Genomic DNA, 230,686 nt, shown 5'->3' with positions numbered 1-230,686 from the left:
CGCGCACGCCGCCAAGCATGACAACAAGCCGCCATTCCGGCTGGCGGAGAGCTGGATGAAGGCGAAATCCAAGCTCAACCTCTCGACGCCACTGAACGCCGTGGAGACGGCGGACATCATCGGCGGCAATTCGGGCAGCCCGGTGTTCAACAAGAACGCCGAAGTCGTCGGGATCATCTTCGACGGCAATATCCAGTCGCTGCCGTGGAATGCGCTGTACGACGACAAGGTGGGCCGCGCGGTGCATGTGGATTCGCGGGGCATCATCGAGGCGCTGCGCACCATCTACCACGCCGACGCGCTGGCCAATGAGCTGACCGGTGCACCGGCCGCGGCAACAAAGCCGGCGGCTCCGGCGAAGAAGAAAGGCAAGTCGGCCAAGGTGAGCCAGGAGGACAACACCCACCCGGTTCCGAAGCAGTAAGAGTGGTTTGTTCTTGCAGGGCGGGCTCGGGCCCGCCCTTTTTCTTTGTTGGTTCACCCGCCTCGGTCAGCGGAGAAGAAGTCAGGCAGGCCAAATGGCCAGCGCGGTGCCCGTCAGGATCTGCTGTTTTGCCGCGTCCGCGAGAGGGAGGGCACGGAAGTCGTCGAGGTTCTGCTTGATGTCGGGCACGCCCGGACCAGGCCAGTCGGTGCCGAACAGAGTCTTGCTCGCGATCTCGTGCAGCCGCGGAAAATACTTGAGCAGCGTCTTGGGCGGAATGCCGCTGATGTCGAGGAAGACGTTGGCGTGCCGCCGCACCAGGAAGAACGCGGTGTGCATCCATAGCGGGCGGCCGCCGTGCGCCAGCAGGATCTTGAGCCTGGGGAAGTCCACGGCGACGTCGTCCACGTACATGGGGTCGCCATACTTGTTGCGGGCGCCGGGGAAGATCGACGTCCCGGTGTGGAACATGACCGGGATGCCATTGGCCTCGGCAGCGCGGTAGATGATCTCCAGCTCTTTCACGCCGATAAGGTAGTCGTTGGGAAAGAGCAACTGGTGCGGCGGATGGATCTTGATCATGCGGATGCCGAGCTTCAGCAGTTGCTCGACGTCGGCCATGATGTTCTGCGTGTGCCTTGGGTGCAGCGAACCGCAGGGGATCAGCCGCTTGGGGTCCTCCTTCACGTAGTCAGCGACGAACTGGTTCACGCCGCTGGTGAAGCCGATCACCTCCGGCGCGACATAGTTGATGAGCACGGCGCGGTCGAGGCCACAGGCGTCCATGTGTTTCAGGAATGACTTGGGCGAGCGGCAGAATTCCTCGATCTGGGCGAAGTTCTCCCGCTTCTTCTTCATCGCCTCCAGCGCGGCGGGCTTGAACATCTCCACCGGCTGGATGTGGATGTGGCAGTCGGTGATCATGCCTGTGGCCAAATCTTCAGCGCCGTGCCGCCGAGGATCTGCTCCCTGGCGGAGCTGGAGATTGGGAGAGCCTGGACCGCATCCAGGTTCTCACGGATGTCCTGCACGCCAGGGCCCGGCCAGTCGCTGCCGAACAAGGTCTTACCGGCGATCTCCTCCAGGCGCGGGAAATATTTCAAGAGCTGTGATGGCGGGATGCTGCTGATGTCGAGATAAACATTGGGATGGCGGCGCACCAGGAAAAATGCCGTATCCATCCACAGCGGCCGGCCGCCGTGCGCCATGATGATCTTCAGCTTGGGAAAGTCCACAGCCACGTCGTCGATGGCCATGGGGTCGCCGTACTTATTGCGCGCGCCGGGGAAGATCGAGGTCCCGGTGTGGAACATGACAGGAATGCCGTTGGCCTCGGCCGCGCGGTAAAGGATCTCGAGTTCCTTCACGCCGCGCAGGTAGTCGTTGGGAAACAGGAGCTGGTGCGGCGGGTGGATCTTGATCAGCCGCAGGCCGAGACGGACGATCTCCTCCACGTCCGCCATCACGTTTTTGGTGTGCTTGGGATGAAGGCTGCCGCAGGAGATCAGGCGCTTGGGGTCCGCGCTGGCGTACTTGGCTGCCACCGCATTCAGCCCCGCCGGGTAGCCGGTGACCTCGGGCGAGGCGGAATTGATGAGCACCGCGCGGTCGATCCCCTGCTGGTCCATGTATTCCAGAAACGCCTTGGGCGAGCGCGTGAATTCCATGACTCGATCGAAATCGAGCTGCTGGCGCTTCATCAGCTCCATGGCCGGCGGGCTCAGCAGCAACTCGAACGGCTGGATATGGACGTGGCAGTCGGTGATCATTCCGGATCGCACCCGCAAGCAGTACGTGGTTCTCTGGCAGAGACACTATAAACGAGGAAGCAGAGCGGGAACCCGCCGTCTGTATTCCTCGAACTCCTCTCCGAACTGTGCGCGGAGAAGCTTCTCTTCGGTGCGGACGCGGATGGTGAAACCGATCAGATAAATGACGATGGCACCCAGCAGCATCGGCCAGGTGGCGAACGCGAGGCCGGTGGCGATCAGCATGCCGAACATCCCGGTGTAGATGGGGTTACGCATCCAGCGGTACGGGCCTTCGACGATGAGCCGATGTCCTTCGATGAGGCGAGCCTGGACCGCCCACTGCCGACCGAGGGTGTGCACACTGATGAGGACCAGCCAGACAGATGCCGCGGCGATCGCCGCCGTCAGCAGCGCGACGGCGATCTGCCCTGCCAGCGGCATGTCGAAGATGGGCCGGGACCCACCGCGCCGTGAGCCAGCGTACCAGACCATGGCATACGCAATCCCCTTAAGGAAGATGCCCCAGCGCGCGGCCGGGTCGCGCTTGGCGGGAGGAGCACTTTCCGCCGGTTTCTTGCGCAGCAGGAAGATGAGCGCGAAGACACACCAGGACGCGATCACGAACACAACCGGCGCCATCGTCCAGAATCGCATTGAGTTCACGAGCGGGCGGCTTTCAGCACGGCGCGCTTGGCGAAGACTCGGACCATTTCACGACGGTATTCCGGGGTGAGCGCGGAAGTAGTCAGAGGCTTGGCGGTCTTGGCGGCCAGCTCGCCGACGACGCCGGCGGCGTACTCGTCCACCTGCTTCCCGATGAGCGCATGCTCGGCGTTGGGCACAAGCAGCGGCGCGGGGTTCACGGCGGTGATGGCGACGCGCGCGTCTTCCACCTTGCCATTCATCTTCAACGCCACGGCGACACCGGCGAGAGGGTAGTCAATAGAGCCGCGGATGCGCAGCTTCGTGTAGGCGCCGCGCCAGCCCGCGGTCGCTACCGGCAGGGAGATACGCGCCAGCAACTCGTTCTTCTCTAGCTTCATGCGGGCGTCGCCCACGTTGGTGTAAAAGTCGCGGAGCGCAACGCGGCGGGCACCCTTCGGTCCGGCAATCTCCAGTTCCGCGCCCAGGCAGAGCAGCGCGGGCGGCGTGTCTCCGGAGAAGGCGGCCCAGCACTTCGTGCCGCCGGGCGCAACGTGGCAGAGGTTGCCGTCTTTCTTGATGCAGAAGCCGCAAGACTTGCGCCAGGTGAGCGACTGGTTGTACCAGAGGCAGCGCGTGTCCAGGCAGATGTTGCCGCCGATGGTCGCCATGTTGCGGATGACCGGCGAGGCGACGGTCATGGCGGCCTCACGCAGCACGGGATAGTTGCGGCGGATGAACTCGGAGTCCTCGATGGCGGAGAGCGTAGTGAGCGCGCCGATCTCGACGCCTCCGCCTTGCAGCACGCGGACGCCGTGCAGCTCGTCGATGCCGCGGATATCCATCGCGTACGCTGGTGTGAACAGACGCTGCTTCAGGGACGGGATGATGTCTGTGCCGCCGGCGATGATCTGCAAGTCTCCGGCGTGCCGGGAAAGCATCTCGACAGCTTCGCCAAGCGAACGCGGACGCAGCAGCTTGAAATCCGGAAGACTCAATCGTCACCTCCGGATTGTGGCGCTACCGGTTGATTGCTCGCGACCGCTGAATCAAGCTTGTGCCGCGCCGGACCTTTGCCCTTGAAACAGAGAGATCCGCCGTGTTCGCGGAAGGTCGTGGGGGCTGTCGGGTCCACTCCATCGGTCAGGTTGAGTTTCTTGAGCCCCTTCTGGCCGCGCAGCGCGGCGAGGATGCGCTCGGGCGTGAATGGGCACTCGCGCAGGCGAATGCCGACCGCGTCGCAAATGGCATTGGCGATGGCGGGAATGGCCGCTGCCAGAGAGCCTTCGCTGGCTTCCTTGGCCCCGAAGGGACCCTCGGGATCCAGCGACTCCACGATGATGCACTCCACATCTGGCGATTCGACCGACGACGGCGAGCGGTACTCGAGCAGGCCGGGATTCATCAGCAGGCCGTCTTTCCAAACCATCTCTTCTTGTAGCGCCTGGCCCAGGCCCATCCAGACGGAGCCGATCACCTGGCCCTCGACCGAAACCGGGTTCAGTGCGCGGCCGCAATCGTGCGCCGCCCAGATCTTGTGGACGGTGACTTCGCCGGTCTCCTCGTCCACGCTGACGTCCGCTACCTGCGCCGAATAGGAATACGCCGGCGACGGCCCGACGCCCGCGCCTTTATGCTTGCCGCCGCGCGCTTCCGGCGGCGGCGCGTAGGAGCCGGTGCCGGTGAGCGCGCCGTGGAAGTCGATGGCCGCCACCACCGCCTCCTCGAACGACATGTGGTCCTTGGGCCCTTCTTCTTTGCGCTTCTGCTGGAGCGAGCCGCGCAGGATCTGGCCTTCGACGCGGCCGGCGACCTCGGCGGCGCCGGGCGGCGTGCTCTTAATCTGGAAGATTTGTTCGTCCGGGCCTCCGCCCGGTTTCCACACCCGGTCGTCGCGCATCGTCACATCTTCGGACGCGCAGTTCATCTTGCGCGCGGCGGCGGAGACGATCTGCTTCTTCACCTCTTCGGCGGCGCGCATAGTGGCGTTGCCGTTCATGAAGGTCACGCGGCTGGAGTACGAGCCGATGTCGATGGGCGTCAGGTCGGTATCGGCAGCGACCACCTTTACGCGCGACATGCGGCAGCCCAACACCTCAGCGGCGACCTGCGCCACCATGGTGTCGGAGCCCTGTCCGATGTCGGATGCGCCCGTGTAGATCACAACCCCGCCGTCGCGGTCGATCTTGATGTTGACCGTGGAGTGCGGCATGTCGGAGCGGATGATGGAGTTGGCCGCGCCGCTCACGTAATGGCTGCACCCAATCCCCAGACCGCGCCCGCGTCCCAGCTTGCCGCGGCGCTGCGCCCAGCCGGAGCGCTCGACCACTTTCTCCACGCATTCGGGCAGCCCGTAGCTCTGCACCCGAAGTCCGTTCACCGTGATGCACGGCGGCTTGAGGAAATTGCGCGTGCGGATCACCGCGGGATCGATGTTCAGCTTGGCGGCGATCTCGTCGAGCTGCGATTCGAAGGCAAAGCGCACGTTGACGGTTCCGTGGCCGCGCATGGCGCCGCAGGCCGGCTTGTTGGTCAGCACGCGGTATCCGTCGTAGCGGATGTTGGGGATGTCGTACAGTGCACCTAGCAGTGCGCCGGAGTAGAGGATGGTGACCACGCCGTAGGAGCAGTACGCGCCGCCGTCCTGGATGACCTTGGCCGCAACCGACACGATCCGACCGTCATTCTTCACGCCGGTCTTCAAGTCGACGATGGTGCGCGGCCGCCCGCGATGCGCCCAGAACACTTCTTCGCGGGTGTAGGTGATTTTCACCGGCGCTTCGGCCTTGCGCGCCGCCACCGCTGCGATGATCTCCAGCGGAATGACCTCGCTCTTGCCGCCGAAGCCGCCGCCCACCAGCGGCTTGATGACGCGGATCTGCGACATCGGCATGTCCAACACCAGCGACAGCTTGTGCTGCAGGTAGTACGGGACTTGGGTGGACGACCACACGGTCAGGCGGCCGGGCTGTCCGGTGTGAGAGTCGATCTCGAACTGTGCCAGCGTGGAGTGCGGCTCCATGGCCGCGTGCGTGACCTCGTTGGCGATGTAGCGTCCCTGCACGACCATGTCCGATTCCGCAAAGCCCTTGTCGGGGTCGCCGAAGACGTGGTGATAATCCTTCTCGAGATTGTTCGCCTTATGGTCGTGGATGAGGTTGGCGGTCGCTTTCATCGATTCTTCCGGATCGAAGTAGGCGGGTAGCGGCTCGTATTCGACCTCGACCAGCTCCAACGCCTTCTCTGCGATCGATTCGGAGACAGCGACCACACACGCGACGTTGTCGCCGACGTAGCGGACCTTGTCCACGGCGAGCGCGGTCTCGTCGTGGCCGACGGGCAGGATGCCATACTTGTTGGGCGCGTCTGGGCCGGTGACCGCGGTGACCACGCCTTCGAGCGCCAGTGCCTTGGAGGCGTCGATGCGCTTGATTCGCGCGTGCGGCAGCGGCGAGTGCAGGATCTTGCCGATCAGCATGCCCGGGACGCGCAGGTCGTCGGTGTACTTGCCGGAGCCCGTGGTCTTGCCCGCGGAATCGACGAAGGCGATGGGCTTGCCGATGATGGAGAATTTGCTCATGAGTGATCGAGTTCTAAAGTAGTGTCATCCCGAACGGCTTCAGCCGTGAGGGACCTGCTCTTAATCCGCCGCCGCCGCTCTTCCCTTCTGCTCCGCCTCGATCGCCGCCTTGATCGCCTGGTACATCTGGCTGTAGCCGGTGCAGCGGCACAGATTGCTGCTCAGCGCCTGTCGGACCTCCTCTTCGCTGGGCTCGGGATTGTTGTCCATCAGGTGCTTGACCGTGACCATGAACCCGGGCGTGCAGTAGCCGCACTGCGCGCCGCCCCAGTCGCCATAGGCTTTCTGGATCGCGGCCAGAGCGCCGTGCTCGGCGATGCCCTCGACGGTGGTGATCTCGCGCCCTTCGCAGCTCGCCGCCAGCATGGTGCAGGCCAGCATGGGTGCGCCGTCCACCATGACCGTGCAGGCGCCGCAGGAGGAGTCGTCGCAGCCGCGCTTGGAGCCGGTCAGGTCGAGGTCCTCGCGCAGCACGTCGAGCAGGAGCTTGCTGGGCTCGATCGCGACCTCGTGGGTGCGGCCGTTGACGCGAAGCTCGATGAGTTCTTTCTTCATTAAAACCAGCAGTTGGCGATTAGCTATTAGCGTTTAGCCATTCGACATCTGCACTGGCTAAACGCCAATCGATAATAGCTAACCGCTCCTCAGTACACCGGCACTTTCGGATCCACTTCCCGCGACCAGCGATCGATGCCGCCGCGCATGGACTGCGCCTTCTCGAATCCCTGGGCGCGCAGCCAGTTGGTCACGTTGAGCGAGCGCACGCCATGATGACACACCACGACGATGTGGTCATCGGGATCGAGCTCCTGGTGCGCGCGCATGGGCACATCGCCCATGGGGATGTGCTTCGCGCCCTCGATGCTCGCCAGGCGAAACTCCTCGGGCTCGCGAACGTCGACGAGCGTGATCGAGGCGCTCACCAACTTCTCTCTAACTTCCTGAACTGTAATCTCGTAATCCATAACAAAAGTACTCAGTACTCAGTACTCAGTATCCGAAATCTGCAGCTGCGGCGTAGGCGTGCTGTTTGACACCGAGTTCTTGCACGCGGCAGTCGCCGAGTTGCTTCACATAACCTGCGCGGTCCTGGACGCCATTAACCCACCGCGCGGCCCAGTTGTCGAAGTCCGCTTGGGTCTTGGTCTGCTCGTGGTATTGGCGGAAGAAGGCGTCATCTCTCTTGTAATAGCCCTGAACTGGCGACGGATGCGCTCCCATCGGGCACTCGACCACCGCGCTCACCAGGAAACCAGGGATGACGGTGCGATTGGGATCGCTGGCGATGACCTCGGGCGCGACGACTTCCTCCGCCACGACGATCACCTTCTTCGCCGCGCGCACGCCCTCGATCATGACCCCGAAATTTCCCCAGCAGTGCGCGTTGCCCTGCTCGTCGGCACGCTGCACGTGGACGATGGTCACGTCGGGCGCCAGAGCCTTCACCGCGTGCAGTTTGTCCCCGGACTTGAATGGAGATTCGATCGCGGTGAAGAACTCGTTTCCACGGGCCACGTCGGAGCCCAGCGCCGTGCGCGTGGGCAGGAACGGTGCACCCATGGCCGCTGCTTGCAGCGCCAGCGCGACCGCGAAGTTGGTCATGTTCGTGACCTGCACCCGCCCGCTCTCGACCTCGCGCCGGAAGTTGTACGCCGAGCCCATCATCACGTTGCCCACCCAGGCCGCGATCACGCGCTCCGCGCATCCGGCGCCGATCATCTGGTCGAAGAGGATGTCGGAGATCGGCCCGATGAGCGTCAGCCCGCGCTTCTTCTGGCGGATGAGCTCGTGCCCCGCCGCGAACGGGATCATCTGCTCCATCTGGAGCCCCATCGCCACCGAGCAGCCGTCGGGCACCAACTCGGCGATGGCGTCACGCATTGTTTGGTGTTTTGACAAGCCTCACCCGGTTCTTGAACCAAATAGCAATTCCAATGAGTAACGCAACTTCGATAGCGACATTTCCGAAGGCGAGCCCCCGCGCAGCCAAGTGCCACGCTTCGGCAGAAGTATGCGCCAGGTGGAGGACAGCGCGAGTTGCTAAGAGAATGACGATAAGCATGGAAATGATGCGTATGCCCTTGTCAGTCTTGGGATGAACTGTTACGTATGCAGCCAGCGCGAGAACGGGGTAGTTTTCCCAGCCAAACGACGGTGAGACTCTTATTCCTCCTTGCACCCAGTGCGCAATGTGCCATGGTATGACGACCAGAAGGAGAATGAAGAAAAAGCCCATCGCCACCGTGCCGGGTTTGTCGGCATTTACCTCGATGTCAGGAACCGATCTCATTTTCCCTTCCACACCGGCTTGCGTTTCTCCAGGAACGCGTTGATCCCCTCGGCGGCGTCGGCGGTCTTCATCAGCTCGTCGAAGTAGAGGTTTTCGGCGCGTTGCAGGCCCTTGTCGAGGTGGAACGCATCCCAGGCGTAGAACGCTTTCTTGGCGATGGCCAGCGCCGCCGGGCTGAGCTTTGACAGCCGATCAACAGCGTCGTTGACGAGCCCGAGCAGTTCCTCGCCGCGTGCGGCACCGGTGGCCAGGCCGATGGCGAGCGCCTCGTCGCCCGAGATCTGGCGGCCGGTCAGGATGAGGTCGGCGGCCCGCTTCTGCCCGATCAGCGCGGCCAGCGCCGCGCACGCCACCGGCGGATAGCAGGCCAGCTTGATCTCGGGGAATGCCCACGAGGCATCCCGTGCGGTGTAGACCAGGTCGCAGATCAGCGCCACCTCGGCGCCGCCGCCCAGGCACGCGCCCTCGACGGCCGCGATGGTGACCTTTCTGGTCAGCAGCATGGCGCGGATCACCGAGTGGAACTTGCGCAGCATGCCTTCGACTTTGTCGGGCGTGTGTTCCTTGACCTCGACCCCTGCGGAGAAGGCCTTGGGGCTGCCGCTGAAGACGATGACCGGAATGTCGGGGCGCTGCTCGATCTGCTCGATCACCGCCAGCAGCTCGTCCATCATCTCCATATTGATGACGTTCAGCGGCGGCCGCGAGAGGGTAATGCGGGCCACCGGGGGCTCCATCGCAACCGCGATGGTCTTGTATTCGGATTGTGTCTGGCTCTGCATCTAACTGGTCCAGAATCCTTCCTTGTCGTAGTCGCGGATCGCCTTCAGCTCGGCGGGGGTGGGTACCGCAGTCTCGCCCACGCCGGACGGGACGCGCAGCTTCCATCCGGTATTCGCGACCACGTCCTCGATGCTGACGCCCGGGTGCACCGATGCAAGAAACGCCTCGCCGTCTTCACCGAAGCGCAGGACGGCTTTGGTAGTGATCGCCGCTGAGGGCCCGCCACGCGGCAGGCCGACCCGCTCCCGCCATCCTTTGCCATCGCCGTTCCCAGGGCTGGTGATGTAGGAAACGCGCTCCGGGAGGCGGTGCTTGGAATGTTCCAGCAGGACGACGAATCGCTGCGCCAGGGACGCGATGTCGCAGGCTCCTCCTGAGCCCGGCAGACGCACCATTCCCTTAGGCCCGTGCACCTGCGTAGAGTTCAGGTTGCCGAAGCGATCGACCTCCGCCGCGCCCAGGAACCCCAGGTGCACCCGTCCCGACTGCAACATGCTCATCACGCTCAGCATGTCCAGACACTGCGTCGCGCCGAGGATGTTTGGCGGGTCGGCCATGGTGTAGATGAGTTCCTGCGCCGGCGTCGAACGCACCACGCCATTCTCGAAGAGTCCAACCGCATGCGGCGCGTGCGTGCGCTTGGCCACCACGAAGGCGATCAGCGGCAGGCGCATTCCGACGAACACCACCTCGCCGTCTTTGATCTCCCGCGCCGCCGCGGCCACCATCAGTTCCCCCATGGTGTAGGCGGGCTTCACTCGCGGAGCTTCTGTGGCAGGGGACGTCATTGTCGTTGGGCTGACCCTAGCTACTAGCTACCAGCTACTAGCCACTGCTAGATATTGATGGCCGACTTGCGCACCTCGCCGATAGTGGCCAGCGGGTCGCGCGCGCCCTCTTTGGGGGCGAGCCACTTGGGCTCGTTGGCGATGATGTCGAGCAGCAGCTTCTTGTCCTCGGCGGTAGGCATGAATTCCGCCCAGCGCTGTTCGTATTCCTTCTCGCCCATCGCCTCTCCGCTCAGCGGATGGAATTTCTGCCCCTTCCAGCGTCCGATCTCGCGGTTGAATCGGATGTCCGGCGCATAGAGCTTAGGCTCGCCTGGCTTCTGAAGATTGTTCAGGCGCTCGATCAGCCCCGCGACCTCGTCGTGGTACAGGTGCCGGTTGTAATCGTTGACGTCGTCGAGGTCGGGAGCGGCCTGGTTCTTGGGCTCGTCGTAGCGACCCTTCACTCCCCAGACGTACGCCCAATGCGCTGAGGATGAATTGTCGGTGCCGAACAGGTCGTGCGAGGTCGAGATCCACTTGTTCAGATACTTCTGCATGAGCCACGCCGGGATCACGCCAGCCTTCACGATGCGCGCCAGGCCGTCGTTGCCGGTGCCCATGTGGAACGCCTCTTCGCGCAGCATGTACGACATGGACCGCCCCAGCGGCGCGAAGGCCGAGTACTTCAGCATCTGGAGCTGGAACTTGCCGTCGCGGTCGACGAAATCGGTGTAGGTGTAGAAGTCGAGCCAGTTGTCCACGTCCACGTTGAAGGCGCCGAGCAGGCGCTTGTTCTCGAAGGCGCGGCGCTCCAGCATCTTCTGCGCCTCGACCTTGCCCGACGCGCCGAAATACTCTACCAGCAGCGCGCACATCTGCCAGCCGTGGCGCATCTCTTCGATCATGACGCGGGTGAGCGCCTTGCGGTCCCAGTCGCTGGGCGCCATCTGGAACAGGTTCCGCTGTTGCTCCACCGATGCGAACTCGGTGTCGCCCTGATAGACGATCATGTTGAGCAGGGCGTCGCGGATCTGCTGCGTGGGGATCTGGCGCAGGTTCTCCCACTTCTTGCGGCCCTTGAATGAGCCGAACTGGATCTCGTCGGTCTCGATCGCCCCGTAGAGCGTGTCGAACTTGAAATTCTGGATCTCCTCGGTGTTGACGCCGATCTCTCTGCGCCAATCCTCGAAGAGGCCGACCCAGTCGGCGAAGGTCCCAATCTTGAAAACTTTACCCGGCATAAGTCCCCTATAGGTTCAGCCACACGGACTTCACTTCCGTGTAGCCTTCCAGCGCTGCCGCTCCCAGGTCACGCCCGAAGCCGGAGCTCTTATAGCCGCCGAAGGGCAGAGACGCGTCCATCAATCCGTATGTGTTGATCCACACCATGCCCGCGCGCAGGCGGCGCGAGAGCGTGTGGGCCTTCTTGATGTCGTTGGTCCAGATGGCGGCGGCCAGGCCGTATGGAGTCTGGTTGGCCAGCGTGGCGACCTGCTCGATGTCGTCGAAATCGAGCACGCTCAGCACCGGGCCGAAGATCTCTTCCTGCGCGATCTTCATGTCGTTTCTGACGCCGTCGAAGATGGTCGGCTCCAGGAAAAACCCGTTACCGTTGCCGACCGACACGCGCTTGCCACCGGTGATGAGCTGCGCGCCCTCGCTCTTACCCGCCTCGATGTAGCCGAGCACGGTCTTCATCTGCTCCTGGCTGACGATGGCGCCCAGGCGCGTCTTGGGGTCAAGCGGGTCGCCGGGTTGCATCTTCCTGGTGCGCTCGACCAGCTTGTCCACGAAGAAGTCGTGGACCTTGCGCTCGACGAACAAGCGCGAGCCCGCGTTGCAGACTTCGCCCTTGCCGTAGAAAATGCCGTTGATCGCGCCCTTTACCGCCGAATCCATGTCGGAATCGGCGAAGACGATGTTAGGCGACTTGCCGCCCAGCTCCAGCGTGACGCGCTTCAGCGTGTCGGCCGACGAGCGCATGATCTCCTTGCCCACCGCGGTCGAACCGGTGAAGGCGATCTTGTCCACCCCTGCGTGCGCTACCAGCGCCTTGCCTGCCTCCGGCCCGCCGGTCACGATGTTGAGCACGCCCGCGGGCAGGCCGGCCTCCATGGCCAGCTCGCCGAAACGCAGCGCAGAGAGCGGCGTCTGCTCCGCCGGCTTGAGCACGACCGTGTTGCCGCAGGCCAGTGCCGGCCCCAGCTTCCAGGAGGCCAGTAAGAGCGGGAAATTCCACGCCACGATCGCGCCGATGACCCCCACCGGCTCGCGCAGCGTGTAGGTGAAGGCGTTCTCGAAGGTGTTGATGGTCTCGCCGTGGATCTTGGTCGCCCACCCCGCGTAGTAGCGGAAGACGTCCACAATCATCGGCATGTCCACATATCGCGACTCGAAGATGGGCTTGCCGTTATCGAGAGTCTCGAGTTCGGCCATCTCGTCGATGTTTTTTTCAATTAGGTCGGCGATGCGCCACAAGATCTTTCCGCGCTCGCTGGCCGACATCGAGCGCCACGTGCCCTTGCCGGTCTTCTCGAATGCTTCACGCGCCGCCTTCGCTGCGCGATCCACGCCTTCGGCGCCCGCCTCGTTGACCTGCGTCAGCACTTCCCCCGTCGCCGGGTTGATGGTGTCGAAGGTCTTCTGGCCATCACACCACTCGCCGTTGATCAGCAGCTTGCCTGGGCGGATCTGCGTTTTGGTTGCGGTCAGCATACGTTTCGGACCCGTGACTCCCCTTCGATCCTTCGTTTTGGATCGCGGCTATAGAAAAACCGCCAGTAGATGGCGCGGTTGCTGATCAGACGCGCGTCAAATCGTTCCAGCTCGCCGGCGATGTCGCGGTTACGCCATTCGGGCCGCCGCGATCCACCGAGCAGCTCGCCGATCTTGCGACTCATCTTCATGAGATCCTTCGCGAGCTTCGCTCGCTCAGGATGACGGCGGCGGGCTCCCGCTTCGCTGACGCCCGCCGAGCGCCGTCACTTTGCGGTAAACGTCGCGGGCCTCTTCTCCACGTACGCGTTCAGGCCTTCCTTGGCGTCCTGGCTGTTGAAAAGCAGCGCCTGCAACTCGCGCTCGACCGCCAGCGCCGACTCCATCGGGATCTCCCACCCGGTCTGCACCGCGCGCTTGATGTGCCCGACGGCCTTGGCCGCCTTGTTGGGCGGGCAGAACTGGCGCGCGTACTCCATCACGTTTTCCATGAAGCCGTCGCGCTCGAAGATGTCGTTCACCAGCCCGAGTTCCTTCGCCTCTTCGAAGCTGAAGGTGTTGCCCGTCACCATCAGCTCGATGGCCTTTGACTTGCCGACCATGCGCGACAGGCGCTGCGTTCCGCCGGTGCCGGGCAGCACACCCAGGTTGACCTCGGGCAGTCCGATCTTGCCCGCGTCCTTGCGCGCGATGCGGAGGTCGGCCGCCATGGCGATCTCCAGCCCCCCACCGACGGTGTGCCCGTTCAGCGCCGCGATGACGAGTTTCGGCGTGTGCTCCAGTCGCAGCAGCATCTCGTTCGCGTGCAGGCAAAAGTAGTATTTGAAGACCGGGTCCACGCTGGCCAGCATCTTGATGTTGGCGCCGGCGGAGAAGAATTTGTCCCCCGCGCCGGTCAGGACGATCACGTGGACGTCGTTGTCCATGCGCGCCTTGAGGATGGCCTCGTCGAGCTGACGGTTCATCTCGTAGGTGTAGGTGTTGGCCGGCGGGTCGTTCATCTCGATGACGGCTACACCCGCGTCGGTGCGGTAGTTGATGAGCTGCTTGGTCTCGGCTGGGGATTGCGTCGTTGTTGCCATTTCTCAAAACTCCTTCAAAGCTCGTGTGGGACAGCCGCCCTCGGCTGTCATCATCACAAAGATTGCTGTTATGGCTTGCGGCGGGACGCAGGTTTTCTCCGCTTGGTGGCGGAGGCGTGCGCCCCACAGAGCACGCCGTTCAAAAAGATCTTGGACATCTGCCCGGCGAGGACGGTGGCATCGGCGTCCACCCGCGGGTTGTACCAGGTGTAGATCCAGTTCATCATGCCGAACAGGCTCAGCGCCGCGATGCGCAGCTCCTCGCGACGCGACGATTGTACGCCCGCCGCTTTGCCCCTGCGCATCACGCCCGCCACCAGGTCCACGCAGGTGCGGAAGTATTCCCGCTTGATGGCGCGGATCTCCTCGCCGAACTCGCCCTTGAGCGCATCGCTCTCGTGCGAGAGCACCTTCATCGCCTTGCGGTTCGCCAGGAAATATTGCAGGTGGTTCTGGATGAAGACGCGCAGGCGGTCTTCGGGATCACGGACGCCCTCCAGCCGCTCGTGCAGGTGCGCCAGGATGGTGGAGAACGTGTGCTTCTGGATCAGGTAGAGGAGTTTTTCCTTGCTCTCGAAGTAGTAATAAAGGCCCGCCAGCGACATCTTCGTGGCGCGGGAAAGGTCGCGCATACTGGCGCCTTCGTAGCCCTTTTCGCAGAAGACGTCGGCGGCGTGGCGCAGGATCTCGTCCATGCGCTCGCCGAAACGCGGGCGTGCGCCGTTGGCGCGGCGGGCAGCGGCGATTTGAGCGGTGGCGGCAGGCATGCGGTCCGGATGAGCCTCTACCGAACGTTCGTTCAGTATATGGGATGCGTTTTCGCAGGGTCAAGGTTTGCGCGGGAGCATCCCCAGGAAACACCTGTCATCCCGAACGGCCTTGACCGGGAGGGACCCGCTTCTTTTCCATGTGTCATCCCGAACGGCCTCGGCCGTGAGGGACCTGTTTCTTCTTCTTCCCCGCGACTTCGTATGCCTGGGAGAACCAACTCAGCGCCTCGCGCACGTCATCGAGCGAATCCAATTCGAAGGCGATCCAGCCCGCTTTGCCCATCCGAGTCGTCGTGACCTTGGGATGGGTAAGGGCTTTCTTCACCAGAGACTCGGGCGCGCCCTCCAGCTTGAAGATGACCGCGCGGTCGGATCCGAGGCCGCGCGTCCGCGGCACCGCGGCGAAGATCTTCCCCTTCCGGTAGAACGAAAGCATCCCGAACATCGGCTTCGGCTCGACGTCAGGCCAGGTCAGGACCTCCGTCTCCAGCAGAGCGCACCATTGCTGCATCTGCTCGGAGATCCGGATCAGCTTGGGATGTCCACGCGCCATATCGGAAGAGGAGCGGCCCTGAATTCCTCCGGGGCCACTGTTCCTACCAGCTACTAACTACCAGCCACCACCTACTAATTCCTGATATCCGCCATCAGGCGTTCCACGTCGGCCTTCTGCTCCGCGGTGAGTGGCAGGAAAGGTAGGCGCGAGGGCCCGCCGTAGTAGCCATTCAGATCCATCCCATACTTGACGCCCGGCACACCGAGTTTGCCGACGACATCCACGGCCGCCTGCGCGATGCGCTTCTGCTTCTCTTCGGCCAGCGCCATGTCCTCTTCCTTGTAGGCGGCATAGATCTCGTAGCAGGCGGTCGGGGCCGCGTCGGCGAATGCCAGGATCGCGCCCACGGCGCCCACGTCGAGCGATGGCTTCAGCGACTGCGCCGAGCCCACCAGCACCTGGAATCCGACTTCTTTCTTGCGCGTCTTGATTCTTGCCGGGGCCGCGGTGGCGACTCCGCCCAGAGATTCGGCGGCGACCATGTCGGGCCCGGCGGAGCTGGCGCACGCCGTCATCATGCGCGGTGTCACGGCGGCGAAGACCTCGGTGACCGTGGTCTCGAAATGCACGTGCCGCGTGCTGTCCACCATTTTCTTGATCTTTTCGATCACGCCGCACGATTCCTTTATTCCGATCAGGTTCGGGTGCTCTGCCAATTCGGTGACGACCTCCGCCGGAATGTCGTAGCCGGTCGCTTGCGGGAAGTTGTAGATGATGACCGGCAGCGGCGACTGGTCGGCCACGGTGCGGTAGAACGCCAGAAGGTTCTGCGGGTGCATCTGCTTCTTGTAATAGTGCGGCGTGCGCACCATGGCGACGTCGTAGCCCAGCTTGGCGGCCTGCTCGGTCAGGCGCAGGGTCTCGATCGCCGACTCGATGCCCGTTCCCGCGATCAGGACTTTGTCCGGTGCTGCGTTCTCGCGCGCACACTTGAAGACGTCGCGGCGCTCCTCATCGGAGAGCAGTATGGCTTCGCCGGTCGAGCCCAGCACCACGATGCCCGCGATCGGCGTCTTGGAGTAACGGGCCACGTTGTGCTCGAGCTTCTTGAAATAGACTTTGCCGTCGGGATAGAACGGCGTGGCGATGGGCGGGAAGATGCCGTGCAAAAGCATGGAATGCCTCGGGATGCTGAAATTGACTCTTCAGTATAACGCCACGGTGAAATTGACCGTCGACCGTCGACTATCTCGCCGCCGTGATCCTCTGGATCAGCTTGGCATCGTCGGGCAGCAAGCCGGACTTGGGCAGGCGCGGGGTCAGCGTGCGCCAGTTCTCGCCGATCCCGGGCGTGGCGAACACCTTCTGGAAGATGGGCAGCGACTCGTCCACGCGCCCCATGTTGACCAGCGCGACCGCGTGCCAGTAACGCATCTCGGCCAGGCGGCTGGGATCGACGCCCGCGGCGCCTTCGGTCAGCTTTTCTGCGGTCGCATACTCGCGCAGCGCGGCTTCGTTGTCCTTGTGCTCCACCGCGAGGTCGCCGGCGTTCATGTGGTTGTAAGCGCGCTGGAGCACGACCAGCTTGCGAAGTTCCTTCAGCGGCTCGACGGCATCGTCCACGCGCAGATCGAAGATGCGGTCTTCCCATGGCTTACCGCTCGGTTTTGCCTTCACGATCACCAACGCCGCAGACTGGCGTCCGCGGATGTCTCCGCCGACTGCCTGCGCCGCATCCAGCGCCGCCAGCATCCGGTCGGCCAAGTCCCCCTTCGTGGACTCGTAGGCCTTCGCCATCGCCGGCCAGACTTTGTCATTGGACATCAGGTTAGCCTCGGTGGAGTAGCCTGTGCCAAGGTGAACCTGACTTTTGCAACCAGAGTCGCCGAATAGCGCTCCGCCTTCGATCTGGTTTCCGGCATGGTCGCCTGCGGCTTGGATGTCTTTGCATCCGGTCCAAACCGCCACCTTACCTTGAGTGTCGATCATCGCGACTTGCCTGACCTGACGGCCTTCGTCCCCGGCGAGTAGTCCGGTCAGCGCTTCGGGCGCGCTCTTCCCTGCCCGCATGAGATCCAATCCCAACTTGCCGTACGACGGATCGACGAACGACTGCGTGGCCACCGCGCCCACGCCCGCTTCCGCCCACGTCACGATCGAGCCCACGGAAAACCAGTGCGATTGGACGGCGACGCCCATCTCCCCGGTCTCAGTGTCGCGCGCCACGATGGAAAAGGTGTGCACCGGCCGCAGCGGCTTGGGCGTCTCCCGCAGTTCCGCTTGCACGGTCTTCTGGTCGCGGATGCAGAGCACGCCGGGGCCGCACTCCGGGCCCTTGCTTTGTGGCGTGGGCTTGAGCGTCAGCACCAGCACGATCACGGCGGCGTAAGCGATGAGAGCGTATTTCATCGTGCATCGATTGTACGTTCCTACCCAGGAAATCAAAAGCTCAACACAAAGGACACGAAGGTTGGCACGAAGGACGCGAGGAAAATCGGTGTTTATCCGCGTGCATCCGCGCCAATGAATTTCTCTGCGTCCTCTGCGATCTCGGCGGTTAAATGGGTTTCGCTGCGGCGCGCACCAGCTCCCAGCATTGCGCCACGTCGTCCCAGGTGGTGCCGAGGTTGCCGATGGCGATGCGCACAACGATGCGGCCGTTCAGGACCGTCTGCGAAATGTAGGCCTTGCCTGAATCGTTCACCCGCTCGACGATGCGCCGATTGTCGTCATCCGACCCTTTGTAGCGGAAGCAGACCACGGAGAACGGCACGGGCGCGACCCGCTCGAACTGCGGATCAGCGTCCACCATCTCAGACAGCCTCTGCGCCCATTCCATGTGCGCCCGCAGGATGCGCACGATCCCCTCGCGCCCGAAGTAGCGCATGGTCATCCACAGCTTCAGCGCGCGGAAGCGGCGGCCGAGCGGGATGGCGTAGTCCATCAGGTTCACTTCCCTCCCCGCCCCGGTCGTCCGCAGGTATTCCGGCACCAGGGAGAAGGTGCGGCGCAGGATGTCGGGATAGCGGGTGTAGAAGGCGTCCAGGTCCACGGGGATGAACATCCACTTCATCGGGTTGACCAGGAACGAATGCGCCCGCTCGCAGCCCTCCAGTATGTGCTGGTATTCGGGGACGATCGCCGCCGTGCCCGCGTAAGCGGCGTCCACGTGCAGCCAGATTTTGTGCCGCTCGCAGATGTCGGCGATCTGCGGGACAGGATCGACGCTGGTCGAGGAAGTCGTACCCACGGTCGCGATCACGCAGAACGGCTTGCGACCCGCCGCGATGTCCTGCCCGATCGCTGCGGCGAGCGCGTCCGGTCTCATGCGGAATTCCGCATCCGTCGGAATCTTGCGCACGTTGTTTTGCCCGATGCCCAGCGCGATCGCGCCCTTCTCGATCGAAGAATGCGACTGTTCCGAGGTGTAGAGGACCAGGTTGCCCAGGCTGCCGCGCGCATGGGCTTCCGGATCGACGAATTCGCGGGCCGCGGCGATGGCGTGCAGACTGCCGACTGACGCAGTGTCATAGATGATGCCGAAGAATTCGTCGGGCAGGCCCATCCACTGCCGCAGCCAGGCCAATGACACTTGCTCGAGCTCGGCCAGCGCCGGCGAGGTCTTCCAGTGCAGTCCATTGGTGTTCAGCGCGGCGCTGAGCAGCTCGCCGATGATTGCGGGCGCGCAGGAACTGGTGGCAAAGAAGGCGAAAAAGTCGGGATGGTTCCAGTGCGTCACCGCCGGGATGACCAGCTTTTCGAAATCCCGAAGGATCTTCTCGTAATTTTCGCCCTGCTCGGGCGCCGCTGCGGGCAGCGCGTCAATCAGGTCACCCGGCTTAATCTTCGACACAACGGGGTAGCGGCGTGGGTCGCGCAGGTAGTCGGCCACCCAGTCCACCGCCTGATGCGCGGCCCGACGGAAATCTTCGATGTATTCGGGAGTAATGAAAGAGGGAGAGACGGCCGGTCGCCCGGCTTCGGAAGACATGAGCGCAACTCCTTGGAGGAGAGGATTCTAGCGTACGGGCCCTGGCTACAGCCTGATTCCCGGCTTGAAACGGCGCTCCCGAAAGCGAACCACTCCAGATTTCGGTTACGAAAGCTATGCCGCGGGTACCCCAGTTATCTAGCGGATTCTTCACCCGCGCGCATACTAGGCCTAGCGGACCAGGACGTCGGACGGTGGTAGCAGACGTGCTAGATCAGAAGTAGGTCGCACGCCGTCCGGCGATCGAGGTTAGCATGGCACGCCGAGAGCAACGCGAACGGATCGTGCTACCGGTGAAGGTACACGGCAGCAACGCACGGGGCGAGCCGTTCTCGGAGATGGCGTGCGTCACCGATATCAGCCAGAGCGGCGCCCGCCTCGAGGGCATCCAGTGCATCGTCCGCGTCCACGAGATCATCACGCTGGAGCACAACGGACAGAAGGCCCAGTTCCGCGTGGCGTGGGTCGGCGACCGCGGCACGCGCATGGCCGGATGCGCCGGCCTGCAAAGTATCCATCCCATGAAAAACGCCTTCGGGATGGAATTGCCGCCGCCGGGACCGGACACGTTCGATCCCTCCATTCCGTACTTGGCTCCGCCAGGTACCACCGGGGTGATCGACCGGCGTGTGCTGGAGCGGCGCGAGCAGCAGGAACGTCGCCGGCACCCACGGTACAAATGCACGGGCTCTGTGGAGATCCGCATCGCCGGGACACAGTTCACCACCTGGGCCAAGATCTCCGACATCTGCATGGGCGGCTGCTACGTGGAGCTGACATCGCCCTACCCTGTGGACACTGCCCTCGAACTGGTCATCAATGTGGCCGAGGAGCGGGTGCGGACGCGGGCCGGGGTGCGCTCGCATCATCCCGGCTTCGGTATGGGCATCGCGTTCGTGGAGACGGCGCCGGAGCAGATTGCCGTGCTGAAGCGCGTCATCGAAGTGCTTTCGGGAAAGACCCAACCCAAGCCGAAGGTCGTGCCTCTCGCTCCACCCGCCGTACGCACAGCGGGAACCCCAGCCGAGGCTGCACTGGAAGCCATCGTGAAATGGTTTGGCACACGGGACACGCTCACTCGCGCCGACTTCCTGCGGGTGATCGAGCGAGACGTGAAGAAGCCCACCGGATGATTCCGGCGCAAGATACAAGAACTCTTACCCTATCGCGTGGCCGCGCTGCGCTCGGCGTGTAACTGCTGGAGCGCACGGACGGTGATCTCGCCGCGCTGCAGCGCGGCGATGCCGTCGGCGGCGGCGCGCGCCGCGGCCAGCGTGGTGATGGTCGGGATGTGGTGGGTGATGGCGGCGCGGCGGATCGCTTTCTCGTCGAAGTACGGATCGGGCCCGTGCGGCGCGTTGATGACGAACTGGATGCGGTCGCCCTTGATCAGGTCCACCACGTTGGGACGGCCTTCCTTCACCTTGTAGACCCGCTCGCAAACCATCTTCGCGTTCTCCAGGACGGCCGCGGTGCCGTGCGTGGCGACGATCTTGAAGCCGAGGTCGAGGAAGCGCTGCGCGATCTCCGGCGCGTAGGGCTTCTCCTGGTCGTTGACGCTGATGAACACTGTGCCCGCGGTGGGCAACGTCTGTCCGGCGGCGAGTTGCGCCTTGTAGAAAGCCTCGCCGAAGTTGTCGGCCACACCCATCACTTCCCCGGTGGACTTCATCTCCGGGCCGAGCACGGTGTCCACTCCGGGAAACTTCGACCAGGGGAATACCGGCGATTTCACGTAGTAGCAGTTCCCTGTCCCCAGATCCGTTGTGCGCTCGACGTTCTCCGGCAGGAAGTCGCGCAGCTTGCGGCCGGTCATCAGGCGCGAGGCGATCTTGGCCAGCGGCACGCCGGTCGCTTTCGACACGTAGGGCACGGTGCGCGAGGCGCGCGGGTTCACTTCGAGCACGTACACCGTGTCCTTCTGGATGGCGAACTGGATGTTCATCAGGCCGACCACCTGCAGCGCGCGCGCCAGCTTGAAGGTGTATTCGCGCATGGTGGCCATCAGGGGCTCGGGGATGTCCACCGACGGCAGCACGCAAGACGAGTCGCCGGAGTGGATTCCGGCTTCCTCGATGTGCTGCATGATCCCGGCGATGACGCAGTCCTCGCCGTCGGAAAGGCAGTCCACGTCCACTTCGGTCGCGGATTCGAGGAAGTGATCGATCAGCACCGGGCGCTCGTGGGAGTACTCGACAGCCTCCTTCATATAGCGGACGACCGACTCGTCGTCGTACACAATGGCCATGGCGCGTCCGCCGAGCACGTAGCTGGGGCGCAGCAGCACGGGATACCCAACGCTGTTCGCCGCGGCCACCGCTTCTTCGATCGAGGCGGCCGTTCCGCCCGGCGGCTGCGGGATATCGAGCTCTTCAATCAACTTTCCGAAGCGCTTGCGGTCCTCGGCCAGGTCGATGGATTCGGGCGAGGTCCCGATGATGGGCACGCCGGCGGCTTTCAGCGGCAGCGCGAGATTCAGCGGCGTCTGGCCGCCGAACTGAACGATCACGCCGATCGGCGCGCCGGCAGCGGCTTCGTGTTCGTACACGGCGAGCACGTCTTCCAGGGTGAGCGGCTCAAAGTAAAGGCGGTCGCTGGTGTCGTAATCGGTCGAGACCGTCTCCGGGTTGCAGTTGACCATGATGGTCTCGAAGCCGTCCTCGCGCAGCGCGAACGCGGCATGGCAGCAGCAGTAATCGAACTCGATGCCCTGCCCGATACGGTTCGGTCCCGAGCCCAGGATGATGATCTTCTTCTTCGTCGTTGGCGGCGCTTCGGACTCGTCCTCGTAGGTGGAGTAAAGATATGGCGTGTAGCTCTCGAATTCGGCGGCGCAGGTGTCCACCTGCTTGTATACCGGCTTGATGCCGTGCTTGTGGCGCAGGTGGCGGACCTTTTCGGCTGCGCCGTGGCCATTGCGCAGGCGCCACGATTCGGCGAGGCGCTGGTCGGAGACCCCCATGCGCTTGGCGTCGCGCACGACTTCGGCGGGCACCGATTCGATCGGGTGCTTCTCGACCTCCATCAGCATGTCCACGGTTTCTTTGAGCTGATAGAGGAACCAGGGATCGATGGAGGTCATCTTGGCCAGCTCTTTGACCGTGTGGCCCTGGCGCAAGGCGTAGCGCAGGTAGGCCAAACGCTCGGGATGCGGCGTGACCAGGCGCTGCGTCAGGATGCGCGGCTCGATCTTCTCCGACCCCGGTTTCTTCCCTGTTTCCAGCGAGCGCACGCCCTTGAGCAGCGCTTCCTTGAAGGTTCGCCCGATGGCCATGGCCTCCCCGACGGACTTCATCTGCGGCCCGAGGCTCTCGTCGGCGCCGGGGAATTTCTCGAACTGCCACTTGGGGATCTTGACCACCACGTAGTCGAGCGTGGGCTCGAAGCAGGCCGGCGTCTTCTTGGTGATGTCGTTGGGGATCTCGTCGAGCGTGTAGCCCACGGCCAGGCGCGCCGCGATTTTCGCGATGGGGAAGCCCGTAGCCTTCGACGCCAGCGCCGAGCTGCGCGAGACACGCGGGTTCATTTCGATGACCACCATCCGCCCCGTGTGCGGGTGCACGGCGAACTGGATGTTCGACCCGCCGGTCTCGACCCCGATCTCGCGGATGATGGCGATGGCGGCGTCGCGCATCGCCTGGTACTCGCGGTCAGTCAGCGTCTGTGCGGGGGCCACGGTGATCGAGTCGCCGGTGTGCACGCCCATGGGGTCGAAGTTCTCGATCGAGCAGATGATGATGACGTTGTCGGCGAGGTCGCGCATGACCTCCAGCTCGTACTCTTTCCAGCCCAGCACCGATTCCTCGATCAGCACTTCGTGAACGGGGGAGAGGTCGAGGCCGCGCGCCAGGATGTCGAGCAGCTCTTCCCGGTTGAAGGCGATGCCGCCTCCGGTGCCGCCCAGCGTGAACGACGGCCGGATGATCACCGGGAATCCGATCTTGCTGGCGAACTCCAGGCCGTCTTTGAGGTTGTTGACCAGCGCGGATTTCGGCACGTCGAGGCCGATCTTGGCGATGGCGTCCTTGAACAGCAGGCGGTCTTCGGCCTTCTTGATGGCTTCGAGCTTGGCGCCGATCAGCTCGACGTTGTACTTCTCCAGCACGCGTCCGTCGGCGAGTTCGACTGCGAGGTTGAGCGCGGTCTGGCCGCCCACCGTGGGCAGCAGCGCGAAGCCTCGCCCGCCCGACATCTCACTCTCGATGCGGATGATCTCTTCCAGGTACTCGCGGGTCAGCGGCTCGATGTAGGTGCGGTCGGCGAACTCGGGATCAGTCATGATGGTGGCCGGATTCGAGTTCACCAGCACCACCTCATAGCCTTCCGCCTTCAGCGCCTTGCAGGCCTGTGTCCCGGAATAATCGAATTCCGCCGACTGGCCGATCACGATGGGGCCAGAGCCGATGATCAGGACTTTCGAGATGTCAGTGCGCTTGGGCATCTTGCTTCTTCTGTTCCACCGGCGTTGAGATCAGCTTCGCGAACGGCAGTTTGTCCAGCCGTTTGTAGATCCTCGGATCGAGCGCCCACGGGGCGTCATCGGCCTCCGCCGGGCGCGGGATCGTCATGTTCGTGCGCACGCCGAAGAAGCGGGAGGACGCTGGGACCAAGTGGCCGTTCTTGTCCACCGTTCCGGTCGTGGCGAAGCCCCAGCCGTGTGCGGTGCGGGTCTCGTAGGTAAGACTGGACAGCTTGCCCTCCTGGCCGAAGCAGTATTCGTGATAACGCGCGTAGACGCCATCGTGGACGGCCATCTGGACAAGACTGCCGCCATGTTCTCCTCGCCAGTACTGCGCCATCTCGCTGTCGGCATCCTCGGGGACCGCCTTCACGCTGGCGAACTTCTGCCATTGCTTGCCGTGCGCCTTGGCGAAGACTCCGTCAGAGGCTCGATCCGTATCCATTCCGCAGAGCTTGGCCAGATCGGGGATCTTCTTTTCTTTTTTCTCCGCGTCGGCATGGGAGACAAAGGCGGCCACTAGCGCCAAGACCATCGCGGCAGTGGTCGCGGCTCTCACCCCTTGAACTCCTCCATCATCTTCACGAAATCTTTGAACAGGTAGTGCGAATCGTGCGGGCCAGGGCTGGCCTCGGGATGGTACTGCACCGAGAACAGGGGCAAGTTGCGGTGGCGCAGGCCCTCGAGCGTGGAGTCGTTGAGGTCGATGTGCGTCTTGAGGACCTCGCTTTCGGCCAGCGAATCCGGATCCACGGCGAAGTTGTGATTGTGCGCCGTGATCTCGACCTTGCCCGTCTGCAACTGCTTCACCGGGTGGTTGCCCCCGTGGTGTCCGAACTTGAGCTTGTAGGTCTTGCCGCCCAGCGCCAGGCCGATGAGCTGGTGCCCCAGGCAGATGCCGAAGATGGGCTTGCGCCCCATCAGGCGGCGGATGTTCTCCTGCGCGTAGGTGCAGGGCTCGGGGTCACCGGGGCCGTTCGAGAGGAAGACGCCGTCGGGATTGAGCGCCAGCACGTCCTCCGCCGACGTCTCCGCCGGCACAACGGTCACGCGGCACTGCTCCGAAGCCAGCTTGCGCAGGATGTTGTGCTTGATGCCGTAGTCGTAGGCGACCACGTGGAAGCGCGCGGGCTCGTCTTTCACTCCGACCACCTCGGTCGGCTCGTGCGAGCGCTCTCCCAGCTCCCACAGATACCGCTGCTTGGTGGAGACCACTTTGGCCAGGTCGCAACCCGCCATCTCGGGGATGGAGCGCGCCTTGGCGATCAGCTTCTCGGCATCGCTTTCCAGCGAAGAGATGACGCCACGCTTGCACCCGTGGTCGCGCAGATGGCGCACCAGGGCGCGCGTGTCGATGTCGGCGATGACGGGGATCTTGTATTTCTCCAGGTACTCGTCCGCCACTTCCTGCGAGCGCCAGTTGGAGCTGACCCGCGAAAACTCGCGCACCACCAGGCCTTCGATGTACGGGCGCGTGGCCTCGTTGTCGTCGGGGTTGGTGCCGTAATTGCCGATCTCCGGGTTGGTCAGGACGACGATCTGGCCGCAGTAGGAAGGGTCGGTGAAGATTTCCTGGTAGCCGGTGATGGAAGTATTAAAAACGACTTCCCCGTAGCATTCGCCTTTAGCGCCGTAACCTTTGCCGCGGAAGATCTTTCCGTCTTCCAGCGCAAGGATTGCTTGCATTGGGACTCCGGGGAGTGGATTTTTGGGATTTTAGCAGAAGTCGAGCACCGGGTCATTGGGTCATTTGGGTCTGCCTGCGATAGAACAACCAGAAGGTCGCCAGCGCGACCACGGCGCTGATGGCCAGCGCGGCGCGGCGGAAGACCGGCGATTGCGCCGGTTCGGTGTCGGCCTGGCCGCTGGTCGCCAGCAGGAATCCCAGGTAGCAGAACAGCAGGACGTAATAGCTGAATCCCAGCGCGATCACCGCGACCAGCGCCGACGTGACGATTACCTTGGCTCGCGAAAGCTGAGGCACAGAAACAGTCTAGCAGTCCTAACACAGTGTCATCCCGAGCCGACTGGTAGCCTTGGGCTTCAGCCCAAGGTCTCCGGTGAGGGACCTGCTTTTACGTGTACGCAAAAGGCCGCCTACCGGAGCACGCCCAGCTTGTCCACCGGCCAGTAGACGAAGACGGCCTTGCCATAGATGTACTGCTCCTCCACGGGGCCGAATTCACGGCTGTCGTTGGACATGCTGCGATGGTCGCCCAGCACGTAGTAGGTGTGTGGCGGGACGATGACCTCCGGGTACGTGCGGGCGTCGTAGAAATCGCGCGGCACGTAGCGCTCGTCGATGGGGCGCCCGTTGAGGAAGACGCGGCCGGCAACGATCCGGATGTGGTCCCCGGCCAGGCCGATCACGCGCTTGATGTAGCTCTTGGCCGGGTCGCGCGGATAGCGGAACACCACCACGTCGCCGCGTTCGATCGGCTCCAGCCGGTACACGAACTTGTTGATGAAGATCCGCTCCTGGTCTTCCAACCCAGGCAGCATGCTGGTGCCCTCCACCTTCACCGGCTGGTAGAGGAACATGATGATGAAGATGGAGATACCGACCGAGATCACCAGGTCGCGCAGCCAGGTGTGCAGCAGCGACCCGACGCGCGTGCGTTCCGGAGCCTGCGGGAGTTCGTTCACGGGCCTCATTATATCCAGAGACTTAGATGCTTCAGAAACCCCAAGGGTAGCAGGAGCATCTCATCCGAAGCGTTCCGATACAATGAGGAGCATGGATTTGGGAAGGAAGCGCGTTCTGGTCCTGGCTGCAGTCTGCCTGCTGACCATCACCACCTCGGCACAGTTCCTCGACGTGCCCGCGTATCACGACGCTCCGCCGAACAAGGGCGAAAAGCTGCCCCCGATTCTTTCCGGCCGGGCGCTGCAGAAGGTCGGCCTGAAGTATGCGTTCCAGGCGCATGCCTACAAGCTGGCGGCCCGCATCCCCAACTTGATCTACCAGCAGCCCTGCTACTGCCACTGCGACCGCAGCGTCGGACACACCAGCCTGCACAGCTGCTTCGCCGGCGACCACGGCGCCCACTGCGGCACCTGCCTGCAGGAACTTTTCTACGCCTACAAGATGAACAAGGCGAAGAAGACTCCGGCGCAGATCCGCGAGGGCATCGAGCGCAGCGAGTGGCAGCAGATCGATCTGCAGAAAGCTCTCGACATCAACTAAGAGGCCGGGGCCGGCAGCCAGGAGTCAGTGTGTCGGGAGCCGATTTGCACCAAGAATGGTGCATTCCCAACTTGGGTTGACGGGCGGCAAGAATTGCGCGTATAACTCCAGCGCACATGCATCGAGGCAGCCGCTGTGAGCCCCGAAAAATGAGTTTTCCACAGGGGTCTCACGCTCCCGCTGCGGCCAGCCTGCCAAGGTTACAACCTGATGAAAAAGAAAGCCGCAGCAAAGGTTAAACGTTCCTCCCCTAAGTCTAAGAAACATAAGACTGTTGCGAGGAAATCGAAGCGGGCAGCGGCGCCTCCGCACGAACTCCAGCGCAAGCCCTCGATCATGGAAGATCCCAGGTTTTCCTCAGCTGTGCAAAACTACCAGGCCGGCCTCAAGGCCATGCAGGAGCGAAAATTCGAGCGCGCCAAGACCTTTCTGCAAAAGGTTGTGGAGGGTCCGAGCCGCGAACTCGCAGACCGCGCCGCGATCCATTTCAGCATCTGCAACCAGCAAATGGCGCGCACCAGCACGACTTTCAAAACGTCGGAAGAACATTACGATTACGCCGTTGCCCTCATGAATCAGGGCGATTACGACGAGGCACGGACGCACCTGGAGAAGATCCTGAAGCAGAATGCGAAGGCCGACTACGCCATCTACGGCCTGGCGGTGCTCGACTGTCTGCAAGGCCGGGTGGAAGATTCGCTGCGGCGCCTGGACCAGGCCATCCGGCTGAATCCGGCGCACCGCATCCATGCGCGCAACGACACCGATTTTCAGAACCTGGCAGACGATCCACGATTCACCGAGTTGCTCTATCCGGAGCCGGGACCGGAAACCCCTCCCGCCACGCCTTCCTGGAAGCGGTAGAATCAAGCCATGCCTGTGCCAAAAAGCGGGGAGAACCCGGAGACCGCGCGCGGACTTCGTGTGGTCGCCATCGGCGGCGGCACGGGGCTCTCTACCCTGCTCAAAGGCCTGAAGGAATATGTTCCCGCTCCCGGGGCGATTCCCGGGCAGGGCCCCTACATCGCCGAACTCAGCGCCATTGTGACGGTCACCGACGACGGCGGCTCCAGCGGGCGCCTGCGCAAGGAGTTCAACATCCTGCCGCCGGGAGACATCCGCAACTGCATGGTGGCGGTGGCGGAGGACGAGGCGCTGCTCTCCAAGCTCTTCCAATACCGCTTCCCCGGCGGAAGCGGGACCGGCCTGGAAGGACACAGTTTCGGAAATCTGTTCCTCACCGCGATGGCCGCGGTGACCGGAGATTTCGCCGAAGCGGTCAAGTTGTCGGCCGGCGTTCTCGCCTCGCGCGGGCACATCTACCCGGCGACGACCTCGAATGTGCAACTCGACGCCCTGATGGTGGACGGATCGCGCGTGCAGGGCGAGACCAAGATCACCGCCAGCCGGGGTCGGATCGCCGAATTGCGGATGGTCCCGGCCGACGCGGAGCCGATCCCGGAAGCGATCGCCGCCATCGAGCGGGCGGATCTGATCACCGTCGGGCCGGGGTCGCTGTTCACCAGCCTGGCGACGAACATGCTGGTCCGCGCTATTCCCGAAGCCATCGCCGGTTCGCGGGCGGTAAAGGTTTTCGTCTGCAACCTGATGACGCAGGCCAACGAGAGCTTGGGGCTCACCGCCGCCGAACACATCAAGGCCATCTACAAGCACGCGCGGCAGCAGATCTTCGCCTTCGCCCTGATCAATCGCGCTCCTCTTTCGCCGCACCTCAAGGCCAAGTACGCGCTGGAAGGCGCGTCCCAGACCGTCTGCGACGCGGCCGCCATCGAGGAACTGGGAGTGCGGGTGGTGGCCGGTGACTTCCTCGAGGAAGGGCCCGTGGCGCGCCATGCCACCGGTCGCGTGGCCCAGGCCCTGTTGAACCTCGCCTGCGGCGTCCCCGTCGTCACCGAGCCCAAGTCGCCCGGGCAGGGAGAAACTTCCGGAGCCGTCCGCGACCGCGTTAACATAGGCGGCTAGTCTTCATCATTCTGCTTCCTCCAAGTGCCTCTGTGTACTGGCGGCTTGAGAGCGCCGAGGATCGGAGCGAGGATCTTTGTGGCTAAGACCAAGAGCACTCCTGCCAAGTCCGCCGGCAAGTTCGCCATCGCCATCATGGCCGCCGGCAAGGGCACGCGCCTGAAATCGAAGTACCCCAAGGTGCTGCACGAAGTGGGTGGCAAGCCGATGCTGGCGCACGTGATCGCTGCGGCGAACAAGGTCGTTCCCGCCAGCGACATTTACGTCATCATCGGGCACGAGGCCGACCGGGTGCGGGACAAGGTCGGCGACACCGGGGTGAACTTCATCGTCCAGGAGCCGCAGCGCGGGACCGGGCACGCCATCATGGTGGCCCGCGACGCGCTGTCGAAGTACGACCGGTTCCTGGTGCTGTCCGGCGACGTGCCCCTGATCTGGGCGGGAACCATCGAGCGGCTGCGCGATTTTCATCGCGCACAACGCGCCGCCATGACCATCCTCACCGCCGAGATCGAGAAGCCGCACGGGTATGGCCGGATCATCAGAAAAAATGGAAAAGGCGCCGAGGTGTCGGCCATCGTCGAGGAGAAAAAGCTGACCCCGCCGCAGCGCAAGTTGCGCGAGGTGAATTCCGGCATCTACGCATTCGAAAGCAAGCCTCTGTTCGCCCGCATCGGCAAGCTCAAGACCGATAACGCGCACAAGGAGTACTACCTGACGGACATGGCGGCGCTATTCGTGCGCGCCAAGCTAAAGGTCGTGGCCCTGCCCGCGGAGAACCCCGAAGAAGTTCTGGGCAGCAACACGCGGCTGGAGCTCTCCATGCTCGACCAGCACATGCGCATGGCCAAGTGCTACGAGCTGATGGCCAGCGGCGTCTCCATCTACAAGCCGGAGACGTGCGCCATCGACGCCGACGTGAAGATCGCGCCGGACACGGTGATCGAGCCCTTCGTCCAGATCCTGGGCAAGTCGAAGATCGGATCGGATTGCCGCATCCGCTCCTACACCATCATCGAAAGTTCCGAGATCGGCGATGGCGTCGAAGTTCGCGCCCACTGCATGCTGGAGCAGGCGCGGGTGGAAGCGCGGGCGATCATCGGCCCATTCGCCCGGCTGCGTCCTGGCAGCGAGATCGGCGAAGGCGCGCACATCGGCAACTTCGTGGAAACCAAGAAAGCGCGGGTCGGCAAAGGTTCAAAGGCCAATCACCTTACCTATCTGGGAGACGCGCTCATCGGCGACGGCGTCAACATCGGCGCCGGGACCATCACCTGCAACTTCGACGGCACGGAAAAGCACGCCACCGTGATCGACGACGGGGCCTTCATCGGCAGCGACGCCACTCTGGTCGCCCCGGTGCGCATCGGGCGCGGCGCTTACGTCGGAGCCGGCTCCTGCATCACCGACGATGTCCCCGCGGAATCGCTGGCCATCGGGCGCGGCCGCCAGGTCGTGAAAGAAGGTTGGGTCAGGGAGCGACGGGAAAAAGAGGCTGGGCCCAAGGAGTAGGCGGGGAACCAGGTAAGCGCAGCCTGAGAGCGCACCTGCCTTGGGCGCAGGAGGTCACAGGCTCAAATCCTGTCGCCCCGACCAATTCAACGAAAACAGTCCTATACTGCTCAGTCGAAGGACGGGCCACCCGCCGCCTTTGATTCGCCGCATACGAGCGCCCTCGGAGCCGTCAGCCATCCGCTCACGAATGGCAGCGTATCGAGCGCGTTTCTCGTCTGGCCACAGCTGGTCGGATGTTAGCACCGAAGAGAAAGCCGAGCACGCCCTTCCAGAACCGGAGTGCTCCAGCCTATTTTGGCTCATCTGGGTGTACGAAAGACTCACGTCAGTGTTTATCCGTGACCAGCATCACAGACATCCTCGGTGTCCGCGATAGAATTCGGGCCGCTTCAGTCCAACTACCTCACCTTCGTGAGTTGCGGCTGATCCTCCGCTGCGGCCCCGAAGATTCTCTGTCTAGTAGTATGGTGTCCCCCGGACTAAGCACGGTTGTTCGGGACCGAGATGCTCATCGGAAAGGAGTCGTGTATCACCTATGAAGCGTTTGCTGGTTTGTCTTGTGCTCGTTTCAGGTTGCGCTTTCGCCGTTCTCGCCGTTTGCAGTCGTGTCTTTGCATCTGAACGTCCTTCCGTCGCCTTTGGAAATGACTATGTTCTAAGATGCGCTGAGTTTGTGGATGGCAAGACCACCGGCTCCGGGAGTGACCCTGAGGGCTTTTTTCAGTTTGCGTATTGTGCTGGCTACACCGAAGGTCTAGAACACGCATTGTTGCTGGCCGACGGTAACATCTGCCTACCGAGCGCGGACGTCCAGACAGTTCAAGTGGCGCGAATCATCAGCAAATGGATCAAAGATCACCCGGAGCAAGCCCACAAACTGACCACCATCCTTGCCCAGCAAGCCCTAAGGAAGGCTTTTCCATGCGCGACGAAATGAGCAACAAAAGACAAACGACTTCAACATTGCAGGTGACAATGAATCTCGGGCCGTGTGGAGACATCACAACGGAGGCGCATCGTGAAACGTTTGCTCCTCGCCATGGGCCAGTTCGTGGAACAGGCACAGTGAATCTGATTTTGTGTTTGGTCGTTAGAACTTGAGCCAGGAGTGGCTCCTACTCGCCTATGTCGCTCTATGGATTTGAAGACGCAGCAACCGCCTTTGATCAACGCCACCCACACTGGGCGACGGTCATGTCCCGGCTTGGAGACGCCGTCAACTTAGCGTTTGCTCGAACACAGGTGATGGATACGCCGATAGACAAGTTTGTGTACTTCTACGGCTCACTGGTGGCGGAAGACTTCATGGAAGTCTTCCTGATGGCGGCAAACGGGTATGGCTACGGGGCCATGAAGCTCCTGCGCTCCATGTACGAGCACGCCGTTACCCTCAAGTACCTCCACGACCACCCCGAAGAACTCCAGGCATTCTTTGAGTTCGACCGGGTGCAACAGTACAAGCTGATGAAGCCAATCCTTGACACATTCGGTGAGAGTGCGTTGCCAGCGGAGATGGTGGCGGACATAGAACGAAGGTACGCAGAGGTGAAGAACAGGTTCATGGTGAAATCGTGCAAGTCCACGATCTGCGAGGAAAAGCGAGTAGGGCACACATGGAGCAAGCTGGACTTCGTTTCGATGGCAAAAAAGACGGGGGCTATCGGCTCACTGATTGTTCCGGGCTACTTTTTCCCGCTAAGACATACTCACGGTACGTATCGTGCGATGACCGAACGGCTGGAACTGTCTAACGGACAGATGGGCTTCAAGCGAGAGTCCCAGCCGGATGAAGCTGACCAAGCTCTCATAACAGCGCACAACTGCTTGTTCGTAGCTCTTGAGGTTCAGGAAGAACGGTTCAAGATTGAGGGTCTACGAGATGCCATTCAAAATGCTAAGCGAGATTGGGCATTAGTTTGGTCTCCGGAATCTCTTGCTCGGATGGAAGCGGAATCCGGTGCCATGGGTTCGGTTGACAACCAGTAGGAACCCTGGAGGGCCAAAGCCGCTTTGGACGTTTCCAGGCCCAGGTATGTGAGGTCGGGGCTCCTGCACACATTCACCGTCACCTGGGAAAACGAGGGGGACTCGACTCTCGAAGATGGGGTTCCCCGAAGGGGCCCCCGGCTCAACACTGTGCCCAGTTTTGTGCCCACCACCAAACCTTACCGAGTGCTACCGATGATCACGCCCCCTCGCGCAAGTCCTTGGATTGACGATTCGCCATCATCATTCGTCAACCCCAGTAGCACTCCAGCGTAAGTTGTTGAGTTCTCGTGCGTGCAATCCTTGGGCGCAGGGGGTCACAGGTTCAAATCCTGTCGCCCCGACCATTCTTTAGAAATCGACTGCCAAAGCGCCAAAGCAGAGTCACGCCCACCCAACGAAAACCGCGTTGGGTGGGGCACCCCCATCCGTACAGGGATGTAACATACCCGGCGTTGCCTGGGCCACCCGCCCTGCGAGGCAGCCCGGTTCTATACTCGCCCTGAAAGGTGGGCCACCCGCCGCGGAGGTATTGATATGGCAAAGAGTCAGAATTCATTTGATCGCTGGATTCCAATGTATCGGCTCTGCATTGCAGACCTTCCCAACTATGGCAATGTTCCTGCTGTTTATGCAATCCGGCACTGCACCACAAGAGAGATCTTGAAGTACGGCCACACCCAACACCTGCGACAGCGGATCGTGATGAATTTTCTGTGTGGATGGGGCGGTGCTACAACGCATCGAGTGTTCTTGGAACTCTATGACAATGAAATGGTCGAATGCGTAGAGGTCGCATGGATTCAAGCAAAGAGTAAGGCGGAAGCGCAACGGATGGAAGGCCAATTCCGCAGAGCGTATATGGAAGTCCACGGGGGGCAGCGGCCCCCTTGGGATCGGCAAAATTGACGACCTGTGGGCGACTGGCGCCACTAGCGCTAACCCTTCAAAACCTCCGCCGTGGCTTTTGCAATCAAGTCCAAGATGGCTTCTCTCACGTACTCGGTCGCCTTCTCCAGCCTAATGCCAATCAGCTTCTTCTTAGCCGGGACGAGGTCGGCTCTGGGGTCTGACATGACATATTGCAGGTCACCCCAAAGGTTTTTCCGATCATCGAGCGATAGCTTGTCGTCATGGTCAAGCAATTCACGAGCGGTGTTGAGGCGATCTTCCATCCATGGATATGGACGTCCACAGGCGTGACAAAACTGAGGACGGGAATACATATCTACGGGCTTGTACTTGTCAGCTCCACGAATCGGCTCTTTACAGCGAGGGCACTCGTCAATACAAGGAGCGCCGCACCTCGTGCAGTGGACGTTTGACTCGAATGACGCACCGTCGCAGTGCTGGACATGTCCGTTCAGGCATATCTGGGCGCTGCAATGAACCCCGTCAGGGTGCGCCCCGAGTGCTCTCTTACTAGCTCTCTTCCCTTTTTCGAGTTCTTCTTGAGTGGCTCTTAGGGCGAGAACACCAATGGCATCGTGGATTTCGATCTCTGAGCCGAAGTCCACGAGTTGTCTGACCGTAAAATGTGACACCCAATCTAGGGCGTCGCCCTTGGCTTCTGGCGGAGCCGAAATACGATATTCGCTGCCGTCAAGGTAAACGGTTGCGACTCTCTGCAGAAGGTCTGGTTGAGCCGATCCTTCTAAGACCGTTTGTTTGAGGACGACTTTGATGTCGCTCATTGCGGGGAATCCCCCTTCGAACATTGTAATGGCACGTTTTCGAAAGTTTCCGTGCAGATGCTTGGCTCACGAAGGAACAGCTAAGGTCGGAGATGCCACTGGGTTAATCAGCGAAAAGCAGGTCCCTCAGCGACTGAAGTCGGTTCGGGATGACACTGGGGTGGTGGTGGTGAAAAGCAGGTCCCTCACCTTGGGCTGAAGCCCAAGGCTACCAGCCGTTCGGGATGACACTGGGGAGGAACAGCATGTCCCTCAGCGGCTAAAGCCGCTCACTTTAGGGGTAGCTGTTGGCGCGGCTCGGGCTGAAGCCCGGCCCCCGGCTGAAGCCGAGGGTCTACCGGCCGCGCCCCAACAAACAGCAGGTCCCTCGCGGAGACCTGGGGCTGAAGAGTGTGTGTGTGAGAACTATGTCGCCCCTACGGGGCTCGTCCATTCTTTCCAATTTACCCAGCCCTTCCGGGCTGGGCTAACGTATTCCGCCCGCTCCGCGGGCTGGATCTGCGCGAATTGTTCCACCGTGCTGCTAGAAATCGAGTTCTCACACAGGCTCTGAAGGCCCAGGCTACCAGCCACTCGGATGACACTGGGGAGGAAAAGCAGGTCCCTCGCGGGCTGAAGCCCACTCGGGTTGACACTTGGGAGGGGATGACGGTGGGGAGGGATTACACTGCGGTAGTTGCAATGGCAAAGGAACTTGATATCGAGATGCGGTGGACGCCGGTGCTGGCGGGCGTCGGTGAACCGTACCGATTTCCGCAGAAGACGACAAAGTATCTGAGAGAAAGGTATCAGGGGCCGGCGGTGTATTGCTGGCGCTTGGACAGACCGCGAGTGCCGAGCGTGGTCTACGTCGGCGAGACTGATTGTGTGATACGGCGGCTGCGCGGCGTGTTGTGGGCGGGACGCCGGGGAGAGACCAACCTGCGGCTGAACCGCCTGTTCCAGAGCCTGCTGGCCGAGGGCGCGGACATCACGTTGGAGGTGCTGTCGTTCGAGCCGTTCGCGGTCAACGGGTATGAGGTCAGCATGGAGCGGCTGCGGAACCCGTACCTGCGGAAGCTGGTGGAGAGTATCGCGATCCTTACAGAGGCGCGGATGGGGTCCATGGTGCTGAACTGGGGGCGGGAGCTGGTGATGCGGCAGAGGCTCCGCTTGTTGCCGCAGGTCGAGCGGATGGAACCGGAAGAACGGCGGCGATTCCTGAAGTTCATGGCGGCGGAGTTCAAGAAAGCGGAGTTGTGAAGAGCGCGGAGCTGATGCCGCGCCCTGATACCTTTTGGTTGAAATCCATCCAAACTGAGTCGTGGCGCCAGCAGCTCGGAGGTCCTTCGGGGGCTAAAGCCCCCTCAGGATGACAGAGGGGTAGAGCGGGGATGGCGCGGCTCGGGCTGAAGCCCGGCCCCCGGCTGAAGCCGGGGGTCTACCAGTCGCGCCCTAACAAAGCCAAGCCGCGCCCCGACAGAGCTGACCCCGTTCGGGATGAGAGCAACAGCAGCTCCCTCACGGAGACCTGGGGCTGAAGCCCCAGGCTACCAGCCACTCGGGATGACACTGGTTTCAGGCGACCGGGTGCAGGTGGTTGACGGTCCGGCGCTGCTCGACCTGCTTCTGGGTGAACACCCCGGCGATCGCCGTCCCGCAAGTCGCACACTTCCCAGCTTTGAGCTGATTGGTCAGCACGCTGTGCCAGGAGCGGCGCACGATCACTTTCTTGCAGCCGGGGCAGATGGTGTTTGCTCCGTCGCTGAAGATATTCCCCTCATAGACGTACTTCAGGCCCATTTCCATGGCGATGCGGCGGGCGCGATGCAGCGTCTGGGGCGGCGTGGCTGGCTTGTCCCGGAGCTTGAAATCGGGATGGAAGGCGGTGAAGTGCACCGGGACGTCGTCGCCCACGTTGTTCAGCATCCAGTCGCAGAGCTTCTGGAACTCACTCTCGTCATCGTTGAGCGTGGGGATGATCAGGTTCGTGACCTCGAACCAGACGTTGGTCTCCTGCCGCAGCCACTTGAGCGTCTGCAACACCGGCTCCAGGTGGGTCAGCGTGATCTTGGAGTAAAAGGTTTCGGTGAAGGCCTTCAGATCCACGTTGGCGGCGTCGATATGCTCGTACACATCGAAGAAGGCCTCGCGGGTGATGTAGCCATTGGTGACCATCACCGTGTTGAGCCCATGTTCGTGGGCGACCTTTGCGATGTCGATGACGTACTCGCCCCAGATGGTCGGCTCGTTGTAGGTGAAGGCCAGGTGCGGGCAGTCGTACTGCTCAGCCAGAGCGACGACCGCGTCGGGCGACAGGTCGGCGGCGTTCACCTGGTCGGACTTGGCTTTCGAGATGTCCCAGTTCTGGCAGAAGAAGCAGCCCATGTTGCAGCCAGCCGTGCCCATGGAAAAGATCCTGGTGCCGGGGAAGAAGTGATTCAGCGGCTTCTTTTCCACCGGATCGACCTGGATAGCCGCCGGCCGCCCATAGCCGAGCTGGAGCAGGCGTCCGGCCTCGTTCTTGCGGATGAAGCAGAATCCGGTCTGGCCTTCACCGATGTGGCAGTGGCGGGGGCAAAGGTAGCAGTGGAGACGGCCGTCGGGCATCGTCTCCCACCAGCGCGCTTCGTGCCCCTGCTCGCGGGATGACTTCATAGGTACTGCACCGGGATGAATTTTACTCCCAAACCAGAGCGGCGGGAGGAGGGCATGGGCGCCGAAAGTTCACGGCGCCCACTCGCTTGGGGATGATGGAATCTGTTATTGGCTTGGACGTACCCCGCGAAAAAAGGATCTGTTCCCCCAGCAAAAAAGCCTCGTTGAGATTCGGACAGGGGCTGCCGTGAGTTCACACCGTCGCCTTGGCCCGCGCCTTCTGTAACAGCCTCCGCGTCACCGAGACCAGGTCGGAAACGTCGAATGGTTTGGTCAGGCAGGGGACGCCGGTTTCCTCGATAAATTTACACATCGCGGGATCATTCACGTTGGAGACCGCGAAGATGACGTTCCTCTCCATTCCTGGACGGTTGGAGCGGATCCAGTGATAGATCTCCATTCCACTCCAGGCGCCGGGCATTTTGCCATCCACGATGACGGCGTCGAAATTCTCGTTGCGCAGTCGGCTGATGGCATCCTCTGCGTCGCCGAAGGCGAACACTTCGGCGCCGGCGCTGCGCAGCACTTCGCGCTCGAATTCCAACACCGATTCCTCGTCGTCTACCAGCAGCACGCGCCCGTGCAGCGGGCCATCGTGCCGTACCACCTGCAACGGCGGCTCGTGGGCTGCCGGCATCGGAACGGCGGGCAAGCGCACCTGGAACACCGCGCCGCCGTCCGGGTGATTGAAGGCGCGGATACTCCCACCGTGCTCTTTCAGGATGCCGTAGCAGATGCTCAGGCCCAGTCCGGTTCCCTTGCCCACGCTCTTGGTCGTGTAAAAGGGATCGAAGATGCGCTTCACGTCCTTGATGCCCGGGCCACTGTCGTGGAACTCGGCGCAGACTTCGCCCTCGCCGGCGCAGATGCGCACGCCGAAGGTGCCCCCGCGGGTCGTTTCCAGCATGGCGTCGGCGGCGTTGTTGATGATGTTGAGAAACACCTGCTCCAACTGGTGCTCGTCTCCCAGCACGTCCGGCAGGTTCGGCTGGAAGTCCCGTCCCACGACGATGTTGCTCAGCTTCATGTCGTAATCGCGGAGGGCGAGCGTGTCTTCCAGCACGCGGCGGAGGTCTACCTGCTGCCGTTGCGGTTTGCGCTGACGGGAGAATGAAAGCAGGTTCTGAACGATCTTGTGCGTGCGCTGGGCCTGCTTGTAGAGCTTCTGCACGAAATCCTGGGCGCGCAGCGGGATGTCTTCGTTCTCCAGCAACTGCGCGTAGCCCAGGATGGCGGTCAGCGGGTTGTTCAATTCGTGAGCGACCCCGGAGATGAGCTGGCCGATGGCCGACATCTTCTCGCTCTGGAGGAGCTGTTCCTGCGTGCGCGTCAGCTCCTCGTAGGCGCGGCGGGTCTCTTCGTACAGGTGCACCTTTTGGATGGTGGTGGCAAGCTGGCGGCCGATGGCGACCAGCAGGCTTTCGTCGGCGGGGGTGAATTCGCGGGGCGCCCGGCTGGCGATGCCCAGCAGCCCCACCACCTTGTCTTTCGTCCAGAGAAGCGCCCAGATCCACGATTGCAGGCCCTCGGCGCGCACGTACTCGGCCACCGTGGGCGGCAGGTTCGGCAGATGCTGCTGCGTGATCACCTCCACGCGGGCCTGCCGCACTGCGTTCAAGAACTCCTCGGGGATCTCCACCTCCTTCAGCTCGGCCGCCAGCGCACTGTGCTGCCCGGAGGCGACCCGCCGTCGCAGCGTTCTTCCGTCTTCCTCCGCGAGGTAGATTGCGCCTGTATCCGCCGCAAACAGGTCCACCACCTGCTCGAGCGCCACCCTCAGGATCTCGTCCAGGTCGAACGACTGCGTGGCCGCGACCGCGATGGTGTTCAACGCATACAACTCGCGGTTGCGCCGCCGAATCTCGTCCTCGGCCCGCTTCTTCTCCGTCATGTCGAGCAGGAAGCCCTGGTAGGTCAGCACCGCCCCCGACTCATCGCGGCGGGCGAAGCTGGTCTCCAGCACGGGGACGCTGGTGCCGTCCTTGCGCCGCAGCGTGATCTCAAAGCTGCGCAGGTACCCTTTCTCGTCGATCTCACCCAGCAGCGCCGACCGCACCTTCGGGTCGGCATAAAGCTGGGTGGGGATATCCAGCTTGAGAAGTTCTTCCTTGCTGCCGTAGCCCAGCATACGGACGAAGGCGTCATTACAGTCGAGCAACCGCCCATCTGGCGCCGAGATGAACACACCTTCCTGTACCTGCTCGAAGAGCATGCGGTAGCGTTCGGCGATGGCCCGGTGCTCCGTGACGTCCTTGATGATGTGCACCGTGCCCACGTGGCGCGATTCCTGCTCGTTATAGGAGGAGGTCGAGACTTGAGAAAACCCGCCAAAACACGGGTCCGGACCGGTCTCAAACTCCGACGCGCGCCAGCAATACGGACATCCCTGCCATGCCTGCCAGCTGCGCCCCACCCCGGGCAGCAGTCCGTCACATGTCCCCTGCATGATGGCGCTTTGCCGCAGGTCCAGGCGATCCAGGAGCGCCCGGTTGGCCTTGATGATGCGGAACCTCTCGTCGTGCACCAGCACGGAATCCTGGATGGAATCGAAGGTGCTGACCCATTGCTTCTGCGATTGGAGGATCTGGCTGAACAGCCGGTGGTTCTCGACCGCGATGCCCAGTTGGTTGGCGATGGCAGCGAAAAATTCAAGTTCGTCGGCCCGGTAGGTGCGGTACCACGCGATGCCGAGGTTCAAAATGCCGATCACCGTCTTTTTCCCCTGGACGGGGATCATCAGCAAGTGATTGAAACCTTCAGCCCGCAGCCGCTCGCGCGTTTCGGGATCTACCTCCCCCGTACGCACCATAGCCGGGCTGCCGCTCTGGATGGTCCGCCCGCTGAAGCTCTCCCCCACCGGGATGCTGCGCCGGGTGCAGATGTACTCGTCGCTCAGTCCGAGGGAGTCGACCAACACGAGTTGGTCCGAGTCGAGCATCCGGAACCATGACGCGCGCGCGGTCATCAGGCCTTTCAGCTCCTTCAGTGCCGTGTGCACGATGGGCATGAAATCCTGGGCTTCGGCGATCGCCGTGGTCACCGCGCTCAGCACTCGCAACCGCCGGGCGCGCTCGTGAGAGTCGTCGAGCACCATGACCACCATGCCGATGCCGAGCAAGAGTTCGAGCGCCACGTCGAATCCCGCGACCATGTCGCTGGCGCCCGGCTCGTGCATGTGCAGGAACAGGAGGCTGAACACCAGAAGAAGCGGTCCTACCGCCCGTCGCCCACGGGAGAACAACGCCAATTGGATTGCGCCCGCAGCCCGGATCGCTGCGTACATGAGCACCAGGGCGATACGCAGGTATTCGGATCCCGGGAACCACAACGCCCATACCACCGACGCTCCGAGCGTCAACGTGGAAAACGCGCCCAGTCGGAGCAGGGGCGAACGCCGGTCGGTGTAATAGAAGACGGAAAACGCAAACAGCGTGATCGCCACCACATACATGGCGGCAGAGAGCGCATGGAATCCGGGGTTGCCGACGGCTTCCGCGGCAGCAAACTTGTGCACCAAGTAGGCGAGCCAGCCCAGGATCCAGGTCAGCAGGTAGCGACCGCGGAAGGAACGGTAGATCAGCACCGCGCCGCCCAGCAGTAGCAATACTGCCGACGCCTGGGCAAGAAACTCCTCAGCCTGGAAAGAGGAAGCCAACTGCGGTGCGGTGAAACAGCCCAGGAACATGAGGTCAGCCGATGTATATCACGGAAAGCCCTTATAGTCCTGTTACTTCCGTGTGGGCTCCCGGATGGTGAACCGCGAAATCCGTGTACAATACGCGCCTAGATGAACGGTGACCATATCCTCGTGGTGGATGACGAAGACGCGATCCGGGAGATCGTTTCTTCGATGCTGAACGCCGCCGGGTACCACTGTACGCAGGCGTCATCCGGGATCGAGGCGCTCTCCGTGCTGGAGGCCCAGGGCGAGTTCGAGCTGATGTTGTCCGACCTGATGATGGCGGAACTGGACGGCATCGGACTGCTGGAGCGCTCCAAGGAAAGGTTTCCCGATATGCCGGTGGTGATGGTCACCGCCGTGCACGACATCTCCGTTGCGCTGGCCGCCATCCGAAACGGCGCCTACGATTACCTCCTTAAGCCTTTCGAGCGGGAACAACTGATGGCGACCGTGCGCCGGGCGCTGGAGAACCGCCGCCTGAAGCTGGAGAATCGCGCCTACCAGTCCAACCTGGAATCGCTGGTGACCGCCCGCACCGAGCAGTTGCGCCAGGCCATGGGCGATCTGGAACGCTCCTACGACATCACGTTGGAAGCCCTGGGCGACGCGCTCGACCTGAAGGACGCCGAGACCGAAGGCCACTCCAAACGCGTGACCGCGTTCACCATCGCCATGGCGCGCGCCATGGGCCTCCCCCAGGAGCGCATCAAGGTGATCGCCCGCGGCGCCTTCCTGCACGACATCGGCAAGATGGCCATTCCCGACGCCATCCTGCGCAAGCCAGGCAAGCTCGATGCCGAGGAAGTGCTCATCATGCAGGAGCACGCTCACCGCGGCTACCAGATGCTGAAGAAGATCCCCTTCCTTACCGAGGCCGCGGAGATCGTTTACTCGCACCAGGAGAAGTACGACGGCACCGGCTACCCCCGGCAGTTGAAGGGCAATGAGATACCAATGGGGGCACGCATCTTCTCCATCGCCGATACCCTGGACGCCATCACCTCCGACCGTCCCTACCGCGCCGCACAGCCCTTCACGGCTGCGCGGGAGGAGATCAGGAAGTGGGGGGGACGCCAGTTCGATCCCGAGGTGGTGAAGGTTTTCCTCTCCATGCCGGAGAGCATCTGGGATGACCTCCGCAAGGAGATCAACTCCCAAATCATCCGCTTCGCCTACGCTCAGAAAGCGACCGTCTAGCCCGGGGCCGCTGGCCTGCATTCCCGCGATTTGCTAACGTGTCCCCTTTGGAGGGTGAGATGGGAACCACTCTGTCCGATGCCGAAGTCCGCAACGCCCTGAATTCCCTGCCCGGCTGGAAACAGAACGGCAAGCAGATCGAACGCGTCTTCGAATTCCCGGATTTTGTCGCCGCGATGAAGTTCGTGAACAGGATCGCCGACGCCGCGGAAGCGGCGCAGCATCACCCCGACATCACCATCAATTACAACAAGGTGAAGCTGGCGCTGATCTCACACGATTCCGGCGGGGTCACGCAGCGTGACGTCAAGATGGCGGGCACGATCAACCAGGTCGCCGGCTGAGGCGCCCGGGACCGTGGGACTTACCGTGTTCCTTCGATGCCCTCGATGGAGTCGGCGACCCGGTTCAGCGCTTCCTCGAGGCGATCCAGTTCGCGCTGCGCCGCGTCATTCCACTCCTGGAAGGTTCCGTGGTGGCGCTCAAAGTTCTCCGCCACCCAGCGCAGGGCCTGGCGGCCGCGCTCGCTGATCAGCAACGCGCCCAGGCTGCCGACGCCCAGCAGTGCCAGGGGCATGTACCACTTCTTCATCTGTCCTCCGAGTGGGGGAGGAGCGAACGTCATACTTGTATCTGACGCCGCCTGCACCACCAAGGTTGCAGAGTTTCTTCATTTTTGAAAGTACCTGGGCGTATTCGCAGGGCCATGGACTGCCGTGCCCGGCCATGTCCTTGCATTTCCCTTGCGATGTTTCGATTTCCTATCCTGGCCCATACAGCCCTTCCTCGACTCTGCTCATCCAACTAGCTGATGCATCACAAGAGTGAGGACCCTATGCGGAGACCATCAGGAGTATGGATGGGATTGTGCGCCCTGCTGTTGAGCGGGTTGGCGGCGGCGCAAACCTATCCTTCGAACTATCCCGTCGCCAGCGATAGCGCCATCCCCGAAGGGACGCGTTTCGTGGTCCGCCTGAAGGACAAGCTGGACACCGATAAGATCCAGCCTGGCAAGAAGTTCAAGGCCGAGTTGATGGAGGACCTGGTGGCTCCCGACGGCCAGACCATCCCCCGCGGGAAGACTCTGAAGGGCCATGTCAGCAGCGTGGACCGTGGCCTACGCGCGCAGCTGCTCCTGAGCTTCAACGAGATCGAGACCAATCATGGCTCCATGCCCATCGCGGCCACGGTCACTGGCGTTCCCGGAGAGCACGGGGTGAAGCAGGAGACCGGCCCCGAGGGGGAGATCAACAAGCGCGGTATCGACAAACGGCGCGCCGCCGAGGCTGCTGCCGTCGGTGCCGTAGCGGGTACTGCGGCGGGCGCCGCAGGCGGTGGTGGCAAGGGAGCCGCTATCGGCGCGGCCGCTGGCGCGGGGGCCGGCTTCGGTGCGGCCATTCTCACCGACCGCAATATAACCTTGGAGAAAGGACAGCAGCTCGAGCTCAGGCTCGATCGGCCGCTGACCGTACCGACGCACTGACCCGAGGTTTCCGGCCAACGCCAGGCGCGGATTTTCACGGATTCTCTTTGCGTCCGTGTCGTTCTGTGAGGATCCCTAGGCGGCTGGTTTTACGAAAACAATTTCGCGAGCAGGCTCCTGGCCTTTTTCCCAGGTGCTCCCATGGCTTGCACGACGCGCTCGATCTCGGCTTCAGGCAGTGGCTGCGTGTCCTTGCGGATGCGGATCATCTCGCAGAAGGACGTGTACCGGTCGATGCAGTACAAGCAGCCCTTGATGTGTTCCTCAGCGAGGTCGCGTTCCCGCCAACTGACCTGACCGTTGATGATGTTGTTGAACGTCTTGAGCGAGAGACATTTGTCCGTGCTCTTCTTCTCCGCCGCCTCGATCAGCACGCGCGCCGAAAGAACGAAGGCATCCGGCGTGGATCCCGGGATGACCGCCGCCAGCCGTTCGTCCGCAACCTTCTTGACCGCCGTGGCTGTGCCCTCCAGGTTGCTGACGATGGGCCCTATCTTCTCTGCCTCATAACCCTTGATGAACAGCCAGATCATCTCGCACTCGACCACCGGCAGGTCCTTCATGATCTCCGAGACCTGCTCCAGGGAGATCTGCGGCGCGGGGACGTGCTCCTGCTCCCGCCCGCTGGCGAACACCAGGCTGCGGAACGCCATCAGGAACTCGCGCTCGTTGCTGAAGTGGAAGCTGGAGAACCATGCGGAGCCGTTGGCGCGGGCGCGGCTGAAGACTGCGGGCAGGTGTGCGTCGAGCTCTGGGGCGAGCGTCGGAAAATAGTGCTGGAGCAGGAAGCGGGCGATGGCGGCATAGTCGCGGACGAACTCGTACCAGCCCTGCCGTTCGTCGCGGGCGCAGTCCTCGGCCATCGAGAAGATGGTGCGTACAGCCATGTCTCGATGGTAGCAAAGGATGGAGTTGACACGGGCTCGCCTGCCGCCAAATGGCGCGCTGGAGCAGCGGACGGCAGAATTCGGGCCTTATTTCGTCCTCGGTGGAGTCGTGGGTTTGGGCCGCTCCATAGGCCGGTTCTGCCGCCCAGCCGGGACCAGTGGGTCGGGCAACGCCGCCAGGCGCTCTTCCTCCAGCACCAGCGGCCGTTGCAGGACCATCTCCACGGTCGTACCCGGGTCCAGCCTCACCTCGTTGCCGCGGGTCAGCATGGTGATGGCGAGGCCGGCCAGCCCGCCGGCCGCCGCACCGATTCCCGCTCCCTTGCCACCTGCCGCCACCGAACCGATGACCGCGCCCGTCGCGCCGGTGCCCGCGATCGTGGCCGCGTCCTTGCCCTTGCTGCTATCCGCCTGGATCGTGCCTTCCTTGTCCTTCAGTTGCTGGGTGTCGGCGCCGGGCAGGTTATCCACCGCGCCCGGGATTGCGACCGTGTAGCCGTTGGGGAAGATGAGGGTGTCGAAGTGCATCAGGACCTCGGCCCGGCCCTTCACCCGGCCCGGTCGCTTGATGTTGCTGATGCTCCCCTGCACATAGGTCCCCGCCGGGATCAGGATGCGGTTGTTCGCTACCACGGGGAAGTTGGTCTCGCAGTAGATTGGGTCGCCCGACCGCGCTGTCTTGGTGTTGATCCCGTGCTTGAGCACGACCGGCAGCTTGGTGCCGGCGGGGACAACGACGGTCCCGGGATCGGCGTCGCTCTGCTCGGCGGGAGAGGCCGTTTCCTGGGCGAATACCAGCGCGGCGGAGAACAGCAATAGGGCTGCGAGACGCATAGGGCCTCCTGAAGTCTGTAACGGTATATGAATCCAGTTTCAATGCAAAGGTTGTGTGCACCAAGAACGCCGAAAGCCCGAAGGTGATTGGGTCAAGGATAGAGCAGATACTTCTTTCGGATCGGCTCGAAGCGCTCCAGGTCGTCGCGCCAGTCCTCGGCGATGCGGCGGGGATCGGCGCCGGCCACGATCGCATCGAACACCGTCCGGTTGGCCAGGATGTCGATCATCTTCTCGACCTTGTAATCCTTCAGGTAGAGCTTCAGCAGCGCCGATGCCAGCTCGACGCCCAGTTCGGGTGAGTCCAGCGTGTTGCGCCCGGTGACGATCAGGTTCACGCCCCGGCAGAGCTGCCCGGCGTACTTGCTGTCCTTGGGGGTGAATGCGATCGGGACAAAGCGCACGCCGGAGATCTGGCGCGCGTTCAGAAACTGGGCGAGTTCGCGCCCGTTGATCCAGGGCGCACCCACGACTTCAAAGGGAGTATCGGTTCCCCGTCCGACGGAGACGTTCGTGCCCTCTACCAGCGCCACGCCAGGATACAGAGTGGCCTCGGTCACGCTGCGCAGATTCGGCGATGGGTCGATCCAGACCAGCCCCGTCGAGTCGTACCAGTCACCCCGGAACCATCCCTGCATGGGAACGACGGTGAGCTTCGCCCCGATGTGCCGCTCGGCGTTGAACAGCTTCGCCAGCTCGCCCATGGTCATGCCGTGGCGCACCGGCAGCGGATGATAGGTGACCAGCGACCTCGGACCGCCCACCCACATTGGCCCCTGCACGAACGAGCCGGTCACCGGATTGGGACGATCCAGCACCAGCACCGTCTTGCCCGCCTGCGCCGCTGATTCCAGGATGTATCCCAGCATCACCTCATAGCTGAAGAAACGCACGCCCGCATCCTGCAGGTCGACCACCAGCGTGTCCACCCCATCGAGCAGTTCGACCGGGAGACGTCCCCGCTGGCCGGCGCGATAAAGGCTGTGGACGGCGATCCCGGTCGCTGCATCGACGGTGTCGGGAAGATTTTCTCGATCTTCCGCTCCCACCAGACCGTGCTCGGGACTGAAGATGGCGGCGAGCTTTATCCCGGGGGCATTCGCCAGCACATCGATGGTGCGCCGCCCAGCCGAATCCATGCCTGTCTGGTTGGTCAGCAGCCCGACTCGGGTCGTCGCACGTCCCGCGCGCAGCAAACCAAAATCATTCTCTTCGAGCACGTCGATGCCCGTTCTTACTGTGCCATTCCGCGCCGACAGCCTTCGCCCACCGGCCATCGCCTCGTTGTAGCCGGTGATGTTCGCCATTCTCATCTCGTCTGCCCCAGTGACTTTCAGATCCAGCGCCGCCGCGACCGCGCTCGCGATTCGCGACCGCAGCGAAACGATCTCCCGTGAAGGCATGCCGCTGGGGTGGGTCGCGTTGCTCAGGATCACGATGTAGGTGCGCGTCAGCGGATCGACCCACAGCGACGTTCCCGTCCAACCGGTGTGCCCGAACCCGCCGACGGGCAGCAGCTCGCCCCGATTGCTGGAGTACGGCGAATCGATGTCCCAGCCCAACCCCCTCAGCACAGTCGCGTTGGGCGGTTGCTGGGGCGTGGTCATTTTTTCCATGGTCGCTGGCGCCAGCAGCTTGTTGCGATCAAGCCACCATTGCGCGTATTTCGAGAGGTCGTCGGCGGTGGAATACATTCCCGCGTGGCCGGACACGCCGCCCATCCGCCGCGCCGTCGGGTCGTTCACCGTACCCCTGAGGTGGAGGATCCGCGTGCCTTCTCCCAGCACCCGCTCGGCGTAGTCCGCCGGGGCGATACGCGGCACCCACGTTGCCGGCGGAAGGAAACGCGTGCTCGTCAACCCCAGCGGCTGCGCCACCTGAAGGTCAAAATACTTGTCCAGCGCCATGCCGGAGACCCGCTCCACCAGGGCGCCCAGCACGATGCCGTTGATATCGCTATAGACGAACCGCGCCCCCGGCGGGTGCTCCGGCTGGATGTCGAACGCCCGGCGCAACGCCTCGTTCTTGCCTTGCCACGGTGTCTTCAGATCGAGATCGGGCGGCAGGCCGGAAAAATGCGTCAGTAACTGCCGCACCGTGATGTCCTGTTTTCCGTTGGCGGCGAACTCCGGGATGTACTTCGCGACCGGATCGTTCAGCCGCACTTGCCCCAGCTCCACCATCCGCATCACACACACCGCGGTGAATGTCTTGGTCAATGACGCGATATCGAAGATCGTGTCCAGCGTCATCGGCTCCCGCCGTGGCGTGACCTTGCGATGGCCGAATGCCTTGCGGTAGACGACCTCTCCGCCGTGGCCGATCACCACCACCGCGCCGGGGATCTGCCCCTCCGCGATCGCCTTCTCCACGATGGCGTCGACGGACGCAAACCTCTGCGCGTTCTCGGCGGCAAGCGCGGGCACTGCCGCTGGAATGACGAATGCGGCAAGTAACAGGCAGGCGGCGCGGGCTTGGATTCGCAGATGCACCGTTCTTCCGGGAATTCCCCTGTGTTATAACACGCGACAGAAGCGCCCGAGTGAAGGCTGCATTGACCAGTACGACCGACCGCCGCCCACACCGCCCCGTGCCCGACCACGAGCAGCAGGACGCGCGCTTCGCCCCGGCCTTCGATGTCCTGCGCGAGGGCATCCGCCTGCGCGCTTTTCCCGGCGCCGCTGCCGCGGTCACCTTCCGCGGCCGCCTGGTCGCTCTCAAGGGCATCGGCCGCTTCACTTACGACGAGGACTCGCTGCCTGTCCAGCCCGGCACCATCTACGATCTCGCCTCCGTATCGAAAGTCGTGGCCACCACCACCATGGCCATGATCTTGTACGAGCGCGGCCAGCTCGATCTGGACGCCCCGGTTTCCGCCGTCGTCCCCGAATTCTCCTCCCACGATGCGAGGCGCGCCGAGGTCACCATCCGTATGCTGCTGGCGCACTCCTCCGGCCTGCCCGCCTACGTGAAATTGTTCGCACAGGCGCGGACGCCGGCAGAGCTCTTGCGTGCGGCCGTTACCGCGCCCCTCGAGGCGGAGCCGGGCATGCGCGCCCAGTACAGCGACATTGGTTTCATCGTACTCGGCGCTGCCTTGGAGAGGATCGCCGACGAGCCCCTCGACACCTTCTCCAGCCGGGAGATGTTCGGGCCGCTGGGCATGAGTGTCTCCGGCTTTTGTCTCCCGGGCGCGTTGCGCGGGAGCATTCCGCCCACGGAGAATGACCGTGAGTTTCGCTGCCGGGTCGTTCAGGGTGAGGTCAACGACGAGAACGCCAGCGTGATGGGCGGCGTCGCTGGACACGCCGGCGCCTTTGCGCCTGCCGAAGACGTCGCCCGTTTCGCCGAGTGCATGCTGGCTGGCGGGCGCCCTGTCCTGCGACCGGAAACCGTCGCCCTCTTCACCCGACGCCAGGATTCCCCGCCGGGCTCCGCCCGCGCGCTGGGCTGGGACACCCCGTCGCAACCCTCACAATCGGGCAAGTATTATTCGCCGCGCTCTTTCGGCCACCTCGGCTACACCGGAACCTCGCTCTGGATAGATCCCCAGCGCCGGCTTTCGGTCACCCTCCTGACCAACCGCACCTGGCCCGACCGCAAGTCGCAACTCATCAAAGAGGTCCGCCCGCGCTTTCACGATGCCGTCGTCGAATGTTTGGAGGATCGTCCATGAGCGGCATAACGCGGCTCGACCCCGGGACAAACCAATGACCAGCAGATCGCGCAAGCAAAGCACCGAGCAACCGAACAAGGCTTCCGCCAAGCTCGACACCCTGACCGCACTGCAGATCGCGCGCCTCATCAACGGTGAGGACGCGAAGGTCGCGAAGGCGGTCAAGAAGGCGCTGCCGCAGATCGCCAAGGCCATCGATCTCGCCGCCGATGCGCTGTCGCACGGTGGCCGGCTGATCTACGTCGGCGCCGGCACCAGCGGACGCATCGCCGCCCTCGACGCTTCGGAGTGTCCTCCCACCTTCAACACCGAGTCCTGGCAGGTGCAGTACGTCATCGCCGGCGGCGAGACCGCACTCGGCTCCGCCATCGAAGGCAAAGAAGATTCGCGCGAACTGGGCGAGCAGGACATCGCCGGCCGGAAACCGGGTGCAGGCGATCTCGTGGTCGGCATCGCCGCCAGCGGGCGCACGCCCTATACCGTCGCTGCGGTCGAATACGCCCGCGCCCGCGGTGCCAAGACCGTCGCCCTGGTCTGCAATCCCGGCTCGCCTCTGGCCAAGGCCGCGCAGCTCGCCATCGTGGTCGAGGTCGGCCCCGAAGTGCTTACCGGATCCAGCCGTATGAAGGCCGGCACGGCCCAGAAGATGGTACTGAACATGATCTCCACCGGCGCCATGGCGCGCCTGGGCTACGTCTACGGCAACCTCATGGTCAACGTCCACTTCAACAACCAGAAGTTGGTCGAGCGCGGCTTCCGCATCGTGCAGCAGATCACGGGTCTCAACCAGGCGCGCACCGCGCAGCTCCTGCACGACGCCCGCAATGTCCCAACCGCCCTGGTGATGAATCATGCCCGCGTCAATCGTGACGAAGCCATCCGTCGCCTCAAGCGCGCCCGCGGCAACGTCCGAAAAGCCATCGAGGGGAAGGATTCGCAGTCAAAGAAGAAGACCCGTAAGCGAGGAGGTAGAGCGGGCCTTTAGGCCCGCGTCGGCCGCACCAATATGACCAGGGCTTTAGCCCTGAGGAACCGGCCTTCGAAAATCGCCCGGGCCTTAGCCCTGCTTTGTGCATTCAAAACAATCTAGGGCTTTGGCCCCCGGTGGAAGCGCAGGCCTTTAGGCCTGCGAATAAGGTCCCTATCGGAACTGCGCTTTAGCGCCGGTGAAAGCTTAGGTACATGGCCCCTTGCCACGCCCCAATCCGCACCGATTCTCGCTAAAATGATTGCTGAGGCCCCTTTCCGATGGATAAGTTCGTGATCCGTGGTGGCAACCCGCTGGTGGGCACCGTCCGCGTCAGCGGAGCGAAGAACGCGGCTCTCCCCGCCATGGCCGCCGCCATCCTTACCGAAGAACCCGTCATCCTCGAAAACATCCCCGACGTCCGCGACATCCAGACCACGCGCAAGCTGCTCGAGGCCATGGGAGGAGAGGTCGAGCTGGGCTACGGCCGCGCCCACCATCGCACCACCCTGTGCATGAAGAACCTGGTCTCGCCGGAAGCCTCCTACGACCTGGTCAAGACCATGCGCGCCTCCACCCTGGTGCTCGGTCCGCTGGTGGCGCGCAGCGGGCGCGCTCGCGTTTCGCTTCCTGGCGGCTGCGCCATCGGCGCGCGTCCCATCGATCTTCACATCAAGGGCCTGGAGCAACTGGGCGCGAAGATCACCGTGGAACACGGCTACGTCGAAGCAGCGGCGGATCGGCTGAAAGGCGGCGAGATCGTCTTCGACAGGATCACCGTCACCGGCACCGAGGACCTCATGATGGCCGCCGCACTGGCCGACGGCGACACCCTCATGCAGAACTGCGCCCGTGAGCCCGAGGTCGCCGACCTCGCCGCCCTGCTTAACAAGATGGGCGCGAAGATCGAGGGCGCGGGCACGCCCACCATCCGCATCAAGGGCGTCTCCCGGCTGAAGGGCGCCAAGCACCGCATCATCCCCGACCGCATCGAGGCCGGCACCTTCATCGTCGCCGGCGCGCTCACCGGCGGCGACCTCATCATCGCCGGCTGCGATCCCCGGCACCTCACCTTCATCAATAAGCTGGAAGAGGTCGGTGTAAAGGTGACGCACAATGGAGACTCCGTCCGCGTTCAGGGAGACAATCCTCTCAAGGGCTGCGACATGGTCACCGAGGAGTTCCCCGGCTTTCCCACCGACATGCAGGCTCAGTTCATGGTGCTCGCTACCCAGGCCGAAGGCAGTTCGATCGTCACCGAGAACATCTTCGAGAACCGCTTCATGCACGCCGGGGAGCTGGTGCGCATGGGCGCCAACATCAAGATCGAAGGACGCCGCGCCATCGTTCGCGGCAAAACTCCGCTCTCGGCCGCTGCGGTGCTGGCCTCCGACCTGCGCGCCTCTGCCTCCCTGGTGCTGGCCGGCTTGGTCGCGGACGGCGAGACCATCATTGACCGCGTCTATCACATCGACCGCGGCTACGAACGCATCGAGGAGAAACTCCGCGCCGTCGGTGCTCGCATGAAGCGCATCGGCGAGATGCTGCCTAAGCGCACCGCCCTGGTCGGCAGCTAGCGCATTCCGTTGTCATCCTGAGCGAGCGCTTGTCTGGCAAGCGCGAGTCGAAGAGCCTGCCCTGAGCGGAGCGAATGGGACCCCTACCCCCTCCAGAAGTCTTCATCTGTGTCATCCTGAGCGCCTTCAGCCGTAGGTTCACACAACATTTATATGGACGGCGCGGGTGCCCCACCCTAGCCCGATTTTGGCTAGGGTGGGTGCCGTATCGCGCGTTGACTTGCCCTCCCCCCGCACATACGATTAGCGCACTTCGAGGGCCTCGCCTTTGGTCGGGGATACGATTTCGCACTACAAGGTGCTCGGCAAGCTGGGCCACGGCGGCATGGGCGTGGTCTACCGCGCCAAGGACACGCGTCTGGAGCGCTACGTCGCCCTGAAATTCCTTCCCGACGACGTCGCCCACGATCCCCAGGCGCTGGAACGTTTCCAGCGCGAAGCCAAGTCCGCCTCCGCCCTCAATCACCCCAACATCTGCACCATTTACGACATCGGCGAGAGCGACGGCCGCCAATTCATCGCCATGGAGCTGCTCGAGGGCCAAACCCTCCAGGAACGCATCTCGCATCGCCCCCTCCCGCTCGAAGAGCTGCTCGATCTCGCCACCCAGATCGCCGACGGCCTCGCCGCCGCACATGCCAAAGGCATCATCCACCGCGATATCAAGCCCTCGAACATCTTCGTCACCGAATCCGGCCACGCCAAGATCCTCGATTTCGGCCTGGCCAGCAAGACCAGGTCCCGTTCCAAGGCTGGAGCGGTGTACTCAGCCATGCCCACCGGCAGCCTGAGTGAGGAACACCTCACCAGCCCGGGCAGCGCCGTCGGCACCATCGCCTACATGTCCCCGGAGCAGGCACGCGGCGAGGAGCTCGACCCGCGTACGGACGTCTTCTCCTTCGGCGCCGTGCTTTACGAGATGGCCACCGGCCGCCCGCCCTTCGTCGGCCAGACCTCGGCGGTGATCTTCGACGGCATCCTCCGCCAGGATCCGATCTCTCCCGCGCGCCTCAATCCGGACCTCCCGCCGGAGATCGAGCACATCATCGGCAAGGCCCTGGAAAAAGACCGCGATGTGCGCTACCAGTCGGCCGCCGAGCTCCGCGCCGATCTCAAGCGCGCCAAGCGCGACTCCAGCTCCGGACGCGTCCCGCTGCCGGAGGCTCCCAGGAGATCAAAGTATCGCGGCGCGTGGATCGTCGCCGCCATCATCCTGTTCTCTGCGACAGTCGTTGCGCCGCTCCTGTGGCTGCGCCCGCGCAAACCGGCGGTGGCGCTTTCCTCCGACTGGATTCAGCTCACAGACTTCGCGGATTCCGCGGTTTCTCCCGCACTCTCGCCGGACGGCCGCATGCTGGCCTTCATTCGTGGCCCCAGCACCTTCTACGGCGCCGGTGAGGTTTACGTGAAGCTGCTGCCCAAGGGTGAACCGGTGGCCTTGACCCACGATGGCCAGGTCAAACTCGATGTGCACTTTTCTCCCGACGGCTCGCGCGTCGCCTATGGCGTCATCGGCAACTGGGATACCTGGTCGGTTCCGGTGCTGGGCGGGGAGCCTCGTCTGATGCTGCCCAATGCCACCGGGCTTACCTGGACCGACGATCGCCACGTGCTGTTTTCCGAGATCAAGAGCGGCGTGCACATGGCCGTGGTGACCAGCGATGAAAGCCGGCTTGGCAGCCGCGACGTCTATGTGCCCCCGCGCGAAGCCGGCATGGCGCACCGTTCCAGCCTCTCTCCCGATGGCAAGTGGGTACTCCTGGCGGAGATGGACAATACCTCCTGGCTCCCCTGCCGGCTGGTTCCTTTCGACGGCAGCTCTGCGGGGAATCAGGTGGGGCCGCCGGGGGCGGGGTGCGTCGGTGTCGCCTGGTCGCCGGACGGCAACTGGATGTACATGGTCTCCAGCGCCGGCGGACGTCACCACATCTGGCGGCAGAAATTTCCCGATGGCGCCCCCCAACAGCTCACCTCAGGAGTCAGCGAAGAGGATGGCATCGCCGTGGCCCCCGACGGACAGTCCCTGATCACCTCCGTGGGGTCTGCGGAAAGCACGCTGTGGGTCCACGACGACCGCGGCGAGCGTCAGGTTTCCTCGCAGGGGCTTGCCGCCGCTCCGCAATTCTCTCCCGACGGCAAAGAGATCTACTACGTGGTGAACCAAAGCGTTCCGGGAGTGGATTTTGTGGTCGGTGAGTTGCGGGCCGTCAACCTCGAGACCGGCCAAGTCCGCCGCGTGTTGCCCGATTTCTCCGTCACCGGGTTCAGTGTTTCTCCCGACGGCAAGCGCGTCGCCGTAGCTTCGCCCGACCCGCAGGGCCATTCTCACCTGTGGATCGCCGCACTCGACCTGCGCTCTGCCCCGCGGCAGCTTTTTTCTTCCGCTGACGAGGATCAGCCCGCTTTCGCTTCCGATGGCGAGCTGTTCTTCCGCGCGGCCGAAGGGGGCACGAATTTCGTCTATCGCATGAAAGAGGACGGCAGCGGCCGCACCAAGGTTTCGCCCGGACCCATCTACAGTTTCCACAACATCTCACCCGACAAGAAGTGGATCGTGGTGAGGGCCGCGACCAAGGGAGAGGATGTCCGCTACGTGACCGAAGCTCGTCCTGTGGCCGGCGGCGATTCCGTCCGCCTTTGTGAAGTGAACTGCACTGCAAGGTGGTCGCCCGGAGGAAAAAGCTTCGCCTTCATCATGGCCGGCATGGGCGATACCCAGAGCTTTCTCGTCCCACTTGGTCCCGGCCAGTCCTTGCCGGTGGTGCCCAAAGGCGGCATCAGATCGAAGGCGGACCTGGCCGGCTTGAAGGGAGCGACCATCATACCCGGCAGGATCTTCACCAGCAGCCAGCCCGGCGTCTACGCCTTCCTCCGCGTCACCGTCCACCGCAACCTGTACCGCGTCCCTCTTCCCCAATAACAAAGGCCACGCTTGCGCATGGCCCGAATAGTTAAAGATTTACTTTAGTGCCGAGGTCCGCCTCCGCCGCCCCCCGGACGTCCCCCGCCCGGTCCGCCGCGACGACCCCGTCCTCCGCGTCCGCGCCCGCCGCCGCCTGGACGTCCGCCACCACCTGGACGCCCGCCGCCATCGCGCGGCCCGCGATCGCCGAAGCTGCTTCCCTGGTGCGCTGGGGCGCCTTCGACACGGTTGAAGTTCGGCTCGCCTTGTTCCGCCGGCTCCTCCACGAAGTCGCCGCCGCCTTCGATGGTGACGGTCTGCTCGGCGCCGCCGCCTTCAACCTGCATCTTGGCGCGCTGTTCCTTGAGGATAGCCTTGCGCGACAGCCGGATGCGGTTGCCTTCGACGGCCAGCACCTTCACCAGGATCTGGTCGCCTTCCTTCAGCTCGTCGCGTACGTTGGCGATGCGGTGCTCCGCCACCTCGCTGATGTGCAGCAGCCCGTCGGTGCCGGGGAAGATCTCGACGAACGCCCCGAACTCCGCCAGCCGCACCACCTTGCCCAGGTAGGTCTTGCCCACCTCGGCCGTGGCCGTGATGTCGCCGATCATCTGCAGCGCCTTGGCCGCCGACGCTTCGTCGTTCGACGCCACGTTCACCTTGCCCGAATCCTCGACGTCGATCTTCACCCCGGTCTGCTCGATGATCCCGCGGATCACCTTGCCTCCCGGCCCGATCAGGTCGCGGATCTTGTCCGTCGGGATCTGTAGCGTGTAGATGCGCGGCGCGTACGGCGAGATCTTCTCCCGCGGCCCGGCGATCGCTTCCTGCATCTTGTCCAGGATGTACAGCCGCCCGCGCCGCGCCTGCTCCAGCGCCTCCCGCATGATCTGCGACGAGATGTTCGGCACCTTGATGTCCATCTGCAGCGCCGTAATGCCCTCCCTCGTCCCCGCCACCTTAAAATCCATGTCGCCGTAGTGGTCTTCGGCGCCGGCGATGTCGGTGAGGATGGCGTAAGCGTCGCCTTCTTTCACCAGACCCATGGCGATGCCGGCGACGGGAGATTTCAGGGGAACGCCGGCGTCCATCATGGAAAGCGCCGCGCCGCACACCGTGGCCATCGACGACGAGCCGTTGGACTCCAGGATGTCGGAGACCACGCGCATGGTGTAGGGCCACGTCTCTTCGGGCGGCAGCATGGGAGAGATGGCGCGCTCGGCCAGAGCTCCATGGCCGATCTCGCGGCGGCCCGCGCCGCGCAGGAAGGCCACTTCGCCCACCGAGAAGGGCGGGAAGTTGTAGTGCAGCATGAAGCGCTTTTTGGCCTCGCCCTCGAAGCCCTCCAGCCGCTGCATATCGTCGGAGGTGCCCAGCGTGGTGGTGACCAGCGCCTGAGTCTCGCCGCGGGTGAAGATCGCGGAACCATGGGTACGCGGCAGCGCGCCCACCTCGATGGTGATCTGCCGGATCTCGTCGAACTGCCGATGGTCCGGACGCTGTCTCTGCTTGGTGACCGCCTCGCGGAACATGTTCTCGCGCAGCAGCTCGAAGTAGCGGCCCACTTTCTTCCGCTCGTCCTCGTTCTCCTCCGGGATCGCTTCCTTCAGCTCTTTCTTGATGGCTTTGACCCGGGCGTAGCTCTCCGCCTTGGGATACTTCTGGGTATCCATGGCGTCCGCCAGCCGCTCGCCGATCTTCTTGGCGAGGTCGTTGTAGTACTTCTCGTCGTGCTCGACCGGGGTCACTGCGCGCTTGGGCCGGCCGACTTCTTTGGCGATCTGGTTGATGGCGGCGACGATCTTCTTGATCTCGGTGTGGGCGAACTCAATGGCGTCCAGCACCGTCTCTTCTTTCACTTCCTTGGCGCCCGACTCGATCATCACGATGCCGCCGGCGGTGCCCACCACCATGATGTTGACCAGGCTCTCGCGCATCTCGGTGTAAGTCGGATTGACCACGAACTGGCCGTTGAGCAGGCCGACGCGCACCGCGCCGATGGGGCCGTTGAAGGGGATGTCGGAGATGGCCAAGGCGCACGACGCGCCGTTGATGCCGGCCACGTCGGGATCGTTCTCCGTGTCCGCCGACAGCACCAGCGCGATCACCTGGGTCTCGCAGCGGAAGCCTTCGGGGAACAGCGGACGGATGGGACGGTCGATCTGCCGGCAGGTCAGGATCTCTTTCTCGCTGGGCCGTCCTTCGCGCTTGATGAACCCGCCGGGGAAGCGCCCGCCCGCGTAGGTGTACTCGCGGTAGTCCACGGTCAGGGGGAAGAAGTCGATGCCCTCGCGGGGATCGGGGTTGGCGCAGGCGGTCGCCAGGACGACGTTTTCGCCCATGCGCACCACGGTCGAGCCGTGCGCCTGCTTGGCCAGATGTCCGGTTTCAAAGGAGATGGACTTGCCGCCTGCAAGTTCTACAGTGGCTTCGTGCTTCATTTCGGTGTGTCCTTTCATTCGGAGAGCGTCAGGGGAGCAGTTGTCACTTGTCGGTTTTCAGAGCTGACAACTGGCAACTGACAACCGGCAACTCAAGCAGATCCCGTTCGGGATGACACTGCGTGTGAGCTTTCGAGAGAGCGTTAAGACGCGCAAATACACCACGGCCCGAGCTTGAGGTCGTACTTCAGCGGCTGGCAAACGCAGGACTACTTGCGGATGCCGAGTTTCTGAATGACGGTCTTGTATCGCTCGGTGTCGTACTGCTTGAGGTAATCCAGCAGGCGGCGGCGCTTGCTGACCATGATGAGGAGCCCGCGCCGTGACGCGTGGTCCTTTTTGTGCGTTTGGAAGTGCTCGGTCAGTTCGCTGATGCGCTCACTGAGGATCGCGATCTGGACTTCGGGTGAGCCCGTGTCCGTGGGGTGCGTCCGGAACCGGCCGATGACATCCTGTTTCTGCTCTCTCGCTAGCACTGAGACTGATGCGCTCCTACTCTCTAAATATCGTCGTTTTCAGACCTTTGGAGAATAACACGCGGGCGGAGGGAGTGGCAAACCGGGGGAGCCGCTATCATACGGCCGTGCGCTAATTCCGCACCATTTGTCGCACACGCAGTTTGCTATCTGCATTCGCTCGTACACTCGCCACCAAGCCCGAAAATGACTCGTGGGCATCTGAGTAGGCCTCCAGCACGTTGACGGCTTCACCCAGACCGCGGAAATCTGCTGACAATCGCAAGAAGATTTGATGTGCATCCCGCCATTGTTCAGGCGTTATTAGCGTCGTCGCCTGCTCCAGCAGTGCCTGTGCACGCCAGTTGTAATCCTTTGCCCGTTCGTTATAACGGACGAGCGCGACCTCGATACGACTATTGATTTCGGCATCAATCGCCTGCGGCGTTTCGGGAAACGCCGTCGCCATTCCCCCGAGAGACCCTACGGCAGAAGCTTTTCGCTGCTGACGCCTCTCCTCGAGCGCCTTCCACTCTCCGATAAGAACTTCTAACTCGCGTTTGGCCGCAAAGAACAGGTCCACGAAGCCATCTGCAACGGCGAACACTCTTCCGGCGTAAAATCGCCGTGCCTCCCACTCTTCTTGGACCGATTGGCGTGTGGTGGCATCTTTCTCGAAAACAAAAACGTATCGCGCTGTTACATACACCAGAAGAATAGTCCCAAGGAAAGTCAGCAAGGCGTAGAAACCCGGCGGATCAAACTTGTCCAGTGACGTCTTGACGAAAACAACGAGCGCTGCAACTCCAATGAGAAGCAGTGCGGCATAGAGGAATCTCTCGCTCCTTTTCATTAGTGCCCTAACCTCCCAAATGATTATGAGGCAAAGAAAAGGCGAAAACAAGAAGGGGCGGGTGGCCCGCCCTTTCGCCGACGATAGGAATAATGTGGATGCCGAAGGGAGTGAACGAATTATGGCTTCTTGAGGTCGCAGGACAGTAACTTCAACTGCTCTTCCGCAAGCCTTTCCTTGAGCACGATGTATAGCTTACCTTCGGCCTTGTGGGCTGTCGCACCAGCCCTCGCCAATTCCTCACCCAGTGCGTTGGCTTGGCTTGTTTTTGCTATATCGCGCGAATCCTGATCCTGAAAGTTCAGAGTGTTGGAACTGAGATCAGAGAGTTCTAATGAAGCTTCACTCAAAGCATCCATGACATCGAGTAGTTCACCACTCGTCACAAAGGCTCCTCTGGTCTGAATGTCCGCGAGTATGGCCTCTGCGTTCTGTACTTCCGTTTGAATTGCTTTCAATGCCTGCACCTCGGTTGTTCTGAGGTCACGTGGCACCGACCATCTGCTGAAATCAACGCGAGCGGACACTTCGTCGAATCGCCTAAACGCATACTCTGCGTCTTTCAACGCTTCAGATACAGACCGCTCTGTTTGTCCCATCGTTGGTAGCGCGCAGAACAGAAGTACGATTCCTAAGACTCGTGTTGCCATATGTCCTCCTGCGGGCCGCTGAAGAGTGAGAAGAACAGTCTGGGCGGGTGGTTCACCCGAGTCAATAGGGTGGAACCCTTCTAGAGAACCCACCCAAGCCAAAGGCGGGCTTGGGTGGGGCACCCACATTTCTCTCGATACCACAAAATTTGAGGGTGCCCCGTCCTAGCCCGGGGTTGGCTAGGGCGGGGGTGTTTTGTCACCCAACCTAGAAGGATCGGAGCACCCCCAGACTCGTCACCCACCCAAGCCAACAACAGGCTTGGGTGGGGCACCCCGTTCCCGTCGGCGCGCCGTCCACTCAGACTCGATCTCGACCACACCTTTCTCACCAGTCACGTAATGGCGAAAGCTGCTCCACTCCCAATCCTGGGGACGCGCGACCAGTCCTCGCTTCACCGGATTTCGGTGCATGTAGCGTAGCTTTTCGATGCGCTTGCGCTCGCTCCAGACGTTGAAGTCGTAGTAGCGGGCCTGCCAGAAATGCAGACGGTCCCCGATGTGCCGCCGTGCCACGGACTGCTTGATTGCCTGGAGTGCGTTCGCCAGCGTTCCCTTCTCCGGCTCGCTCACCAGCATATGGACGTGCTCCGGCATGACCACGTATCCCGCGACAAAGAAGCCGTAGACGACACGTGCCCGCTCGAGTGCCCGTTCCAGGAGGCGGCGCGCGGCGGGATCGAGCAGGGGCCGACGGCGGTAGCAACTGAAGGTAATGAAGTGCAACTGGCGCGATTGTTGGAAACGGCGCAGGCCCCAAGGCATGGCGAGAATCTACTGCAGGACCCAAGGCTTGTCTGTGACGTCGAGGAACTTCCCCGCCCTAGCCAAAACCGGGCTAGGACGGGGCACCCGGCGGCTGGCGGGTGGCCTGGGAACTTCGCTGTGCTCACAACCGAATCGCACGTGATGTAAGCTTGCAGCGATGAGCTCGGAGCTGCTGGGCGCATTTTCCCGCCAAATCCGAAAGTACCGCGATTTGTGGCCGCAATTCTCGATCACAGTGGCCGCTATCCGATCCGATACCCGGTGGATAAACCTATGCACGAGGATGCAGTTGCACGAACAGGCGATCGGGCTGGGATCTTCACTTCACCTCGACAAGTTCTTGCTTTATACGAAGTCGCTGCCCTCCACCGAATTAGACCAGTACCTCAGTACCATTATCCAGAATCAGATCGTTCCCGTTCGCCACGAAGCGTGCGCCGAAGTTTTCCTCGTCGAGCCGGAGAATGATAGGGCCGTGACTGTGCTTCCGGGAAACACTTTTGGTTGGGGCTCAGTCATGCGCGAGCACGCCGGAATTGCTGCCGCGAGGTACGGCGTGAACCGCGAGGTGGTCTCCGTCTGCGGTAGCAGCAGTCGTGCCCGAATGTATAACTACATCGATTCTGAATTGCTCAGGCAGATAGAATCGGCACTTCGCCTGATCGGATATCAAAGTTTTGGCGATCTATTCGCGACTTTTTTCCCTGGAATTCGTTTCGACACCACTCAGGACACAGCGGTTCAGATCGTAGCCCCACTACCTTTTGGCCTCGAATATACAGACGATGGCAATTTACTCATCTACGTTCCGGATGAAATCCCAGATGATGACCTACAACTGGCACTAGGGTTTCCGCAGACTAAAGCTTGGCATAGTTTCCTGACTCTGGCGGAAGCTAAACCGGGTCGGCAGAGACCGGGCGTCAGGCAAGTAAGGATTGAATGGCAACCCCGCTCAACGATCGCAGACGCCACCCTGCTGTACTTCTCAGAGAAAGTCGCCGAGGCAAGGCTTCAACGATGGACCGCAGCGGCGACACTACGGAGTAAAGTCGGAACATTTTTTGACCCGGACCATAAAAGACTCAACAAAGGTCTGTTCAGACCTGAGGGAAGGGGCGGTACAGATTTCGAGATTGCGGTCGGCCGTTTGTTCCATCTCCTTGGGCTACCGGTCGCCTGGTATGGTCAGGGCACGGACACCCGCCGCCCTGATTTGGCTGGTCTGCTTGAGCAAGACAAAGCGTCTAAACCACTCGTGATCATCGTCGAATGCACACGTGAGAAGCCATTGGACAAATTATCGCCCTTAAGGGAAAGGGCCCGCGAACTGCACGAATATCTTGAGAACGAAGTGGACATCTTTCCTATCGTGGCGACCCCGGCTGATCCAGTCCCTTCCGACTATGAAGCCGCTGCGGAGCATGGAATTGCTCTCGTAGGCCGAGAGCAACTACGCGTGTTGGTGAGCCAACTGTCGCAGGAAGCTGGACCGAAAGAAGTGTTGGAGTATCTTTCAAGGCTACGGGGAGGCGGCTTGACCTTTTCGATAGGTTCGCAAAAGCCTTGAGGCGCAGAGCCGAAACATGTCGACAACGACCCCTGGTCCGCTAGGCCTTGTAATCTTCACGGGTGGCGAGCTGTAGGAGCTTGGAGCTGCCAAGAACGGGCACTCCCTCGGCTTTGTCGCCGGCGCATTTCCAGTGCCGCTGCTCCTGTCTCGATGCGCTACGGAACTGCCGTTCCTCTTCTTTGAGTGCGTCGAGTTCTCTTTCAAGCTTCGCGATCAGCGCTGGAAACCCCTGACACGCCTGTTTGAGATATTCGAAGTCACCCTTTGCGAGAGCGACGTTCGCTTCGGTATTGCGAATGTCGCGCGAGATCATTGCAAGTGTTCGGCGAGGCATGCCTGAATAATACTCAGCTGGTTCCGCTTCACAAATTGAAAATGTTGGGCGGGCGGGTGGCCCGGGCAAGGCGCTCAGGGCTACGACTTGAATCACCCACCCTAGCCAAAGGAGGGCTAGAATGGGGCCCCGGTAAAAAGGAAGAAAGTGTGATGTTGTGTTGTGGAAGTCGCTGTTAGTTCTGGTGTTGTTAGTGTCGGTTGCTGTCGCTGCTTGTAGTGTCACCGCACCCTGCCCTTATGATGGAGAGACAGCTTATTTCACGGGAAACATGAAGCCAATCCTGGGCGGGGGAACGATGGGAGAGTACAAGCACACCCATCGGCAAGAACGGCACGTTTTCTGGGTCAAGTGCGATTAGCGAGGCCGGTTGCCCAGGCAAACAATCCCGTCAGGGGTTTGTGATTTGAAATTTGTAATTGGTAATCTTCAGATCTCGAACACGGCGTGATTTGTGATTGGCCCGGCCGGGGGCGGGCTGGAGTACCAAGTGCCCGGTACGAAGTACCAAGTTTGAGTGGGGCACCCGGCCCTTATGGTGCTACTCGAGTTGTCTGAAAGACCACGAGTTTCCAGTTACCGTTGTCCTTCACCCAAACCCGAGTGTTGCGAACGTCGCCACTGAATGGCTTCCCGTTGACGATGGTCGTGACAGAGGCTAGCGCGTTCACGACCGCCGTGTCTCCATAGATGCGTATCTTAGCTTCGCGCACAGTGATGGAGTCGTACTTGGTAACGCCAGACTTGAAATTGTCGATCTCCTGAGCCTTCGTGGTCAGCTTGCCATCGCCGTGGATTGCGATGTAATCATCGGCGTAATACTTCTCCAAGAAACTGGTATCGCTCTTCAAAATGGCTTGCACAAGCTGTCCTTGCAGGGTCTTGATCTCCTGCTGGGCATTCCCGACTGCAGCCTGGGTGGTTTGTGCGATCGCTGTGTAGCCGTGGCCCACAGCCAGAAGCATCAAAGTCAAACACAGCGAAAGGACAAGCTTTCTCATCTGGTCACTCCTTGTGCCTATGACTAGGCCGTGCGAACAGCAATACCCTCTAACGCCTGATTGCGCCTGGCTGAAGGTTCTGCGAGGTATTATGCCCCCAAGGGACGATGCTTGTCGTATGCGAAGGGCGTGTGGGGCACCCGTTCGGCCATTCCCACCCTGTCGCTGGGCGACAAAGGGTGGGGGCACCCCGCCGTCGTGATCTCGTATTACAATGGCGGCCATGTCCAGGAGACGCCCCAAGAAACACAAGCGCCGGCCCAAGAAGAAGACGCGACGCGCCTAATATCAAGCGGGCGGGTGGCCGCGGTAAACAATCGGACAAACCAGTACCAAGTACCAGGTCAGATCCTTCGAGGCTCAGGATTTCGGCAGCGGGCTCCCGCTTCGCTCACGCCCGCTAAGCGCCTCAAGTTTCTCGTGTCTAGTTTCTGGGGATTTCTAATTTGTAAAGTTGAAGAAGGGCGCTCCAGATAACGAGAATATTTTGAGGTCGTAAGTCGTTGCAGGGATTGGGACGAAACCTGGAGTATAGCTTGTAGATAATTTTCCACTTGACGGGATGATTTAAACTGGATATGCGGGCGGTGTGCCCGCGGAATGTCCCACTCCCGGAAGGCCCACGGGGAGCTGGAAGAGATACGGTTCTTGCTGGAAGCGGCCAGCCACGGACTGGAAGTGAGCCGTCCGTGGGGAGACAGCCTGCCCTACGATTTCCTGGTAGGACGCCGGGGGCGTTACTACCGGGTGCAGGTGAAGTCATCGCGCTACCGGAGACACCGGGCGTACCAGGTGATCACGACGCATCGCCGGGACGCGCGGGGGTACTCGGCGCGAGAGATGGACTTCCTGGCCGCCTACGTGGTTCCCACCAAGACCTGGTACGTGATCCCGGCGCGGGCGCTACGGCGCCGGCGCGCGATCTACGTGTATCCCCGACAGCGACCCGCAGTCGGCGAAGGCCTCTACGAGCGGTATCGAGAGGCCTGGCATCTGCTGAGGGCATAAGCTCCGACATACAGTACGGGAGGGGTGTGATAGATCGCCGGAATCGCCGGGGTCGCCGAAAGCGGCTGGGTGGCCCAGGGAAACAATCCCCTTCAGGGATTTGTGATTTGAAATCTGTAATTGGTAATTTTCGATCCTCGACCAAGCCTGCCGCTTTTTCTCAACCTCAGCCCAGTCCCAACTGCAGCAGGTTGGTGGCGACGCCCAGGAACAGGAGATCGATCAGAAACATCAGCCCGTTCAGCCCCGCGAACACCCAGCGGCTGGCGCGCGACGTTTGCAGGATCAGAACGAATGCCGTGAAGTGGACGAACGGGCTGGCCGCGGCCAAGGCGTAAAAACTCGCGTCCTTGATCCAATCCGGCGCCCCTGATCCTTCGCCCAGGAACCGGTGGCCAAGATAAAACACGCCCACCACCAGCACCGGCATCCAAACAAAAGAAGACGCGAGCACCGCATACGCGCCATCGCCGAGACCGGCGCGTTCGGCCGCCGGCCGGAGCCCGCGCACGGCGAACCATAGGCACGCGGCGATGAGAATGCCGGTGAGCTCGAGCAGCGACGCCACTGCCCAGAACGGGAGCGTTCGCTCCAGGGCCACGGCGCGGACGAACACGCCCAGGCCACATGCGAGCGCGACGCCAATGACGATGCGTGTGTAGGATCGCAACCGGTCACATCATCGCAGATAGAGGCCATGGCATGCGACTACTAAAGAGGAATGCGACGTTTCGGCGCCCCAACTTCACTCGGCTCGGGACAGGTTCCGGAGCTCCGCCCACGGTTAAAACCGTAGGCTTCCACCGGCGGGGCTCACTCCCCGCCATCCCGCCGAATACAATAGGACGGTGAAGAAACGCTTCCTCCACGGCTTCGGAATGGCTCTTCTGCTGGCCTCGCCCCTTTGGCTTACCATTGAAAAGCCGCCGAACTACTTCAATTTTGGGATCGGAATTTCCTTGGGCATCCTCTTGAACGTGCTCGGCCTTCTTTCCCCCGGAGCGAGGCCCGACCCCGAACGCTGACCGCGGTCTGGCTCTTCAAGATTCTGCGGCACGGGATGCAGAAGGTGGTTTACAATCCCGCCCTCTCATCCAATGCCACTGACACTCAGCACGCGCAGGGTCGGCCGGGTCACCGTGGTGCGCTGTAGCGGGCGCATGGTCGCGGGCGTCGAAGCCGATTCGGTCCGCCAGCAGATCTCCAAACTTCTTCCCACGGAAAAACACCTCGTTTTTCACCTCGGCGATGTCACGTTTATGGACAGTAGCGGCCTGGGAACCATGGTCCGGATGCTCGCCACCGCCCGCCAAGCCGGCGGCGACATCAAACTGTGCCAGGTGACGCGTGAAGTGGCCACGGTCCTGAAGATCACCAACCTGACGCAACTCTTCCAGATGCACGAGCAGGAAGAGGAAGCTATCGCTGCCTTCTACCGGCAGAACGACGGCCCGGAGCAAGCGTCGCGGACCGGCGCTCGTCTGCTCTGTGTTGACCAGTCCGCCGACGTGCTCGCCTATGTGCGGGAATTCCTGGGGCACGCTGGATTCGACGTCCTGTCCAGCAGCAGCGTTCCCGACGCTCTCATCCTGTTGCGCGTTACGCGCCCCGCGCTGCTGGTATTAGGTTCCAACCTGAGGGCGGCTGAGGGAACGCGCCAGGCTTTCGATCAAGAGTGTTCACGGCTGCCAGTTGTAGAGCTCGGGCAGGACTTCTCGACCCTGCACGCCGGGGAAGCCGCGGCCGATCTGCTGCAGAAGATCCAGGCTCGACTGGGTCCTGCAACTCGCTAGACATGCGGCGTTTCGACGCCCCCTCTTCGCTGTAGGTGCCGCAAAGCCGTGAAGAGTGGGTTCCCCGCCTGACACTCTGTGCAACGGTGAATGTGAATGTCTGAAGTGCCGAAGAAAGTATTGAAAGGCAAGATCGCGCTGGTTGCCGGAGCGACCCGCGGGGGCGGTCGAGGCATCGCGATCGCGCTGGGCGAGGCGGGTGCGACGGTGTACTGCACCGGACGAAGTTCGCGGGGACGTCCCGCTACGCCCGGCCGGCCGGAAACCATCGAGGAAACCGCTGAACTGGTCACCGCCGCCGGCGGGCGCGGGATTGCCGTACGAGTCGATCACACAGAGCCTGCGGAGGTGAAAAAGCTGGTCGCCCGCATCAAACGGCGGCACAGGGGACTGGACATCCTGGTCAATGACGTGTGGGGCGGCGACGCGCTCACCGAATTCGGCAAGCCGTTCTGGACGGTCAACCTGGAGAACGGCGTGAGGATGCTGAAGCAGGCGATCCATTCCCACATCATCACTTCCCACTACGCCGTTCCGCTGATGCTGGGACGCGGCAGAGGGATCATCTTCGAGATCACCGACGGGGACGCTTTCTACTACCGCGGTAACCTTTTCTATGACCTGGTGAAGATTTCCGTCATACGGCTGGCCTTCGCCATGGCCCGCGAGCTGCGCAAACGAGACATTGTTTCCGTGGCGCTGACTCCGGGCTTTTTGCGCTCCGAATCGGTGCTGGAACATTTTGGAGTCAGCGAGGCGAATTGGAAGGACGCCGGGAAGAAGGTCCCTCCAGGACGAAAAGGAAGGGTGGTGCACGATGCCGCCGCGGATTTCATGGTGTCAGAATCGCCGAGGTACGTCGGCCGGGCGGTGGTAGCGCTTGCGGCAGATCCGAAGGTAAAGAAGAAGAGCGGACGTGTCTTCAGTTCCTGGGCGCTGGCCCGGGAGTACGGATTCACCGACCTCGACGGCACCCGGCCGCACTGGGGCAACTATGCCACGAAGAAATACGGCAAGTACAAGATCTGCGACGAGCGATTTTATTCCTACTGGGTTCCCGGCCTTGTAGAGCTGATGTTCCCGGATTGGTTTTGATGGCGAGCGAGTCAAGAAAATGTTCGATTGTGGCAGATGTGTAATCCCGTGATGTGTGAAGCCGGGTGGCGTGTGGCCCGCGTGCGCTCTCACGAGAATGGTGTGCCCCAGACGAGCGACGCTCGTCTGGGATTCGTGAGTGTCGCCGGCTGAAGCCGGCTAAGATAAAGATAATAAAGAGGAACGCGTCGTTTCAGCGCCCCTCGTTCGCTGCGCTCAGGACAAGTTCCGGGGCGCCTCCTACGGCCCAGCCGAGGGCGGCCGGGCTACAACTCCGTTGGTCAGCGGCGTGGGCTGCCACCGGCGGGACCCAGACCGTTGGGGGCGCTCCGGACAAAAATCGTTTTACGCTAGCTCGATCAGGCGAAACAGGTGTAGCATGACCGACACTTTCGGGGGCAAAGAGGAAATCCCGGTTCAATCATCCAAAAGGGGTCATAGATGAAAAAAGTGTTTCTGCTCGCACCCCTGGTGGTCCTGTTGACGCTGCAGGGCTACGCACAAGACACTCCCAAGATCGAGATCTTCGGCGGGTATTCGTACATCCGGATCATCTCGGCGGGCTCGGGGGAACCCCTCAACAGCAGCGGCTGGGAAGCATCGGCCAACTGGAACCTGAACCATTGGTTCGGATTGAAGGCCGACTTCGACGGCAACTACTGCTGCGACGGGCAGTACATCTACAGCTTCATGGGCGGGCCGCAGCTCTCGCTGCGGAAAGAGAAATACACCTTCTTCGTGCACGGGCTGGTGGGGGGTGCGCACGCCCGCGGCCTGTTCACCACGGACACGAATCTGGCCTGGGCGCTGGGGGGTGGCGTGGACTGGAAGGTGCATCGGGTGGTGTCCATCCGTCTGCCCCAGGTGGAGTACTTCGGCACGCGCTTCCTGGACGGGACGCAGAACGATCTGCGCGTATCGGCCGGGCTGGTCTTCCGATTCGGCAAGAAATAGGGTTCATTCGAAGGAATGACTCCCAAATGGGGGGATGATGAATAAGAATTGCATCGTGCTTGCGGCGGTAGCTACGCTGGTGGTGGCAGCCATCGTGGCGGGCTGCTCCACGGGCGCTCCCAACGACATTCTGGGCGGGGGCCTGGTTCCCGAGTTCGCCTACGTCAGTAACGATACCTCCAACGACGTCTCCGCCTACACCATCACAGCCGGCACCGGAGTACTGACGCCGGTGGCCGGCTCGCCCTTCGCGGGGGGAACTGGTCCCCGGGGAGTGGCGGTGGATCCCTCGGGAAAGTTCGTGTACGTGGCCAACAGCGGATCGGACGACGTCTCCGCCTACAGCATCAACGCCGCCAGCGGAGCGCTGACGCCGGTGGCGGGCTCGCCCTTCGCGGGGGGAGGTGGTCCCCGGGGAGTGGCGGTCGATCCCTCGGGGAAGTTCTTGTACGTGGCCAACGAGGGTTCGAACGACGTCTCCGCCTACACCATCACAGCCGGCACCGGGGCGCTGACGCCGGTGGCGGGCTCGCCCTTCGCCGCGGGAACAGGTCCCCGGGGAGTGGCGGTCGATCCCTCGGGAAAGTTCGTGTACGTGACCAACCACACTTCGGACGACGTCTCCGCCTACACCATCACAGCCGGCACCGGAGCGCTGACGCCGGTGGCGGGCTCGCCCTTCGCCGCGGAAGATACGCCCTTTAGCGTGGCGGTGGATCCCTCGGGAAAGTTCGTGTACGTGACCAACCACGTTTCCGGCAACGTTTCCGCCTACACCATCACTGCCGGCACCGGAGCACTGACGCCGGTCCCGGGCTCGCCCTTCGCCGCGGGAAATCAGCCCCAGGGCGTGGCGGTCGATCCCTCGGGAAAGTTCGTGTACGTGGCCAACCACGCTTCGAACGACGTCTCCGCCTACAGCATCAATGCCGCCAACGGAGCGCTGACGCCGGTGGCGGGCTCGCCCTTCGCCGCGGGAAGTGGTGCCCGGGGAGTGGCGGTCGATCCCTCCGGAAAGTTCGTGTACACAGCCAACAACAATTCCGACGACGCCTCCGCCTACAGCTACGATGCCACCAGCGGAGCGCTGACGCCGGTGGCGGGCTCGCCCTTCGCCGCGGGAACCGGTCCCCATGGCGTGGCGATTGCACGACAGCAGTGATTTGCAATAGAAGGAGAGGATCGTCGTTAATTAGGATTCACAACCCAACCTAGGTGTTTGGTTGAAGGCGTGCGAACACCCGGAGCTGCTTAAGCGAACTCTCCCGCACTCCGGCCACGAATGCCGGGCGAGTGTCACCGATTTAAATCGGCACGCCTTGACACAATCGTGCCTTTCTTATAAGAAGTGTCCCCAACAGGTAGACTGGCATTGGATCTGGGGCATTCTTTCGAGATCAGGAACGATCGACCCTCTGTGATGCGCCCAGGTCAGTGTGGTGGGGGGTGCCTTTGCTTCCAGCTTATGACCGGGTAGTGACTCTGCATCCGCGAGATGCTGAGCCAAGAACCGCGACACCGTTCGGCGACCTGACACAGAGCGCTCTCCGTGAACTGGAGGAGATCAGCTATTCCCTGCGCTACCCCGGTGGAACTGCGCTCATTGCCGAAGGCGAGCCCGCGCGCGGCGTATACGTTATCCAAAGCGGGCGAGTAAAGGTCTTCATCTGCTCTGGTGAGGGCAGGACCTTGATCCTGCGGCTGGCCAAGCCCGGCGACGTACTGGGAATTCCCGGGACCCTGTCGGGGAAACAGTACGAAGTCACGGCGGAGACCATCGGCCCATGTCAACTCACGTTCCTCAAGCGCGAGCATTTCCTGCGTTTCATGAACGCTCACACCGAGGTCTGCCGGGCGGTCGCCGAGCAGCTCGCTCGCATCTACAGCATCGCCTGCGAGGAGATGCGCTGTCTCGGCCTGTCGCACTCGGCCAGCGGAAAGCTGGCCAAGCTGCTGCTGGAATGGCCCCTGAGTGACGGGGATACGCCGGGGCGCATCAAGTTCGCCTTCCGGCACGAGGAAGTGGCGCACATGATCGGGACCTCGCGGGAGACGGTCAGCCGCCTGTTCGTCGATTTCAAGAGGAAACAAATGGTCGAGCTGAAGGGTGCCACGCTATTCATCCGCGACCGGGTTTCCCTGGCAGCGATCGCCGCAGGCAAGAAACCGGTTGGGTGGCGCGCGGGCACGGAAGGGAGCGCCCACCCGTCACCGAAGCGACAGGTGGGCTGTGGCGGTTCAGACGGCAACTTCCATCCCGATGGCGTGTAGACGCTTGGCGAGCGCGTTCCGGGCGTAGCCGATCATCTCCTCACGGAGCGTCTCGCGGGTATATCCAGGCCAGGCAGAATCCAGATGCTCGCCGCCGTAGTAGGCCATGTTCCGTCCCGGCGGCTGCATGATCTGCTCGATCAGAGGCGCGAACTCCTTCACCGTGTCCTCGATGAGCGGAGCAAAGCGCAGCGGGTCCTGCCGGACCAGATCCTGAAGGTACTTCACGCCGAACAGCACATGGCGGGACTCGTCGCGGGTGGCGGCGGTGAATCCCTTGTAGAAGCCCCAGGTGCGGCCCCAGCGCCGGGCGCCTTCGAGCTGGTAGCGCATGCCGGTGAGGAACAACGCGTTCTCCACGACGATGTGATAGACGGTGACGAACCTCGCCGAAGCCTCGAGGTCGTCGGGATGCGATGCCAGCCACTGTGCCTGCGCCGGCAGCCAATCGCGAAAGACCAGGTTGTAGGCGGAGTTCTCCGTGTCCCGGATGCCGACCTCATCCAAAAGTTCGTCAAGAGTCCCGGCGGAAGCGCCGACGACCTCGCGCCAGTAGCGGTCGAAGAAAATGGTGTGGCGGACCTCGTCGGCCAATTGGGTGGCGACGAAGGCCTCGACCTCCTTGGTGGGCGCCGCCCACACCAAGGGCGCGAGCATGCCGGCGACCTGTTGTTCGCCGTCGAAGAACATGCGCATGCTCCAGATGCGCCGTTGCCTGGTCTGCGGCGACAAGGATTCCCACTCTTCCCGGTCCTTGGAGAAGTCCAGCTCGTCGGGATTCCAGGCCTGTTGTACGGACTTGCGGTAAAGGTCGAGATAAGACGGCAGGTTGGTGGTTCCACGATCTACGATCGCCAGCACATCATCGATGTACAGGCGGTCCATTGCGTTGAGCCCGATCGCGCCGATTTGCTGCTCAACGAAGGCATCGCCGAACTGACGTAGTTCAAGCATGAAAATACCTCCCCCACAGGGTCGAGTAGCAGCGAACGGTAGCACACCCTCCCCCAGCCAAGTCAATCGGCCCGCCCCATCGCCCGCGAAAAAACTTCGGGAGGCGCTCGCAACGCCTCCCGCTCCTGACTATCTGGCCCTGGGCCCAAGAATCAGTGGACGCCGTCCACGAAGCGGACGGTGCGCACGAGTTCCTTCTCTTCCCGGCTCAACTGATCGCAGTTGGCGCCGTACTCGAAGCCTTTGTCGAAGGCCTTGGCGTTCAGCTCGCGGAAGCCGGGGGGGACGGAATCGAGCACCGCGGCGCGCACCGCCTTGGGGTCGAGCAGGTTGGTGACTGCGGCGAAGAAGCCGACCATCACGATGTTGAGCACCATGCGCTTGCCCAGCTCTTCGGCCAAGCGCGTGGCGGGCACGCTGAAGAGGCGCACGCCCGGCTTCACGTTGTCCACGCGCACCAAGTCCTGCTCCACGATCAGGATGCCGCCATCCTTGATCTCGGGGGCGAACTTGGCGTACGCCTCCTGCGACATGATGACCAGGATGTCGGGCTGGGTGACGTAGGGATAGAGGATGGGCTCGCTGTCCAGGATGACCTGGGCGGCGCAGGCGCCGCCGCGGGCCTCGGGGCCAAAGCTCTGGGTCATGGTGGCGTAGCCGCCCTGCATGATGGACGCCGCCTTGCCGATCACGATGGCCGACAGGATCACGCCCTGTCCTCCGAAGCCGGCGAGCCGGATCTCGGTGAGTTTCATTAGCAACCTCCGTCCTGGGCTTCTTCCGCCCTCTGCGCTTCGACCTCGTACCAGTCGATGTACTGCGGGCACGCCTGCGACAGGTGCTGACGCATGAGCTCGATGTAGTCGGGCTTTTCGCGGTCCACGAACTTTCCGACCACGATCTCGCCCTGTTTGGTGAGCGCGCACTCGCTGGTGGAAGCGCCGTTGCGGATCTTTGACTTCTCCTTGTAATACTTGAGCGTGTCCAGTCCGTCGCCCAGCTTGTTGCGGCGCTGGTACAGCGTCGGACACGGCGACAGGATCTCGATGAAGCTGAAGCCCCTCTTCGAGAACATCTCCTGCATGGAGCGGGCGATCTGGCGGACGTGGAAGACGGTCCAGCGGGCGACGTACACCGCGCCCGCGGCCTCCACCAGCGCCGGCAGATTGAACGCCGGATCGAAGCTGCCGTAGGGCGCCGTGGCCGTGATCACGTTGCCCGGCGTGGTCGGCGCCGTCTGCCCGCCAGTCATGGCGTAGATCAGGTTGTTGACGCAGATGACCTTCAGGTCCACGTTGCGCCGCGCGGCGTGGATGAGGTGGTTGCCGCCGATGGCGAACAGATCGCCGTCGCCCGAATAAACAATGACGTTGAGCTTGGGGTTGGCCAGCTTGAGCCCGGTGGCGAAGGGGATGGCGCGGCCGTGGGTGGTGTGGAACGAGTCCAGCTTGACGTAGCCGGCGACGCGGCCGGTGCATCCGATGCCGCTGACCAGCGCCACGTTCTTCAGATCTATCTTGGAGTCGATCAGAGCGCGGGTGAAGCAGTTGACGGTGGTGCCGATGCCGCATCCCGGACACCAGATGTGGGGCATGCGATCCATGCGCAGGAACGGCTCGACCGGGTTGATATGAGTGAGTGGTTCTGCAACGGTTGCGCTCATCGGATCGCCTCCTCGATGACCTTCAGGATGTCCTCGGGATCGTGCACGCCGCCGCCGGCGTGCGGCACATGCACCACTTTGCACGCGCCGTGCGCCGCGCGATCGACCTCGCGCGACATCTGTCCCAGATTGAGTTCGGGGACGATGATCGCCTTGGCCTTCTTGGCGATCTCCCCGATCTTGTGGTCGGGGAAGGGCCAGGCGGTGATCAGGCGGAATTTGCCGACCTTCAAGCCCTTGGCTTGCGCCAGCTCGATGGCGCGCTGGGCCACGCGCGAGGTGATGCCGTAACTGACCACCACCGCGTCGGCGCCGTCGAGATCGGCGGCTTCGAACATGGTGATCTTGTCCACGGCGTCGAGGATCTTGTTCCGGAGCCGGCTGACCAGCTTTTCCTGCGCCTTCACGGTCATGGCAGGATAGCCGCGCTCGTCGTGCGTCAGGCCGGTCATGTGGAAGTTGTAGCCTTCGCCGGCGTGCGCGAAATCCGGGACGGAGTCGCCGTTCGACTTGTAGGGCAGGTACTCGCCCTGCTTGGCGTGGGTCTTGCGCCGGGGATAGACATCGATCTTGTCGGGCTCGGGGATGACCACCTTCTCGGTCATGTGGCCGACGCATTCGTCGAGCATGACCATCACCGGCACGCGGTACTGCTCAGCGAGGTTGAATGCCTGGATAGTGAGGTCGAACGCTTCCTGGGGAGAATTAGGACAGATGGCAATGATCTCGTAATCGCCGTGCGAGCCCCAGCGGCATTGCATCATGTCGGCCTGCGCCGGGAGCGTGGGCAGACCTGTCGAGGGGCCGCCGCGCTGCACGTCCACGAAGACGCAGGGCGTCTCGGTCATGGCGGCGTAGCCGATGTGCTCCATCATCAGGGAGAAGCCCGGGCCGGAAGTGACGGTGAAAGCTTTCGCACCGCCCCAGACCGCGCCCTGGATGGCGATGGACGCCGCCAGCTCATCTTCCAACTGGATGAAGACGCCACCGACGGTGGGCACGCGCATGGCGAAGCGCTCGACCACTTCGGTCGAGGGAGTGATGGGATATCCGGCGGCAAAGCGCGCGCCGGCAGCCAGCGCCCCTTCGCAGCAGGCGTGGTCGCCGTCCAGGAAGTGGACGCCGGTCAGGACACCTTTCGGGTCAGCGTGCATCTTTCGCGTCCTCCTTCCCGTCGAATTTGTAGCCGTGGATCGCGAAATCGGGACAGTACATGCCGCACAGATCGCAGCCGCTGCACTTCTCGGGCGCGACCAGATGGGGCGGGTGGTATCCCTTGGAATTGAATGCGGAAGAAAGGGCCAGCACCTTGGTGGGACAGAACTCGACGCAGAAACCGCACGCCTTGCAGCGTTCCACCACGATGGAGACCGTGCCTTTGGCCATCGGAATCCTCGAATCTCGCGCCAACCCCACAGCCGAGCCCGGCGCGAAAAGCATGTCACTGGGATTTTGAACCTCCGCCGCTCCTCATGTGGTGACGCATGTCACATTTGGACGTGACGCATGACGTAGGCCACAGCCCAGTCCCTGGCACCGCCAGGGGTGACTGGTATCACTGCGCGCCCGCCGGCCGGGGCATAGGCTTCGGGGGAAAAGGGAGGTATGGTATGCGCGTCAGCGACTTGATGAGCCGAAATCCGGCGGTCTGCATCGCTTCCAGTTCCGCGCAGACTGCGGCCAGCCTGATGAAGGAACACGCCATCGGCATCGTGGCCGTGGTGGAAGACGCCTACAGCCGCAAACTGGTGGGCGTGGTCACCGACCGCGACCTCTGCCTCGCCGTGGTCGCCACCGGCCGCGACCCCAACCATGTGTGGGTCCGGGACTGCATGACCCCCGACCCCGTCTTCTGCACTCCCACCGATAAGGCCGAGACGGCGCTGCAGATCATGCAGCACCACCAGGTGCGCCGCGTCCCGGTGGTGAACGTCGAGAAGACGGTGCAGGGGATGGTATCGCTCAGCGACCTTGTGCGGCGCAACGCCGCCACCAACGGCGAGTTGTTCCAGGCGCTGAAGAGGATCTTCGCCCCCAAGACGCGAGCGAAGAAAGCGGCATAACGAAATAGAAAACCCCACCCTGTCGCTGCGCAACAAGGGTGGGGCAACCAGGCAGGGATCCTTCGCTTCGCTCAGGATGATCGCGGCGGGCTCCCGCTCGGTTTGCTACGCGGCGCCCCGCTCACGCCCGCCAAGCGCGATCACTTGGCCAGCGCGGTGGTGGCGCGCATGCCGCGCTTCTGGCTTTCGTCCAGATGCCGCTCGTCGTAGCCGGTGTAGACCTGCCGCGGACGGTAGATCTTGGTGTCGGGGTCGCGCAGCATCTCCTCCCAGTGGGCCAGCCAGCCGGCGACGCGCGGGATGGCGAACAGCACCGTGAACATGTTGGGCATGAAGCCCATGGCCTGGTAGATGATGCCGCTGTAGAAGTCCACGTTGGGGTAGAGGCGGCGTTTGACGAAGTACTCGTCTTCGAGCGCGATCCTCTCCAGCTCGAGGGCGATGTCGAGCTTGGCGTTGCGCCCGGTGATGAGGAACACTTCCTCGGCGATCTGCTTGATGATCTTGGCGCGGGGGTCGTAGTTCTTGTAGACGCGGTGGCCGAAGCCCATCAGCTTGCGCTTGCCGTCTTTCACCTGCGAAATGAAGGCGCCGATATGGTCGTTGGTGCCGATCTCGTCCAGCATCTTGAGCACTTCCTCGTTGGCGCCGCCGTGCAGCGGGCCATAGAGCGCCGCCGCGGCCGCCGCCGTGGAGACGTAGGGATCGGCTTGCGAGCTGCCCACCTGCCGCATGGTGCTGGTGGAGCAGTTCTGCTCGTGGTCGGCGTGCAGGATGAACAGGATGTCGAGAGCGCGGGCCAGCACCGGATTGGCCAGGTACTTGAGCTCAGTGCGCTTCCACAGCATGTTCATGAAGTTCTCGGCGTAGGTCAGCTCGGGATCGGTGTAGACGTAGGGCAAGCCCAGGCTGTGCCGGTAGGCGTAGGCGGCGATGGTCGCCACCTTGGCGATCAGGCGCTGCTGCTGCAGCTTGCGGTTCGCCGGGTCGTGGATAGCGTGCGCCTCGGGATAGAAGGTGGAGAGCCCGGCCAGGGTGCTGATCAGGATGCCCATGGGATGGGCGTCGTAGTGGAAGCCGTCGATGAACTTCTTGATGTTCTCGTGCAGCATGGTGTGCTGCTTGATCTCGTGGATCCACTGGTCTTTCTCTGTGGACGTGGGCAGCTCGCCGTACATGAGAAGGTAGGCCACCTGCAGGAAGCTGCAGTGCTCGGCCAGTTCCTGGATGGGATAGCCGCGGTAGCGCAGGATGCCCTTGTCGCCGTCGATGAAGGTGATGGCGCTCTTGCACGAGGCGGTGTTGGTGTAGGCCGGGTCAAAGCTCATCATCCCGAATTCTTCGGGGTCGTCTTTGATCTGCCGCAGGTCCATGGCCTTGATGGTGGCGTTCTGGATGGGCAGTTGGTAGTCCTTGTTCGTGCGGTTGTCGCGCACGCTCAGGGTCTGGTTAGGATTGCCGTTCGAGTTCATGCACTCTCTCCATCGGCCACCCCGGCCTGCGGCAGCGCCGGCCGGTAAGGGCGGCCCGGAATCGAAAGATTAGGACACGGCGGGCTAGGCCACGCCAGACTGATTCTGCTGGCCCCCGGCACATGAATCTGTGATTCATATCACAGGGCTCGGTGAGCGTTGGCCCTCTCCCCCGGTTGCCGTCCGGCGCCCCTTCCCCCGGAAGGTCCGCTAGGATGAGGGAAGAACGGGTATGTGAACGGGTCCCCGGAGGGACCGGAAAGTGTAGCTCCGGCCGGGGGAAAAGCCAACTGCGGCCTAACGCGAGGCGAGGGCCGCGGCCGTGACCACGGTGTTGGGGTAGTAGTGGTCCAGGATCTCCCGGAAGGTCTTGCCGTCACGGGCCATGGCGGCGGCGCCCTTCTGGCAGAGCCCCAGGCCGTGTCCCTGCCCTGACCCATCGGCGATCAGCACGCCGCCTTGCTCGCGGAGCCGGTAACTGTTGCTGGGCAGCGCGCTCCAGCCGCGCTGGCGCGCTACTTCCAACCGGCCGCGCTCACCCTCTACACGAACCGGAAGCTCGCGCGTCCAGGTTTCGGCATGGCTGCGGCAATACGGGCACTCGACCGCGAAATAGGGATAGTCGCGCAGCGGCAGGCCCAGTTCCGCGAGCGACCTGGTCCGCCCGCCGCAGGAGGAGGCGAACATGGCGGCGAAGGCCGCCCCGCGATAGGTCAGCACAATGCCGTGCGTCTCCCGCACCGCGGGCGCGACGAGCGAATTCTCCGGCGGCGGCTGGCGCAGGAACTGGCAGTGGGTGCTGTCGCAGAAATCAAAGATACTGTGGGCGTTTGCATGGGCGACATAGAACGACCGGGTCGCGACCGCCTGCGCTTTCAGGGCCTCGAGGAGCGCTCCGGGCGGGCTTTCTGCCGCCACCGCCGACGCCACCGCCAACTCCATCTCCATTCTGACCACCGGCACCAGCTCGCCGCTGCCGGGTACGATCTCCAGCACGCCGTGATACTGCCGGCGGATCTTCCCGGGAACGCTGAGCACGATGTCGGAGGCGCCGCCGTCCCGCGCATGGACCAGCACGCGTTGGCCCTGCCAGGAGCGCGAACCCGCCGCGACCTCGATCCTGCTGGTGGAGATCCGCAGGCGCGCAGCCCGGTTTTCGAGCGCGACACTTTCGCCGCCAACCTCGAGGACGAGGGCGGCATTCGGAGCCGGAGCGACCGTCAGTTCTTTGGCATGGAACAGCCCGAAGACGCCGATGCGGACACTCTGCGCGCCGGCGATGCCGCCCAGCAACAAAACGGCGGCGATGAGCCGCGACTTATTCATTCTTGAATCCAGTCTGCCCTTCCAGGCGGCGCAGCATCCGCCCCGCAGTGACTGCCGCGTGCGATCCTGGCACGCCGTGGACGCGGACCATCAGCAACAGCGTCGGCGCGTCGGCGGGCAGCAGCGCGACCACGAATCCATCCCCCGGCGCTCCACCGTGCGTGCAGGTCGCCGTGCCGGTCTTGGCCAGGGCGGGTCCCGAGTGCAGTCCGCGCCCGACTCCCTGCCCGGTCCCCACGCGTGCCGATTCCGCCATCCCGGCCAGCACCTCGCGCACCCCCGGATCCCACGGACGGCGCGCCAGCTCCAGGTACGCCCGCGCCAGGTGCAGAGGTGCGATGCGCCAGGAGTCGTCCAGGCCGACCAGTTGCTCCGGCGTGGCGCCCGACGGCGGAGCCTCGAGCCCGAAGCTGCGGAAAACGGTCTCGCTCTGCGCGCCACTCACTTCCGCCGCCAGCTCGCGAAAGTAGGAATTGCAGGAATAGGCGACGGCGTGCGCGAGGTCGAGATGCCCGTGGCCACGCGGCAGCCAGCACATGCGCCCGCCCGCGCAATCGTGCTCCGGGAAGCGAAAACCGTGAGAGCTGGCATAGGCCATGGCGGTGAAAGGCTTGACCAGCGATCCGACCGGGATGGGAGTTTCCGGGTCGTTCCAGCGCGCGGCCAGCACGCGCCCGCTATGCGCGTCTAATAAAAGATAAGAGATGGCGGGATCGGCGAAGTCGCGGCGCAGCATGGCCGAAGCCGCCTGCGCGAACAGTGACGGCTGCTCCGTCTCGGGCACACCGCCGCTGGCAGGCAAGGCCAGAAGCAGCGCCAGCGCCAACAGCACGGCGCGCTTCATTTCGCCCACACGTAGGTGACGGTCTGGCGCACCTTGTTGCCCGACTGCCGCACCACGATCGACTGCGACTTCACGTCCTTCAATGCCGCACTCAGGCTGGCGACGTTCTCAGAGAAGAACTCGGGTTCCCGCGGCGCGGCCTGATCTCCTTCCGGCGCGGGCACCATGCCTTCACGGAAACGCCTCTCCGCAGCGCTCTCGACCGGCGCGGCTCGGTCGATCAGCCCGGTCAGACGCAGGAAGTTTTCCCGCTCGCCGCTGTGGCTGAAGCCCGCGAGATAGACCGCCGGACGTGCTTTCGAAACCGCCGCGCTGCGCGACATCACGGCATCGAGAGCCTGCCGATCGTCGGAAAGGAAGAGATACCTTCCCTGGACCGCCATCGCCACCGGCATGAGACCGTCCAGTTCGTACGCCGGACCAACCGCGCGCCACTCCGCGCCCAGCTGGCCGGCGGTCAACCCGGGACGGATCGCAGCTTGCATGGCGCTGCGCATGGCATCGCCGTTCCAGTCCGCCGCGCCGACGAACACCAGCACTGTCCGCGAGCCGATGAAAACGCCATCGGGCGCGCGCTGCGTGGATTCCACCTGGAGCACAGCCTGCGGCGCGGCCTGTCCCAGCGCGCCTTCCAGCTCGTCGGTGGCGCGCTCGCTGGTGTAGCGCGAGACCGGCTGCTGGTCGATGCGCGTCTCCAGGTCGGACTCGCTTCCCGTCTCGCCCGAGGTGAGCGTCACCTGCGGCGCGAGTTTCGTCACCGGCGCCGGCCCGATGTGCGGTGTCAGGACCTTGGTGAGCACCAGCCGCAGCGCTTCCTTGGGCGTCGGGTTCGCCAGAGCGCGATAGATTCCGGCGCCGTCGGGCACGAGCTTCACCAGGTCGGCGACGGCCTTCGTTCCCTCAGCGGTGACCGCGCCGTGCGGCAGCTCTTCCCCGCCCTCGCCCTCGGCCTCCTGATCCCCGCCGCGAAGCAGCACGCGCTCTTCGCGATACTCGTCGGCGGAGCGGTACAAGTCCACGATGCCGGCCCAGTACTGCCGCGTCTCGGTAATGTTCTGCTGGATCCAGTAAGAGCGGAACTGCGGCGTCTGCGCGATCTCCGCCAGGTTGAGCACCATGCGCAGGTCACCCGCCTGCTTGGGGCCGGCAGCGACCGACTTTGCGTACCAGTCGGACTCGGCGAGCGTACGTCCCGCCTGGCCCGAGACCAGCGCTACTGCGCCCGCGATCAGGTCCTCGCGAGTGCCCAGCACAAGGTAGTCGTCGGTCGCCCCGAAACCCACCACGCGCTTCGATTCGGGGTCGGTGCGCACGTAGAAGTTCGCTCCGCCGACGCTGCGCGGCTCGAACTTCGTGCGCAATTGCCAGATGGCCGTCTGCATGGATTTCGCCGAGGGCATGCGCGTCACGTAGACGAACTCCAGCTTGCCGATGTCGTAGATGGCAAGCGCGCTCTGCTGCCCCGCGACCTCGGTGGCGAACTTCATGTCCGGCGGCAGCCCTGCCGCGACCGTGAACTGCTTCTGCGCTTCTTCCAGGCGCAAGAACAGACGCGAGCGCGCGAAGACGGAGTAGTTGTCGCTCTTCAGCCACGAGGCCTTCTGCGGCGAGGCGGTCCACTCCGCCAGCAGCCCGCCGAAGTCCTTGGCCTCCAGGTAGAGGAGCGCACCCGGCGGCATGAGCTTCACCAGCGGCTTGGGCGCAGACGCGACCGCCTGGTACGCGGCCCACGCGCCCACGGCCACCGCAATGATGGCAGCAGATCTCAGCACGCGTTTCATGGCGTCCTCCTTGCTATCGGGGCTACGGGTCCGGGCGGAGCGGCTCGAGCCGCCACCATGGGCCGCACCACGCGGTCCTGCTCGAGAGCAGGATGGATCATCGGCCGGCGCGCTTCGTTCTGCGCGTGACGCCGCATGCGCGCGCGCAGGTCGGCAATCTGCTTTTGGAGCGCGGCCTTCTTTTCCGGCGCGCTCTCCAGTCGGACCGCAGCGCTCAGGAACCGCATGGCCTCCGGCCAGCGGTTCAGCGCATCCATGGCGGACCCGATCCCCGCCGCAATGGAGGCACGCCCGCTTACCGGAATTTTCCCCAGAGTGAATTCGTAGTAGGTGGACGGCGCACCCGAGGTTTCGTCTTCCTCCTGGGCTTCAGCCCTGTTCCTGGCCGCGAGGAGCGAGTAAACGTTCTCCATCACGGGACTCAACGCCGCGATGGCGAGCTGGTCCTGCTTTGCCTCGAGCGCCGCGCGGAACAAGGGGATGCGGGCCGCATCGCGGTTGGGGAAATCTTCGACGGCCGCGCGCAAGAGCTGCATGCGAACCGCTAGCGACGTCGTCTCCTTAGCCGCCTTGAGCCGCGCCTCGTAGAAGAATGCGTGGCTGGCATCGGCCGCGCTCACCGGCGCACCCGAGCCGATGATGCGCAGCTCGTTCGAGCCCCAGATCCGCTCCGTGCTCGGCGCCGCGGCGGCGGCAGCTGCCAGCCGCGTGGCGTACGGCATCTCCATCGGACTGCGCGCGATGGCAACCAGCGCCGCGCGCGCGCCGACGGCGTCCTTGTTGGCCTTGATCTGCGCCTGCGCCAGCCTGACGCGCGCATCGGCGTTCCACGGCTGGGCCTTGACCAGCGCCTCCAGGAACTCCGTCGCTTCGGCCGGATGCCCGGTCTTGATCAGCAGCGACGCCGCCGCGTCCAGGTTCTCGAATGGCTGCCCGATGACCAGCGTAGCGCGATGCAGAAGGTCGAGCGCCCCCTTGATGTCGCCGGAGTCCAGGCGGATCTCCGCCAGTCCAAGCAGGTTGGCGGAGGTCAGAGTGTGTTCCTGGATCTCGCGAGTAAAGACGTATTCGAGGATCTTCCGGGCGGAGGCCTTGTCCTTCTTGTCCTGAAGTTTGCTGGCGACCTGCCTCAGGGTGTCCAACGGAGGCGCAAGTTCGGGATCGGCTCGGTACTCATTGAGACGAGCATCTAGCGTGCCAAGTGCAGACGCCACTTCTAGGCGCAACCACTCGACGTTGTGTCCGGCTTCCTCGGACTTTGTAATTTGCTCTAGCTCGCGATTTGCGCGGTCGTACTGCTTCAGGTCGATGAGATATGAGATCCACAGGTAACGCCAATGGAACGCTTCCTGCTGTGCGTAGTCGTGTTCTAGACCCTGCGAGCGCGAGAGGGCATCCTGTTTGTATCGCAGAACACGCTGGTAGATCGGCTCCTTGTATGTTGCGGGAATCCAACGATCGTTGACAAATTCAGTCACGACGGCAGTGGGATTGGGCGCCACCGATGCGAGATCGAGCAGCCACGCGACGCCGGCCGCATCGTTCCCCAGAGCCTTGTAGGCGTCGCGCAGGAGCGCCGAGTTGCGCCACGTGCCGTTCTTGCCGAGGTAGGCGCGCAGCACCGCGTCCACGTCGGCGCGGAACTCCCCGAAGATCTTGCGCGAGCCCAGATGCTCCATCACGCTGCCGAAGTCCCGCCAGAAGGTCTCCGGCACCTGGCGGCGTTTGACCTGGCGAGTGAGGATGGCCAGCGACTCGCGCCACTGCGCCTTCGCCTCCGCGCGATTGTTCTGTTTCCAGTGAATGACCGCCAGCTTGTCGTGGATGTCGGCGCGCTCCCCGCCCAGCTCCAGTGCGTGGCGGTAATCGGCGATGGCCCGCGGCGCGTCGCCCGCTTCGTTGTAATACTCGGCGAGCGTTTCGTAGGCCGCCGAGCGGCCGGGCGTCTGCTCCAGCGAAGCCGGCAGGTAGTCTTCCGCGTTCTCTTTTCTGGTGACGCTTCCTAGGTACTCGCCGTAGCGTCCTCCGAAATAGAACCAGATGTCGCCGGCGAGCTGCTGCGTGCGGTCCACGGGCTTGCCCAGCCGTTCGCCGATGGTGGATTCACCCAGGGCGGAGCGGAACGCCGTATCCACATTGGGAGACGCATCCCGGAAGTAGAGGCCGACCAGCCCAAGATAAGCGCGGACCCAGACCGATGGCAGCCCCTGTCCGCGCGCTCCCACGGCCAGTTGTGCCGTACGCGAGTCGCCGTTGGCGACGATGTAGTTGGCGCTCGCGTCGCGCTCGCCCGGATTCGCTTTGGCGGCCAGCGCAACCAGCGTCTGCGGATCATGCGCCAGCAACAGCTCGTAGTACCGCTGGACATTCCCGCCCAGGGCGTTTTGCGAGTGCATCGCGGTGAGGACACGCAGCTCGGCTTGCCAGTCTTCGCCCGCGCGATAGGCCTCGACGGCTTTCTGGGTGTACATGCCACGCTTGAATTGAGGCACTCTCGCCGCCATGCTCTCTATGAAGATGCCCAGTTCTTTGAACTTGAGACGCTTGGCTTGGAGTTCCGACACGCGCATCATGTGCCCCTGCGCGACATCCGGGGCGGCCTGCATCAGTTCGTAGCGCCAGCGCGCTTCCAGCTCGGGGATCCCCGCCGCTTGCGCCGCGGCGACCAGGAAGTCGTTAAGGTCTTGCGAGTTCGTGCCCGTGCGCTTCTGGGCCAGATAGGTGGCGAACTGCTCGCGCTCTTCCGGCGCGAAGTATTTCTCGATGGTGACGCCCATCTCGCGCAGGCTTGCGGCCATGCCGGCGCGCGCGGCATTGCGGCGGGTGGTTTCCGTCGCCCGCTTCAACGCATCTTCGTCGGAGTTCGGGATGGCCGGCTTGGCCAGGACCGCGTCCACGCCCGCCGAAACCGAGCGCACGATGCCGTCCAGCCGCTTCCATGCTTCGTCCTGCTTGCGCTGGCGGGTGAGGATGCGGATCCACAACTGGGCTCCACTGTGGTTCTGATACTCGCCGAGCACGCTGTCGCCCGAGGCTTTCATGCCCTGGTCGGCGAAGTCGCGCGCCTGCGCCAGCATGCCCCAACGTTCCAGCCGCTCGGCGACGTTGAAGTAATTCTGCGCCTGCTCGGGACGGCCCTCGATCAGCGCCAGCTCCAGCGCCTGAACCACCTCGGCGGTCTTGCCCTGGCGCGCCCGCACCTCGGCGATCTTCTCCATCCACTTCGGGTCTTTGTACTGGAGTTCGTAGAGCTTCTCGTAATCGCTCGCGGCCTCGTCGAAGCGCATCAGCCGCTCCAGTAGACCGGCGCGCGCGGTGCGCAGATCGGTGCGGTCGGGACGGACAGCGACGGCTTTTGTGTACGCATCGATGGCCGCCGGGTAGTCCTCGAAGTTGGCCTGGAGACGCGCCAGCACCACCGCCCAGCGGACGTCGCGCGGCGATTGCTGGACCGTCCTGGCGTAGAAATCGAGCAGCCGCTGCTTCAGGTCGTAGCGGCCGGCGTAGAACGCCGCCTCCGTGACCAGTCCCTCGTCCTCGGGATAGTTGTTGATGATCAGCATGTACTGGTCCACGGCGCCGGTGTAGTCCTTGAGCCGCGTGAGCGCCGGGATCAGCGCGCGCCGCAACCCGGCGATCTGGCCGGTCTTGAAGCCCGCCTCGATGGGCGCATTCTGGAAGAAGGTGATCTTCTCCAGGTAGAACTTCTTCAAGCCCTGGTCGTCGCTGGCGCGGGCGAAGGTGTCGGCCATGGCGGCCAGGTATTCGCTGTTGTACGGCTCCGCATCCATGAGCGGCACGATGATCTGCCGCGCCTGCTCGTACTGACCGGCCTCCGTCATCTTGCGCGCTGCCTCGAAGCGGAAGCGCTTGGCGAGATCGGGATACGCGTCTTTCGACGCCTGCACCAGCACGTCGATGGCGCGCTGCTGCTGCTTCATGCGCCAGAAAAAGTCCACGGTCGCGCGCACCACGCCCAGGATCTTCGGATGCTCGCTGTAGAGCGCCTCGACGTTACGCTGCGCCGCCGCAAAGTCCTTCTTGCCTTCGTAGAAGCGCACCAGCGCGTAGCGCAGCTCCAAGCGCCGGATGGGATCGGTAGTCAGCTCCGCCTGCCGCTCCAGCGCCCGCTGCCGCACCGACTCCAGCGATTTCTGTTGCGCCAGCGTCTCGACGTTTTCCACCAGCTCGAGCGCGGTGGCGCGCTCGACCAGCCCCATGAGGAACTTTTCCAGATCGTCCTTGCGCGCTTGCGCTTCGAGCACCGCAATGCGGAGGTTGATGGCTTCGGTGGGCGGATTGACCGGCGTGGTGGGTTTGACTGTCGCCTCTTCCACCAGGTCGCGATACTTGGGCCGCGTGGCCAGTTGCAGCAGGCGGTTCTGCGCCGGCGAGTAGCCTTCCTGCGCCAGCGCTCCCTTCATGTATTCCGCGATGGCCTGCGGGTACTCGCGCTTGCCTTCGTAGATCGCGCCCTCTTCGTAGGCGTACATCCCGGGACGGCCGAGCTTCGTCCGCCCGTCATTCAGCAGGCGCAGCGCGTTGTCGAAATCGAAGTAGTCCCAGAAGATGGTCGCGGCATCGAGATAGCCTCCCTGGTTGCCGGGCTCGAGCTCCGGCATCCTGTTCCAGTACGGCGCCGCTTTCGCGAACAGCTCGCGGTCGGCGTAGATGTCTCCGATGCGCGCCAGTGTGTCGCGATTTCCGGGGTCAGCTTTCAGCATGTTCTGCTCGACCTCGATCGCGAGGTCGGTATTGCGCGCATCGAAATACGCCAGCGAGCGATATACCGACGAGGCCCGCCGCCCCATCTCGAAATCCGCCGGGAAGACGCGTGCGATCGCGCCCAGCGGCGCGGCGGCGTCTTCGAAGTGGGAGCGCCACAGCTCGGCCTCGGCGACGAACCGCGTCTCAACTGGATTGGTTTTGGCCGCGTCGTCCCACTTGCCGCCCGCGACGTTTAGGTCTTTTTCGGCCTGCTGCAGTTCATTCTCGAGCTTCGCTCCGGAGAGCAACCGGAAGAACCAGTTGCGCAGGTCGTCGGCCTCCATCCAGTGCTCGCGGAGCAAACGCTCGTGGGCAGCGGCATCGCGCGTCTCCTTCCGCGAGTACGCGTTGAGCAGGTTGCGCACGAACGTCAGGTTGTGGGGGAAGCGCTGGTGGGCGTACTGATTGAGCTTGAGGTACATCTGCGGGCCGACCTGGAAATCGGCCTCGCGGACCACGCTCTCGAAATACGATTGCAGATCGGTGCCGGCGAAGATCCGCACCACTTCCGAGCTGAGCTGCTCAAAGTCTGACTTGCGCTTCTGCGCCAGGTACCAGCGGGCCAGTTTGTGATACCAGGAGCGGTCCTGGAACTGCTGGATGGCGCGTTTGTACACCTGCTCGGTCTCGGCGCCGATCTGGTTCTGTTGCAGGAATGCCGCCAGCCGCTCGTACAGCCCGGGATCGTTGGGATTGCGGTCGATCTCGCGACGAAGGATCGCGAGCGCCTGCGGCACCTGCTTCTCGGCGACCAGGCGTCCGATGTAACGTTCGAGGACGCGCGCATACTCCGGCGAGCGCGGCCCGCCCTGCGCTTCCGTAGCGTTCTCTCCGACCGCGAACGCCTTTTGTCTAGGCTTCTTGGGGATGCGTGCGGGCGCCTGCCCCTGCTCGCAGCCTTCCTCGCACTCCGCGGCTTCGCCTGCCGGAAGCCCCTGTTCTTCGACGGCTCCCGGCTGCTCCGCAGGCATTCCCTCGTAGACTCTCTCAGCCGTAGCCGCGCCCAGCGGGACCTGCTGAGCGCGTTTCGCCAGTTCCAGCAGGACTGCGTCGTAGATGGCGAACTCTTCCTTGGTCTGGGTCGTGCGCGAGTACGCGTCGGCCATCAGCAGCGCGACCTGCGTGCGCTGCGGCGCGTCAGCGAAATCCCCCAGAAACTGCTTGCCCTCGCGGATCACCGCTTCGCTGGCGCCGTAGTTCGCGTACATCTCGATCAACTGAGCGTGCAGCTCGGGCCGCCGCTTCGACGCCGGGTACGCCTGGTCGAATCGCACCAGCAGCTCCGCCGCCTTGGCGCGATGAAAGTACGGCACCGCGCGCTGCTCTTCCTGCGAGAATTTGTACGCCGGGTTGGTGGTGTTAAGGATCAGCGACAGGATGCCATTCAGGAACCCCGGCCCCTGGTCGAGCGTGGCGATGTCCTGGTAGATGGAGATCTCGCCCGCGCCCAGGCGCAGCGGCTGCTCCGGCGCCGTCAGCAGGATGGACGTGAGCCCGGCCAGCGCCTTCTCCTGCGCGTCCGGCCCCTGCGCGTTGTACAGCGCGTAGTAGTAACGCGAAGCTTCGGTGTAGGCGTGGACCTGCTCCAGCAGGCGCGCCAGCGTGTACAGCTCGTCCGCCGACCACTTTCCTTTGCGCTCTTCCTTGCGCAGCCGGTACTCGTCGATGGTCCGCTGCGCCACATCCAGCTTCCCCTGCTGCTGGTAGTAGAAGAAGATCCGCGCCAGCGCGTTGATGTCGTCGGGATCGGCGTCCAGCTGCGCGCGCCACTTGTCCCCGTACTTGCGCGTGCTGCGCGTCTCCTTGAGCAACTCGAAAAAGTTCTGCACCAGCTCCGCTGGCCACAGCGGCTGGAATGCCTGGTCGTATACCGCGAGCCCCTGCTCGACCGAGCCTTCCTTGTAATTCAGCAGCGCCTTCGCCTTGACCGGAAAGACGGTGTCGTCGGGAAAAGCCTTCTGATATTCCGCGATCGCCTGCTGCGCGCCGGGCCCGTCCTTTTGCTCGAGCAGGAACTGGAAATAGCGGATGAAAACGGACCGTTCCTGCGGATAGCGCGCCATCCACCCCTTGTACTGCGCCGCGCTCACGTCCTTGGGCAGGGCATGTGTCTGCGCCACCTGGAGGCTGCGCTCGAACGCTTTCCACGACCTCTGCTGCGCGGTCGGCGTCAGCGATTCGCTGGCCGGCGCGGGCATCTGTCCCACCACAGCCAGCGTCCGGATCTCGTCCGCGGGGCGGACCCGCCGGTGATAAAAATCCGCCAGCGTCAGGTTCGCGGCGCCCTTGTCCTGCGCCTTCTGCGCGTACTGCTTCCAGGCGGCCTCGGCAGAGTCGAAGTCCAGCGCCTGCTCGTCCTCCAGCGCGCGCAGCGAGTAAAGCTCCGCTTTGTTCGGCTGGCTCTTGATCAGGTCGGCGAGTGCGGGCCGGGTCTCGGACGGCGGACGCCGTCCCAGCACCGCTCCGCCGGGCATCGCCATCAGGCGGAAGAATGCATTCTCGACCGCAGTCTTCGCCTCGATGTTGATCACCCAGTCGGGCAGCGCGCCGCTGGCCGCGATCACGAACCCGAGTGTGATCGCGAGCGCCACGAGGATCGTCCGCCCGCGCGCCAAATTGATGGTGTCATCCCGAGCGAGCGCGCAGTCTTTGCGCGCGAGTCGAAGGATCCCTACTCTCTCGACGAACTCTGTCATCACGCTACGGAAGCACTTCAATCTGCACCTCCTGCGTGCCGGTGTTGTGAGCGATGTCCTCGGCGGTCACCGTCAAGCGGTAGGTCCCCGCCGCCAACTGCTCGGGGACGACCAGATCGCCCGTGTTCGCGCCTGCCTGCTGGTTCCAGCGGAGCGCGACCGGCGCCGCGCCCTCCAGCCGCGCCACCAGCGTGCGCGTGCTCTGCGACGCGCTCACCTTCAGCGCCATCGTCTCGCCTCGTCGGAACTTCTTTTTGTCGAGCCGTACCTTGATCACCGGCGGCGTGCTGGCGATGACGAATGTCTTCTGCTCGCGATAGGTGTTGCCGCCGCGGTCGCGCAGGATCAGCCGCACCGCGTAGGTCCCGTCCTGCATGTCGTCGGGCGCGAGGAAGCGTGTCTGCCAGATGTCCTCGTCCGTCAGGTAACGCAGCTTCTTCACCAGCCCGAAGGGGAACAGCGCGATCACCGAGACGATGGAGGGGTCGGTCTTGACCCTCAGCACCGGGTCGCCCGGCCGGATGACCCGCGGTCGCAGCAGCGCGCGCGGCACCGCCAGGAACGAGGTGTAAGGCGTCACAAACTTGTACTTGCGCGCCAGCCGGATGATCTCATCCACCGTCGCGCGGTCTTCGCCTTCCTTCTCGATCTTCTCCAGCAGCGCATCGACGCGCGCCCGCGCCCACAGACGCGGCAGCTGCGGATGCTCACTCGACTCGGCCGGCAGGTCCGCCGCCTGCTTCATGTCGAGCGCGACACCGTCGCGCACGCCGCGCGCCGCGAACGCGACTCCGCGCTGCGGCTCCTTGTACTGCCCAACCCACGATGCCATCGCGCCCGAAAACGCCGTGTCCTGTAACGGGTACACCATCTGCACCGCGGCCTGCGGCGCAACCTCCAGCCGCAACTGTCCCACCGGGCTCCGTCCGATCTTCGAGATGAACGCGTTGAGCTTGAATTCCGTGGGTTCGGTGGAGAGAACGTTCTCCAGCACGCCATCGTTGCGCGCCAGCATGCGCAGCAGAGGCAAGTTGGCGTCGTCGCCCACTCCCAGGATGTACGTGCGCGGCCGTTGCACCTCGGAAAGCTTCTTCCACTGCTGGCCATACCAGCCGGAGAGCTTCCCGCTGTTGATGATCCCGCGGTCCGCGCCGCCGTCGCTGAGCAGCACCAGGTACGCGCTGTTTCCCGCCAGCACGGCCTGCGCCAGTCCGGTCTCCAGCGCTTTTTGCAGATCGGTGCCGCCGCGCAGCCGGCTCACCTTCACGAATTCGAGCGCGCGCCCGACCGTGGCCGCTTCGGCCGCCACCGGCGCCGGCTGGAAGGTCTGGATCTGTGTATTAAAGAGGATGACGTTGAAGCGGTCGCTGGGCCGCAGCCCGCGCAGGATCTTCTCCATCGCCTCGTAGCTGCGCTCCAGCTTCTCCCACTGCATGGACAGCGAGTTGTCGAAGAGCAAGATCACCGACTTCGCGGCATCCTGTCCGCTGCCCCCTGCCTCCCGCTCCCTGCCCCCGGTCCCGATCAGCGCCTCCGCCTCAAAGAATCCCGGCTCGTTGGTGGAGCGCACCGGCGCCATCTCGTCCGGCGACGGCTGCCCGCTCACCGGGTTGCGGTAGGTCAGGACTTTCAGTGTGTCGGCGTTCGCGGGATCGAGCTGCCACTGCACGCTGAAGTCCTCGGTCAGCGCGATCTTGCGGGCCTCAAATTCGCCCTTGACTGCGTGTTCGGAGTTCTCGCTCAGCTTGAGCGGGAAGGTTTTCCCTCCGACCTGAAAGCCGCGGATGCCGTGCGCCGAATTGAGCTCGAAGTGGATCCACAGGTGCTCGGCGGTTTGTGCCTGGTAAGCGTCCGGCCGCAGCGGGATGGCGAAGTACGAGCGCAGGTTCTCCACCGGGATGCTCTCGTGGTATTCGATCTCCATTCGCTTGGTGCCCCACGCCGGGATGGGCGTGATCTTGGCGCTGAAGACGGCGCTGCGCCGCGCTTCTTCCGCGCCGCGTTCTCCCTGTTGCAGCAGCCCGGGATCGATGTACTGCTGCTTGAGCTGGTTGTAGATCTCTTCCGCCCGCTTGCGCTCCAGGATGACCGCCGGTAGGCGTGTCGGCCCGTCCCAGGTGGCGAAATCCGAAACCGTCGCCCGGCTGGGCAGCGCAAAAACATAGTTGCCCTCCTGGATCCCGCCGGTGTGGTTGGAAAAGATCTGGCGGACGAACACGCGCGCGTCACCGTTGTCGATGCGCACCGTGATCTCCATCTCTTCCAGGGAAAGCACCTGCGGGTCCGGCTGCGCCTTGTCGCGCGGGATCAGCACCCCCGCATCGCCCCAGCACGCCGCCGGCATCAGCAATAGAAGGAAGATAAGAAGGCGTTTCATCGGAAGTTCTGCTCCGCGATCCGCACCAGCCCGTTGTCGGTCCCCATGTACACGTATCCGCCGCTGGCCGCCAGCGCGGTGACGTTCTCCGACGGCAAGCCGTCGCGCACCACCGTCCACCGCTGCGACTCGCGGTCATAGACATACAGTCCGTGGCCCAGCGTGCCCGCGAACACGTGCTTCGCTGTCGCCAGCAGGGCGTTAGGATTGACTTCGAACTTGTCCGTCGCCACCTCGAACGGCTGGAAGTGCCCGGTTGCATCCAGCTTCACGATCCCCGCGCCGTACGTGCCCACGATCCATCCATTGCCCAGGGGGATCACCGCCGTGATCCAATTCGCCTTCAGCTCCGAGGTCGCCGTGGTGTAGCTGCCCACGATCTTTTCGTCGTCCAGCACGGACAGCCCGCCCAGCGTGCCCGCCAGCAGCCGGTCTCCGAACACTCCCAGCGCGTACACGTGGTTGTTCACCAGGCCATGGAAAGCGTACAGGCTGCGCGCCCCCGCGCCGTCGAGGAAGGTCAGCCCCGCGGGCGTCGCCACCGCCATCCCGCCGTGATACGGCACCACGTCGGTGACGTGGTCGGCGATCAGCCCATCGCCGCGCTTCAGCACCTGCTGCTCGTTCCCGCCGGCGTCGAACAGCACCAGCCCGTTCGCCGTCGCCACGTAGGTTTCCTCGCGCCCGCTCTGCGGCAGGATGCGGTTCACGCAGAACACGCGCTCGTCCTCGACGTGCACCGGGCGCGAGCTCGCGGAGTCGGTCACGATGTCGAGCCCGCGGTCGAAGTACCCCACCCACAGCCGTCCCCGGCCGTCCACCGCCAGCGCCGAGATATTGCGATCCGACAGCAGCGCGCCCTCGCGCGAGAGCACACGCTTCCACCCGATTCCCTGCCCGAGCTCGAACAGGCCGTCGCGGGCCAGGGCGTACACCGCGCCCTCGGTCTCGAAGAGTTGTTGCGTCTCGCCTGCGTCCCGAAACGCGTGCACCCGCGGCGAAGTCACACGCGAACGCTCCAGCGGCACTTCGGCGATTCCTTCATCCATGGTGCCGACCAGCAGGGTCTTGCCCTGGGGCAGGAGCGCGCGCGCGAACGCGCCCTTCGCCAGCACGCGCTGTTGCTTGCCGTCGCGAAACTCCGCCACGCCCACCGACGTCCCCACATACACGCTCTCCCCCGCGATGGCGATGGAGTGCACCTGCGCATCGGGCAGGCCTTCGGTCTCGCCGAACGTGTCCGTCTGCCCCGCATGGAAGCGCAGCACGCCGCGGTCGCGCGTCCCCACCCAGAGATCGGTCTCGTTGCCGGCGAGCGCGGTGACCTGAAGGTTGGCCAGTGTCGGGTGCAGTACGGTGATGGCATGCCCGTCATAGACGAGCACTCCTTTTTTCTGCGTGCCCATGAGCAGGCGACCGGAGGGAAGCGGAAGAATCGCGGTGATGCCGCGCGCCTGCGCGTCTTCAGGACGGATCTGCCGGAAGCTGCGGCCATTGAACGCCAGCACGCCCTCCGACTCCGTGGCCATCAGCAGTTCCGGCTCGCGCGCGTCGGCGAGCACTGCGCGCGCCATCTGGCCCAGGGGTGATGGCGGAAGCTCGCGCCCCACCAGGTACTGCTTCACCAGCGCGCCCCGCGCATCGTATTCGAAGATTCCCGCCGGGCCGCTGACGTAGAGCTTGTCCTCGAAGCGGGCCGCTCCGGAGAACACTGCGGGCGTGCTGATCCACTCGAATCCCGCCGCTGAGACGGATTCCACCCGCCGGACGCTGAAGCGGAAGTTCTTTTCCGCTGCGACCTGTTTTTCCGCGCCGTGCAGCGCGTGCAGCGCGCGCCAGTACACCGACCCGATTAGAAAAAGAAATAGGAGGGAGGCTCCGACGAGGGCACTACGCCACGGACGTTTTCCGGACCAGCTCACGCGCTACGCTGCAAAGAAGCGCCACTATAACTCCGGGCTCCCGAATTGCAAGAGGAAAACCAATGTCGTGTGACGAGCCACATCTGGCATGCGCCGGGAACCTCAATCCGCCTGCTGTGCCTCCGGCTCTGCTGGCTCCCGCGCCGTCGCCGGCAGGATTCCGCGCACGATCACGTACAGGATAGGGATGATGAACAGGTTGAGGAAGGTGGACACGATCATCCCCCCGAATACCGTGGTGCCCACCGAGTGACGTCCCGCCGACCCTGCGCCCGTGGCGAACACCAGGGGCAGCACGCCCAGGATGAAGGCCACCGAGGTCATCAGGATGGGCCGCAGTCGCAGCCGCGCTGCCTCCACCGCGGACTCGAACAGCCCCATGCCGCGGGCCTGCAACTGCTCCGCGAATTCCACGATCAGGATGGAGTTCTTGCTGGCCAGGCCGATCAGCATCACCAGTCCTACCTGGCAGTACACGTCGTCCTGTAGCCCGCGCAGCGACTGCGCGCCCAGTGCGCCCAGGATCGCCATCGGCACCGCCAGCAGGATGATGAACGGCAGCACGAAGCTCTCGTACTGCGCCGACAGCGTCAGGTACACCACCAGCAGGCCCAGCCCGAACAGAACCAGCGACTGCCCGCCCGACTCCTTTTCCTCCTGCGCCAGTCCCGTCCATTCGTAGGAGTAACCCACCGGCAGGGTCTGCCTGGCCACTTCTTCCATCGCCTGGATCGCCTGCCCCGAGCTGGATCCCGGCGCGGCGCTGCCGTTGATCTCCGCCGTGCGGAACAGGTTGTAGTGGCTGATGATGCTCGGATTGGTCGTCTCTTTCACCCGCACCACGTTGTCCAGCGGCACCATCTGCCCCATGTCCGAGCGGACGTAGAACTGGCGCAGGTCCTTGGGTTGCCTGCGGAATTGCTTGTCCGCCTGCACGTACACGCGGTAAGAGCGGTTGTTAAAGTCGAAATCGTTCACGTACTGCGAGCCCATGTACACCTGCAGCGCCGAAGTGATCTGGGTGAAAGGCACGCCCAGGCTCTTGGCCTTCTCCCGGTCGATCTCGACCAGGAACTGCGGGTCCTGGGCGCTGAAGCTGGTGAACAGGCCTTGCAGATCCTTACGCTGGCTCGCCTTCCCCACCAAGGAGTTCAGGACCTGCTGCAGGTCTTCCATCGAAGCCGCGCCCGTCTGCTGGAGCTGGAACTGGAAGCCCCCGTACACGCCGAGTCCTTCGATCGGCGGCGGCTGGAACGGCACCACGAATGCTTCCGTGATCCCGGCCATCGGTCCGCGCACCGCATTGATCACCGCTTCCAGCGAATGCTCTTTCCCTTTGCGCTCGTCCATCGTCCTCAGGCTGGAAAAGATGAGGCCGCGGTTCGGTGCCGCGCCCGCGAAGCTGAACCCCGGCACCGAAAACACGCCTTCGATGTCCTTGTTCTGCGCCAGCATCGCCGAGGCCCGGTTGCAGACGTTGGTGGTGAACTCCAGCGATGCCCCCGGCGGCCCCTGCACCGCGGTGATGAACCATCCCTGGTCCTCGTCGGGCACGAAGCTGGTCGGCACCACCTTGTAGATCCAGTACGTCGCAGCCAGCCCGGCGAAGAACACCACCAGCACCAGCGCCCGCTGTGTCTCCAGCCAGTGCAGCCAGCCGGTGTACTTGCGCGTGCCGCCCTTCAGCAGCGCCTCGACCGCCCGGAAGATCGGGTTCTGGCCCTTGTGAAAGTGCTTGAGCAGCAGCGCGGCCAGCGCCGGCGTCAGGGTCAGCGCGTTGAACGCCGATAACGCGATGGAGAACGCGATGGTCAGCGCGAACTGCTGGTACATCCGCCCCGTCGTCCCCGGGAACAGCGACACCGGCAGAAACACCGCGATCAGCACCAGCGAGGTCGCGATCACCGCGCCGGTCACCTCGCCCATCGCCACCACCGTCGCCTGGCGCGCGTCGTGGATGCCTTCTTCGATGTGCCGCTCCACGTTTTCGATCACCACGATGGCGTCGTCCACCACCAGCCCCGTCGCCAGCGTGATGCCGAACAGCGTCAGCGTGTTGATGGAGAACCCGAACAGCTTGGCGAACGCGAAGGTTCCGACCAGCGACACCGGGATGGTGATCGCCGGGATCAGCGTGCTCCTCCAGCTTTGCAGGAACAGGAAGATCACCAGGATGACGATGAGGATCGCTTCCACCAGCGTCTTCAGCACTTCGCGGATCGATTCGCCGACCGCCGTGGTGGTGTCGAATGCGATCTGGTACTTCAGCCCGGGCGGGAATTGCTTGGCGAGCCTTTCCAGCTCGGCGCGCACGCCCTTGTCCACCTCCAGCGCGTTCGCGTTCGAGAGTTGCATCACGCCCACGCCCATCGCCTCGTGCCCGTTGAACGACAGGTTCGCATCGTAGCTCTCGGCGCCCAGCTCCGCGTGCCCCACGTCCCGCACTTGCACCAGCGAACCGTCCGGCGCGCGCTTCAAAACGATCGCTTCGAATTCCTTCGGGACGCTCAGCCGCCCCACCGCGCGCACGCTGATCTGGTACCCCTGCCCCGACGGCACCGGCGGCTGCCCCACTTGCCCCGCCGCCACCTGAACGTTCTGCTCGCGGAGTGCGTTCACCACGTCTTGGGCGGTCAGGTTGCGGCTCGCCATCTTCACCGGGTCCAGCCACAAGCGCATCGCGTACTTGCGCTCCCCGAAGATCATCACATCGCCCACGCCCTTCACCCGTTTCAGGGCGTCTTTGACGTACACGTCCAGGTAGTTGCTGATGAACAACGTGTCGTAGCGGGTATCGAGCGTGTAGAACCCGACCGCCAGCACGAACGATCCCGAGTTCTTGTTGACGTACAGCCCGGTGGTCTGCACCTCCTGCGGCAGACGCCCCAGGGCCGTGGAGGCGCGGTTCTGCACGTCCACCGCGGCGATGTCGAGGTTGCGGTTCAGGTCGAAGGTGGCGGTGATCGAACTGGAGCCGTCGTTGCCGCTGCTCGAGCTGATGTAGCGCATGCCTTCCGCGCCATTGATGGCCTGCTCCAGCAGCGTGGTGACGCTCGATTCCACCGCTTGCGCGTTGGCTCCCGTGTAGCCCGAGTACACCGACACCTGCGGCGGCGCCAGCATCGGGAACTGCGCGATGGGCAGCGTGGGGATGGCGATGGCGCCCGCCAGGATGATGAGCAGCGAACACACCGTCGCGAATACCGGCCGCCGTATGAAGAAGTTTACGAACATACAGAAACTTTCTGTGGCGTCATCCTGAGCGAGCGCGCCTGCCGCGCGCGAGTCGAAGAGCCTGCCCTGAGCGATGCCGAAGGGACCACTACACCAAAGTCTCCCGACCTGTCATCCTGAGGCACCTTGGTGCCGAAGGACCTCGGACCAGGCTGGCGCTGCGCACCTGTTGATCGGATTTCCGGTGCCCTCTGCCTGATCAAGATTGCGACTTGCGACTCACGACTCCGGGCTCACCGCCATTCCGTCCGCCAGCATCTGCACCCCGGTCGTGATCACCTGCTCACCGGGCTTGATCCCGTCCAGCACCACGTAGCTGTTGCCCACGATCTCGCCCAGGCGCACGGTCCGCTGCTTGGCCACCGCGCCGCTGCCCTGGTTTTCTGCCACGAAGGCGAACGTCTGCCCGCTCATGCGCGACACCGCTGTCACCGGGATCAGCGGCCGCGACTCCTGCTTCCAGATCACCCGCGAGTGCACCACCTGGTCGTTGCGGAACTGGCGCTTGGGATTCGGAACCTTCGCCTTGATCAGCAACAATTGGTTCTGTGCATCCACGCGCGGCGAGATGAAGGTGACGGCGACGCGCACCGCGACCTGGTCGTTGTCGTCCAGGATCTCGACCGGCGTGCCCAGGCGCACTTCGCCGGCCTTCTCCGCAGGCACCGAGAGGTACGCCTCCAGTTCGTCTCCTTTATCCAGGGTCGTCAGTACGGTCGAGTTGGTCACCCGGTCGCCGACCCGCACCGGGATGTCGCCGATCGTGCCCACCGCCGGCGCCTTCACCGTGAAATAGCGGAGTTGGACCTCCTGCTGCCGCACGTTGGCCTCCAGCGAATCCACATCTGCCTTCGCCGCATCGTACGCGCTCTGCGCCTGGTCCACGTCCTGTTTGCTGACCACGCCCGCCGCGTAGAGCTCCTTTTTTCGCGCCAGGTCCGTCCTGTCCCATTCCAGCGTCGCCAGCTTCGACTTCCGCGTCGCCTCCTGCGAGTTCACCGTCGCTTCCTGTTTCCGTGGATCGATCTCCAGCAGCGCCCGCCCCGGCTGCACCTGGTCGCCCGATTTCACGAAGATGCGCGTGATCTGGCCCTCCACTTCCGGCTGCAGCACCGCCGCGTTCCGCGACTTCAGGGTCGCGAGGTATTCCGTGGATTGGCCCACCGCCTGCGCTTCCACTTTCTGCACCTTCACTTTTATGGCGGTGCGCGGATCTCCGCCTGCCGACTGCGCTGTCTTGCCGCAACCGCTCACGGCGACGCTCAGCAGCAGCAGCGGCGTGCCCACCCGCGCTATGAAGCCCAGCGGCATCAGTTCCTCCAATCCGGACAGCTCCTGCCTTGCTTAGACAATGATGATACGCAACGGGATACGATTCGACATCGGGAGGGGCCGGCTCCCGCGCCAGGATGGAAGGGACGCAAGTCGCCACGTATAGCGCAGGAAAACGCGCGCTGTCAACTCGGTCTCCAGCGCGAGCAGGGTCCCGGGGGAGAAAGGGATCTTGCCCATTACCACGGGGGCTGCGCGATTGACTCGGCCGCAGCGCGATGCTACCTTTCATCCCCTCCTCGGGGTGGGGATCTGCGCATTCACGACGGGACCACTTCAGACGAAAGGGTTGTCTCTGCCTACCATGAAGAACTCTGTAACGACTGAGTGCCAGGAAGGCTCTGAGCCTCTAGCCAGCATATCCTTCTGCAACCTGCCAAAGGACATGGCGGCAGAACTTAGAGCCATTAGCCACACCATTCCCTACCCGGCACGCACTGTCGTTTTCGTCGAAGGTCAGGCGCCTCCGGGCGTTTTCATTCTCCGTCGTGGCCAGGTGAAGCTCTCGCTGCGCGACTTTGACGGTGAGACATTGATCTTGAAGGTTGCGCACCCCGGCGAAGTGCTGGCGCTGAGCGATGCCGTCTCAGGCAAGAACTGCCAGCTAAGGGCCGAGACACTCGGTCCCTGTGAGATCGACTTCGTGGAGCGCGAGCACTTCCTGCATTTCGTGCAGGCTCACGAGGAGATCTGCCTGCTCGTCGCGATGGAGCTCAGTAACACATTCATGAGTACCAACCACTGGATGGGCTCTCTTGTCCTGGCGCGCTGGGTAGCGCCCAAGGTTGCCTACTTGCTGTTGGATTGGGCGCGGGCCAGTGGCGAGACGCGCCAACCCGTCCACCTTGAGCTCCTCCTGACCTACGAAGAGATCGGACAGATGGTCGGCGCCGCCCGCGAGACGGTCAGCCGCGTGTTGTCCGACTTCCAGAAAAAACGCCTCATTCGGTTACATGGTTCGTCGCTGCTCATACTCGATAGAGCTTCGCTGGCCGCGATCGTGAAGGCTGGGAGAAAGAAGTCTCCGGGCGGTCGTTCGCGAGCGCTGCGCCAGCCGGCCTGCTGCCCCTCGAACCCGGCGGCCCCGCCCGCGCGTGTGCCGGCGGCCGGCGCCTGAACTCCGTGCGGCGACTCTGAACACTTTCGAGCTTGAGCCGCTTTGCGGGCGGGAGCCCGCAAGAGAAATCCTGAGGCCCTCGGCCGAAGGACCTCTTCGGAAATGAAGTCCTGAGAAGACTTTGGCTGCCCCCCAGGGATTCGAACCCCGATATGCTGATCCAGAGTCAGCTGTCCTACCATTGAACGAGGGGGCAGCGCAGCGGGACAGCTCCGATTCTATTGGCGGTGGCGCAGGCGGTCAACTCTGCGCGTAGAATGGCGGACAACTCTTGTTGTGAGAAGGAGCGTGTATGGCTGCCGGAAGCATCATGGTCACGGAACCGGACATCACCGAGATCGCGCGCAAGCCGCTGGTGGCGGACAAATGCGCGCTGGTGGTGGTGGACATCCAGGAAAAACTGCTGCCGCCGATCTTCGAGAAGGAGCGCATGGTGCGCAACTCGCAACTGCTGATCCGCCTGGCGCACATCCTGAAGCTCCCCATCCTGGCCACCACGCAATACGTCAAAGGGCTGGGGCCGATCATCCCCGAGATCGCTTCCCTGCTCGAGGGCGTGCAGCCCATCAACAAGATGGAGTTCGGCTGCTTCAACAACTCCGAGTTCTGCTCGGCGGTGAAGCAGCTTCCCGGACAGCGCAACACCATCCTGGTGTGCGGCATGGAGTCGCACATCTGCGTCACGCAGACGGTGCTGGGCGCGCTCGACCAGGGATACATCGTCCACGTGGCGTCGGACGCCATCAGCTCGCGCGCCGAGTCCAACTGGAAGGTCGGGCTGAAGCGCATGCGGCAGGCGGGCGCCGTCGTCTCCTCCACCGAGATGGCGATGTACGAGCTGATGCGCGCCAGCGGCACCCCGGTGTTCAAGGAAATGCTGCAGCACCTGAAATGAAGTACTCAGTACTCAGTACTCAGTACTCGGTACTCGGTACTCGGTACTCAGCAGGGATTCGTCCGCGCGTCGGCGAAAGGTATTCTTATGAAAGGCACTCTTAAGAACGGCAGGAAAACGATTTCAAAGAATGGGTCGAAAGAGGGCGGCACGAAATCTGCCGCGCGCAACGGCTACGCCATCCGCACCAAGCTGATCCACGGGACGTCGAAGTCGTCGAAGTGGGATTTTTCCCACCACGTCGTTCCACCCATGACCTCGTCGGCGACGTTCCGGCTGACTTCGGCGCACCGCGGCGCGCAAGGGTTCTTCGAGTTCGCCTGCGACCGCGTTGACGTCAAGCGACACGTCCCCATCTACATCTACGACCGCCTGGACGAGCCCACGCGCGGCATGCTGGAGGAGAACCTGGCTGCGGCCGAGCAGGGCGACATTGCCGTCTGCTTCTCCACCGGGATGGCGGCCATCACCGCCGCCATCAACGTGCTGGTGCGCGCCGGCGACGAGGTGCTGGCCCACGACACGCTCTACGGCTGCACCTACTCGTTTCTGACCAACTGGGCGCCGCGACAGGGGGTGCACGCGCGCTTCGCCAACATGCGCGATACGGCGGCTCTGGCAAAGTCCATCACGTCCAAGACCCGCGTCGTTTATTTCGAGACCCCGGTCAACCCCACGCTGGAGCTGATCGACATCCCCGCGGTGCGCGGCGTGGTGGAGCGCGCCAACAAAGGACGCAAGGAGCACGAGCGCATCCACATCGTGGTGGACAACACCTTCGCCACGCCCTACTGCCAGCGCCCGCTCACCCTGGGCGCGCACGTGGTGGTGCACTCGCTCACCAAGGGGATCGGCGGATTCGGCACCGACATGGGAGGCGTGGTCATCGGCCCCAAATCGCTGCACAACGTGCTCTTTCTTTATCGAAAAGATTACGGCGGAGTGCTCTCGCCCAAGGCGGCGTGGAACGTGCTGGTCTTCGGGCTGCCCTCGCTGGCGGCGCGCATGGCGAACATGCAACGCACCGCCTGGCACGTCGCCAACTTCCTGGAGAACCATCCCAAGGTGGAGCGCGTGCTGTATCCCGGACTGATCTCGTTCCCGCAGCGTGAGCTGGCGGAGGCGCAAATGCACGACTACCGCGGCAAGTTCGCGCCGGGTTCCATGATCTACTTCACGGTCAAGGACAAGAAGGGCGACAACGCGGGGGCGGAGCGCTTCATTGATTTCATCGCCGACAACGCCTACTGCGTGACCCTGGCCGTCAGCCTGGGACAGGTCAAGACCCTGATCGAGAACCCGTACTCGATGACCCACTCCGCGTACCAAGCCGCCCGAGGCTCGGCGGGCAAGCAACTGGAAACAGCGGGCGCGCGCAGCATCGAGCCCGGCGGCATACGTCTATCCATCGGCCTGGAGGACCGCCACGACATCATCGCGGACTTGGAGAAGGGGCTGGCGGTGGTGTAATAGGGTGTCATCCTGAGCGAGGCGCGACCCGATTTTGGGCGCGCCGAGTCGAAGGACCGCTACCCGGAAAAATTCTCCTGGCGTCATCCTGAGCGAGGCGCGACCTGGGTTTGGGCGCGTCGAGTCGAAGGACCCCTACCGTACCACTCCCGGCTCAGATCCTCCCAATGCGGGTTCATCTTCTCGACCAGCGCGATCTTCTTCGCGCGCCTCCACCCCTTCAGTTGTTTCTCCCGCTCTATCGCGTTGCCGATCTCGTAGAAATTTTCGTAATGCAGCAACCGGTGGACTCCGTAGCGCTTGGTGAACCCATCCGCCATCCCGTTCTTGTGCTCCCACACGCGACGAGCAAGGTCGTTGGTGACGCCGATGTAGAGCGTACCGCTCAGGCTCCCGACGATATAGACTGCGTACACTATAGGGGTCCTTCGACTCGCGCCGCCGAGGCGGCGGCACTCGCTCAGGATGACACCATCAAGTGTGGGTGCCGTCGAAGGGTACCGCTGTGACAGCGCTCACGCGCACCTGTGTCCCATCGGCCTGGAAGACCGGCACGACATCATCGCGGACCTGGAGAAAGGGCTGGCGGTGGTGTGAGGACCACCGCCACCTCGCCCAAACAGCTTCCCGCTACTTGTGTGATCACGCCGCCTTGTCCGCGGTAAACTCCGGATACTTGGTCTCCGGGGCGCCGTGCACCATGGTGTAAGCGTATTCCACGCCCACGCCGTACGCTCCCAGGTGCCGCTTCACGATGTCGATGACCGCGTCGTAGGTGTCCTTTTCCGCCCAGTCGCGCTGCCATTCGAGCATCACGGAGAGAGCGGTCACCGGTTTCGCGCCGGCCTGGATCACCCGCTTCATGGCATTGTCGTGAGAGAGCTGGTTCACGTCGCCACAGCAGTCCTCGACCACGTACACCTCGTAGCCGTCGTGAATGGCCTGAATGGTCGGCAGCGCCACGCAGGTCTCCGTCCACAGACCCGAGAGGACGATCTTCTTGCGTCCGGTCTTCTGGATAGCGGCGACGAAGTTCTTGTCGTCCCACGAGTTCATGGTGGTGCGCTCGATGGGCTTCTGGTCGGGGAAAATGGCCTGGACCTGCGGCCACATGTTGCCGCTGAAGCTCTTGGTCTCGACCGTGCTGAGCACGACCGGCACGTCGAAGACGCGCGCGGCTTTCGCCAGCACGATGTTGTTGTTGATGATGCTCTGGCGGTCGAAATTGGCGACGCCAAACAGCATCTGGGGTTGGAGATCGATGATCGCCACCACGCTGTTGGCCGGGGTGAGCAATCCTTTTTCGCTGCGCTTTGCGCGGCGTGTCTTGTTCGGCATGATTTCCTCCTTAATCTGTCTTTTGTCTGCGCGTGCCCAGGTCCCGTTGAAAGCGTTATAGATGGGAGGAACGGTGTGCGGGTTCAGACTTTGTTCGAAGCGCTAGAGCAGGGTCAAGCCGGGGGAATAGGTCTATCATCGGCCTGGAGGACCGGCACGACATCATCGCGGATTTGGAGAAGGGGCTGGCGGTGGTGTAGGAGCAGTTTGAGATGAAGATATGAAATACGCGATTACACGGCAAGTCATCGGTTGCAAGACACAGGTATCAATTGAACATTCAGAGTTCGAGGCTATTCGTGTTGCCTCACGTCGTCTTGTTGGATTACTGCAAATCGAAGCAGACTACGACATTTTGGTTGGGAATTACGTGGATCTGGAAGTTACCGCGCTATCCCTCGCGGCTGACGGTTTTGTGAGATTCCGCCAATCCCGAACTGACTTTGATCGGGACCACAGGCGAATGAATAGGGTAATCGCAAACCTGCTCTCATCGGCAAGAGCCTACATCGATCACACCCATCACAATGTTTCCTCATTGCTAAATTGTTCGGCGACAGAACGGGCAAGCGTTCGACGGTTATTCGGAAAGGAATATGCTGATTCACTGAGCTATCGCGTTATCGAAGCACTGCGCAATTACACTCAGCATTGTGGTCTGGCTAGCCAGAGTTTCGGTTATAGCTTGCGCTGGACGGGACCGCCTGATGACGGTAATGAGCGGCTCCTGTGTGGGCTCTCTGTGAACCTAATCGTTAAGGAAATACGAGCCGACGGGCAGTTCAAGACCACCGTGCTGGATGAACTGGAACGGGCCGAGGGTGATTCAGTTCCATTGTTGCCCCATATTCGTCGATATGTTGCGAGTCTCTCCTCGATAAATGAGGAGATACGAACAGTCTTCGCGCCGAAGAAAAAAGCATGGGGCGACACCCTCAAGGAGTTCATCGCGCGATACCGCGCTGTGAGTACCGACGGGCACGATGTCGGTTTGGCCGCAGTTGCACTCAGGGAAGACGGTACCGCCGCAGAATGGATCTCGCTAGGTGCTCAACTACAGGAGCGGGTTGAAAAGCTGCAGGCCACGAACCGGAAGTTAGTCAACCTGCACAAAGTCCAAGTTATTAGTTGAAACGCAGGCGACCGTCGTTGACTCCTCGGCGGCCAAGCGGACTTGAATATCGCCCAGCCATCCCTTGTTCCGGTTTCAGAACATCCAGAAAAACATAGGCCTCGGCTGATTCTGCGTAGTAGCATTCGCACAATCATCTCGGAGGTGTGACGTGTTTTGCCACAAGTGCGGAACGGATGTGCAGGATGATTCATTCTTCTGTCGCAAGTGTGGCACCGCAATAGGTGAGCCGTCGAAGGTCGGCGTGCCTCGAGGAGCAGCGGCAGCATCACCCGCACCGTCTCCACAGGTGGTGTATGCGCCGGTTCGACCAAAGCCGCACATTGCTCTGTGGATATTGTTGCCGGTCCTGCTTCTCGTCGTGTGGTGGGCGGCATCAAGCACGAGTCCAGGCGCACAGCAGCTCCGTCAAGCTGCTACTCAAACCCAAACTCAAACCATCGTGAACACAGCGTTCACCGTTAATGCGAGCAGCTATCGATATTACAAATTTATTGTTCCGACAGGAGCAGGTCGCCCTCGTGTACGTGGACGCTTTAGCGCGACGGGGGGAATGGGCAACGATATCGAACTATTCGTACTCGATGAAGACGGGTTCGTAAACTTTCAGAATGGCCACTCAGTGCGAACCCACTTCAACAGCAACAAAGTCACCCAGGGCAGCGTCGACGCAGGCTTGCCTGGTGAAGGAACTTACTATCTCGTCTTCAATAACAATTTTTCGCTGCTGACACCAAAGGCTGTGACCGCCAACCTAACGCTCGAGTGGAGATAGGCGGGTGGCCCGTCCTAGCCCGGGTGTGGCTAGGGCGGGGATGTTTGCCTGAGATATCCGTCGTCCCTACGGGCTTCGGGACTTCGTCCCTCGTCCGGGCTGAAGCCCGGAACTACCTCTATGCGCCCTTTTCCCAGGACTTCCCCTTCGACTCCGCTCAGGGCAGGCTAACTGCCTGGGCTAACCTTCCGCCGCGCCGATGGCGCTGCATCATCTTCTACGCATGAGCCCGCTTCAGCGGGCGACAGAATCTAGCCCCGGGCGCGGTAGGCCCGGGCTCGGTAGCTCAGGGCTTCAGCCCTGAGTCGCATCGCGACCCCGGGATTCGCGGACTTTAGTCCGCGAACCAGGGGTAGGCATCCCACAAAATCCCCGAGCCCCTTCAGGGACGGCACAGGGGCGCGAGGGCGTAAGCCCGTGCGCCTCACACCGTCGCAGCTCCCGCTTTTCCCCTCGTGCCCCTTCGTGGTCCGTTGTGGCCTTTGTGTTGAGGCTTTTCCCGATTCTTCTACCCCTGTCCGTAAGTCACTGAAAGCAAACCACCGCGCCAAATCTGGATTTGTATAGCTTTAAGCTATGTCAAGAACTTTATTTTCGTGCCCCGTAACCCGCTGACTCTGCTGGCCCTTCTCCTCGATGCCCCGGCGCCCACAATGCTTTGACTTGCTATTCTGGATGTAGCGAGCCTCGTGCCTGCTCCGCTGCCATCCGCAACGCCGGTTCTTTGACAATTCCTTTCTCGCACACGACAGTGCCGCCGGTTCCCTAGCTACTAACTGCTAGCTACCAGCTACCAAGTCGAGGCGTTTGGCGGGCGTGAGGCATAGCCGGGTGCCCGCCGCCGAGACCCTGAGCGTCGCCGAAGGGTCTACTGACCCTCTTGATATCAAGAGCTAACTCCTTTGTTTCGACTGATGACGGTAGGGGGGAGGGGGGCCCAATCTGAAGCGCTCCTGCGACCTGGCACTTCTGTCCTGCCCTGACCGACGCCCAGCGGCCGGCAAGATCCTCAGATCGCAGATTTCAGATCCGTGCGTCGAGAGCGGTGCGCTTCCGCGGCTTGCCGAGGGCGACCAGGAAGATGGCGCTCTTCCCCGCCGCATGAGGCGAGAAGAAGTTGACCACGTCGTCGTCGAAGAAGGTCAGCCCGGTCGCTCCCAGGCGCTGGGCGTATGCCGCCAGATACATCTTGCCCCCGACGATGCCGGCTTCCAGTTGGGCCGCGCGGTAGCCGCGATTGCCGAACCTCTCCAAAATGATGCGGAGGTCCGCAAAAAAGAAGATGTCCACGCAGGCTTCCGCGGGCAGCTCCTGCTCGAGTCCGAGGTGGTAGGCCTCGGCTCGGAAGTCACCTGCCTTCAAAAGCTCCAGCGATCGCGTGTCGCGGCGGGAAAAGTAGGCGCCCGGTCTCAGGCCGTCGACAGCGTGCGCGATCAGATAAAGGTCGTTGAGCTGCGCACCCGGCGGAACAAGAAAATCGGCTGCCACACCGCGAGTCGAGCGATCCAGGATGGTGGAGAGTTGCGGCAGAGTGAGCGATTCATTCCGATCGAAGTTGCGGGTCGAGCCGCGCCGCAAGATGACCTGCTCGATCGTGTCATTCGGCTGATCTGCCTCGGCCAACGGCGCGAGGTGCACTTCCTGGTTTGCCGGGCGCGGCGGTGGCACGACTAGAGGAATCTCGCGCCATTGCCGCACTTCCTGCTCCGACCGCAGCGAGGACGCCGCATGCATCTCCAGCATCGCGGGGTATTCGACCTCGCGACGGGAGAGTGGGACACTTTCCAAACCCAGCGGCGGCACATCCGCCGGCGGAGGCAGAGCCGGCGCAGATACGCGCCCCACCGGCACCAGGCAAAACGAGACCTCGCGTGCGGTGTCGAGGTCGAGCAAACGGTTCATCTCGGCATCCACGAATCCGAGAACGACCTGGGCGGGCAAGCCCGAGGCGGTGGCGGTGGCCAGCATGTTCGCCAGCAGCGTGCCGTTGTCCCAGCCGAAATGGCGATAGGTCCGCGCCTGATATTTCCATGCATTCCGCCAGTAGGTGCCGGTGCAGATGATGGTGGCGGGAGCGTGGGCCACCGCCGGCTCGTCCGCTGTGGCCCGAGCCAGGTTGCCGCGAAAATCTCCCCTGCGCAGGCGCCGCAGGGCGACGTCCGCCGGGCCAAAGTGATAGACGCCGGCCTCCAGGCCGGGGAGATCGCCACACACCACATACAACTCGATCTCGTAAAGAGCCCCGGTGCAGGCTGCGGCGCGAAAGTAAATATCGCCGCCCGGAGACGACCGGCCCTTGGTGATGCCGGCGGAAAAATAGAGGATGCGCGCCAGGTCTTGCAGCTCGGGCACAGAATCCTGGTCGCGCGAAAGCGCCACTTGGGAGATCGCCGACAGAGCGGCCACTCCCGTCTGGGACACATCCCGAGGCAGAGCCAGCGGCTCGATCGCCGGATAGATCTTGAACGGCAGCGGCCGATTCGGCCAGTCCAGGAAGTGTGGATTGTTACGAACACTCCAGTACGAGTGCTTGGTGCCGTCGTGGTACGCCCACGCTGCCTGGAGGTCGCGATTGTTCATGGCCCTGCGGTTCCACCCTCATCGGCGAATGCCGCGTTGATTGTACGGCTTTGCCGAGCGGGCGGAAGGACCGGGGCGCTATCATCGCGGATTCGGAGAAGGGGCTGGGGCTAGGCGCTCATCTTGGCGTAGGCGTCCAGCTCCTGACGGAATTTCTGGTTGGCGTGGTGCAGGTAGTCCTGCAGCGGGAGCAGAGGGCGGCTGACGATGTGCAAGGTGTCCGGCGAGATGGCGCCGCTGGACACGAGCTGGCGGCCGGCCTCCTTGGCGGCATCGAGCACGTCGCGCACGGGAGCTCCCATCTCCAGCAGGACCGACAGCGCGGGGGCGTGCGGGCGCAGCAGCGCGCCGGCGAACTCGTAGCCGATCACTCGGCACAGCATCTCCATCTGGGCCAGCAGGGGATCGAAGTTGTCCATCTCCCAGAAACCGCACGTGGATACCAGGACGATCTTGGAAAGCCGCACATCCGGACGAGTGGGATGTGAGCAATGTCCGTCGCGCAGGGTGATGTAAGGCTCGGCCAGGGGCAGGATCCGGTCCATGAGGTTCTTCATCGGCCCGGAGACACCCCAGACATACACCGGAGTAGCGAAGACCCAGACGTCGGCGGCGCGCAGCTTGGGGTGGAGCGTCTGCATGTCGTCTTCCTGGAAGCAGTGGCCCGGGGTCTTCAGCCAGCAGTTGAATTCGCCCTGGCAGGGATGGATGTCGAGCTTCCTCGTATAGAATAGCTCGACTTCGCCGCCGGCCTCGGCGACGCCGTCCAGAAACGGCTGAAGGATGCGGGCGGTATTGCCCTTTTCCATCAGGGGACTGCCATTGAACGCGAGCACTTTCATGGCGGCTTCTCCTTCCGTATCAGTCTCAATTCTTCTCCCGGAGCAGAGGACGCCGCTGTGACCCGGGTCACGCACCCGTGCCCATTACTTCCGGCACATCCCGCGCGCGACTTCGTGCGGGCCAGCGGTTTAGACTGCGGCAGGAGGAGTCCCATGCGGGCGGCATCCTTTCTTCTTCTTCTAGTGATCTCCGCGGTCCTCGTATCCCCTGATCTCGCGCCGGCACAAACGAAATCATCGCCGCGTACGGCGCAGCAGATGTTCGAGCGCGGGATGAACCTGATCACCGGCACCGGCGTCAACCGGAACGATATCGAGGCGGTGAATTACTTCCGCCGCGCCGCCGAGGCGGGATACGCGCCGGCGCAGACTGTCATGGGATATCTCTACGAGACCGGAACCATGGTATCCAGCGAACCGCAGATGGCAGCGCAGTGGTACGCCAAGTCTGCCGCGCAGAACGACCGGTTGGCGCAGTGGGTGCTAGGGCGAATGTACCTTTCGGGAAACGGCCCGATGCGCGACCGCAACCAGGCCATGAATTGGCTGCGTCAGGCGGCCGAGGCCGGAGATCCGTTCGCCGCGCTGTTGATGGGCGAAGCTGAGGAAGAGATCGAACCCGGCCCCGCGGTGCCGTGGTATCGCCAGGCGGCGCAGCAGGGATTGCCCGAGGCGCAGGCGCGTCTGGGACGCCTGCTGGCCAGCGGGCGCGTGGGGGCTCCGCAAAAGTACGAAGCTTATGTCTGGCTGCTGGTGAGCTTCGAGAACGGCAACAGCGGCGTGGGCGATGACTTGCGGCGGATCGAGACCGATCTGGGATCGACCCGCGTCGAGGAAGCGAAAGTCGAAGCACGCAAGCTGCGCGACAGCACGCTGCGCGCGGCGGTCGCCAAAGGCTGTACCGGATGGGACGGCGAGCTCAGCGCTCTGCCCAGCACGCCTCCGCCCAAGTTGCAGGCCATGTGCCGGTGAGCCTTGATTTGCTGCCGATGGTTTGACCGCTTGCAGCCCATCCGCTAGTATTGACCTGCGGGGTGGAGCAGTCTGGTAGCTCGTTGGGCTCATAACCCAAAGGTCGGTGGTTCAAATCCACCCCCCGCAACCAAACGGACGCTGAGGGCTAAACCCGCAAGCGTCCTTTCTTCTTTTGGTTGCAAGCCAGAGTGCATCTGCCACTTCCCTTCACTGAATGACGGTTTCGGCCTTCTTGTTCCCAATTTTGGGAACAGTTGGGAACAGATCGCCAAAAATCGCCCTTTCCAACGCCAGCGCCGCCCCACGTTCGGCTTCCGCAGCCGTATGGGTATAGACGTTCGCGGTCATGTCGATTGTGGAATGCCCGAGCAGCTTCTGGGCGAGTTTCAGATTGCCCGTCTCCGCGTTGATGAAGCTCGCTGCGGAGTGGCGGAACGTATGCAGGCCGGCACAGCGTGAGCTACGTGGAATCTGTAGCCGATCCAATGCCGGGTACAACACATCCCTGCGGATGACGTCAGGATTCAAGGGAGCGCCGTCCGGTTTACAAAAGACAAAGTCTTCGTCTGAGCCGTGGGCGGTAGCGCGACGATGCTCTTGAAGGGTCAGCTTCAGAGCCTCGCCAAAATACACGGTCCGAACGCTGCCCTCCGTCTTAGGCGGCAGGAGCTGGCCATTCCACACGCTCTGCCGAATCTCCAGCTTGCCTACGTCCAGATCGACATTCTTCCACCGCAGGCCAAGCAGTTCCCCAAGCCTGGCACCCGTGAGCGCTGCACAAACGAAGAACGCACGGTGATCGCGACGGACCGCGTCCAGAATGGATTTGAGCTGAGCGGCCGTCCAAATCGGTTTCTCGCTTCTCACCATCTTCGGTTTGTGTTTCTGTCTCACGGGAGACCGAAGCACGACATAGTTGTCGACCGCCAATGAAAACACGCTGCCGAGCAGCGCCAGTTCATTCCTCGCGGTCTTCGGAGACACGCCCGATGTCAATCGCTCCTGCATAATGCTCTCAATGTGCAGTGGCGAAACCTCGGCCATGCGAAGAGCTCCGATTCGCGGAAGAATGTGGTTCTTCAAGCCTGACTCGTATGCGCGCCGTGTAGACGGTTTAGCGCCTCGTCTTTCCAAGTAAGGGCGCCCATACGCTTCCACGAAAGCATTCACAGTCAGGTCCTCCGGCTGATGTGGGCGGTTTGTTGCTTCCCTGATTCGCTTATCCAGCTCCGCACGAGCCGCCTTTTTGTTGCTTAGACCACGTAAGGTCTCTCTCTTGTGGATCCATTTGCCGTCCAAACCACGGATGCGGTACCGGATGGTGAACACCTTTCCGTATCGGCGTGTCCCTCGTCAGCGACAGTGGGACAGATTGAAACCAGCCTTAAGCTACAGATCTGTAAGGTTCCGTTTGCCCAACAACGGGAGTAGGCTTCCGCAGCCTGCTCGCTTCGCTCACACCCTATTCTGCCGTACTTCGACTTCTAGCGATAAATGCTCGCCCCCGTGATCCGTTGCCGCCGGCAGTTTGAGATTTGCGGATCAGCAGTTTGCGGCTGTCGCTCGGCAGGGGCTTCTGGAACACCCTCACCTGCGGCAGACCCAGCCACTGCTGAGATGACATCGCCGCCAGCATCCTCCCTAGCCTGCGCTGGCTAGCCGGCTAGAACGAGATGGTGATCGCAATCCCCGGGCCAGGATGCCTGCGGTTGTACATGTAGTAGCCATCATTATCGTAATCCACGTAAACGTCGTCGGTTTCGTACCAGTTCTCTCCCCAGAATTCTTGCCACGGGTCAACAAGACTGAACCAATAACCACCGTACTGGAAGCGCGGATACCCGCCAACAACCATGAAGGGCAGGCTGTAGATGCGGAATCCGTGATCGCGACCGTAGTAGCTACGGAAATATCCGTCGTCAATGCGGTAGCCGTTGGAGCCACCGCGTTGCTGCCAGGTGCGGTGTTCGGACTGCCAGCTTTCTTGTGCGCGATGCTGCTGCCAAGCTCCCCGCTGTTCGCGTTGCTGTTCTGGCGTGGCCTCTTGCTGCTGCTGGGCGCGCTGTTGCTGCTGTTGTTCAGGCTTGGCTTGCTGTTGCTTGCCCTGCTGCTGCTCGGGCTTGGCCTGCTGTTGCTTGCCCTGCTGCTGCTCGGGTTTGGCTTGCTTGGCGGGCTGGGCTTGCTTTTCAGGCCTGCCCTGCTTTTCGCCCGGCTGCTCCTGCTTCTGCTTTTCGCCTTGCTGCTCCTGCTGTGCGTAGACAGGCGCAGTGGCTCCGATGAGTAAAGAGAGAACTGCTGTGCTGATGACTCCAAGTCGTTTCATGCTCGTTGCCTCGGTTGCAGCTTAAATGCAGCAAAGTCGATGGACTGTCTCCTCTTGACCACTTGGGAAACTGTCGACCCGGTCACGAATTCTGCGATTGGTGGGGTCGGCTAACTGAACAATTGGGAAGCCACCCGGTCAGTGCGAAGAAATCTCTTCTCACCAACAATCCAAGTTTCGCGGGTCATCAGGTGAGAAAGGCTGTTCTCAACAACACCCAGGCGCCACGACCGTATCGGGCCCTGCTCGGGCGCGGCAAATCAGCGCAAGGAATGCTTCCGCGCTCCCTTTGACTTTCGAGTACCGACGGTTTACTTTCCCGCGCCCGTCATCGTCATCGGGCGGCTCAACTCGATGGTGATCTCCGAGCCCGCGGGCAACTCCGCGGAATGACGCTTGGTCAGCCAATGCGCCATGGTGACACTGGCGCCCACGGTTGCGCCGATCAGCGCGCCCTTGCCGCCGCCGGCCAGCGCCCCCACGCCAAGCCCGGCCCCGGTGCCGATCGCGATCTCCTTCTTGTCCCCGCCCGTCGCTCCCGCACCCTTGATCTTGCCTTCGTCGGTGACCCTGGTGCCGGAGTGCTTGTCCGTATCCACCACCACGGCGCTGATGTTGAACTTGTTTCCGTCCGGCATGGTCAGCAGGTCCGGACGCAGGTCGATCTCCGGCACGCCCTTGATGCGCCGCGGCTCCGAGATCTTCGCCACGTGCCCCTCGATGGCCGCGCCCACCGGGATCACGACCTTGTTCTCGATCATCACCGGCTCGGTCACGCGCCCGGCGAAGCTGTCACCCACCTTGGTCGTGCGCGTCGAGATCGGCGTCTCCAGTTTCATCTTTACTCCGGTGCCCGCCGGCAACGACAGCGTCTGCGCCGCCGCCATTCCCGCCAGCAGCATCGCCATTAGCACCACGCCTAACGCTCTCTTCATCCTGCCTCCTTCGATTTTCATCTCCAGCCGGAAACTTCTCTTGTTGGCCCTTTTCGGCCTTCTCCACCGTCGCTGGCGCGGTCGGGATGACAGCGGAGTCAGTGATTGCTGGGCTGTTTCGGAGTCAGATCGCAGGCACGCTTCACCCGGGCAAGATCAAGGCCAGCGGGCGAGAATTCCGCGATCTCGCGGCCTCTTCGTCCGCGGATTTCCACCTTGAAGACGTGAGCTCCGATCAACTCGCGCGTGGTGCCTTTGTCCATGGAGAGGAACCGGCCACGAATCCAGTTCCAGCCGTGATAGTGGTGCGTGTCGTCGACGCGCACCCGGACCTCCATCTGGGGCTGTCCCCAAAAGCCGGGACGGTTGGGCGGGCCCAGCCGCATGCCGGGATTGAAGTCGGCGTAGGTGTACTTGCCATTGGTGCAGACGAGTTCGATGCGAGGCTTGTAATCCGGGTCTTCGCTCAAGTAGTTGTCCGCCAGAAGTTCAAAGCGGACCCTCTTGGCGGCGGTCATCTTGTCTTCGGAATGGAACTCGATCCACTTGCCGCCGGCGCCGACGCCGTCACTTTCGCCCTGATAAGGGCTCATGACGCGGCTCTGGGCGCTGGCTGACAACGCCGCCGCGCAAACCACCGCGAAGACTGCAAAGAACGCATGCGTAGACAAGGACCGACGGTTTTCCCGTTCAAAGAATTGCAGTGCTTTCAAGGTCGCTCCCAAGTAGGACATTGTTACCCATTTACCGTCCACGTCTGCCGTCGCCGCCCCCGTGCGACGAGCCACTGCCTTTCGAGGACCCGCCACCGCGGCTGCTCGGCGCCGAACGGGCGCCGCTGGAGCTGGGAGCAGAACGTCCGCCGCCGCTGTAACCGGGGGCCGAGCGTGCGCTGCTATAAGCACCTCGGCTGCTGGGCGCCGAACGGGCGCCGCTGGAGCTGGGAGCAGAACGTCCGCCGCCGCTGTAACCGGGGGCCGAGCGTGCGCCGCTATAAGGACCCCGGCTGCTCGGCGCCGATTGCGCCCCGCTGTAGCTGGGAGCGGAACGTCCGCCGCCGCTGTAATCGGGGGCCGGGCGTGCACCGCTATAAGCACCTTGGCTGCTCGGCGCCGAACGCGCGCCGCTGTAGCTGGGAGCAGCACGTCCGTTGTTATAGGCGCCTCCACCGGAAGAGCGCGGAGTGACGATCGGCTGCCTCATGTTGAGGGGCGGACGAGAGGATGCGCTGTTGCCACGGCCCTCTGAACCCGAATTGCGGGAAGTGCCGTACGAACCGGCCGCCCTATTGGACTCAGACGATGAGCTCCGTGGCATCGGCGAAAATTTTTGCCAGCCGCCACCGTTGCTGTTGCTACTCTGGCGAGAGGGCGTGAAGCTACCCGAGTTGCCGGATCTTGGCGCCGAGCCACCATTCGAATTGCCTCTCGTTCCCGGACTTTGGCCGAAGCGCTGAAACCCGTTGTTCGAGTTGCTGTTTCCGGGCCTCGAAGCTTCGCGGCCGTTTCCAGTGGAGCTGCCATCCTGCCGGTTGAAGTTCGAGTTCTGCGACTGCCCTCGCTCAAACGAGCGCGGAGCGGCTGCACTGGTACCTCGGGCCGAGAAGAAGCGCTGATTCTGAGACCGGTTCGGAATCGTGGAGGCAGCCGCCGAGCGTCCGCTGGCCGAGAAGCTCTCCCGGCTCGGAGTTACGGGCAGTCTGCCAGTCGCGAAACGAGCATTCTGGAACGCCGCGTGGCTCATTGGCTGAGCATTCATACGGCCTCTGCCGAACTGGTTGGCTGAGACAGTCGTCCCGCCGCGGAAACGCTGGTCATGCAGCGCAAGCTGCACGTTCGAGAACCGCGTGCCGCCGTGCAGCGGAGCAAAACCGCCACGGTTGAAAGTGTTGAACCCGGCAACGCCGAACCGCCCGCCATGCCGTCCATACCAGGGATGGAAACGGTCGCACGGTCCAAGGGGAAGCCATCCGATCGAGCCCCAGCCGCCGAAACCGACTCCGAATCCGAAACCACCGCCGAAGCCGAAGAACGAAACATAAGCCGGCGCCCAGATCGGACGGTAATACGGGTACCCGTAGGCCGGACCGGGCCACCAGGCCCACGCTCCGTCGTACATCATCCAGCGGCCGTAGTGATACGGCGCCCAGCCCCACGGATCATACGAAACCCAGGTCCATCCCCAATAAGGCTCATACACCCAGCGACCCGCGCGATAAGGAGCCCAGCCGACTTGAACAGTCGGGCGCCACACTGGACCATAATCCGGAACTTCCGTCCAGGTGCCGTAGGCGTCGAGATCTTCGGCTCCTACGTAGTAGTCGTTGGTGCGCCGCCGCGATGCCGCATTGCGGATGGTGTTGTCGCGATCGGAGCTCCACTGGTCCCAGGCATCCCGGGCAGGTGCGTCGCTGATCTTGTATTGCGCCTGATCGGCGGTGCCCTGCACGGTAATGAACTGGCCCGGTCCCACGCGGGTGCCGCCTTGCGGGGTGGTGACTTCCACCTCGCCCGTGCGAACCATCACCTCGGTGCGATCATCGCCGGCAACCATGATCCGAAAGCTGGATTCGTGACGATTGGTACGAATGGCAACGTTGGGCGTATCGATCTCGGCGTCCGCATCGCTGTTCTTGTAGACGGAGAAACTCGCCATTCCACGTCCAAGTTGGATCTGGATCTGCGAGTGGGTAAGAGTGGTGATGTTGGCCTGCGAACGCTCAGAGAGGCGGAGTATGTTGGCGTAGTCGAGCTGAAGCTCGGCGCGCGCATTGTCGCCGGTCGAAACGCGGTCACCCGCGAGGACGGGAGCATTGAGCGCAGCCGCAGACCAGTCGTTGGAATCGCCACGCTGCGTGGAGACGTCGCCATGGATCAGACTGATGCGCGCAACGCCGGCGTTTGTCTCATCGGGGGCCGGCGCGCTGTAACTCGGATCGCCGGAGCCTGGGTCGTTGGAGCCTTGTCCCATCGACCCCGGATTCATCGGACCCTGGTCCATGGAATCCTGGTCGTTGGGCTCTTGGGACATCGGCACTTGGACGCTGGGGGCCTGGGCTACTTGCGAATCTTGATCCGGCACTTGGTCGTCCGGGTTCTGAGCGCTGACGGTGCCTGGAATCGCGATCAAGAATCCTAGAATTGCTGCAATTAGCTTGAATTTCATATGTACCTTCACCCTGTTCGGGACAAGACTCTGCCCCAATAGATGCAGGCCGAATGCCAATGTTGGGTGACCGGCCGCAATTTCGGTAACTGCATTGTTCCTGGCAAGTTAGGCTGGACAAAACATCTCGCACAGGCGGCGATTCGCAGGGCTCCGGTGGCCCGTTACCACCAGTTGTGGTGGTTTTCGGCCAGGCGCCTGATTCCTGAAGGATCGAATTCAGCGACTGTGAGTACCCCAAAGATAATTTCGGTCGATCTGCAGGATCCTATCCGGACGAGCAGCATCGAAAAGGGGCGTTGACGAACGAAACGATCGAGCAGATTTATGCGGCAAAGGATCAGATCGATCGGTCCCTCAACGGCCCGAAGTATCTCGCGCCTCTGCTTGACGCTGGCGGCGCGGGGAGGCATCGGATCGAGCTGCGCCATTCGAAGTTTTGGGATCGCCAGCCGCATCAAGGTTGGCCAACATGTCTTTTGCGGGGGCATAACCTCGATCGGCTGCCTTCTGTAGCCATGCACGAGCAGTCTCAAGATCCTTCGAAACGCCGTAGCCGTGGTAATAAATCATGCCAAGGTCCCATTGCGCGACAGGGACACCCGCATCAGCCGCTTTTCTGAACCACTTCGCTGCTTCGGTGAAATCGCGTATCACTCCCCAACCGTGAAAATAGAGTCCACCGATCATCCATTCTGCCACCGCAGATCCCTGGTCAGCCGCATTACGGTACCAATGCATCGCTTCGCCGTAATTCTGGGACGTGCCTTGCCCATCGCGATACATGGAGCCTAGATTCACTTGAGCTTGCCGATATCCATGTTCGGCTGCCTTTCTCATCCAGTGCATCGCCTCACCGTAGTCCAGCGGAACGCCTTTTGATTGGAGGTAGGCATTCGCCAGATAAACCTGCGCCATTGACCATCCCGCCCGTGCAGCCGTGGACTCCATATCCACGCCGCGCCTGTACCACCTCTCGGCCTCGCGGCTCTCCTTGGGGACGCCGTTGCCGTCGGCATACATGTCACCGATTCGGAAATTTGCGCCGGCTATGGCTCCGGCCTCAGAGCGAAGATCGCTCCACTGACCCAGCAAATCCGGATCCCGGATGGTTGCGGCTTTCATGTACCAGCGCAGTGCTTCGGCCGGGCTCTTGCCGACGCCGATCCCATGTTCGTGCATTCTCGCAACGTTGTATGTTCCCCACGCGGAACCCATTTCAGCGGCCTTCAGGTAATGCATATAGGCTTCGCTCGGGCTGGGATCACTGGTCAAACCACTCTCTGCGAATCGACCGAGATAATCCTCGGCGTACGCATCGCCTTGACTGGCCGCAGCCTGAAGGTAGCGCAGCCCGTTTGGAGGATCTTGAGCAGTACCCAAACCATTTTTCAGCATCACGCCAAGGTCGCACTCGGCCCGAGCGTAGCCCTGGTGCGCTGCCTTCTCCAGCCACGTCCCTGCCTTAGCCGGATCGGGCGTCACGCCACGTCCATCAAACAAGGCCTCGGCAAATCTCGTCTGCGCCTCTGCGTTACCCATCTCGGCTGCCTTGCGATACAGGTGGGCAGCTTTGGCTTCGTCCCGGTCCACATCGGAACCGAGTCGGTACTTGTCAGCCTGCTGGAGTAGCTTCTTCGCCGCCGCTTGAGTTTGCGTGTGAAGCTGGTTTGCAGGCCGGTGCTCCTGAGCAGTGACCAGAGGTCCGGTCACCCGTTCGACTGGATTCCCGTCTTCCTGGGCCCGCGAACGGCCGATCTGCAGAATCAGTTTGGCGTTCGCTCCCGCACCTCGAAGCTGCTCCTCGACCTCATCGGTCAACTCGAAATCCACTGAGTACTTTTTCACCAGTGTAGCCATGCGTTTGTTCGGCACTCCGGACTTGAGACCGTGTTCTACGTCGGCGAGCGAAAGTGGCGGCGGGGCATTATTTGCCGTTCTCGTCTGACCCGCGGTACTCCCCACCAGGAATAACAAAATGCAGCCGACTAATAGCGTCGTAGCGCGCATGTTCACCTCCGATTGCTTGCGATCTCATTTTCCGCTTGCATCGCCCGACGGGCGCGCTGCAGGCGGGCTTTCGCAGCGGTGTTATTCCCGTCGACCTGCAAAGCGTGTTTGGAGCTGGCGATTGCCGCTGTGTAATCGCCGTTGTCCATCTGGCGGTCGGCCGACTCCAGGTAACTCTGTGTGGTATGTGCTGAAGCTCCGTGAGATCCACGCGCCATGGTCGTCACTCGGCGTGTCGATCTCTCCTTCGGCCTCGGAACCCTTGCAGGCGTTGAAGTGCGAGGGTCCCTGGCCGGCTTCGACGCGGCGCGTGCCGTAGCTCCGCGAGACCCGTGTGCCGCTGTCGCCGTTCGGCGTGTCGTTCTCGCCTTCGGAGTCCTCGAAGACGTTGCAGCACGCGAGGCCCTGCCCGGCCGGGACTTGGATCTGCGTCCACTCTGTGCGTTTCTAGCCGGCTGAACGGTTCCTTCCATGCTGTTCCGTGAGGGCATGGGTCGCACTTTGCCGGCCGGATCCAGCTGCGCGCCTGCCCTGATCGGAATGAACTGGCCATGCCCCTGGATCGCTTCCTGCACCTGCGCCGCCTGCTTGTCGAGGGACTGCGGCGACGCAGCCGGCGGCTTCTTGGTGAAGAACCGCTCTGGTTGGTTTCCGCGCAGCATCGATGCGCTTGCCCTGCGATCGTTCCCCGAAAGGCCCTCTCGAGTCGGCACGATGGGCAGATTCCCGGTCATCATGCGCCCGTCGCGAAAAGCCTCGCGGCTCACCGCGGTCGGCGCAGTGCGCCCGGTGCCGAACCGATTCACCGGAACGGCCGAGATCGACTGACGAACGCGCTCATTGCGCGCCGCCAGCCGCAGGTTGGAGAATCGATTGCCGTCGTGCAGCGGGGCCACTCCGCCGACGCCGCGATTGATGTTCGAGATGTTGGTGACGTTCACCACGGTGAAGCGCGAGCCGTACTCCCCGTACCAGGGGAAGAAGCGATCACACGGACCGATCGGCAGCCAGCCCACCGATCCGAAAGCGACGGAAGCTCCCAAGTGGCCGCCGAATCCGAAGAACGACACGTAGGCCGGCGCCCACACCGGCCGATAGTTGCCGTCAACCGCTCCCGGCCACCACATCCAGGAACTTCCATAGAGGAACCAGCGGCCGTAGTGATAGGGCGCCCATCCCCACGGTTCGTTCGAGACCCACGTCCAGCCCCAGTACGGCTCCCAGACCCAGCGGCCGTCGCGATAGGGGGCCCAGCCCGCGGCCACGACCGGTGACCATACCAGACCGTAGTCCGGCACGTTGACCCAGCGTCCGTTGGCATCGAGATTTTCGCTTCCTACGTAGTAGCGGTTAGTGTTGTTCCACGATTGAGCGTTGCGGATCACTCTGTCGCGTTCGTTGGTCCACGAATCCCAGCTGTCCTTCGCAGGAGAGCCCGCGAGGACGTATCCCGCCTCGTCGGCGGTACCGCGCACAGTTGCGGCCTGGCCCTTCTCCACTCGGGTGCTGCCCTGGGGTGTGGAGATATCGGCCTCTCCTTCGCGCACGATCACTTGTGTCTCGCTGCCGTTCACCTCGATGCGGTAGACGCCTTCCTTGGAAGTAGGCCGGATGGCCACGTTCGGCGTGTCGATCTCGACTTGGGCGTCGGAATCCTTGAAGACGGTGAAGAAGGCGAGCCCCTGCCCGATCTGGACCTGGATCTGCGTCCGCTCCAGGGTTGCGATCCTTGCCTGCGCGTTGTTGCCGAGGCGCAGGATGTTCGCATGGTCGAGTTGCAGCTCGGCCTGGGAGGGGTCTCCGGTCGACACTTTGTCCCCGGCGACGACCGGCTGATTCAGCGCCGCGACCACCCAGTCACCCGTGTCGCCGCGCTGCGTCGAAACATCGCCGTGAACAAGACTGATACGCGCCACTCCGGGCAAATTGTCCACCTGCGCGCTGGCCACAACAGTGAATGATCCAAATAAGAAGACCGACAGCAGAAACATGGGTTTCATGGCTCCCTGACCCGCGGGAACCCCGTTACCGAGGGATTCGTGGACATATGCGAAGCAGTTGGCGGGCCACACTTGCCGCCATTCTGCGCCTCCCAACCCCTTTGCTTTCATGAAGCACAGAATGCCGAGAATGCGTTCGTCGAGGATGAAGTGGCTGGCCTCGGCCAGTGGTGGTGGTTTTCGGCCACCTGGCCTAACTTTCCTTTTCCTCGTCCTCGATGCCGATCTTCGACAGGCGATAGCGCAGCGCGTTGCGCGACAGACCCCACATCCGCGCTGCCTGGCTTTTGTTACCATTGGCCCGCCGCAGTGCCTCGCGGATCATCTCGTCGTCCCACTGCTCCAGGGTCATCCCATCGGGCAGAAGAGCGGCACCCCCCGCAACCAAACGGACGCTGAAGGGCTAAACCCGTAAGCGTCCTTTCTACTCTTGATTGCCAGCCAGAATGCATCTCCTCCTTCCTTTCACTCAATGGTGGGTCGGGCAGCAACCGTGAATTCAGCACTGCAACATTCAGCAATGGTTTGGTGAGGCCACGGAGGCTATAACCGGGACATTCATTCTCCAGATGTCAGGTCTCAATCATCTGTGACCTATGTCATAGCTGCTGTCTTTTGAGAGGCTTAGCCTTTGGGCGACGATCGGGCCTGATCGCGACTTAGGCCGGGGAATGGGCGCTACTCAGTACCAAGTCCGGGTGGCAGGGAACGAGTACTGGCGCGAACAGATCAAGTGCCAGTACGCGTGCCCGGTACATACGGACGCCCGAGGGTACGTCCGGGCGATCGCCGCAGGAGATTACGAGCGCGCGTACCTGATCGCCCGCGGTCCCAACCCGCTCGCCTCGCTTTGCGGCCGCATCTGTGGCGCTCCGTGCGAGGCCGCGTGCCGGCGCGGCAGCATCGACCAGCCCATCTCCATACGCGCTCTGAAGCGCATCGTGTGTGAAAAGTTCGGCAGCGAGGCGCGGAGTGATCCGGGCCGCGAGCTTCCTCCCTACCTGAGAAGCAATGCCGAGGGCCGGCAATGCGACGACGCCGACGAACTCAGCCACCTTCTGGAATTCCTGACGAACGCGGAGTTTCCCAAACCTGCGGGAGAACGCATCGCGATCATCGGGTCGGGACCGGCCGGACTGGCCGCAGGGCATGATCTCGCGCTCATGGGATTCCGCCCCACGATCTTCGAGATGGATCCGCAGCCCGCGGGCATGCTGTACACCGGAGTTCCCGGATACCGTCTCCCAAGGAGCCTGATCCGAGCGGAAGTCGCGGTCATCCAGTCGCTCGGAGTCGAGATCCGATGCAGTACGCAAGTCGGCAAGGACATCACATTCGCCGACCTGCGCCGCGACTACTCGGCGGTGATCATCGCGTGCGGTGCGAAGCGGTCGCGGGCGCTGCCCATCCCCAACGCCGAAGCGATCGGCGTCATGGGCGGCGTGGACTTCCTGCGCGACGTATCGCTTGGCAAGCAGGTCGAACTCGGCCAGCGCGTCATCGTGATCGGCGGCGGCAACGTTGCATACGACGTTGCCCGGACTGTGTTGCGGCAAGAGGAGTACGACGTCTCGCGAACCGCCGCCCGCATGGCGGGGGTCCGGGAGGTGCAGCTGGCCTGCCTGGAATCGCTGGAGGAAATGCCCGCCGACACGGTGGAGATCCTCGAAGGCCAGGAAGAAGGGATCGCGCGTCACAACGGTTGGGGCCCGAAGGAAGTCCTGGTGCGCGAGGTCAACGGGCAGAAGTTCGTGCGCGGCGTCCGCTTCGTGCGCTGCACCCAGGTGTACGACGAGAACAAGCGCTTCTCTCCCAAGTTCGACGAATCGGTCATGACCGAAATCGAAGGCGACACCGTCCTGCTGTCGGTGGGTCAATCCGCCGACCTGAGCTTCCTGGACCCCGCGACCGACGGCATCGAGATGCGCTCGCCACAGCAGATCGTGAACGATCCGGCAACGGGAGCGACCTCCGCGAATGGCGTGTTCGTCGCCGGCGATATCGCATACGGCCCGCGCCTGATGATCCACGCTATCGCGAGCGGCAAGCAGGCAGCCCGGTCGGTGTATCGCTACTTGCGCGGGAAGGAGATCGCGCCCGACGAAGTCCAGTTCCACATCCCGATCGAATCGTACCACCGGGAAAAACACTACGAGCGGCGGACGCGCTTGCACATTCCGACGCTCCCCCCGGAAGAGCGCCTCAAACGCCCTGACGCGCTCGTCGAAATCGGATATGACGAGCCACAGGCCGGCGCCGAGGCGGGCCGCTGCCTGGATTGCGGGATCAACACCATCTTCGACGGTGAGCGCTGCATCCTGTGCGGCGGATGCGTCGATGTCTGCCCGACGGTGTGCCTGAAGCTGGTCTCTTCCGATCGCATCGCGCCCTCACCGGAGATAGAGACCGCGATCCGGGAACTGGGGCTCGACCCCACGGACCTCTCGGCCATCCTCAAAGACGAAGACCGGTGCATCCGCTGCGGCCTGTGCGCCGAACGCTGTCCGACCAAGGCAATCACCATGGAGCAATTCAGCTTTTCAAAGGAGTGGAAGCCATGTCCCGTCTAGATCCGCCGCGCGTAAGCCGGCGCAGCTTCCTGACATTCGCTTCGATCGGCAGCTTCTTTGCCGCACTGGGCACGGCAGCCGCCGGGATACTGCGGTTGCCGAATCCAGCGGTACTGCCAGGTCCAGTGCGCCGATTCAAGGTGGGACCACCGGAGCAGTTTGCCTCGGGCAGCGAGACCGCTTTCCCGGAAGAGGGTCTGGTGATGTTCCATGATTCGGGCGGTTTTTACGCGATCTCCACGACCTGCACCCACCTGGGCTGTGCGGTGGGGCGTTCGAAGGATGGATTCGCGTGCCCGTGTCACGGTTCGCGCTTCGATGCGAACGGCGATGTAGTGGGCGGACCCGCGCCCCGCCCCTTGGCCTGGCTCGAGGTCAGCCGGGCAGCGGACGGACAGTTAGTGGTGAACGCCGACAGTGAGATCCCGGCGGGCACCCGGTACCGCGTGTAGGAGGCTTCCTGTGGAACAGACCGCGACCCGCGAATTCGTGCACAACCTGGCAGCGCTCCCCCATACGGTCAAGGACGCCTGCTTCCGACTCGGGAAAGTGCCGGAGTCGGAGCGAGAAGAGTCGCAGGCGACCTTCCATAACCTCTTCCTGCACATCCACAGCGTGCGGGTGCATCTGCGTTCGCTGAGCCCGACGCTCACCTTCGGGCTGGGACTGATGGCGACGTCGAGCTTCGTGCTCACCGTCATCACCGGCGTTCTCCTGATGGTCTACTACAAGCCTTCGACCGATCTGGCGTACCAATCCATCAAGGACATTCACTTCACGGTCTCTACCGGCCGGTTCATCCGCAATATTCATCGCTGGGCCGCGCAGGTGATGGTCCTGGTCGTACTGCTGCACATGGCGCGTGTCTTCTTCACTGCCAGTTACAAGAAGCCGCGCGAGTTCAACTGGCTGGTGGGCCTGGGCCTGCTGGTGTTCACCCTGGCCCTCAGCTTTACCGGATACCTGCTGCCGTGGGACCAACTGGCCTACTGGGCAATCACCATCGGCTCGAACATCGCCAACTCGCCGCGCGAGCTGACGGACGCGATCGGGATCACCAAGTGGCTCGATCCCGGCGGATTCCAGAAACGCCTGTTGCTGGGCGCGAACTTCGTGGGCCAGGATGCGCTGATCCGCTTCTATGTTCTACATGTCTTCGTTCTGCCGGTGGCACTGGTCGGATTGTTAGGCGTGCACTTCTGGCGCATCCGCAAGGATGGAGGTCTGGCAAAGCCGGAAGATCCCATGGGTGGCCTCGCCGAATGGGGCGGTGAGCGCCGTCCAGTATTCCAGCCGTTAGCCACCAAGACGTATGGTCTGATGGCGCTGGTCAAAGGTAAGCGGCCGACCGTCAACCGCGGACCCGAAAACACGGTCATGAGCTGGCCGCATCTGTTCTGGGCGGAACTGTCGGTCTTCATGGTGACCGTGGCCACCACGCTGGTGCTGGCCTTCTATTCCGACGCGCCGCTCAAAGAGCTTGCCAACCCCGCGATCCCGGAGAATCCGGCGAAAGCTCCCTGGTATTTCCTTGGCATCCAGGAACTCGTTTCCTATTCCGCATTCACCGGGGGACTGCTGATCCCGCTTGTGGTGGTGCTGGGGCTCGGACTCATTCCCTTCCTCGACCGCCGTCCCGGAGGCGAGGGCGAATGGTTCGGCACACCGCGGGAGAAGCCGGTGTTCTGGCAATCCGTGTTGTTCAGTGTCGCAGTGACCGTGGGGATGGTCGCCTTCACCGTCAATTTCGGCTGGCTGCGCAACTGGTTCCCCAGCATCCACCAGCTCTGGATCATCGCCATCAATCCGGGCTCGCTCCTGGTCCTGATCTTTGCGGCTTGGTCGTTGTGGGTCCTTCGGCGCAGGGATTCGGTCCGGCTGGCAGCCGTAGCGCTGTTCACCTGTTTCCTGGTCGGCTTCACGCTGCTGACCTACTTCGCAACCGTTCACCGCGGGCCGAACTGGCACTTCTACTGGTGGCCCACGCAGTGGCCGCTGCACTAGGGAGAAGGATGCGATGAAAGATCCTTCGCGGATTTATCGCTGGATCCTGCTGCTGGCGAGCCTGGTGACGATCGGGTACCTGGCAGGCGCCGCCATCCACGAGAACTATCTGGCCCAGTGGAAGGGCGTGCAGCGCCAGTATCGCGAGATCCTCCAACAGAAAGCGACGGACGCCCGCGGCCGCGAGTTGCTGGCGAAGTTCCGCATGGAGATGAAGCAAGTCAGCGTGCCGGCGCTGGGGGCGGTGGATCGCTGCGTCAGTTGCCACAATGGCATCGACGACCCGCGCATGACGGACGTGCCGCTGCCGCACCGCGTGCATCCTGGCCACATCCTCGACAAGCATCCGGTGGACCGCTTCGGCTGCACCGTCTGCCACCACGGCCAGGGGGCGGCGATGACTTTCGATGAGGCCAAGGCGGAGGACGTCTACTGGGATTACCCGCTGCTGTCCCCGGACATGACGGAAGCAACATGCGTCACCTGCCACGACGCGCAGAAACTGCCTGCGGAGCAGATCCCGCTCCTGGTTGCGGGCATGAAGCTTTACCAGCAGAAGAGCTGCGGCTCCTGCCACAAGCTGGGAGGGCGCGGCGGGGTGCTGGGCCCGGTGCTCGACAACGAAGGCGCGAAGACGCGCCATCAGCTCATCATGACCAACCTCAAGCCGCCGCACACCACGTGGAACTGGCAGTTCGCCCACTTCCGCGATCCAGGAGCGGTGGTGCCCGACAGCCTGATGCGCAATCCCACCGTGACGCGGCGGGAGGCCCTCGCTCTCACCGTGTACATGCTTTCCCAGTGGAAGCGGGACGTCCCCGAAAGCTACCTGGCGCCCGACAAGATCGAGCAGAAGTACCGCGCTCTGCATCCCACGCCGCTCACGGGCGAGCAGGTCTACCAGCAATACTGTGCGGCCTGCCATGGCAATGGCGCATACAGCCGCTGGGACAAGAAGTTCAATCGCTTCGTCCCGGCCGTCCGAGGTGCATCTCTTGCCGCAACCGCCAGCCGCGATTACTTGCAGGCGAACATCGAGCAGGGACGTCCGGGAACGCAGATGCCGGCCTGGGGACCGCACGCCGGTGGGTTGCTGCCGGATGAGATCAGCGCTGTGATCGAGTACCTGCGCAATGGCATTCCGGCTTCCCCGCCCGTCGCAACCCTCACGGCTCGCGGAGATGCCCAACGCGGGCACCCTCTATTCCTGAAAAATTGCGCCGGCTGCCACGGTCCCGGCGGACGAGGCGGGATCGCGCCGGAGATCGGCAATCCCGTCTTCCAGCAGTCTGCGTCGGACGAGTTCATCATCTGGACCATCCGCAACGGCCGGGTCGGCACCGCAATGCCCGCCTTTCAACGGTCTGATGCGCCGGCGCTCAGCGATCAGGACATTGCCGACGTCGTCGCCCACCTGCGCGGACTGTCCGCAATAAAGGAACAGAAAATGGCGCGAAGCGGTCCTTCAACAGCTCCCTCCGGAGGCAGACCATGAGCGACAAGCGCAAGCCGACCAAGCCCTTCACCAGGCGGAGCTTCATCCAGACCGCGGCCATGACCGCGGCGACTCTGGGGTTGCCGGGCTGTTCGCGCAAGGAAAAGCCCATCCTGTCTACCTTGACCGGCGACTTCGATCCGCTTCGCAGCTATCCCTATCGGGGCTGGGAGGATTTCTACCGCAAGATCTGGACCTGGGACAAAGTAGTCCGCTCCACCCACTCTGCTAATTGCACCGGATCGTGCTCGTGGAAGGTCTACGTCCGCAATGGCGTCATGGTCCGGGAGGAGCAGGCCTCGGATTATCCGCGCATCAACGCGGATCTGCCCGACTACAACCCGCGCGGCTGCCAGAAGGGCGGATGTTTCACCGAATACGTTTACAGCCCGCAGCGTTTGCGGTATCCGCTGATCCGTACCGGCGAGCGCGGCGAGGGCAAGTGGCGCCGCGCCAATTGGGACGAAGCCCTCACGCTCGTGGCAGAGAAGCTGCTGGACAACGTCTATAACTTTGGTCCGGACACCAACACATTCTTCAGCGTCATCCCGGCCATGAGCCCCGTGAGTTTCTGTGCTGGATCGCGCCTGGCGCACTACATCGGCGGCGTTTTCCTCTCGTTCTATGACTGGTACTGCGACCTGCCGCCAGGGGAGCCGCTCACCTGGGGCGTGCAGACCGAGGCCTGCGAGTGCGCCGACTGGTTCAATTCCAAGTACATCGTGCTCTGGGGGTCAAATATCTCCCAGACTCGCATCCCGGACGCGCACTTCGCCTATGAGGCCCGCTACAACGGTGCCAAGATCGTCTGCATCTCGCCGGATTTCAACTCCAGCGCCATCCACGCCGACTTCTATCTCCGGATCAACCCCGGGACCGACGGAATTCTCGCGCTCGGCGTAGCGAAGCACCTCATCGACCACGACCTCATCGATAAGCCTTATGTGAAGGAACAGACCGACATGCCGCTGCTGGTGCTCACCGGGAAGAAGAGATTCCTGCGCGAGTCCGACCTCAAGAACGGCGGCAAGGAAGACATCTTCTATTATTGGGACACGAAGCAGCAGCGCGCGGTGGCAGTTTCCGGCAGCATGGGGTCCGCCGAAAAGACCATCCAGCTCAGCGGTGTCGATCCGGCCCTGACCGGCACGTACCAGGTGCGGCTCGCGGACGGAACGATGGCGGAAGTCACGACCGTCTTCGAATTGCTCAAGCAGGAGCTCTCCGCCTACACCCCGAAGAAAGTTGCCGAACGGACCGGCCTCCCTGCCCGCGAGATCGAACTCTTCGCCCAGGAACTGGGGACGCGGAAACCTGCGATGATCATCCACGGCGCCGGGACCAATCACTGGTTCCACAACGACCTCATCAACCGTTCGTTCATCCTCCTGGTAGCGCTCACCGGAAACACAGGCAAGAACGGCGGCGGGTTCAACCACTACGTCGGCCAGGAACGTATATGGCCGGAGCACGGATTCTTCCAGCTTGCATTCCCCGAGGGACGCAAGAAACAGCGATTCCAGAACACGACGCTGTGGAGCTACGTCCACTCCACCAGCAAGGACCCGCACCTGTACAACGGAAAGTCCATCGACTGGTACATCCAGGAATCGGTAAAGAACGGCTGGATGCCGCTGTGGCCCAAGAACGGCCGAAAGCCACGCGCGTTCATCGTGTGGCGCGCCAACTACCTGAACCAGGCCAAAGGCAACGAGATCCTCGAGTCGTCGCTCTGGAAAGATCTCGACCTGATCGTCGACATCAATTACCGCATGGACACCACGGCGCTTTATTCCGACGTGGTCCTGCCGGCCGCCAGCTACTACGAGAAGGTGGACATCAACTCCACCGACTGTCACAGCTACATCCATCCTTTCGGCAAGGCCTGTGAGCCTCTTTTCGAAAGCAAGACCGATTGGGACATCTTCCGCGCGCTGGCGAAGAAAATGGCCGAGGTCGCCGCCAAGAAAGGGCTAAAGCCATTCCACGACGATGTCTTCGACTGGAACCGGGACTTCACCAAACTGGAGCACGATTGGACCGGCAAGGGCGCAATCCAATCCGACGAGCAGGCGGTGAACTTCATCCTGGCAAACGCGGTCGAGACCAAGGGCATGACCTACCAGCAGTTGCAGGAGAAGCCGCTGCGCTTCGTGGCCACCGATCCGGAGTCGTGGACCAGCGATATCGAGGACGGCATCGCCTACACGCCCTTCAAACACCAGTTGGAGAAGAAGCGTCCCTGGCGCACGCTGACCGGCCGGCAGCAGTTCTACATCGATCATCCGTGGTACATCGAGCTGGGCGAGACCCTGCCGACTTTCAAGGAACCTGTTCCGGAGAAATACCCGCTGTACTGGAACACGCCGCACGGGCGCTGGTCGATCCATTCCACCTGGCGGGACCACCGCGCCATGCTGCGGTTGCAGCGGGGCGGTCCCATCGTCTACATGCATCCCGACGACGCCCGCAAGCGCGGCTTGAGAGACAACGACTGGGTCCGCATCCACAACGACGTCGGGCAATGCGTCTGCCGGCTACAGATCCTCCCCGGTGAAAAGCCGGGACGGGTCACCATGTATCACGGATGGGAGAAATACCTCGGCTTCAAGCAAGGCGGCTGGCAATCCCTCACCTACATCAAGATCAAGCCCACTCAACTCATCGGCAAGTACGGTCACGTCAATTTCCGCCTGAACTACTGGGGCCCGACGGGGAATAACCGCGACATCAAGGTAGAAGTCGAGAAGGCCAAGGTCTGAGGAGAGGCGCGATGTCGAAACATCAATACGCGATGGTGATGGACCTGAACAAGTGCCTGGGCTGCCAGACTTGCACCATCGCCTGCAAGAAGCTCTGGACCGACCGGGACGGCACCGGGTACATGTACTGGAACAACGTGGAGACGCGTCCCGGGCTCGGCTATCCCCGCCAGTGGGACCGCATCGGCGGCGGATGGAAAGATGGTCAACTCCAGCCTAGCCCTCTTCCCACCATGGATGACTACGGCCACGCATGGGAATACGACTACGAGCAGCGGCTCTTCGAAGGCCAGCGCAAGCCAGTTATGCCTTCCCCGGCCCCCGAGTCCGGCGTGAACTGGGATGAAGACGTGGGCGGGATGAACGCCGATGAGAATTATTTCTTTTATCTTCCGCGGATCTGCAACCACTGCACTTATCCAGCGTGCCTTGAGGCGTGCCCTCGCAAGGCCATCTACAAGCGCGAAGAAGACGGGATCGTGGTCATCGACCAGGATCGCTGCCAGGGCTTCCGTTACTGCATCAAGGCGTGCCCGTACAAGAAGATCTATTTCAACGAGGTCACGGGCAAATCGGAGAAATGCATCTTCTGTTATCCCCGGCTGGAGAAGGGCGAGGTCAATGCCTGTGCCGCGCAATGTCCGGGGCGGCTGCGGTTCGTCGGCTTGCTCGACGATCCCGAATCGCCCGTCCACAAGCTCGTCCTCGTGCACAAGATCGCCTTGCCGCTCTTTCCTGAGAAGGGCACGCAGCCTAACGTCTTCTACGTGCCGCCATTCAACCCTCCCAAGCGGGAGGATTATGGCAAGAGCATCCTCGATGATCCGCGCCTGCCGCTCGATCACCTGGTGTACTTGTTCGGAGAAGAGGTGAAGAACATCATCATCCGCCTGGAAGCCGAGTTGACGTTGGCCCAGAGGGGAGGCCGAAGCGAATTGTTGCAGCTCCTGATCGGCCGTGACGCCGAGACCCGTTACCGCATCCGGCCACAACTCGTGCAGATCCAGCTCTAGGAGCCACTATGCGAATCCGTCACTGCGCCATCCTGATCCTGATTGCACTCTCCTCTGCCTGCTCTTCGGCCCAGGGAGGCGCAAAGCAGAGCGCGGGCCAATCCGTACCGGTCGAAACCTTTGCAGGCAAGGCGGAGGACCTGCTGGCAGCTGCGCCGGCGAGGTGGAGCCAGTTCCCTGCCAAGCGTGTCGGCCTGAACCGGACCCCGCCTCTCTTCGATACCGACGAGCCCTCGACCCCCGAATTGTCGATAGTGGAAGTGCGCGCCGCCCGCGCCGCCGGCAGACTGGTCGTACAGCTATCGTGGCGTGACGCGACCAATGACGCCGCGGTGCTTCCAAAGCCTCCCGACACGCCACCCGAGACCCGCTTTCGCAAGGTCCCCACGGAGGCCGATGACCGCTTCTTCGATGCCGCCGCGATCATGTTCCCCGGCAAGCATCAGACCAGCACCGCTGCGCCTTCGCTGCAGATGGGCGATGCCGAAGATCCGGTCGAGATCTACTACTGGAATTCAGCCCGCGGCGCCATGTTGATGCAGGCGCAAGGCCGCGGAACCACTCGCCGCACCGGTCAAGGATTCCCCGCGTCCGGCAACTACGACCGCGGGCAATGGACCGTCACGTTCGAACTGCCCGACCTTCCGGCGGGCACACCGGTAGCCTTCGCCGTCTGGAATGGCAGCCAGAAGGACCGCGACGGCAGAAAGTACTTTTCCGTCTGGCAGGTGCTGGAATAAACGAGCAGGAAGGATTCAATGTCTACTGCTGATGTTGCCGAAAGCCCGTTACGCGCGTTCGATTGGACGGATACAGATCTGTACCGGCTCTTTGCCTTCCTGTTCGCGCCTCCTTCGCCTCGGTGCTTTCAATTCCTCGCCCAGCCGGAAACGCCCGCCGCTCTGCGCAGCTTGTGGGAACTGCTGGAATGTGAAGGCGCATGCCCCGACTTCAAATGGTTTTCCAGTTACGAGGAGTACGAGTCAGCCTACATCGCGCTCTTCGATGTCGGCATTCCCGAGCCGCCCGTCGCTCTCTTCGAATCCGCTCACGACAAGACCAGGCCAGCCCAGGAGATCGCGCTGGAGAACGCCTGCTTCTACGAGGTTCTCGGGCTTCGCTCAGATCCGTCCCAAGCTGTCCCGGACTACCTCGTCACGCAACTGGAATTCCTTGCTGCCGTCCGCTACACCGCTCAGCACGCATCGGAAGAAGACACCAGGACCTCGCTGGCTCGCGCCGAAGCTGAGTTCCTCGAACGGCATCTCTTGAATTGGATCTCTGGCGCACACCAGAAGCTTGCTCGCACAGGCGCTCCGGCTTTCCCGCTCCTCTTGTCCCTGCTCGTGCGCTTCCTGAAAACGCGTGCTGAAGAACTGACGTCGCCTCACTGACCTGTCCGGAAAGGCTTGACCAGAAAGGTGCGGCGGCGCAGGGGTGAAGTCTGCTGGCAGCATTGCCCCCTCGGATGCCGCTTGCAACCCTGTTGGACTACCGCTCTAGCGCGATCGCCCTCGGGAACAGGATGTTGTTCTCCAGGTGGATGTGCTGGTGCAGGTCCTGCTCAAATTCCACCAGCGCGCTGAACAGCGTGCCATAGCTGAAGCAGGAGTCCTGCGGAAGCGTGTAGTTTTGGGTTGCCTGGCGCATCTCGCGCAGCTTCTCCCCCGCCCCGTCGTGCTCCATCATCATGACCCGGATGGGGTTCTGCACGGTGCCGAAGCACGACGGCCCGCAGCCTTTGCCGCTCGACATCTGCTTCACGAAGGGAAACAGGATCTGCTCTTCCTTCATCATGTGCGCGGCGAGCTCATTGCCCAGCTCGCCGAACGCAACCTGCACCTGCTCCAGTTCGGGATGGTTCTTGCCGTGCACCCCGACTACCTTGGCGATCAGCGCCTGGAGCCGCGGTACTTCGCTTTTCACGTAGGCGTGGTGCTCGTCAACGATATGGTCCACCAGCGCGCTCAGCGGGGCAGCGTTCCAGTCGCGCTCGGCAGCAGGGACAGCCGCGTCCACACCCTGCTCCAGCGCGAGCAGGACACGGTCGATGGACGTGTTCGCCGTCGCGCAGGCCTCTTCCAGCGACTTGTGTCCTCCGCAACAGTAGTCGATGCCCAGCTTTTCGAACACCCGGGTGGCATTGGGCACTTCGACGGCCAGCTCGCGGACGGTCTTGCTAGCGGTGATTGGCATGGTTTCCTTCCTTCTCTCTGACTGAAGAATCTCGGAGGACGGCAGCAACGATCCCAATTCCGCCAGGATCTTCTTGGCTTCCTTGTGCTCGGCCAGCAGGACCCGCACTGATTTCGGCCCCATCGTCAACTCCTGAGACCGAGGCTACAGGCGGGTATGACGGCAGACCATGACTTATGTCACAGGCCGGAATATCAGGTCGCAGGCTTACTCTTCGCTGCGGATCTCCGCTTCCAGTTTGGCGATGTCCGGGATGGTGATGTTCTTCCCGTCCATCTGGATGAGGCCTTCGGCCTGGAAGCGGCTGAGGTTCCTCGACACCAGCTCGCGGACGGTGCCGATCTGAGAGGCCAACTCCTGATTATTGGCCTTGAGCGTGAATTGGGCCCGGCCGGAGCGGTGGCCGGCCTCGCGGGCGAAGCGCATGAGCAACGCGGCCAGCCGGTGCCGCACCGTGGTGAAGGAAAGCTCCTCGATGATGTTGACCAGCCGACGCAGGCGCAGGCCGACCATGCGCAGCACTTTCAGTGCGACCTCCGGGTGCTCCAGGCAGAGGGCGCGGAAATCGTTGCGGCTGATGAACAGGATGGCCGCGTCGCTGGCCGCCGACGCCGACGCCGGGTAAGCCCCGCCGTCGAACACGGGCAGCTCGGCGATGGAGTTGCCGGCCCGCTCCACGGTCAGAACCTGCTCACGACCCCCGGCCGACGTCTTGAAGATGCGCACGTCGCCCGATTCGATGATGTACAACCCGGAGCAGGGGTCGCCTTCGGTGAAGATCAGCTCGCCTTCCGCGTAGCGCTTGGTCACCGCACGATCGGAAAGGAACATCAGCTCTGTCTCGGAGAGATCCGAGAATAACGGGACGCGCGCCAGGACCGTGGCGCGTCCGGCTTTGGTGTCGGGCATAGGGCTATTGTAATGGCGAGGCGGCGCCGGCAAAAAAGGGCCGCGTGCGCGGCCCGTATCAGGAGGAATCTTATTGCAGGATAGGGAGAGGTGAGGCCGGCGTGGGCATCCCCAGCACGTTGGCCCGCTCGGTCCGCGAAGCGTTCATCACGCGCCACAGCCCGATGCCCCACCACGCCAGCGCGGTGACTTCGATGAAGCCGGTCAGCCCCACCAGCGGATAGGCTACGTTGGGCCAAAAGTCGGTCGCGATCTGGAGCCCGACCCGGCCGCTGCAACCGACCATAATAAGGAAGAACGGACCCCACAGGCTCGACAGCTTGCGCGCATCCACACCCGCCAGGATCGGCGCCACTCGCCCCGCCACGCCCATAATCATCATGCTGATGAAACCGACGGTGAACGCGTGCCGGTGCGCGCCCATGTAGGCGTGCGCGAAGCCCTGGTGCGTGAGGATGCCGTACACCAGGAAGAACGGCATCATGGTATTGGCAATGATCAGCCACACATACGCGGCGCGGATGAACTTGAAGGTGCGGTCCGGCTGCGTCGGCTTGCTGAACACGCCCAATTGGATGGCGAGCAGCACCGCCCACAGCGGCATCAGCAGGTAGGCGATTTCCAGACCGATGCCCCACGCCAGGTTGCCGGTGGTCAGCACCGCGACGTAGCTGATGACGTTCAGCACCAGCGCGACGTTCATGACCGCGAAGATCAGCGACTGGCGATCCTTCTTCGGCCGCTTCAGGCCGTACACCAGCGGCACGAAGCGCTGGCTCACCCCCGCGATGATCAGCGCCACGAATCCCAGCAACTGGATGTCGCGCAGCGGACCATCGATCAGGGCGATGCGGCGGATCAGTTGCTGGTGCCCGATCGCAGTCGCCTTGGCGAAGAAGAAGAAATCGCTCACCAGCGCCTGCACGAAGAACCAAAGAAAGGACCCCGCGATGAACTTCTCGTACGGATTGTGCGGCTCGATGGAGTTGCAGGCCGTCTTGTAGAGCACGGTCAGGAAGAGCAGGATCGCGATCAGTTCCACTGCGCCGGAGAAGAACCCCAGCGCCAGCCCCGAGCCGGTCTCGATCAGCAGTTCCGCCGACATGCGCGCGATGATGCCCGCGATCATCAGGTAGAACGACAGATTCGCCAAGTCCGGGCGCCACAGCTTCGTGTTCTTGAAGCGCGGAAAGCTCTGGTAGGCAAAGCCCATCACGAACAATCCCACCCAGCCGAAGATCATGGCGTGCGCATGCGCGTGGATGGACTGCACCAGGTGCAGTTGCAGGAAGCTCTTGCCGATCGCGATCTGCGCCAGGTTCACCGCACCCCACAGCGCGCCCACGGTCAGCACGATCGCAATTCCGGCCTTGAAGAACCGCCGGTAAATGAAGTCTTCCAAAGATTCCTGGTAGACGTAGCGCTCTTCCCTCGTCGGGTGCGTTGCCTCGGCATTGAGTTCTTCCAGCAGGCCCGAAAGGTCAACCTGGTGGACGGCGGCGAAGAACGAGAGCGGTTCGTTGGGGCCGTTCGCTCCGCCGCAGCCGTGCAGCCCGTGCTTGTCGAACACGCGCCGTGCGGTCGGGACCGCCTTCACCACTTCAGCTACGCTGGTGTCCTCGGTGATGACCATGACTTCCTCCGTATGCTGCAAGCCTACGGTCGGAGTTCACGGCCGGGTATGACTTCGGTCACACCTCGCGAAAATCCACAAAATCGGCGCCTGTGACATAGGTCATAGGGCGGGCCCTCCGGTGATGCTGGAATGAGTTCGCACACCAAAGATGGCCGATGCAGCCGACCGGGAAGCTGGACTTCAACGAACGGCCCTACATCGTCATTTGGGAGACAGCGCAGGCGTGCGACCTCGCCTGCGTCCACTGCCGCGCCTGCGCCCAGCCGACGCGCAACCCCTTCGAGCTTTCGACCGACGAGGCGAAGAGACTCATCGACCAGATCGCCGAGATGCGAGTGCCCGTCCTCGTCCTCACCGGCGGCGACCCGCTGAAGCGTCCCGACATCTTCGAGCTGGTTCAGATTGCGCACGACTCCGGCGTCCACACCCCGATGACCCCGAGCGCGACTGCTACATGATCCACCACGGCTAGAGAAACCATAGGAACTGTCGGACATGCCTTTCGCCCGAGGTGCTACTCGAGCCATCGCCTCCTGCACATTACACATTACGGTGACGCCGGCCGTGGATTCCGGTGGAAGTGAAACAGCCTTCAGAGCACCTCCGCGAGACGCCCGTGATTCATCGACCCAACCTCCCTGCCGACGTTGGTGGTCAGAGTCCAAGGAGGCCACAAGCTCCCCTTATCAACTCCTGAATCACGAGAGGGGTCGTTGCGTGAACACTCCACCGTTAGTCTGCATCGGCGATTGCTGTCTCAGGTCCGCTCGTAGGGGGTAAGGCATCGGGCGGCAACTTCTGGCGGTACCGGATTGTAGAAGAACCAGGAGGCCCGCTCGAATCCGGTGGTGCGCACGATCTGCGGCAAGATCTGGAGATGCCAGTGGAAGTCCTCTTCGATGCTTTTCCAGTAGCCTTTTCTGGGACGGAGAAAGGGCCGGTCCTGGAGTGCAAGATTGTAGGGCGCCCCACCCAGGGTCTGATCCAATTTTTGCAGAACCTCGCGCAAGATGCTCGCGAGATTGTCAATCTGAGAAGCATCGATCCGGCTGAACGCGCTGCTGTGGAATTTCGGGAAAATCCCCATCTCGAAGGGAGAGCGCGAGGCGAAGGGAGTGAGAGCCACAAAATCGCCGTTCTCCGCGATCAGGCGGCGACGATCCGCCAGTTCCTGCTGCAAGACGTCGCAGTAGATACATCGCTCTTTCATGACGTAGTAATCGCGGGCTACCATCAGCTTCGTCTTGATGGCACGCGGCGTCACGGGCAGGGCCATGAGCTGCGAAATGGAATGAGTGATGGTGTGCGCACCGGCTTCCTCACCGTGGTTCTTGAAAATCAACACGTAGCGCATCCGTTCGTCCCTTTCGAGGTCGACGATGCGGGCCGCCCAGGCTCGGACGACGTTGGCTACGTCCGGGACCTCCAGTTCGCCGAGGCTCCGGTCATGCCGGGGCGTTTCCGCTATGACCTCGTCCGCTCCGATGCCGTTCATCAAGTCGTGGAAGCCTTGCGGGCGCCGCCCTAGATCACCCTCGATCCTCAGGCGCGGCAGCGAATTCGATACTACCCGGACCGACCATCCTGGTCCGTTGGCGGGAAATCCAGGACGGCGAATGGCGAACACTTCGGGCGGGGTGGAAGCTTCGTTGGTTTCGCAGAACGGACAAAAAGTAGTGCCCCTGGTGAATCGCTTGAAGTGAAAATCCGACGGTCGTACGGTATCGGTCTCGGCCACTATTACCCAGCCGCCTGTAAAGATGTCCTTGCGCATCTGAGACATGTCCGCCTCGCTGTCAGGTTGTGTATCACCGCTGCGCCGCTGCATGCCGTCCCGCTACACCGCAAGCCATCTTGCCATCTGGTTTGTCCACTGTCCGTGACGATGCACACCGCATGACGTGATTATCCTTCTGCATCCGGCGGAGGCAGGAACGTAGCGGCGACTTCATTCGATCAGAGTCGCACTGAGTTCGAAACCCGTCACACGCACTTGTGCAATTTATCACTGACTCTTGGATGCCCGGGGAGAAGACTGGTTGGTGGGGGCGTTGCTGTCGGAGAGTCCAGGAAACCGGTCGTGGTCACCCGCGATTCTTGAGAAGCTGCCACTCGGGCCAGGGATAAGAAAATGTCCTGCAAGACAGAAGGGTGCACCCGTGGGGTGTTCGCCCGCTGTGCGAGCTGCAAGGGTGAAATGTGCAGCGATCATGCGGAGGATTGTGAAGGCTGTGGCAAGACCTTCTGTCCGGACTGCTATCGCCGGCACATACGTGAAGCAGCAGTAGAAGAAGGTGACGCCGCCTAGCAGAGGGGTGGCTGGAAATTTCAGAGCGTAAATAGAAAGGACTGCGCCGCCGGTTACGTTCTAGCCGCCGCGAGTAAGAAGGAAATCGTTAAGCTGGCCGTAAGAACGAGAGTCCACCTGCCTCATGATCCACCTCTACTAGCAAGTCACGTGCAGGATGGCGTTAGTCTCCTCGGCATGGCGCTGCAGCGCTTCGATCGCCTCCGCAGTAGGAAGGATCAGCAGTTCGACGTTGCGGCGCCTGGCTTCCGCCTTTACCTCCTTCATGACCGGGAGGGCGCCATGCGCGCCCGTGCCAACAACCAAGCGCCGGCACTTCCACGGAATGTCTTCTTCAATGGACAGTGGCGTGTGCCCAAATTGCTCCCGAAATTGTTTGGAGGGCCGCTTCTTGCGTTTGCGCACTTCGCTGCCGACGATCACGACGTCATGCTCGTAGGTCACGCCGCCGATGCGAATCGAACCGAAGGAGAATCCTTCAAACTTCATCGTGATGGCGTGGATTATACGCCGCAGATCTCCCGCGAAACGTGTTCCGCATATGGGACATCATCACTTCCTGCTGTGTTCGGAATCACTGCCGGAAGAGGCAAGAAGACTTACAGTACTTACGGATTGGACGTATGGCACGCGCCACACGCGAAGCCCCAAGCTTTGCGGTCACTGCGGCTAAGACCTTACGCCTGACGGACAGACAAGTCAGCCCAGCAAACTGAATCTTGGAGTGATTCCGACGCGGTCTCGGCACTTTGTCTTTTGCCGAGAAGGGGGCCGCAATGACTTGGCAGCGCAGGACCGCCTTGATCCTGGATACCGACGAGACAGTACTCATAGGGCTCGAACAATTGCTGGAAGACGACGGGGTGCAAACCACAACCACCTGGGACGTGCAGGAAGCGTTGGCCCTGCTCCGATCAAAGCACTACGATGTAGTGTTGCTTGCCGAACATCCTCCAGAGATAAACTGCAAACAGTTCCTGCATCAGCTCCGAGCATGGGGCGATCGCACTCCGATGGTCGTGTTGCAGTCGGCGCCTCGCCATCCTTTCGAAACCAGATACCTGCAATCGCTGGACACTTACGCAGTGGTCCCCAAGCGCAATCCTCGACAGATTGCGCAGACAGTGCGGAAGTGCATGTCACAACCAGATCGCAGCCACCTGGCCGCGGCCGCATAGACCGCTGGACGACAAGAGAAATTCCGGGCCGGTCGCTGATCCTACTACACGGAGGTGCTTATGGAAGTCACTCTGAGCGTGGACGAACGAGAATTCCTGGCGCAGGTCCTCCAAGAACGACATCGCGAACTCTTGCACGAGTTGTTTCGGACAGATGATCGCGAGTTCAAGAAACTGCTGCGAGCAAGGGAACAACTGCTCGAATCGTTGCTGAACAAACTGGGTGTCAAGATCCAAGCGTGCGCGTAGCCAGGAGAGGGGGAACGACGCGCCGACGTGGAAGCCGGCGGAAGCAAACTCTGGACCCGATCGCCGAAGAGGGGCCGGGCCGGAGCCCAACCACGTCTCAAGCGCGGGCCGGGTCGATATTCTTCGTGTTCACCCCCAGCTCTTGGAACGCCTTCAGCGCCCGGGACACCTCGAACTTGCCATCGCGGGCGAGGCGCGACAGGGCGGCGGCGGCGATCGATTCCGCGTTCACCTCGAAGTGCCGCCTCAGATGCTCGCGATTATCGCTGCGTCCGAAGCCATCGGTTCCCAGCGTGATCAGACGGCCGGCCAGCCAAGGTGCTAACTGGTCGGGCACGATCTTCATGTAATCAGTGGCCGCGACGATCGGCCCCTTGGCCCCCTCCAGCGCAGTCAGGATATAGGGACGCTTTTCCGGCTCGCCGGGATGTAGCCGGTTCCAACGCTCGGTGGCAAGCGCCTCGCGACGAAGCTGGTTGTAGCTGGTCACACTCCAGACGTCCGCCTGCACCCGGTATTTCTCCGCCAGAATGCCCTGCGCGCGCAGCGTTTCATTCAGGATGGGACCACTGCCGAACAACTGCACGGTCGCCTTGCCGCCCGGGGCGGACTTGTACTTGTAAATCCCGCGGAGAATCCCGTCGCGGCATCCCTCTGACATCTCCGGCATGGGGTAGTCTTCGTTGTAAACGGTGACGTAGTAAAAGAGGTCCTCGCGCTCCTGGTACATGCGCCGGATGCCGTCCTGAATGATGACGGCGATCTCATACGCATAGGCTGGATCATAGGTGGCACAGGTCGGCAGCACGCTGGAAAGCACGATGCTGTGCCCGTCCTGGTGCTGCAAGCCTTCGCCTGCCAGCGTGGTCCGGCCGGCCGTACCGCCGAACAGGAACCCCTTGCCCCGCGCATCCGAGAAAGCCCAGACCAGATCTCCGACGCGCTGCATGCCGAACATGGAGTAGAAGGTGAAGAAGGGGACCATGGGAACTTCGTAGTTGGAGTAGGCGGTGCCGGCCGCGGTGAACGACCCCATGGATCCAGCTTCGGTGATTCCCTCCTCCAGGATCTGACCGTCCTTGGCCTCGCGGTAATAGAGGAGCATCTCCTGATCGTGAGGCTTGTAGAGCTGACCCTGGCTGGCGTAGATCCCCACTTGCCGGATGATGGACTCCATGCCGAAGGTTCGCCCCTCATCGGGAATGATGGGGACGATCAACTTGCCGATCTCGGGATGCTTCAGCAAATGCCGTAGCATGCTGACGTACCCCATGGTGGTGGACACGCTGCGTCCCTTCGAGCCCTCCATCCATTCCGAAAAATAGTCGAGCGGGGGAGCCTCGAACTTGAACTGGACATCCTCCCGCCGCGGCATGTACCCGCCAAGCGCCTGCCGGCGCTCCTTCAGATAGGTGATCTCTACGCTGTCTTCCGGCGGCCGGTAAAAGGCGCCGTCGTGAGCCGCCTGCTCAGGAATGGGGATCTCGAAGCGCACGCGAAAGGCGGCGAGAGCCTCATCGGTGAGCTTTTTCTCCTGGTGCGTGGCGTTGCGAGCCTCGGCCGACCCCAGCCCGTATCCCTTGATGGTCTTGGCCAGGATCACCGTGGGTCCATCCTTGTTCTCCACGGCGCACTTGTACGCGTTGTAGATCTTCTGCGGATCGTGACCGCCCAGACGCAGCCCAACCAGCTCGGAATCGCTCTTATCGGCGACCAGCTCCAGCAGCTCGGGATACTTGCCGAAGAACTCCTTGCGGATGTAGGCGCCCCCCTTGACCTTGAAGCTCTGGTAGTCGCCGTCGACGCACTCTTCCATCCGCTTCAGGAGAAGGCCACTCTTATCCCGCGCGAGCAGCGCCTCCCAGTCGTCGCCCCAGATCACCTTGATCACGTTCCAACCGGCGCCCCGGAAAGCCGCTTCCAGCTCCTGGATGATCTTTCCGTTGCCCCGCACCGGGCCATCCAGACGCTGAAGATTGCAATTGACCACGAAGATCAGGTTGTCGAGCTTCTCGCGGGAGGCCAGGGTCAGCGAGCCCATCGACTCTGGCTCGTCCGTTTCTCCGTCGCCCAGGAACGCCCAGATCTTGCGAGGCGTCTTGGCAATGATGTCCCGATTCTCCAGGTATCGCATGAAACGGGCCTGGTAGATGGCGTTGATCGGCCCCAGACCCATCGAAACCGTCGGGAAACGCCAGAAATGGGGCATCAGCCAGGGATGCGGGTACGACGAAAGGCCGGGAGTGTCGCGCAGCTCGTGGCGGAAATTCTGAAGGTCCTGCTCGCTCAGCCTCCCCAGGAGAAAGGCGCGCGCATACACGCCGGGTGAAGCGTGGCCCTGAAAGTAGACGAGATCGCCCGGCTGATCCCCATAGGTGCCGTGAAAGAAGTGATTGAAGCCGACCTCGAGCAGAGCCGCCAGTGAAGAGTAGGTCGAAATGTGCCCGCCGATGCCGGGATCCTTCTTGTTCTGGCGATGCACCATGGCAAGGGCGTTCCAGCGGATCAAGCTCTTGATGCGGCGCTCGAGGGCGCGATCGCCGGGGTAGGGGACCTCTTCCGCCGCGGGGATGGTGTTGAGATAGGGAGTGTTCAGCTGGATGGGCACGTCCACGCCCGCCGCTCGTGCGCGTTTGGAGAGGGCGTCGAGGAGGCTTGTCGCCCGGCTCGCGCCCTCTTCGCTCACCACCTGGTCGAAGGCCTCGAGCCACTCGGATGTCTCGTCAGAATCCTGGTCGGCAGGTACCGCGGGTTTTGTGTTCATATATTTTTCCGGCGTGAAAGCAATCGAAAGTCATGCTTCCGATCGCTGTCGAAAACTAAGATTGCCCAGCCAGCAATGATCAGCAACCTGCGTTGCCGAGGATGGGATTCCTCGGGAGGTTATGTCGGCTCATCCACTTCATGCAACGGATGGTTAAGAGTCTAATGTCTTCCACGCCCAGCCGCAAGGCAATGGCCGCACCACGGTGACGCACGTCCTTGTCGGCTGGATGGCAGAGAGGCACGATCGTCCAGGAAGGGTGAAAGCGTGTGCGCGGGGTCATGCGGGAAATACAATGAAGTAGATCCGGGATCGAAAGGAACAAGGGGCGAATATGACCACAGTAGAGCGCGAGATTCTTCGTTTGGAACATCAGCAGGTGAAGGATTTCAACCGACGCGACCTGAAGGCGCTTCTCGGCGAGTTCGCCCGCGGATTCGCCGGTTTCTCGTCGACGCGCCACAAGCGCGTCACCGGCAGGAATGCGCTGGCGAACACGTTTCGCCATTACTTCGATCAGTCGCCGCGAGTCCAGTACCGCATCGCGCAACCTCGCGTGCAGGCCTTCAATGGGACCGCAGTGGCGAGTTTCTATTGGACGGTGACACTCTCACCCAAGCGCAAGGTGCAAGGACGCGGCAGTCACGTCTTCGTGCGGCGCGGCGGCCGCTGGCAGATCGTGCATGAGCATTTCTCCAAGGCTCACTGAGAACCTCTGAAGCTGCGCTCGAGACGGCGCAAGCGGATGCCGCGAGCGTGCTGAAATCGGTTCCCTGCTTGTCCAGCGGCGGGCAAATGGATATCTTTCCCGATGCGATCCGCCTCCAGGGACCCAATGAAAAAACTGCGCGCGCTGTTTGCCCTCTTGCTTCTCGCCAGCACTGCCTTCGCCCAGCGCTTCACCGGCTACACCGATGCTTCCACCGATCAACAGAAGAAGATCGAAGCCGCGCTCAAGGCCATCCCCTTGCCAGAGAAGGAGCGGGAGTTCCACCGCTACTTCACCGCCGAGCCGCACCCCGCCGGGTCGGAAGAGAACCACCGGATCGCTTTGCACATCGCGGAAGAGTGGAGGCGACAGGGTTGGGACGAGGTAAGAATCCACCGCTATGATGTCCTCAATTCCACTCCCCGCGAAGTAAAGGTAGAGATGGTCGAGCCCGTGCCCTACGTCGCCGGGCTGCGCGAGGCCGCGTACGACGTCGACCCCGACACCAAGAACCTGCACGTGAGGGGCGGGTACGTCAGCATGTCGGCTTCGGGGGAGGTGACCGCGCCGCTGGTGTACGCGCGCGGCGGCAACCCCGAGGATTACGACCTGCTGGCGAAGAGCGGCATCGATGTGCGCGGCAAGGTGGTCATCGTCCGCTATTCGAACCCGTACAGCTATCGTGGATTCAAGGCGCTCACGGCGCAGCAGCGTGGCGTGGCCGCGCTCATCATTTACTCCGACCCCGCCGAAGATGGGTACAAGAAGGGCAAGGTCTTTCCCGACGGCCCGTGGGGCCCGGAGACGCACATCCAGCGCGGCGCCATCACCTACGACTTCATCGTGCCCGGCGACCCGCTCACCCCGGGATGGGCATCGGTGGAGGGAGCGCGCCGCATCAAGCCGGAAGAAGCGCAGTCGGTACCCAAGATCATGGCCGTGGCAATGTCGTGGCACGACGCCAAGCCTCTGCTGGAGCAGATGGATGGCCCCGAGGCTCCGAAAGACTGGCAGGGTGGCCTCCCCATCACTTACCGGCTGGGCGGCGGCCGGGTCAAGGTCCACCTCAAGATCGACATGGACAACAGCATCAAGCCCAACTATGTGGTCGAGGCGCGCTTGCGCGGGGCCGAGCTGCCCGACCAGTGGGTGCTCATCGGGAATCACCACGACGCCTGGGAGTTCGGCGGGGTGGACCCGTCGAGCGGCACCGCTTCGATGATGGAGCTGACCCGAGCCCTGGGGGAGATGGCGAAGAAGGGCATGCGCCCGCGGCGCACCTTGATCGCCTGTAGCTGGGACGGCGAGGAGGTCGGGCTCACCGGCTCCACCGAGTGGGGCGAGAACTTTGCCCCCGATCTCAGGCAGAAGCTCGTGGCCTACATCAACGTCGATTCCGCCGCCTCAGGGCCGAACTTCCAGGGCAGCGCCGTGGGCTCGCTGGCGCCGCTGCTGGTTGAGATCAGCAAGACGCTCGACGATCCCAGTGGCAAATCACTGTATGAGGCGTGGAAGAAATCGGCAGCGGCGGATACGGAACGATTTGCCGCCACCGGTGGAGGCAAGCGCAAGGCCGTCGTGGACGACGATTCGCTGGTGGATACCCGCATCGGAAGCGGCTCCGACCACACCGTCTTCCTCAACTTTCTCGGCCGTCCCGTCGTGGGCCTGAACTTCGACGGCCCCTACGGCGTCTACCACTCCATGTACGACGATTTCTATTGGATGAACCACTTCGGCGATCCCGGCTACCGCTACCACACGCTGATGTCGCAACTGTGGGGCGTACTCGCGCTGCGCCTCGCGGATGCGGACGTGCTTCCCTTCGACTTTGGCTTTTACGGCCGCGACATCCGCAAGTTCGTCGAAGAGATCGCCGAGAAGCCCGGCGCCAGGCAGAGTCTCGACCTCTCCCCCGCCCTCAAGCGCGTGGACGAGTTCCAGGCCGCCGGCCGCGAATTGAAGGCCGCCACCGAGGCATCGCTGGCTGCGGGTACGCTCGACGCCAAGCAAGCCGCCGCCCTCAACCGCAGCGTCCTGGAGGTGGAGTCGAACTGGCTGAATCCCGACGGCATCCCCGGCCGTCCCTGGTTCAAGCACATGCTCTACGCGGCGCGCTATACCTACGCCCACCTGGAACTGCCGGGCATCACGGAAGCGGTCGAGAAACAGGATTGGAAGACCGCCCGCGAGCAGACTACGCTGCTCGAGAACGCACTAGCGAAAAACACAGACTTGCTCAAGACTGCGCTGGCGGATCTGAGGGGCGCGAAGTGAAGCACATCGTGACGCGGCGCTCCGCGGAAAACGAGCGCGAGAAGATGTGCTCCATCCTCTTTGACGTTAGCCGCAGACACACCTGATAATGCGCGCGTGAATACCAAGGACACTCCGACACGGCCGCGCTCGTCGCTCCTGCTGCGCTCGTTCCGCAAGCACTACCCGTCGGCGGTGCGCGGAGAGGGTGTGTACCTGTGGGACGCGGCCGGCCAGCGGTACCTCGATTTCGCATCCAGCGCGGTGGTGAACCTCATCGGGCATGGAGTGGGCGAAGTGGGCGACGCCATGGCCGAGCAGGTGAAGGCGCTGGAGTTCGTGCACTCCAGCCAGTTCGTCACCCAGGTTGCGGAGCGATTCGCGGGGGAGCTGCTCGATTTCCTGGGGCCGGGATACCGCGATGCGGCGGTGTTCTTCACCTCGGGCGGCTCGGAGGCGGTGGAGAGCGCTCTGAAGCTGGCGCGGCAGTACCAGGTGGAAACGGGAAATCACTCGCGCACCGATGTCTTCAGCCGGCGGCAGTCGTACCACGGCGCGACCATGGGGGCGATGGCGGTCTCGGGGAATCTGAAGCGGAAGGACATCTACCGGCCGATGCTGCGGGAGTTCACGCAGGTCAGCACTCCCTATTGCTACCGCTGCGCGTACGGCTGCTCGAACTGCGCCGATCAGTATGCCGACGAACTGGACCGGGCGCTGGCCGCGCATCCCGGGCAGGTGGCAGCGTTCATCTACGAGCCGGTGAGCGGGGCGACGCTGGGGGCAGCGGCGCCTCCGGAGGGATATCTGCAGCGGGTGCATGAGATCTGCACTCGGCACGGCGTGCTGACCATCGCGGATGAGGTGATGACGGGCATGGGACGCACGGGGCGCGCGCTGGCGGTCGAGCATTGGGGCGTGACGCCGGACATCGTGGTGCTGGCGAAAGGATTGTCGAGCGGGTATGCGCCGCTGGGCGCGGTCGTGGCCGGGCGCAAGATCGTGGATGCGATCGCCAACGGGTCCGGCGCGCTGGTGCACGGGTTTACCTACAATATGCACCCGACGTCGGTAGCGACCGGGGCCGCGGTGCTGAAGGTCATCCGGGGGCGGAAGCTTGTGCAGGCGGCGGACGACGAACGGAGCGGTCCGGCGGCGCATCTGAAAAAAGCCCTGGTGCGATTGAGCGAGTGTGCGAGCGTCGGAGACGTGCGCGGGATGGGAATGATGTGGGGAGTGGAGTTCGTCAAAGATCGCGCGGCCAAGACTCCGTTCGATCCGGACCTGAACTTCGCCGGCCGCGTGGGCCAGGCATGCATGGACCGCGGGGTGATGCTTTACCCGATGCAGGGCTGCGTGGACGGATACAGAGGCGACCACGTCATGGTTGCGCCCCCGGCGGTGATCACGGAGCAGGAGATCGATCGAGCTGTCGAGACGATGGCGGAGGCAGTGCGCGAAGTTGAAGCCTCGCCGCTCGTCCTGGGCCGCTAGCGGTGTGGCTACGTCGCCGGGCTGGTCTTCGCGGTGGAGCGCTCTCGGATCAGGGAGATGAAGGCGCTGGCGGCGCGGGGCAGGCTGCGGTCGCGGCGGTAGATGAGGCCCAACTGGCGCTTGAGGTCAACATCGGCGATGGCCACCAGCCTGACCTCGCCGCTCCGGACCTCTTCGCGGGCAAAGGTTTCGCTGATCAGCGACACGCCGAGCCCCGCCGCGACGAAGCTCTTGATCATGCCCACGCTGGGAAGTTCCATGGTCACGCGCAGCCGAGAGCTGTAGGGGCGGAACAACTTGTCGAGCATGTGGCGCGTGAAGCCGGTCTTGGGAAAGATGAGCGGCTGGTCCGCGATCTTCTCGATGGTGACCGACTCCTCCTGGCCCAGGGGATTGTCGGCGCTGGTCATCAACATCAGCCGATCGCGGAAGATGGGATGCACCTTCAGGCTGTTCGACTTGACGGGCAGAGTCACGATGCCGACGTCCAGCGAACCCTCCTCCACCCGCTCCAGAATCTTGCGGCTGAAGTTGCGGTAGATGCTGATCTGCACCGCGGGATAGCGGCGATGGTACTCGGAAAAGACTTCCGGCAGAACGTAGAGGCAGGTGGCCTCATTGGCGCCGACAGCGAGGATGCCGCGGGGCGTGGAGCCCTGGTCGGCCACCGCGCGCATGGACTCGTTACGCAGGGTGAGCAGGCGCTGCGCGTACTCGAACAAAACTTCTCCCGCCGGAGTGAGGCGGACGGTTTTGCCGGTACGGTCGAGCAGGCGCTCGCCGTAATCCTGCTCGAGCTGGCGGATCTGGGCGCTGACTGCCGATTGCGAGCGGAACACTTTTTCGCCGGCGCGCGAGAAACTGCCCAGCTTCGCGACCTCGATGAACGTGACTAGCTGATCGAAATCCATGGGGAATGAACAGGATTATACGACCGCTCGGGCGCCGCGCCGTACCCAGGCCCTGGCCCTCCGGCTGCTTAGGTCCGTTTTGGTTCCGCGCGAAGGAAGCTGTCAACACCGCGTGCGGCGCTGCGTCCCTCGGCGATCGCCCACACCACCAGTGACTGGCCACGGCGCATGTCGCCGGCGGCAAAGACCCCCGGGACCGACGACATGTGCTGCGCGTCGCAGGCGACATTCCCGCGCGCGTCCAGTTCCACGCCGAGCTGCTCGATCATGCCCGTCCGAATAGGACCGGTGAAGCCCATGGCGATCAGCACCAGGTCCGCGTCCATGGCGAACTCCGTGCCGGGGATGGGGGCGAACTGCGGCGGAGGGCCGACGCGAACGGCGTGCAGACGCTTCACGTTGCCCTGCTCGTCGCCGGTGAAACCGGTGGTGGAGATGCTCCAATCGCGCGTTCCGCCTTCCTCGTGCGAACTCTCCGTGCGCAGTTGCAGGGGCCAGAGCGGCCACGGCGTCTGCGGCGAGCGCTCGTTCGGCGGCATGGGCATGATCTCGAACTGGTGTACCGAAGCGGCGTGCTGGCGCAGGCAAGTGCCGAGACAGTCGGCGCCGGTGTCGCCGCCGCCGATGATGATCACGCGTTTGCCGGTGGCGAGGATCTCCTTGTCCTCGATGGTGTCGCCCAGGCAGCGGCGGTTCTGTTGCGGCAGAAACTCCATCGCGAAATGGATGCCGCTCAGCTCGCGCCCGGGAATGCGCAGGTCGCGCGGCTGCTGCGCTCCGCCGGCCAGCAGAATGGCATCGAACTGTTCACGCAGGTCTTCGACGGGAACGCTCCCACCGACGTTCGCGTTGGTGACGAACTGCACTCCCTCGGCGGTCATCTGCTCCACGCGGCGGTCGATGAGGTGCTTCTCCATCTTGAAGTTGGGGATACCGTAGCGCAGCAGCCCGCCGATCCGGTCCGACTTCTCGTAGACGAACACCCAATGTCCGGCCCTACACAATTGCTGGGCTGCCGCCAGACCCGCCGGCCCCGAACCGACCACGGCAACCTTTTTCCCGGTGCGGAACGGCGGAGGCTCGGGCCGGATCCATCCTTCGCGGAATCCACGGTCCACGATCTCCTTTTCGATGTTCTTGATGGTGACCGGGGGCTGGCTGATGCCGAGCACGCAGGCGGCTTCGCAGGGCGCGGGACAGAGGCGCCCGGTGAATTCTGGGAAATTGTTGGTGGAATGCAGGTGGCGGACCGCGTCCTTCCAACGGCCGCGGTACACCAGGTCGTTCCAGTCGGGAATGATGTTGTTCAGCGGGCACCCCGAGTGGCAGAAAGGCACACCGCAATCCATGCAGCGAGCGCCCTGGGCGCGCGCCTTGTCTTCGGGGAACTCCTGGTAGATCTCGAACCAGTCGTTGATGCGCTGCGGGACCGGACGCCGCTGCGGCAGTTCGCGCGTGTATTCGAGGAACCCGGTGACTTTACCCACGCGGAACCTCCTGCGCCGGGGCCGGCGGTGGCAACATCTCGCCGGGGACGTACACGGAGGTACTGCGCGGGACGCCCAGAACGCGCTTGTACTCGTGCGGGAACACTTTCACGAAACGCGGCAGGAGCTCGTCCCAGTTGTCGAGGACCCACTGGCCGCGCGGGCTGCCGGTCATCTCGACATGGCGGGCGATCAGGTTCCGAAGCGTCTGCACGTCGGGGCCGTCGAGCACGGGCTCCAGGTCTACGGAACCGAGGTTGCAGCGTTTGGCCGCGAAGTCGCCGCGCTCATCGAGGACGTACGCGATGCCCCCGTTCATGCCGGCGGCGAAGTTGCGCCCGCATTTGCCGAGCACGGCCACGAGGCCGCGGGTCATGTACTCGCAACCGTGGTCACCGAGGCCTTCGACGACGGCAGTCGCCCCCGAATTGCGGACCGCAAAGCGCTCACCGGCGACGCCGTTGAAAAACGCTTCGCCGCTGGTGGCACCGTAGAGCGCCACGTTGCCGATCACGATGCTTTCTTCGGGCTGGAACTGTGATTGCTTCGGCGCAAAAACGACGAGCTTGCCGCCAGAAAGTCCCTTGCCCACGTAGTCATTGGCGTCGCCCTCCAGAACCAGCGTGACACCCTTGGCCAGGAATGCGCCGAAGCTTTGGCCGGCGGAGCCGCGGAATTCGCACCGGATGGTGTCGTCCGGAAGCCCTTGCGATCCGTAGCGGCGGGCGATCTCTCCGCTGAGCATGGTGCCCACGGTGCGGTGAACGTTGCGGATGGGCAGCCGGATGGTCAGCGGAGACCTGTTGTCGAGAGCGCCTTGGGCAGCGCCGATGAGCCGATGGTCAAGCGCCTGCGTCAGGCCGTGGTCTTGAGACTGCACGCACCGCCGCGCCACGCGCGCCGGCACCGTCGGATTGTAGAGGATCGACGAAAAATCGAGGCCGCGGGCCTTCCAATGGTCGAGGGCAGGCTGCATCTCGAGCATGTCCACGCGGCCGATCATCTCGTCGAAGGTGCGGAAGCCCATGCGCGACATCCAGTCGCGCACCTGCTCGGCAATATAGAAGAAGAAGTTGATGACGTGCTCGGGCTGGCCCTGGAAACGCTGACGGAGCACAGGGTCCTGGGTGGCGATGCCCACAGGGCAGGTATTGAGGTGGCACTTGCGCATCATGATGCAGCCCATGGCCACCAGGGGCGTGGTCGCGAAGCCGAACTCCTCGGCCCCGAGAAGAGCGGCGATGACCACGTCGCGACCGGTCTGTAGCTTGCCGTCGGTCTGTACACGGATGCGTCCGCGCAGATCATTCAGCACCAGGACTTGCTGGGTCTCCGCCAGTCCCAGCTCCCAGGGAATGCCGGCGTGCTTGATCGAACTCAGCGGCGATGCGCCGGTGCCGCCGCTGTCTCCGCTGATGAGGACGACGTCGGCATGCGCCTTGGCGACCCCGGCGGCAACCGTGCCCACTCCCACTTCCGCGACCAGCTTCACCGAAATGCGGGCGCGCGGGTTGACGTTCTTCAGGTCGTAGATGAGCTGCGCCAGATCCTCGATGGAATAGATATCGTGGTGCGGCGGCGGCGAGATAAGACCCACGCCGGGGATGGAATGGCGCACCCGCGCGATCTCCCCGTCCACCTTGTGACCGGGAAGCTGGCCGCCCTCGCCGGGCTTCGCTCCCTGGGCCATCTTGATCTGCAATTCGTCGGCGTTGACGAGGTAATTCGTGGTCACGCCGAAGCGCGCGGAGGCCACCTGCTTGATGGCGCTGCGCCGGGATTCGCCGGTGGGAGAAGGCGTGAAGCGCACTTCGTCTTCGCCGCCCTCGCCGGTGTTGGACTTGCCGCCGATGCGGTTCATGGCGATGGCGAGGGTCTCGTGCGCCTCTTTGCTGATGGAGCCGAACGACATGGCGCCGGTGCAGAAGCGCTTCACGATGTCCTTGACCGGCTCGATTTCTTCGAGCGGGATCGGGCTGTCTGCGCTCTTGATGCGCATCAGGCCGCGCAGCGTGCACAGGCGGCGGCTTTGGTCGTCGATGAGATCCGTGTATTCCTTGAAGGTAGAGAAATTCGACTGCCGGACGGCCTGTTGCAGCTTGCTGATGGTGAGCGGATTCACCAAGTGGTATTCGCCGTCGGCGCGGTACTTGTACTGCCCGCCAAAATGCAGTTCCGTGTCGGCATCGGTTACGGGCCGGAAGGCGTGCTCGTGCTTCATGCGGGCTTCGCGTGCCAGCACGTCGAGCCCCACCCCCTCGATGCGTGAAGGGGTCCCGGTGAAATACTTCCCAATCAGCGACTGGTTCAGGCCGATCGCCTCAAACACCTGCGCGCCGCAATAACTCTGCAAGGTCGAGATGCCCATCTTGGAAATGGTCTTCAACAAGCCCTTGTTGATGGCCTTGGTGAAGTTGCGGGCCGCCAGTTCGGCATCGATCTTGGCGGGCAGGCAGCCGCGCCAGGCAAGGTCTTCGAGCGTCTCGAAGACCAGGTACGGATTCACCGCACTGGCGCCGTAGCCGAGCAGCAGGGCGAAGTGCATGCCTTCGCGCGGCTCTCCGGATTCCACGATGAGCGCCACCTGGGTGCGGGTCTTTCCCCGGATGAGGCGGTTATGGATCGACGCCAGCGCCAGCAGGCTGGGGATGGGGGCGTAGTGTTCGTCCAGGCCGCGATCGGAAAGGATGAGCAGGCTGTATCCGGATGCGACCGACAGAGACGCCCGGCGGCCCAGTTCCTCCAACGCGCGCTCTATCCCCGCTTCGCCGTCCTCGACGCGGTAGAGCATGGACAGGGTGGTAGCGAGAAGGTCTCCGCGAGAGAGGCGGCGCAGCTTTTCCAGGTCGGAGTTGGTCAGGATCGGCTGCGGCAGCTTCAGGGTATGGCAGTTCTGCGGCGTTTCGTCGAGGATGTTTCCTTCGGTGCCGATGTAGCTGACCAGCGACATCACCATCTGCTCGCGGATGGGGTCGATGGGCGGATTGGTGACCTGCGCGAACAACTGTTTGAAGTAGCTGAACAGCGGCTGGGGGCGGTCCGAGAGGCACGCCAGCGGCGTGTCGGTGCCCATGGAGCCGATCGGCTCCTCGCCGTTCACCGCCATGGGTTCGAGGACCATCTTCAGATCCTCGTCGGTGTAACCGAAGGCGCGCTGCCGGCAGACGATGGTGGCATGGTCGGAGCCGTGCACGCGCGCGGGCGGCGGGAGCTGCTCGAGAGTGACCAGGTTCTGCTTCAGCCAGTCGGCGTAAGGCTGGCGGGTACAGAGGCGTTGCTTGATCTCCTTGTCAGGAACGATGCGGCCTTCGACCGTGTCCACCAGGAACATTTTTCCCGGCTGGAGGCGGCCCTTGGTCTTCACATCCTCGGGAGCGACAGGCAGCACGCCGGTCTCGGAGGCCAGGACGACCATGTCGTCGCGCGTGATCACGTAGCGCCCGGGACGCAAGCCGTTGCGGTCGAGCGTGGCGCCGGCCACACGGCCGTCGGTAAAGAGGATCACCGCCGGTCCGTCCCAGGGCTCCATCAGGGAGGCGTGGTACTCGTAGAACGCCTTCTTCTCCGGCGCCATGTGCTCGTTCCCTGCCCACGCTTCCGGGATGAGCATGGCCATGACGTGGGGCAGCGAGCGTCCGGCCTGAAACAGCAACTCGACGACATTGTCCACGTTGGCAGAATCGCTCCCGCCGGGAGCGACCACCGGAAACAACTTCTGGAGATCGTCGCCGAAGAGCGGTGAAGCGATCACCGACTGGCGGGCGTGCATCCAGTTCACGTTGCCGCGCAGGGTGTTGATCTCGCCGTTGTGCGCCACGTAGCGGTAGGGGTGCGCCAGGTGCCAGGTGGGAAAGGTGTTCGTGGAGAAACGCTGGTGCACCACGCACAGCGCCGTGACCACGTCGGGATCGGAGAGTTCGTGGTAGAACTTCGCGATCTGCGGCGCCAGCAGCAGCCCCTTGTACACGATGGTCCGGGCCGAAAGCGAGGGAAGGTAGAACATCCCCTTGTGCTCCAGATCGGAGCCGGCGATTTCCGCTTCCGCGCGCTTGCGGACCACGTAGAGCTTGCGCTCCAACTGGTCCTCGGTCCATTCCGGCCGGCTGCGGAGGAAGATCTGCTGGATATAGGGCTGGGAGCGGCGTGCGATCCGCCCGATCACAGTCGCGTCTACGGGCGTGTCGCGCCAGCCAAGGACAGTCATGCCTTCTTCGCGCGCGATGCGCTCCAGCATGCCCTCGCAACAGAGGCGCTCCTGCTTGTCCACCGGCAGGAACACCATGCCCACGCCATACGCCCCGGGCTCGGGCAGCGTGAAGCCGAGCTTCGTGCACTCGCGCTGGAAGAAGCGATGAGGGACCTGGAGCAGGATCCCAGCGCCGTCGCCGGTCTCCGGATCGCAGCCGGTGGCGCCGCGGTGCGTCAGGTTGATGAGCACCTCGATGCCCTTTCGCACCACGTCGTGGCTCCGCTGGCCGCGGATATTGGCGACCAACCCGACACCGCAGGCGTCATGCTCCCGGCTGGGGTCATAGAGCCCCTGCGCCGGGGGAAGTCCATAGCGATGTTCGGATCCGGTCATTCCAATCGTTCTCCGTCGGCTACTACGAAAACACAGCACCGGGCTCCGCACCGGGAGCGCGGACAAACTCCGTGACACGGTTGTGGGCTCGTGGGGCCTCGCGGTTGGGCACCTGTAACGAACCAGTTAAGTCTGAAATGGAGGGAAAAGTACAATCGAGAATTTCGATGCGCCGGATTCATTTTCCGGGCAAGGCGGATCGCGCGTGGCCGAGGACATTCCGCGCCGGCGCATGACCGCCAGCGTGCTGCTGATCAAGGCGCTGGACGGCGGGCAGTATGTCTCGCAGATGCCATCCGTTGACTCGGTCCAGAAGGCACCCGCACCGAACACCACAGCACAGCAGGGCGGCCAGGCCGCCCCGCAGGCATCTACCCCCACTCAGTAGCCGCTCACTCGAAGCGCAGCGCTTCGATAGGATCGAGTTGCGCCGCTTTCCGCGCCGGATAGAACCCGAAGAACACGCCGATCGCCATCGAGAACATCACCGCGGCCACCACCGCCGTCATGGACAGCAGCACCGGCCAGCCCAGGACTTTGGTGACGGTCAGCGACGCGACCACGCCGAACAGGATCCCGACCGTCCCGCCGGCGATGCTCAGCACCACCGACTCGGTCAGGAACTGGCGCTGCACGTCGGATTCGGTGGCACCGATGGCCATGCGGATGCCGATCTCGCGCGTCCGCTCGGTGACCGAGACCAGCATGATGTTCATGATGCCGATGCCACCGACGATCAGCGATACTCCGGCGATCGACGCCAGAAGCAGCGTCATCACCTTGGACGAATCGTCCGCCAGTTGCGCGACGTCGGCGAGATTGCGGATGCTGAAGTCGTCGTCCTGCCCGGCGCGGATGTGGTGCCGGTCGCGCAGCAAAGCCGCGATCTGGGTTTGCGCCGCATATGTCGCGGGTTGCGACACCGCCGATACCATCACAAACTGCAGCCAGTCCTGCCCCGTGATTTTCTTCTGCAGGGTTGTGATCGGGATGAACACGCCGTCGTCCTGGTCCTGACCCATGCCGGAAGATCCTTTCGGCGACAGCACACCGACCACACGGAACGGCAGGTTGCCGATGCGGACGGTCTGCCCGACTGGATCGCTCGACCCAAAAAGATTCCGCTGCACGGTCTGGCCGAGCACCACCACGTCCGCCGCACGGGTCACATCGTCCAGCGTGAACGACGTGCCACTCGCGACCGGCCAGTCGCGAATATCGAAGTACTGAGGTTCGGTGCCGGTCACTCGCGTATTCCAGTTCTGGTTGTCGGCGATGATCTGCTGGCTGGCAGTGGCGCCGGGCGCGGCCGCGGCCACGGCTGGGACCTGCTGGACGATCGCCTTTACGTCGTCGTTAGTGAGCGTCTTGGTCGCGCCGATGCCGATGCGCAGCCCGCCACGATTCACGCTGCCCGAACTGATGTAAAGCATGTTCGTGCCCATGGAGGCGATCTGGTCCTGCACCTTCTGGCGCGCGCCTTGGCCGACGCCGACCGTAGCGATCACCGCGCCGACGCCGATGATGATGCCCAGCATGGTCAGCGCCGAGCGCATCTTGTTGCGCGTCAGGGCGCGGATCGCGATCTTCAGGATCGAAGTGAAATTCATAACGCCTCCTCGTCATCCACCAGCGGCATGGTTTTGAGCACGTCCATGGCGCGCGAGCGATGCTCTACCTCCGCATCGCGCCGGATCTTACCGTCGCGGAACACCACGATCCGCTTGGCGTAGTTGGCGATGTCGGACTCGTGCGTCACCAGCACAACGGTCAGCCCGCGCTCGTTCAGGTCCTGGAAGATCTGCATGATCTCCACCGACGTGCGGCTGTCCAGGTTCCCGGTGGGCTCGTCGGCCAGCAAGATCGACGGCTGGTTCACAAGGGCGCGCGCGATGGCCACGCGCTGCTGCTGTCCGCCGGAGAGCTGCGATGGGAAGTGCCCGACGCGGTCGCCCAGCCCGACGATGCTCAGCGCCTCGGTGGCCCGGCGCAAGCGCTCGGCCTTGTCCCCCTTCGCGTACAGCGTGGGAAGTTCCACATTCTCCAGCGCCGTGGTGCGCGCCAGCAGATTGAATCCCTGGAAGACGAAACCAATCTTCCGGTTGCGGATCGCGGCCAACGCGTTCTTGTCGAGCTGCGACACGTCCGTGCCTTCAAGCACGTAGAGCCCGCTGGTCGGCTTGTCCAAGCAGCCCAGCAGATTCATGAACGTGGACTTGCCGCTGCCGCTCGCGCCCATGATGGCCACGAACTCGCCCGGCCGGATGTCGAGGCTCACCCCTCGCAGGGCGTGGACCTTGGTCTCGCCCAGGTCGTAGTACTTGTGCACGTCCTCAACCTGGATCAGTTGCTCTCGCTCCGCGGCCGGGATCGCCAGCTCACGATCGATCTGAACGATGGTAGCCATTACCGACCTCCCAAGCCGCGGCCGCCCATCGGGGACCCCGGTGCGCTCGATTTCTGCTGCTGGTTCGCATTGGCCGCAGCGATGATGACTTCGTCCCCCGGCTGCAGTGATCCGTGAACCACTCGCGTGATCTCGGTAGAGGTGTGGTCGGTGATGCCGACCGCGACCTGCACCGGCTCGGGTTTCTTGTCCGCCCCGAGCTTCCACAGGATCGCCGTGCCGGAAGACGCATTCTTCTGCTGGGCTCCGGCGCCATTCTTGCTTTTCGCTTGCACGGGTGCGTTAATGCCCGCCCCTGCGTACGCCGCGCTGATTTGGTCCGGCGTGAGGTCGGGCGTGAAGCGCAGCGCGCCATTCGGGACCTTCACCACAGCGGTGGCGTCCGCGACGGGCACGCTGACGTACGCCGTCATGCCGGGAAATAGCTTCACATCAGGGTTGTCGAATTCGACGACCGTCGTGTAGGTCACGACATTCTGCACCGTGGTCGCGTTCAGCCGCACCTGGGAAACACGTCCCTTGAACGTGTCCTTGGGGAACGCGTCCACCTTGAAGGTGACGAGCTGGCCGGGCTTGATGTTGCCCACGTCGCTCTCATCGGTGCTGACGTAGACTTGCATCTTGGTCAGGTCCTGCGCGATGGTAAACAGCGTCGGTGCCTGCAAGGACGCGGCGACGGTCTGTCCCACATCCACGTTGCGGGCCACCACCGTGCCGTCGATCGGCGATCGGATGATGGCGTGGTCGACATTGGTTTGCGCCACCGACACCGTGGCGGCTTTCTGCTGCTGGTCCGCCGACGCCTGAGCCACCTGCGCCTTGGCGGCATCGACCCCGGCGATCGCGCTCTCCGCGTTCGCCTTGGCGAGGTCGAGCTGCTGCGCACTGATGATGCCTTCCTTCGCCAACCCCTGGTTGCGCTCGTAATCGGCCTGAGCCTGGGCCGCAGTCGCTTGCGCCTTCACCAGGTTCGCCCGCGCATTCGCCGAGTTCGCGCGCGAACTCGCCAGGTCAGCCTTGGCTTGCAGCAGCGCGCCCTGGAACAGCGATGGATCGATCTGCGCGATCACCTGTCCCTGCTTCACATGCGAGTTGAAATCCGCGAATAGCCTTTGGATCGTGCCGGAGACCTGGGATCCCACCTGCACCGTGGTAACAGCATTGATGGTGCCCGTCGCTTCGACCATGTCGTGGATATCGCCGCGCTGCGCAGTTTGCGTGAAGTACTGCGCCGAACTCTTCGGTGAGTAGCTGAACGCCCCGACGACCGCAACAGTCACGGCCAACGCCAGTACGATCAGCCAATCCTTCCCCATGCGTTTCATAGTTGTCTCCAAACCTTCTAAAGGGTTAGACCCGGCAGAAAGCCGGCAGGCGTAAAGAGTCGGTCAAGGGCGGGTAAAGATTTGTAAGAGGCGGGAGCGAAAAAAATGTCCACGGGCGGCCAGGGAGGTGTGCCACCCGTGGACTCGAGGAAGGAACAGCCTACTGTTGCGCCTTCGAATCCTGTGCCTTCGGGCCCCGGCCGTTGATCCACCGCTCCATGCGCGCCGCATGGCGCTGCTGGAGACGGTCCATCTTGGCCTGCTGGTCTGCTGTCAACATCGCGTAAACCTTCGACTGCAGCTTCTGCTTCTCGACGATGAGCTGCGCGAGTGTCTGGGCCTGCTGGTTGGCGATGGCTTGCACCTGCGCCTGGTCGAACTTGCCACCGGCCGTCACCGCCATCATCTGCTTGTGGTTATCCGCGAGCTGCTTGACCAGGGGCATGATCGTGGGCTTCTCCGCCTTCCACATGTCCTTGATCTGCGCCTGCTGCGCATCCGTCAGGTCGAGGACGTCGGACATGTGTTGCAGGAACCGTCCGGCCATCGGGGGTCCGCCCCACGATTGGCTGGCATGCCGGAATCTCGCTTCCGCGTGTACCGCCAGCGCGGCGCCGAGCACCGCGACGACGATTGCTGCTGTGATCGCGCACTTCTTCATGATTCAATCCTCCGGCGAGGCCTGCGCCCCGCCCGTTACGTTAAGCATAAACACAGGTCGCGGGGGTCGCAGGTAAAGAGTCGGTCAGCGTCCGTAAAGATTTGTAAACGCGGGCGGCGGGCGTACTGTCTTGTGGGAGGATGAAGAAGGGCATGGAACGCATCCTGATCGTTGACGACGACGTGGAGCTGTGCGAGCTGGTGCGCGAATACTTGAGCGCCGAGGACTTCCAGTTGGACGCCGTGCACAACGGCACCCAGGGACAGGAGCGCGCGCTTTCCGGCGACTACGCGCTGGTGATCCTGGACGTCATGCTGCCGGGCAAGAACGGCCTGGACGTGCTGCGGGCAGTGCGCCAGCGCTCCCGCGTCCCGGTCCTCATCCTCACCGCCCGTGGCGAGGACGTGGACCGGATCGTCGGACTGGAGATCGGCGCCGACGACTATCTCCCCAAGCCCTTCAACCCTCGCGAGCTGCTGGCCCGCGTGCGCGCCATCCTGCGCCGTACTACTCAGGTTCCGGACGCCGCTGCGGGCCCCATTTCCGTCGGCGATGTGGAACTCGATCCCGCCACGCGAACGGTGCGCCGGAGCGGCACGCCGGTCGAGATGACTTCGGTGGAGTTCTCCCTGCTGGAGCGGCTGCTCCGCGCGGCCGGCACCGTGGTCACGCGCGAGCAACTGGTCAACGAGGTGCTCGGCCGCAAGTTCATGCCCTACGACCGCAGCATCGACATGCACGTCAGCAAGATCCGCAAGAAGCTGGGCGAGCAGCCCGACGGCAGCGAGCGCATCAAAGCGATCCGCAGCGTCGGCTACATCTATGTGCGCCCGGGACAGGCAGGAAGCTAAGAACGATGCGCAGCCTCTTCCTCCGCATATTCCTCACCTTCTGGGCGACGGTCCTGCTCATCGGCCTGGCGCTGGTGATCACCTACAGCATCCAGCCGGAACTCATCATCTCGCGCTGGCGCGCCTCGACCCGCGATGCAGTCGCTCTGTACGCGCAATCCTGTGCGGAGGAGCTGGACCGCTACGGCCCGGACGCCTTGCGCAATTACATGCAGCGCCTGGAATCCGGCGCCCACATCCATGCCGCCTTCTATGACGAGAAGGGCACGCTCCTCGCCGGCACCGATACCGTCGACGCCCGGAAGGCGGTGGAGAAGGTCACGGCCACCGGCGAGCCCGAGTTCTCCATCAGTGGAGGTACAGCTCTGGCCGCGCAGCGCGCGACCGGCCCCGCGAGGCGGACCTACATCTTTGTCGCGGAGATGGCGCGCGGCCCCGTCGGCGCTTTCCGCCCCGGTGCTCGCATCCTGCTGTTCCGCTGGGTGCTGGCCATTCTTATTTCAGGGCTGATCTGCGGCCTGCTCACGCGCTCGCTCACCGGCCCCATCCTTCGCCTGCGCGGAGCGGCCACGCAACTGGCCACCGGCGACCTGAGCGCGCGGGCCGGCGCTGCCGTCATCAGCCGCCGCGACGAGATCGGCGACCTCGGCCGCGACTTCAACCGCATGGCCGGCCGCATCGAAGAGCTCATCACCAGCGAGCGCCAATTGATCCGCGACATCTCCCATGAGCTGCGGTCGCCGCTGGCTCGTCTCAATGTAGCCCTCGGACTTGTCCGCCGACGCGCCGACGAGGAGATCGTTCCCGCGTTGGACCGCATCGAGCGCGAAGCTGAAACCCTCAACGAGATGATCGGCCGCCTGCTCGCGCTGGCCAAGATGGACGCCGCTTCCGAGCCCCCCGATCCAATCCCCATCGAGCTGCACAACATGGTCGCCGAGGTCGCCGCCGACGCCGCCTTTGAAGCCCAGGAGCGCGGCACCTCGGTGCAGGTCGTCTCCAGCGTGGATTGTACGGTGGTCGGCAGCGGAGAGTTGCTGCACAGCGCCATTGAGAACGTCGTGCGCAACGCCATCCGCTACTCGAAGCCGGGCGCGCCGGTGGAGATCCGGCTGAGCTGCGGGCAGGCTGCCGCCGGCCGGATCGCCGAGATCTCCGTCCGCGATCATGGACCCGGCGTCCCGGAGGACGAGCTCGCGAACCTCTTCCGTCCGTTTTATCGCGTGGCCGACGCCCGCGAGCGCGACACGGGCGGGATTGGCTTGGGGTTGGCTATCACTTATCGCGCGGTAAAGCTCCACCGTGGCACGGTGTCCGCGAAGAATGCGCCCGGAGGTGGATTGCTGGTCACTGTCTCTCTGCCCGCTTCGTAGGGGGGCGTCCGACCCGGATCCACCGCCATGGCTATGATCGTTCGACCTACACACGCCGGCTGGCCGCCGCGAGCACGAGCACAGCGAGGACCAGGAAGATGGTTCCAACCGTCTGGATGCGCAGCGGCCACTTGCCCGCGCCCTTCCATTCGCCGGTGATCACGCTCAGCAGGGTCCCGGCGATCACGGTCAGTGCCATGAAAAGCGGCCACCCCAGGATCGTCCCCGACGAGCCCAGCTTTTGCGCCGAGATGCCGTACAGGATGATGCTGCCGAACCAGAAGACCCCCATCAGCAGCGCCAGCGCCCAGTGCGAGCCGCTGCCCGGCTCCGCAAAGTTCGATAGGGATCCGTTCTTCTTCAGCAGATACCCGCAATAGAGGACGTTGGGAATGGACCCCGCGATCATCAGCGGCAGCCACACGGCGTTGGGCGCCCAGATGCGATCGGCGCCGTTCAGCTCGGCGGCGAACAGCAGCGGACCTCCTGATATCAGAGCGAGATTCAGCAGCGCCACCCCCACCCCGCTCAGGATCGCGAATAGGATGCCCATCGCCGTTGAAATTTCCCCGGCCTCTTTCCCCAGCGCGCGGTCTCGCTGCCACCCGGCGATCGCGCACACGCTGACGCCCACGATCGCCAGCGCGGCCCCTTCCAGCACGGCCAAGCCTGCGGGGCTGTGGACGTTTCCCGACTGCAGATAGATCAGCGGGAAAAGGCTTCCCATGGCGGCCGACAGCCCCAGCATCAACGAGAACGCCACCACCATCCCGATCGCTTCCACCGCCAGCGCGAAAAACACCTGCGAGACTCCCCACCCCAAACCGAACGCCGCGGCCGTCGCGATGACCCGTTTGCCGACTTGCCCGTAGGTGAGATCGAGGTCGGGCACCATGAGCAATGTCACTACCGGCGGCAACACCCACAAGGAAACGACGGTGAAGACGAGCCAGGTGTTTTCCCAGGCCCACTTGCGGGCGTAGTTCATGGGTCGCGTGAAGCAGGCGTTGGTCAAGCCGGCCACCACCAGGAGGATCAGCCCAACGCTGTTGTCATTCATCGCGGATTCCTTTCCGGCTCACGAGCCGTGAGCCCACGACTTGACCGCCCGCCACGCTCCCATCGCGCCCGCGGTGACAAGAACTTGATTTGTGGAACAGCCGAACATATAAGTGCCCAGAGCAGGACGTCAACAAAGAAAGACTGCCGCGGGGCCTGGTTCGTCCGTACTCACGACCTATGAGACTTGTGACCTTCGACTCTGGAGAGGGATGGCGCCTCGGCGCCGTCTCCGGCGACAACGTATTCGACCTTGCCCGTGCCGCTGGCGGGAAAGAGGCCACCTGGTTCGCCGGCATGGAAGCTTTCCTGGCCGCCGGCAAGCCCGCTTCGCGCGCAGCGCGTGCGCTGCTCGAGAAGCCGTCGGCATCGGCCCTGAAGCCGCTGCGCGGTGTCCGTCTGGGGCCGCCGGTGCCTCGCCCTACCAAGATCATCGCCCTGGGTTTCAACTACCACGAGCACGCGGCCGAGTTCTCCACCAAGGCGCCGGAAGCGCCGCTGATCTTCGCCAAGTATCCCAACAGCATTTGCGGCCCCTACGACCCCATCGTGCTGCCCCCGGGCGACGACGACCCGCAGGTGGATTACGAAGCGGAGCTCGCCGTGGTCATCGGCCCGCGCTGCAAAGGTGTGTCCGCCGCTCGCGCCATGGACGTTGTCGCCGGCTACATGGCTCTTAACGACGTCAGCGAGCGCAGGTGGCAGTTCGGCGACAAGCAGTGGACCCGCGGCAAGAGTCCCGACACGTTTTGCCCCATCGGTCCCTGGCTGGTCACGCCCGACGAAGTCCCCGACCCGCACGCGCTTGGCATCCGCTCCCGCGTCAATGGCGAGGTCCGCCAGAACTCCACCACTGCCCTGCTCGTCCACCGCATCCCCAAGCTCATCGAGTATTCATCAGTCGCGATGACGCTGGAGCCGGGCGACATCATCGCTACCGGCACCCCGACCGGCGTCGGCATGCACCGCAAGCCGCCCTTGTTCCTCAAGCCCGGGGACGTGGTCGAGATCGAGATTGATGGCGTCGGCACGATCCGCAATCCGGTCATTGCGGCTCAATGAAAGAACTTCCACCCGACGTCAGATGCAGGCGGCGCTCTCAGTAGCCGGCGGCTTTCCCGGAACTGTAGCCTCGTCCATCGTGGCCGCCCTGCAGCCACCCGTGATCGATCAGTATGGCTTCAACACGGCCGATGGATACCGGGTCTCCATGCTTGTCCCTGAAGCGCAGCTCATAGCCCATTCGTTGCAGTAAAGCGGCGGTGTCAGGCGAGATGCCGGGTTCCACGTCCAGGCGATCGGGCCTCCACTGATGGTGGACACGCGGGGCATCGATGGCGTCCTGCACGTTCATTCCAAAATCCATCACGTTCAACATGACCTGCAGCACTCCCGTGATGATGCGCGAACCGCCTGGAGCGCCCAGCACCAGAAACGGCTTCCCATCTTTCAACACGATGGTCGGGACCATGGACGACAGCGGCCGTTTGCCCGGCGCGATGGAGTTCGCTTCGCCCTGCACCAGTTCGAAAAGGTTCGGCGTGCCGGGTTTCGCGGCGAAGTCGTCCATCTCGTCGTTCATCAGAAACCCCGCCCCCGGGATCGTGACGCCGCTGCCGAATCCGTCGTTCAGGGTGTAGGTCACCGCCACCACGTTTCCCTGCTCATCGACGATGCTGTAATGCGTGGTCTGCGCGCCCTCGCTGCCCGACAGCTTGCCCGGATTCACTTGATTGCTCGGAGTCGTGTGTGCGGGATCGATCGAGCTGCGTCGAGCTCGTATGTATCCCGGATCGAGCAACGCCCGAACCGGATTCTTCACGAAGTCGGGATCGCCGAGGTATTCATTGCGGTCGGCGTAGAAACGCCGCATCACCTCCGCAAGGTAGTGGCATGTCGCCGCGGATCCGGCGCCAGTCTTGTCGTACCCCGACCCTTCAAGCATCCCCAACATCTGGAGGAGCCCTACCCCGCCTGAGCTCGGTGGTGGCGAGCTGATGATGTGGTATCCCTTGTAATCTCCCTCGAGCGGCTTGCGCTCAACCACCCTGTAATCCCGCAGATCGTCGAGCGTGATGAGCCCGCCATTCTTTGCCATTGCTTCGGCAATCATGTGCGCGGTCTCGCCCGCATAGAAATCCTTGGCGCCGAGACGGGCAATACGTTCCAGGGTCCGCGCCAGCTCCGGTTGGCGGAAGGTCTCGTTCCAGTCGTAGTACGCGCCGCCCTTTAGAAAAATGCGTTTTGATTCGGCGAAATCCGCGAGGTGGTAGTCAGGATCTCGCATGGACTGCATCAGCGCATAGGAGACCGGGACCCCGTCGGCGGCGAGCTGGATCGCCGGTTTCAGCAACTCGGCCCAGGCTCTGTGCCCGTATTCTTGGTGCGCGAATTCCAGGCCCCGGACTGTTCCCGGTACGCCCGACGCGCGCCATCCAGCTACGCTGTCGTTGGTCAAGTTCCCGCGCGAGTCGAGGTACATGTCGTGGCTGGCCTTGGCCGGCGCTGTTTCTCGGAAATCCAGAAAGGTCGTGCCACCGTCTGCCAGCCGGATCAGCATGAAGCCGCCCCCGCCGAGATTGCCGGCAAATGGATGCGTCACCGCCAATGCAAACCCCACGGCCACCGCGGCGTCCACCGCATTGCCCCCGGACTTTAAGATGGCCAAGCCCACGTCCGCGGCGATCGGCTCCTGCGTCACCACCATCGCTTTGCGCGCGTGGACCGGTTCGCGCGCATGGCTCGAGGGGACGAGGAAACAGAAGATCAGCGATAGAACAAAGACTCTCAACAGCTTTCTGGTCTGCATGGGTGGCGATTATAAAGAGCCGTCACTTTTCTGTATCCGTTTCCGTTGGCCTGCATTCTAATGATTACTCTCGCCAGAGCGCTCGTGAGACTTGCGTTCCTATGCCGATCGCATTTCTCATGGGCGGACACCCTCCCACGGAGGACGCATGTCAAACCGCAAGAAACCTTCCAAGCACAATAGTGGCGGTCTATCGCGCCGTTCGTTCATCAAGGGCGTGGGAGTGACCGCGGCCGGAACGGCCGTGCTGGATTCCGGTCTGCTGGCCCACGCTGCGATCCCGCCACGCGTTGTCGGCCCGGAGGCGACGACCATCACTCTGAACGTCAACGGCGCCGCGCGCCGTGTCTCGGTCGAGCCCCGCACCACGCTCGCCGAGGCCCTGCGCGACGACCTCAAACTGACCGGCGCCAAGATCGCCTGCGACCGTGGCTCCTGCTCAGCGTGCACCGTCCTGCTCGAAGGCGTGCCGGTGAATTCCTGCATGACATTCGCGCTCGACGTTGGCTCCCGCAAGGTCAAGACCATCGAAGGTCTCGGGGATCCCGAACACCTGCACGCCGTGCAGGCCGCGTTTGTCGAGCATGACGGCATGCAGTGCGGCTACTGCACGCCCGGCATGGTCATGAGTTGCGTGGCGCTGCTCGAGCGCAACCCGGATCCCCGGCCCGAAGACGTGCAGCAAGCTATCAGCGGGAACATTTGCCGGTGTGGCACCTATCCCAAGGTGATCGAGGCCACACTCGCGGCCGCTCGGTCGCGGAAGGGGGCGTAGCCTATGTCTCCGATCGCCCAGGACACGCAGAAGAACACCCCGAGCGCCGGCACGCCGGACACCAGACAGGATCAGTTCCTCATCGGCATCCCGGGCTCCCCGGAAGGTGTGCAAAAGGTCGAGCGCAATGTTCCGCTCGATGAGCCGCCGCAGTTGCCGCCCAACTCCGAACTGAAGGTCATCGGGAAGCGCGTACCGCGCTACGACGGTCCCTTCAAGGTTTCCGGCGCGGCCAAGTATGCCAGCGACATTCAATTGCCGGGCATGCTGTACGCGCGCTTCGTGAGCGCCGAGTGTCCGCACGCGAAGATCGTCTCCATCGACACGTCGCAGGCGGAGCGCCATCCCGGCGTGAAAGCCGTCCACGTCATGCAGCACCTGAGCGGCGGCGCCGTACTCCAGGACAAATCAAAAGAACTGCCCTCGCGTTACCCGATCGTGCGCTACGCCGGGCAACCCATTGCCGCCCTTGCCGCCACCACTCCGGCGGCTGCGCTCGATGCGGTGAAGCTGGTCAAGGTGCAGTACGAGACCTTGCCGTTCGTCGTGGATCCGGACAAGGCTCGCGACCCCAATGCGCCGCTTGTTTTTCCCGGTCCTGCGGCCGCAGCCGGTAGTGCTGGTGGCGGCGGCGGTCCCGCCAGCGCCCCGCAGAAAGGAAATGTGCGTGGCCCCAATCCTCCGCGCCGTGGCGGTCCCAAGGGCGATGTCGAGAAGGGCTTTGCCGAATCGGACGCCATCGTGGAGGCCGAGTATCGCACCCAGGTGCAGACCCACTCGGCGCTCGAGACCCATGGCGTGGTCGCCGACTGGAAACCTGACGGTCTCACCGTCTATGCCTCCACTCAGAGCACCTTGAGCGTGCGCGACGAATTGGCCGAGATCTTCGAGCTTCCCAAGACCAAGGTCCGCGTGCTCACCGAATACATGGGCGGAGGATTCGGAGCGAAATTCGGCGCCGGCAATCCGGGCGCCGTAGCCGCCGCTCTTTCCAAGAAGACGGGCGCCCCGGTGCGCCTGTTCTGCGACCGCAAGGAAGAGCAGTGGGCCACCGGCAATCGTCCCAGCTCGCACCAGCACGTGAAGATCGGCGCGAAGAAGGACGGCACGCTCCAGGCGATCAAGTGGATCAGCTACGGCACCGCCGGCGTAGGCACCGGTGCCGGTACGGCCGGCCCGGCTCAAAATCTGTACCAGTGTCCCAACGTCCACACCGAGGAGTACGACGTCTTCACCAACGCCGGTCCGGGAGCTGCCATGCGCGCTCCCGGCCACCCGCAGGGCGTCTTCGGCCTCGAGCAGACCATCGACGCTCTCGCGGAAAAGATCGGCATGGACGTCCTCGAGTTCATGGACAAGAACGACGCCAGCCCGGAGCGCCGTCAGGAGCGCCGCATCGGCGCCGAGAAGTTCGGCTGGACGCAGAAGCGCCGCAAGCCCAACAGTGATCCCGGCCCGGTGAAGCGTGGTGTGGGCGTGGCGCAGGCGGTCTGGTATCGCATCAACAGCATGGATTCCGCCTGCGAGGTCCGCATCCACAAGGATGGCTCGGTCGAGGCGCTCTCCGCGGTGCAGGACATCGGCGGCGGCATCAAGACCATCATCGCGCAGGTCGTCGCCGAGGAACTCGGCCTGCAGCCGCGCGACATCACCGTCCGCATCGGCGACACCCACTCGCCGCCCGGACCTCCCTCCGGCGGCAGTATGACGACCACCTCCATCACTCCGCCGGTGCGCAACGCCGCCTACAAGGTAAAGGAGCAGTTCCTCAAGGAGATTGCCTCAGCGTGGCGGGTTCCGGCAGATTCGGTCTCGCTGAGCGACGGCAAAGTCTCGGCGCGCGGGGCAAAGTCGCTGAGCTTCAAGCAGGCTGCCGCATCCTTGCCCCTGGAGACGCTTTCCGCCACCGCCCGCCGCAGCCCGGAGTACGGCAAGCGCGAGATGATGTTCCTGGGAGGCGTGCAATTCGCCGAGGTTACGGTGGACACCGAAACCGGCATCGTCCGCGTGGAGCGCATCGTCGCCGTGCATGACTGCGGCCGTCCCATGAACCTGCTCTCGCTCGAAAGCCAGGTGAATGGCGGCATCCTGCAAGGCATCTCCTACGCGCTCTACGAGGACCGCCGTCTCGACCGCAACACCGGGATCATGGTCAATCCCAACCTCGAGGAGTACAAGGTCATCGGCGCCAAGGACGTCCCCAAGATCGAGGTCCACTTCATCGAGGATTATCTGGCGCGCAGCTCGACCGACGCCGGCGGCATCGGCGAACCCGCCAAGGTCCCTACCGCCGCCGCCGTGGCCAACGCCTTTTACAACGCCACCGGCGTGCGCATCTACGAGCTTCCCATGACTCCGGCGCGCGTGCTCACCGCATTGGGCAAGGTGAAGCAGACCGGAGGTGCAGCATGATCGCTCGCTTCGAATGGAGCGATGCCCGCTCCGTTGACGACGCCATCTCGCAGCTCGGCGGCAAAGCAGCCGTCAAGGCCGGCGGCATCGACCTCATGGATCGCTTGAAGGAAGGTCTCGACTCTCCTTCCCGCCTGGTGAACATCCGCACCATCCCCAACCTCGACTACGTCCGGGAAGATTCGGGATGGCTGCGCGTCGGAGCCATGGTCACGCTGGCGAATATCGCCGACCATCCGGTCATCCGCCGCCGCTATGGAGCGCTGGCCGATGCCGCCCTGCACGCCGCCACGCCGCAGATCCGCAATATGGCGACCGTCGGCGGTAATCTGCTGCAGCGCCCGCGCTGCTGGTACTTCCGCAGCGATCAGTTCCACTGCCTGCGCAAGGGCGGCGACCGTTGCTTCGCCCAGGATGGCGAGAATGAGTCTCACGCCATCTTCGACAACAGCGTCTGCGCCATCGTCCACCCGTCGGCCACAGCCTGTGCCCTGACCGCGCTCGGGGCGAAGCTCGAGATCCGGAGCAGGAAAGGCGCCCGCGAGGTCGCGCTCGACGATTTCTTCCTCCGCCCCGAGCAGGACGTCACCCGCGAACATTCCCTCGCCGACGACGAACTGCTCACCGAAATCCGCGTTCCAGCTCTCGCGGATTCCGTGCGTACGGCCTATACCAAGGTCGGCCAAAAAGAATCGTTCGACTGGCCGCTCGCGGAAGTGGCGGTCGTTCTCGACCAGCGCGGAGGTGCGGTGAACAAAGTCGCGATCGTGCTCGGTGCGGCGGCTCCGATTCCCTGGCGTGCTAGCGGTGCCGAGAAAGTTCTCGCCGGGAAGGCTGTCGACCAGCAGACTGCTCGCGAAGCCGCAACGGCCGCCGTCCACGGCGCCACCCCGCTCTCGCAGAACGCCTATAAGATCCCTATCTTCGAGGCGGTGGTGCGGCGCACCATCCTCGCCGCCGCCGGTCAGGAGGACTGATGCGCGAGTTCATGGATGAAGAAGATCTAGCGGCTCCCGACCCGGCAGAACTTCCCGATGTCTGCCGCTACATCCGAACCAAGACCGCGTTCGGCAACTCGGTCGGCTACACGCCCTGGCAGAGCGGCGAGTCCAGTACGGCGGTGTATTGGTGCTTGCAGACGATGGGGACCTGCGGCCCCGATGACCAGCTGGTGCACCCGCATTCCTGCTGCGCCGGACGAAACTGCTACGCCAAGCGCGGCTCGCTGTAGAGACGTGGCTGGCCACATCTCCAAAAAGGTACGGCACGGGTTTTGCCCGTGCCGTTTGTCGTTGCAGATGTGGATCTATTGCTTCGGCGTTTCCTGCTGCTTCTCCTGCGGCATCGGCTTGGCGGGGTTCATGGGGTTCGACGGCGGCGGCGCCGGCTCACCCTTCTTCTCCGCCCCGCTCTCCGACTCCGCTTTTGGCTCGTCCGGGCGGATCGGCTTGCGCGGCAGCATGTCGTCGCGCATCGCCGCGTTGTACACGAAACTGGCCATGATCACCGCCGCCTGCTTCATATCGTCCGGACGGATGTGCTCGTACACGTCCAGGTTCGAGTGGTGGGTCAGCGTGTCGTAATCCATCGGATCCTGGATGAACTGGAAGCCGGGGATGCCCACCGCGTCGAACGACAGGTGATCGGTGCCGCCGGTGTTGCGCATGGAGATCGTGGTCATACCCAGGTCGCGGAACGGCTCCATCCACGCCTTGAAGATCGGCACAGCGGCCGCGTTCTCCTGCACATAGATCCCGCGGATCTTGCCCGTGCCGTTGTCGTAGTTGAAGTATCCGGACACCAGCTTCTGTTCCGGCTTCAGCGTCAACGGGCCCGGCGGTTCCCGCCGCAAGTACCGCGGCAGTTCTCTCTCCTTGGGATCGGTCGGCTCAGGACGCGAGCCAAAGTGTTCCGCCACGTACCCTCGCGAGCCGAGCAGACCCTGCTCTTCGCCCGACCACAACGCGATGCGGATGGTCCGCCTCGGCTTCACGCCGAGCTGCTTCAGCAAGCGCACGGCCTCCATCGCGACCGCGACTCCGGCGCCGTTGTCCGTGGCTCCTTCGCCCGCGTGCCAGGAATCCATGTGCCCGCCCAGCATCACCAGCTGCTCTTTGAGCTTCGGATCGGCGCCCGGGATCTCCGCGACGGTGTTGTAACCCTTGTCGTCATCGTCGTAGAACTGCGTCTGGACATTGACCTCGATCGTCACCGGCGCCTTCTTGTTCAGCAGGCGCACAACGCGGTTGTAGTGCTCGAGGGCCACCGTGACCACCGGTACTGTGATGGTCTTGCCCTTCTCGTGGCTGCCGCTCGACTGCACGAAGATGGTGCCGTCCTGCCCCGGCGTGCGCGTCGGCACGAGCACGGCCGCGGGCTTTTCTTCGGCCAGGAATTTATCCAGGGCTCTCTGCAGGAGATAACGCCGCACGATTGCCTGTCGCCGCGCATCCGGCGGGCCGGGGATCATATAGGTCGCGATCTTCTCGAGATCGGTGTCGCTGTAGCGCCGGAAGAACGCCTTATCGGCAGGAGCGGGGTTTCGCGCCTGCTCCGCGCGTGCGTCCGGCGTGGGCGGCTGGTCCGGATCCGGCTTCGGCGTTTCGGGGTCCGGCACGCGCGCTTCACCCAGCAGAACGATCTTGCCCGCTAGCTTGCCGCGATACTTGTCCAGTTCCTCCGCGTTGTTCGCGATTACGTGCACCGGCTCTCCGCTGACCGCGCCGTTGGTTCCGGGAGTCCAAGCGTTGGGTAGCGCGAGGAACTGCATGTAGTCGGGCGAGGTCATGCGAACCTCGCAGAACTGGTAGGCCCAGCCGCGCCCGAACGTACCCCACGGCTCGACGTGCGCGGTCGCCAGGCCCCACTGCGCGAGTTGGTCGCGCGTCCACTCGTTCGCCTTCTTCATGTTGGGCGAGCCGGTCAGCCGCGGACCGATCTTGTCGGTCAGGTCGCTCATGATGTCCATGACCTTGCCGTGGCGGAATTCTTCCTCGCGCAGGCGGATGATGAACTCCAGGTCCACGTTTTCCGGCTTCTGTACCGCGGGAATGCTGGACTGCCCAGCCCCGGCCGCCGGTTGTTTCGCTTTCTTCTGTGCGTGGAGTACGAGGGACGCCGATGAAAGGGCGATGATACAGACCACGGCCATTGCCCACATGCGATTGCGAAAGATTTTTCTCATGGATTCGGGGATCTGCTCCTGTTGATTTATGTCGCGGAAAGACTATTCGAGCTGGCGGCAGAGTGCAATCTCCGGCGATCAGGGCCGGGCCGGAGGGGGCTCGCCGCGCACCAGCAGCGCCAGCCGCGGGAACACAAAGCGTCCCGCGGCGTCGTCGATCACGTTGACCTGGCAGGTGTAGAAGCCGGGCTTGAGCTGCGCCAGCGGCACATCGAGCCGGAAGGCCGCGGCGTGCCGGTCAGGGACATTCAGCTCTTGCGCACGCACCACGGGCGTCTCATAGGTCTTCACCTTGCCCTGGAAGAACGCCACGCTGGTCAGGATGTTGATGGCATTCTTGGCCTGCTTCGCTGCGGGCTGCGCGTTCGCCGCGGGTTTTGCGTCCGCCGCGTGCGCAGGATCGTACACCTCGTAGTAGAGGTACAGGTGCTGTCCCGAAGAGAACACGTGCGTGACGCTGGGCACGAGCTCCTGGCCGTCCTTCACCAGCGGGTTTTGACCCCGGGCCTTGGGCGAAGACTGCACCTGGCCGGCCATCACCACCGAGCTCATGCGGAACGGCACGGTCTTCAGCTTCGGTACGTTGATGTCCGCCTCGAACGAACCCATGGTGCCGTTCTGATTCTCGCGCACGACGAACTTCAGGTGGAACTTTCCCGAGGGCAGCACGAAGCCGGTGTCGTACTGTACGTTCTTGCGGCGGACCTGCCTCTCACCCTCGACTGCGAGCTTGACCGTGTCGCGGACCTGCGCCATGGGCCGCTTCTGCTCGTCGAGCGCGACGCCGGCCACATCCAAAGTCGCGCGGTCCTTGTCGCTGGAGCGCACGAAGGGGATGGCGCTTCCCGGCACCACCACCGAGATCGGTACGAAGTACTTCTCTTCCTCGAGCCGGAAGTAGGCGGCGGAGAGATAGACCGGCAGATCGGTATTGGGCAGGTCGGAGGCCAGTTCCTCGTCGAGTTGGCGTTCGCGTTCATCCTTGGTTGAGTGCTTGAAGTCCGCCGGCGCATAGTACCCGCGGCGGTATTCCAGCTTCACATCCGGGCGGTTCACCCGCACCGTGAGCTTGCGGAAACGGCCGTCACGCTCCGGATTGCTGCTGTGGTAGCCGAGCACGTAGTACACGCTCGTGTCCTGCTGCACGCGCGTGAAGACCTGGCCGAAGTCGTTGGTGTCGAGCAGGGCGCGGCCACCGGTGTCGCCGGCCAGCGTCACCAGCGTCTCCTGGGTCGCGAAGTTGGAGTCGTACTGATTCAGCGTGGCCCGGCCGGAGTAGGGTGCCACGCCGCGCAGGCTGGCCTGCTCCGCGCTGCCGCCGGGCACCATCGCCTCCAGACCGCGGATGTCCATGGTGTAGAGCGCGACGTTGGCCTTCACCGCCGCGTTGATCGCGGCACGGAGCTGCGACTGGTTTTCGATGCCGGTGCGGTTCATGCCGCTGGAAAAGTAGATAACAGATTTTTTCTGCTCGAGCCCGCCCAGCATCCCGGCGAGCGAACGCAGTGCCTGGAGGCGGCGATCGGTATTGAAGATGTTGTATTCCGTGTCGTCCGGGGTGAAGGGCTGCCCCGTATCCGCCGTGGCTTCCGTTCCGCCGGTCGAGCCTTCGGCGAAGCCCTCTCCCGAGGTGGAGCTCATCCCCGTGAGCGCCTTGTGCAACTGCGCACGGTCCGTGGTGAAGTCCTGGTTGATGTCCAGCGAGCTGCTGAGCGAGGCCACTGCCACCAGGTCGGCGGGCGCCATCTGCTTGTCGAGATAGTTCTCCGCGGCTTTGACCGCGCGATCGATCTCCTCCGGTTGCATCGCGCTCAAGTCGAAGAACAGGACGATGAGCCTCCGATTGCGAAGCTCGGGCGGTCTTGCAGGCTCGGGCTTTGCCGGCGCAGCAGGTTTCGGCCTTGTCTCTTTCAGCACGGCCGCCTGAGGGACCTCGGGCGCAGGCGCGATGTCCGTGTCCTCGATGTCGAACGAGGCGATCTTCTGCTGCTTGGCGTCTTCAAGCACGGTGAAGTCGCCGGGGGTGAGATCGCGGACAAGAGTTCCTTTCTTATCGCGGACGGTGACGTTGACCAGCACGAGTTCCGCGCGCGCCTTGATGGTATACGGCGCCTCCTGCGGACCTTGCGCTGGGGCGCTCGACGAAATCAGCACTGCGCAGAGCACGATGCTGACCAGACGATCGACCGGATTGTGTTTCATCGCCATCAGAATCGGAACCGCCCGAGGATCTGGAGCTTGCGCATGGACCCCACTGCGGTCACGCGCCCGAATTGCGGCGTGCCCACGAGGGTGTCGATGGTGGTGAACTGTGGCGTGTTGAAGACGTTATTGGCCTGCGCACGCACTTCGAGCATACGGGTGTCGCCAAGGGGGAAGGTTTTGGTCAGCGCCATGTTGAACAGGGTGCTTCCGGGGCCGCGGACGATATTCCGCCCGGCATCTCCGAACTGGCCCGCCGGCGGTGTGGTGAATGCGGCAGTATTGAACCACTCCAGGAGACTTTGGTCGGGCAGGCCGATTGGCAGGCCGGTCAAACTTGCGCGCAGCGAACCGTTACTGCCGCGGTTGACATCGGTAGGGTCGCCCAGCACGCGCACCGTGAACGGTGTCCCGGATGCGATGGTCCAGTTGCCGCTCCACTGCCAGTCGCCGAAGGCGCCGCGCAGCGCGCCGGGATGCGACAGCCAGCGCTTGTCGTGCCCGAAGGGCAGCTCCCACAAATAGTCGGCGGTGAACCTGTGCGGCTGGTCGAAGCTGGAGAGGCCCCGTTCCGCGGCGAGGTTGAAGGCGTCCTGCGCCACCACCGTTTGCCCGCCTCCGATGCTCGACGCGTTATCGATGGACTTGGAGTAGGTGTACGTGCCGCCGATCGAGATCCCCTGCCGCAACCGCTTCCTCAGCCGGACGCTCCCCGCGTGCGCCACGGAGCTGCCCTCGGACATCTCCCACAAGAACGGGTTCGCGTTCGGGATCAGCAGTCCCGTCGCCGTGCGGTTTGGATCGTCGACGATGTCGAGGTGCGAGCCCTTCGTGCCCGTGTAATCGATGTTCAGGATCAGGTCGGAACGAAGTTCGCGCTGGATGTCCAGGTTCCAGATCTGGACGTATCCCAATCGGTAGTTGCGGTCCACGCCGTAGCTGTTGGTGATGGTCGAGGGCGGCGGCGCGGGAAAGCCATTCTCCAGAGTGAGCGTCTGCGTCGCCGACTGCAGATTGTTCTGCGTGTTGGAGAACGGGGGCTGGAAGGCGAGGTTTTGCACGATGGAGCCGTACTGCCCGGTGTTGTAGTTGATTCCGTATCCGGCGCGCACCACCGTCTTGGAGAACGGCTTCCAGGCGATTCCCAGGCGCGGCGCGAAATTGTTGCGGTCGGGCTGGACCAGCGTCTGCGGAAACACGCCTGTGTACTTGCCTACTTGTCCAGGCAGCACCGGCGCGACCGCGGTGAACCCCGGCGCGGCATCGAGATTGACGATCTGCCCGCTGATCTCCGTCAGCGGCGAGACATATTCATAGCGCAAGCCCAGGTTCAGGGTCAGATTGCCGCGCAGGCGCCATTCGTCCTGCGCGAACAGGTCCCAGGAATTTCCCCGGAAGTGGTAGTTGTTGGCGCCGAACTGCAGCGTGGTCTGCTGCGCCAGGCCCAGCAGGAAATCGCCGAAATCAAAGCCGGTGTTCAGCCCCGTGAAGGTGAAGCTGCCCCGGGCGTTGCTGTCGGTCTGAGTGTTGAGCTGGATGCGCCGGAAGTCGCCGCCCCAGCGCAACGTGTGCTTGCCGCGGACCAGGCTCATGGTGTCGCCGATAGTGAACGTCTGGTCGCGCCGCAGCAGCGGGTTGATGTCGGTGAGCCCCTGGAAATTCGTGAGCGCGATATTGGGCAGGCCCCAGTCGAACGGGTTCTGCGAAATGCCCGTGATGCCAGCATTGCCGGCTACATCCGTAACGTTCGCGTAAAGGTTTTGGGTGGAGATCCGGTTGCGGTTAAAGTCGAACCGGAAGAAGTTGGTGAGCTTGCCGAAGGTGCGCACATACGTCACCGGCACGTCGAACGAGCGCGTGCTGGTGGTGCCGCCGACGGTGGGGAACGGGTTGGTCAGATTGCTGTCGCTGGAGTGGTAGTGGAAGCCGACCGAGATATTGTTGCGCGGCCCCCCGCGCCGCGGGCCCAGCTTAGCCCCACCCAACGCATGCATCAACCGGAAGTTAAGGTCATTGGTGTTGTTGGTGGCCGAGGTCGAGTAGTGGAAGTTCTGCACGTCGCCCGGCAGGGTTGATGCAGGGATGAAGTTCAGCAGGCTCACCGCCGCCGGGTCCATGCAGGCCGACGGGATCTGGCTGTTCACACCGTTCGGATCCGTCGCCAGGTTCGTGAATAGGCCGGGTGCGATCAGGTTCCCATTCGGGCCGTGCGTCGCACCCAACGGGCTCCCGACTGCGATGGGCACACTGTTCTGGCCGGCGATCGCCGCCGCGCAGCCCGGGCGGCCGTTGAGAGTATCGACGATTGTCTGGGTCGCGAGGTGGCTGGCGGAGAAGGAATTGGAAAAGATACCGTTGCGCTCGTCCGCCGTGGGCACGGTGGAGAAAGTGTCATAGGGATTCTCTCCGCGCGAACCGTTGAAGTTGAGGAAGAAGAATGTCTTGGAGCCGCCTTTATAGATGTGCGGGATATTCAGTGGCCCGCCGAGGCTCGCCCCGAAGCGGTTCTGCATGTAGCCTGGCTGTTCGGGCGCGACACCCTTCAGATCGTATGGCGCGGCATCAAAGGCCGCGTCGCCGACGCTGTAATAGACCATTCCATGCGGCTTGTTGAAATCGAAGCGGCCTCGCCCTCGCCCGCCCGCCATGATGAAGGGTCCTCCCCCGCCGGGACCACCCGGACCTCCCGGACCGCCGGGGGGTCCGCCGAGTCCACCTCGCTGCTGATCGCGATATTCCTGCACGCGCCTCTGGATCTCGTCGCTGCTCATGGCGCTGAAATCGTTGGGATTGGCGTTGCCGGTCACGGCGACGGACTCTGTCGCCGCGTCCGGCGCCATGCCCGGCACCGGCATACCCTGGGGCACGACCTGGTCCGCGCTTCCGTTCTGCTCCGCCCCGGCGGCTTCGCTCCGGGTCACATCGAGGCTCTGGAACCCGCGGCCTGAGAGCGTCGCGGCCGCCGCCTGCTCGAGCGTGTCTTCTCCCGGCTGGCGCGCGCGCGATGCCAGCGCCATCTCGAAATCGATTCTCGCGCTGGTGGTAGTGGCGTTGATCACCGCCTCCTGGGTGGCCGGTGCGAATGCGGTCAGCTGTGCGCGCAACACGTAGCGGCCGTTCGCCGGCACATGCAGGCTGTAACTGCCGTCCACGTCGGTGGAGGTCACCGCCTTCTGCCCGGTGAGCGTGTTCGCCGCCGACACCGTAACTCCCGGCAGAGGCTGGCCGCCCGACTTCACCACTCCGTTGATCTCCCCGCCCCCCGCAGCCTGCTGCGCGAAGCTTGCGGCGGACGACAGCACGGCCCACCACACAAGGAGGTGCAGGACGGCGCGGCATAGCTGTGACTGGCGCTTCATTCGTGCAGTGATTACTTCAGGAACCTTGGAGATCCCTGACCGATCTGGCCTACGCAGCCGGAGATCGTTCTTAACGTTGCTCGGGTCCGGGCCCCTGCGGTGGCCGCCCGCGCATCCCCCCGGGCTGGCCGACGTTCAGCACGGCAGGGACAAACACCCCGTCCTTGAGCTGTCCGCGGCCGAAGACGTGGTCGCCGGGCTTCAGGTCGGCCAGCGTCACGCTCTCTCCCTGCTTGCGGAACGACGTGTTCTCGTCCACGGCGATGGTCTGGGTCTCGCCGTCAACGCGCGCAATGGTGAGCTTCAGACCGTCGATCGACTTGATCTCGCCGATGATGATCTGCTTGCCGAGGGCTTCGCGAAGCTGCTGTGGGGAGCCGGTGAATCCCCCGCCGGTCCGGCTCATGACGCCGGAGGCGACGAAGGTATCCTCGCCCGTCGCCTCGCCGCGCACCATGACCGTGTCGCCCACCTTGAAGTCGCCGAGCTTGGCATCCTGCCGGTCCTTGCGGAAGCGGGTCTTGTCGTTCAGCTTGACGGTGATCGCGCGGCCGTCAAAGGTCTTCAGCGTGAGCGCGTCGTCGGCGATGGCGGTGATGCTTCCGCCGACGCCCGGCGTGCGGCCTTCTCCGCGGCCTTGCCCCGGCCCGCCCGGGCGCTGCGGCGGTGGACCGGATTCCGGAGCCTGGGCCGCCGTGGCGAGGGCGGTGGCAAGAAGGAGAATGATGGCAAGACGCATAGGCACCTCGTGATCGTTGGCGGTCTTGTAGATCGGTAACGCAACTATAAACGCGCTTCGCGAGACAAAGTTGCTGCCGGCGCGCGCAAATCCTCAGCGTTCCCGCTGGAACAGGTACCGCTCCTTGCGATGGGCGGCGAACGACTCCGCCACCTTCAGGAAGGCTTGCGCCGCGTGCGACAGGCTGGCGTGCTTGCGGTACACCAGGCGCATCTTGCGGTCGAATGTCAGCTCGCGCGCCGGCACTCGCACCAAGTCGCCGCGCGCCAGCTCCGGTTCCACGCAGATCAGCGGGATCAGCGCCACGCCGTTTCCCATGGCCACGTACTTCTTGATCGCCTCGATGGTCGGGAGCTCCACCGGCATGTGCAATGGCACCCGCCGCTTGCGGAACGTCTCCAGCACTTTGTCGCGGTAGGGCGACGGCACGTTGTGAGCCACGAAGTACTCCGCTCCCAGCTGGCGGATGGTGACCTGCTTGGCGGAGGCCAGCGGGTGGTTTCGCGGCACGACGAACGCCAGCTCGTCGCGGTACACGATGATCGATCGCAGCAGCGGATCTTCGGGTCGAAAGGTCAGCACACCCAGCTCGGCGTTATGGCTGAGCAGCTCCCCGGGAATGCGGCTGGCGAGCGATCGCTGGATGGTGATCTTCACCAGCGGGTGGAGACGGCGGAACTCGTTCAACACCGGCAGCAGGTAGAGGCAGGTGAACTCGTTGGCGGCGATGGAAAGCTTGCCCGCCTGGAGCTGACGCATCTCTTCCAGCGCGCCCAGCGCCTCGGTGCGCATGTTGAGCAGCCTTTGCGCGTAGTCGTGCAGGACGCGCCCGGCGTCGGTCAAGAGCCCTTCGCGCGAGGATCGGTCGAAGAGCGGCTCGCCGACATCCTCCTCCAGCTTGCGCACCGCCTGGCTGACCGCCGGTTGGGTGCGGAACAGCTTCTTGGCGGCGCGGGAGAAGCTGCCCTCGCGCGCCACCATGAGGAATGTTTCCAGTTGAAAGAGGTCCATGGAGGCCATCCCGGTCCAGGCCGTACGATGCAAAAAAGTGATTTATAGCATAAATAATTCTTATGGTCATCAAATAACTATAACCTTGCCTTATTAGGCGGCGGACGCTACGCTGCACGGTTCAAGGTTTGGAGCCGCCACTAAGGAGGAGCCGCCGTGGAACGGATCACGATCTTCGACACCACCCTGCGCGATGGAGAGCAGTCACCCGGTTGCAGCATGAACCTGGCGGAGAAGCTTTCCCTGGCGCGGCAGCTGGAGCGTCTGGGCGTCGATGTGATCGAGGCCGGCTTCCCTATCGCTTCCGACGGCGATTTCGAGGCTGTGCAGGCGGTGGCGCGCGAGGTACGCGGGCCGCGAGTAGCCGGGCTGGCGCGCGCCACCCGCGCCGACATCGAGCGCGCCTGGGAGGCGGTGCGGCATGCCGCCCGGCCCCGTATCCATGTCTTCCTCGCCACTTCCGATATCCACCTCCATTACAAGCTGCGGATCACGCGTGAGCAGGCGCTCAAGATGGCAGCGGAGAACGTCGCGTTCGCCCGCTCGCTGTGCGACGACGTCGAATTCTCCCCAGAGGACGCGACCCGCACGGACATCGAATTCCTCTGCGCGGTGGCCGAGGCGGTGGCCGCCGCGGGCGCCGGCACCTTCAACGTCCCCGATACCGTGGGCTTCACCATCCCGCAGGAGATGTCGCACATCATCGAGCGAGTACGTCAGCGCTCCGGCGGCATGACCATCTCCGTCCATTGCCACAATGACCTCGGGCTGGCGGTCGCCAACTCACTGGCAGCCATCGCGGCCGGGGCGCGCCAGCTGGAATGCACCATCAACGGGATCGGGGAGCGCGCCGGCAACGCGTCGCTCGAGGAGCTGGTGATGGCGCTCTCCGTGCGCCGCGATGCCATGCCCTACGCGACCGGGGTCCGCACCGAACAGCTCTATCCCACCAGCCAGCTGCTGACCGAGATCACCGGCGTGGCGGTGCAGCCCAACAAGGCGATCGTGGGACGGAATGCATTTGCGCACGAAGCCGGCATCCACCAGGACGGCGTGATCAAGAACCCGCTGACCTACGAGATCATGACGCCGCAGTCGGTCGGCGTGCCCGACAGCAAGCTGGTACTGGGCAAGCATTCCGGCCGCCACGCGCTCGCGCTGCGCTGCGCCCAGCTTGGCTACGAGTTCCCGCGCCGTGACCTGGACCGCGTCTACAAGCGCTTTATCGCCCTCGCCGACCGCATCAAGACGGTCGAAGACCGGCACTTGCTCACCATCATCCGCGAGGAGATGCCGAAGGATGCGGGCGGCGCGACCCAGGGCGGGCTGGCCGGCGCCATCGGAGCGGCGTAGCGCCCCGGATTCAGAAACGAGATTGGTAAGGAACCACGATGAAGCTGAGGATCACTGTCCTTCCCGGAGACGGCATTGGGCCCGAAGTGACGCGAGAGGCGATTCGCGTGCTGCGCGCCATCGCCGAAGTGCAGGGCTACGAATTTACATTCGACGAGAAGCCGATGGGCGGCGTCGCCATCCGCCAGTTCGGCACCCCCTTGCCCAAGACCACGCTGGAAGCGTGCCTGAAGAGCGACGCGGTTTTGCTGGGGGCCGTGGGCGCGCCGGAATTTGAGATGCTCCCGCCGGAAAATCGCCCCGAAGCCGGGCTGCTGGCGCTGCGCCGCGCGCTCGGCGGCTTCGCCAACCTGCGTCCGGTGGTCTGCCACCCCGCGATCGCCGATTGCTCGCCTCTGCGGCCGGAAGTCGTCCGCGGCGCCGACATCCTCTTCGTTCGCGAGCTGCTGGGCGGGATCTATTTCGGCGAGCCCCGTGGCTGCGATGCCGCGGGCGCCTACAACACCATGCGCTACTCCGAGCAGGAGATCGAGCGCGTCGCGCGCATCGCTTTCGACCTGGCCCGCAAGCGGCGCAAAAAGCTCACCTCGGTGGACAAAGCCAACGTGCTGGAAACCTCGCAACTCTGGCGCAAGACAGTCGCGCGCCTAGGCCGCCAGTATCCCGACGTATCGCTGGATCACTGCTACGTGGACTCCTGCGCCATGCGCCTGGTCACCAGTCCCACCAGTTTTGACGTAGTGCTGACCGAAAACCTGTTCGGCGACATCCTGTCGGACGAAGCCGCTGTCATCGCCGGGTCGCTGGGCATGCTGGCCTCGGCGAGCATCGGCGGCGCGGTGGGCATCTACGAACCCGTGCACGGTTCCGCCCCCGACATCGCGGGACGCGGCATCGCCAACCCCCTGGGCGCTATCGCCTCCGCCGCCATGCTCCTGCGCCACAGCGCAGGCCTGCCGGAGGACGCTGCGGCCATCGAGTACGCCATCGAGGGGGTCCTGGATGCGGGTTACCGCACCCCTGACCTGCGGCGCAACGGATCCAAATTCAACATCAAGACCGCCGACATGGGCAAAGTGGTAGAACACTCCGTGGTCCAGGAACTGGAACGGCAACACGCCTACCACGCCGTCTAGGAGACCCATGCCGCCGCGCACCATGTTCGACAAGATCTGGGACGAGCACCTGGTGGTCCAGCCCCAGGGCCAGCCGGCTCTGCTGTACATCAATCTCCACCTGGTGCACGAGGTCACATCGCCGCAGGCCTTCGACGGTTTGCGCGCCGCCGGGCGTTCGGTGCGCCAGCCCAAACGCACGGTCGCGACCGTGGATCACAACGTCCCCACGACCGACCGCCTGCTGCCCATCCAGGACCTTGTCGCCGCGGGCCAGATCGAGGCCCTGCGGCGCAACTGCCGCGAGTTCGGCATCCCGCTCTTCGACCTGCACTCGCCCGAACAGGGCATCGTGCACGTCATCGGGCCGGAGCTGGGGCTGACGCAGCCGGGCATGACCATCGTCTGCGGCGACAGCCACACCAGCACCCACGGCGCCTTCGGCGCGTTCGCCTTCGGCATCGGGACCTCAGAGGTCGAACACGTTTTGGCCACGCAGTGCCTCCCCCAGAACAAGCCGCACACCATGAAGCTCGTGGTGCGCGGCGAGCTTCCCAGCGGCGTGACCGCCAAGGACCTGGCGCTGGCCATGATTGGGCGCATCGGCACCGACGGCGCCACCGGACACGTGATCGAGTACGCTGGGCCCGCCGTGCAGGCGCTGTCCATGGAATCGCGCATGACGCTCTGTAACATGAGCATCGAGGCTGGCGCGCGCGCCGGCATGGTCGCCCCGGACGAGGTCACATTCTCCTACCTCGCCGGCCGCCGCTTCGCTCCCCGCGACCACGACTGGTACCAGGCGTTGGACTACTGGCACACCCTCCCCTCGGACGCCGATGCGCCATTCGATCGCGTGGTGGAGATCGACGCCGATTCGCTGGCGCCGTTTGTCACCTGGGGCACCAGCCCGGGCATGGTGGTTCCGGTCAACGGCCGCGTGCCCGACCCTGACCAGGCGTCGACCGAATCCGAGCGCCAGGCCGCGTCTCACGCTCTTGCCTATATGGACCTGAAGCCCGGCACGACCATGGAAGAGATCAAGGTCGATTGCGTCTTCATCGGGTCCTGCACCAATTCGCGGCTCGAGGACCTGCGCGCCGCGGCGGACGTCGTGCGCGGATATCGCGTGCACCCCAAGGTGCGCGGGCTGGTGGTTCCCGGCTCCCAGGAGGTTAAGCGCACCGCCGAGCGCGAAGGCCTGCGCGAGGTATTCACCGCCGCCGGTTTCGAATGGCGCGAACCCGGCTGCTCCATGTGCATCGCCATGAACCCCGACACCCTCGCCCCGGGCGAGCGCTGCGCTTCCACCAGCAACCGCAACTTCGAGGGACGCCAGGGACGCGGCGGACGCACCCACCTGGTCAGCCCCGCCATGGCCGCCGCCGCCGCCATCACCGGACACTTCACCGACGTGCGCGAATGGCGCTACAAGGAGGTCGAGCATGCAGCCGTTTCGCGTGCATGAGGGCCTGGTGGCGCCGCTTCCCCGCCCCAACGTCGACACCGATCAGATCATCCCCAAGCAGTTCCTGAAGCGCATCGAGCGTACCGGCTTCGGCGAGTTCCTGTTCTACGACTGGCGCTATTCGCCGGACGAAAAACCCAGCCCGGATTTCGTGCTGAACCGCCCGCAGTACGCTGGCGCCAGCATCCTGGTGGCGGGAAAAAACTTCGGCTGCGGATCGTCGCGCGAGCATGCGCCCTGGGCGCTGGCCGACTATGGCTTCCGCGCCATCATCGCGCCAACGTTCGCCGACATCTTTGCCAACAACTGCGGCAAGAACGGGATCCTGACCGTGACGTTGAGTGAGGGCGAAGTCGCCGAGATCACGCGCCGCGCGACCGAACGGCCCGGCTACCGGCTGGAGATTGATTTGGAAAAACGGCAGGTGTGCGACAACAGCGGCTTCTCCGCCTCTTTCGAGTTCGATGACTTCCGCCGCTCCTGCCTGCTGGAAGGCCTGGACGACATCGGCCTCACGCTGCGCCAGGAAGACCACATCTGCGCCTACGAGACGCGTTTCAACGACAAAGGGTTCCGCGCACCCAAACTCTAAGGCACCAGCACGATCTTGCCGTGCGCTCCCGAAGCCTTCATAACTTCTTCGTGAGCGCGCGCCGCTTCCGCCAGCGGGATCTCCTGCCCCACGATCGGACGCAGCGTCCCGTTCTCCAGCCCCGCCACTAGCGCCGCGTGGATGCTCGCCATGTCCTCCGGAGAGATGTTGAACAGGGTCATGCCGATGATGCGGGCATCGCGGCCCATGATGTCACGCGGATTGATCTCCACCGGGCCGCGGCTGCCCACCACGATCAGCCGCCCGAATTTCGCCAGCATGGGCAGGTCCTTGCCCAGGTTCTTGTTGGCCAGCATTTCCAGGATGACGTTTACGCCTTTGCCGCCGGTGAGCTTCGCCAGCTGCTCGGCCATATCCGGCGCGTGATGGTCGAGTACGTGATGCGCGCCCTCTTCCTTCACCAGTGCTCGTCCTTTGTCCGTTCCGGCGGTGCCGATCACGGTGACTCCCGCCGCGCGCGCCAGTTGCACGGCGGCGGTGCCCACGCCTCCGCTCGCGCCATGAATGAGCAGAGTCTCGCCCGGCTGGATCTGGGCCTTATGGAATAGCGCGCGATAGGCGGTCGCGTACGGCACGCCCATCGCCGCGCCCTGCGCAAAGCTCACCTTCCTGGGAAGCGGATACACCTGCCCTTCGGCGCACAGCGCCTGTTCCGCGTAGGTTCCGGTCACGCTGCCCGCCGTGTACACGCGATCGCCCGCTTTGAACCGGGTCACGCCTTCACCCACGGTGATGACTTCGCCAGCGCCGTCCGCGCCGGGTGTGTACGGAAGATTGGGTTTGATAGCGTATGTGCCGCTGCGAATGTAGGTCTCGACCGGATTCACTCCGGCCGCGCCTACGCGCACCAGTACCTGTCCCGGCCCAGGCTTAAGGTCGGGGACTTGTTCTAACTTCAATTTCTCGGGACCGCCGAATTCGCTGATACGGATCGCTTTCATGCCATCGTCCTCGTTCTGCCGTTACGCGGGAGTTCTCTGCCGCAGGTAGGCATCGGTCTTGTTGAGCCAGTCCTGACGCGGCGGGTAAAAGACGTCCAGGTCCACGGTGTCCTCCATGGCCTTCGCCTTGTGCGGCATATGCGGCGGGATGCACAGCACCTCGCCGGCGTGGACCACGATCTCCTTGCCGTCGACCCAGAACTTCAGCGCGCCCTCCAGGATGTAGGTGACCTGCTCGTTCTCGTGACTGTGCTCGGGGACGATCGAGCCCTTTTTCAGCAGCACGCGCGCCAGCATCAGGCTTTCCCCGGTGACCATCTGCCGGTCGAGCTGCGGGTTCAGGTGCTCCAGTTCGACGTCTTTCCAGCGGATGTACTTCAGCATAGAAGACTCCTTGCCGTGTCTAGGTCACGCCGTGGCCGGCCCCAAGATACGCCTGCCTCACGTAATCATTGTGGAGGAGCATGTCGGTCGGGCCCTCGAGCACGATCCGTCCGGTCTCCATGACGTAGCCGTAGTGCGAGATCTGCAAAGTGTAATCCACGTTCTGCGCGACCAGCAGGATGGTGACGCCGTGATTCACGAGCTCGGCCACGAACTTGAAGATCTCGTCCACCAGGATGGGCGCCAGCCCGAGCGAGGGTTCATCGAGCATCAGCAGTTTTGGTTCCGCCATGAGTCCGCGGCCGATGGCGCACATCTGCTGCTCGCCGCCGGAGAGCGTGCCCGCGAGCTGGTGCCGCCGTTCTTTCAAGCGGGGAAACATTCCGTAGACGCCTTCGAGATTGGCAGTGGCGCGGGAGCGGAACTCGGGGGGAAATGAACCCATCAGCAGGTTGTCCTCGACACTCATGCCGGGCCACAGCTGGCGTCCCTCCGGCACCAGGCTCAGGCGACGGGTGACGCGCTCATTCGGAGGAAGCGAAGTGATGTCTTCGCCGGCCAGCTGGATGCGCCCGCTCTTGGGTTTGAGCACGCCGGCCACGGTATTCAGCGTAGTGGTCTTGCCCGCGCCGTTGGAGCCGATGATGCAGGTCACCTGCCCCTTTTGCACACGGAACGAGATGCCCCACAGAACCTGCGCCGCTCCGTACGCGACCCCAAGGTCCTGGACGACCAGCAGGTCTTCGCTGTCAGGCAATCGCCTTCCTGCCCGGGTTGGGTTTGCCCAGGTAGGCCTCGATCACTGCTTGGTTGTTCTGGATCTCTTCCGGTTTGCCTTCGGCCAGTTTCTGTCCGAAGTTGAGCACGACGATGTGGTCGCAGACGCCCATCACCGCCTTCATGTCGTGCTCGACGTACATGATCGTGGTGCCGCGCTCGCGGATGCGCCGCAGCAGGTCCAGCATGTTCCTGGTCTCGGGGACCGTGAGTCCGCCGCAGATCTCGTCGCACAACAGCAATGCCGGCTCGGTGGCCAGCGCACGCGCCACTTCCAGGCGCTTCTGGTCGCCCAGCGCCAGCGACGATGCCGGTCTTTCCGCCGCGTGCTCCAGCCCTACCCAATTCAGCACCTGCCTGGCCTGCTCCCGCGCCAACGAAGCGCGCGTCACCTTGCTCCGGCCGAAGTGGACTGCGACCTGCACGTTCTCCAGTACGCTCATGGTGCGGAACGGCCGCACTACCTGGTGCGTGCGCGCGATGCCCGAGCGTACCAGCGCGTCGGGCCGCATGCCCGTCACGTCCTTGCCGCGCGAATGGATCCGTCCCGACGAGGGCTGCACGGAACCTGCGATGGCGCTGAACAGGGTCGTCTTGCCCGCCCCGTTGGGCCCGATGAAGCCGTAGATGTACTTCTCCGGGACCTCGAAGCTGACGTCTTTAAGCGCCGCCAGTCCCCCGAAGTATTTCGTCAGGCCTTGGACCTGCAACATTGGTGTCGGCATGGTCTTTAGTGAATCTCCTCAGCAGTCTTCTGAACAACCCAACGATCCCGTCCGGCTCCACCAGGATTATAAGGATGAGCAGCGAGCCGTAAAGGAGCAGATGTATTTGCGGGAACCCTGCCACCAGCTGCTCCTCCACGATGCCGAAGATCACCCCGCCCAGCACCGCTCCCAGGACAGTGCCGATCCCGCCGATCACCGGCATCAGCAGGATATACACGCTGGTGTTGAACGCAAACACTCCGTGGGGATGGATGAAAGCCGCGTAGCGGGCGAATACCCCGCCCGCCATCCCGGTGAGCGCCGCCGCCACCGCGTGCGCCAACAGCTTGTAGGTGTAGGGGTTCACCCCCAGGTCGGCGGCCGCCTCCTCGTCCAGGCGGATGGCCACCAGCCCCAGCCCGAATTTGCTGTGCTCGATCAGCAGGGAGACGATCACGGCCAGCGCCGCCAGCCCCAGCGCGGTGTAGTAGTGCTCGAGCTGGCGGAAGGGCCGGTGTTCCACGATGCGGAACCCGCTGGCCCCGCCGGTGATCGACAGGTTGTCTGCTATCACACGCACCGCCTCGCTCACCCCGATGGTGGCGATGGCGAAATACGGTCCGCGCAGTCGGAAGGTCGGCAACCCCACGAGCAAAGAACCGAACGCCGCCACCGCGCCCGCGGCGAAGAACGAGAAGTACGGGCTCACCCCGGCATCGATCAGCAGCGCCGCAGCGTATGCGCCCAGACCGTAGAACACCGCAAAGCCGAACGAAACCTGCCCGGCGAGTCCGCCCAGCAAGTTCCAGGCCAGGCTGGTCGTCACCCAGACAAAGGTGATGAACAGCAGCCGGACGATGTTGGCGCCCAGCCCAAGAGCAGGCACAGCCAGCAGCGCGGCCAGCGCGATCCACGGCAGCGCAAGTTTGATGCGTGCACCCACACCGCCCTTCATGCCAGCCTCCGCTTCCTCGCCAGCAGGCTGGCCACTCCGCCCGGCAGCACGATCAGCACCACCACCAGCAGTGAGAATGAGATCGCCGTCTGGTATGCGGCGGGAACGATCAGGATGCTGAAGGTCTCGACCAGGGCCAGCACTATCGCGCCCAGCGCCACGCCCGAGACCGACTCCAGCCCGCCCAGCACGATGATCACGAACGCGCGCAGCAGGAACGGCCGGCCAAAGTCGGGATTGAACGAGTACAGTGTCGCCAGCAGAGCGCCCGCCAGCCCGGCGAAGCCGATCCCCAGCCCGAACGTCAGCCGCGAGGTCTTCTCCTCATCCACGCCCACGATCTTGCCCGCGTACGGGTTCTGGATCAGCGCGCGCACCGAACGCCCGAACCAGGTGCGCTCCAGCGTCAGTTCGAGGACGCCCACGCAGGCCACCGCCGCCACGAACACCACCAGGCGCAGCGTCGAAATGCTGATCGGACCGAAGTGGATCACCGAGAACGTCATCGGCGAGAGGATGGATCGGTCCGTGTTGCCCCACACCAGGTATCCGATGTTCTGCAACACCAGCCACAAGCCGAACATCAGCAGCAGCGAGGCCAGTGTGGGCTGGTTGGATTTGGGCAGCCAGCACACCAGCACCCAGTACACGACCGTTCCCAGCAGGAAGAAGACCGGAAAAGCCAGCAATGCGCCCGCGATGGGCGTGATGTGGAAACGCTGGTACATCTCGTAGGCGAAGTATGCTCCCAGCATCATGAATCCGGCGTGCGCCAGGTTCACGATCTTCATCACGCCGTAGATGACGGTCATGCCCACCGACATCACGGCGTAGATCCCGCCCAGCAGCAGCGCCGCGATCAGCAGGTTCAGGAAGTCAACCCAGGTCATGGGCCCTCAGGATGTCCAGCCGCGCAGATTCCGGGGGCGCGGCATGGACCGCGCCCCATGGTAGATCCCAGCTTCCGTGGCGTCTCGGCTACTTCTTCGCCGGGGTGGGAGCAACGGCTTCTCCGGTGGCGGCGTCCTTGGGGAACACGATGTCCACCTTGGCATCCGGCTTGTTCTGCACGATGACGAAGGGGGTATTGATCTGCCCGTTGGCGCCGAACTTCAGTTCCTGTCCGGGCAACAGCGAGTCCTTGAGATCCGCCTTGCGCAAGGCGTCACGGATCGCGGTCCGTTCCAGCGTGCCGGCCGATTCGATGGCCGCGGCCAGAGTACGGGTCGCATCGTACGCCGTGGCCGGATACCACGAGTCCGGCGGATGTCCGGTGAAGCTCTTGTAGTCATCGATGAACTGCTTCACCTGCGGATAGGGCAGCTTGCTCGACCACCAGATGCCGGCGAAGATGTAGTCCACGCCGTCGCCCAGCGCCTTGCGCGCGTCCGATTCCGGGCCGCGCGCCCCGTAGCTGATCATCTGGTGGCGCATTCCGCTTTGCATATACTGGCGGTGCATGGTGATGTAGTCCTGCAAGTGCGCGTCCGCCAGGAAGATGTCCGCCTTCGCCTGCTTCACCTTTTGCAACAGGCCGGAGAAATCGGTCCCCCCCAGGTCGAACTTTTCGCTGAACACGACCGTGAAGTATCCGGGGTGCTTATCGATCCACTCCTGGATCCCGCGGCCATAGTCCACGCCGTGGTCGGTGTTCTCCAGCGCCAGCGCCAGCTTCAGCCCTTTCTTCAGTTTCCCCGCATCCACCAGGCTGCCCAGGAACTCGGCGGTGGTCGAGCCCAGCAGGTTGGTCGGGCTCAGGCTGCCGAACGCGTACTGGTAGCCGTGGCTGAAGATGGCGCTCGCCGCGGCTCCGGTGGTGACCCATGGGGTCTTGTAGCGGTCGGGCATCACCGACTGGGCTTCGCCCAGCACCGTCGAGTAGCCCCCCAGCACGGCGACCACTTCGTCCGAGCTCATGGCCCGCTCCACCAATTGCGCCGACTTGGCTTGATCGGACTGGTCGTCGTAGAAGATTTCCTTGATGGGCAGTTTCTTGCCCTTGTCCTTCACGAACACTCCCCCGCCGTCGTTGATCTTCTTGATCGCCAATTCGATGCCTTCCTTCTGATACTGGCCCGGCTTGCCTTCGCGGCCGGTGATGGGCAGCACCACGCCGACCTTGATGACGTCGCCTTCGCCACCCCGCTTGCTGCAACCCGCGACCAGCGACGCCATTCCGAGCAGCAGCAGGACGCCCGCCGCGCACACCTTCAGCCCTCTACGTTTGAGCACTGCATGGTTCATACGATTCCTCCCCGGGAAGACAGTGCCTCCTCTGCAGGCAGACGACGCTCTCTCCTGCCAGCAAGAGAAAAGCATCGTGCGAAGATGCACCAAAATGGCGGCAATGATAGTCCTGCATGGCCGGATGCACAAGCCCAGGGAAATCCCGATCCCAAGTTGGGCATCCGTTCGCAAAATGAGGTACAAGATGAGAGAGAGAGCAGGTGGCATGGGCAATCGCAAAGAGATCCTTGAACACTTCGGAAGACAAGCAGATCGCTTCGAGCGCCGCGGCTCCAGCGTCGCCAATAAGGATTACGTGCGCTGGGCCGTTTCATTCCTGGAGCTGCGGCCGGACCTCGTGGCGCTTGACGTTGCGGGAGGCACGGGATTGCTGGCCCGCGCTGCCGCCCCCCAGCTGAAGCGCGCCATCGTGTTCGATCTCACGCCCGCCATGATGCGGCAAGGCCGCTCGGCCGCAGCCGGTGAGGGTATTCCCAACGTGCTCTTCCTGCAGGGCGATGCGGAGCACTTGCCCTTCCCCGACGGTTCCTTCGACATTGTCATGACGCGCTTTTCTCTCCACCACATCCCCACGCCGCAGCGGGTTGTCGCCGAGATGAAGCGGGTCGCTTCCAGGACTGGACAGGTTGCGGTCATCGACATCGTCTCGCCCGACTCTCCCTCTCTCGCCCGGGAGCAGAACCGCCTCGAGGTACTGCGTGACCCATCGCATGTGCGCGCTCTTTCTCGCGCCGAACTCGAGCGCCTGCTGACCGATGCCGGACTTAAACTGCTACGCAGTGGCTCCCGCGAGACCGAAGTCGCCATCGATGAGTGGCTTGGGCTCACTGAAACCCCGGAGAATGCCGCGCGGGAGATCCGGCGCGCCCTGCAGTCCGAGTTGCAGGGCGGCCCTCCGACCGGGATGCGCCCGGTCATGCATGGAACGCTGATGTATACCCAGGCCGCGGTAGCGCTGATCGCAAAGCCCACGTAACACCGCGTCCGCGGCGACGATTTGCGTGTCCGGGCATGGCTTTAGCCGCTGGGGCGATGCTCACATCCGCCAGTGACCTCCATCATTGCACCCGGTTCGGGCGCCGCGCATGCTCAAGCCCGTGGAGGTTTGTCTCCCATGCGCCGGCTGACGTTTCTCTTTAGTTCCCTTATAACCGTTCTTGTTGTCCTCTCCGCCTGCAGCAATCCCAGTCAGCAGGCTCCGGCGAGCCAGCCGGCGCCGGCCGCCAAGCCGCCCATCCCGCAAACCTCCCCCATGTCCGGCGCCGAGATGTACACCGCCTACTGCGCCAGTTGTCACGGCGCCGACGGCAAGGGGAACGGCCCCGCCGCCCCCGCGCTCAAGAAGCGCCTGCCCGACCTCACTGTCCTCGCCAAACGCAAGAAGGGCAAGTTTCCTGAGGGCGACGTCTTCCAGGTCATCAAGTGGGGCGGCGGCATCGTCGGCCACGGATCCAAAGAGATGCCGGTCTGGGGAACCGCCTTCAAGCCGGTCAGCCACCAGGACGAGAAGGAAGTGGACTTGCGCATCAAGAGCCTCATTCAATATCTGGAGTCGCTCCAGCAGAAATGAAACCTCTCGTCACGACTCATCGTGACGCCCATCACGGACTCGCGCGCCGCGCTGGAGGATAGTTCCTAATCGGGAAGCCTGTACCGCGCCGCTGTGCTTGTCTCTTACTCGCCTCAGGCGGTACACGACAGCCCACACAACCTGAAATGCAGCATCGGGACTCATCTTCTGCCTGAAGGAGTTTCGCGATGAATATTCGGCTTTCGATCCTCATCCTCTTGCTCATTCCTATTCTCGTGGCGGGCGGCTTTGCCCTTACGCACAAGCCCATGAACGCCACCGTCGTTGCCGTGCTGGGCGCGGTCATGATCTACCTGGGCTACACGCGCTACGCGCGCCGCATCGACCAGGACGTCATCCAGCCCGATAAAAAGAAAGCCACGCCCGCACGCATGTACATGGACGGCGTGGATTTCATGCCCACCAGCCGCAACGTGCTGTACGGCTATCACTTCAAATCCATTGCGGCCGCGGGGCCCATCGTCGGCCCCATCGCCGCCGCGATGATCTGGGGCTGGCTGCCGGCGCTGCTGTGGCTCGTGCTCGGCGTGACCTTCCTGGGTTGGGCGAGCGACTACTCGGCCATCGTGGTTGCCGTCCGCAACGACGGCAATTCTCTGTCGGCGATCGCTCACAAGCTGATCGCACCGCGCACGCGCATCATCCTGTTCGTTTTCATCTTCTTCTATCTGCTGCTGCTGGCGGGCGCGTTCGTCGGCATCATGGCCGGCATCTTTGACCCGCGCGCTGACGTTCCCTTTGGCATCTTCATGCTGGCCGTCATGGGCCTGATCATGGGCCAGATGCTCTACCGCTGGAAGATGGACCTCGTGCTGGTCACCTTCATCGCGGTGGCGGTCACGCTGGCCTCGATGGCGCTCGGCGCCAAGGGCATCAGTGCGGTAAAGGGGCAGACGCCCGATGGCAAGGCGGCGAGCACCTTGGTCTTCGCCGGGCCTATCAACTCAACGGTCGAGAAGCTTGGAGGCGTCATCAACCGTATCTCCGGCGGTCAGCCGCTCTACACCGTGGTTGACCCGACCAAGTCCGATCCGCGCCTGGCCACTACCGTGGTCGGCGCCGACGGCAAGATCGTTCCCAAGTACGTGGACAAGAGCGGCGCCATCAAGATGCTCCCATCGTTCCTCTTCTGGTGCCTGTTCGTGTTCGCCTTCTCGTATCTCGGGACCGTTTTGCCCATCTGGCGCTTCGCCCAGCCGACGAATTACATCGGCTTCTGGGTGACGTTCCTGACCATCGGCCTGACGGCGCTGGGTGCGGTCGTCGGCGGCATCCGTGCCCTGTTGGGCAACGCCGACATGGCCACCGCCATCACCTTCCAGACGAAGGTCTTCACCACCTTGATGCCGATGACCCAGGCCAAGGACGCGGCCGGCAACATCCTGCAGGCGCTGCCCGCGATCCAGCCGCTGTGGCCGATGCTCTTCGTGACCATCGCCTGCGGCGCCATCTCCGGCTGGCACGCGCTCGTCGGCTCCATCGGCACCGCGCGTCAGCTCGAGTATGAGACCGACGCGCTGCCCGTGGGCGGTGGTGGCATGTTCTCCGAGAACGCTTTGGCCCTGCTCTCGCTGGTCGCGGTATCCATCGCGGGCGGCGCGGGCGCGGGCGCATTCGCCGCAGGCGTCGGCAAGCTGCTCGGCATCGTCACCTTCGGCGCCATCGCTCCCGCTTATGGCACGGCACTTGGCTTCGGCGTGTTCGTCGTCATCGTGCTGACCATGGTGCAACTCGTCTTCCGCGTCATGCGCGTGACGCTGGGCGAGTGGCTCGGCGATACCTGGGCCGGCTTCAAGAACCCGCACATCGCAGCCATCGTCTCCATGGCGCTGACCTTTGTGCTGGTCCTGAGCGGAACCTGGATCTACCTCTGGCAGCTCTTCGGCGCCTCCAACCAGTTGATGGCGGCGCTCAGCCTGCTGATCGTCAGCATCTGGCTGAAGTCGACGGGCAAGAACCCCCGCTACGCCTTCTGGCCGATGGTGTTCATGTACATCACGACCATGGCAGCGATCCTGGTGACTTCGTACAACCTCTACGCCAGCATCCTGTCGAACCCGAAGATCGCGGCGCAGCCGATCAATAGCGTCGGCGCGGGCCTGATGATCGTGGTCGCGATGCTGCTGTTCATCGCGGCAGCGGTCATCGCGTACGACGCCTTCCACGCGTGGCAGAGGCTGAAAGTAGCCCCCGCGCCGAAGCGCGAAGCAGCGATCGCGGCAGACTAGCGGTGTTCCGTAGGACGGCCGGCCCCGGCCGTCCTACTCGCTCTTTGACATCAAAGGTGTGGCCCGGCCGTGCAGGCCTGGCTAACTGGATTGACCGGCTCGTTGGATGGCTTCGACGACCTCGCGCGCGGAGTGTTTCCGGAGTTCATCCAGCGGCCACTGGATCTCGAGGTTGGGCTCGCTGCGGCGCAGGGAAAGGCGTGCCAGCGGACAGCCGTCGAGGGCCGCGGCGCGGATCGCCGCGGAAGCATCGGTGGAGGCTTGTGCCGCGAATGCGGACAGCGGCGCCGGCGCATTCACCGCCGGCCACTGGTCCGCTTTGACCCGCGCGTATGCCCTGCGCGCGGACCAGGCCGCGACGTCCAGCACTTCGAGCTCGCGCCGCGGGCCGGAGCGCAGCTCTCCGCGGAAGATGAACAGGTCGCGGCGGCCGCGCAGGCGGAAGTACCACCAGATCAGCGGCACGTCGCGCGGCTCGAGCAGGACCAGGACCTGGGCGCTGCGGAACGGAGCTCGCGCATCTTCGATTTTGAGCTCGACGGCGGAGGAACCGAGCCAGCGCAGGGTGGCCTTTTCCCCGATGAGCGGCAAGCCGTCCTGGAGCCATTTGAGCACGGTTTCGCCTTTGCGGACGTTGAGCTGGGTGCCGACGGCGAACCAGCCGACCACGAAGACGATGACGAGGATGAAGATGCTGAGCTGTGGCGACATGAGTTGTCAGTGCTCACAGGGATTATCCCATCCCTGCCGCACGCGGACGTGTGACGGAAATCACACAGGCTTCGCTGCGTACTGAGTACCGAGTACTGAGTACTTGCGGATGGAAGGATGATGAAGACCAAAGTGACCCGCTTCCGCGCAGTCCGCGAATTCTTCTACGGCCTTTACGCCTACGAGTTCGAGCGCCAGGCCCTGGAGATGCGCGGCGAGCTGGAATCCGCCTTCATGCTGATCACCCTCGGCGACATGCTGGGCGTTCCTGTCATCCCGCCGATCTACTCGCTGCGTGTGCTGCCCTATGTCGTGCCAAACATCGCTCAATGGAAGCGTCGCGTCCTGCGCGAGCGCGATCTTTCCGACAAAGAAGAATTTCACTTGCACGGAGTTTGAACCTAGGAGCTGACAATGCCCGACAAACCCGAAAACAACGACGAGAAGCAAGGCTTTTTCAGCAAAGTTAAAGAGATTGCTTACGGCATGAGCGCGCATGACATGTCCCGTTACGCCATGCGCACCCGCGCCAGCATGGAGCATCTCTTCATCCTCATCACCATGGGCGACCTGATCGGCGTTCCCATCCTGCCGCCCTATTACTCGTTGCGCCTGCTGCCCTACGTCGTGCCCAACATCGCGACCTGGAAGCGCCGCATGCTGCGCGAAAAAGACGTCTCCGACGCCATGTTTTAAACCGCACTCATCTCGCATTCATAAGGACTCGACATGTCACTCAAAGATACGTTCGAACAGAATAAGGACCGCCGCTACATCATGTTCGGCGGCAAGGGCGGCCTGGGAAAGACCACTTTCTCCGCCGCCACCGCCTTCTGGCTCGCCCAGCAGGGACACAAGGTTCTCGTCTTCTCCGTGGATCCGCAGGCGTCGCTCAGCGACATCTTCCAGCAGGACATCTACGGCAAGGGCGCGGTCAAGGTCATGAACAACCTCTACGCCCAGGAGATCGACGCCGACACCCACATCCGCGAGTACCAGGGCCAGATCCGCAAGAAGATCCTCGACATGTACGGCATGGACCAGGTGCCGGACGAGATCGAGCAGTACATCCAGGCCGCCTCGGCCGAGCCTGCGATGGAGGAATCGGCGATCTTCGACGCTGTCGTGGATATCGTGGTCGGCGGCGAGTACGACTACTACATCTACGACCTCGTGCCTCTCGGCCACGCCCTCTATTACCTTTCCATGGCCAAGGTGTATGACGAGTGGATCAACCGCATCACCAAGCTGCGCGAGGAGATGCGCGAGCACGAGGAGATGGTGGCCCGCATCAAGCGCCAGAAGGTCACCGAAGAAGACCACATCCTCACCGAGCTGCTGTACATCAAGAACCGCATCAACCAGTCGTCGGGCATCCTCACCGACCGGAAGAAGACCGCGTTCTTCTTCGTCGTCGTCCCGGAAGAGATGATCATCCTCGACACCGAGAAGGCGGCGCAGCTCTTCTCCAAGTTCGACGTACCCGTCGCCGGATACGTCGTCAACCGCGTGCTGCCCACCGATCTCTCCCAGAAGCAGATGCCTCCGTACTTCCAGAACCGGCTCAAGATGCAGGGGCGGTACCTGGAGGAGATCGACAACACCTTCGGCAAGCAGGTGATCGCGCGCGTGCCCGAACTGGAGCGCGACATCACCGGGCTGCCGATGATCGAGAAATTGGCCGGGCTGATGTACGGCAACGGAAACGGGAGGCACTGAGCCATGTCCGAGATCAAACAATCACTCACGGAATTCGTTGCCGCTCATCCCAAGCTGAAGTTCGCCTTCTTCGGCGGCAAGGGCGGCGTGGGCAAGACGGTCATGGCCGGCGTCAGCGCACTGCACTTCGCGCAGCAGGGCCGGCGCACGCTGCTGGCCTCCACCAACCCCGTGCACTCGCTCAGCGGCCTGCTCGACCAGAACGTCTACGGCGCGCCCACCCACGTCACCGGCGTCCCCAACCTCTGGGCCTACGAGATCGACACCAAGGAGACCATCGAGCGCTCCAAGCAGGACATCAAGCAGAAGATCCGCTGGTTCCTGAAGTTCGCCGAGATCTCCACTCAGGCCGACTCGTTCGTCGAGAGCGCCACCATGAACCCCGCGTTCGAAGAATCGGCGATGTTCGAGAACATGGTGGACCTCATGTTCAAGAACGAGTACGACGTCTACGTCTTCGACACCGCGCCCACCGCCAACGCTCGCCGCCTGCTGGGCATGAGCAAGGTCTATTCGCTGTGGGTCAACAAGATGATGAAGTCCCGCGAGGAGGCGCAGTCCCTGCGTGAGCTGCTCTCCTTCACCAAGAAGAAGGAGCAGGACCCGCTCATGGACTACCTGCTCAAGTTCAAGGACCGCATCGGCCACGCCCGCGAGCTCCTGACCGACGTGGAACAGACCGCCTTCTTCTTCGTCACTTTGCCGGAGGCTCTGCCCATCGCGGTCATCAAGCGCTTCATCAACTGGTTCCACGATTTCGGCATTCCCGTGGGCGGCGTCATCGTGAATATGCTGATCCAGAAGGATCAGGTGCGCCCCGACTCGCCCGACTTCGTGAAGAACCGCGTCGCCATGCAGGACGGCTACATGAAGGAGATCTGGCGCGACTTCGACAACGTGCGCGCCGTTCTCCCGCTGCTCGACGACGAAGTCCGCGGCACCGCCGCTCTGGCCAAGGTCGCGCAGTTCGCCTTCGGCGAAGTGCCGGTACTGGCGGGCAGCACGAAGTAGATCGTGTGGGACAGGCGCCCTCGCCTGTCCTGCGGGGTTTCTTTCCCTGAGCCGACCAGCGCCATCGGCGCGGCGCATGAACCGGGGGGTCCCCGGCGCGCCCGATTTTGGCGCGCTGGGGTGGTTGGTAGCCCAGGACGGGAGTCCTGGGTACGCATTCGAAAACTAACCGAGTCCCGTAGGGACGACCGAATCGTGGCAAACGGGAGGCGTCGCGAGCGCCTCCCGAATTTTTTCTAGGTGTCATCCTGAGGGGTCTTAACCCCGAAGGATCTCGCGACCGTACGAATCACCCGCGCGGTCGGTCCCGGCCTACGCCGTCGGCACCTTCTCCACCGCACTCTCCGGGATATTCCGCTTGCGCAGCAGTTCGACCACGGCGGCGTACAGCCGCGAGCGCAGATCGTAGCGCTCGTGGGCGCGGGTGATGTAGCGCACTTGGATGTTCACGCCGATGTTGGTGGGCCTCAGGTTGATGGCCGGTGCGGCGGAGAACGATTGCAGTGCCTCACTGCTCGCGACCCGCTGCCACTCCTGCACGGCGAGGCGTGCGTTGGCTTCGGTCTCCTTCGTGACCATCTCTTCGATCGCCTTGGCGATGGGATACGGATCTTTGTCCGGAGGCATCAGCACCTCCAGTTCGTCCCACAGCCACTGCCCCGTGGTGGAGAAATTGAAGTAGTGCCCTTCCACGGCGAAGCTGTTGACGAACGCCACCTTGCGCCCGGTGGGATGTCCCGCGTCGCCCCACTTGCCGGTTTCCAGCAGCACGGTGCGCAGCAGGCCGATCTCGACCACTTCGCCGCCGATGCCGTTGATCTCCACCCAGTCGCCCACGCGGATGCCGTTCTTGCCCATCAGCACGAACCAGCCGAAGAAGGCGACGATGAAGTCCTTGAGCGCCACCGTCAATCCCGCGCCTGCCAGACCGATGACGGTGGTCAACTGCCCGGGCGCGCCGAGGACCACGATGACGATCAGCAGCAGCGCGAACGCCCGCACTCCGGCGCGCGCGATGAAATGCAGGCTGCGCAGGCGTCTCTTCTCCGGGCTCAGCGACGCGTCGAACCGTGAGATCAGGTAGTTCGCGGCGAACGCGGCCAGGCAGATGACCACGATCCACAGCGCGCTCTCCAGCATGCCGTGCAGGCTCTTGCTCTGGCGCGCCGCGGCCACCGCGCCCCATTCGCGATACACAGTGGTCAGGTCCTGCTCGTCCTGGATGCGCTGGTCGTAGTCGGCCAGCGTCTTGATGTCCTCGGAAAGCTGGCGCATGGCCGCGACGGTCGTGGCGGCGCCGCTGGCGCGCGCTTGCTTGGTGCGCTCTTCCAGCTCGTCGTGCTTCCTGGTGAGGGCGGTGACGGCTTCGGTGGCTTCCTGGCCCGCCGCATTGAGCTGGTTTTGCTTGTCTGCGGTGGCGCGCCAGTTCCTGAAGTGCGAGACCAGGGTCCACGACTCGTCGGGAGGTTGCGGGAACTCCATGCTGGCCACCGTGGCGTGCGTGGCCGTGTGCTCATCCAGCGAGCGCTTGATGGAACCCTGGATGTCGCCCCCGGCGCGCATCAGGTCCTGCTTGGCATCGGCGAGCTCTTCCTGGTCGAGCGAGAGCTGCGCCTGCGCGAGTTCGAGCTGGTCCTCGGCCTCGCCCGCGTTCTTGCCCTTGGCCGCGCGCTCCAGACGCTCGATCTGTTCCTGGTCGGCGGCGATGTGGGCTTGCACCTCCTTTATATGCTGGTGCAGGCCGCGTACTTCGTCGGTGGGAGGAGCGGGATGCGCGGCGGCCTCGCGCAATGCCGTCTCGAAGGCCAGGTCCACCGCGTCATCGCCGAGCTTGAGCGCGCGGCGGGCGAACGGACGCTCCTCCCGCGCGGCCGGCAGCAGGGCCAGACGGCGCGCCGTTTCCAGCGGCTTCTGGTCCACCAGGTCGCGGACACGGATGCGCTGCCCGCGGCGGAAGCGGCTGGGCGGAGGGGCCGACTCGCGGGTCAGCACCAGGCCCACGACGGCGGCGATCAGCAGCGCCAGCAGAACGGTCAGGGTCAGCCGCTGGTTGGGTTTCATGCGCGTTCCAGCGTATCCGCAGGCTCTCCCGGTGACAAGCGGAGCGCAGGCCGGCGGGGTGACGCTCGCACCCGCCCGTGTCAATGGTCACTGCTATATGTGACCGCTGTCACGGCACGACGTATGCCCTTCGTGATGGATTGTACCGTGACTCGTCGCGGGGAACGGGAATCCCAGAAGAGCCCCCCGGTCCGCGCGGCGCTCTCGCACTCCTGGGAGAGGAAACTCGGGAGCTTGGTGGGGGGAAGCAGTGAGGCGGCCACGAGGCTACGGCTCCTGATGGCTCTACTGGTCTAGCTAGACCCACGGGATCCTGTCCTCGGGGACGGCGCGGGCAACAGTTTCTGCTCAACCGCCGTCCTGGTTTGCACCAGCCGTTCGACGATCCGGATCCGCCGGCCTTTAGAGAAGAAGACCGACGGTTCCTCCACTCGCTGCGTATCCGGTGACCCGGCAAGTGCCGAACTCCGGCCGTGAATGCGGCCGGCGAGGAAAAGCACGTGTCCCTCTCCAAGCGATGCAGCATTCTCTTTTTTGTCGCCATGCTGGCGGCGAGCGCGGTTCCCGCCGCCGCGCAGTACACCGTGGGCCGCATTGAAGGCACGGTCAGCGACCGCACCGGCGCGGTCCTTCGCGGCGCCACCGTCACCCTGCGCCATCTCGAGACCAACGCCACCCGCAGCTTCACCACCGGCCCCACGGGCCTGTACGTTTTCTTTGCCCTGCCTCCGGGACGCTACGAGTTGCGCGCAGAAGCCCCGCGCTTCGCCCCCACGGTGGTGAGCGCTACCGTGGTGACCAGCCAGACGGTGACCCAGGACCTGGTGCTTGAGGTGGGTGCGGCGCCGGCCACCACGGTCGAGGTGGTGGGCGGGGTCAGCGAACTGGACGTCGCCGACGCTCAGCGCAGCACCACGCGCAGCGCGGCGGAGATCGCCAACCTCCCCGGGCTCGGGCACAACATGATGTCCTTGGTCCACCTCGGGGCTGGCCTTGCGCCCACCAACAATCCGCGCGGCGGATCCACCTTTGGCGGCGGAGGCTCCTACGTGATCGTGCTGGGGGTGCAGTCCGGCCTGATCGCGGCCAACGGCGGCCGCGCTCGCGCCAGTTCCGTGCAGCTGGACTACACCGACGCCAACGACTGGGAGGGCGGCGGCTTTGCCCCGGGCATGCAGGCCATCTCCCCCGACATGCTGCAGGAGTTCAAGCTGCTCACCAGCAACTTCTCCGCCGAGTACGGCGTGAAGTCGAATGCCCAGGTCATGATGGTGACGCGCAGCGGCAGCAACAGCCTGCACGGCACGGCCTACGACTTCTTGCAGAACGACGCGCTGAATGCGCGCGATTACTTCGACACAACCGGCAAGGCCACGCCGGTGAAGCAGAATATCTGGGGCTTCACCCTGGGCGGGCCGCTGCGCCGCGACAAGACCTTCTTCTTCGGCGGCTACGAAGGACGCAAGACCCGGGGCAACGCCATCACCAGCGTCTCCACCCTGCCCTCCGATGCCGCGCGCGCCACGGTGAGCGATCCCGTGGTCAAGGACCTGATCGACACCTACTTGCCCGAACCCACCGAGCCCATCGTCGGCCAGCCGATGCTGGGGCGCTACGTCACCCAGATCCCCTCCCCCATGGACACCTACCAGTTCGTGTTCAAGGCCGATCAGCGCTTCAGCGACGCGCACAGCATCTCGGCGCGGTATCTGCAGAGCACGGCGGCGTTCGTGGCCCGCTTCCCTTCGCAGAACGCGCTGCCCGGATTCGACGTGGATAACCACTTCGCCTTGCGCAACGTGAACCTCACGGACACGTATGTGTTCAGCCCCAAGACGGTCAACGAACTGCGCTTCTCATATGGCAATGCGGCCGCCGCCGGTCTTCCCCAGAACGGCCTCGAGACACCGCGCTTCCTCATCGTCGGGGTGGTCAACTTCGGCTCCCTGCAGTCGGTGCCCGCCACCCGCTCGTTCAACGTGTACCAGGTGAACGACCTGTTCAGCCACGTCCACGGGGCGCACGTGCTGAAGTTCGGAGGCGACCTCCGCTTCATCTACGACAACTCGGTCAACGCCACCAACGCGCGCGGCGTCTTCACCTTCCCCAATCTGAACGCGTTCCTGACGGGAAAGCCCAGCAGCTGGAAGCAATTGTTCGGCGATACGGAGCGTAACTTCCACACCGCTGTGCATGGGTTCTTCTTCCAGGACGATTGGAAGGTCGCATCCACCTTCACCGTGAACCTGGGCGTGCGCTGGGAGATCCAGGCGGCGCAGACCGAGGCCGACGGCAAGAGTTCGGTGCTCGACCCGGGAACGCCCGGCAGTATCGGCGCCGCCGGCAGCGGGCCGCTGGGCACCTTCCGGACCAGCGGGCCGGCCATCGCCGCCAACCCGTTCAACCTGGCGCCGCGCATCGGTTTCGCCTGGAACCCCGGTCACGGCAACTTCGTGATCCGTGGCGGCTACGGGATCTACTGGGACTCCTTCACCTTCGGTCCGCTGGCCGCGGCCCGCTCGGCGCCGCCGTTCAACTACACCCTGTCATGCCCGCCCTGCGTGATTGGCGGCGCCAACAGCTTTGCCAATCTGATCGACGGGACCGCGCCCATCCAGGCCCAGGGCAATGCCCAGGTAGGCAGCTTCGGCGCCCTGCTGAACTTCGGCCAGGTCACCACTGTCGATCCCAACCTGGCCAACCCCTATGTGCAGAACTTCAGCCTGGGCGTGGAGCGCCGGCTGGGGAAGGATTACGTCGTCTCGCTGGGATACGTGGGCACCAAGGCCAACCACCTTACCCGCCTGATCCCCATCAATTCCAAAATCGGCGGAGCTCGCCTGGACCCGCGCTTCGACCAGGTGGATACCCACGACGACGGCGGCGGATCGATCTACCACTCCCTCCAGGCCGAGGTGCGCAAGAACTTTTCCCACGGCCTCCAGCTGCAGGCTTCCTACACCTGGTCGAAGTCCATCGACGACGCCTCCGACTTCGCCCCAACCATCCAGGCCAACGACAACAGCTACATCCAGGACGCCTCCAACCCGCAGGCCGAGCGGGCAGTGTCGAACTTCGATATCCCCCACCGCATCGTCGTCACCGCCATCTGGAACCTGCCCTTCTTTCGCTCCCAGAAGGGGGTGCTGGGCAAGGCCTTTGGGGGGTGGAGCTTCCAGTCGGTGAACATGTGGCAGTCGGCCCTGCCCGCCACCATCATGTCGGGGGCGGTGGCCGGGGTCGTGGACGTCAACCAGGACGGTAACCTCATCCCCACCGGCCTGGACAACACCCGGGCCAACTGCAACCCCGCGGGATTCGGGTTCGTGCTGGGCGATCCCACTGGCATCTACGGCTATACCCAGCCGGCGCTAGGCAGCAACGGGAGCTGCGAGCGCAACAGTGCTCGCATGCGCAGCCTGACCAACTTCGACTGGGCGTTCGCCAAGAGCTTCCGGCTCTCCGAGTCCGGTCCGGCGGGCGCAGGCCCCTGGGACCTTCAGTTCCGGGCGGAACTGGTCAACATCTTCAATACCCCGTTCCTGACCGCCCAGGGCGACGCTTGGCGCACCGTGGCCAGCCCCACCTTCGGGCAAATCAACGCCGCCGGCATCCCCCGGAAGGCGCAGGTGGCTTTAAAACTGCAATGGTAGGAACCCGGCGCGGGGGGCGGGGGGAGGGCCGTGCCGGCGGCACTGAGATAACGGTCACTCATATGTGTGACGGAAATCACTGCAAGCCGGACCGAACTCCTGAAGAATCCGCCTCCACCAATGTAATGAGTCGGCGGAGCCGCACCGGTTTCCCTGTCCTCGTGCATCCCACTGCCGGACGGTACGTTCGACCCAGGGCCCTGTAGTAGGTCTGTGTTCCGAGGTTTTGACTCAACCCCGGCCCCGGCTGTTGGCTTGTCTTTTGCGTTCGCGATTGTTCGAACGCTCATTCGGGCCGGATGTTCCGGTGGCCATGCATGAGGCGCTTCATCCAAGGGTGATCGGCCTAGCTACCAAACCGAAGTGTACCGCCCCCGGGCTGGAGGGCAACCAGATACGCCTGTCCCGGTCCCGAGGGTCGAGGAGGCAATAATGGCAACAAACGGCAATCCCAAACTGCCGCCGTGGCCGGCGGTACCGATCGCGAAGCCGGAAGAGGTTTACGCCGGGCTCAGCGATCAAGCCAAGGACTATCCACTGTTCCTGGAGTCCATCCTGCGCCAGGAACATAACTTTGAGAAACCCGAAGCTCTTTCCCGCATCCGCGTGCTGGACTGCACCACCCGCATGATGATCGGGCACTGGTGCTCGTCGCAGCTCGCCGAACTCGGCGCCGAAGTCATCCAGGTCGAACCTCCGGGCGGCGACCCCCTGCGCCAGCTCACTCCCTTCGGCCGCCGGGAATACATGTTCAAGGACAAGGAGACCGGCGAAGAGGTGGGCGCGCAGTTCCTGCACGAGATGCGGAACAAACTGTCCATCACCCTCAACCTCGACTCGGAAGAAGGGCGCGAGATCTTCAAGCAGCTCGTCGTTCACAGCGACGTGGTGATCGAGAACGCGCCTCCGGGCCAGTTCGATGAGTGGGGGATCGGCTACCGCCAGCTCAAGGAGCTCAACCCGCGGCTGGTGTACTGCTGGGTCGGACAGCGCGGCCAGTGGGGCCCGCTGAAAGACAAGGAAGGCATGCTCGACCCGGTGGCCCAGGCTTCGTGCGGATTCGTGCACGGCACCGGCGACCCCAAGGAGTTCGGCGGCACACCCATGCGTTCCGCGCTGTGGATGGCGGACCATGTGGGTGGAACGTGCGCAGGGATCGGTATCCTCGCGGCCATCTACTACCGCGACACGGTCTCGGGTGAGGGCCAGTTCATCGAAGCGACCTCGGCTGAGGCCATCATCCGCATCCTGGACTACAGCTGGGCGTGGCACTCCATGGACGGCAGCATCCGTCCGCGCTTCGGCAATTGGGACCTGGCCATCAACATTTACGCCGTCAATCCCTGCAAGGACGGCTACATGATGGTGGGCGGCGGTCACGATCGCCTCTGGTACCGCATCTGGCGCGTGGTCGGCGACGAGTATCCGAAAGTCGAGGACGACATCCTCGGCGATCCGCACCTGCGCGAAGTGGCCGATCGTCTGGCCTACAACCAGCAGGTCAAGACCTACACCATGCTGTGCGAGTGGCTGAAGGACAACTCGCGCGCCGACGCGGAGCGCAAGCTGTCCAAGCAGCAAGTCGCATCGGGCGGTGTGTTGTACGTGAACGAAGTGGCCGAGTATCCGCACTTCAAGTACCGCGGGCACGTGGCCGAGTACGACTCGCCGCACTACGGGAAGATCCTGTACGCCACCACCCCGTTCCAGCAGCACCGGACACCGGGCCGAATGAAATGGCTCGGGCGTCCCACGGGCTATGACAACCAGGACGTGTACCGCCGCCTGCTCGGCTTCACGCGCGAGGACTTCAAGCGCCTGGAAGCCGTCAGCGCCTTGGCGGAGGAAGATGAGGAGGAACTCTGATGGCAAAGGGAAATGGATCAGCCATTCCTGCGGCAGCGAAGGAAGTTTTCGAGGATTACTGTCGCAAGTTGTTCAACCCAAAATCAGAGTTCTCCAAGCCGGAAGCGCTCAAGGGACTGCGCGTGCTGTCGTGCACGCAGTACATCCTGGGGCCTTCCTGCGCCTCCTACCTGGCAGAACTCGGCGCCGAGGTCATCAAGATCGAAGCGCCACGGCGCGGCGAAGCCATGCGGCACACCACTCCCTTCAACGAACCGTTCCTCTACCCGCTCTCCAAGTACATCCCGGAGCGGGGCACAGGGCTGGGTTTCGTGGGGGCCAACCCCAACGAGTACTTCATCTCGGTGGACTTCCACCGGCCTGAGGGCCAGTCGATCGTCAAGAAGCTGGCCGCCAAGTCGGATGTATTCGTCGAGAACTACCGCCCCGGCACCTTCGACCGCTGGGGCCTCGGCTACCGCCAACTGAAGGAGATCAACCCGCGGTTGGTCTACTGCTGGCTGGGCGGCTTCGGGGGATGGGGTCCGGGGCGCGTGCGCGCTTCCTACGACATCCTCGGGCAGTCCCAGGGCGGCAACTTCGGCATGACCGGAAAGCCGGAGTTCATGGGCGGCGCGCCGGCCAAGCACACCATCTGGCTGGCCGACTATTGGGGCGGCATGATGGGCGCACTCCAGGTTCTGGCGGCGCTCTATTACCGCGACAAGGTGTCGGGCCAGGGCACATTCACCGAGTACTCGCAGGTGCACGGCGTCACCCGCCAGCTGGAGTATGCGCTCCCGCTGTACGGGCGGCACGGCATCACCCGCGAGCGCTGGGGCAACTGGGACACCCAGTTGTGCGTTCACGGGATCATCATGTGCGGCAAATCCTCGTACCCCAAGTCGGAGAACCCGCAGGAGAGCGAGGAGGGCTACATCCTGGTCAGCGCTTACAGCGACAAGGACTTCGCCAAGCTGTGCAAGGTGATCGGCAATGGCAACTTCGCAACTAAGTATGCCAAGGCCACGGAACGCGTCAAAGCCAAGAGCCAGATGGAGATCTATCCCGTGCTGGAGAAGTGGGCGGCGGACAAGACCAAGGAAGAGGTCGCGGCCATTCTGGACAAGGCCGGGATCATCAACCAGCCGGTCTGGAACGCCAAGGAAGTAGCCAACCATCCGCACTGGAAAGAACGCGGCGCCGTCCGCTGGCTGGACGACCCGATCTACGGCGATCTGCTCCACCAGGGCCCGGCGTACAAGATGTCGCACACGCCGCCTCGCCTGAAGTGGGCGCTGAAACCCGTGGGTGCCGACAACGAATACGTGCTGGGCAAGCTCGCCGGCCTGAGTCCGGACGAGCTGAACCGGCTCGCAGAACAGGAAACCATCTAGAGGGAGACTCATATGCTGCTGATTTGTCCAAGCTGCAAAACGAAAAACTTTCTCGATCCGTATCCCTTCTGGAATTTCAAAGGGACGACGAAATGCGCCACCTGTAACAAGATCTGGCGCATCGAGACCTCGGGTGGCGCCTGTGTTTCGGGACCGACAGAGGCCCAGGGCACACCTGACCTGCTCCCCGGCTTCGCCGAGAAGCAGGACTACACCGGGATCTCGGGGCCGGGACTTACCCGTCCTGCGCCTCGGGCTCGCCCCGATTCCGTCTGCCGGCCGATTCCCCTCTCGAAGAATATCCGCGGCAATGTCATCAGCGGACATCCTCTCAAGAAGGAAGATCTGGTCGGTAGTGTGGCGAAGTTCATGATTGCCGGAGCGAAATAAGGAGGCGATATGGCAAACGATAACCTGTGCGTTCGGTGCAAGGGACTTCGCCCGGCGCTCGATCCCAACATCCAGAAGGCGTACCTGGGCAAATGCACGAAGCGGGAGTGGCCGTTCACGCTGAACATCACGCACGAGGGCTGGACCAAGTGCGACATGTTCGAAGACAGCGGAAAGGTCTACGCGCCGCCAATCGCGGTCGCTGCGACCGCGGCGGCGGCCGTGGCCGCGGGGCCCAAGCGCGTGGAGTTCTACTACTCTTCTGCGCAGAAGCCCGGCGAGACCTTCCCCTGTGACAACAACAAGGCCCTGGCACTGATCAAAACGTTGCAAGGCGCCGGCGTGGACGCGAAGGCCATCGACGTGGCCAGCGTGAAGGACCGCTTCCCGACTTATCACAAGTCGGTGAGCGGCCCGGATGCCAGCGTGCGGCCGGTGTTTGGGTTCAAGGGCGCTCTGTGCGAGGACTTCGGCACCACGGTGCCGGCGCTTCTCGTCTTCGAGGGCGACCGGTACCCGGTGATGGCGTTCCCGCGCAACGATGCGAAACGCGGCCTCATCCGCGTGGAGCAGGCGCTGGAAGACGCGATCGCCGAGGCGGAGAAGACCCGTCCCGTAGGCGCGTCAAGGTAGCGAGGCTTCTTATATGGCAGATCATCTACCCCCTCGCGATCTGTGGCCGAGTCGTGTCTACACGCTGCCGGAGTTCGCGGCTTATCCCGAGCGCTTCAACCCCACCGAAGAATTGCTCGAGAAGGCCGTGACCTCCGGTCGCGGTGACCGGACGGCCATCCTGTTCGAAGACCAGAAGTTCACCTACGCGCAAGTGCTGACGCAGGCGAACAAATTTGGCAACGCGCTCCGCGGCCTGGGAGTGGAGGAGGGCGACAGGGTCATCCTGCGCACCCCCAACATTCCCCCGGCCCTGGTGACGAACTTCGGCATCCTAAAGCTGGGCGGCGTATGCACGCCGACCTCACCCCTGTTCTCACGCTCCGAGATCGCGCACGTGGCCAACGACGCGGAAGCGGTGGCCCTGGTCGTCAGCTTCGCCCTGCTGGGCGAGGTGGAGGCGGCGCGGGAGAACTTCCAGACGGTGAAGAACATCATCGTCGTCGGCGGCGACGCCGCCGAGGTCAAGGCCAAGGGCTTCATCCCGTACGGAGAACTCCTCCAGTCGGGCTCGCCCGAGCTGGACCCCGTGCGCCGGCGCCGGGAAGACGTCGGCATCCTGCTCTACACCTCCGGCACCACCGGACGCCCGAAAGGCACCGTCCACCTGGTGGAGGAGTTGCTGATCATCCCCGACGCCTTCGGCAAGTACGGCTGGAAGGTGAAGGAGAACGACGTGGTCGGTGGCTCGGCGCCCCTGGCGTTCGGCGCCGGCTACTCCAGCTACGCGACCATCCCGTTCCGCTTCGGCGCGGCGGCTTCCCTGATCGCGAAGTTCGATCCGGTGAAGATGTTCGAAACCATCCAGAAGCACAAGGTATCGATCCTGACCTTGGCTCCGACTGCCTACCGCAAGATGCTCCAGTTGCCGGACGCTCAGAAGAAGTACGACCTGAGCAGCCTGCGCCTGTGCACCGGCGGCGGTGAAAGCCTGACGGCTCCCACCTATCAGGCGTGGAAGGACAAGTTCGGCATCGACATCTTCGAAGGTCTGGGAACGACCGAGATGATGTACGTGTTCGCTTCCAACGTGGTCAGTGAGAAGGCCAAGGCCGGCTCCTTCGGGCAAGCGGTGCCGGGGTACGAGCTCAAGGTGGTCAACGAGGAAGGCGCGGACGTGCCGGCAGGCACCATCGGCCACTTCGTGGCGCGTGGCCCGACGGGAACGATTTATTGGCGCGACGTGGACAAACAACGCCACGTGGTGACCAAGGACGGCTGGAACCGGGCCGGTGACTTCGTTTCCCAGGACGCCGAAGGCTATTTCTGGTTCGTGTCGCGGGAAGACGACATCATCAAGAGCTCCGGATACCGCATCGGGCCCGAGGAGATCGAGGTGACCCTGGCGGAACATCCGGCGGTGCAGGACGTCGGCATCATCGGCGTGCCCGACGAAGTCCGCGGGCAGATCGCCAAGGCCTTCGTCGTGCTCAAGCCGGGGACGTCGGTCAAGCCCGAGGAACTCATCGAGTGGTGCCGCGGCAAGATCGCGACCTACAAGCTTCCGCGCGAGGTCGTGATCGTCAACGAATTGCCACGGACCCCGACCGGCAAACTGCTGCGCCGGGTCCTGCGGCAGAAGGATTCGGAGGTCGCTGTCGCCAAGACAGCGGTCTGATCCGGGTCAATCGGCGCCGAACCTGGCGCTGACCGAGTGCTAGCCCGCCCGCCCGCCGCATCGGGTCCGCCTCCGCCGACTTGTGCGGCAGAGCGGGCGGGCCGGCTCGATAGGTGGGGATGTGGAACTCCAGCGCGAGTCGCTCTGCCAGCGCATCGTCGACGAGTGTGAGGCGGGCATCCTGTACGCCGGCCGCGATGGCCGTGTACGCCTGTGGAACCGCGGCTGCGAGCACATGTTCGGCTGGACCGCCACAGAAACGGTCGGCCAGTCGATGGACATGATCATCCCGGAGAAGCATCGCTCCCGCCACTGGGAGGGCTGGGAGGCGGTGATGAAGAGCGGTGTGACCAAGTACGGCCACGAACCTCTCGCTGTCCCCGCGCTCACCAAGGACGGCCGCCGCATCTCCATCGAGTTCAACATCGTCCTGCTGCGTGACGACGCGGGCCAGGTGCTGGGCGCCGCCGCCATCATCCAGGATGTGAGCGCGCGCTGGGAGCGCGACAAGGCCCTCAAGCAGAAGCTGGCGGCGCTGGAAGCTCAGATCAAGAACGCAGTCGGAAGCAAGTGACAGACCCAAGGGAGGAGACATGGAGTTCCAGCGCATCGAGGACCTGAAAGCGCCCGACGGCCATCCCATCCCTGCATTCCTGATGGCGCCGAAGACCGCCCAGAGCGGCGCGGTGCTGGTCCCGCCCTACGGCTCCACCAAGGAACACATGCTGGGCATTGCCGCCTTATTGGCGGAACAGCAGGTGGCGTGCGTCTCCATCGACCCGTGTGGCCACGGCGCAAACCGCACCGAGATCGGCGTGGGGATGCGCGACGAAGTCGAGGCCGCGATCGCCTACATGCGGCGCTACGGCCGAGTGGGCGCCGTCGGCATCAGTCTGGGCGGGCGCCTGGCTCTGATGTCCTCCGCCGACTACATGGTCGCCATCTCCGCAGCGGTGGTGCAGGAGGTGTCCCCGCAGGGCAAGTGGATGTTCGAGAACTTCCCCAGCCCGGCGATCCGCGAGCCGTATTCCGGCTACGTCATCGAACTGCTGGAAAAGCTGGGTCCGGTGCAGCCGCACGACAAGCCATGCCTGCTGATGTATGCTCAACGCGACATTCCCGCCATCATGGAGGGGGCGGCCGGCCTGAAAGCCAGTCTCGCCGGCGCAGAACTGCTTTACATCACCAAGGATTTGCGGCCCGACGTGCAGCACGACAACGGGCTCATCCGCTACCTGCCGCGCTGGTTCAACCACGGCGAGCTGAAGTTCAATTACGAGGTGATGGAGGTCACGGCGCGCTGGATGGCCTCCCGCCATGCCGTCGCCCGCGTGTGAGCAGTCGAGGAAACGAAGGAGAACGAGATGGGCAGCAACGGCACAAGCAAGCGCACGCAGTGGGAATACTTCGATCGCATGGTCGTCTTCGACGATAGCGAGCAGGGGATGGTGAGCGGCCTGGAAGAGTGGATCAACGATGCCGGCAAGGACTGCTGGGAACTGGTGAGCTCGGCTCCCCTCATTGCCCCCAACAAGGACGGACTCGCCTATGGCACCATCGGCATCCACCTCATCTTCAAACGGCCGAGGGTCGCTGAGGGGTGAAGCGCCATGGCGGAACTGCACGGACGGGCGCTGATGGAGGCCCGATTCGGGCCGCTGGGGAAGGGCCTGAAACAGCTCGAGATCAACGGCGCTGACTACGACCTGGACGCGCTGTTCTTCCGCCTGGACCTGGCGCTGGAAGACACCAAGATGATTGACGCAGTGCGACTGGCCGCCGGCCATTACGCGGTGCGTTACTACGACGGGCAGGACCAGCGGATCGTGGCGCACGAATTCGACGACGACTTCCGCTTCCTGGGCGAAACCCGCGCCCACGTCGCCGAGTGGATCGGGGAGGATGCATACTTCGATTCCATGCGTCCGGTGTCGTTCCGCTGTCCCTTGGTGCCGGGCGACGATTTCTGAGGCAAGGTGGTCGAAGTCATGGACGAGCTGCGGGGACGTGCGCTGATCGAGAGCCGCTTCGGCTCCATCAGCAGGACCAGCAATCAGAGCGTGGTCATCCGTGGCCGCGAGTGGGACATCTGGGACCTGCTGGTCACCATGGGCCTGAACTTCGACGACAGCAAGCCCATCGACGTGCAGGCGACCGGGGACCACTTCGTGGTCCGCTACTACGATGGCCAGGACCAGCGCGTCGTGGCCCACGAATTCGATGCCGACCTCAAGTTCATCGCCGAGATCCGCGGCCACATCGCCGAGTGGATCGGCGAGGACGCATACTTCTCGCTCTACAGCGGACACTGACCTATGGCATACGAAACCGTTCTGTGCGAATCCGACGGCCCCATCGCGACCGTCACCTTGAACCGGCCCAACCGGCGCAACGCCCTCTCGCTCCAGCTCATGCTCGAGTTGATCGACTGCCTGGAGCAGATCGGCAAGGACAAGCGGGTCCGGGCCGTCGTACTGGCGGCAGCCGGCAAAGTGTTTTCCTCCGGGCATGACCTGAGCGAGATGGTGGGCAAGGACATCAACGAGTACCGGCGCACCTTCGACGTGTGCACGCAGTTGATGACGCTCCTCCAGTCCATCCCCCAGCCGGTCGTCGCCGAGGTGCAGGGCATGGCCACCGCCGCGGGCTGCCAGCTGGTGGCGACCTGCGATCTGGCCGTCGCCGCCGAGGAGGCCTCGTTCGCGACGCCGGGCGTGCGCATCGGCCTGTTCTGCACGACGCCCATGGTCGCGCTCAGCCGCGCCGTCGGCCGCAAGCGCGCGCTCCAGATGCTGATGACCGGCGAACCCATCAGTTCCGCCACCGCAGCCGAGTGGGGACTGGTGAACAGCGTCGTCCCCGCGGCGCAACTGCATGCGGAGACGCGCAAGCTGGCCGCGCACATCGCCGAGGCCAGCCCCTTGACCCTCGCCATCGGCAAGCAGGCGTACTACTCGCAGATCGATCTCGACCAGCCCAAGGCCTACGCCTACGCCAAAGAGGTCATGAGCATGAATTCCATGGCCATGGACGCGCAGGAAGGGATTTCGGCGTTCCTTCAGAAACGCCCCGCGTGCTGGACGGGAAAATGACCGCAACGATTCGGGAGCGGTCGTGAGCACCCGCACCAGAAAGCGGAAGCGCATCTTCCCTGCCGCGGGCACCAAGGCTACGCAGGCCGACGCCGACGTCATCCTCTATCTGTACGACCTGCGGCGCGACGACGAAATGCGCAAGGCGCGCCACTTCGTCTCCGCGGAATTCTGGCCCGAGACCGCCGACGACGTGCTGCGCGTGATCCGCGCCTATCCCTCGCGGGAAAACACCTGGCTGCGCCAGGTGATCTCCTACTGGGAGATGGCCGCCGCCTTCGTGCTGCGCGGCGCCCTCCACGAACAGCTCTTCTTCGATTGCACCGGAGAGATGTACTGCGTCTTCTCCAAATTCCAGCCCTTTCTCAAGGAGCTGCGCCCCAAGCTGCCATTTTTCCTGCTCACCGTGGAAGAGGTCATCATGCGGCTGCCTGAGGGTCGCGCGCGGCTGGCCCGAATCCAGCGGCGGCTGGAGCGCCGCAAGCAGAAGCTCGAGGCCCGCAAAGCCATCTACGGCGCGGCCTCCGCGGGCTACACCTAGACGCAACTTCCTCATTGCACGACTTCGGCGATCCCCACTTTGTTCACCCCGCTGCACGCCAGATAGACCTTGCCGTCCGGCGTCGCGGCCATGTTGCGAATCACTCCACCGCCCGAGGGCACGTCGGTCTTCGAAAAATTCTTCGTCTTGGGATCGAAGCGCACCAGCGTGTTGGGCTGTAGGCCAGTTTCGGCATACCAGACCGTGCCATCGGGTGTGACAGCGATGCCGTAGGGCTTCGATCCGGCGCCGCCGGGCGACGGCCACTCTTCCACCTTCTTCGTCGCTGGATCGAAGTGGCCGAGGTAGCCGCGCGCGTAGTCGGAGTAGTAGATGGCGCCGTCGGACGCCAGCGCCAGCCGCCGTGGACGCGCGCCTTCAGGCAGCGGGTACTCGGTGATGCTCATCGTCTTTGCATCGATGCTCGCCAGCTTATTGGTGCCAAATTCGCAAAAGTACGGCGTACCGTTCTTCGCGACGACGATGCCGTAAGGCACGGCATGGGGTGTCGGGACCTCTTTCAGCTTGATGGCGCCGGTGCGCGGATCCAACTGCCCGACAAAATTCGAACCCTCGACCGTGAACCACAAAATGCCGCTCTGATCGAAGACGGGAGTGTGCGGGTCCTTGGCGCGCGGATCGGGCATCGGGTACTCGGTCACTTTGCCGGTCTTGGGATCCAGCTTGCCGATGTAACCCTTGAACGCAGCGGTGAACCAGATGTTGCCGTCGCGGTCGGCCACCAGACCGTGCGGGCCGGAATCGGGCGTCTTCAGCGAGTATTCCTTGAACTCACCTGTCTTCGGATCGAGGCGCCCCAGCTTGTTAGCCATCTGCCCGGTGTACCAGAGCGAGCCGTCGGGCGCGAGCGCGGGATCGTGCGGGCGGGAGTGTGGCGTCGGCACCTCCCATTCTTTGATCGACACCTTGCCACTCTCCGCCGCCAGCGCGAGAGCGACACACAGGCCGAGCAATACACAAGTGCGGATCACGTGCGATCGCATGAGCACCTCCTCCATCGAAACCCCACCGCAATAGCTAGAGATGCTAATCCTCGGCTGCCGGGCGCGTAAACAAGGCGCTCGGTGATGTCGCCGATGGTGTGGGCGATACGCACGTCACATCTCCGCTCGTTGGGGCGGGATACTGCTCTTGTTAGGTTGGCCGTCGTCGTCGGGGGCGTCGAGGACAACGTCGTGGGGCATGGGCTCGAAGGAGACGCGCTTGAGGTTGGCAGAGGCGATCTGGAGGGCGTAGAGGAGGAGAGCGGCGTGCTTGTAATCAATGGCGTCACGGACGATGGCGTCGGCGACCTGCATGAGGGCGCACTGGATGCCGTTGGCGTCCTCGAAGGGCGGAAGGCAGTCGAGGTCGGGCGAAGGGCGGTGCATGTTGTTGTGGGCGTAGCAGTAGGAGCGGTTGAGCAGGGCGGGCGAGCCGCAGCGGACGCCGTTGGACTTGACGTGCTGGCAGCGGGGCGCCTTGCGGACCTGGTCCATGCGACGGAGGTCTTCACGGACGCGTTGGATGGCGATGCGGTTGGCGTTCATGGGGTATACCCCCTCCGGGGGATCAATTGAAACAAAGGGGTTAGCTGTTGATATCAAGGGGAGCAAGAGGTAGCTGGTAGTCAGTAGCTGGTAGTTAGGAGGCCGAAAGAAGGGGGAATCTGGAGCGGGGAAAGCTGCCCCACGAGAATGAAGCATACTACATCCAGAATAGCAGGTCGAAGGAACGGCTCCGCGGCGAGGCGGAGCGATTAGGCCTGTAGGATCAGTGAGTTGCAGGGACGGAAAATAAAGTTCTTGACATAGCTTAAAGCTATACAAATCCAGATTTTGCGCGTGTCTTTGTTTTCAGGGAGTTGCGGTGGGAGAAAATACTCACCGCAAAAACGCGGAGAGACCCACCCAACGAAAACCGCGTTGGGTGGGGCACCTGGCCGAGCCCTCCTGGGTCAGGTTGCCGTTGGCGTCGTAGAAGAAGCTGCTGTCGGTGATGTGGTTGGTGGTCACGCTGATTACCAGGCTCCTTAGGGTGCCTACACCCACCTCATTGCAAATGGGAGAGCTCAGGGTTAATCAGAACCCGCTCGCAAAGTTGTTTCCCAGGTACGAAGCTCCAATCCGCATAATACGAGGGTGCGGCAACAGGTGTCGTTGCGGAGGGGACAGTTTCAATCCTGACTATCATGGTCACCTGATTGATTCCGCGCTTGAGCCAAAAATCATCCGGGGTGGCGCCCTCCGCGAACACGATGTCTCTGAACTCCATAATTAACCTGAAACCTCGCAGGCTAAATGTGCGCCGCGCGCCCCAGTCCGGATAAGCGGAACACTTGCCGTAGAGTTGCATTGGCAAGATGATCGCCCTCGGCATACGGCTATATGGGTCTCTGCTGTCCTCCAATAGGTCAACCGATTTCGTTGTGGAGAAAAGCTTACAATCGATGCCAGACCTTATGATGGTGAACCCCCCTCCGTATGGAATGGTATAGACAGAACAAGCCAGCTCATATGCAGGGTTGCCGGCGTCATCTCTTAGGGTAAGAGAAAAATCAGAAGTATCCTCTGGCCTTAAGCCCTTCTTCGGAAGTACTACAGAAAACTCCGCAGGCGCAACCCGCGGGTAGGGCGGCCCGAGACCATAGCTATTCACCTTGTCCGCGATGCTTACTCCAGGTATGTGCCGGTGCTGAACTTTGTCACAATTGAGAGAGACAGTACCGCCTTCTTCGAGACTGTCTTTCTTGAACGGTGGCGGCGCAAAAGGAACGTCTTCGTCTATTGCGGAGAGAATGCTGCCGTCTGGAACAACTCCGACTTCGAGATCAAAGCTGTGAACGAGGGTAATGGGTTTCCCCCTTCCGTACCGACGGCCAAGAACGAATCTCACATGGCTCAGCGCAAGCCTGACCACCATGCCGCGAACCCGAAATGTTCTGATCCGACCGTATTCAGGGTAGTTAGCGCACCTACCTAACAGTTCTTCCGAAAAGAATCGCGCTCTGCTTTCGATACCTAGATTGCCAAGAGGTTCGTACGTAAACAGATCGATGTAAACGTCGTCCGGGTTCAACGACCTGAGCCAGCACTGAAAATCCCCAGAGAAGTCGAACTCCGCGTCACGACTCTCACCGGAACGACAGCGGAGACCGTAAAGGGGAGAGCCGTTCACCGAGTGCAGGTCCAGATCGACTTTCATCCGGCGTACATCGCGGACGTTGAATTTCGCTCTGAATGGAGCAACTCGAGGCCATTCATAGCTACCCGCAGAGGCTAGCGGGATTCCGGGTAGTGCAAGAGAAATCAAACCCAGCAGCGTTGATAGCCAACCAATTCTGATTGTTGATCCAATCATCGCGTCTCACCCGTATTCGGCGGGCAGATTCCAGACCGCGGAACAGGTATTTCCAGAGTGGCGGGTGGCCCAGACAACGCCAGAATGTTACACCTCTCCATGATGGGGGTGCCCCACACGAGCGGTGCTCATGTGGGCGGAAGTCGTCATGCGGCCTTCTTGGTGCGCATCCATTTTGGCGGGAACATGGCATTGACGGCTAGGATCTCGGGTTCCCGAAGAGCGTAGGCCCGGAAGCTGCTCCAGCGCCCCGCACGTCCTGCGGCTGGTTTACCTGAAAGTTATCACACTCGATAGTGATAGGGGTCACCGTTGACTGTGCGTAATGACCCAAGCGCCTAAGCCCGGCTCGGCTTTTTCCCCCATCGGGAAACGGAGCAACACCCTCCGCCAGAAGCAGCCACAACGGCAAGAAATCGAGCAACATTAATTAAATCAATAAGTTACAAAATTCCCGAGCGCAGTACCCTGGCTCCCGGCGCCTTGGCTCCCGGAATGCACTACACACCGGCAGGTCATCCCCTAGGGGCAGGGCTCAAGCCTGGGGGATGGCACTAAAGCTGGTTTTGGGGGGTGCCTGTGCTAGCAGCGTGCAGCTCTGAACAACGCAATCCGGTGAGTCCCAGCCTGATGTTCTGCGAACTCTCACCTAAGGCCAGGAATGAATTCGATTCCATCAGTTGCACCATCACATATCCCGACGGCGCCGCGATCTTTGCCGAGGGACAGGCGCCGCGCGGCGTCTTCATCCTGCGCAAGGGCAAGATAAAGCTGTCCATCTGCTCGAGCGAAGGCAAAACGCTGATCCTCCGACTCGCCGAACCGGGCGAGGTCCTGGGGCTGGCCGGCACCCTCTCCGGAAGACAGTACGAGATGACCGCCGAGACCCTCGGCCCGTGCGAGGTCGAGTACGTAAAGCGCGACGGGTTCCTGCGCTTCATGCAGTCGCACAACGAGATCTGCCTGTGGGTGGCCGAGCAGCTCAGCCACATGTACAACACCGCCTGCCACGAGATCCGCTCTCTCGGGCTATCACACTCGGCGGCGGAGAAACTGGCCAAGCTGCTGCTGCAATGGTCGTTCAGCAATGGCGACTCACGCCAGCCCGGACGCATCAAGCTCTCCCTCACCCACGAAGAGGTCGCGCAGATGATCGGGACCTCTCGCGAAACGGTCACCCGGCTCTTCGCCGACTTCAAGAAGAGACAGTACATCCAGCTGAACGGATCCACCCTGCTCATCCGCAACAAGGCTTCCCTGGAGGCCGTGGCACACTCCTAGCCGGCGCTCCGCCCGGGTAACTCACGAGGTGCGCGACCCTTCGGCGCCACGAGGATGGCTCAAGATTTGGGTTACATTGGAACGGCCTGGGTGGCCGTTCCTGTCCTTTGCGCGCGCCTTCGGCCCCTCGGCACGATCGCCCCCGGAGGCCGGCTTGGAACCAGCGAAGAGCGGCTTGCAATTCCTCACGCCCAACGACTGGGCGCTGATCCGCGACAAGGCGCGCGAACTCCGCTTCGCCAAGGACCAGCGGCTAATCCACGAAGGTCTCGTGGGCAATACTCTCTACATTTTGAAAACGGGGACCGCCCGCGTCGAGCGGAGGAACGGCGGCCAAGTAATCCGTATCGCGACCCTGGGGCCGGGCGACATCTGCGGAGAGATGTCATTCATCGAAAAGACCTCCGCCAGCGCCTCCGTCGTGGCCGACGTGGAACTCACCGCCGATGCCCTGGACGCAGCGGTCCTGATCTCTCTCTTCGAGTCGTTCCCCCACGTGGGCTCGCGCTTCTTCCGCTCCGTCGCATTGACGCTATCGCGGCGCCTGCGCGCCACCTCCGCTGAACTGGCGAAGGCAAGAGCTATCTCGGTTTCCAAAGCATAGGCAAAATCGGAAAGCAGGGTGCTTACCCTGCAGCTCTCACCCCTTCGGCCAACGCAGGTCTCGAAATCCTGGTACCGATGCCTCCGGCGGCCCGCGGCCGAGTGTGGGCTCATCTTCGCTGTGCCTCGCCCACGGGGTTGCTATACTGCCAGCCGGAACCGATGAGAACCACTCCGACATTCGAGTTCCACGTCGCACGGGCGGCGCGCGATCTCTACCAGTTCGACGACGCCCTCTTCTCCCTGACCGGGAACGTCGTTTTCGCCAACCTGGCGGCGAGCCGGGAGTTCGCCCGAAAGATGACCCTGGCGCGCGACGCGGAGCGCCATCCGGAGCGCAGCGTCTATCCCGGCGCGCTGAATGCGATGGGACTCATCGATGAGGCCCTGCACCTGGTCGCGGCTCTCTACCGCCAGCAGCGCGACCCTGCCGCCATGCGGGACGCGCTCACCTGGTTCGAGGCGCGGCTCGGCCGTACGAAACTGGACCGCGCGCTGCTCGGCTTCGCCGACCACTTCCCCACCGTGGCCGTGTACCGCGGCGAGCGCACCGCTCAGCAGTGGCTTGCGGACGCCACCGGCGGCGTCCCGCACCGCGCCGTCGCCCTGGAAGAACTGATGATGCTCTGGCTGGCGAACGAGAATCCCGCGTTCCGGCCTTTCGGAGAATTATTCGACGACGACCTGCTGGCCACTACGACGGCCTATGCCAACATCACGGCTGCGCTGCGCGATTATTTCGAGACTCGCCCGCGCTTCGGCCCCGACAACCAGAACCTGGTGGACATGCTTCGCGCCCCCGCGCTGGCTTCACCCGATTCGCTTGCCGGCCAGCTTGCCTACATCCGCGAAAAATGGACGCCGCTGCTGGGCGACTTCATCGCCCGCCTGCTCACCGCGCTCGATCTCCTGAAGGAAGAAGAGATCGCGGTCTGGCTGCGCTTCCATCCGCCGGGAGCGCACTTTGGCGGGGGCCTGACGACCGGGGACTCGAGCGCCGCCGCTGTCCCCCATTTCCACGACCACGAATACGAGCGCTTCAGCCAGGACGTCGAGTGGATGCCGCGCACGGTGATGCTGGCAAAAACCATCCATGTCTGGCTTCATCAGCTCTGCATCCAGTACCGCCGGCTGATCAACCGCCTGGACCAGGTCCCGGACGAAGAGCTCGACCTTCTGGCGCGCCGCGGCTTCAATGCTTTGTGGCTGATCGGCGTCTGGGAGCGCAGCCGCGCCTCGCAGCGCATCAAGCAACTCACCGGAAATCCCGAGGCCGCGGCCTCGGCCTACTCGCTGCTCGATTACACCATCGCAGAAGAACTCGGCGGCGAGGCCGCATTCCTCAATCTGCGCGACCGCGCCTGGGCGCGCGGCATCCGCATGGCCAGCGACATGGTCCCCAACCACATGGGCATCGATTCCCGCTGGATGATCCAGCATCCGGACTGGTTCCTCTCGCTGCCCTATAGCCCGTTCCCCTCCTACACCTTCAACGGGCCGGATCTGTCGAGCGACGGCCGCGTCGAGATCAAGATCGAGGACCACTACTACAACCGCAGCGACGCCGCCGTCGTCTTCCGCCGTCTGGACCGCTGGAGCGGCGATGCCCGCTACATCTATCACGGCAACGACGGCACCAGCTTTCCCTGGAACGACACCGCGCAGCTCGACTACCTGAAGCCGGAAGTGCGCGAGGGGGTCATCCAGACGATCCTTCACGTCGCCCGGCTGTTCCCCATCATTCGCTTCGATGCCGCCATGACGCTGACCAAGCAGCACTACCAGCGCCTGTGGTTCCCCCAGCCGGGCACCGGCGGGGCCATCCCCTCGCGCGCCGAGCACGGCCTGAGCAAGGCGGACTTCGACCGCGCCATGCCCAACGAGTTCTGGAGGGAACTGGTGGACCGCGTGGCCGCCGAGGTCCCGGGCACTTTGCTTCTGGCCGAGGCGTTCTGGCTGCTGGAAGGTTACTTCGTGCGCACCCTCGGCATGCATCGCGTGTACAACAGCGCCTTCATGAACATGATGCGCGACGAGGAGAACGCCAACTATCGCAGCGTCATCAAGAACACACTGGAGTTCGATCCCGAGGTGCTCAAGCGCTACGTCAATTTCATGAACAACCCCGACGAGCGCACCGCCGTGGACCAGTTCGGAAAAGGCGACAAGTATTTCGGCGTCTGCACCCTCATGGCCACCCTGCCCGGCCTGCCCATGTTCGGGCACGGCCAGATCGAGGGCTATGCCGAACGCTACGGCATGGAGTATCGCCGCGCCTATCGCGACGAGTTGCCCGATCCGTGGCTGGTCGCGCGCCACGAGCGCGAGATCTCGCCCCTGCTCCACCGCCGCGCCCTCTTCGCCGAGGTCGGCGAGTTCCTGCTCTTCGACTTTTACACCGACCAGGGCCACGTCAACGAAGACGTCTTCGCCTACTCCAACCGCCTGGGCGACGAGCGCGCGCTGGTCGTTTATCTCAACCGCTACTCCAACACGAGCGGCTGGATCCGGTCCTCCTGCGCCTACGCCGAGAAGACGCCGGGCGGCAAGCGTCTGCGCCAGCGCACGCTGGGCGAAGCGTTCGGCCTCTCCCACGATCGGCGAATGTTCGCCGCCTGCCGCGACGCAGTCACCGGCCTCGAGTACTTGCACCACGCTCCCGAGCTCGCCGGGAAAGGCCTGCGCATCGAGATCGAAGCCTACAAGTGCCACGTCTTTCTCGACTGGCGCGATATCCGTGACGACGGCAAGCGTCCCTGGGGCGCTTTGTGCGGCATGCTCAACGGACGCGGTGTTCCCAGCCTCGAGGACGCACTGCACGCGCTCGAGCTCAAGCCCATTCACGACGCCCTGCGCTCGCTTCTGGAGCCCGCTCTGGCCAGAGGCTTCGCCGATGGCGCCGGCGTTCCCAGGACTGGGAAAGACGGGACTGGCAAGCTGTTCGAGCACGCCTCCCGCTGTGTGCGCGCCCTGTTCGAGGAGTCGCGCCGCTATGCGACGGGTGGCGCGGCCGATGCGGCCGGCCTTGAGCTGGCGCGAGGATGGGAGGGCGACCCCGCGGTCGCGCTCCGCCGCTTCCAGGATCACCTCGAAGCGGCCCTGGCGCTGCCCGGGCTGCAGCGCCATTTCTCCACGCCCTGGCCGGCAGACGCCTCCGCTGTCCTGCCGGCCGCGGGCGCCGCACCGGCTGAATCCACTCCGATCTGGGGCGCTATCCTCGCATGGTGTTCTCTGGAGGCGCTCGGCTCACTGCGGGACGCAGCCGACCCCACCCACGCCGCCGCGGAGATCTTCGATGCGCTGCGCCTGCGCGAGCCCATGGCGGAAGCTTTCTCCGCGCTCGGTTTCGCGGGCGAGGAGCGCTGGCGCGCGGCCGCCCGTGTCCGTGCCGCCCTGGGGCATGCCTCCTGGGCCCCGGGGGCCGAGGCGGCGCCTTCCCGCTCCACCGCGCCTTTCAGTTGGGTCCACGATCCCGACGTCGCGTGGCTGATCGGTGTCCACGAGCACGAGGGCGTTCGCTACTTCAATAAGGAAGCGTTTGAGCGCTTGCTGTGGTGGATGGCCCTGCCGGCGATGCTGCGGATCGCATCGACTCCCACACCGGATCTGGGAAGATTGCGCGAACTCGAGCGCGAGTTGCAGGTGCGTACGCGCGCGGCCGCCGATGCGGGCTATCGCGTCGAAGTCCTTCTCGAGCGTAGCTGAACTCCCTGCACCAACACCGGGAGGCCGCACGTCCGTTCCAGGAGATACCTGCCCGCGGCCACGCGCTCGGCCGCTGCTCCCTCTTCCGAAAATCCCGTCGCCTCCACGATAAGACGGTCGGCGGCGCGTTGCACGGAGAGCGAGCGCACGGCGCCATCGTGCCGGCAATCGAAGGCGTCGGCCAGCCGCACCACCGCGGCCATTTGCCGCACACATTGCTGAAACTTCGGCGGCAACGCCGCGAATCTTTTTTGTTTCGCGCTGGGCAGGGCGCCGCGATGATACCGTGCGGTAAGCGCCACGATCTGCAAGTCTTGCTGTGTCCATCCCGCCGGCAGCACCATTCTCGAGATGAGCCGGCGCGAGGCCTTGTGCCGCGAGCGCCCGCCGCTGCTGCGCCCGACATCGTGCAGCAGGGCGGCCGACTCCAGCAGCGCCGCGGGAGCTGAACCGTCGAAGATGTTTGCCCGCACCAATCCTTTGTGGAGCTGCACCGCCAGCTTGGCGACTCGATGGCTGTGCTCGAAGTCGGGATCCAGAAACGCCGCCCAGGTCTTCAGGCGCTGGTGTTCCGCCCGCCGGATGGCGGCGCCTTGCGGCAGGCCGCGCCGCCACTGCCGCCACAGCGACTCCCGCCCCATCATCAGCTCGCGATATCGCGCCAGCCGCCGGCTGCGTTCCGCCTCGATGCGCTCCTGCCAGCGCTGACGCGCCTCCGGCGAGGCGAACGCCCGTTGCTTGAGCGCGGTCGCCCACAGCACGTCCAGGTCGTGGACTTCGCCCAGAAGGTCCTGGAGTTCTTTCAGGCTCTTGCCCCACTGCCGGTGCCGCTCCGGCAGAAAGTTCTCCACCAAGTAGCGGAATTTCTTCAGCCCGATGCGAAGTTGGTGGTATGCGACTTTCGTCCGGTTGCGCAGGGCCGCGCGGTGCAACTCGTAGGCGTCGGCGTAGCGGTGCAGCGCCAGGCACTGGAAGACCAGCCCCTCGGCCGGCACGCGCTCGAAGCGCGCCGACAGCCGCTCGCTCCAATACTGCCACCGGGTACGGTTGAATCTGGTGAGCGCCGCCGTGACTCCGGCGCGCAGCTCCATCTCCCGCCTGGTGCAGAACCCCATCAGGGTAGCCGTGACCGGATCGTCCGCGGCCCCCAGTTTCTTCACCCATTCCGCCAGGATCTGCACGTCGCGCAATTCGCCGAGCTGGCGGAAGACCGTGCGCGCCGCCCGGTCCATGCGCCGCCAGGCGGGATGGAAGTCGATCGTCCGGAAACTGCTCGCGATGGACCGGCAGCGGCGCAGCGCGACCCGCAGGTCGTGGACGGGATCCGGCGCGAGCTCCGCGAGTGCTCCATCCATCTCGCTCGCGGCACGCTCCATCCAGTGCTTCAGATCGACCCGTTTTGGCGCAGCGGCGCTTCGCATGTGCGTGGGAGGCTAGAGCATTGCAGCCGGGGAAGCGGAATGCAAGCGCGGCGCCGCGGCTACGGCAGGTAACGCATGCGGCTGTCGCGCTGCGCCCGGTCGAGCAGCCGCACCGCGCGGTCCAGGACAGACCTCAACTCTCTCCGGTATTTCGACTTTCGCGCGGCCGCGAGCTTGCTCCGCGCCTCGCGTGGACCGAACCATGTGGGATCGCGGTGCGTTTCCGGAGGGTCCACGGTTCGCGTCACGTGCAGCAGGTAGGCGCGCACCATCACTTCCGAGGCGAGCGCGCGCTTCTTGTGCCGGTACCGCGCGAACGGACGCGGCGCGATGATCCCCACCGCACCCGCCTCTTCCAGCGCCTCGCGCGCCGCCGCCTGGCTCGACGTCAGCTGCGGCTCGAGACGACCCTTGGGAAAACTCCATCGCCCCTTGTCGGTTCTCACCAGCAGGAATTGCAGGGAATTTCCCGTCCGCCGGTAGCAGACGGCGGCCACCTGGCCCAGGGCGATCGATCGCGACAGATCCCGTGAGACTGCGGATGCTCCCATTCCTGCGCCTCCGCAACTGACTCTTGTCCACAGCATGCGTCAGGGTGCCGTCACCGCAAAGCTGATATTCAGGAATCGGTGTTGCACCGCGTGGTTCGTCCTGCGGTACAGAGATAAAGACCGCTGCGGCCGGCGGGTGCGCCACGGTCCCGCCCGACCAATCCCATGCACCCCGTCGGGAGGATTTTTCCGTTGACAAGCGGTTCCAAAATGGGTCAATATTTATGCACTCGACTGCATAATTATTCATGTCCAAACTGTCGCGCCATGCCGCTATCCGTGACCTTCTGGCGGACCACTCCGTCGCCAGCCAGGACGAGCTGCGCCGCATGCTCTACAAGCGCGGCCACCGCGTCACCCAGGCCACCCTCTCGCGCGACATGCATGAGCTCGGCCTGGTGAAGACCGGCGAGGGCTACACCCTTCCGCAGAACGGCGACTCGGACGCCTGGCTTCCCTCCGTGGAGCGCCTGATCCGCGAATTCGTCTACGACGTGCGTTCCGCACAGAACCTGGTCGTGGTGAAGACCAGCGCGGGCAGCGCCCAGCCGGTGGCCGCTGCCATCGACGCCGAGGAGTGGCCCGAGGTCGTGGGCACCGTCGGCGGCGACGACACCATCCTCATCATTGCTCCGGAAACGAAGATCGCCGACAAGTTGGTGGCTCGCGTCAAGGAGCTGATCGCCTGATGCCTGCCGCTCCTCAACCGGCCGTGGTTGGAGCCACGGGTTACGCGGGTTTTGAGCTCACGCGCCTGCTCCTGCGGCACGGGCGGGTGCGCAAGCCCATCCTTCTCGGGCGCGATGGCGAGGCCGGCGCTTCTCTCGACCTCAGCGAGATCTACCCCCACGTCGCCGGCAACGGCGGCTATCCCATCCAGGCATTTTCGTGGGATAGGCTGAAAGACGTTGACGTTCTCTTTCTCTCGACTCCGCATGAGGTTTCGCGCGAATGGGCGCCGGAAGCGGTTGCGCGCGGCATCCGCGTCATCGATCTCAGCGGCGCCTGGCGGCTTAAGAACCCCGAGCACCGCAGCGTGTACGGCTTCACCAACGGCGACCAGCGCGCGGCGCAGCTCGACGCTTCCGCGGTCTACGGCATCCCAGAGCTGTACGCCGACGCCATTCCTTCGGCGCCGGTGGTGGCCAACGCGGGCTGTTACGCGACTTCGGTGATCCTCGCGCTTGCGCCCTGGGTGCGCGCCGGTCTCCTCGACCTCGACCACGGCATCATCTGCGACTCCAAGTCCGGGGTCTCCGGCGCGGGCAAGCAGCCCACCGCGAAGACGCATTTCGTCGAGGTCGCCGACAACCTGTCCGCCTACTCCGTCTTCGGCCATCGCCACACCGGCGAGATGCTGGAGCAGCTCGGCCTCGCGGCCGCTCAGTTCCAGTTCACGCCGCACCTGCTGCCCATTCCTCGCGGCATCCTCTCCACCATTTACGTGAAGCTGGCGCGGTCCGCTTCGGCGGACGAGCTCGAGAAGTGCTTGCGCGATTTCTACTCCGGCAAGCCGTGGGTACGCGTCTTCGCCCACTCGCGCCTGCCGCAGATCAAGTTCTCGCTCAACACGAATTACTGCGACCTCGGCTTTGCCGTCGCCCCCGACGGCGAGCGCGTCGTCCTGGTCTCCTGTCTCGACAACCTCATGAAGGGCGCGGCCGGACAGGCGGTCCAGAACATGAACGTGATGTTCGGCTTCGACGAACGGGAGGGCTTGCAATGAGGTTCGTCATCAAGCTTGGCGGCCGGGCCCTCGACAGCAAGGAACTGGTGCGCAAGTTCGCGCAAACCATCGCCGACATTGCGCAGGGCGGTCACAAGATCGCCGTCGTGCACGGCGGCGGAGCCGCGGTCAGCCGAGCGCTCCAGGAGCTGGGCAAGGAATCGCAGTTCATCAATGGCCTGCGCGTCACCGACTCGCAGACGCGCGACGTCGCCCTCATGGTGCTGGCCGGCCATGTGAACAAGTCGCTGGTCGCGGCCATCGGCGCCGCCGGCCAGACCGCCATCGGCCTCTGCGGCGGTGACCTCGGTCTGTTCCGCGCCACGCCCATGCACGGACACCCCGAACTCGGCTACGTCGGCGAGATCAGTTCGGTGGAATCCAAGTGGTTCGACGTCATGTGGCAGCACGGCATCGTGCCCGTCATCTCCAGCATCGCGCTGGGCAACGACGGCGAGTACTACAACATCAACGCCGACCACATGGCCTCGGCCTGCGCCGCCGCCTGCAATGCTCACGCACTGATCTTCCTCACAGACGTCCCCGGCGTGAAGGGGGCCGACGGCGCCGTCATCCGCTGGCTGCACGTGAACAGCATCCGCGGCATGGTCCACGACGCCGTCATCAGCGGAGGCATGCTGCCCAAGCTCGAGGCCTGCACCAACGCCCTCAAGCGTGGCGTTCATCGCGTCCGCATCCTCCCCGCCGAGAGCGTGGAAGTGCTGCCCGGCTTCTTCACCAACCCGATCGAGTACGGGACGGAGGTCATTCCATGAGCCGGGCCCTGGCGGCAGTCATGAAGCTGGAGGCCAACCTCCTCCTGCCGACCTACGACCGCTTCCCCGTCCTGTTCGAGCGCGGCGACGGCGTCTATCTCTACGACTCGAGCGGGAAAAAGTACCTCGATTTTCTGAGCGGCATCGGCGTGAACGCGCTCGGCTACGCGCACCCCGTTATCCAGAAGACGATCTGGGAACAGTCGTCGAAGCTGATCCACATCTCCAATCTCTTCTTTCACAAGTACCAGGCCGAGTTGGCGGGCTTGTTGACCGGGATCTCCGGACTCGACCGTGCCTTCTTCTGCAACAGCGGCACGGAGGCCTGGGAAGGCGCGCTGAAGCTGGCGCGCGCCTATGCCCGCACCGTAAACACCAACGGACACAAGCCGCGCACGCACCTGCTGGTGATGGAGAACTCCTTCCACGGACGCACTTTCGGTTCCCTCGCCACCACCGGCCAGAAAAAATATCGCGCACCGTTCGCCCCGCTGGTCCCGGGCGTGGTCTTCGTCCGCTTCAACGACGTCGCCGACCTGAAGAAAAAATTCGACCGCTCCGTCTGCGCCATCGGACTCGAGACCGTCCAGGGCGAAGGCGGCGTCCGCCCTGTCTCGGCGGAATTCCTGAAAGCCGCGCGCGCGCTGACCCGGCGCACCGGCGCGCTGCTTATCCTCGACGAGATCCAGTGCGGCCTCGGCCGCACCGGCCGCTACTTCGCTTTCCAGCGCTTCGGCGTCAAACCGGACATCGTGACCATCGCCAAGCCGCTGGCAGCCGGCCTCCCGCTCGGCGCCATCCTGACCACCGCCAAGGTCGCCGCCTGCTTTCACCCCGGCATGCACGGCACCACGTTCGGTGGCGGGCCGCTGGCCTGCGCTGTGGCCGCAACCTTTGTCCGCACGCTGAAGAAGGAGCGCCTGCTGGCGCACGTTTCGAAGGTCGGCGCCTATTTCCACAAGTGCCTGCTCCAGCTCCAGTCCCGTCATCCGCAAGTGCGTAACGTGCGAGGCCTCGGCCTCATGCTGGCCGCCGAACTCGACTCCACCGACCTCGCCAAAGCCGTCGTCAAGCAGATGCTCGAGCGCGGCTTCGTCATCAACCGCACCAACGACAACGTGCTCCGCTTCCTGCCTCCGTACGTGATCGAGAAGCAGCACGTGGACCAGATGATCTCCGCACTCGATAAGGTACTCAGCGCCAACGCCGCGTCACCGGCAGCAGCCAGCCGGCCGACAAGAAGGAGAAAACAGTGAACGCAACCACCCTCGCGCCGCGGCCGGCTCTCGGCCCGCACCCGGTGACCGGCATTCCCGGCCGCGACCTCGTCTCCGTGCAGGATTTCTCGCCCGACGAGGTCTCCTGGGCCCTCGGCGTTGCCGCCGTGATGAAGGCGAGCCCGGCGGACTTCCGCGGCGCCCTCGCCGGCAAGCAGCTCGTTCTCTTCTTCGAGAAGCCCTCGCTGCGCACCCGCCTGACCTTTGAAGCGGGCATGAGCGCACTGGGCGGCGTCACTTTCTTCGTAGACCAGACGCAGACGCGCCTGGGCGAGCGCGAGAGCCTGCGCGACATCGCCAAGAACCTCGAGCGCTGGGTCGACGGCGTGGTGCTGCGCACCTTCGCGCACGAGACCGTCGCCGCCATCGCCGAGCACGCGTCAATCCCTGTCGTCAACGCGCTCAGCGATCACGAGCATCCCTGCCAGGCGCTCGCCGACTTCCTCACGCTTCAGGAGCGGTTTGGCGATCTCAAGCAGGTGCGTCTCGCTTACGTCGGCGACGGCAACAATGTCGCCCATTCGCTGATCCTCGCCGCCGCCAGCACCGGCGCCAATATCGCGGTCGCCACGCCCGAAGGCTACGAGCCCCAGCCCGCCGTCGTCGCCAGCGCGCGCCACATCGCCAAGACCACCGGCGCGAAGATCGAGGTCCTCACCGATCCCGTCGCCGCTGTCACTGGCGCCGACGCCATCTACACCGACGTCTGGGCGAGCATGGGCCAGGAGAGCGAAGCCGCCGAGCGCAAAGCGATCTTCGCTCCCTATCAGGTCAACCAGCGCCTCTTCTCCCGCGCCGCCAAGCACGCTGTGTTCATGCACTGCCTGCCCGCGCATCGCGGCGACGAGGTCACCGCGGCCGTCATCGACTCGCCGCGCTCGGTCGTCTTCGACCAGGCGGAGAACCGCCTCCACATCCAGAAGGCCATCCTTGTTCTGTTGCTGGGCGGTGGCATGCACCGCGTCCAGCCGAGGAGCGGAAATGCGTGAGAAAGTCGTTCTTGCCTACTCGGGAGGACTCGACACCTCGATCATCATCCCGTGGCTGAAGGAGAACTACGACTGCGACGTTATCGCCTTCGTCGCCGATGTCGGCCAGGGTGATGACCTCGACGCCGTGGTCGACAAGGCGTACAAGACCGGGGCGAGCAAAGTCCTGGTCGAGGATCTCCGCGAGGAATTCCTCACCGGCTACGTCTTCCCCGCCATCCGCACCGGCGCGGTGTACGAGCACAAATATCTGCTCGGCACCTCGCTCGCGCGTCCCGTCATCGCCAAGTACCAGGTGCAGTTGGCGAAGAACGAAGGCGCCACCGCCCTTGCCCACGGATGTACCGGCAAGGGCAACGACCAGGTCCGCTTCGAACACGCTTTCCAGGCGCTGGCGCCCGAGCTGAAAATCATCGCGCCCTGGCGGGAGTGGACCCTGAAATCGCGCGAGGACTGCCTCGACTACGCCGAAGCGCACGGCATTCCAGTCGAAGCCAGCCGGCAGAAGATCCACAGCCGCGACCGCAATCTGCTGCACGTCAGCCACGAAGGCGGCGAGCTCGAGGATCCCAACAACCCACCGCTTCCCACCACCTGGACGTGGACCAAGTCGCCGCAGGAAGCGCCTGATCAGCCCGAGACCGTCGAGATCGGCTTCGAGCAAGGGGTACCGAACTCGATCAACGGCACCCGGCTCGAGCCCGTGCAGCTCGTCGAGCTTCTCAACGAGATCGGCGCGCGCAATGCCATCGGCCGCGTGGACCTGGTGGAGAACCGATTTGTCGGCATCAAGTCGCGTGGTTGCTACGAGACGCCCGGTGGCACGCTGCTCTTGACCGCGCACCGCGAGCTCGAGGCGCTCTGCCTCGACCGCGAACTGCTGCACTTCAAGCAGCACATCGCGCTCAAGTACGCCGAGATCGTGTACTTCGGCCTCTGGTTCACGCCGTTGCGCGAGGCCCTGGACGCCTTCATCGCCAGCACGCAGCGCGATGTCAGCGGCTCGGTGGCGCTCTCGCTCTACAAGGGAAATGTCGACGTCGTCGGACGCAAGTCCGAGAACTCGCTCTACCGCACCGACATCGCCAGCTTCACCATGGGCGACGGCTACGACCAGAAGGACGCGGCCGGATTCATCCGCATCCTCGGCCTGCCCGCCCGCTCGCGCGCCATCGTCCGCACGGAGGCCCTGAAATGAAGATGTGGTCTGGGCGTTTCCGCGGCGGGCCGGATCCCGAGTTCGACGCCTGGCAGCGCTCATTCCCCTTTGACCGCCGCCTCCTCCCGCAGGAGATCGCGGCCAGCAAGGCGCACGCCGCTGCCCTGCACATGGCCGGCGTCCTTTCGAAATCGGAATTCGACGCCACCGTCCGCGGCCTGGACCAGATCGAGCGCGAGGGTGTCGCTTCCGACGACCCCGCCATCGAGGACGTCCACCATTTCGTCGAGTCGCGCCTGGTCGCGGTCGCCGGCGACGTCGGCTACAAGCTGCACACCGGACGCAGCCGCAACGAGCAAATCGCCACCGACCTGCGCCTCTACGTCCGCGGCCAAATCGACGGACTGCGTGGCCTGCTCGCCGATCTGATCGGCGTGCTCATCGAGCGCGCACAGCAGGCGGGCGACGCCGCCATGCCCTCCTACACCCACCTCCAGCGAGCCGAGCCTGTGCTGGTCTCGCATTGGCTGCTCTCCTATGCGGAGATGTTCTTCCGCGACATGGACCGCCTTGCCGACGCCCGCGCGCGTCTGAACGAATGCCCGCTGGGCTCCGGCGCCATCGCCGGCGCGATCCTGCCTCTCGATCGCCGCTCCATGGCGACCAAGCTCGGCTTCGACCGTCCCACGGCCAACAGCATGGACGCCACCTCCGACCGCGACTTTGCCATCGAGTTCGCCCAGTCGCTCTCCTTGCTCGCCGTTCATCTCAGCCGCTGGGCCGAGGAGATGATCCTCTTCTCCACCACGGAGTACGGCTTCATCACGCTGCCCGAGGCCTACTCCACCGGCAGCAGCGCCATGCCGCAGAAGAAGAACCCCGATTCCTGCGAGCTCATCCGCGGCAAAGCCGGACGAGTCATCGCCAATGCCACCGCGCTTCTGATCGCCGCCAAGGGCCTGCCGCTGGCATATAACAAGGACCTTCAGGAAACGCAGCAGCCCGTATTCGACAGCGCCGAGCAATGCGCCGCCATGATGAAGATCGCCGCCGGCTTCATGTTTACGGTGACGTTCAACTTCGACCGCATGCGCGCCGCCGCCAGCACCGGCTGCATGAACGCCATGGCCGCCGCAGGGCACCTGGTCAAGAACGGTGTTCCCTTCCGCCGCGCCCACGAGCTGGTCGGCGCTGCGGTGCAGCTCGCGCTCCAGAACGGATGCGAGCTCCAGGATCTCTCCCCCCAGCAGTGGAAGCAGTGCGGAGTTGACTCCACCGGCGAGTTGCGCGCGAGCCTTTCGCTCGACGCCGTCCTCGCCTGTCACGACGTCGAGGGCGGCACGGCTCCCAGGCGTGTCCAGCAGGCGCTGGCCCACGCCCAGGAGCGTCTCGCGGCATCCAAAGGAGCGGCCCATGTTGGTGCGTAACGCCCTCCTTCCCGACGCCAAGCAGATCGAGCGCCTCATCTCCGCCGAGGTCACGGGCTCCAGCCTGATCCCGCGGTCGCTGCCCGAGATCTGCGAGAACATCCGCGACTTCATGGTCATCGAGGACAAAGGCAAGGTTGTCGGCTGCGGCGCTCTGCACCTCTACGGCCTGCACCTGGCCGAGATACGCTCCATCACCATCCGCAAGAGCCAGCGTGGCAAGGGCGCGGGACGACTCCTGGTTGACGCGTTGCTCGCCGAGGCCGAGCGCCAGCGCGTCACCTGCATCTGCCTCTTCACCAAGATCCCGGAATGGTTCGCCCGCCTCGGCTTCCGCGTCGCCGAGCGGGAGAGCCTGCCCGACAAGGCCTACAAGGACTGCCAGTTCTGCCCCAAGCTGCACGCCTGCGACGAGATCGCGATGGTGCGCGGTGAGCTGCCAAACTTTGCCATCCTTGCGCCCGCCCGCGAGGAGCGTCCGGTCCTGACGAGGATCCAGCCTTGAGTCTGCGCGTGCCGCGCGGGTTTCTGTTCTCCGCCACCGCGGCCCAGATCAAAGCCAGCGGCAATCTTGACCTCGCGCTCGCCGAGGCTCCGATGGGCGCCAGCGCTGCCGCGCTGTTCACCCGCAATCGCGTGGTCGCCGCGCCTGTCATCGTGGGCCGCGAACACTTGAAACGCACCCGCGGGCGCGTGCGCGCCGTCCTCGTCAACAGCGGCAACGCTAACTGCGCGACCGGTCCCGCGGCACTTGCCGCCAGCAAAGCGGTGTGCGCTGACGTCGGCAAACTGCTCCAGGCCGCGCCGGAATTCATTTTCCCGTCTTCCACCGGGATCATCGGCGTGCCGCTTCCTGTAGAGAAGATCCGCGCCGCCCTGCCGCGGGTTGTCCGCGAACGTTCCCTCGGCGAAGCCGCTCTGGAAAACTTCGAGCGCGCCATCATGACCACCGACACCCGCCCCAAGCTGGCGTCGGAAGCATTTTCTTCCGGCGGCACTACCGTCACCATCGCCGGCGTCGCCAAGGGCGCGGGCATGATCCACCCCAACATGGCCACCATGCTGGCCTACATCTTCACCGATCTTGACGCCGCCCCGAAGCAACTCCATTCCGCTCTGCGCGCGGCCTGTGCGGTCAGTTTCAACTGCATCTCCGTGGACGGCGACACTTCCACCAACGACACGCTTCTGCTTCTCGCCAGCGGCGCCAGTGGGATCAAGCTGACCAGGCGCAATCACAGCCAATTTGCCCAGGCTCTCACCGACGTCTGCCGCTCCCTCGCCGGGCAGATCGTCTTCGACGGCGAAGGAGTCAAGCACGTCATTCGTCTCGACATTGAGGGCGCCGCGACCGATGCCCACGCTCACCGCATCGGCAACGTCATCGCCACCTCCATGCTGGTGAAGACCGCGTGGGCCGGCGCCGATCCCAACTGGGGGCGCATCCTTGCTGCTGTCGGCCGCTCCGGTGTCCCCGTGGACCCGCGACACGTAGATATCTTCATCGGCCCCCATCAGGTCTGCCGGCGCGGGGCCAAAGGCGAATTCAGCGAAGACGCCGCCCACACCTGCATGCTTCAGCCCAAGTACGACATCCGCGTTCGCGTCGGCCGCGGCCGCGGACTCGCCCAGCTCCTCACCTCCGACCTCACCGCCGAATACGTCCGCATCAACGCCGACTACTCGACCTAGGAGCGTGCGTTTCAAGGTGTCATCCTGAGCGAGGCGCGGCCCAGTTCTGGCCGCGCCGAGTCGAAGGACCCCTATCCAACCCAAAGGCTCACGATCGGGCGTCGCACCCGTCAAACCTGTTACCATCTTGGACTTCCACCATGGGGGAAAGATTGTTCGGCCGCCGGCCCGCGCTGATTCTCCGAAAACTTGCGCTTCCTTTCGCCCTGCTGCTCGGGGCGTCGGCGTCCTTCGCCCAGCGTCCCGACCCGCTACCCGTTGATACCGGCGCCACGGGTCTTAAGCAAGTTCTCCGCCAGCTCCAGACAACCGCGCATCTCATGCACACCACCGCCCATCCCGACGACGAGGACGGCGGCATGCTCACTCTGGAAGCGCGCGGCCATGGCGTTGACACCCTCTTGCTCACTCTCGACCGCGGCGAAGGCGGCCAGAACAAGACCGGTAGCAATCTGTTCGACGAGCTGGGCGTGCTGCGCACCCTCGAGCTGCTCGAATCCGACCGCTACTACGGCGTCCAGCAGCGCTTCACCCGCCTGGCGGACTTCGGCTATTCCAAGAACGCCGAGGAGACTTTCCAGCAGTGGCACGGGCACGATATCGGCCTCGGCGACATGGTGCGCGTCATCCGCACCTTCCGTCCCGACGTCATTGTCAGCCGCTTCCAGGGCGCGAGCCGTGACGGACACGGCCAACACGAAGCCGCCGGCATTCTGAGCCGCGAAGCCTTCCGCGCCGCCGCCGATCCCAACCGCTTTCCCGAGCAGATCCGCGAAGGCCTCCAGCCCTGGCAGGCCAAGAAGCTCTACGTGGACAACGTCCGCCCCGGCGAGAACTACACCGTCAAGCTCGAGACCACCGTGGTCGATCCCCTGCTCGGCGCCTCCTACGCGCAGTTCGGCATGCAGGGGCTCAAGCACCAGCTCTCGCAGGGCGCCGGCGCGTGGAATCTTCCACCCGGCCCGCGCTTCAGCATGTACAAGCTGGTGGATTCGGTCATTCCCCCTGCGACGGACAAAGACGGCCACGAGCCCGACTTTTTCGCCGGTATCGACACCACGATCCCCGGCCTCGCTTCGCGCGTCCACGCCGATGCGATTCCGAATCTAAAGGCCACGCTGACCGAGATTCAGCACGATGTGGAGAAGGCGACCGCAGCCGCTGAGAAAAGCTCCTATGACGCCGCCGAGCCCCTCTTCCTCGGCCTCGAGCTCACGCGTCAGCTCATCGCCGAAGTAAGTGATTCGAAGGTCGGCGCCCTGAAGAAAGCCGATCTTCTCGAAGCCTTGCAAACTAAGAAGTCTCAGTTCGAACGCGCGATAGCTCTCGCGTTAGATTTGCAAGTGATTGCAGATCCCCGCATGGCTGCTAGCAGTCTTACTCCACAGGGCTTCGAGGTATTTGCTGCCGGGGACACACTCCCTCTTTTAGTGAGTGTTCCTACCGATGAAGGAAACGGCCTCAAAATCGATCGTATTCAGCCCGAGCTGCCCTCAACTTGGAAATGGGGGAAGGACGTGGATATTTTTGGAGACCCTTCCTCCTTCCGAGTATTGGAGGGAGTCACCTCATTCAACATCAAGATTCCGCCCGATGCTGCGCTCTCACGGCCCCACTTCCAGCGCCGCAATCCTGAAACCGACACCATCTACACGGTTTCAACCGATCCCACCGCACCGTTGTCCCCGGCTCCCGTCCGCGTTCGGGTGGATTACTCCTGGCACGGGCACCACGCGAGCTACCATGCCGTTGCAACTTCCCACCAAGCTGCCGGCCCATCGACGGTCGCCCAAAAACAGGTCGCTCTTGCAGTCGGCGCCCCGATATCAGTTCTCCTCACTCCTTCTGCATCACTCATACGAGCGGGTACTCCGAAAGGATTTAAGGTCGCGGTGAGTGCTACTTCTTACCGGTTCCCACCGTCTCCCGCTTTTATCCGCCTCCAACTACCTCCCGGCTGGCAGGTCACGCCGAAGTCGCAGCCGCTGGTGCTGAAGAATCGTCTCGATCAGGCAACTGCGACATTCACCGTTCGCCCCGACCGGCTGGCCGAGCAGCACTACACCATCCGCGCCATCGCCGAATCCGGCGGCAAGACTTACTCCGAAGGCTTCTCCATCGTCACCCGCGAAGACCTAGGCGTTTTCTACTACTACCAGCCCGCCATCCAGAAGATCAGCGCGGTGAACGTCAACATTCCCGAAGGCCTGAAGGTCGGCTACGTCATGGGCGCCGGCGACGACATCCCCACCGCGCTCCAGCAGCTCGGCCTCGATGTCCACCTCATCACCCCCGACGAACTCGCTCACGCCGACCTATCGCAGTTCGGCACCATCGTCCTCGGCATCCGCGCCTACGATACCCGTGACGACCTCAAGCAGAACCACCCGCGCCTTCTCGATTATGTGAAGAACGGTGGCACTCTCCTCGTGCAATACAACGCCGGCGTGCAGGACTTCAACTCCGGTAACTTCACGCCCTATCCCGCGCAACTCGGCCGCGACCGCGTCGCCGTGGAACAGGCGCCCGTGCAGGTCCTCGCTCCCACCGATCCCATCTTCCACTACCCCAACGAGATCACCGCCCGCGACTTCGACGGATGGGTCCAGGAGCGCGGCCTCTATTTCATGAGTTCCTGGGACAAACAGTACGAGCCGTTGCTGGCCTCCAGCGACCCCGGCGAGTCGCCGCTGCAAGGCGGTCTGCTCCGCGCCCGCTACGGTAAGGGGACGTACATCTACGCCGGTTACGCCTTCTTCCGCCAGCTTCCAGCGGGCATTCCCGGCGCCGTGCGCCTGTTTGTGAATTTGATCGCCTCCGGACACAACCAATCCGCCGCCCAATCGTCCAACCTAGGCGCCCGCCCATGACCCCTCCCGCCGCCGAACACGACACCTCCGCGCCCGAGTTGGTGCGGGGCATCGGTGTCGGCGGCGCCACCGTCCTCAACATGATCGACATGATCGGCGTTGGACCCTTCATCACGATCCCGCTCATCGTCAGCGCCGTCGGCGGACCGCAGGCCATGTTCGGCTGGATCGCAGGTGCGCTGCTCGCCATGTGCGACGGCCTGGTCTGGGCGGAACTCGGCGCCGCCATGCCCCGCTCCGGCGGCTCCTATCAATATCTTTCTCAGATCTACGGTCCGCGCGGCCTCGGACGCCTCCTCTCCTTTCTCTTTATCTGGCAACTGAGTTTCAGCGCCCCGCTCTCCATCGCCTCCGGATGCATCGGCCTGGCGCAGTACGCCACCTATCTTTTCCGGCCACTGGGTACCGTGATCTGGTCGCATGGGTTTTCTCTCCAGCTTCCCGTCCTCGGAAGCCTCCAGGCCGACGTGGTGTTCTCGCGCACGACGCTGGTCGCGATCGCCGCCTGCGCATTCGCGGCGTTTCTGCTTTATCGCCGCATCACCACCATCGGCGCCATCTCCAAGCTTCTGCTCGGAGGCGTGGTCGCGGCCATCGCGCTCGTGATCTGGACGGGCGCCACGCACTTCCGCTCCGCGCTGGCCTTCGATTTCCCCCCGGGCGCCTTCACCCTCGGCCGGGGATTCTTCCTCGGATACGGTTCCGCTCTGCTGGTCGCCACCTACGATTTCTGGGGCTACTACAACGTCTGTTTTATCGGCGACGAGCTGAAGGACCCGGCGCGCACCATGCCCCGCGCCGTCATCTACGCCATCCTCGGCGTCGCCGCCATCTACATCCTGATGAACGTCAGCATCCTGGGCGTGGTGCCCTGGCGCGAGCTGATTGAGACCTCGCATTCCGACGCCCGCTTCTACGTCGTCTCC

The 230,686-nt window shown here is 63.5% G+C and carries 192 protein-coding genes and 2 tRNA genes (2 of these 194 only partly in view); 93 read left to right on the top strand and 101 right to left on the bottom strand.

All coding sequences use genetic code 11. From position 1 onward, the window contains the following. Positions 1-424: the end of a S46 family peptidase gene (locus tag LAN37_09895; protein ID MBZ5647522.1), read on the top strand. Its footprint begins 1,772 nt before the window's first position; 424 of the gene's 2,196 nt are visible here — the last part of the coding sequence; its start codon lies beyond the left edge, outside the window; it ends in the stop codon at positions 422-424. An 81-nt stretch (positions 425-505) separates the two neighbouring features. Here LAN37_09895 and LAN37_09890 read toward each other — a convergent pair whose 3' ends face one another. The 20 genes from LAN37_09890 to LAN37_09795 all read right to left on the bottom strand — a co-directional run bounded on the left by LAN37_09890 (position 506) and on the right by LAN37_09795 (position 19,294). Continuing rightward, entirely contained in the window at positions 506-1,360 is an 855-nt protein-coding gene (locus tag LAN37_09890; GenBank protein MBZ5647521.1) for an amidohydrolase family protein, read from the bottom strand. Beyond that, on the bottom strand, positions 1,345-2,193 hold the full coding sequence (locus LAN37_09885; protein ID MBZ5647520.1) for an amidohydrolase family protein: 849 nt from the start codon (positions 2,191-2,193) through the stop codon (positions 1,345-1,347). Before LAN37_09885 ends, LAN37_09890 begins: the two co-directional genes overlap by 16 nt. Positions 2,194-2,238: 45 nt before the next feature. Then, the gene (locus LAN37_09880) at positions 2,239-2,829 is read right to left on the bottom strand and encodes an isoprenylcysteine carboxylmethyltransferase family protein (protein MBZ5647519.1); all 591 of its coding nucleotides are present in this window, start codon (positions 2,827-2,829) and stop codon (positions 2,239-2,241) included. A gap of 5 nt (positions 2,830-2,834) precedes the next feature. Beyond that, a complete protein-coding gene (locus LAN37_09875; protein ID MBZ5647518.1) occupies positions 2,835-3,815 on the bottom strand; it encodes an FAD binding domain-containing protein in 981 nt (326 codons plus the stop codon). After that, complete coding sequence (locus LAN37_09870; protein ID MBZ5647517.1) at positions 3,812-6,397, bottom strand: molybdopterin-dependent oxidoreductase; 2,586 nt, start codon at positions 6,395-6,397, stop codon at positions 3,812-3,814. The genes LAN37_09875 and LAN37_09870 overlap by 4 nt, the downstream gene beginning before the upstream one ends. Before the next feature lie 60 nt (positions 6,398-6,457). Beyond that, positions 6,458-6,952: a (2Fe-2S)-binding protein gene (locus tag LAN37_09865; GenBank protein MBZ5647516.1), complete on the bottom strand. Its 495-nt coding sequence runs from the start codon at positions 6,950-6,952 to the stop codon at positions 6,458-6,460. Positions 6,953-7,041: 89 nt separating this feature from the next. After that, positions 7,042-7,362, bottom strand: coding sequence for a sulfurtransferase (locus LAN37_09860; protein MBZ5647515.1), 321 nt, complete (start codon positions 7,360-7,362; stop codon positions 7,042-7,044). A gap of 25 nt (positions 7,363-7,387) precedes the next feature. Next, complete coding sequence (locus tag LAN37_09855) at positions 7,388-8,278, bottom strand: CoA transferase subunit A (GenBank protein ID MBZ5647514.1); 891 nt, start codon at positions 8,276-8,278, stop codon at positions 7,388-7,390. Continuing rightward, positions 8,271-8,687 (bottom strand): hypothetical protein, encoded by a 417-nt coding sequence (locus LAN37_09850; GenBank protein ID MBZ5647513.1) that lies wholly within the window; start codon positions 8,685-8,687, stop codon positions 8,271-8,273. Before LAN37_09850 ends, LAN37_09855 begins: the two co-directional genes overlap by 8 nt. Then, positions 8,684-9,469, bottom strand: coding sequence for an enoyl-CoA hydratase/isomerase family protein (locus LAN37_09845; protein MBZ5647512.1), 786 nt, complete (start codon positions 9,467-9,469; stop codon positions 8,684-8,686). The genes LAN37_09850 and LAN37_09845 overlap by 4 nt, the downstream gene beginning before the upstream one ends. Then, the gene (locus LAN37_09840; GenBank protein ID MBZ5647511.1) at positions 9,470-10,258 is read right to left on the bottom strand and encodes a CoA-transferase; all 789 of its coding nucleotides are present in this window, start codon (positions 10,256-10,258) and stop codon (positions 9,470-9,472) included. A gap of 47 nt (positions 10,259-10,305) precedes the next feature. Further along, a complete protein-coding gene (locus LAN37_09835) occupies positions 10,306-11,481 on the bottom strand; it encodes a phenylacetate-CoA oxygenase subunit PaaI (GenBank protein MBZ5647510.1) in 1,176 nt (391 codons plus the stop codon). 7 nt (positions 11,482-11,488) lie between these two features. Beyond that, complete coding sequence (locus LAN37_09830) at positions 11,489-12,955, bottom strand: aldehyde dehydrogenase family protein (GenBank protein ID MBZ5647509.1); 1,467 nt, start codon at positions 12,953-12,955, stop codon at positions 11,489-11,491. Further along, entirely contained in the window at positions 12,949-13,140 is a 192-nt protein-coding gene (locus LAN37_09825) for a hypothetical protein (GenBank protein MBZ5647508.1), read from the bottom strand. The genes LAN37_09830 and LAN37_09825 overlap by 7 nt, the downstream gene beginning before the upstream one ends. Before the next feature lie 81 nt (positions 13,141-13,221). Further along, positions 13,222-14,037 (bottom strand): enoyl-CoA hydratase/isomerase family protein, encoded by an 816-nt coding sequence (locus LAN37_09820; protein MBZ5647507.1) that lies wholly within the window; start codon positions 14,035-14,037, stop codon positions 13,222-13,224. A 68-nt stretch (positions 14,038-14,105) separates the two neighbouring features. After that, positions 14,106-14,804: a TetR/AcrR family transcriptional regulator gene (locus LAN37_09815; protein ID MBZ5647506.1), complete on the bottom strand. Its 699-nt coding sequence runs from the start codon at positions 14,802-14,804 to the stop codon at positions 14,106-14,108. 145 nt (positions 14,805-14,949) lie between these two features. Then, positions 14,950-15,360, bottom strand: coding sequence for a hypothetical protein (locus LAN37_09810; protein ID MBZ5647505.1), 411 nt, complete (start codon positions 15,358-15,360; stop codon positions 14,950-14,952). A gap of 74 nt (positions 15,361-15,434) precedes the next feature. Next, the gene (locus LAN37_09805) at positions 15,435-16,478 is read right to left on the bottom strand and encodes a dihydrodipicolinate synthase family protein (protein ID MBZ5647504.1); all 1,044 of its coding nucleotides are present in this window, start codon (positions 16,476-16,478) and stop codon (positions 15,435-15,437) included. 70 nt (positions 16,479-16,548) lie between these two features. Further along, positions 16,549-17,712 carry a DUF1028 domain-containing protein gene (locus tag LAN37_09800; GenBank protein MBZ5647503.1) on the bottom strand — a complete coding sequence of 388 codons (1,164 nt, stop codon included), beginning with the start codon at positions 17,710-17,712 and terminating at the stop codon, positions 16,549-16,551. A gap of 148 nt (positions 17,713-17,860) precedes the next feature. Further along, the gene (locus tag LAN37_09795) at positions 17,861-19,294 is read right to left on the bottom strand and encodes an amino acid decarboxylase (protein ID MBZ5647502.1); all 1,434 of its coding nucleotides are present in this window, start codon (positions 19,292-19,294) and stop codon (positions 17,861-17,863) included. Between the two features lie 254 nt (positions 19,295-19,548). Here LAN37_09795 and LAN37_09790 point away from each other — a divergent pair, with 254 nt between their 5' ends. Further along, positions 19,549-20,427 carry a PilZ domain-containing protein gene (locus LAN37_09790; protein MBZ5647501.1) on the top strand — a complete coding sequence of 293 codons (879 nt, stop codon included), beginning with the start codon at positions 19,549-19,551 and terminating at the stop codon, positions 20,425-20,427. Positions 20,428-20,456: 29 nt separating this feature from the next. On the opposite strand, the gene carB is transcribed toward LAN37_09790, so the two are convergent. The 5 genes from carB to lepB all read right to left on the bottom strand — a co-directional run bounded on the left by carB (position 20,457) and on the right by lepB (position 26,408). Continuing rightward, the gene (gene carB / locus LAN37_09785) at positions 20,457-23,735 is read right to left on the bottom strand and encodes a carbamoyl-phosphate synthase large subunit (GenBank protein ID MBZ5647500.1); all 3,279 of its coding nucleotides are present in this window, start codon (positions 23,733-23,735) and stop codon (positions 20,457-20,459) included. Continuing rightward, positions 23,719-24,312 carry a hypothetical protein gene (locus tag LAN37_09780; protein ID MBZ5647499.1) on the bottom strand — a complete coding sequence of 198 codons (594 nt, stop codon included), beginning with the start codon at positions 24,310-24,312 and terminating at the stop codon, positions 23,719-23,721. Before LAN37_09780 ends, carB begins: the two co-directional genes overlap by 17 nt. Further along, positions 24,309-25,439, bottom strand: coding sequence for a glutamine-hydrolyzing carbamoyl-phosphate synthase small subunit (gene carA / locus LAN37_09775; GenBank protein MBZ5647498.1), 1,131 nt, complete (start codon positions 25,437-25,439; stop codon positions 24,309-24,311). The genes LAN37_09780 and carA overlap by 4 nt, the downstream gene beginning before the upstream one ends. Before the next feature lie 52 nt (positions 25,440-25,491). Beyond that, positions 25,492-25,737, bottom strand: a complete 246-nt coding sequence (locus tag LAN37_09770) for a hypothetical protein (protein ID MBZ5647497.1) — start codon at positions 25,735-25,737, stop codon at positions 25,492-25,494. 113 nt (positions 25,738-25,850) lie between these two features. Then, a complete protein-coding gene (gene lepB / locus LAN37_09765) occupies positions 25,851-26,408 on the bottom strand; it encodes a signal peptidase I (protein MBZ5647496.1) in 558 nt (185 codons plus the stop codon). Positions 26,409-26,481: 73 nt separating this feature from the next. On the opposite strand from lepB, the gene LAN37_09760 reads away from it, so the two are divergent. The 7 genes from LAN37_09760 (at position 26,482) to LAN37_09730 (ending at position 33,333) form a co-directional block, all read left to right on the top strand. Beyond that, a complete protein-coding gene (locus tag LAN37_09760; protein MBZ5647495.1) occupies positions 26,482-26,940 on the top strand; it encodes a PCYCGC domain-containing protein in 459 nt (152 codons plus the stop codon). A 210-nt stretch (positions 26,941-27,150) separates the two neighbouring features. Continuing rightward, the gene (locus LAN37_09755; GenBank protein ID MBZ5647494.1) at positions 27,151-27,804 is read left to right on the top strand and encodes a tetratricopeptide repeat protein; all 654 of its coding nucleotides are present in this window, start codon (positions 27,151-27,153) and stop codon (positions 27,802-27,804) included. A gap of 9 nt (positions 27,805-27,813) precedes the next feature. Continuing rightward, complete coding sequence (locus LAN37_09750; GenBank protein MBZ5647493.1) at positions 27,814-28,923, top strand: YvcK family protein; 1,110 nt, start codon at positions 27,814-27,816, stop codon at positions 28,921-28,923. 135 nt (positions 28,924-29,058) lie between these two features. Further along, on the top strand, positions 29,059-30,435 hold the full coding sequence (glmU, locus tag LAN37_09745; protein MBZ5647492.1) for a bifunctional UDP-N-acetylglucosamine diphosphorylase/glucosamine-1-phosphate N-acetyltransferase GlmU: 1,377 nt from the start codon (positions 29,059-29,061) through the stop codon (positions 30,433-30,435). A 538-nt stretch (positions 30,436-30,973) separates the two neighbouring features. Further along, positions 30,974-31,375 (top strand): hypothetical protein, encoded by a 402-nt coding sequence (locus LAN37_09740; protein ID MBZ5647491.1) that lies wholly within the window; start codon positions 30,974-30,976, stop codon positions 31,373-31,375. Positions 31,376-31,563: 188 nt separating this feature from the next. Continuing rightward, on the top strand, positions 31,564-32,424 hold the full coding sequence (locus LAN37_09735; GenBank protein MBZ5647490.1) for a DUF5677 domain-containing protein: 861 nt from the start codon (positions 31,564-31,566) through the stop codon (positions 32,422-32,424). A gap of 537 nt (positions 32,425-32,961) precedes the next feature. After that, complete coding sequence (locus LAN37_09730) at positions 32,962-33,333, top strand: hypothetical protein (GenBank protein MBZ5647489.1); 372 nt, start codon at positions 32,962-32,964, stop codon at positions 33,331-33,333. Between the two features lie 29 nt (positions 33,334-33,362). Here LAN37_09730 and LAN37_09725 read toward each other — a convergent pair whose 3' ends face one another. Beyond that, on the bottom strand, positions 33,363-34,118 hold the full coding sequence (locus tag LAN37_09725) for a DUF2321 domain-containing protein (GenBank protein MBZ5647488.1): 756 nt from the start codon (positions 34,116-34,118) through the stop codon (positions 33,363-33,365). Between the two features lie 681 nt (positions 34,119-34,799). Here LAN37_09725 and LAN37_09720 point away from each other — a divergent pair. Next, positions 34,800-35,360, top strand: coding sequence for a hypothetical protein (locus LAN37_09720; protein MBZ5647487.1), 561 nt, complete (start codon positions 34,800-34,802; stop codon positions 35,358-35,360). Between the two features lie 315 nt (positions 35,361-35,675). Here LAN37_09720 and amrS read toward each other — a convergent pair whose 3' ends face one another. Together amrS and LAN37_09710 are read right to left on the bottom strand one after the other, a co-directional pair. After that, positions 35,676-36,755 (bottom strand): AmmeMemoRadiSam system radical SAM enzyme, encoded by a 1,080-nt coding sequence (gene amrS / locus LAN37_09715; GenBank protein MBZ5647486.1) that lies wholly within the window; start codon positions 36,753-36,755, stop codon positions 35,676-35,678. 193 nt (positions 36,756-36,948) lie between these two features. Beyond that, a complete protein-coding gene (locus tag LAN37_09710) occupies positions 36,949-40,440 on the bottom strand; it encodes a GAF domain-containing protein (protein MBZ5647485.1) in 3,492 nt (1,163 codons plus the stop codon). 102 nt (positions 40,441-40,542) lie between these two features. Here LAN37_09710 and LAN37_09705 point away from each other — a divergent pair, with 102 nt between their 5' ends. Beyond that, entirely contained in the window at positions 40,543-41,634 is a 1,092-nt protein-coding gene (locus LAN37_09705; protein ID MBZ5647484.1) for a response regulator, read from the top strand. A 59-nt stretch (positions 41,635-41,693) separates the two neighbouring features. After that, positions 41,694-41,978, top strand: coding sequence for a 4a-hydroxytetrahydrobiopterin dehydratase (locus LAN37_09700; GenBank protein ID MBZ5647483.1), 285 nt, complete (start codon positions 41,694-41,696; stop codon positions 41,976-41,978). Between the two features lie 20 nt (positions 41,979-41,998). Here the strand turns inward: LAN37_09700 and LAN37_09695 are convergent, their stop codons facing one another. Continuing rightward, the gene (locus LAN37_09695) at positions 41,999-42,226 is read right to left on the bottom strand and encodes a hypothetical protein (protein MBZ5647482.1); all 228 of its coding nucleotides are present in this window, start codon (positions 42,224-42,226) and stop codon (positions 41,999-42,001) included. A 267-nt stretch (positions 42,227-42,493) separates the two neighbouring features. Here LAN37_09695 and LAN37_09690 point away from each other — a divergent pair, with 267 nt between their 5' ends. Beyond that, positions 42,494-43,117 (top strand): hypothetical protein, encoded by a 624-nt coding sequence (locus LAN37_09690; protein ID MBZ5647481.1) that lies wholly within the window; start codon positions 42,494-42,496, stop codon positions 43,115-43,117. Positions 43,118-43,206: 89 nt separating this feature from the next. Here LAN37_09690 and LAN37_09685 read toward each other — a convergent pair whose 3' ends face one another. The 3 genes from LAN37_09685 to LAN37_09675 all read right to left on the bottom strand — a co-directional run bounded on the left by LAN37_09685 (position 43,207) and on the right by LAN37_09675 (position 47,276). Continuing rightward, positions 43,207-44,004, bottom strand: a complete 798-nt coding sequence (locus LAN37_09685) for a hypothetical protein (protein ID MBZ5647480.1) — start codon at positions 44,002-44,004, stop codon at positions 43,207-43,209. Between the two features lie 87 nt (positions 44,005-44,091). Then, a complete protein-coding gene (locus LAN37_09680) occupies positions 44,092-44,838 on the bottom strand; it encodes a TrbI/VirB10 family protein (protein MBZ5647479.1) in 747 nt (248 codons plus the stop codon). A gap of 92 nt (positions 44,839-44,930) precedes the next feature. Further along, on the bottom strand, positions 44,931-47,276 hold the full coding sequence (locus LAN37_09675; GenBank protein MBZ5647478.1) for a DUF1343 domain-containing protein: 2,346 nt from the start codon (positions 47,274-47,276) through the stop codon (positions 44,931-44,933). A 116-nt stretch (positions 47,277-47,392) separates the two neighbouring features. Between LAN37_09675 and LAN37_09670 the strand changes: the two genes are divergently transcribed. The 4 genes from LAN37_09670 to LAN37_09655 all read left to right on the top strand — a co-directional run bounded on the left by LAN37_09670 (position 47,393) and on the right by LAN37_09655 (position 53,978). Continuing rightward, the gene (locus LAN37_09670; protein ID MBZ5647477.1) at positions 47,393-48,514 is read left to right on the top strand and encodes a beta-lactamase family protein; all 1,122 of its coding nucleotides are present in this window, start codon (positions 47,393-47,395) and stop codon (positions 48,512-48,514) included. A 34-nt stretch (positions 48,515-48,548) separates the two neighbouring features. Further along, positions 48,549-49,499 carry an N-acetylmuramic acid 6-phosphate etherase gene (gene murQ / locus LAN37_09665; GenBank protein ID MBZ5647476.1) on the top strand — a complete coding sequence of 317 codons (951 nt, stop codon included), beginning with the start codon at positions 48,549-48,551 and terminating at the stop codon, positions 49,497-49,499. A gap of 263 nt (positions 49,500-49,762) precedes the next feature. Beyond that, positions 49,763-51,058, top strand: a complete 1,296-nt coding sequence (murA, locus tag LAN37_09660) for a UDP-N-acetylglucosamine 1-carboxyvinyltransferase (GenBank protein ID MBZ5647475.1) — start codon at positions 49,763-49,765, stop codon at positions 51,056-51,058. A gap of 268 nt (positions 51,059-51,326) precedes the next feature. Continuing rightward, positions 51,327-53,978 (top strand): protein kinase, encoded by a 2,652-nt coding sequence (locus LAN37_09655; GenBank protein ID MBZ5647474.1) that lies wholly within the window; start codon positions 51,327-51,329, stop codon positions 53,976-53,978. A gap of 44 nt (positions 53,979-54,022) precedes the next feature. On the opposite strand, the gene pnp is transcribed toward LAN37_09655, so the two are convergent. From pnp to LAN37_09630, 5 genes are all read right to left on the bottom strand, one after another. Continuing rightward, positions 54,023-56,401 (bottom strand): polyribonucleotide nucleotidyltransferase, encoded by a 2,379-nt coding sequence (gene pnp / locus LAN37_09650; GenBank protein MBZ5647473.1) that lies wholly within the window; start codon positions 56,399-56,401, stop codon positions 54,023-54,025. A 209-nt stretch (positions 56,402-56,610) separates the two neighbouring features. Further along, on the bottom strand, positions 56,611-56,877 hold the full coding sequence (gene rpsO, locus LAN37_09645) for a 30S ribosomal protein S15 (GenBank protein ID MBZ5647472.1): 267 nt from the start codon (positions 56,875-56,877) through the stop codon (positions 56,611-56,613). A gap of 112 nt (positions 56,878-56,989) precedes the next feature. After that, on the bottom strand, positions 56,990-57,709 hold the full coding sequence (locus tag LAN37_09640; protein MBZ5647471.1) for a hypothetical protein: 720 nt from the start codon (positions 57,707-57,709) through the stop codon (positions 56,990-56,992). 119 nt (positions 57,710-57,828) lie between these two features. Next, a complete protein-coding gene (locus tag LAN37_09635) occupies positions 57,829-58,359 on the bottom strand; it encodes a hypothetical protein (protein ID MBZ5647470.1) in 531 nt (176 codons plus the stop codon). A gap of 237 nt (positions 58,360-58,596) precedes the next feature. Then, entirely contained in the window at positions 58,597-59,124 is a 528-nt protein-coding gene (locus tag LAN37_09630; protein ID MBZ5647469.1) for a transposase, read from the bottom strand. A gap of 160 nt (positions 59,125-59,284) precedes the next feature. On the opposite strand from LAN37_09630, the gene LAN37_09625 reads away from it, so the two are divergent. After that, positions 59,285-60,697 carry a hypothetical protein gene (locus LAN37_09625; protein ID MBZ5647468.1) on the top strand — a complete coding sequence of 471 codons (1,413 nt, stop codon included), beginning with the start codon at positions 59,285-59,287 and terminating at the stop codon, positions 60,695-60,697. Between the two features lie 40 nt (positions 60,698-60,737). Here LAN37_09625 and LAN37_09620 read toward each other — a convergent pair whose 3' ends face one another. Together LAN37_09620 and LAN37_09615 are read right to left on the bottom strand one after the other, a co-directional pair. Further along, positions 60,738-61,013, bottom strand: coding sequence for a hypothetical protein (locus LAN37_09620; GenBank protein MBZ5647467.1), 276 nt, complete (start codon positions 61,011-61,013; stop codon positions 60,738-60,740). A 554-nt stretch (positions 61,014-61,567) separates the two neighbouring features. Further along, positions 61,568-62,035 (bottom strand): nuclear transport factor 2 family protein, encoded by a 468-nt coding sequence (locus LAN37_09615; protein MBZ5647466.1) that lies wholly within the window; start codon positions 62,033-62,035, stop codon positions 61,568-61,570. 600 nt (positions 62,036-62,635) lie between these two features. Here LAN37_09615 and LAN37_09610 point away from each other — a divergent pair. Then, positions 62,636-63,043, top strand: coding sequence for a hypothetical protein (locus LAN37_09610; GenBank protein ID MBZ5647465.1), 408 nt, complete (start codon positions 62,636-62,638; stop codon positions 63,041-63,043). A gap of 166 nt (positions 63,044-63,209) precedes the next feature. On the opposite strand, the gene LAN37_09605 is transcribed toward LAN37_09610, so the two are convergent. Then, positions 63,210-63,713 carry a hypothetical protein gene (locus LAN37_09605; protein MBZ5647464.1) on the bottom strand — a complete coding sequence of 168 codons (504 nt, stop codon included), beginning with the start codon at positions 63,711-63,713 and terminating at the stop codon, positions 63,210-63,212. A gap of 178 nt (positions 63,714-63,891) precedes the next feature. On the opposite strand from LAN37_09605, the gene LAN37_09600 reads away from it, so the two are divergent. The 6 genes from LAN37_09600 (at position 63,892) to LAN37_09575 (ending at position 69,156) form a co-directional block, all read left to right on the top strand. Continuing rightward, positions 63,892-64,068 (top strand): hypothetical protein, encoded by a 177-nt coding sequence (locus tag LAN37_09600; GenBank protein ID MBZ5647463.1) that lies wholly within the window; start codon positions 63,892-63,894, stop codon positions 64,066-64,068. Positions 64,069-64,140: 72 nt separating this feature from the next. Then, a complete protein-coding gene (locus tag LAN37_09595; GenBank protein MBZ5647462.1) occupies positions 64,141-64,836 on the top strand; it encodes an anti-sigma factor antagonist in 696 nt (231 codons plus the stop codon). Between the two features lie 96 nt (positions 64,837-64,932). Beyond that, a complete protein-coding gene (locus LAN37_09590; GenBank protein ID MBZ5647461.1) occupies positions 64,933-65,931 on the top strand; it encodes an SDR family NAD(P)-dependent oxidoreductase in 999 nt (332 codons plus the stop codon). A gap of 441 nt (positions 65,932-66,372) precedes the next feature. Beyond that, on the top strand, positions 66,373-66,885 hold the full coding sequence (locus LAN37_09585) for a hypothetical protein (GenBank protein ID MBZ5647460.1): 513 nt from the start codon (positions 66,373-66,375) through the stop codon (positions 66,883-66,885). Between the two features lie 34 nt (positions 66,886-66,919). Then, the gene (locus LAN37_09580; GenBank protein MBZ5647459.1) at positions 66,920-68,047 is read left to right on the top strand and encodes a lactonase family protein; all 1,128 of its coding nucleotides are present in this window, start codon (positions 66,920-66,922) and stop codon (positions 68,045-68,047) included. 314 nt (positions 68,048-68,361) lie between these two features. After that, positions 68,362-69,156, top strand: coding sequence for a Crp/Fnr family transcriptional regulator (locus LAN37_09575; protein MBZ5647458.1), 795 nt, complete (start codon positions 68,362-68,364; stop codon positions 69,154-69,156). On the opposite strand, the gene LAN37_09570 is transcribed toward LAN37_09575, so the two are convergent. From LAN37_09570 to LAN37_09550, 5 genes are all read right to left on the bottom strand, one after another. Then, positions 69,124-70,110 carry a ribonucleotide-diphosphate reductase subunit beta gene (locus LAN37_09570; protein ID MBZ5647457.1) on the bottom strand — a complete coding sequence of 329 codons (987 nt, stop codon included), beginning with the start codon at positions 70,108-70,110 and terminating at the stop codon, positions 69,124-69,126. The genes LAN37_09575 and LAN37_09570 overlap by 33 nt on opposite strands. A 152-nt stretch (positions 70,111-70,262) precedes the next feature. Beyond that, positions 70,263-70,865 (bottom strand): 2-oxoacid:acceptor oxidoreductase family protein, encoded by a 603-nt coding sequence (locus LAN37_09565; GenBank protein ID MBZ5647456.1) that lies wholly within the window; start codon positions 70,863-70,865, stop codon positions 70,263-70,265. Then, positions 70,865-71,773, bottom strand: a complete 909-nt coding sequence (locus LAN37_09560) for a 2-oxoacid:ferredoxin oxidoreductase subunit beta (protein ID MBZ5647455.1) — start codon at positions 71,771-71,773, stop codon at positions 70,865-70,867. The genes LAN37_09565 and LAN37_09560 overlap by 1 nt, the downstream gene beginning before the upstream one ends. Continuing rightward, complete coding sequence (locus LAN37_09555) at positions 71,770-72,927, bottom strand: 2-oxoacid:acceptor oxidoreductase subunit alpha (protein ID MBZ5647454.1); 1,158 nt, start codon at positions 72,925-72,927, stop codon at positions 71,770-71,772. The genes LAN37_09560 and LAN37_09555 overlap by 4 nt, the downstream gene beginning before the upstream one ends. After that, entirely contained in the window at positions 72,917-73,159 is a 243-nt protein-coding gene (locus tag LAN37_09550; protein MBZ5647453.1) for a 4Fe-4S binding protein, read from the bottom strand. Before LAN37_09550 ends, LAN37_09555 begins: the two co-directional genes overlap by 11 nt. Before the next feature lie 224 nt (positions 73,160-73,383). Here LAN37_09550 and LAN37_09545 point away from each other — a divergent pair, with 224 nt between their 5' ends. Further along, complete coding sequence (locus LAN37_09545) at positions 73,384-73,836, top strand: CBS domain-containing protein (protein ID MBZ5647452.1); 453 nt, start codon at positions 73,384-73,386, stop codon at positions 73,834-73,836. A gap of 140 nt (positions 73,837-73,976) precedes the next feature. Here LAN37_09545 and LAN37_09540 read toward each other — a convergent pair whose 3' ends face one another. From LAN37_09540 to LAN37_09500, 9 genes are all read right to left on the bottom strand, one after another. Continuing rightward, positions 73,977-75,308: a citrate synthase gene (locus LAN37_09540; GenBank protein ID MBZ5647451.1), complete on the bottom strand. Its 1,332-nt coding sequence runs from the start codon at positions 75,306-75,308 to the stop codon at positions 73,977-73,979. A 297-nt stretch (positions 75,309-75,605) separates the two neighbouring features. Continuing rightward, entirely contained in the window at positions 75,606-76,634 is a 1,029-nt protein-coding gene (locus tag LAN37_09535; protein ID MBZ5647450.1) for a hypothetical protein, read from the bottom strand. After that, positions 76,627-77,478, bottom strand: a complete 852-nt coding sequence (locus tag LAN37_09530) for a hypothetical protein (protein MBZ5647449.1) — start codon at positions 77,476-77,478, stop codon at positions 76,627-76,629. Before LAN37_09530 ends, LAN37_09535 begins: the two co-directional genes overlap by 8 nt. After that, on the bottom strand, positions 77,475-79,259 hold the full coding sequence (locus tag LAN37_09525; GenBank protein MBZ5647448.1) for a hypothetical protein: 1,785 nt from the start codon (positions 79,257-79,259) through the stop codon (positions 77,475-77,477). Before LAN37_09525 ends, LAN37_09530 begins: the two co-directional genes overlap by 4 nt. Further along, positions 79,256-86,617 carry a hypothetical protein gene (locus tag LAN37_09520; protein ID MBZ5647447.1) on the bottom strand — a complete coding sequence of 2,454 codons (7,362 nt, stop codon included), beginning with the start codon at positions 86,615-86,617 and terminating at the stop codon, positions 79,256-79,258. Before LAN37_09520 ends, LAN37_09525 begins: the two co-directional genes overlap by 4 nt. Positions 86,618-86,726: 109 nt before the next feature. Then, positions 86,727-89,099 carry a VWA domain-containing protein gene (locus tag LAN37_09515; protein ID MBZ5647446.1) on the bottom strand — a complete coding sequence of 791 codons (2,373 nt, stop codon included), beginning with the start codon at positions 89,097-89,099 and terminating at the stop codon, positions 86,727-86,729. Next, a complete protein-coding gene (locus LAN37_09510; GenBank protein ID MBZ5647445.1) occupies positions 89,096-90,943 on the bottom strand; it encodes a hypothetical protein in 1,848 nt (615 codons plus the stop codon). Before LAN37_09510 ends, LAN37_09515 begins: the two co-directional genes overlap by 4 nt. Positions 90,944-91,123: 180 nt before the next feature. Next, a complete protein-coding gene (locus tag LAN37_09505) occupies positions 91,124-94,255 on the bottom strand; it encodes a multidrug efflux RND transporter permease subunit (GenBank protein MBZ5647444.1) in 3,132 nt (1,043 codons plus the stop codon). Positions 94,256-94,474: 219 nt separating this feature from the next. Beyond that, positions 94,475-95,566: an efflux RND transporter periplasmic adaptor subunit gene (locus tag LAN37_09500; GenBank protein ID MBZ5647443.1), complete on the bottom strand. Its 1,092-nt coding sequence runs from the start codon at positions 95,564-95,566 to the stop codon at positions 94,475-94,477. Positions 95,567-95,972: 406 nt separating this feature from the next. Between LAN37_09500 and LAN37_09495 the strand changes: the two genes are divergently transcribed. Beyond that, positions 95,973-96,704, top strand: coding sequence for a Crp/Fnr family transcriptional regulator (locus LAN37_09495; protein MBZ5647442.1), 732 nt, complete (start codon positions 95,973-95,975; stop codon positions 96,702-96,704). 122 nt (positions 96,705-96,826) lie between these two features. Here LAN37_09495 and LAN37_09490 read toward each other — a convergent pair. Continuing rightward, positions 96,827-96,900 (bottom strand) — tRNA-Gln (locus tag LAN37_09490). A gap of 114 nt (positions 96,901-97,014) precedes the next feature. On the opposite strand from LAN37_09490, the gene LAN37_09485 reads away from it, so the two are divergent. Beyond that, entirely contained in the window at positions 97,015-97,599 is a 585-nt protein-coding gene (locus LAN37_09485; GenBank protein ID MBZ5647441.1) for a hydrolase, read from the top strand. Between the two features lie 87 nt (positions 97,600-97,686). Further along, a complete protein-coding gene (locus LAN37_09480; protein ID MBZ5647440.1) occupies positions 97,687-99,069 on the top strand; it encodes an aminotransferase class I/II-fold pyridoxal phosphate-dependent enzyme in 1,383 nt (460 codons plus the stop codon). 83 nt (positions 99,070-99,152) lie between these two features. On the opposite strand, the gene LAN37_09475 is transcribed toward LAN37_09480, so the two are convergent. Both LAN37_09475 and LAN37_09470 read right to left on the bottom strand, forming a co-directional pair. Further along, positions 99,153-99,488 carry a GIY-YIG nuclease family protein gene (locus tag LAN37_09475; GenBank protein ID MBZ5647439.1) on the bottom strand — a complete coding sequence of 112 codons (336 nt, stop codon included), beginning with the start codon at positions 99,486-99,488 and terminating at the stop codon, positions 99,153-99,155. A 223-nt stretch (positions 99,489-99,711) separates the two neighbouring features. Continuing rightward, the gene (locus tag LAN37_09470; protein ID MBZ5647438.1) at positions 99,712-100,407 is read right to left on the bottom strand and encodes a hydrolase; all 696 of its coding nucleotides are present in this window, start codon (positions 100,405-100,407) and stop codon (positions 99,712-99,714) included. A 220-nt stretch (positions 100,408-100,627) separates the two neighbouring features. Here LAN37_09470 and LAN37_09465 point away from each other — a divergent pair, with 220 nt between their 5' ends. Further along, a complete protein-coding gene (locus LAN37_09465) occupies positions 100,628-101,539 on the top strand; it encodes a hypothetical protein (protein MBZ5647437.1) in 912 nt (303 codons plus the stop codon). 151 nt (positions 101,540-101,690) lie between these two features. Next, positions 101,691-102,314 carry a zinc-ribbon domain-containing protein gene (locus LAN37_09460; protein MBZ5647436.1) on the top strand — a complete coding sequence of 208 codons (624 nt, stop codon included), beginning with the start codon at positions 101,691-101,693 and terminating at the stop codon, positions 102,312-102,314. Between the two features lie 1,023 nt (positions 102,315-103,337). Here LAN37_09460 and LAN37_09455 read toward each other — a convergent pair. Next, the gene (locus LAN37_09455; GenBank protein MBZ5647435.1) at positions 103,338-104,894 is read right to left on the bottom strand and encodes a SagB/ThcOx family dehydrogenase; all 1,557 of its coding nucleotides are present in this window, start codon (positions 104,892-104,894) and stop codon (positions 103,338-103,340) included. A gap of 110 nt (positions 104,895-105,004) precedes the next feature. Continuing rightward, positions 105,005-105,736, bottom strand: coding sequence for a flavodoxin family protein (locus LAN37_09450; GenBank protein ID MBZ5647434.1), 732 nt, complete (start codon positions 105,734-105,736; stop codon positions 105,005-105,007). A gap of 153 nt (positions 105,737-105,889) precedes the next feature. Between LAN37_09450 and LAN37_09445 the strand changes: the two genes are divergently transcribed. Next, positions 105,890-106,708 carry a sel1 repeat family protein gene (locus tag LAN37_09445; protein MBZ5647433.1) on the top strand — a complete coding sequence of 273 codons (819 nt, stop codon included), beginning with the start codon at positions 105,890-105,892 and terminating at the stop codon, positions 106,706-106,708. Between the two features lie 56 nt (positions 106,709-106,764). Next, positions 106,765-106,841: transfer RNA gene (locus LAN37_09440), tRNA-Met, on the top strand. A 77-nt stretch (positions 106,842-106,918) separates the two neighbouring features. Here the strand turns inward: LAN37_09440 and LAN37_09435 are convergent. From LAN37_09435 to LAN37_09400, 8 genes are all read right to left on the bottom strand, one after another. After that, positions 106,919-107,794: a tyrosine-type recombinase/integrase gene (locus tag LAN37_09435; GenBank protein MBZ5647432.1), complete on the bottom strand. Its 876-nt coding sequence runs from the start codon at positions 107,792-107,794 to the stop codon at positions 106,919-106,921. A gap of 580 nt (positions 107,795-108,374) precedes the next feature. Next, positions 108,375-109,034: a hypothetical protein gene (locus tag LAN37_09430; GenBank protein ID MBZ5647431.1), complete on the bottom strand. Its 660-nt coding sequence runs from the start codon at positions 109,032-109,034 to the stop codon at positions 108,375-108,377. Positions 109,035-109,345: 311 nt separating this feature from the next. After that, positions 109,346-109,969 (bottom strand): hypothetical protein, encoded by a 624-nt coding sequence (locus LAN37_09425; GenBank protein MBZ5647430.1) that lies wholly within the window; start codon positions 109,967-109,969, stop codon positions 109,346-109,348. Between the two features lie 98 nt (positions 109,970-110,067). Continuing rightward, on the bottom strand, positions 110,068-110,640 hold the full coding sequence (locus LAN37_09420; GenBank protein MBZ5647429.1) for a hypothetical protein: 573 nt from the start codon (positions 110,638-110,640) through the stop codon (positions 110,068-110,070). Between the two features lie 73 nt (positions 110,641-110,713). Further along, positions 110,714-113,134: a FecR domain-containing protein gene (locus LAN37_09415; GenBank protein ID MBZ5647428.1), complete on the bottom strand. Its 2,421-nt coding sequence runs from the start codon at positions 113,132-113,134 to the stop codon at positions 110,714-110,716. Positions 113,135-113,491: 357 nt separating this feature from the next. Continuing rightward, on the bottom strand, positions 113,492-115,144 hold the full coding sequence (locus tag LAN37_09410) for a sel1 repeat family protein (GenBank protein ID MBZ5647427.1): 1,653 nt from the start codon (positions 115,142-115,144) through the stop codon (positions 113,492-113,494). 2 nt (positions 115,145-115,146) lie between these two features. Then, positions 115,147-117,144, bottom strand: a complete 1,998-nt coding sequence (locus LAN37_09405; protein ID MBZ5647426.1) for a FecR family protein — start codon at positions 117,142-117,144, stop codon at positions 115,147-115,149. Between the two features lie 193 nt (positions 117,145-117,337). Further along, positions 117,338-117,496, bottom strand: a complete 159-nt coding sequence (locus tag LAN37_09400; GenBank protein MBZ5647425.1) for a helix-turn-helix domain-containing protein — start codon at positions 117,494-117,496, stop codon at positions 117,338-117,340. Positions 117,497-117,815: 319 nt separating this feature from the next. Here LAN37_09400 and LAN37_09395 point away from each other — a divergent pair, with 319 nt between their 5' ends. From LAN37_09395 to LAN37_09360, 8 genes are read left to right on the top strand one after another with little or no spacing between them, the layout of a single operon-like run. Beyond that, positions 117,816-119,714: an FAD-dependent oxidoreductase gene (locus LAN37_09395; protein MBZ5647424.1), complete on the top strand. Its 1,899-nt coding sequence runs from the start codon at positions 117,816-117,818 to the stop codon at positions 119,712-119,714. Continuing rightward, entirely contained in the window at positions 119,702-120,166 is a 465-nt protein-coding gene (locus LAN37_09390) for a ubiquinol-cytochrome c reductase iron-sulfur subunit (protein MBZ5647423.1), read from the top strand. The genes LAN37_09395 and LAN37_09390 overlap by 13 nt, the downstream gene beginning before the upstream one ends. A gap of 37 nt (positions 120,167-120,203) precedes the next feature. Then, positions 120,204-121,718 (top strand): cytochrome b N-terminal domain-containing protein, encoded by a 1,515-nt coding sequence (locus LAN37_09385; protein ID MBZ5647422.1) that lies wholly within the window; start codon positions 120,204-120,206, stop codon positions 121,716-121,718. Positions 121,719-121,731: 13 nt separating this feature from the next. Next, entirely contained in the window at positions 121,732-123,213 is a 1,482-nt protein-coding gene (locus LAN37_09380) for a c-type cytochrome (protein ID MBZ5647421.1), read from the top strand. Then, on the top strand, positions 123,210-125,975 hold the full coding sequence (locus LAN37_09375) for a molybdopterin-dependent oxidoreductase (GenBank protein MBZ5647420.1): 2,766 nt from the start codon (positions 123,210-123,212) through the stop codon (positions 125,973-125,975). The genes LAN37_09380 and LAN37_09375 overlap by 4 nt, the downstream gene beginning before the upstream one ends. Before the next feature lie 11 nt (positions 125,976-125,986). Continuing rightward, the gene (locus LAN37_09370) at positions 125,987-126,988 is read left to right on the top strand and encodes a 4Fe-4S dicluster domain-containing protein (protein ID MBZ5647419.1); all 1,002 of its coding nucleotides are present in this window, start codon (positions 125,987-125,989) and stop codon (positions 126,986-126,988) included. 8 nt (positions 126,989-126,996) lie between these two features. Further along, the gene (locus LAN37_09365) at positions 126,997-127,728 is read left to right on the top strand and encodes a hypothetical protein (protein MBZ5647418.1); all 732 of its coding nucleotides are present in this window, start codon (positions 126,997-126,999) and stop codon (positions 127,726-127,728) included. An 18-nt stretch (positions 127,729-127,746) separates the two neighbouring features. Beyond that, positions 127,747-128,382 (top strand): molecular chaperone TorD family protein, encoded by a 636-nt coding sequence (locus LAN37_09360; protein ID MBZ5647417.1) that lies wholly within the window; start codon positions 127,747-127,749, stop codon positions 128,380-128,382. A gap of 97 nt (positions 128,383-128,479) precedes the next feature. Here the strand turns inward: LAN37_09360 and ric are convergent, their stop codons facing one another. The 3 genes from ric to LAN37_09345 form a co-directional block, all read right to left on the bottom strand. Then, positions 128,480-129,307, bottom strand: coding sequence for an iron-sulfur cluster repair di-iron protein (gene ric / locus LAN37_09355; protein MBZ5647416.1), 828 nt, complete (start codon positions 129,305-129,307; stop codon positions 128,480-128,482). A gap of 84 nt (positions 129,308-129,391) precedes the next feature. Further along, a complete protein-coding gene (locus LAN37_09350) occupies positions 129,392-130,093 on the bottom strand; it encodes a Crp/Fnr family transcriptional regulator (GenBank protein MBZ5647415.1) in 702 nt (233 codons plus the stop codon). Between the two features lie 70 nt (positions 130,094-130,163). Then, positions 130,164-131,726, bottom strand: coding sequence for an NnrS family protein (locus LAN37_09345; protein ID MBZ5647414.1), 1,563 nt, complete (start codon positions 131,724-131,726; stop codon positions 130,164-130,166). 158 nt (positions 131,727-131,884) lie between these two features. On the opposite strand from LAN37_09345, the gene LAN37_09340 reads away from it, so the two are divergent. After that, on the top strand, positions 131,885-132,187 hold the full coding sequence (locus LAN37_09340) for a radical SAM protein (protein ID MBZ5647413.1): 303 nt from the start codon (positions 131,885-131,887) through the stop codon (positions 132,185-132,187). A 299-nt stretch (positions 132,188-132,486) separates the two neighbouring features. Here the strand turns inward: LAN37_09340 and LAN37_09335 are convergent, their stop codons facing one another. Together LAN37_09335 and LAN37_09330 are read right to left on the bottom strand one after the other, a co-directional pair. Further along, positions 132,487-133,557, bottom strand: a complete 1,071-nt coding sequence (locus LAN37_09335; protein MBZ5647412.1) for a galactose-1-phosphate uridylyltransferase — start codon at positions 133,555-133,557, stop codon at positions 132,487-132,489. Positions 133,558-134,175: 618 nt separating this feature from the next. Next, positions 134,176-134,526 carry an MTH938/NDUFAF3 family protein gene (locus tag LAN37_09330; GenBank protein MBZ5647411.1) on the bottom strand — a complete coding sequence of 117 codons (351 nt, stop codon included), beginning with the start codon at positions 134,524-134,526 and terminating at the stop codon, positions 134,176-134,178. A gap of 287 nt (positions 134,527-134,813) precedes the next feature. Between LAN37_09330 and LAN37_09325 the strand changes: the two genes are divergently transcribed. Both LAN37_09325 and LAN37_09320 read left to right on the top strand, forming a co-directional pair. Beyond that, positions 134,814-135,215 carry a response regulator gene (locus LAN37_09325; GenBank protein ID MBZ5647410.1) on the top strand — a complete coding sequence of 134 codons (402 nt, stop codon included), beginning with the start codon at positions 134,814-134,816 and terminating at the stop codon, positions 135,213-135,215. 60 nt (positions 135,216-135,275) lie between these two features. Further along, positions 135,276-135,464: a hypothetical protein gene (locus LAN37_09320; protein MBZ5647409.1), complete on the top strand. Its 189-nt coding sequence runs from the start codon at positions 135,276-135,278 to the stop codon at positions 135,462-135,464. 97 nt (positions 135,465-135,561) lie between these two features. Here LAN37_09320 and aceE read toward each other — a convergent pair whose 3' ends face one another. Further along, positions 135,562-138,228: a pyruvate dehydrogenase (acetyl-transferring), homodimeric type gene (gene aceE / locus LAN37_09315; protein MBZ5647408.1), complete on the bottom strand. Its 2,667-nt coding sequence runs from the start codon at positions 138,226-138,228 to the stop codon at positions 135,562-135,564. 334 nt (positions 138,229-138,562) lie between these two features. Here aceE and LAN37_09310 point away from each other — a divergent pair, with 334 nt between their 5' ends. The 3 genes from LAN37_09310 (at position 138,563) to LAN37_09300 (ending at position 142,687) form a co-directional block, all read left to right on the top strand. Then, a complete protein-coding gene (locus LAN37_09310; protein MBZ5647407.1) occupies positions 138,563-138,937 on the top strand; it encodes a nuclear transport factor 2 family protein in 375 nt (124 codons plus the stop codon). Positions 138,938-139,063: 126 nt separating this feature from the next. Further along, on the top strand, positions 139,064-141,214 hold the full coding sequence (locus LAN37_09305; protein ID MBZ5647406.1) for a M28 family metallopeptidase: 2,151 nt from the start codon (positions 139,064-139,066) through the stop codon (positions 141,212-141,214). 96 nt (positions 141,215-141,310) lie between these two features. Beyond that, positions 141,311-142,687, top strand: coding sequence for an aminotransferase class III-fold pyridoxal phosphate-dependent enzyme (locus tag LAN37_09300; protein ID MBZ5647405.1), 1,377 nt, complete (start codon positions 141,311-141,313; stop codon positions 142,685-142,687). Positions 142,688-142,695: 8 nt separating this feature from the next. On the opposite strand, the gene LAN37_09295 is transcribed toward LAN37_09300, so the two are convergent. From LAN37_09295 to gltB, 3 genes are all read right to left on the bottom strand, one after another. Beyond that, on the bottom strand, positions 142,696-143,598 hold the full coding sequence (locus LAN37_09295) for a LysR family transcriptional regulator (GenBank protein MBZ5647404.1): 903 nt from the start codon (positions 143,596-143,598) through the stop codon (positions 142,696-142,698). 68 nt (positions 143,599-143,666) lie between these two features. After that, positions 143,667-145,085 carry a glutamate synthase subunit beta gene (locus LAN37_09290; GenBank protein MBZ5647403.1) on the bottom strand — a complete coding sequence of 473 codons (1,419 nt, stop codon included), beginning with the start codon at positions 145,083-145,085 and terminating at the stop codon, positions 143,667-143,669. Further along, complete coding sequence (gene gltB, locus LAN37_09285) at positions 145,078-149,667, bottom strand: glutamate synthase large subunit (GenBank protein MBZ5647402.1); 4,590 nt, start codon at positions 149,665-149,667, stop codon at positions 145,078-145,080. Before gltB ends, LAN37_09290 begins: the two co-directional genes overlap by 8 nt. Positions 149,668-149,872: 205 nt before the next feature. On the opposite strand from gltB, the gene LAN37_09280 reads away from it, so the two are divergent. Next, positions 149,873-150,055 carry a hypothetical protein gene (locus LAN37_09280; GenBank protein MBZ5647401.1) on the top strand — a complete coding sequence of 61 codons (183 nt, stop codon included), beginning with the start codon at positions 149,873-149,875 and terminating at the stop codon, positions 150,053-150,055. Positions 150,056-150,059: 4 nt separating this feature from the next. On the opposite strand, the gene LAN37_09275 is transcribed toward LAN37_09280, so the two are convergent. The 4 genes from LAN37_09275 to LAN37_09260 form a co-directional block, all read right to left on the bottom strand. Further along, complete coding sequence (locus tag LAN37_09275) at positions 150,060-151,277, bottom strand: ABC transporter permease (protein ID MBZ5647400.1); 1,218 nt, start codon at positions 151,275-151,277, stop codon at positions 150,060-150,062. Next, a complete protein-coding gene (locus LAN37_09270) occupies positions 151,274-152,014 on the bottom strand; it encodes an ABC transporter ATP-binding protein (GenBank protein MBZ5647399.1) in 741 nt (246 codons plus the stop codon). The genes LAN37_09275 and LAN37_09270 overlap by 4 nt, the downstream gene beginning before the upstream one ends. Positions 152,015-152,073: 59 nt before the next feature. Then, positions 152,074-153,390: an efflux RND transporter periplasmic adaptor subunit gene (locus LAN37_09265; GenBank protein MBZ5647398.1), complete on the bottom strand. Its 1,317-nt coding sequence runs from the start codon at positions 153,388-153,390 to the stop codon at positions 152,074-152,076. Positions 153,391-153,559: 169 nt separating this feature from the next. Then, positions 153,560-154,060, bottom strand: a complete 501-nt coding sequence (locus LAN37_09260) for a Spy/CpxP family protein refolding chaperone (GenBank protein ID MBZ5647397.1) — start codon at positions 154,058-154,060, stop codon at positions 153,560-153,562. Between the two features lie 152 nt (positions 154,061-154,212). Between LAN37_09260 and LAN37_09255 the strand changes: the two genes are divergently transcribed. Continuing rightward, on the top strand, positions 154,213-154,911 hold the full coding sequence (locus LAN37_09255; protein MBZ5647396.1) for a response regulator transcription factor: 699 nt from the start codon (positions 154,213-154,215) through the stop codon (positions 154,909-154,911). Between the two features lie 5 nt (positions 154,912-154,916). Further along, the gene (locus LAN37_09250) at positions 154,917-156,284 is read left to right on the top strand and encodes a HAMP domain-containing protein (GenBank protein MBZ5647395.1); all 1,368 of its coding nucleotides are present in this window, start codon (positions 154,917-154,919) and stop codon (positions 156,282-156,284) included. Between the two features lie 46 nt (positions 156,285-156,330). Here LAN37_09250 and LAN37_09245 read toward each other — a convergent pair whose 3' ends face one another. Next, positions 156,331-157,344: a hypothetical protein gene (locus tag LAN37_09245; protein MBZ5647394.1), complete on the bottom strand. Its 1,014-nt coding sequence runs from the start codon at positions 157,342-157,344 to the stop codon at positions 156,331-156,333. 179 nt (positions 157,345-157,523) lie between these two features. On the opposite strand from LAN37_09245, the gene LAN37_09240 reads away from it, so the two are divergent. Further along, complete coding sequence (locus tag LAN37_09240) at positions 157,524-158,405, top strand: fumarylacetoacetate hydrolase family protein (GenBank protein ID MBZ5647393.1); 882 nt, start codon at positions 157,524-157,526, stop codon at positions 158,403-158,405. A gap of 37 nt (positions 158,406-158,442) precedes the next feature. On the opposite strand, the gene ggt is transcribed toward LAN37_09240, so the two are convergent. Next, on the bottom strand, positions 158,443-160,152 hold the full coding sequence (gene ggt, locus LAN37_09235; GenBank protein MBZ5647392.1) for a gamma-glutamyltransferase: 1,710 nt from the start codon (positions 160,150-160,152) through the stop codon (positions 158,443-158,445). Between the two features lie 148 nt (positions 160,153-160,300). Here ggt and LAN37_09230 point away from each other — a divergent pair, with 148 nt between their 5' ends. Genes LAN37_09230 through LAN37_09215 form a run of 4 tightly spaced genes read left to right on the top strand, consistent with a single transcriptional unit; the run spans position 160,301 to position 164,570 of the window. Beyond that, positions 160,301-160,927: a (2Fe-2S)-binding protein gene (locus LAN37_09230; GenBank protein ID MBZ5647391.1), complete on the top strand. Its 627-nt coding sequence runs from the start codon at positions 160,301-160,303 to the stop codon at positions 160,925-160,927. 3 nt (positions 160,928-160,930) lie between these two features. After that, the gene (locus LAN37_09225; GenBank protein ID MBZ5647390.1) at positions 160,931-163,339 is read left to right on the top strand and encodes a xanthine dehydrogenase family protein molybdopterin-binding subunit; all 2,409 of its coding nucleotides are present in this window, start codon (positions 160,931-160,933) and stop codon (positions 163,337-163,339) included. Then, positions 163,339-164,316, top strand: a complete 978-nt coding sequence (locus LAN37_09220; GenBank protein ID MBZ5647389.1) for a xanthine dehydrogenase family protein subunit M — start codon at positions 163,339-163,341, stop codon at positions 164,314-164,316. Before LAN37_09225 ends, LAN37_09220 begins: the two co-directional genes overlap by 1 nt. After that, positions 164,316-164,570 carry a hypothetical protein gene (locus tag LAN37_09215; protein MBZ5647388.1) on the top strand — a complete coding sequence of 85 codons (255 nt, stop codon included), beginning with the start codon at positions 164,316-164,318 and terminating at the stop codon, positions 164,568-164,570. Before LAN37_09220 ends, LAN37_09215 begins: the two co-directional genes overlap by 1 nt. A 75-nt stretch (positions 164,571-164,645) precedes the next feature. On the opposite strand, the gene LAN37_09210 is transcribed toward LAN37_09215, so the two are convergent. The 5 genes from LAN37_09210 to LAN37_09190 form a co-directional block, all read right to left on the bottom strand. Beyond that, positions 164,646-166,490 carry a M20/M25/M40 family metallo-hydrolase gene (locus LAN37_09210; GenBank protein MBZ5647387.1) on the bottom strand — a complete coding sequence of 615 codons (1,845 nt, stop codon included), beginning with the start codon at positions 166,488-166,490 and terminating at the stop codon, positions 164,646-164,648. A 111-nt stretch (positions 166,491-166,601) separates the two neighbouring features. After that, positions 166,602-168,725 carry a VWA domain-containing protein gene (locus tag LAN37_09205; protein MBZ5647386.1) on the bottom strand — a complete coding sequence of 708 codons (2,124 nt, stop codon included), beginning with the start codon at positions 168,723-168,725 and terminating at the stop codon, positions 166,602-166,604. A 5-nt stretch (positions 168,726-168,730) separates the two neighbouring features. Further along, positions 168,731-172,084, bottom strand: a complete 3,354-nt coding sequence (locus LAN37_09200; protein MBZ5647385.1) for a TonB-dependent receptor — start codon at positions 172,082-172,084, stop codon at positions 168,731-168,733. Between the two features lie 70 nt (positions 172,085-172,154). After that, the gene (locus LAN37_09195) at positions 172,155-172,823 is read right to left on the bottom strand and encodes a DUF5666 domain-containing protein (protein ID MBZ5647384.1); all 669 of its coding nucleotides are present in this window, start codon (positions 172,821-172,823) and stop codon (positions 172,155-172,157) included. A gap of 93 nt (positions 172,824-172,916) precedes the next feature. Then, the gene (locus tag LAN37_09190; GenBank protein MBZ5647383.1) at positions 172,917-173,834 is read right to left on the bottom strand and encodes a LysR family transcriptional regulator; all 918 of its coding nucleotides are present in this window, start codon (positions 173,832-173,834) and stop codon (positions 172,917-172,919) included. A gap of 156 nt (positions 173,835-173,990) precedes the next feature. Here LAN37_09190 and LAN37_09185 point away from each other — a divergent pair, with 156 nt between their 5' ends. The 4 genes from LAN37_09185 to leuD are packed head-to-tail and all read left to right on the top strand — an operon-like array spanning position 173,991 to position 178,362. Beyond that, positions 173,991-175,187 carry a 2-isopropylmalate synthase gene (locus tag LAN37_09185; protein MBZ5647382.1) on the top strand — a complete coding sequence of 399 codons (1,197 nt, stop codon included), beginning with the start codon at positions 173,991-173,993 and terminating at the stop codon, positions 175,185-175,187. A gap of 38 nt (positions 175,188-175,225) precedes the next feature. After that, positions 175,226-176,323 (top strand): 3-isopropylmalate dehydrogenase, encoded by a 1,098-nt coding sequence (gene leuB / locus LAN37_09180; GenBank protein ID MBZ5647381.1) that lies wholly within the window; start codon positions 175,226-175,228, stop codon positions 176,321-176,323. Positions 176,324-176,330: 7 nt separating this feature from the next. Next, positions 176,331-177,770, top strand: coding sequence for a 3-isopropylmalate dehydratase large subunit (gene leuC / locus LAN37_09175; GenBank protein MBZ5647380.1), 1,440 nt, complete (start codon positions 176,331-176,333; stop codon positions 177,768-177,770). Next, complete coding sequence (gene leuD / locus LAN37_09170) at positions 177,748-178,362, top strand: 3-isopropylmalate dehydratase small subunit (GenBank protein ID MBZ5647379.1); 615 nt, start codon at positions 177,748-177,750, stop codon at positions 178,360-178,362. The genes leuC and leuD overlap by 23 nt, the downstream gene beginning before the upstream one ends. Here the strand turns inward: leuD and LAN37_09165 are convergent. The 7 genes from LAN37_09165 to LAN37_09135 form a co-directional block, all read right to left on the bottom strand. Then, on the bottom strand, positions 178,359-179,324 hold the full coding sequence (locus tag LAN37_09165) for an NADPH:quinone reductase (GenBank protein MBZ5647378.1): 966 nt from the start codon (positions 179,322-179,324) through the stop codon (positions 178,359-178,361). The two genes, leuD and LAN37_09165, sit on opposite strands and share 4 nt — an antisense overlap. Positions 179,325-179,345: 21 nt before the next feature. Continuing rightward, positions 179,346-179,708, bottom strand: coding sequence for a cupin domain-containing protein (locus LAN37_09160; protein MBZ5647377.1), 363 nt, complete (start codon positions 179,706-179,708; stop codon positions 179,346-179,348). A gap of 19 nt (positions 179,709-179,727) precedes the next feature. Further along, a complete protein-coding gene (locus tag LAN37_09155; GenBank protein MBZ5647376.1) occupies positions 179,728-180,447 on the bottom strand; it encodes an ABC transporter ATP-binding protein in 720 nt (239 codons plus the stop codon). A gap of 10 nt (positions 180,448-180,457) precedes the next feature. Next, a complete protein-coding gene (locus LAN37_09150; protein MBZ5647375.1) occupies positions 180,458-181,210 on the bottom strand; it encodes an ABC transporter ATP-binding protein in 753 nt (250 codons plus the stop codon). Further along, a complete protein-coding gene (locus tag LAN37_09145) occupies positions 181,146-182,135 on the bottom strand; it encodes a branched-chain amino acid ABC transporter permease (GenBank protein ID MBZ5647374.1) in 990 nt (329 codons plus the stop codon). The genes LAN37_09150 and LAN37_09145 overlap by 65 nt, the downstream gene beginning before the upstream one ends. 8 nt (positions 182,136-182,143) lie before the next feature. Then, positions 182,144-183,037, bottom strand: a complete 894-nt coding sequence (locus LAN37_09140; protein ID MBZ5647373.1) for a branched-chain amino acid ABC transporter permease — start codon at positions 183,035-183,037, stop codon at positions 182,144-182,146. An 88-nt stretch (positions 183,038-183,125) separates the two neighbouring features. Then, complete coding sequence (locus tag LAN37_09135; protein MBZ5647372.1) at positions 183,126-184,391, bottom strand: amino acid ABC transporter substrate-binding protein; 1,266 nt, start codon at positions 184,389-184,391, stop codon at positions 183,126-183,128. Between the two features lie 187 nt (positions 184,392-184,578). Here LAN37_09135 and LAN37_09130 point away from each other — a divergent pair, with 187 nt between their 5' ends. From LAN37_09130 to LAN37_09120, 3 genes are all read left to right on the top strand, one after another. Further along, on the top strand, positions 184,579-185,370 hold the full coding sequence (locus LAN37_09130; protein MBZ5647371.1) for a methyltransferase domain-containing protein: 792 nt from the start codon (positions 184,579-184,581) through the stop codon (positions 185,368-185,370). Positions 185,371-185,508: 138 nt separating this feature from the next. Then, a complete protein-coding gene (locus tag LAN37_09125; protein ID MBZ5647370.1) occupies positions 185,509-185,964 on the top strand; it encodes a cytochrome c in 456 nt (151 codons plus the stop codon). A 188-nt stretch (positions 185,965-186,152) separates the two neighbouring features. After that, the gene (locus tag LAN37_09120) at positions 186,153-188,213 is read left to right on the top strand and encodes a carbon starvation protein A (protein ID MBZ5647369.1); all 2,061 of its coding nucleotides are present in this window, start codon (positions 186,153-186,155) and stop codon (positions 188,211-188,213) included. 81 nt (positions 188,214-188,294) lie between these two features. On the opposite strand, the gene LAN37_09115 is transcribed toward LAN37_09120, so the two are convergent. Further along, entirely contained in the window at positions 188,295-188,924 is a 630-nt protein-coding gene (locus LAN37_09115) for a hypothetical protein (protein MBZ5647368.1), read from the bottom strand. Between the two features lie 117 nt (positions 188,925-189,041). On the opposite strand from LAN37_09115, the gene LAN37_09110 reads away from it, so the two are divergent. Genes LAN37_09110 through LAN37_09095 form a run of 4 tightly spaced genes read left to right on the top strand, consistent with a single transcriptional unit; the run spans position 189,042 to position 191,654 of the window. After that, a complete protein-coding gene (locus LAN37_09110) occupies positions 189,042-189,323 on the top strand; it encodes a hypothetical protein (protein ID MBZ5647367.1) in 282 nt (93 codons plus the stop codon). 15 nt (positions 189,324-189,338) lie between these two features. Further along, positions 189,339-189,620 carry a hypothetical protein gene (locus LAN37_09105; GenBank protein ID MBZ5647366.1) on the top strand — a complete coding sequence of 94 codons (282 nt, stop codon included), beginning with the start codon at positions 189,339-189,341 and terminating at the stop codon, positions 189,618-189,620. A gap of 33 nt (positions 189,621-189,653) precedes the next feature. Further along, the gene (locus LAN37_09100) at positions 189,654-190,643 is read left to right on the top strand and encodes an arsenical pump-driving ATPase GET3 (GenBank protein MBZ5647365.1); all 990 of its coding nucleotides are present in this window, start codon (positions 189,654-189,656) and stop codon (positions 190,641-190,643) included. 3 nt (positions 190,644-190,646) lie between these two features. Further along, a complete protein-coding gene (locus LAN37_09095) occupies positions 190,647-191,654 on the top strand; it encodes an arsenical pump-driving ATPase GET3 (GenBank protein MBZ5647364.1) in 1,008 nt (335 codons plus the stop codon). Positions 191,655-191,966: 312 nt separating this feature from the next. On the opposite strand, the gene LAN37_09090 is transcribed toward LAN37_09095, so the two are convergent. Then, positions 191,967-193,715, bottom strand: coding sequence for a mechanosensitive ion channel family protein (locus tag LAN37_09090; protein MBZ5647363.1), 1,749 nt, complete (start codon positions 193,713-193,715; stop codon positions 191,967-191,969). Between the two features lie 500 nt (positions 193,716-194,215). On the opposite strand from LAN37_09090, the gene LAN37_09085 reads away from it, so the two are divergent. From LAN37_09085 to LAN37_09025, 13 genes are all read left to right on the top strand, one after another. Continuing rightward, positions 194,216-197,368, top strand: coding sequence for a carboxypeptidase regulatory-like domain-containing protein (locus tag LAN37_09085; GenBank protein ID MBZ5647362.1), 3,153 nt, complete (start codon positions 194,216-194,218; stop codon positions 197,366-197,368). Positions 197,369-197,800: 432 nt separating this feature from the next. After that, positions 197,801-199,234, top strand: coding sequence for a CoA transferase (locus LAN37_09080; protein MBZ5647361.1), 1,434 nt, complete (start codon positions 197,801-197,803; stop codon positions 199,232-199,234). Beyond that, positions 199,234-200,610, top strand: a complete 1,377-nt coding sequence (locus LAN37_09075) for a CoA transferase (GenBank protein ID MBZ5647360.1) — start codon at positions 199,234-199,236, stop codon at positions 200,608-200,610. The genes LAN37_09080 and LAN37_09075 overlap by 1 nt, the downstream gene beginning before the upstream one ends. A 12-nt stretch (positions 200,611-200,622) precedes the next feature. Beyond that, positions 200,623-201,000 (top strand): hypothetical protein, encoded by a 378-nt coding sequence (locus LAN37_09070; protein MBZ5647359.1) that lies wholly within the window; start codon positions 200,623-200,625, stop codon positions 200,998-201,000. A 9-nt stretch (positions 201,001-201,009) separates the two neighbouring features. Then, positions 201,010-201,633 carry a hypothetical protein gene (locus LAN37_09065; protein MBZ5647358.1) on the top strand — a complete coding sequence of 208 codons (624 nt, stop codon included), beginning with the start codon at positions 201,010-201,012 and terminating at the stop codon, positions 201,631-201,633. 13 nt (positions 201,634-201,646) lie between these two features. Next, on the top strand, positions 201,647-203,290 hold the full coding sequence (locus LAN37_09060) for an acyl-CoA synthetase (GenBank protein ID MBZ5647357.1): 1,644 nt from the start codon (positions 201,647-201,649) through the stop codon (positions 203,288-203,290). A 121-nt stretch (positions 203,291-203,411) separates the two neighbouring features. Then, positions 203,412-203,864 carry a PAS domain S-box protein gene (locus LAN37_09055; GenBank protein MBZ5647356.1) on the top strand — a complete coding sequence of 151 codons (453 nt, stop codon included), beginning with the start codon at positions 203,412-203,414 and terminating at the stop codon, positions 203,862-203,864. A gap of 19 nt (positions 203,865-203,883) precedes the next feature. Next, positions 203,884-204,627, top strand: coding sequence for a hypothetical protein (locus tag LAN37_09050; GenBank protein ID MBZ5647355.1), 744 nt, complete (start codon positions 203,884-203,886; stop codon positions 204,625-204,627). Positions 204,628-204,654: 27 nt separating this feature from the next. Further along, complete coding sequence (locus LAN37_09045) at positions 204,655-204,894, top strand: DUF4177 domain-containing protein (protein ID MBZ5647354.1); 240 nt, start codon at positions 204,655-204,657, stop codon at positions 204,892-204,894. 6 nt (positions 204,895-204,900) lie between these two features. Beyond that, positions 204,901-205,260: a hypothetical protein gene (locus LAN37_09040; GenBank protein ID MBZ5647353.1), complete on the top strand. Its 360-nt coding sequence runs from the start codon at positions 204,901-204,903 to the stop codon at positions 205,258-205,260. Between the two features lie 6 nt (positions 205,261-205,266). Next, positions 205,267-205,602, top strand: a complete 336-nt coding sequence (locus tag LAN37_09035; protein ID MBZ5647352.1) for a hypothetical protein — start codon at positions 205,267-205,269, stop codon at positions 205,600-205,602. 3 nt (positions 205,603-205,605) lie between these two features. Next, entirely contained in the window at positions 205,606-206,382 is a 777-nt protein-coding gene (locus tag LAN37_09030) for an enoyl-CoA hydratase (GenBank protein ID MBZ5647351.1), read from the top strand. 22 nt (positions 206,383-206,404) lie between these two features. Further along, complete coding sequence (locus LAN37_09025; GenBank protein ID MBZ5647350.1) at positions 206,405-206,923, top strand: hypothetical protein; 519 nt, start codon at positions 206,405-206,407, stop codon at positions 206,921-206,923. 11 nt (positions 206,924-206,934) lie between these two features. Here the strand turns inward: LAN37_09025 and LAN37_09020 are convergent, their stop codons facing one another. The 3 genes from LAN37_09020 to LAN37_09010 all read right to left on the bottom strand — a co-directional run bounded on the left by LAN37_09020 (position 206,935) and on the right by LAN37_09010 (position 210,127). Next, positions 206,935-207,927: a lyase gene (locus LAN37_09020; protein ID MBZ5647349.1), complete on the bottom strand. Its 993-nt coding sequence runs from the start codon at positions 207,925-207,927 to the stop codon at positions 206,935-206,937. Between the two features lie 114 nt (positions 207,928-208,041). Next, a complete protein-coding gene (locus LAN37_09015; GenBank protein MBZ5647348.1) occupies positions 208,042-208,473 on the bottom strand; it encodes a hypothetical protein in 432 nt (143 codons plus the stop codon). Between the two features lie 502 nt (positions 208,474-208,975). Next, positions 208,976-210,127, bottom strand: coding sequence for a hypothetical protein (locus LAN37_09010; GenBank protein MBZ5647347.1), 1,152 nt, complete (start codon positions 210,125-210,127; stop codon positions 208,976-208,978). A 786-nt stretch (positions 210,128-210,913) separates the two neighbouring features. Here LAN37_09010 and LAN37_09005 point away from each other — a divergent pair. From LAN37_09005 to LAN37_08995, 3 genes are all read left to right on the top strand, one after another. After that, complete coding sequence (locus tag LAN37_09005) at positions 210,914-211,564, top strand: Crp/Fnr family transcriptional regulator (GenBank protein ID MBZ5647346.1); 651 nt, start codon at positions 210,914-210,916, stop codon at positions 211,562-211,564. Positions 211,565-211,718: 154 nt separating this feature from the next. Beyond that, positions 211,719-212,168, top strand: a complete 450-nt coding sequence (locus tag LAN37_09000; protein MBZ5647345.1) for a cyclic nucleotide-binding domain-containing protein — start codon at positions 211,719-211,721, stop codon at positions 212,166-212,168. A 161-nt stretch (positions 212,169-212,329) separates the two neighbouring features. Next, a complete protein-coding gene (locus LAN37_08995; protein MBZ5647344.1) occupies positions 212,330-215,872 on the top strand; it encodes an alpha-amylase in 3,543 nt (1,180 codons plus the stop codon). Here LAN37_08995 and LAN37_08990 read toward each other — a convergent pair. Next, positions 215,839-217,248, bottom strand: coding sequence for a CHAD domain-containing protein (locus tag LAN37_08990; GenBank protein ID MBZ5647343.1), 1,410 nt, complete (start codon positions 217,246-217,248; stop codon positions 215,839-215,841). The genes LAN37_08995 and LAN37_08990 overlap by 34 nt on opposite strands. 104 nt (positions 217,249-217,352) lie before the next feature. Next, the gene (locus tag LAN37_08985; GenBank protein ID MBZ5647342.1) at positions 217,353-217,844 is read right to left on the bottom strand and encodes an NUDIX domain-containing protein; all 492 of its coding nucleotides are present in this window, start codon (positions 217,842-217,844) and stop codon (positions 217,353-217,355) included. A 248-nt stretch (positions 217,845-218,092) separates the two neighbouring features. Between LAN37_08985 and argR the strand changes: the two genes are divergently transcribed. The 11 genes from argR to LAN37_08930 form a co-directional block, all read left to right on the top strand. Further along, the gene (gene argR, locus LAN37_08980) at positions 218,093-218,533 is read left to right on the top strand and encodes an arginine repressor (GenBank protein ID MBZ5647341.1); all 441 of its coding nucleotides are present in this window, start codon (positions 218,093-218,095) and stop codon (positions 218,531-218,533) included. Further along, entirely contained in the window at positions 218,533-219,570 is a 1,038-nt protein-coding gene (gene argC / locus LAN37_08975) for an N-acetyl-gamma-glutamyl-phosphate reductase (GenBank protein MBZ5647340.1), read from the top strand. The genes argR and argC overlap by 1 nt, the downstream gene beginning before the upstream one ends. Continuing rightward, the gene (gene argB / locus LAN37_08970) at positions 219,567-220,346 is read left to right on the top strand and encodes an acetylglutamate kinase (GenBank protein MBZ5647339.1); all 780 of its coding nucleotides are present in this window, start codon (positions 219,567-219,569) and stop codon (positions 220,344-220,346) included. The genes argC and argB overlap by 4 nt, the downstream gene beginning before the upstream one ends. Further along, positions 220,343-221,602: an aspartate aminotransferase family protein gene (locus LAN37_08965; GenBank protein MBZ5647338.1), complete on the top strand. Its 1,260-nt coding sequence runs from the start codon at positions 220,343-220,345 to the stop codon at positions 221,600-221,602. The genes argB and LAN37_08965 overlap by 4 nt, the downstream gene beginning before the upstream one ends. Positions 221,603-221,655: 53 nt before the next feature. Further along, positions 221,656-222,612, top strand: a complete 957-nt coding sequence (argF, locus tag LAN37_08960; GenBank protein ID MBZ5647337.1) for an ornithine carbamoyltransferase — start codon at positions 221,656-221,658, stop codon at positions 222,610-222,612. Continuing rightward, positions 222,605-223,810 carry an argininosuccinate synthase gene (locus tag LAN37_08955; protein ID MBZ5647336.1) on the top strand — a complete coding sequence of 402 codons (1,206 nt, stop codon included), beginning with the start codon at positions 222,605-222,607 and terminating at the stop codon, positions 223,808-223,810. Before argF ends, LAN37_08955 begins: the two co-directional genes overlap by 8 nt. Then, a complete protein-coding gene (gene argH / locus LAN37_08950; protein ID MBZ5647335.1) occupies positions 223,807-225,198 on the top strand; it encodes an argininosuccinate lyase in 1,392 nt (463 codons plus the stop codon). The genes LAN37_08955 and argH overlap by 4 nt, the downstream gene beginning before the upstream one ends. Continuing rightward, positions 225,185-225,703 (top strand): GNAT family N-acetyltransferase, encoded by a 519-nt coding sequence (locus LAN37_08945; GenBank protein ID MBZ5647334.1) that lies wholly within the window; start codon positions 225,185-225,187, stop codon positions 225,701-225,703. Before argH ends, LAN37_08945 begins: the two co-directional genes overlap by 14 nt. Further along, on the top strand, positions 225,700-226,890 hold the full coding sequence (argJ, locus tag LAN37_08940) for a bifunctional glutamate N-acetyltransferase/amino-acid acetyltransferase ArgJ (protein MBZ5647333.1): 1,191 nt from the start codon (positions 225,700-225,702) through the stop codon (positions 226,888-226,890). The genes LAN37_08945 and argJ overlap by 4 nt, the downstream gene beginning before the upstream one ends. Positions 226,891-227,030: 140 nt before the next feature. After that, the gene (locus LAN37_08935; GenBank protein MBZ5647332.1) at positions 227,031-229,760 is read left to right on the top strand and encodes a PIG-L family deacetylase; all 2,730 of its coding nucleotides are present in this window, start codon (positions 227,031-227,033) and stop codon (positions 229,758-229,760) included. After that, positions 229,757-230,686, top strand: partial view of an APC family permease gene (locus tag LAN37_08930; protein ID MBZ5647331.1) — the 5' portion only. It continues 552 nt past the right edge of the window; only the first 930 of its 1,482 coding nucleotides appear in the window; it begins with the start codon at positions 229,757-229,759; its stop codon lies off the right edge, out of view. Before LAN37_08935 ends, LAN37_08930 begins: the two co-directional genes overlap by 4 nt.

It is taken from the genome of Terriglobia bacterium, from assembly GCA_020073495.1.
Taxonomy (GTDB): Bacteria; Acidobacteriota; Terriglobia; order Terriglobales; family Acidobacteriaceae; genus JAIQFD01.
This window is presented reverse-complemented; position numbering and strand designations above follow the sequence as displayed.

Bases quoted from the DNA above. Each gene is read 5' to 3' on its own strand.
- LAN37_09885 (MBZ5647520.1), bottom strand. From the start codon at position 2,193: ATGATCACCGACTGCCACGTCCATATCCAGCCGTTCGAGTTGCTGCTG.
- LAN37_09880 (MBZ5647519.1), bottom strand. From the start codon at position 2,829: ATGCGATTCTGGACGATGGCGCCGGTTGTGTTCGTGATCGCGTCCTGG.
- LAN37_09870 (MBZ5647517.1), bottom strand. From the start codon at position 6,397: ATGAGCAAATTCTCCATCATCGGCAAGCCCATCGCCTTCGTCGATTCC.
- LAN37_09865 (MBZ5647516.1), bottom strand. From the start codon at position 6,952: ATGAAGAAAGAACTCATCGAGCTTCGCGTCAACGGCCGCACCCACGAG.
- LAN37_09860 (MBZ5647515.1), bottom strand. From the start codon at position 7,362: ATGGATTACGAGATTACAGTTCAGGAAGTTAGAGAGAAGTTGGTGAGC.
- LAN37_09855 (MBZ5647514.1), bottom strand. From the start codon at position 8,278: ATGCGTGACGCCATCGCCGAGTTGGTGCCCGACGGCTGCTCGGTGGCG.
- LAN37_09850 (MBZ5647513.1), bottom strand. From the start codon at position 8,687: ATGAGATCGGTTCCTGACATCGAGGTAAATGCCGACAAACCCGGCACG.
- LAN37_09845 (MBZ5647512.1), bottom strand. From the start codon at position 9,469: ATGCAGAGCCAGACACAATCCGAATACAAGACCATCGCGGTTGCGATG.
- LAN37_09840 (MBZ5647511.1), bottom strand. From the start codon at position 10,258: ATGACGTCCCCTGCCACAGAAGCTCCGCGAGTGAAGCCCGCCTACACC.
- LAN37_09835 (MBZ5647510.1), bottom strand. From the start codon at position 11,481: ATGCCGGGTAAAGTTTTCAAGATTGGGACCTTCGCCGACTGGGTCGGC.
- LAN37_09830 (MBZ5647509.1), bottom strand. From the start codon at position 12,955: ATGCTGACCGCAACCAAAACGCAGATCCGCCCAGGCAAGCTGCTGATC.
- LAN37_09825 (MBZ5647508.1), bottom strand. From the start codon at position 13,140: ATGAGTCGCAAGATCGGCGAGCTGCTCGGTGGATCGCGGCGGCCCGAA.
- LAN37_09820 (MBZ5647507.1), bottom strand. From the start codon at position 14,037: ATGGCAACAACGACGCAATCCCCAGCCGAGACCAAGCAGCTCATCAAC.
- LAN37_09815 (MBZ5647506.1), bottom strand. From the start codon at position 14,804: ATGCCTGCCGCCACCGCTCAAATCGCCGCTGCCCGCCGCGCCAACGGC.
- LAN37_09810 (MBZ5647505.1), bottom strand. From the start codon at position 15,360: ATGGCGCGTGGACATCCCAAGCTGATCCGGATCTCCGAGCAGATGCAG.
- LAN37_09805 (MBZ5647504.1), bottom strand. From the start codon at position 16,478: ATGCTTTTGCACGGCATCTTCCCGCCCATCGCCACGCCGTTCTATCCC.
- LAN37_09800 (MBZ5647503.1), bottom strand. From the start codon at position 17,712: ATGAAATACGCTCTCATCGCTTACGCCGCCGTGATCGTGCTGGTGCTG.
- LAN37_09795 (MBZ5647502.1), bottom strand. From the start codon at position 19,294: ATGTCTTCCGAAGCCGGGCGACCGGCCGTCTCTCCCTCTTTCATTACT.
- LAN37_09790 (MBZ5647501.1), top strand. From the start codon at position 19,549: ATGGCACGCCGAGAGCAACGCGAACGGATCGTGCTACCGGTGAAGGTA.
- carB (MBZ5647500.1), bottom strand. From the start codon at position 23,735: ATGCCCAAGCGCACTGACATCTCGAAAGTCCTGATCATCGGCTCTGGC.
- carA (MBZ5647498.1), bottom strand. From the start codon at position 25,439: ATGCAAGCAATCCTTGCGCTGGAAGACGGAAAGATCTTCCGCGGCAAA.
- lepB (MBZ5647496.1), bottom strand. From the start codon at position 26,408: ATGAGGCCCGTGAACGAACTCCCGCAGGCTCCGGAACGCACGCGCGTC.
- LAN37_09760 (MBZ5647495.1), top strand. From the start codon at position 26,482: ATGAGGAGCATGGATTTGGGAAGGAAGCGCGTTCTGGTCCTGGCTGCA.
- LAN37_09755 (MBZ5647494.1), top strand. From the start codon at position 27,151: ATGAAAAAGAAAGCCGCAGCAAAGGTTAAACGTTCCTCCCCTAAGTCT.
- LAN37_09750 (MBZ5647493.1), top strand. From the start codon at position 27,814: ATGCCTGTGCCAAAAAGCGGGGAGAACCCGGAGACCGCGCGCGGACTT.
- glmU (MBZ5647492.1), top strand. From the start codon at position 29,059: ATGGCCGCCGGCAAGGGCACGCGCCTGAAATCGAAGTACCCCAAGGTG.
- LAN37_09740 (MBZ5647491.1), top strand. From the start codon at position 30,974: ATGAAGCGTTTGCTGGTTTGTCTTGTGCTCGTTTCAGGTTGCGCTTTC.
- LAN37_09735 (MBZ5647490.1), top strand. From the start codon at position 31,564: ATGTCGCTCTATGGATTTGAAGACGCAGCAACCGCCTTTGATCAACGC.
- LAN37_09730 (MBZ5647489.1), top strand. From the start codon at position 32,962: ATGGCAAAGAGTCAGAATTCATTTGATCGCTGGATTCCAATGTATCGG.
- LAN37_09725 (MBZ5647488.1), bottom strand. From the start codon at position 34,118: ATGAGCGACATCAAAGTCGTCCTCAAACAAACGGTCTTAGAAGGATCG.
- LAN37_09720 (MBZ5647487.1), top strand. From the start codon at position 34,800: ATGGCAAAGGAACTTGATATCGAGATGCGGTGGACGCCGGTGCTGGCG.
- amrS (MBZ5647486.1), bottom strand. From the start codon at position 36,755: ATGAAGTCATCCCGCGAGCAGGGGCACGAAGCGCGCTGGTGGGAGACG.
- LAN37_09710 (MBZ5647485.1), bottom strand. From the start codon at position 40,440: ATGTTCCTGGGCTGTTTCACCGCACCGCAGTTGGCTTCCTCTTTCCAG.
- LAN37_09705 (MBZ5647484.1), top strand. From the start codon at position 40,543: ATGAACGGTGACCATATCCTCGTGGTGGATGACGAAGACGCGATCCGG.
- LAN37_09700 (MBZ5647483.1), top strand. From the start codon at position 41,694: ATGGGAACCACTCTGTCCGATGCCGAAGTCCGCAACGCCCTGAATTCC.
- LAN37_09695 (MBZ5647482.1), bottom strand. From the start codon at position 42,226: ATGAAGAAGTGGTACATGCCCCTGGCACTGCTGGGCGTCGGCAGCCTG.
- LAN37_09690 (MBZ5647481.1), top strand. From the start codon at position 42,494: ATGGGATTGTGCGCCCTGCTGTTGAGCGGGTTGGCGGCGGCGCAAACC.
- LAN37_09685 (MBZ5647480.1), bottom strand. From the start codon at position 44,004: ATGGCTGTACGCACCATCTTCTCGATGGCCGAGGACTGCGCCCGCGAC.
- LAN37_09680 (MBZ5647479.1), bottom strand. From the start codon at position 44,838: ATGCGTCTCGCAGCCCTATTGCTGTTCTCCGCCGCGCTGGTATTCGCC.
- murQ (MBZ5647476.1), top strand. From the start codon at position 48,549: ATGACCAGCAGATCGCGCAAGCAAAGCACCGAGCAACCGAACAAGGCT.
- murA (MBZ5647475.1), top strand. From the start codon at position 49,763: ATGGATAAGTTCGTGATCCGTGGTGGCAACCCGCTGGTGGGCACCGTC.
- pnp (MBZ5647473.1), bottom strand. From the start codon at position 56,401: ATGAAGCACGAAGCCACTGTAGAACTTGCAGGCGGCAAGTCCATCTCC.
- LAN37_09640 (MBZ5647471.1), bottom strand. From the start codon at position 57,709: ATGAAAAGGAGCGAGAGATTCCTCTATGCCGCACTGCTTCTCATTGGA.
- LAN37_09635 (MBZ5647470.1), bottom strand. From the start codon at position 58,359: ATGGCAACACGAGTCTTAGGAATCGTACTTCTGTTCTGCGCGCTACCA.
- LAN37_09630 (MBZ5647469.1), bottom strand. From the start codon at position 59,124: ATGCCTTGGGGCCTGCGCCGTTTCCAACAATCGCGCCAGTTGCACTTC.
- LAN37_09625 (MBZ5647468.1), top strand. From the start codon at position 59,285: ATGAGCTCGGAGCTGCTGGGCGCATTTTCCCGCCAAATCCGAAAGTAC.
- LAN37_09620 (MBZ5647467.1), bottom strand. From the start codon at position 61,013: ATGATCTCGCGCGACATTCGCAATACCGAAGCGAACGTCGCTCTCGCA.
- LAN37_09615 (MBZ5647466.1), bottom strand. From the start codon at position 62,035: ATGAGAAAGCTTGTCCTTTCGCTGTGTTTGACTTTGATGCTTCTGGCT.
- LAN37_09610 (MBZ5647465.1), top strand. From the start codon at position 62,636: ATGTCCCACTCCCGGAAGGCCCACGGGGAGCTGGAAGAGATACGGTTC.
- LAN37_09595 (MBZ5647462.1), top strand. From the start codon at position 64,141: ATGCCACTGACACTCAGCACGCGCAGGGTCGGCCGGGTCACCGTGGTG.
- LAN37_09590 (MBZ5647461.1), top strand. From the start codon at position 64,933: ATGTCTGAAGTGCCGAAGAAAGTATTGAAAGGCAAGATCGCGCTGGTT.
- LAN37_09585 (MBZ5647460.1), top strand. From the start codon at position 66,373: ATGAAAAAAGTGTTTCTGCTCGCACCCCTGGTGGTCCTGTTGACGCTG.
- LAN37_09580 (MBZ5647459.1), top strand. From the start codon at position 66,920: ATGATGAATAAGAATTGCATCGTGCTTGCGGCGGTAGCTACGCTGGTG.
- LAN37_09570 (MBZ5647457.1), bottom strand. From the start codon at position 70,110: ATGCTTGAACTACGTCAGTTCGGCGATGCCTTCGTTGAGCAGCAAATC.
- LAN37_09565 (MBZ5647456.1), bottom strand. From the start codon at position 70,865: ATGAAACTCACCGAGATCCGGCTCGCCGGCTTCGGAGGACAGGGCGTG.
- LAN37_09560 (MBZ5647455.1), bottom strand. From the start codon at position 71,773: ATGAGCGCAACCGTTGCAGAACCACTCACTCATATCAACCCGGTCGAG.
- LAN37_09555 (MBZ5647454.1), bottom strand. From the start codon at position 72,927: ATGCACGCTGACCCGAAAGGTGTCCTGACCGGCGTCCACTTCCTGGAC.
- LAN37_09550 (MBZ5647453.1), bottom strand. From the start codon at position 73,159: ATGGCCAAAGGCACGGTCTCCATCGTGGTGGAACGCTGCAAGGCGTGC.
- LAN37_09545 (MBZ5647452.1), top strand. From the start codon at position 73,384: ATGCGCGTCAGCGACTTGATGAGCCGAAATCCGGCGGTCTGCATCGCT.
- LAN37_09540 (MBZ5647451.1), bottom strand. From the start codon at position 75,308: ATGAACTCGAACGGCAATCCTAACCAGACCCTGAGCGTGCGCGACAAC.
- LAN37_09535 (MBZ5647450.1), bottom strand. From the start codon at position 76,634: ATGAATAAGTCGCGGCTCATCGCCGCCGTTTTGTTGCTGGGCGGCATC.
- LAN37_09530 (MBZ5647449.1), bottom strand. From the start codon at position 77,478: ATGAAGCGCGCCGTGCTGTTGGCGCTGGCGCTGCTTCTGGCCTTGCCT.
- LAN37_09525 (MBZ5647448.1), bottom strand. From the start codon at position 79,259: ATGAAACGCGTGCTGAGATCTGCTGCCATCATTGCGGTGGCCGTGGGC.
- LAN37_09515 (MBZ5647446.1), bottom strand. From the start codon at position 89,099: ATGAAACGCCTTCTTATCTTCCTTCTATTGCTGATGCCGGCGGCGTGC.
- LAN37_09505 (MBZ5647444.1), bottom strand. From the start codon at position 94,255: ATGTTCGTAAACTTCTTCATACGGCGGCCGGTATTCGCGACGGTGTGT.
- LAN37_09500 (MBZ5647443.1), bottom strand. From the start codon at position 95,566: ATGCCGCTGGGCTTCATAGCGCGGGTGGGCACGCCGCTGCTGCTGCTG.
- LAN37_09495 (MBZ5647442.1), top strand. From the start codon at position 95,973: ATGGCGGCAGAACTTAGAGCCATTAGCCACACCATTCCCTACCCGGCA.
- LAN37_09485 (MBZ5647441.1), top strand. From the start codon at position 97,015: ATGGTCACGGAACCGGACATCACCGAGATCGCGCGCAAGCCGCTGGTG.
- LAN37_09480 (MBZ5647440.1), top strand. From the start codon at position 97,687: ATGAAAGGCACTCTTAAGAACGGCAGGAAAACGATTTCAAAGAATGGG.
- LAN37_09470 (MBZ5647438.1), bottom strand. From the start codon at position 100,407: ATGCCGAACAAGACACGCCGCGCAAAGCGCAGCGAAAAAGGATTGCTC.
- LAN37_09465 (MBZ5647437.1), top strand. From the start codon at position 100,628: ATGAAATACGCGATTACACGGCAAGTCATCGGTTGCAAGACACAGGTA.
- LAN37_09455 (MBZ5647435.1), bottom strand. From the start codon at position 104,894: ATGAACAATCGCGACCTCCAGGCAGCGTGGGCGTACCACGACGGCACC.
- LAN37_09450 (MBZ5647434.1), bottom strand. From the start codon at position 105,736: ATGAAAGTGCTCGCGTTCAATGGCAGTCCCCTGATGGAAAAGGGCAAT.
- LAN37_09445 (MBZ5647433.1), top strand. From the start codon at position 105,890: ATGCGGGCGGCATCCTTTCTTCTTCTTCTAGTGATCTCCGCGGTCCTC.
- LAN37_09430 (MBZ5647431.1), bottom strand. From the start codon at position 109,034: ATGAAACGACTTGGAGTCATCAGCACAGCAGTTCTCTCTTTACTCATC.
- LAN37_09425 (MBZ5647430.1), bottom strand. From the start codon at position 109,969: ATGAAGAGAGCGTTAGGCGTGGTGCTAATGGCGATGCTGCTGGCGGGA.
- LAN37_09415 (MBZ5647428.1), bottom strand. From the start codon at position 113,134: ATGAAATTCAAGCTAATTGCAGCAATTCTAGGATTCTTGATCGCGATT.
- LAN37_09410 (MBZ5647427.1), bottom strand. From the start codon at position 115,144: ATGCGCGCTACGACGCTATTAGTCGGCTGCATTTTGTTATTCCTGGTG.
- LAN37_09405 (MBZ5647426.1), bottom strand. From the start codon at position 117,144: ATGAAACCCATGTTTCTGCTGTCGGTCTTCTTATTTGGATCATTCACT.
- LAN37_09400 (MBZ5647425.1), bottom strand. From the start codon at position 117,496: ATGACCCTGGAGCAGTGGGACGACGAGATGATCCGCGAGGCACTGCGG.
- LAN37_09395 (MBZ5647424.1), top strand. From the start codon at position 117,816: ATGGGCGCTACTCAGTACCAAGTCCGGGTGGCAGGGAACGAGTACTGG.
- LAN37_09390 (MBZ5647423.1), top strand. From the start codon at position 119,702: ATGTCCCGTCTAGATCCGCCGCGCGTAAGCCGGCGCAGCTTCCTGACA.
- LAN37_09380 (MBZ5647421.1), top strand. From the start codon at position 121,732: ATGAAAGATCCTTCGCGGATTTATCGCTGGATCCTGCTGCTGGCGAGC.
- LAN37_09375 (MBZ5647420.1), top strand. From the start codon at position 123,210: ATGAGCGACAAGCGCAAGCCGACCAAGCCCTTCACCAGGCGGAGCTTC.
- LAN37_09370 (MBZ5647419.1), top strand. From the start codon at position 125,987: ATGTCGAAACATCAATACGCGATGGTGATGGACCTGAACAAGTGCCTG.
- LAN37_09365 (MBZ5647418.1), top strand. From the start codon at position 126,997: ATGCGAATCCGTCACTGCGCCATCCTGATCCTGATTGCACTCTCCTCT.
- LAN37_09360 (MBZ5647417.1), top strand. From the start codon at position 127,747: ATGTCTACTGCTGATGTTGCCGAAAGCCCGTTACGCGCGTTCGATTGG.
- ric (MBZ5647416.1), bottom strand. From the start codon at position 129,307: ATGGGGCCGAAATCAGTGCGGGTCCTGCTGGCCGAGCACAAGGAAGCC.
- LAN37_09350 (MBZ5647415.1), bottom strand. From the start codon at position 130,093: ATGCCCGACACCAAAGCCGGACGCGCCACGGTCCTGGCGCGCGTCCCG.
- LAN37_09345 (MBZ5647414.1), bottom strand. From the start codon at position 131,726: ATGGTCATCACCGAGGACACCAGCGTAGCTGAAGTGGTGAAGGCGGTC.
- LAN37_09340 (MBZ5647413.1), top strand. From the start codon at position 131,885: ATGCAGCCGACCGGGAAGCTGGACTTCAACGAACGGCCCTACATCGTC.
- LAN37_09335 (MBZ5647412.1), bottom strand. From the start codon at position 133,557: ATGCAGCGGCGCAGCGGTGATACACAACCTGACAGCGAGGCGGACATG.
- LAN37_09330 (MBZ5647411.1), bottom strand. From the start codon at position 134,526: ATGAAGTTTGAAGGATTCTCCTTCGGTTCGATTCGCATCGGCGGCGTG.
- LAN37_09325 (MBZ5647410.1), top strand. From the start codon at position 134,814: ATGACTTGGCAGCGCAGGACCGCCTTGATCCTGGATACCGACGAGACA.
- LAN37_09320 (MBZ5647409.1), top strand. From the start codon at position 135,276: ATGGAAGTCACTCTGAGCGTGGACGAACGAGAATTCCTGGCGCAGGTC.
- aceE (MBZ5647408.1), bottom strand. From the start codon at position 138,228: ATGAACACAAAACCCGCGGTACCTGCCGACCAGGATTCTGACGAGACA.
- LAN37_09310 (MBZ5647407.1), top strand. From the start codon at position 138,563: ATGACCACAGTAGAGCGCGAGATTCTTCGTTTGGAACATCAGCAGGTG.
- LAN37_09305 (MBZ5647406.1), top strand. From the start codon at position 139,064: ATGAAAAAACTGCGCGCGCTGTTTGCCCTCTTGCTTCTCGCCAGCACT.
- LAN37_09295 (MBZ5647404.1), bottom strand. From the start codon at position 143,598: ATGGATTTCGATCAGCTAGTCACGTTCATCGAGGTCGCGAAGCTGGGC.
- gltB (MBZ5647402.1), bottom strand. From the start codon at position 149,667: ATGACCGGATCCGAACATCGCTATGGACTTCCCCCGGCGCAGGGGCTC.
- LAN37_09275 (MBZ5647400.1), bottom strand. From the start codon at position 151,277: ATGAATTTCACTTCGATCCTGAAGATCGCGATCCGCGCCCTGACGCGC.
- LAN37_09265 (MBZ5647398.1), bottom strand. From the start codon at position 153,390: ATGGGGAAGGATTGGCTGATCGTACTGGCGTTGGCCGTGACTGTTGCG.
- LAN37_09260 (MBZ5647397.1), bottom strand. From the start codon at position 154,060: ATGAAGAAGTGCGCGATCACAGCAGCAATCGTCGTCGCGGTGCTCGGC.
- LAN37_09255 (MBZ5647396.1), top strand. From the start codon at position 154,213: ATGGAACGCATCCTGATCGTTGACGACGACGTGGAGCTGTGCGAGCTG.
- LAN37_09250 (MBZ5647395.1), top strand. From the start codon at position 154,917: ATGCGCAGCCTCTTCCTCCGCATATTCCTCACCTTCTGGGCGACGGTC.
- LAN37_09245 (MBZ5647394.1), bottom strand. From the start codon at position 157,344: ATGAATGACAACAGCGTTGGGCTGATCCTCCTGGTGGTGGCCGGCTTG.
- LAN37_09240 (MBZ5647393.1), top strand. From the start codon at position 157,524: ATGAGACTTGTGACCTTCGACTCTGGAGAGGGATGGCGCCTCGGCGCC.
- ggt (MBZ5647392.1), bottom strand. From the start codon at position 160,152: ATGCAGACCAGAAAGCTGTTGAGAGTCTTTGTTCTATCGCTGATCTTC.
- LAN37_09230 (MBZ5647391.1), top strand. From the start codon at position 160,301: ATGTCAAACCGCAAGAAACCTTCCAAGCACAATAGTGGCGGTCTATCG.
- LAN37_09225 (MBZ5647390.1), top strand. From the start codon at position 160,931: ATGTCTCCGATCGCCCAGGACACGCAGAAGAACACCCCGAGCGCCGGC.
- LAN37_09215 (MBZ5647388.1), top strand. From the start codon at position 164,316: ATGCGCGAGTTCATGGATGAAGAAGATCTAGCGGCTCCCGACCCGGCA.
- LAN37_09210 (MBZ5647387.1), bottom strand. From the start codon at position 166,490: ATGGCCGTGGTCTGTATCATCGCCCTTTCATCGGCGTCCCTCGTACTC.
- LAN37_09205 (MBZ5647386.1), bottom strand. From the start codon at position 168,725: ATGAAACACAATCCGGTCGATCGTCTGGTCAGCATCGTGCTCTGCGCA.
- LAN37_09200 (MBZ5647385.1), bottom strand. From the start codon at position 172,084: ATGAAGCGCCAGTCACAGCTATGCCGCGCCGTCCTGCACCTCCTTGTG.
- LAN37_09195 (MBZ5647384.1), bottom strand. From the start codon at position 172,823: ATGCGTCTTGCCATCATTCTCCTTCTTGCCACCGCCCTCGCCACGGCG.
- LAN37_09190 (MBZ5647383.1), bottom strand. From the start codon at position 173,834: ATGGACCTCTTTCAACTGGAAACATTCCTCATGGTGGCGCGCGAGGGC.
- leuB (MBZ5647381.1), top strand. From the start codon at position 175,226: ATGAAGCTGAGGATCACTGTCCTTCCCGGAGACGGCATTGGGCCCGAA.
- leuC (MBZ5647380.1), top strand. From the start codon at position 176,331: ATGCCGCCGCGCACCATGTTCGACAAGATCTGGGACGAGCACCTGGTG.
- leuD (MBZ5647379.1), top strand. From the start codon at position 177,748: ATGCAGCCGTTTCGCGTGCATGAGGGCCTGGTGGCGCCGCTTCCCCGC.
- LAN37_09165 (MBZ5647378.1), bottom strand. From the start codon at position 179,324: ATGAAAGCGATCCGTATCAGCGAATTCGGCGGTCCCGAGAAATTGAAG.
- LAN37_09160 (MBZ5647377.1), bottom strand. From the start codon at position 179,708: ATGCTGAAGTACATCCGCTGGAAAGACGTCGAACTGGAGCACCTGAAC.
- LAN37_09150 (MBZ5647375.1), bottom strand. From the start codon at position 181,210: ATGCCGACACCAATGTTGCAGGTCCAAGGCCTGACGAAATACTTCGGG.
- LAN37_09140 (MBZ5647373.1), bottom strand. From the start codon at position 183,037: ATGACCTGGGTTGACTTCCTGAACCTGCTGATCGCGGCGCTGCTGCTG.
- LAN37_09135 (MBZ5647372.1), bottom strand. From the start codon at position 184,391: ATGAACCATGCAGTGCTCAAACGTAGAGGGCTGAAGGTGTGCGCGGCG.
- LAN37_09130 (MBZ5647371.1), top strand. From the start codon at position 184,579: ATGAGAGAGAGAGCAGGTGGCATGGGCAATCGCAAAGAGATCCTTGAA.
- LAN37_09125 (MBZ5647370.1), top strand. From the start codon at position 185,509: ATGCGCCGGCTGACGTTTCTCTTTAGTTCCCTTATAACCGTTCTTGTT.
- LAN37_09120 (MBZ5647369.1), top strand. From the start codon at position 186,153: ATGAATATTCGGCTTTCGATCCTCATCCTCTTGCTCATTCCTATTCTC.
- LAN37_09115 (MBZ5647368.1), bottom strand. From the start codon at position 188,924: ATGTCGCCACAGCTCAGCATCTTCATCCTCGTCATCGTCTTCGTGGTC.
- LAN37_09110 (MBZ5647367.1), top strand. From the start codon at position 189,042: ATGATGAAGACCAAAGTGACCCGCTTCCGCGCAGTCCGCGAATTCTTC.
- LAN37_09105 (MBZ5647366.1), top strand. From the start codon at position 189,339: ATGCCCGACAAACCCGAAAACAACGACGAGAAGCAAGGCTTTTTCAGC.
- LAN37_09100 (MBZ5647365.1), top strand. From the start codon at position 189,654: ATGTCACTCAAAGATACGTTCGAACAGAATAAGGACCGCCGCTACATC.
- LAN37_09095 (MBZ5647364.1), top strand. From the start codon at position 190,647: ATGTCCGAGATCAAACAATCACTCACGGAATTCGTTGCCGCTCATCCC.
- LAN37_09090 (MBZ5647363.1), bottom strand. From the start codon at position 193,715: ATGAAACCCAACCAGCGGCTGACCCTGACCGTTCTGCTGGCGCTGCTG.
- LAN37_09080 (MBZ5647361.1), top strand. From the start codon at position 197,801: ATGGCAACAAACGGCAATCCCAAACTGCCGCCGTGGCCGGCGGTACCG.
- LAN37_09075 (MBZ5647360.1), top strand. From the start codon at position 199,234: ATGGCAAAGGGAAATGGATCAGCCATTCCTGCGGCAGCGAAGGAAGTT.
- LAN37_09070 (MBZ5647359.1), top strand. From the start codon at position 200,623: ATGCTGCTGATTTGTCCAAGCTGCAAAACGAAAAACTTTCTCGATCCG.
- LAN37_09065 (MBZ5647358.1), top strand. From the start codon at position 201,010: ATGGCAAACGATAACCTGTGCGTTCGGTGCAAGGGACTTCGCCCGGCG.
- LAN37_09060 (MBZ5647357.1), top strand. From the start codon at position 201,647: ATGGCAGATCATCTACCCCCTCGCGATCTGTGGCCGAGTCGTGTCTAC.
- LAN37_09050 (MBZ5647355.1), top strand. From the start codon at position 203,884: ATGGAGTTCCAGCGCATCGAGGACCTGAAAGCGCCCGACGGCCATCCC.
- LAN37_09045 (MBZ5647354.1), top strand. From the start codon at position 204,655: ATGGGCAGCAACGGCACAAGCAAGCGCACGCAGTGGGAATACTTCGAT.
- LAN37_09040 (MBZ5647353.1), top strand. From the start codon at position 204,901: ATGGCGGAACTGCACGGACGGGCGCTGATGGAGGCCCGATTCGGGCCG.
- LAN37_09030 (MBZ5647351.1), top strand. From the start codon at position 205,606: ATGGCATACGAAACCGTTCTGTGCGAATCCGACGGCCCCATCGCGACC.
- LAN37_09020 (MBZ5647349.1), bottom strand. From the start codon at position 207,927: ATGCGATCGCACGTGATCCGCACTTGTGTATTGCTCGGCCTGTGTGTC.
- LAN37_09015 (MBZ5647348.1), bottom strand. From the start codon at position 208,473: ATGAACGCCAACCGCATCGCCATCCAACGCGTCCGTGAAGACCTCCGT.
- LAN37_09010 (MBZ5647347.1), bottom strand. From the start codon at position 210,127: ATGAAAGTCGATCTGGACCTGCACTCGGTGAACGGCTCTCCCCTTTAC.
- LAN37_09005 (MBZ5647346.1), top strand. From the start codon at position 210,914: ATGTTCTGCGAACTCTCACCTAAGGCCAGGAATGAATTCGATTCCATC.
- LAN37_08995 (MBZ5647344.1), top strand. From the start codon at position 212,330: ATGAGAACCACTCCGACATTCGAGTTCCACGTCGCACGGGCGGCGCGC.
- LAN37_08990 (MBZ5647343.1), bottom strand. From the start codon at position 217,248: ATGGAGCGTGCCGCGAGCGAGATGGATGGAGCACTCGCGGAGCTCGCG.
- LAN37_08985 (MBZ5647342.1), bottom strand. From the start codon at position 217,844: ATGGGAGCATCCGCAGTCTCACGGGATCTGTCGCGATCGATCGCCCTG.
- argR (MBZ5647341.1), top strand. From the start codon at position 218,093: ATGTCCAAACTGTCGCGCCATGCCGCTATCCGTGACCTTCTGGCGGAC.
- argC (MBZ5647340.1), top strand. From the start codon at position 218,533: ATGCCTGCCGCTCCTCAACCGGCCGTGGTTGGAGCCACGGGTTACGCG.
- argB (MBZ5647339.1), top strand. From the start codon at position 219,567: ATGAGGTTCGTCATCAAGCTTGGCGGCCGGGCCCTCGACAGCAAGGAA.
- LAN37_08965 (MBZ5647338.1), top strand. From the start codon at position 220,343: ATGAGCCGGGCCCTGGCGGCAGTCATGAAGCTGGAGGCCAACCTCCTC.
- LAN37_08955 (MBZ5647336.1), top strand. From the start codon at position 222,605: ATGCGTGAGAAAGTCGTTCTTGCCTACTCGGGAGGACTCGACACCTCG.
- argH (MBZ5647335.1), top strand. From the start codon at position 223,807: ATGAAGATGTGGTCTGGGCGTTTCCGCGGCGGGCCGGATCCCGAGTTC.
- LAN37_08945 (MBZ5647334.1), top strand. From the start codon at position 225,185: ATGTTGGTGCGTAACGCCCTCCTTCCCGACGCCAAGCAGATCGAGCGC.
- LAN37_08935 (MBZ5647332.1), top strand. From the start codon at position 227,031: ATGGGGGAAAGATTGTTCGGCCGCCGGCCCGCGCTGATTCTCCGAAAA.